General features: G+C 50.8%; 216 protein-coding genes and 3 tRNA genes (2 of these 219 cut by a window edge). 151 read left to right on the top strand and 68 right to left on the bottom strand.

The features are described 5' to 3' along the window. The 35 genes from rplL to rplQ all read left to right on the top strand — a co-directional run. Positions 1 to 85: the end of a 50S ribosomal protein L7/L12 gene (gene rplL, locus METH11B_RS0111320; protein WP_020484796.1), read on the top strand. 284 nt of this gene lie to the left of the window's left edge; only the last 85 of its 369 coding nucleotides appear in the window; its start codon lies beyond the left edge, outside the window; the stop codon is at positions 83 to 85. A gap of 122 nt (positions 86 to 207) precedes the next feature. Next, the gene (gene rpoB, locus METH11B_RS0111315; protein WP_026602124.1) at positions 208 to 4284 is read left to right on the top strand and encodes a DNA-directed RNA polymerase subunit beta; all 4077 of its coding nucleotides are present in this window, start codon (positions 208 to 210) and stop codon (positions 4282 to 4284) included. 73 nt (positions 4285 to 4357) lie between these two features. Continuing rightward, the gene (gene rpoC / locus METH11B_RS0111310; RefSeq protein WP_026602123.1) at positions 4358 to 8557 is read left to right on the top strand and encodes a DNA-directed RNA polymerase subunit beta'; all 4200 of its coding nucleotides are present in this window, start codon (positions 4358 to 4360) and stop codon (positions 8555 to 8557) included. 150 nt (positions 8558 to 8707) lie between these two features. Continuing rightward, complete coding sequence (gene rpsL / locus METH11B_RS0111305; RefSeq protein ID WP_013820393.1) at positions 8708 to 9082, top strand: 30S ribosomal protein S12; 375 nt, start codon at positions 8708 to 8710, stop codon at positions 9080 to 9082. Positions 9083 to 9096: 14 nt separating this feature from the next. Then, positions 9097 to 9567, top strand: coding sequence for a 30S ribosomal protein S7 (gene rpsG / locus METH11B_RS0111300; RefSeq protein WP_020484799.1), 471 nt, complete (start codon positions 9097 to 9099; stop codon positions 9565 to 9567). Between the two features lie 23 nt (positions 9568 to 9590). Continuing rightward, the gene (gene fusA, locus METH11B_RS0111295; protein WP_036275877.1) at positions 9591 to 11684 is read left to right on the top strand and encodes an elongation factor G; all 2094 of its coding nucleotides are present in this window, start codon (positions 9591 to 9593) and stop codon (positions 11682 to 11684) included. Between the two features lie 26 nt (positions 11685 to 11710). After that, positions 11711 to 12901 carry an elongation factor Tu gene (gene tuf / locus METH11B_RS0111290; RefSeq protein WP_020484790.1) on the top strand — a complete coding sequence of 397 codons (1191 nt, stop codon included), beginning with the start codon at positions 11711 to 11713 and terminating at the stop codon, positions 12899 to 12901. A 5-nt stretch (positions 12902 to 12906) separates the two neighbouring features. Beyond that, on the top strand, positions 12907 to 13218 hold the full coding sequence (gene rpsJ / locus METH11B_RS0111285; RefSeq protein WP_020484801.1) for a 30S ribosomal protein S10: 312 nt from the start codon (positions 12907 to 12909) through the stop codon (positions 13216 to 13218). 30 nt (positions 13219 to 13248) lie between these two features. Beyond that, positions 13249 to 13899, top strand: a complete 651-nt coding sequence (gene rplC, locus METH11B_RS0111280; protein WP_020484802.1) for a 50S ribosomal protein L3 — start codon at positions 13249 to 13251, stop codon at positions 13897 to 13899. Positions 13900 to 13902: 3 nt separating this feature from the next. Further along, complete coding sequence (gene rplD, locus METH11B_RS0111275) at positions 13903 to 14523, top strand: 50S ribosomal protein L4 (RefSeq protein ID WP_020484803.1); 621 nt, start codon at positions 13903 to 13905, stop codon at positions 14521 to 14523. After that, positions 14520 to 14819: a 50S ribosomal protein L23 gene (gene rplW, locus METH11B_RS0111270; protein WP_020484804.1), complete on the top strand. Its 300-nt coding sequence runs from the start codon at positions 14520 to 14522 to the stop codon at positions 14817 to 14819. Before rplD ends, rplW begins: the two co-directional genes overlap by 4 nt. Before the next feature lie 33 nt (positions 14820 to 14852). Continuing rightward, on the top strand, positions 14853 to 15680 hold the full coding sequence (rplB, locus tag METH11B_RS0111265) for a 50S ribosomal protein L2 (RefSeq protein WP_020484805.1): 828 nt from the start codon (positions 14853 to 14855) through the stop codon (positions 15678 to 15680). 12 nt (positions 15681 to 15692) lie between these two features. Further along, positions 15693 to 15965 carry a 30S ribosomal protein S19 gene (rpsS, locus tag METH11B_RS28525; protein WP_081607975.1) on the top strand — a complete coding sequence of 91 codons (273 nt, stop codon included), beginning with the start codon at positions 15693 to 15695 and terminating at the stop codon, positions 15963 to 15965. Positions 15966 to 15974: 9 nt separating this feature from the next. Continuing rightward, positions 15975 to 16307: a 50S ribosomal protein L22 gene (rplV, locus tag METH11B_RS0111260; protein ID WP_036277365.1), complete on the top strand. Its 333-nt coding sequence runs from the start codon at positions 15975 to 15977 to the stop codon at positions 16305 to 16307. 9 nt (positions 16308 to 16316) lie between these two features. Further along, on the top strand, positions 16317 to 16988 hold the full coding sequence (gene rpsC / locus METH11B_RS0111255) for a 30S ribosomal protein S3 (protein WP_026602119.1): 672 nt from the start codon (positions 16317 to 16319) through the stop codon (positions 16986 to 16988). A 19-nt stretch (positions 16989 to 17007) separates the two neighbouring features. Further along, the gene (rplP, locus tag METH11B_RS0111250) at positions 17008 to 17421 is read left to right on the top strand and encodes a 50S ribosomal protein L16 (protein WP_026602118.1); all 414 of its coding nucleotides are present in this window, start codon (positions 17008 to 17010) and stop codon (positions 17419 to 17421) included. Next, on the top strand, positions 17421 to 17612 hold the full coding sequence (gene rpmC, locus METH11B_RS0111245; RefSeq protein WP_020484809.1) for a 50S ribosomal protein L29: 192 nt from the start codon (positions 17421 to 17423) through the stop codon (positions 17610 to 17612). Before rplP ends, rpmC begins: the two co-directional genes overlap by 1 nt. 2 nt (positions 17613 to 17614) lie before the next feature. Further along, complete coding sequence (rpsQ, locus tag METH11B_RS0111240; RefSeq protein ID WP_020484810.1) at positions 17615 to 17878, top strand: 30S ribosomal protein S17; 264 nt, start codon at positions 17615 to 17617, stop codon at positions 17876 to 17878. Positions 17879 to 17906: 28 nt separating this feature from the next. Next, positions 17907 to 18275: a 50S ribosomal protein L14 gene (rplN, locus tag METH11B_RS0111235; protein ID WP_013820378.1), complete on the top strand. Its 369-nt coding sequence runs from the start codon at positions 17907 to 17909 to the stop codon at positions 18273 to 18275. 10 nt (positions 18276 to 18285) lie between these two features. Then, positions 18286 to 18603, top strand: coding sequence for a 50S ribosomal protein L24 (rplX, locus tag METH11B_RS0111230; protein WP_020484811.1), 318 nt, complete (start codon positions 18286 to 18288; stop codon positions 18601 to 18603). 12 nt (positions 18604 to 18615) lie between these two features. Further along, positions 18616 to 19155, top strand: coding sequence for a 50S ribosomal protein L5 (rplE, locus tag METH11B_RS0111225; protein WP_026602117.1), 540 nt, complete (start codon positions 18616 to 18618; stop codon positions 19153 to 19155). 11 nt (positions 19156 to 19166) lie between these two features. Beyond that, a complete protein-coding gene (gene rpsN / locus METH11B_RS0111220; RefSeq protein WP_026602116.1) occupies positions 19167 to 19472 on the top strand; it encodes a 30S ribosomal protein S14 in 306 nt (101 codons plus the stop codon). 28 nt (positions 19473 to 19500) lie between these two features. Then, positions 19501 to 19896, top strand: a complete 396-nt coding sequence (gene rpsH, locus METH11B_RS0111215; protein ID WP_020484814.1) for a 30S ribosomal protein S8 — start codon at positions 19501 to 19503, stop codon at positions 19894 to 19896. Positions 19897 to 19911: 15 nt separating this feature from the next. Beyond that, positions 19912 to 20445, top strand: coding sequence for a 50S ribosomal protein L6 (gene rplF / locus METH11B_RS0111210; RefSeq protein WP_026147172.1), 534 nt, complete (start codon positions 19912 to 19914; stop codon positions 20443 to 20445). Between the two features lie 8 nt (positions 20446 to 20453). After that, a complete protein-coding gene (gene rplR / locus METH11B_RS0111205; protein ID WP_020484816.1) occupies positions 20454 to 20807 on the top strand; it encodes a 50S ribosomal protein L18 in 354 nt (117 codons plus the stop codon). A gap of 9 nt (positions 20808 to 20816) precedes the next feature. After that, complete coding sequence (gene rpsE / locus METH11B_RS0111200) at positions 20817 to 21323, top strand: 30S ribosomal protein S5 (RefSeq protein ID WP_020484817.1); 507 nt, start codon at positions 20817 to 20819, stop codon at positions 21321 to 21323. 6 nt (positions 21324 to 21329) lie between these two features. Beyond that, positions 21330 to 21515 (top strand): 50S ribosomal protein L30, encoded by a 186-nt coding sequence (gene rpmD / locus METH11B_RS0111195; RefSeq protein ID WP_020484818.1) that lies wholly within the window; start codon positions 21330 to 21332, stop codon positions 21513 to 21515. Continuing rightward, the gene (gene rplO, locus METH11B_RS0111190; protein WP_026602114.1) at positions 21515 to 21949 is read left to right on the top strand and encodes a 50S ribosomal protein L15; all 435 of its coding nucleotides are present in this window, start codon (positions 21515 to 21517) and stop codon (positions 21947 to 21949) included. The genes rpmD and rplO overlap by 1 nt, the downstream gene beginning before the upstream one ends. Further along, the gene (secY, locus tag METH11B_RS0111185) at positions 21950 to 23275 is read left to right on the top strand and encodes a preprotein translocase subunit SecY (protein ID WP_026602113.1); all 1326 of its coding nucleotides are present in this window, start codon (positions 21950 to 21952) and stop codon (positions 23273 to 23275) included. A gap of 18 nt (positions 23276 to 23293) precedes the next feature. After that, entirely contained in the window at positions 23294 to 23407 is a 114-nt protein-coding gene (rpmJ, locus tag METH11B_RS28520; RefSeq protein WP_081607976.1) for a 50S ribosomal protein L36, read from the top strand. A 76-nt stretch (positions 23408 to 23483) separates the two neighbouring features. Next, entirely contained in the window at positions 23484 to 23840 is a 357-nt protein-coding gene (gene rpsM / locus METH11B_RS0111180) for a 30S ribosomal protein S13 (RefSeq protein ID WP_020484821.1), read from the top strand. Positions 23841 to 23863: 23 nt separating this feature from the next. After that, positions 23864 to 24250 carry a 30S ribosomal protein S11 gene (rpsK, locus tag METH11B_RS0111175; RefSeq protein ID WP_020484822.1) on the top strand — a complete coding sequence of 129 codons (387 nt, stop codon included), beginning with the start codon at positions 23864 to 23866 and terminating at the stop codon, positions 24248 to 24250. A gap of 18 nt (positions 24251 to 24268) precedes the next feature. Further along, positions 24269 to 24889, top strand: a complete 621-nt coding sequence (rpsD, locus tag METH11B_RS0111170; protein WP_026602112.1) for a 30S ribosomal protein S4 — start codon at positions 24269 to 24271, stop codon at positions 24887 to 24889. A 23-nt stretch (positions 24890 to 24912) separates the two neighbouring features. Then, positions 24913 to 25923 carry a DNA-directed RNA polymerase subunit alpha gene (locus METH11B_RS0111165; protein WP_026602111.1) on the top strand — a complete coding sequence of 337 codons (1011 nt, stop codon included), beginning with the start codon at positions 24913 to 24915 and terminating at the stop codon, positions 25921 to 25923. Between the two features lie 18 nt (positions 25924 to 25941). Then, positions 25942 to 26322, top strand: a complete 381-nt coding sequence (rplQ, locus tag METH11B_RS0111160; protein ID WP_020484825.1) for a 50S ribosomal protein L17 — start codon at positions 25942 to 25944, stop codon at positions 26320 to 26322. A 149-nt stretch (positions 26323 to 26471) separates the two neighbouring features. Here rplQ and METH11B_RS28515 read toward each other — a convergent pair whose 3' ends face one another. From METH11B_RS28515 to METH11B_RS0111145, 3 genes are all read right to left on the bottom strand, one after another. Then, positions 26472 to 27002 (bottom strand): DNA-deoxyinosine glycosylase, encoded by a 531-nt coding sequence (locus tag METH11B_RS28515; protein WP_081733790.1) that lies wholly within the window; start codon positions 27000 to 27002, stop codon positions 26472 to 26474. 51 nt (positions 27003 to 27053) lie between these two features. Continuing rightward, positions 27054 to 28094: a glyceraldehyde 3-phosphate dehydrogenase NAD-binding domain-containing protein gene (locus METH11B_RS0111150; RefSeq protein WP_026602109.1), complete on the bottom strand. Its 1041-nt coding sequence runs from the start codon at positions 28092 to 28094 to the stop codon at positions 27054 to 27056. A 250-nt stretch (positions 28095 to 28344) separates the two neighbouring features. Continuing rightward, positions 28345 to 28914: a Smr/MutS family protein gene (locus tag METH11B_RS0111145; RefSeq protein WP_026602108.1), complete on the bottom strand. Its 570-nt coding sequence runs from the start codon at positions 28912 to 28914 to the stop codon at positions 28345 to 28347. Positions 28915 to 28978: 64 nt separating this feature from the next. Between METH11B_RS0111145 and surE the strand changes: the two genes are divergently transcribed. Together surE and METH11B_RS0111135 are read left to right on the top strand one after the other, a co-directional pair. Continuing rightward, a complete protein-coding gene (gene surE, locus METH11B_RS0111140; protein ID WP_026602107.1) occupies positions 28979 to 29734 on the top strand; it encodes a 5'/3'-nucleotidase SurE in 756 nt (251 codons plus the stop codon). Next, positions 29731 to 30393 carry a protein-L-isoaspartate(D-aspartate) O-methyltransferase gene (locus tag METH11B_RS0111135; protein ID WP_036275871.1) on the top strand — a complete coding sequence of 221 codons (663 nt, stop codon included), beginning with the start codon at positions 29731 to 29733 and terminating at the stop codon, positions 30391 to 30393. Before surE ends, METH11B_RS0111135 begins: the two co-directional genes overlap by 4 nt. Positions 30394 to 30462: 69 nt before the next feature. Here the strand turns inward: METH11B_RS0111135 and METH11B_RS0111130 are convergent, their stop codons facing one another. Next, positions 30463 to 31389, bottom strand: a complete 927-nt coding sequence (locus METH11B_RS0111130; protein WP_026602105.1) for a matrixin family metalloprotease — start codon at positions 31387 to 31389, stop codon at positions 30463 to 30465. A gap of 367 nt (positions 31390 to 31756) precedes the next feature. Here METH11B_RS0111130 and METH11B_RS0111120 point away from each other — a divergent pair, with 367 nt between their 5' ends. The 13 genes from METH11B_RS0111120 (at position 31757) to METH11B_RS0111060 (ending at position 50623) form a co-directional block, all read left to right on the top strand. Continuing rightward, on the top strand, positions 31757 to 34525 hold the full coding sequence (locus METH11B_RS0111120; RefSeq protein ID WP_026602104.1) for an Hsp70 family protein: 2769 nt from the start codon (positions 31757 to 31759) through the stop codon (positions 34523 to 34525). A 130-nt stretch (positions 34526 to 34655) separates the two neighbouring features. Continuing rightward, a complete protein-coding gene (locus METH11B_RS0111115; RefSeq protein WP_026602103.1) occupies positions 34656 to 35756 on the top strand; it encodes a radical SAM protein in 1101 nt (366 codons plus the stop codon). Positions 35757 to 35765: 9 nt separating this feature from the next. Then, complete coding sequence (locus METH11B_RS0111110; RefSeq protein ID WP_026602102.1) at positions 35766 to 36752, top strand: SDR family oxidoreductase; 987 nt, start codon at positions 35766 to 35768, stop codon at positions 36750 to 36752. A 10-nt stretch (positions 36753 to 36762) separates the two neighbouring features. Next, the gene (locus METH11B_RS0111105; RefSeq protein ID WP_026602101.1) at positions 36763 to 37326 is read left to right on the top strand and encodes an SIS domain-containing protein; all 564 of its coding nucleotides are present in this window, start codon (positions 36763 to 36765) and stop codon (positions 37324 to 37326) included. A 4-nt stretch (positions 37327 to 37330) separates the two neighbouring features. Next, positions 37331 to 38851 carry a PfkB family carbohydrate kinase gene (locus METH11B_RS0111100; RefSeq protein WP_026602100.1) on the top strand — a complete coding sequence of 507 codons (1521 nt, stop codon included), beginning with the start codon at positions 37331 to 37333 and terminating at the stop codon, positions 38849 to 38851. Between the two features lie 5 nt (positions 38852 to 38856). Further along, positions 38857 to 39840: a thiamine pyrophosphate-dependent dehydrogenase E1 component subunit alpha gene (locus METH11B_RS0111095; protein ID WP_036275868.1), complete on the top strand. Its 984-nt coding sequence runs from the start codon at positions 38857 to 38859 to the stop codon at positions 39838 to 39840. After that, positions 39833 to 40906, top strand: a complete 1074-nt coding sequence (locus METH11B_RS0111090) for an alpha-ketoacid dehydrogenase subunit beta (RefSeq protein ID WP_026602098.1) — start codon at positions 39833 to 39835, stop codon at positions 40904 to 40906. Before METH11B_RS0111095 ends, METH11B_RS0111090 begins: the two co-directional genes overlap by 8 nt. A 19-nt stretch (positions 40907 to 40925) precedes the next feature. Continuing rightward, positions 40926 to 42317, top strand: a complete 1392-nt coding sequence (locus METH11B_RS26680) for a radical SAM protein (protein WP_026602097.1) — start codon at positions 40926 to 40928, stop codon at positions 42315 to 42317. Positions 42318 to 42334: 17 nt separating this feature from the next. After that, on the top strand, positions 42335 to 46159 hold the full coding sequence (locus tag METH11B_RS0111080) for a glycosyltransferase family protein (RefSeq protein ID WP_026602096.1): 3825 nt from the start codon (positions 42335 to 42337) through the stop codon (positions 46157 to 46159). A gap of 35 nt (positions 46160 to 46194) precedes the next feature. Beyond that, a complete protein-coding gene (locus METH11B_RS0111075; protein WP_026602095.1) occupies positions 46195 to 47298 on the top strand; it encodes a radical SAM protein in 1104 nt (367 codons plus the stop codon). 64 nt (positions 47299 to 47362) lie between these two features. Then, positions 47363 to 48535 (top strand): glycosyltransferase, encoded by a 1173-nt coding sequence (locus METH11B_RS0111070; RefSeq protein ID WP_026602094.1) that lies wholly within the window; start codon positions 47363 to 47365, stop codon positions 48533 to 48535. Between the two features lie 44 nt (positions 48536 to 48579). After that, complete coding sequence (locus METH11B_RS0111065) at positions 48580 to 49728, top strand: DegT/DnrJ/EryC1/StrS family aminotransferase (protein WP_026602093.1); 1149 nt, start codon at positions 48580 to 48582, stop codon at positions 49726 to 49728. Continuing rightward, a complete protein-coding gene (locus tag METH11B_RS0111060; RefSeq protein WP_026602092.1) occupies positions 49718 to 50623 on the top strand; it encodes an NAD-dependent epimerase/dehydratase family protein in 906 nt (301 codons plus the stop codon). The genes METH11B_RS0111065 and METH11B_RS0111060 overlap by 11 nt, the downstream gene beginning before the upstream one ends. On the opposite strand, the gene METH11B_RS0111055 is transcribed toward METH11B_RS0111060, so the two are convergent. Genes METH11B_RS0111055 through METH11B_RS0111040 form a run of 4 tightly spaced genes read right to left on the bottom strand, consistent with a single transcriptional unit; the run spans position 50620 to position 55631 of the window. Beyond that, complete coding sequence (locus tag METH11B_RS0111055; RefSeq protein ID WP_026602091.1) at positions 50620 to 51744, bottom strand: radical SAM/SPASM domain-containing protein; 1125 nt, start codon at positions 51742 to 51744, stop codon at positions 50620 to 50622. The two genes, METH11B_RS0111060 and METH11B_RS0111055, sit on opposite strands and share 4 nt — an antisense overlap. Continuing rightward, positions 51741 to 53441 (bottom strand): carbamoyltransferase C-terminal domain-containing protein, encoded by a 1701-nt coding sequence (locus METH11B_RS0111050; RefSeq protein ID WP_026602090.1) that lies wholly within the window; start codon positions 53439 to 53441, stop codon positions 51741 to 51743. Before METH11B_RS0111050 ends, METH11B_RS0111055 begins: the two co-directional genes overlap by 4 nt. Continuing rightward, positions 53438 to 54523, bottom strand: coding sequence for a class I SAM-dependent methyltransferase (locus tag METH11B_RS0111045; RefSeq protein ID WP_026602089.1), 1086 nt, complete (start codon positions 54521 to 54523; stop codon positions 53438 to 53440). Before METH11B_RS0111045 ends, METH11B_RS0111050 begins: the two co-directional genes overlap by 4 nt. Continuing rightward, a complete protein-coding gene (locus METH11B_RS0111040; protein ID WP_026602088.1) occupies positions 54513 to 55631 on the bottom strand; it encodes a glycosyltransferase in 1119 nt (372 codons plus the stop codon). The genes METH11B_RS0111045 and METH11B_RS0111040 overlap by 11 nt, the downstream gene beginning before the upstream one ends. Before the next feature lie 149 nt (positions 55632 to 55780). On the opposite strand from METH11B_RS0111040, the gene METH11B_RS0111035 reads away from it, so the two are divergent. The 14 genes from METH11B_RS0111035 to METH11B_RS0110970 all read left to right on the top strand — a co-directional run bounded on the left by METH11B_RS0111035 (position 55781) and on the right by METH11B_RS0110970 (position 70161). Next, entirely contained in the window at positions 55781 to 56482 is a 702-nt protein-coding gene (locus tag METH11B_RS0111035) for an acylneuraminate cytidylyltransferase family protein (protein WP_026602087.1), read from the top strand. Beyond that, positions 56479 to 57459, top strand: a complete 981-nt coding sequence (locus tag METH11B_RS0111030; RefSeq protein WP_026602086.1) for an NAD-dependent 4,6-dehydratase LegB — start codon at positions 56479 to 56481, stop codon at positions 57457 to 57459. The genes METH11B_RS0111035 and METH11B_RS0111030 overlap by 4 nt, the downstream gene beginning before the upstream one ends. Further along, entirely contained in the window at positions 57452 to 58591 is a 1140-nt protein-coding gene (locus METH11B_RS0111025; RefSeq protein ID WP_026602085.1) for a LegC family aminotransferase, read from the top strand. Before METH11B_RS0111030 ends, METH11B_RS0111025 begins: the two co-directional genes overlap by 8 nt. Next, positions 58591 to 59769 (top strand): UDP-N-acetylglucosamine 2-epimerase, encoded by a 1179-nt coding sequence (neuC, locus tag METH11B_RS0111020; protein WP_026602084.1) that lies wholly within the window; start codon positions 58591 to 58593, stop codon positions 59767 to 59769. The genes METH11B_RS0111025 and neuC overlap by 1 nt, the downstream gene beginning before the upstream one ends. After that, positions 59766 to 60833: an N-acetylneuraminate synthase gene (neuB, locus tag METH11B_RS0111015; RefSeq protein WP_026602083.1), complete on the top strand. Its 1068-nt coding sequence runs from the start codon at positions 59766 to 59768 to the stop codon at positions 60831 to 60833. Before neuC ends, neuB begins: the two co-directional genes overlap by 4 nt. Next, positions 60830 to 61468 (top strand): acetyltransferase, encoded by a 639-nt coding sequence (locus METH11B_RS0111010; RefSeq protein ID WP_026602082.1) that lies wholly within the window; start codon positions 60830 to 60832, stop codon positions 61466 to 61468. Before neuB ends, METH11B_RS0111010 begins: the two co-directional genes overlap by 4 nt. Before the next feature lie 12 nt (positions 61469 to 61480). Further along, positions 61481 to 62533 (top strand): nucleotidyltransferase family protein, encoded by a 1053-nt coding sequence (locus METH11B_RS0111005; RefSeq protein WP_026602081.1) that lies wholly within the window; start codon positions 61481 to 61483, stop codon positions 62531 to 62533. A 127-nt stretch (positions 62534 to 62660) separates the two neighbouring features. Continuing rightward, positions 62661 to 63512, top strand: coding sequence for a flagellin domain-containing protein (locus tag METH11B_RS0111000; protein ID WP_020484854.1), 852 nt, complete (start codon positions 62661 to 62663; stop codon positions 63510 to 63512). Positions 63513 to 63575: 63 nt separating this feature from the next. Continuing rightward, on the top strand, positions 63576 to 64013 hold the full coding sequence (locus METH11B_RS0110995) for a flagellar protein FlaG (RefSeq protein WP_020484855.1): 438 nt from the start codon (positions 63576 to 63578) through the stop codon (positions 64011 to 64013). A 26-nt stretch (positions 64014 to 64039) separates the two neighbouring features. Further along, positions 64040 to 65437, top strand: a complete 1398-nt coding sequence (gene fliD, locus METH11B_RS0110990; protein WP_026602080.1) for a flagellar filament capping protein FliD — start codon at positions 64040 to 64042, stop codon at positions 65435 to 65437. A gap of 15 nt (positions 65438 to 65452) precedes the next feature. Next, on the top strand, positions 65453 to 65839 hold the full coding sequence (gene fliS / locus METH11B_RS0110985; protein WP_026602079.1) for a flagellar export chaperone FliS: 387 nt from the start codon (positions 65453 to 65455) through the stop codon (positions 65837 to 65839). Further along, a complete protein-coding gene (locus tag METH11B_RS0110980) occupies positions 65839 to 66171 on the top strand; it encodes a hypothetical protein (RefSeq protein WP_020484858.1) in 333 nt (110 codons plus the stop codon). Before fliS ends, METH11B_RS0110980 begins: the two co-directional genes overlap by 1 nt. Positions 66172 to 66707: 536 nt before the next feature. Next, a complete protein-coding gene (locus tag METH11B_RS0110975; RefSeq protein WP_036275861.1) occupies positions 66708 to 67562 on the top strand; it encodes a flagellin N-terminal helical domain-containing protein in 855 nt (284 codons plus the stop codon). 658 nt (positions 67563 to 68220) lie between these two features. Continuing rightward, positions 68221 to 70161: a motility associated factor glycosyltransferase family protein gene (locus METH11B_RS0110970; RefSeq protein ID WP_231499609.1), complete on the top strand. Its 1941-nt coding sequence runs from the start codon at positions 68221 to 68223 to the stop codon at positions 70159 to 70161. Between the two features lie 43 nt (positions 70162 to 70204). On the opposite strand, the gene METH11B_RS0110965 is transcribed toward METH11B_RS0110970, so the two are convergent. Beyond that, complete coding sequence (locus METH11B_RS0110965; RefSeq protein ID WP_020484861.1) at positions 70205 to 71002, bottom strand: cytochrome C assembly family protein; 798 nt, start codon at positions 71000 to 71002, stop codon at positions 70205 to 70207. A gap of 126 nt (positions 71003 to 71128) precedes the next feature. Here METH11B_RS0110965 and ffh point away from each other — a divergent pair, with 126 nt between their 5' ends. From ffh to METH11B_RS0110920, 9 genes are all read left to right on the top strand, one after another. Continuing rightward, positions 71129 to 72484, top strand: a complete 1356-nt coding sequence (gene ffh / locus METH11B_RS0110960; RefSeq protein ID WP_026602076.1) for a signal recognition particle protein — start codon at positions 71129 to 71131, stop codon at positions 72482 to 72484. A gap of 88 nt (positions 72485 to 72572) precedes the next feature. Next, entirely contained in the window at positions 72573 to 72824 is a 252-nt protein-coding gene (rpsP, locus tag METH11B_RS0110955; protein ID WP_026602075.1) for a 30S ribosomal protein S16, read from the top strand. A 25-nt stretch (positions 72825 to 72849) separates the two neighbouring features. Further along, positions 72850 to 73341: a ribosome maturation factor RimM gene (gene rimM / locus METH11B_RS0110950; protein ID WP_020484864.1), complete on the top strand. Its 492-nt coding sequence runs from the start codon at positions 72850 to 72852 to the stop codon at positions 73339 to 73341. Positions 73342 to 73351: 10 nt separating this feature from the next. After that, positions 73352 to 74092, top strand: a complete 741-nt coding sequence (gene trmD / locus METH11B_RS26675) for a tRNA (guanosine(37)-N1)-methyltransferase TrmD (protein WP_036275856.1) — start codon at positions 73352 to 73354, stop codon at positions 74090 to 74092. 12 nt (positions 74093 to 74104) lie between these two features. After that, the gene (gene rplS / locus METH11B_RS0110940) at positions 74105 to 74452 is read left to right on the top strand and encodes a 50S ribosomal protein L19 (protein WP_020484866.1); all 348 of its coding nucleotides are present in this window, start codon (positions 74105 to 74107) and stop codon (positions 74450 to 74452) included. Positions 74453 to 74547: 95 nt separating this feature from the next. After that, complete coding sequence (locus tag METH11B_RS0110935) at positions 74548 to 75054, top strand: methylated-DNA--[protein]-cysteine S-methyltransferase (RefSeq protein WP_026602072.1); 507 nt, start codon at positions 74548 to 74550, stop codon at positions 75052 to 75054. Continuing rightward, on the top strand, positions 75051 to 75935 hold the full coding sequence (gene xerD, locus METH11B_RS0110930) for a site-specific tyrosine recombinase XerD (RefSeq protein WP_026602071.1): 885 nt from the start codon (positions 75051 to 75053) through the stop codon (positions 75933 to 75935). The genes METH11B_RS0110935 and xerD overlap by 4 nt, the downstream gene beginning before the upstream one ends. A gap of 2 nt (positions 75936 to 75937) precedes the next feature. Further along, entirely contained in the window at positions 75938 to 76711 is a 774-nt protein-coding gene (lpxA, locus tag METH11B_RS0110925) for an acyl-ACP--UDP-N-acetylglucosamine O-acyltransferase (RefSeq protein ID WP_026602070.1), read from the top strand. Between the two features lie 95 nt (positions 76712 to 76806). Further along, the gene (locus METH11B_RS0110920; protein WP_026602069.1) at positions 76807 to 77229 is read left to right on the top strand and encodes a response regulator transcription factor; all 423 of its coding nucleotides are present in this window, start codon (positions 76807 to 76809) and stop codon (positions 77227 to 77229) included. Here METH11B_RS0110920 and METH11B_RS0110915 read toward each other — a convergent pair. From METH11B_RS0110915 to msrB, 5 genes are read right to left on the bottom strand one after another with little or no spacing between them, the layout of a single operon-like run. Next, entirely contained in the window at positions 77226 to 79385 is a 2160-nt protein-coding gene (locus tag METH11B_RS0110915; protein ID WP_026602068.1) for a TonB-dependent receptor plug domain-containing protein, read from the bottom strand. The genes METH11B_RS0110920 and METH11B_RS0110915 overlap by 4 nt on opposite strands. 8 nt (positions 79386 to 79393) lie before the next feature. Further along, a complete protein-coding gene (locus tag METH11B_RS0110910) occupies positions 79394 to 81754 on the bottom strand; it encodes an EAL domain-containing protein (protein ID WP_026602067.1) in 2361 nt (786 codons plus the stop codon). Next, positions 81747 to 82328: a YfiR family protein gene (locus METH11B_RS0110905; protein WP_026602066.1), complete on the bottom strand. Its 582-nt coding sequence runs from the start codon at positions 82326 to 82328 to the stop codon at positions 81747 to 81749. The genes METH11B_RS0110910 and METH11B_RS0110905 overlap by 8 nt, the downstream gene beginning before the upstream one ends. A gap of 47 nt (positions 82329 to 82375) precedes the next feature. Beyond that, positions 82376 to 83680 carry a M18 family aminopeptidase gene (locus METH11B_RS0110900; protein WP_026602065.1) on the bottom strand — a complete coding sequence of 435 codons (1305 nt, stop codon included), beginning with the start codon at positions 83678 to 83680 and terminating at the stop codon, positions 82376 to 82378. After that, a complete protein-coding gene (gene msrB, locus METH11B_RS0110895) occupies positions 83677 to 84072 on the bottom strand; it encodes a peptide-methionine (R)-S-oxide reductase MsrB (RefSeq protein WP_026602064.1) in 396 nt (131 codons plus the stop codon). The genes METH11B_RS0110900 and msrB overlap by 4 nt, the downstream gene beginning before the upstream one ends. A gap of 206 nt (positions 84073 to 84278) precedes the next feature. On the opposite strand from msrB, the gene METH11B_RS0110890 reads away from it, so the two are divergent. Continuing rightward, positions 84279 to 85556 carry an NAD(P)/FAD-dependent oxidoreductase gene (locus METH11B_RS0110890; RefSeq protein ID WP_026602063.1) on the top strand — a complete coding sequence of 426 codons (1278 nt, stop codon included), beginning with the start codon at positions 84279 to 84281 and terminating at the stop codon, positions 85554 to 85556. An 8-nt stretch (positions 85557 to 85564) separates the two neighbouring features. Beyond that, positions 85565 to 85765, top strand: a complete 201-nt coding sequence (locus tag METH11B_RS0110885) for a YgaP family membrane protein (protein WP_026602062.1) — start codon at positions 85565 to 85567, stop codon at positions 85763 to 85765. Positions 85766 to 85900: 135 nt separating this feature from the next. On the opposite strand, the gene METH11B_RS27815 is transcribed toward METH11B_RS0110885, so the two are convergent. Beyond that, on the bottom strand, positions 85901 to 86698 hold the full coding sequence (locus METH11B_RS27815) for a hypothetical protein (RefSeq protein WP_026602061.1): 798 nt from the start codon (positions 86696 to 86698) through the stop codon (positions 85901 to 85903). 337 nt (positions 86699 to 87035) lie between these two features. On the opposite strand from METH11B_RS27815, the gene nifE reads away from it, so the two are divergent. The 28 genes from nifE to ltrA (METH11B_RS0110725) all read left to right on the top strand — a co-directional run bounded on the left by nifE (position 87036) and on the right by ltrA (METH11B_RS0110725) (position 121224). Continuing rightward, positions 87036 to 88478, top strand: coding sequence for a nitrogenase iron-molybdenum cofactor biosynthesis protein NifE (nifE, locus tag METH11B_RS0110870; protein ID WP_020484880.1), 1443 nt, complete (start codon positions 87036 to 87038; stop codon positions 88476 to 88478). A gap of 1 nt (position 88479) precedes the next feature. After that, on the top strand, positions 88480 to 89877 hold the full coding sequence (gene nifN / locus METH11B_RS0110865; RefSeq protein WP_026602060.1) for a nitrogenase iron-molybdenum cofactor biosynthesis protein NifN: 1398 nt from the start codon (positions 88480 to 88482) through the stop codon (positions 89875 to 89877). 44 nt (positions 89878 to 89921) lie between these two features. Then, positions 89922 to 90353 carry a nitrogen fixation protein NifX gene (gene nifX / locus METH11B_RS0110860; protein ID WP_026602059.1) on the top strand — a complete coding sequence of 144 codons (432 nt, stop codon included), beginning with the start codon at positions 89922 to 89924 and terminating at the stop codon, positions 90351 to 90353. A gap of 510 nt (positions 90354 to 90863) precedes the next feature. Continuing rightward, positions 90864 to 91337 (top strand): NifX-associated nitrogen fixation protein, encoded by a 474-nt coding sequence (locus METH11B_RS0110855; protein WP_020484883.1) that lies wholly within the window; start codon positions 90864 to 90866, stop codon positions 91335 to 91337. Between the two features lie 8 nt (positions 91338 to 91345). Further along, a complete protein-coding gene (locus tag METH11B_RS0110850; RefSeq protein ID WP_020484884.1) occupies positions 91346 to 91561 on the top strand; it encodes a CCE_0567 family metalloprotein in 216 nt (71 codons plus the stop codon). A 9-nt stretch (positions 91562 to 91570) separates the two neighbouring features. Continuing rightward, the gene (gene fdxB, locus METH11B_RS0110845; protein WP_020484885.1) at positions 91571 to 91888 is read left to right on the top strand and encodes a ferredoxin III, nif-specific; all 318 of its coding nucleotides are present in this window, start codon (positions 91571 to 91573) and stop codon (positions 91886 to 91888) included. 833 nt (positions 91889 to 92721) lie between these two features. Then, positions 92722 to 93045 (top strand): (2Fe-2S) ferredoxin domain-containing protein, encoded by a 324-nt coding sequence (locus METH11B_RS0110835; RefSeq protein ID WP_020484886.1) that lies wholly within the window; start codon positions 92722 to 92724, stop codon positions 93043 to 93045. A 3-nt stretch (positions 93046 to 93048) separates the two neighbouring features. After that, positions 93049 to 93555, top strand: a complete 507-nt coding sequence (locus tag METH11B_RS0110830; protein WP_026602057.1) for a hypothetical protein — start codon at positions 93049 to 93051, stop codon at positions 93553 to 93555. Next, complete coding sequence (locus tag METH11B_RS0110825; RefSeq protein ID WP_020484888.1) at positions 93552 to 93932, top strand: hypothetical protein; 381 nt, start codon at positions 93552 to 93554, stop codon at positions 93930 to 93932. Before METH11B_RS0110830 ends, METH11B_RS0110825 begins: the two co-directional genes overlap by 4 nt. Positions 93933 to 93941: 9 nt before the next feature. Next, complete coding sequence (locus tag METH11B_RS0110820) at positions 93942 to 94904, top strand: DUF364 domain-containing protein (RefSeq protein ID WP_026602056.1); 963 nt, start codon at positions 93942 to 93944, stop codon at positions 94902 to 94904. Positions 94905 to 94907: 3 nt separating this feature from the next. Further along, the gene (locus METH11B_RS0110815; RefSeq protein WP_020484890.1) at positions 94908 to 95360 is read left to right on the top strand and encodes a hypothetical protein; all 453 of its coding nucleotides are present in this window, start codon (positions 94908 to 94910) and stop codon (positions 95358 to 95360) included. A 1-nt stretch (position 95361) separates the two neighbouring features. Beyond that, positions 95362 to 96636, top strand: coding sequence for a (Fe-S)-binding protein (locus METH11B_RS0110810; protein WP_026602055.1), 1275 nt, complete (start codon positions 95362 to 95364; stop codon positions 96634 to 96636). A 691-nt stretch (positions 96637 to 97327) separates the two neighbouring features. Next, entirely contained in the window at positions 97328 to 100828 is a 3501-nt protein-coding gene (locus METH11B_RS0110805) for a dockerin type I repeat-containing protein (RefSeq protein ID WP_026602054.1), read from the top strand. 79 nt (positions 100829 to 100907) lie between these two features. Next, complete coding sequence (locus tag METH11B_RS0110800; protein ID WP_197026948.1) at positions 100908 to 101588, top strand: PEP-CTERM sorting domain-containing protein; 681 nt, start codon at positions 100908 to 100910, stop codon at positions 101586 to 101588. Between the two features lie 552 nt (positions 101589 to 102140). After that, positions 102141 to 103562, top strand: coding sequence for an undecaprenyl-phosphate glucose phosphotransferase (locus METH11B_RS0110795; RefSeq protein WP_026602052.1), 1422 nt, complete (start codon positions 102141 to 102143; stop codon positions 103560 to 103562). Between the two features lie 12 nt (positions 103563 to 103574). Continuing rightward, on the top strand, positions 103575 to 104675 hold the full coding sequence (locus METH11B_RS0110790) for a polysaccharide biosynthesis/export family protein (protein WP_026602051.1): 1101 nt from the start codon (positions 103575 to 103577) through the stop codon (positions 104673 to 104675). Positions 104676 to 104678: 3 nt separating this feature from the next. Further along, on the top strand, positions 104679 to 107033 hold the full coding sequence (locus tag METH11B_RS0110785; protein ID WP_026602050.1) for a polysaccharide biosynthesis tyrosine autokinase: 2355 nt from the start codon (positions 104679 to 104681) through the stop codon (positions 107031 to 107033). A gap of 9 nt (positions 107034 to 107042) precedes the next feature. Further along, positions 107043 to 108305, top strand: coding sequence for an O-antigen ligase family protein (locus tag METH11B_RS0110780; protein ID WP_026602049.1), 1263 nt, complete (start codon positions 107043 to 107045; stop codon positions 108303 to 108305). A gap of 9 nt (positions 108306 to 108314) precedes the next feature. Continuing rightward, positions 108315 to 109634 (top strand): lipopolysaccharide biosynthesis protein, encoded by a 1320-nt coding sequence (locus tag METH11B_RS0110775; protein WP_026602048.1) that lies wholly within the window; start codon positions 108315 to 108317, stop codon positions 109632 to 109634. A 20-nt stretch (positions 109635 to 109654) separates the two neighbouring features. Then, positions 109655 to 110599: a class I SAM-dependent methyltransferase gene (locus METH11B_RS0110770; protein ID WP_036275844.1), complete on the top strand. Its 945-nt coding sequence runs from the start codon at positions 109655 to 109657 to the stop codon at positions 110597 to 110599. Positions 110600 to 110602: 3 nt separating this feature from the next. Beyond that, on the top strand, positions 110603 to 111394 hold the full coding sequence (locus METH11B_RS0110765) for a glycosyltransferase family 2 protein (RefSeq protein WP_026602046.1): 792 nt from the start codon (positions 110603 to 110605) through the stop codon (positions 111392 to 111394). Continuing rightward, positions 111391 to 112260, top strand: a complete 870-nt coding sequence (locus METH11B_RS0110760) for a glycosyltransferase family A protein (RefSeq protein ID WP_026602045.1) — start codon at positions 111391 to 111393, stop codon at positions 112258 to 112260. The genes METH11B_RS0110765 and METH11B_RS0110760 overlap by 4 nt, the downstream gene beginning before the upstream one ends. Positions 112261 to 112282: 22 nt before the next feature. Beyond that, positions 112283 to 113485: a glycosyltransferase family 4 protein gene (locus METH11B_RS0110755; protein ID WP_026602044.1), complete on the top strand. Its 1203-nt coding sequence runs from the start codon at positions 112283 to 112285 to the stop codon at positions 113483 to 113485. Next, on the top strand, positions 113478 to 114428 hold the full coding sequence (locus METH11B_RS0110750; protein WP_026602043.1) for a glycosyltransferase family 2 protein: 951 nt from the start codon (positions 113478 to 113480) through the stop codon (positions 114426 to 114428). The genes METH11B_RS0110755 and METH11B_RS0110750 overlap by 8 nt, the downstream gene beginning before the upstream one ends. A gap of 376 nt (positions 114429 to 114804) precedes the next feature. Then, on the top strand, positions 114805 to 115554 hold the full coding sequence (locus METH11B_RS0110745; protein ID WP_036275841.1) for a PEP-CTERM/exosortase system-associated acyltransferase: 750 nt from the start codon (positions 114805 to 114807) through the stop codon (positions 115552 to 115554). A gap of 653 nt (positions 115555 to 116207) precedes the next feature. Next, entirely contained in the window at positions 116208 to 117584 is a 1377-nt protein-coding gene (locus tag METH11B_RS0110740; RefSeq protein ID WP_026602041.1) for a hypothetical protein, read from the top strand. A 348-nt stretch (positions 117585 to 117932) separates the two neighbouring features. Beyond that, on the top strand, positions 117933 to 118268 hold the full coding sequence (locus METH11B_RS0110735) for a hypothetical protein (RefSeq protein ID WP_026602040.1): 336 nt from the start codon (positions 117933 to 117935) through the stop codon (positions 118266 to 118268). Positions 118269 to 119934: 1666 nt separating this feature from the next. Next, positions 119935 to 121224 (top strand): group II intron reverse transcriptase/maturase, encoded by a 1290-nt coding sequence (gene ltrA / locus METH11B_RS0110725; RefSeq protein WP_026602038.1) that lies wholly within the window; start codon positions 119935 to 119937, stop codon positions 121222 to 121224. A gap of 273 nt (positions 121225 to 121497) precedes the next feature. Here ltrA (METH11B_RS0110725) and METH11B_RS0110720 read toward each other — a convergent pair whose 3' ends face one another. The 3 genes from METH11B_RS0110720 to METH11B_RS0110710 form a co-directional block, all read right to left on the bottom strand. Beyond that, a complete protein-coding gene (locus METH11B_RS0110720; protein WP_026602037.1) occupies positions 121498 to 123759 on the bottom strand; it encodes a caspase family protein in 2262 nt (753 codons plus the stop codon). 68 nt (positions 123760 to 123827) lie between these two features. Then, on the bottom strand, positions 123828 to 124640 hold the full coding sequence (locus METH11B_RS0110715; protein ID WP_026602036.1) for an alpha/beta fold hydrolase: 813 nt from the start codon (positions 124638 to 124640) through the stop codon (positions 123828 to 123830). A gap of 108 nt (positions 124641 to 124748) precedes the next feature. Then, positions 124749 to 126497 (bottom strand): DVUA0089 family protein, encoded by a 1749-nt coding sequence (locus tag METH11B_RS0110710; protein ID WP_026602035.1) that lies wholly within the window; start codon positions 126495 to 126497, stop codon positions 124749 to 124751. Between the two features lie 315 nt (positions 126498 to 126812). On the opposite strand from METH11B_RS0110710, the gene METH11B_RS0110705 reads away from it, so the two are divergent. Both METH11B_RS0110705 and METH11B_RS0110700 read left to right on the top strand, forming a co-directional pair. After that, entirely contained in the window at positions 126813 to 128480 is a 1668-nt protein-coding gene (locus tag METH11B_RS0110705) for a serine/threonine-protein kinase (protein ID WP_026602034.1), read from the top strand. Positions 128481 to 128578: 98 nt separating this feature from the next. Continuing rightward, positions 128579 to 132505, top strand: a complete 3927-nt coding sequence (locus tag METH11B_RS0110700; RefSeq protein ID WP_026602033.1) for a DUF3683 domain-containing protein — start codon at positions 128579 to 128581, stop codon at positions 132503 to 132505. A 125-nt stretch (positions 132506 to 132630) separates the two neighbouring features. Here METH11B_RS0110700 and METH11B_RS0110695 read toward each other — a convergent pair. The 8 genes from METH11B_RS0110695 to aqpZ form a co-directional block, all read right to left on the bottom strand. Then, positions 132631 to 132706: transfer RNA gene (locus tag METH11B_RS0110695), tRNA-Gly, on the bottom strand. 13 nt (positions 132707 to 132719) lie between these two features. Beyond that, positions 132720 to 132793, bottom strand: a tRNA-Cys gene (locus METH11B_RS0110690). Positions 132794 to 132842: 49 nt separating this feature from the next. After that, positions 132843 to 132918, bottom strand: a tRNA-Gly gene (locus tag METH11B_RS0110685). Positions 132919 to 132968: 50 nt separating this feature from the next. Beyond that, positions 132969 to 133514 carry a hypothetical protein gene (locus METH11B_RS0110680; protein WP_026602032.1) on the bottom strand — a complete coding sequence of 182 codons (546 nt, stop codon included), beginning with the start codon at positions 133512 to 133514 and terminating at the stop codon, positions 132969 to 132971. 658 nt (positions 133515 to 134172) lie between these two features. Further along, entirely contained in the window at positions 134173 to 134574 is a 402-nt protein-coding gene (locus METH11B_RS29150) for a DUF6228 family protein (RefSeq protein WP_152428974.1), read from the bottom strand. Positions 134575 to 134594: 20 nt separating this feature from the next. Continuing rightward, complete coding sequence (locus METH11B_RS29145; RefSeq protein ID WP_155931110.1) at positions 134595 to 134936, bottom strand: hypothetical protein; 342 nt, start codon at positions 134934 to 134936, stop codon at positions 134595 to 134597. A 177-nt stretch (positions 134937 to 135113) separates the two neighbouring features. Next, complete coding sequence (locus tag METH11B_RS0110670) at positions 135114 to 136034, bottom strand: DUF3616 domain-containing protein (protein WP_026602031.1); 921 nt, start codon at positions 136032 to 136034, stop codon at positions 135114 to 135116. Positions 136035 to 136210: 176 nt separating this feature from the next. Then, positions 136211 to 136900 (bottom strand): aquaporin Z, encoded by a 690-nt coding sequence (aqpZ, locus tag METH11B_RS0110665; protein ID WP_026602030.1) that lies wholly within the window; start codon positions 136898 to 136900, stop codon positions 136211 to 136213. Between the two features lie 307 nt (positions 136901 to 137207). On the opposite strand from aqpZ, the gene METH11B_RS0110660 reads away from it, so the two are divergent. Continuing rightward, on the top strand, positions 137208 to 138014 hold the full coding sequence (locus METH11B_RS0110660; RefSeq protein WP_026602029.1) for an NAD(+)--dinitrogen-reductase ADP-D-ribosyltransferase: 807 nt from the start codon (positions 137208 to 137210) through the stop codon (positions 138012 to 138014). Further along, the gene (draG, locus tag METH11B_RS0110655; RefSeq protein WP_026602028.1) at positions 138011 to 138886 is read left to right on the top strand and encodes an ADP-ribosyl-[dinitrogen reductase] hydrolase; all 876 of its coding nucleotides are present in this window, start codon (positions 138011 to 138013) and stop codon (positions 138884 to 138886) included. Before METH11B_RS0110660 ends, draG begins: the two co-directional genes overlap by 4 nt. A gap of 36 nt (positions 138887 to 138922) precedes the next feature. Here draG and METH11B_RS0110650 read toward each other — a convergent pair whose 3' ends face one another. After that, the gene (locus tag METH11B_RS0110650; RefSeq protein WP_026602027.1) at positions 138923 to 139609 is read right to left on the bottom strand and encodes a VIT1/CCC1 transporter family protein; all 687 of its coding nucleotides are present in this window, start codon (positions 139607 to 139609) and stop codon (positions 138923 to 138925) included. A gap of 171 nt (positions 139610 to 139780) precedes the next feature. On the opposite strand from METH11B_RS0110650, the gene METH11B_RS0110645 reads away from it, so the two are divergent. The 10 genes from METH11B_RS0110645 to METH11B_RS0110600 all read left to right on the top strand — a co-directional run bounded on the left by METH11B_RS0110645 (position 139781) and on the right by METH11B_RS0110600 (position 148513). Continuing rightward, positions 139781 to 140713, top strand: a complete 933-nt coding sequence (locus METH11B_RS0110645) for a hypothetical protein (RefSeq protein ID WP_020484920.1) — start codon at positions 139781 to 139783, stop codon at positions 140711 to 140713. Positions 140714 to 140890: 177 nt separating this feature from the next. Further along, positions 140891 to 141124 (top strand): acyl carrier protein, encoded by a 234-nt coding sequence (gene acpP / locus METH11B_RS0110640; RefSeq protein ID WP_013820083.1) that lies wholly within the window; start codon positions 140891 to 140893, stop codon positions 141122 to 141124. 90 nt (positions 141125 to 141214) lie between these two features. Beyond that, complete coding sequence (gene fabF / locus METH11B_RS0110635; protein WP_026602026.1) at positions 141215 to 142459, top strand: beta-ketoacyl-ACP synthase II; 1245 nt, start codon at positions 141215 to 141217, stop codon at positions 142457 to 142459. A 27-nt stretch (positions 142460 to 142486) separates the two neighbouring features. Then, entirely contained in the window at positions 142487 to 143308 is an 822-nt protein-coding gene (gene pabC / locus METH11B_RS0110630; protein ID WP_026602025.1) for an aminodeoxychorismate lyase, read from the top strand. A gap of 2 nt (positions 143309 to 143310) precedes the next feature. Next, a complete protein-coding gene (gene mltG, locus METH11B_RS0110625) occupies positions 143311 to 144300 on the top strand; it encodes an endolytic transglycosylase MltG (protein WP_026602024.1) in 990 nt (329 codons plus the stop codon). Beyond that, on the top strand, positions 144297 to 144929 hold the full coding sequence (tmk, locus tag METH11B_RS0110620; RefSeq protein WP_026602023.1) for a dTMP kinase: 633 nt from the start codon (positions 144297 to 144299) through the stop codon (positions 144927 to 144929). Before mltG ends, tmk begins: the two co-directional genes overlap by 4 nt. Continuing rightward, the gene (locus METH11B_RS0110615; protein ID WP_026602022.1) at positions 144922 to 145923 is read left to right on the top strand and encodes a DNA polymerase III subunit delta'; all 1002 of its coding nucleotides are present in this window, start codon (positions 144922 to 144924) and stop codon (positions 145921 to 145923) included. The genes tmk and METH11B_RS0110615 overlap by 8 nt, the downstream gene beginning before the upstream one ends. 4 nt (positions 145924 to 145927) lie before the next feature. After that, positions 145928 to 146281 (top strand): PilZ domain-containing protein, encoded by a 354-nt coding sequence (locus METH11B_RS0110610; protein WP_020484926.1) that lies wholly within the window; start codon positions 145928 to 145930, stop codon positions 146279 to 146281. 47 nt (positions 146282 to 146328) lie between these two features. Continuing rightward, positions 146329 to 147129 (top strand): TatD family hydrolase, encoded by an 801-nt coding sequence (locus METH11B_RS0110605; RefSeq protein WP_026602021.1) that lies wholly within the window; start codon positions 146329 to 146331, stop codon positions 147127 to 147129. Between the two features lie 250 nt (positions 147130 to 147379). Continuing rightward, positions 147380 to 148513 (top strand): methyltransferase, encoded by a 1134-nt coding sequence (locus METH11B_RS0110600; RefSeq protein WP_026602020.1) that lies wholly within the window; start codon positions 147380 to 147382, stop codon positions 148511 to 148513. A 1-nt stretch (position 148514) separates the two neighbouring features. Here the strand turns inward: METH11B_RS0110600 and METH11B_RS0110595 are convergent, their stop codons facing one another. From METH11B_RS0110595 to METH11B_RS0110555, 9 genes are all read right to left on the bottom strand, one after another. Then, entirely contained in the window at positions 148515 to 149378 is an 864-nt protein-coding gene (locus METH11B_RS0110595) for a glycosyltransferase family 2 protein (protein WP_020484929.1), read from the bottom strand. Between the two features lie 85 nt (positions 149379 to 149463). Further along, positions 149464 to 150231 carry a hydroxyacylglutathione hydrolase gene (gloB, locus tag METH11B_RS0110590; protein ID WP_026602019.1) on the bottom strand — a complete coding sequence of 256 codons (768 nt, stop codon included), beginning with the start codon at positions 150229 to 150231 and terminating at the stop codon, positions 149464 to 149466. Positions 150232 to 150358: 127 nt separating this feature from the next. Then, positions 150359 to 152221, bottom strand: coding sequence for a 1-deoxy-D-xylulose-5-phosphate synthase (gene dxs / locus METH11B_RS0110585; RefSeq protein WP_026602018.1), 1863 nt, complete (start codon positions 152219 to 152221; stop codon positions 150359 to 150361). A gap of 2 nt (positions 152222 to 152223) precedes the next feature. Further along, a complete protein-coding gene (locus METH11B_RS0110580) occupies positions 152224 to 153855 on the bottom strand; it encodes a copper resistance D family protein (protein WP_026602017.1) in 1632 nt (543 codons plus the stop codon). Positions 153856 to 153860: 5 nt separating this feature from the next. Then, on the bottom strand, positions 153861 to 154220 hold the full coding sequence (locus tag METH11B_RS0110575) for a copper resistance CopC family protein (protein ID WP_026602016.1): 360 nt from the start codon (positions 154218 to 154220) through the stop codon (positions 153861 to 153863). Positions 154221 to 154230: 10 nt separating this feature from the next. Further along, the gene (locus tag METH11B_RS0110570) at positions 154231 to 155616 is read right to left on the bottom strand and encodes an aspartate aminotransferase family protein (RefSeq protein ID WP_026602015.1); all 1386 of its coding nucleotides are present in this window, start codon (positions 155614 to 155616) and stop codon (positions 154231 to 154233) included. Between the two features lie 83 nt (positions 155617 to 155699). Next, entirely contained in the window at positions 155700 to 156404 is a 705-nt protein-coding gene (locus METH11B_RS0110565; RefSeq protein WP_020484935.1) for a phosphorylase family protein, read from the bottom strand. Then, positions 156401 to 158359: a squalene--hopene cyclase gene (gene shc, locus METH11B_RS0110560; RefSeq protein ID WP_020484936.1), complete on the bottom strand. Its 1959-nt coding sequence runs from the start codon at positions 158357 to 158359 to the stop codon at positions 156401 to 156403. Before shc ends, METH11B_RS0110565 begins: the two co-directional genes overlap by 4 nt. A gap of 9 nt (positions 158360 to 158368) precedes the next feature. After that, positions 158369 to 159460: a phytoene/squalene synthase family protein gene (locus METH11B_RS0110555; RefSeq protein WP_026602014.1), complete on the bottom strand. Its 1092-nt coding sequence runs from the start codon at positions 159458 to 159460 to the stop codon at positions 158369 to 158371. Between the two features lie 439 nt (positions 159461 to 159899). On the opposite strand from METH11B_RS0110555, the gene hpnH reads away from it, so the two are divergent. The 3 genes from hpnH to METH11B_RS0110535 are packed head-to-tail and all read left to right on the top strand — an operon-like array spanning position 159900 to position 162696. After that, positions 159900 to 161003 carry an adenosyl-hopene transferase HpnH gene (gene hpnH, locus METH11B_RS0110545; RefSeq protein WP_026602013.1) on the top strand — a complete coding sequence of 368 codons (1104 nt, stop codon included), beginning with the start codon at positions 159900 to 159902 and terminating at the stop codon, positions 161001 to 161003. Positions 161004 to 161049: 46 nt separating this feature from the next. Then, on the top strand, positions 161050 to 161655 hold the full coding sequence (locus tag METH11B_RS0110540; RefSeq protein ID WP_026602012.1) for an ABC transporter substrate-binding protein: 606 nt from the start codon (positions 161050 to 161052) through the stop codon (positions 161653 to 161655). Positions 161656 to 161676: 21 nt separating this feature from the next. Next, a complete protein-coding gene (locus METH11B_RS0110535; protein WP_036275827.1) occupies positions 161677 to 162696 on the top strand; it encodes an MlaA family lipoprotein in 1020 nt (339 codons plus the stop codon). 42 nt (positions 162697 to 162738) lie between these two features. On the opposite strand, the gene METH11B_RS0110530 is transcribed toward METH11B_RS0110535, so the two are convergent. The 6 genes from METH11B_RS0110530 to METH11B_RS0110505 all read right to left on the bottom strand — a co-directional run bounded on the left by METH11B_RS0110530 (position 162739) and on the right by METH11B_RS0110505 (position 167486). Next, entirely contained in the window at positions 162739 to 163254 is a 516-nt protein-coding gene (locus METH11B_RS0110530; RefSeq protein ID WP_026602010.1) for an adenine phosphoribosyltransferase, read from the bottom strand. Positions 163255 to 163269: 15 nt separating this feature from the next. Next, a complete protein-coding gene (dxs, locus tag METH11B_RS0110525; protein ID WP_026602009.1) occupies positions 163270 to 165129 on the bottom strand; it encodes a 1-deoxy-D-xylulose-5-phosphate synthase in 1860 nt (619 codons plus the stop codon). A 115-nt stretch (positions 165130 to 165244) separates the two neighbouring features. Further along, the gene (gene ispA, locus METH11B_RS0110520) at positions 165245 to 166138 is read right to left on the bottom strand and encodes a (2E,6E)-farnesyl diphosphate synthase (RefSeq protein WP_026602008.1); all 894 of its coding nucleotides are present in this window, start codon (positions 166136 to 166138) and stop codon (positions 165245 to 165247) included. Continuing rightward, complete coding sequence (locus tag METH11B_RS0110515; protein ID WP_020484945.1) at positions 166131 to 166364, bottom strand: exodeoxyribonuclease VII small subunit; 234 nt, start codon at positions 166362 to 166364, stop codon at positions 166131 to 166133. The genes ispA and METH11B_RS0110515 overlap by 8 nt, the downstream gene beginning before the upstream one ends. 388 nt (positions 166365 to 166752) lie before the next feature. Beyond that, positions 166753 to 167091 (bottom strand): zonular occludens toxin domain-containing protein, encoded by a 339-nt coding sequence (locus tag METH11B_RS0110510; protein WP_026602006.1) that lies wholly within the window; start codon positions 167089 to 167091, stop codon positions 166753 to 166755. Between the two features lie 74 nt (positions 167092 to 167165). Beyond that, positions 167166 to 167486: a DUF5455 family protein gene (locus METH11B_RS0110505; protein WP_026602005.1), complete on the bottom strand. Its 321-nt coding sequence runs from the start codon at positions 167484 to 167486 to the stop codon at positions 167166 to 167168. 617 nt (positions 167487 to 168103) lie between these two features. Between METH11B_RS0110505 and METH11B_RS0110500 the strand changes: the two genes are divergently transcribed. Beyond that, positions 168104 to 168598 (top strand): phage tail protein, encoded by a 495-nt coding sequence (locus METH11B_RS0110500; RefSeq protein WP_026602004.1) that lies wholly within the window; start codon positions 168104 to 168106, stop codon positions 168596 to 168598. A 233-nt stretch (positions 168599 to 168831) separates the two neighbouring features. Then, positions 168832 to 170721 carry a DNA topoisomerase IV subunit B gene (parE, locus tag METH11B_RS0110495; RefSeq protein ID WP_026602003.1) on the top strand — a complete coding sequence of 630 codons (1890 nt, stop codon included), beginning with the start codon at positions 168832 to 168834 and terminating at the stop codon, positions 170719 to 170721. A gap of 49 nt (positions 170722 to 170770) precedes the next feature. Here parE and METH11B_RS0110490 read toward each other — a convergent pair whose 3' ends face one another. Beyond that, positions 170771 to 171283, bottom strand: a complete 513-nt coding sequence (locus METH11B_RS0110490; RefSeq protein ID WP_036275824.1) for a hypothetical protein — start codon at positions 171281 to 171283, stop codon at positions 170771 to 170773. A 254-nt stretch (positions 171284 to 171537) separates the two neighbouring features. Here METH11B_RS0110490 and METH11B_RS0110485 point away from each other — a divergent pair, with 254 nt between their 5' ends. After that, the gene (locus METH11B_RS0110485; RefSeq protein WP_026602001.1) at positions 171538 to 172377 is read left to right on the top strand and encodes a CvfB family protein; all 840 of its coding nucleotides are present in this window, start codon (positions 171538 to 171540) and stop codon (positions 172375 to 172377) included. Between the two features lie 53 nt (positions 172378 to 172430). Here METH11B_RS0110485 and METH11B_RS0110480 read toward each other — a convergent pair whose 3' ends face one another. The 4 genes from METH11B_RS0110480 to METH11B_RS0110465 all read right to left on the bottom strand — a co-directional run bounded on the left by METH11B_RS0110480 (position 172431) and on the right by METH11B_RS0110465 (position 175325). Then, positions 172431 to 172913, bottom strand: coding sequence for a cytochrome P460 family protein (locus METH11B_RS0110480; RefSeq protein WP_026602000.1), 483 nt, complete (start codon positions 172911 to 172913; stop codon positions 172431 to 172433). A 240-nt stretch (positions 172914 to 173153) separates the two neighbouring features. After that, positions 173154 to 173702 carry a formaldehyde-activating enzyme gene (gene fae / locus METH11B_RS0110475; RefSeq protein WP_026601999.1) on the bottom strand — a complete coding sequence of 183 codons (549 nt, stop codon included), beginning with the start codon at positions 173700 to 173702 and terminating at the stop codon, positions 173154 to 173156. Between the two features lie 150 nt (positions 173703 to 173852). After that, complete coding sequence (locus METH11B_RS0110470) at positions 173853 to 174509, bottom strand: pyridoxamine 5'-phosphate oxidase family protein (RefSeq protein ID WP_026601998.1); 657 nt, start codon at positions 174507 to 174509, stop codon at positions 173853 to 173855. Between the two features lie 129 nt (positions 174510 to 174638). Beyond that, the gene (locus METH11B_RS0110465) at positions 174639 to 175325 is read right to left on the bottom strand and encodes a DUF4336 domain-containing protein (protein WP_026601997.1); all 687 of its coding nucleotides are present in this window, start codon (positions 175323 to 175325) and stop codon (positions 174639 to 174641) included. A gap of 373 nt (positions 175326 to 175698) precedes the next feature. Between METH11B_RS0110465 and METH11B_RS0110460 the strand changes: the two genes are divergently transcribed. After that, positions 175699 to 176658: an IS110 family transposase gene (locus METH11B_RS0110460; RefSeq protein WP_026601996.1), complete on the top strand. Its 960-nt coding sequence runs from the start codon at positions 175699 to 175701 to the stop codon at positions 176656 to 176658. An 88-nt stretch (positions 176659 to 176746) separates the two neighbouring features. Here METH11B_RS0110460 and METH11B_RS0110455 read toward each other — a convergent pair whose 3' ends face one another. From METH11B_RS0110455 to gshA, 4 genes are all read right to left on the bottom strand, one after another. After that, on the bottom strand, positions 176747 to 176986 hold the full coding sequence (locus tag METH11B_RS0110455) for a hypothetical protein (RefSeq protein WP_026601995.1): 240 nt from the start codon (positions 176984 to 176986) through the stop codon (positions 176747 to 176749). Positions 176987 to 177335: 349 nt separating this feature from the next. Continuing rightward, the gene (locus METH11B_RS0110450; protein ID WP_026601994.1) at positions 177336 to 177842 is read right to left on the bottom strand and encodes a hypothetical protein; all 507 of its coding nucleotides are present in this window, start codon (positions 177840 to 177842) and stop codon (positions 177336 to 177338) included. Positions 177843 to 177947: 105 nt separating this feature from the next. Beyond that, positions 177948 to 178670 carry a phosphoadenylyl-sulfate reductase gene (locus METH11B_RS0110445; RefSeq protein WP_026601993.1) on the bottom strand — a complete coding sequence of 241 codons (723 nt, stop codon included), beginning with the start codon at positions 178668 to 178670 and terminating at the stop codon, positions 177948 to 177950. Between the two features lie 4 nt (positions 178671 to 178674). Then, positions 178675 to 180261, bottom strand: a complete 1587-nt coding sequence (gene gshA / locus METH11B_RS0110440) for a glutamate--cysteine ligase (protein WP_020484956.1) — start codon at positions 180259 to 180261, stop codon at positions 178675 to 178677. 240 nt (positions 180262 to 180501) lie between these two features. Here gshA and recQ point away from each other — a divergent pair, with 240 nt between their 5' ends. Beyond that, on the top strand, positions 180502 to 182634 hold the full coding sequence (gene recQ, locus METH11B_RS0110435) for a DNA helicase RecQ (RefSeq protein ID WP_026601992.1): 2133 nt from the start codon (positions 180502 to 180504) through the stop codon (positions 182632 to 182634). Here recQ and METH11B_RS0110430 read toward each other — a convergent pair. The 3 genes from METH11B_RS0110430 to METH11B_RS0110420 are packed head-to-tail and all read right to left on the bottom strand — an operon-like array spanning position 182603 to position 183810. Next, positions 182603 to 183067 (bottom strand): DUF1249 domain-containing protein, encoded by a 465-nt coding sequence (locus tag METH11B_RS0110430; RefSeq protein ID WP_026601991.1) that lies wholly within the window; start codon positions 183065 to 183067, stop codon positions 182603 to 182605. The two genes, recQ and METH11B_RS0110430, sit on opposite strands and share 32 nt — an antisense overlap. 2 nt (positions 183068 to 183069) lie before the next feature. Continuing rightward, positions 183070 to 183474 (bottom strand): 6-pyruvoyl trahydropterin synthase family protein, encoded by a 405-nt coding sequence (locus METH11B_RS0110425; RefSeq protein WP_026601990.1) that lies wholly within the window; start codon positions 183472 to 183474, stop codon positions 183070 to 183072. A gap of 36 nt (positions 183475 to 183510) precedes the next feature. Further along, positions 183511 to 183810 (bottom strand): PilZ domain-containing protein, encoded by a 300-nt coding sequence (locus METH11B_RS0110420; RefSeq protein WP_020484960.1) that lies wholly within the window; start codon positions 183808 to 183810, stop codon positions 183511 to 183513. 248 nt (positions 183811 to 184058) lie between these two features. On the opposite strand from METH11B_RS0110420, the gene METH11B_RS0110415 reads away from it, so the two are divergent. The 5 genes from METH11B_RS0110415 (at position 184059) to METH11B_RS0110395 (ending at position 190023) form a co-directional block, all read left to right on the top strand. After that, positions 184059 to 185072 carry a tryptophan--tRNA ligase gene (locus METH11B_RS0110415; protein WP_026601989.1) on the top strand — a complete coding sequence of 338 codons (1014 nt, stop codon included), beginning with the start codon at positions 184059 to 184061 and terminating at the stop codon, positions 185070 to 185072. Between the two features lie 107 nt (positions 185073 to 185179). Next, positions 185180 to 185938: a YdcF family protein gene (locus METH11B_RS0110410; RefSeq protein WP_026601988.1), complete on the top strand. Its 759-nt coding sequence runs from the start codon at positions 185180 to 185182 to the stop codon at positions 185936 to 185938. Between the two features lie 93 nt (positions 185939 to 186031). Next, complete coding sequence (locus METH11B_RS0110405; RefSeq protein ID WP_026601987.1) at positions 186032 to 187849, top strand: ABC transporter ATP-binding protein; 1818 nt, start codon at positions 186032 to 186034, stop codon at positions 187847 to 187849. A 612-nt stretch (positions 187850 to 188461) separates the two neighbouring features. Continuing rightward, positions 188462 to 188725, top strand: a complete 264-nt coding sequence (locus tag METH11B_RS0110400; RefSeq protein ID WP_026601986.1) for a hypothetical protein — start codon at positions 188462 to 188464, stop codon at positions 188723 to 188725. Positions 188726 to 189513: 788 nt separating this feature from the next. Further along, positions 189514 to 190023, top strand: coding sequence for a GNAT family N-acetyltransferase (locus METH11B_RS0110395; RefSeq protein WP_026601985.1), 510 nt, complete (start codon positions 189514 to 189516; stop codon positions 190021 to 190023). Positions 190024 to 190101: 78 nt separating this feature from the next. On the opposite strand, the gene METH11B_RS0110390 is transcribed toward METH11B_RS0110395, so the two are convergent. From METH11B_RS0110390 to METH11B_RS0110375, 4 genes are all read right to left on the bottom strand, one after another. Beyond that, on the bottom strand, positions 190102 to 190590 hold the full coding sequence (locus METH11B_RS0110390; RefSeq protein ID WP_026601984.1) for a peroxiredoxin: 489 nt from the start codon (positions 190588 to 190590) through the stop codon (positions 190102 to 190104). A 363-nt stretch (positions 190591 to 190953) separates the two neighbouring features. Continuing rightward, on the bottom strand, positions 190954 to 191631 hold the full coding sequence (rpiA, locus tag METH11B_RS0110385; protein ID WP_026601983.1) for a ribose-5-phosphate isomerase RpiA: 678 nt from the start codon (positions 191629 to 191631) through the stop codon (positions 190954 to 190956). Between the two features lie 259 nt (positions 191632 to 191890). Next, positions 191891 to 192919, bottom strand: coding sequence for a UDP-3-O-(3-hydroxymyristoyl)glucosamine N-acyltransferase (lpxD, locus tag METH11B_RS0110380; protein ID WP_026601982.1), 1029 nt, complete (start codon positions 192917 to 192919; stop codon positions 191891 to 191893). An 8-nt stretch (positions 192920 to 192927) separates the two neighbouring features. Beyond that, positions 192928 to 195156 carry a fused MFS/spermidine synthase gene (locus METH11B_RS0110375; protein WP_026601981.1) on the bottom strand — a complete coding sequence of 743 codons (2229 nt, stop codon included), beginning with the start codon at positions 195154 to 195156 and terminating at the stop codon, positions 192928 to 192930. Between the two features lie 329 nt (positions 195157 to 195485). Here METH11B_RS0110375 and METH11B_RS0110370 point away from each other — a divergent pair, with 329 nt between their 5' ends. From METH11B_RS0110370 to METH11B_RS0110360, 3 genes are all read left to right on the top strand, one after another. After that, positions 195486 to 196226 (top strand): hypothetical protein, encoded by a 741-nt coding sequence (locus METH11B_RS0110370; RefSeq protein WP_026601980.1) that lies wholly within the window; start codon positions 195486 to 195488, stop codon positions 196224 to 196226. 92 nt (positions 196227 to 196318) lie between these two features. Continuing rightward, the gene (locus tag METH11B_RS0110365) at positions 196319 to 196843 is read left to right on the top strand and encodes a hypothetical protein (RefSeq protein ID WP_026601979.1); all 525 of its coding nucleotides are present in this window, start codon (positions 196319 to 196321) and stop codon (positions 196841 to 196843) included. 62 nt (positions 196844 to 196905) lie between these two features. Beyond that, positions 196906 to 198159 (top strand): glutamate-5-semialdehyde dehydrogenase, encoded by a 1254-nt coding sequence (locus METH11B_RS0110360; RefSeq protein ID WP_026601978.1) that lies wholly within the window; start codon positions 196906 to 196908, stop codon positions 198157 to 198159. 259 nt (positions 198160 to 198418) lie between these two features. Here the strand turns inward: METH11B_RS0110360 and METH11B_RS0110355 are convergent, their stop codons facing one another. Continuing rightward, complete coding sequence (locus METH11B_RS0110355) at positions 198419 to 198898, bottom strand: hypothetical protein (protein ID WP_036275815.1); 480 nt, start codon at positions 198896 to 198898, stop codon at positions 198419 to 198421. A gap of 829 nt (positions 198899 to 199727) precedes the next feature. Here METH11B_RS0110355 and METH11B_RS29975 point away from each other — a divergent pair. Next, a complete protein-coding gene (locus tag METH11B_RS29975) occupies positions 199728 to 199859 on the top strand; it encodes a hypothetical protein (RefSeq protein WP_269319474.1) in 132 nt (43 codons plus the stop codon). A gap of 116 nt (positions 199860 to 199975) precedes the next feature. On the opposite strand, the gene METH11B_RS0110345 is transcribed toward METH11B_RS29975, so the two are convergent. Further along, entirely contained in the window at positions 199976 to 201340 is a 1365-nt protein-coding gene (locus METH11B_RS0110345; RefSeq protein WP_036275812.1) for a cytochrome P450, read from the bottom strand. 64 nt (positions 201341 to 201404) lie between these two features. On the opposite strand from METH11B_RS0110345, the gene METH11B_RS29970 reads away from it, so the two are divergent. From METH11B_RS29970 to METH11B_RS0110330, 3 genes are all read left to right on the top strand, one after another. Next, positions 201405 to 201536, top strand: a complete 132-nt coding sequence (locus tag METH11B_RS29970; protein WP_269319473.1) for a hypothetical protein — start codon at positions 201405 to 201407, stop codon at positions 201534 to 201536. 325 nt (positions 201537 to 201861) lie between these two features. Further along, entirely contained in the window at positions 201862 to 205758 is a 3897-nt protein-coding gene (locus tag METH11B_RS27810) for a PAS domain S-box protein (RefSeq protein ID WP_026601974.1), read from the top strand. A 248-nt stretch (positions 205759 to 206006) separates the two neighbouring features. After that, on the top strand, positions 206007 to 207317 hold the full coding sequence (locus tag METH11B_RS0110330; protein ID WP_155931109.1) for a hypothetical protein: 1311 nt from the start codon (positions 206007 to 206009) through the stop codon (positions 207315 to 207317). A gap of 152 nt (positions 207318 to 207469) precedes the next feature. On the opposite strand, the gene METH11B_RS0110325 is transcribed toward METH11B_RS0110330, so the two are convergent. The 4 genes from METH11B_RS0110325 to METH11B_RS0110310 all read right to left on the bottom strand — a co-directional run bounded on the left by METH11B_RS0110325 (position 207470) and on the right by METH11B_RS0110310 (position 211851). Then, positions 207470 to 208207: a hypothetical protein gene (locus METH11B_RS0110325; RefSeq protein WP_020484989.1), complete on the bottom strand. Its 738-nt coding sequence runs from the start codon at positions 208205 to 208207 to the stop codon at positions 207470 to 207472. A 21-nt stretch (positions 208208 to 208228) separates the two neighbouring features. Continuing rightward, the gene (locus METH11B_RS0110320) at positions 208229 to 209800 is read right to left on the bottom strand and encodes a PQQ-dependent sugar dehydrogenase (RefSeq protein WP_026601972.1); all 1572 of its coding nucleotides are present in this window, start codon (positions 209798 to 209800) and stop codon (positions 208229 to 208231) included. Positions 209801 to 210136: 336 nt separating this feature from the next. Next, entirely contained in the window at positions 210137 to 210745 is a 609-nt protein-coding gene (locus METH11B_RS0110315; RefSeq protein ID WP_026601971.1) for an NUDIX domain-containing protein, read from the bottom strand. Further along, on the bottom strand, positions 210742 to 211851 hold the full coding sequence (locus tag METH11B_RS0110310) for a PQQ-dependent sugar dehydrogenase (protein ID WP_020484992.1): 1110 nt from the start codon (positions 211849 to 211851) through the stop codon (positions 210742 to 210744). The genes METH11B_RS0110315 and METH11B_RS0110310 overlap by 4 nt, the downstream gene beginning before the upstream one ends. A 112-nt stretch (positions 211852 to 211963) precedes the next feature. Here METH11B_RS0110310 and htpX point away from each other — a divergent pair, with 112 nt between their 5' ends. The 6 genes from htpX (at position 211964) to METH11B_RS29455 (ending at position 218359) form a co-directional block, all read left to right on the top strand. Then, complete coding sequence (htpX, locus tag METH11B_RS0110305; RefSeq protein WP_026601970.1) at positions 211964 to 212839, top strand: protease HtpX; 876 nt, start codon at positions 211964 to 211966, stop codon at positions 212837 to 212839. 636 nt (positions 212840 to 213475) lie between these two features. Continuing rightward, positions 213476 to 214729 carry a group II intron reverse transcriptase/maturase gene (gene ltrA, locus METH11B_RS0110300; RefSeq protein ID WP_026601969.1) on the top strand — a complete coding sequence of 418 codons (1254 nt, stop codon included), beginning with the start codon at positions 213476 to 213478 and terminating at the stop codon, positions 214727 to 214729. Between the two features lie 198 nt (positions 214730 to 214927). Beyond that, a complete protein-coding gene (locus tag METH11B_RS0110295) occupies positions 214928 to 215098 on the top strand; it encodes a DUF2835 family protein (protein ID WP_026601968.1) in 171 nt (56 codons plus the stop codon). Between the two features lie 197 nt (positions 215099 to 215295). Next, positions 215296 to 216306: a catalase family protein gene (locus tag METH11B_RS0110290; protein ID WP_026601967.1), complete on the top strand. Its 1011-nt coding sequence runs from the start codon at positions 215296 to 215298 to the stop codon at positions 216304 to 216306. Between the two features lie 85 nt (positions 216307 to 216391). Beyond that, a complete protein-coding gene (locus METH11B_RS0110285) occupies positions 216392 to 217684 on the top strand; it encodes an MFS transporter (RefSeq protein WP_026601966.1) in 1293 nt (430 codons plus the stop codon). A gap of 531 nt (positions 217685 to 218215) precedes the next feature. Beyond that, positions 218216 to 218359 carry a hypothetical protein gene (locus METH11B_RS29455; protein WP_197026947.1) on the top strand — a complete coding sequence of 48 codons (144 nt, stop codon included), beginning with the start codon at positions 218216 to 218218 and terminating at the stop codon, positions 218357 to 218359. A gap of 30 nt (positions 218360 to 218389) precedes the next feature. On the opposite strand, the gene METH11B_RS0110275 is transcribed toward METH11B_RS29455, so the two are convergent. Together METH11B_RS0110275 and METH11B_RS0110270 are read right to left on the bottom strand one after the other, a co-directional pair. Further along, entirely contained in the window at positions 218390 to 219607 is a 1218-nt protein-coding gene (locus METH11B_RS0110275) for an MFS transporter (RefSeq protein WP_026601965.1), read from the bottom strand. 196 nt (positions 219608 to 219803) lie between these two features. Continuing rightward, positions 219804 to 220916: an NADH:flavin oxidoreductase/NADH oxidase gene (locus METH11B_RS0110270; RefSeq protein ID WP_026601964.1), complete on the bottom strand. Its 1113-nt coding sequence runs from the start codon at positions 220914 to 220916 to the stop codon at positions 219804 to 219806. Positions 220917 to 221157: 241 nt separating this feature from the next. Here METH11B_RS0110270 and METH11B_RS0110265 point away from each other — a divergent pair, with 241 nt between their 5' ends. The 5 genes from METH11B_RS0110265 (at position 221158) to METH11B_RS0110245 (ending at position 225350) form a co-directional block, all read left to right on the top strand. Further along, positions 221158 to 222396 (top strand): glutamate-5-semialdehyde dehydrogenase, encoded by a 1239-nt coding sequence (locus METH11B_RS0110265; RefSeq protein ID WP_026601963.1) that lies wholly within the window; start codon positions 221158 to 221160, stop codon positions 222394 to 222396. Then, positions 222396 to 223037, top strand: a complete 642-nt coding sequence (gene nadD / locus METH11B_RS0110260; protein ID WP_026601962.1) for a nicotinate-nucleotide adenylyltransferase — start codon at positions 222396 to 222398, stop codon at positions 223035 to 223037. The genes METH11B_RS0110265 and nadD overlap by 1 nt, the downstream gene beginning before the upstream one ends. Beyond that, positions 223038 to 223379 carry a ribosome silencing factor gene (rsfS, locus tag METH11B_RS0110255; protein WP_026601961.1) on the top strand — a complete coding sequence of 114 codons (342 nt, stop codon included), beginning with the start codon at positions 223038 to 223040 and terminating at the stop codon, positions 223377 to 223379. It begins immediately after the preceding gene. A gap of 113 nt (positions 223380 to 223492) precedes the next feature. Beyond that, positions 223493 to 224179 (top strand): hypothetical protein, encoded by a 687-nt coding sequence (locus tag METH11B_RS0110250; protein WP_026601960.1) that lies wholly within the window; start codon positions 223493 to 223495, stop codon positions 224177 to 224179. Further along, on the top strand, positions 224169 to 225350 hold the full coding sequence (locus tag METH11B_RS0110245) for a flagella assembly protein FlgT middle domain-containing protein (RefSeq protein ID WP_036275801.1): 1182 nt from the start codon (positions 224169 to 224171) through the stop codon (positions 225348 to 225350). The genes METH11B_RS0110250 and METH11B_RS0110245 overlap by 11 nt, the downstream gene beginning before the upstream one ends. On the opposite strand, the gene METH11B_RS0110240 is transcribed toward METH11B_RS0110245, so the two are convergent. Together METH11B_RS0110240 and METH11B_RS0110235 are read right to left on the bottom strand one after the other, a co-directional pair. Then, positions 225340 to 225846: a glutathione peroxidase gene (locus tag METH11B_RS0110240; protein WP_026601958.1), complete on the bottom strand. Its 507-nt coding sequence runs from the start codon at positions 225844 to 225846 to the stop codon at positions 225340 to 225342. The genes METH11B_RS0110245 and METH11B_RS0110240 overlap by 11 nt on opposite strands. A gap of 319 nt (positions 225847 to 226165) precedes the next feature. Continuing rightward, on the bottom strand, positions 226166 to 226846 hold the full coding sequence (locus tag METH11B_RS0110235; RefSeq protein WP_026601957.1) for a hypothetical protein: 681 nt from the start codon (positions 226844 to 226846) through the stop codon (positions 226166 to 226168). Between the two features lie 742 nt (positions 226847 to 227588). On the opposite strand from METH11B_RS0110235, the gene METH11B_RS0110230 reads away from it, so the two are divergent. The 3 genes from METH11B_RS0110230 to METH11B_RS0110220 all read left to right on the top strand — a co-directional run. Continuing rightward, positions 227589 to 228296, top strand: coding sequence for a PEP-CTERM sorting domain-containing protein (locus METH11B_RS0110230; protein ID WP_026601956.1), 708 nt, complete (start codon positions 227589 to 227591; stop codon positions 228294 to 228296). Between the two features lie 282 nt (positions 228297 to 228578). Continuing rightward, positions 228579 to 230396, top strand: a complete 1818-nt coding sequence (locus METH11B_RS0110225) for a S8 family serine peptidase (protein WP_026601955.1) — start codon at positions 228579 to 228581, stop codon at positions 230394 to 230396. Positions 230397 to 230627: 231 nt separating this feature from the next. Further along, positions 230628 to 230686, top strand: the 5' end (the start) of a protein-coding gene (locus tag METH11B_RS0110220; RefSeq protein WP_081733785.1) for a S8 family serine peptidase. Its footprint extends 1729 nt past the window's final position; the window shows 59 of its 1788 coding nt (coding positions 1-59); the start codon lies at positions 230628 to 230630; its stop codon lies beyond the right edge, outside the window.

The following is a 230686-nucleotide window of genomic DNA, read 5'->3' as shown; positions in this document are numbered from 1 at the left end:
CGTTAAAGAAGGTGTCAACAAAGCCGAAGCTGAAGCGGCGAAAAAAGAGCTTGAAGAAGCTGGCGCAACTGCCGAAATCAAATAAGCATCTTGACTGCATACCAGGCATAAGCCTACCAAACCGGGCTGACGGCATTTTGCCGTCGGCCTTTTACTGTTTCTAAAACAGTAGTAAATAATCTCTGACGACGAAGGTATAGAAGCAATATGGCCTATTCTTTTACCGAAAAAAAGCGTATCCGTAATAATTTTGGGAAGGGTTCCGAAGTATTGGAAGTCCCCTATCTTTTGGCAACACAAATTGATTCGTATGCAAATTTTTTGCAGTCCGGCATAGAGCCGGATAAAAGACGTAATCAGGGGCTGCATGCCGCATTCTCCAGTGTTTTTCCGGTAGTAAGTCATTCCGGCTATGCCGTATTGGAGTACGTTAAATATCGCTTGGGGGAACCCGCATTCGATGTAAGAGAATGTCAACAGCGCGGTGCTACATTTTCAGCTCCGTTGCGCGTTTTAGTACGTTTAGTTATCTATGATAAAGACGCGCCTGCCAATACCAAGGTCGTCAAAGATATTAGAGAGCAAGAAGTTTACATGGGCGAACTTCCGCTAATGACCGATAACGGCACTTTCGTGATTAACGGTACTGAGCGGGTCATTGTGTCGCAGTTGCACAGATCTCCCGGTGTATTCTACGATCACGACAAAGGTAAAACCCATTCGTCCGGTAAATTGCTGTTCAATGCACGGGTAATACCGTATCGTGGCTCATGGTTGGATTTTGAATTCGATCATAAAGACGCCGTCTATGTGCGTATAGACAGACGTAGAAAAATTCCGGCTACTATTTTGTTACGGGCTTTGGGATATGAAAACGAAGAAATGATCAACATTTTCTTCGAAACCAACAAGTTCTCATTGAGCGCCGAAAAATTGATGTTCCACGTTATTCCGGATAGGTTGCGTGGTGAAATGGCTGTTTTCGATATTAAGCACGACGGTAACGTTGTTATCGAAGAAGGTCGCAGAATTACAGCGAAGCATGTTCGTCAACTGGAAAAGTCCGGTGTCACTGAAATCGAAGTGCCTAGAGACTATCTGTATGGAAAAATTCTGGGCCACAATGTTGTCGATAAATCCACTGGCGAGTTGTTGGCCAGTGTTAACGACGAAATCACCGATAATTTATTGCAAAAATTGATCGACGCAGGTGTTACCGAGATAAACACCCTGTATGTCAACGATTTGGATAGGGGGCCGTATATCTCCAATTCGATGCGCCTGGATACCACCACAAATCGCTTGGAAGCCTTGGTAGAAATTTATCGCATGATGCGTCCTGGCGAGCCTCCTACCGTCGAGTCTGCGGAAAATTTATTCGAAAACCTGTTTTTCACTGACGAGCGTTACGACTTGTCAGCCGTTGGACGGATGAAATTTAACCGTCGCCTGGGTCGTGAAGAGACAGAAGGCTTAGGGACTCTAAGCAAAGAAGACATCATCGATGTACTGAAAGAACTGATCAAGATCAGAAATGGTAACGGTACCGTAGACGATATCGATCATTTGGGTAACAGACGCGTACGTTCTGTTGGGGAAATGATTGAGAACCAGTTCCGCATCGGTTTAGTGCGAGTTGAAAGGGCTGTTAGAGAACGTTTGACTTTGGCGGATTCCGAAGGCTATATGCCGCAGGAAATCATCAATGCGAAACCAGTTTCCGCTGCGGTCAAAGAGTTCTTTGGTTCTAGCCAGCTATCGCAGTTTATGGACCAAAACAATCCGCTGTCGCAAGTCACTCATAAACGCCGAGTTTCGGCCTTGGGACCAGGTGGTTTGGCCAGAGAACGCGCAGGATTCGAGGTTCGTGACGTTCACACCACTCACTATGGTCGGGTTTGCCCTATCGAAACGCCAGAGGGACCGAACATCGGTTTGATTAACTCACTGTCGGTGTATGCTAGAACCAACGAATATGGCTTCCTGGAAACCCCTTATCGGAAAGTGGTCGATGGCAAAGTTACCGATCAGGTCGATTACATCTCTGCTATTGAGGAAGGCGAATACGTTATTGCGCAGTCCAGCGTTGCGGTTGACGAAAGCGGCAAATTGGTTGAAGGCTTAGTATCTTGCCGTTACAAAGACGAATTCACTTTGGCTTCCTCCGAAACTGTGCAGTATATGGACGTATCGTCCAAACAGATCGTTTCAGTGGCGGCATCGATTATTCCGTTCCTTGAGCATGACGACGCGAACCGGGCTTTGATGGGTTCTAACATGCAACGGCAAGCCGTTCCGACTTTGCGCGCTGAGAAGCCTTTAGTTGGTACCGGTATGGAACGCGTAGTGGCCAAAGACTCTGGCGTAACCGTCGTTGCGACTCGTGGCGGTCGTATCGAAGCGGTCGACGCTGCGCGCATCGTAGTACGTGCAAACGATAATGAAACGGTAGCTGGCGTACCAGGTGTCGATATTTATAACTTGATTAAATATACCCGATCTAACCAAAACACCTGCATTAACCAGAAACCACTGGTTAAACTCGGTGACATCGTTAGAGCCGGCGATATTTTGGCGGACGGTCCTTCCACCGACATAGGCGAATTGGCACTTGGTCAAAACATGTTGATCGCCTTTATGCCATGGAACGGTTATAACTTCGAAGACTCCATTTTGGTGTCCGAGCGTGTAGTGAAAGAGGATCGCTTTACCACTATTCATATCGAAGAAAAAACCTGCGTTGCGCGTGAAACCAAGCATAGTCCGGAAGAAATTACTGCGGATATTCCCAACGTCAGCGAAGAAGCCTTATCCAAACTGGACGAATCCGGCATCGTTTATGTGGGTGCGGAAGTCAAAGGCGGTGACATTCTGGTTGGTAAAGTGACGCCAAAAGGCGAAACGCAATTAACCCCGGAGGAAAAACTGCTGAGAGCGATTTTCGGTGAAAAAGCGGCCGACGTTAAGGATACTTCTCTGCGCGTACCCGGCAATGTTCGCGGCACAGTTATTGATGTTCAGGTTTTCACCCGCGATGGTGTGAAGAAAGACAAGCGAGCATTGGAAATCGAAGATGCGGAAATCAAGCGTTACCGGAAAGACTTGGACGACCAGCTGAAAATCGTCGAGCACGATATTTTTGCGCGGGTAAAAACTTTGTTAGCGGGTAAAAAGGCCGAAAAAGGCCCGAATGGCTTGAAAAAAGGCGAAGAGATTACTGCCGATTACCTCGATGGACTGGTTCCCTCAGAGTTGTTGAAAATTCGCACACAGGACGAAGATGTCAATGTGCAGTTGGAGACTGTTGCCGAGCATGTAGAGCAGCAACGTAAAGAGTTCGACGAACGTTTCGAGCAGAAAAAGAAAAAAATCACGATGGGCGACGATTTGGCGCCAGGTGTGTTGAAAATGGTCAAAGTGTATTTGGCCGTGAAAAAACGCATTCAGCCCGGCGACAAAATGGCGGGTCGCCATGGTAACAAAGGTGTTATCTCGCAAATCGTACCGATTGAAGACATGCCTTATACAGCTGACGGCAATCCTGTCGACATTCTATTAAACCCACTCGGTGTACCGTCGCGGATGAACGTTGGACAGGTACTGGAAACACATTTGGGTTGGGCTTCCAAAGGTTTGGGTATCAAGATCGGTAAGATGCTTGAAGCTCAAGCAAAAGTCGTCGAAATTCGTGGTTTCTTGGAGAAAATTTACAATTGCAGCGGTAGAAAAGAAGATCTTAATTCATTCACCGATAAAGAAATTTTGGAGATGGCGGTCAATCTGGTTGCCGGTGTGCCGATGGCGACTCCTGTATTCGACGGTGCTTCCGAAGAAGATATTCGCACCATGTTGCGTTTGGCGGATTTGCCGGAACATGGTCAGACCGTGCTTTACGATGGTTTGACAGGTGAGCCGTTCGAGCGTGAAGTTACCGTGGGTTACATGTACATGCTGAAACTGAATCACTTGGTGGACGACAAAATGCATGCACGTTCAACCGGTCCATATAGTTTGGTAACACAACAGCCTTTGGGCGGTAAAGCGCAATTCGGTGGCCAACGTTTTGGTGAGATGGAGGTCTGGGCGCTCGAAGCTTACGGTGCCGCTTATACGTTACAAGAAATGTTGACGGTCAAATCCGACGACGTCACAGGCAGAACCAGAATGTATAAAAACATTGTCGATGGCAATCATTCAATGGAAGCCGGCATGCCGGAATCATTCAATGTCTTAGTGAAAGAGATTCGTTCGCTAGCAGTGAATATCGAAATGGAACAAGATTAATTCTGTTCTTTGCGAGATAGATTCTGGACAATATCGGATAACATTTAAAGGGGATAAGCTCTTGAAAGATTTAATGAATTTCTTAAAACGTCAAGGTCGTACAGATGATTTTGACAATATCCGCATTGGATTGGCTTCGCCGGACATGATTCGCTCTTGGTCTTATGGTGAAGTTAAAAAGCCTGAGACAATCAATTACCGTACCTTTAAGCCGGAACGTGATGGCCTGTTTTGCGCCAAGATTTTTGGACCGATCAGCGATTACGAGTGTTTGTGCGGTAAATACAAGCGCCTAAAACATCGCGGTGTCATCTGCGAAAAATGCGGAGTCGAAGTTACCCTGTCTAAGGTGCGCCGGGAACGAATGGGCCATATCGATTTGGCCAGCCCGGTTGCGCATATTTGGTTTTTGAAATCACTGCCATCTAGGATTGCTTTGTTGTTAGACATGACCCTGCGTTCTATTGAGCGGGTGTTGTATTTCGAAACATTCGTAGTGATCGATCCCGGCATGTCGCCTTTGGAAAAAGGCCAGCTGCTGACCGACGAAGAATACTTGAACGCCGTTGAAGAGCACGGCGATGATTTCGTGGCAAAAATGGGTGCAGAAGCCATCTATGATTTGCTCAAATCAATTGATTTAAAAGAAGAAATCAACACGTTGCGTGAAGAAATCAATGCGACGAATTCCGACACCAAAATCAAAAAATATTCGAAACGTCTGAAAGTTATCGATTCTTTGCTGGCTTCGAATAATCGTCCTGAGTGGATGATTATGACAGTATTGCCAGTATTGCCACCCGAATTGCGCCCATTGGTGCCGCTGGATGGTGGTCGCTTTGCGACGTCTGATTTGAATGATTTGTATCGCCGGGTGATCAACAGAAACAATCGTTTGACACGCTTGTTGGATCTGAACGCGCCAGACATTATCGTTCGCAACGAAAAACGCATGCTGCAAGAGGCTGTCGATGCCTTGTTGGATAACGGTCGCCGCGGTCGTGCTATCACCGGTAGCAACAGACGCCCGTTGAAATCTTTGGCCGATATGATCAAAGGTAAGCAGGGTCGTTTCCGGCAAAACTTGTTGGGTAAACGTGTCGATTACTCGGGACGTTCGGTTATCGTGGTCGGCCCGACATTAAGACTGCATCAGTGCGGCTTGCCAAAAAAAATGGCACTGGAGCTGTTTAAACCTTTCATTTTTAGCAAATTGCAGCTACGCGGTTTGGCGACAACGATCAAAGCTGCCAAAAAAATGGTAGAACGGGAAGGCGCCGAAGTGTGGGATATTCTCGAAGAGGTAATTCGCGAACACCCTGTGCTGTTGAATCGTGCCCCGACTTTGCATAGATTGGGTATTCAAGCATTCGAGCCGATTTTGATCGAAGGCAAAGCCATTCAGCTGCATCCATTAGTTTGTAGTGCGTTTAACGCAGACTTTGACGGCGACCAAATGGCCGTGCATATTCCGTTGTCGATCGAGGCTCAGCTCGAAGCGCGTACCTTGATGATGGCGACTAACAATATTTTGTCACCCGCCAACGGTGAGCCTGTAATCAATCCGTCCCAGGACGTGGTATTGGGTTTGTATTACATCACGCGTGAGAAAATCAATGCGGTAGGCGAGGGTAGCGTATTTGGCGACTTGTCTGAGGTGATGCTAGCTCTCGACGCTAAAGCTATTGAATTACAGAGTAAAATTGAAGTACGCGTGACGGAGAAATTGAAAACTCCGGAAGGCGACTTCGAAACCATCGTGACTAGAAAGAAAACCACAGTAGGGCGCGCAATTGTTTGGGGCATAGTCCCCGATGGCATGCCATACGAATTGGTCAACGTTGATATGACCAAAAAGAATATTTCTCGGTTGATCAACTATAGCTACCGCTATCTGGGTATCAAAGAAACCGTGATGTTGGCAGATAAGATCATGTACCTGGGATTTAAATACGCCACGCGTTCCGGCGTATCCTTCGGTATTGAAGACATGGAAATTCCGGTCAAAAAAGCCGATATCATCCGCTCAGCCGATGCCGAAGTTAACGAAATCCAGAATCAGTACGCCTCAGGCTTGGTTACCGACGGCGAGCGCTACAACAAGGTTGTCGATATTTGGTCCCGTGCCAATGACCAGGTCGCGAAAGTGATGATGGAAGGTTTGGGTGAAGACGAAGTTGTCAACTCAAAAGGCGAGAAAGTAAAACAAAAGTCGTTCAACTCTATCTTTATGATGGCTGAATCCGGTGCGCGGGGTTCTGCGGCACAGATTCGGCAGTTGGCGGGTATGCGTGGTTTGATGGCTAAGCCGGATGGCTCCATCATCGAGACCCCAATTACCGCGAACTTCCGTGAAGGTTTGGACGTATTACAGTACTTCATTTCAACCCATGGTGCGCGTAAAGGCTTGGCCGATACCGCTCTGAAAACCGCTAACTCGGGATATTTGACTCGTCGTTTGGTTGACGTCGCGCAGGATTTGGTGATTGCCGAATCCGATTGCGGTACGCAAAACGGCCTGACTATGATGCCGATTATCGAAGGCGGTGATGTCGTCGAGCCATTGGTCGATCGTGTACTGGGGCGGGTTGCTGCAATGGATGTAACTGATCCAGCCGGCAACAACGTCTTAATTCCTGCCGGCACCATGATTGATGAAAATCTGGTCACGGTTCTGGAGGATAACGGCGTCGATAAAATGTTGGTACGCTCAGTAATCACATGCGAGTCTCGTCAAGGCGTTTGCGCCAAATGCTACGGTCGCGATTTAGGGCGCGGCCATTTAGTTAATATTGGCGAAGCTGTTGGCGTTGTAGCGGCGCAGTCGATCGGTGAGCCGGGTACTCAGTTAACGATGCGGACGTTCCACATCGGAGGTGCTGCCTCCCGGTCTGCCGCGGTCAGTAACGTGCAAGTTAAATCGAGCGGTACTGCGAAGCTCAATAACTTGAAAACTGTGAAGAACAGAGAAAACAATCTTGTAGCCGTGTCGCGGTCGGGCGAGGTTGGGGTGATGGACGATTACGGTCGTGAGCGCGAACGTTACAAAATACCTTACGGTGCTGTATTGTCGGTTGGTGACGGTAGTCCGGTCAGTGCCGGCGATATCATTGTTAATTGGGATCCGCACACTCACCCAGTTATCACCGAAGTAGACGGTTTTATTCAACTGATCGATTTTATGGACGGTATTACTGTTCAAGAACAATCGGATGACGTAACTGGCTTAACCTCGCGCGTGGTTACCGATCCTAAGCAAAGAAGCTCGGCTGGTAAAGAGTTGCGGCCTATGGTTCGTCTTCTCGATGAGCAGGGTGGGCAAATCAATTTGCCGGGAACTGATATTCCAGCCCAATACTTCTTGCCGGCAGGCGCTATCGTCGGTGTTAAAGACGGTGGGGAAGTAAAGGTTGGTGACGTTTTGGCGAGAATTCCGCAAGAGTCTAGTAAAACTCGGGATATTACCGGTGGTTTGCCACGGGTCGCTGACTTGTTTGAAGCGCGTAAAACCAAAGATCCTGCGATTTTAGCCGAGGCAACCGGTATGGTCTCCTTTGGTAAAGAAACTAAGGGTAAGCAGCGCGTCATCATCACTGATTCGGAAGGCGAGCAATATGAAACACTGATTCCAAAGTGGCGGCACATCACTGTGTTCGAGGGTGAGTTTGTCGATAAAGGCGAAACCATTGCTGAAGGTGAATTGACCCCGCATGACATCTTAAGATTACGTGGTATCGAAGAGTTGGCTGACTATCTGGTAAAAGAAATTCAGGATGTCTATCGTTTACAAGGTGTGAAAATCAATGACAAGCACATTGAGGCAATCATCCGTCAAATGCTCAGAAAAGTTGAGATTACCGCGTCTGGTGATACCGATTTTGTTAAGGGAGAGCAGGTCGAGCGCACCATGATTAACGCGGTTAACGACCAGGTTGAAAGAGAAGGGAAAATTCCGGCTAGCTACGATTCTTTGCTATTGGGCATCACGAAAGCATCGTTGGCCACTGAGTCATTTATTTCGGCGGCGTCGTTCCAGGAGACAACTCGTGTATTGACCGATGCTGCGGTAAGGGGTATCAGCGATAGCTTGAATGGCTTGAAAGAGAACGTAATTGTTGGGCGTCTCATTCCAGCGGGTACTGGTTTGGCTTACCATGAACAACGGCGTAAGAGAAGAGCTGCGGACTCTGGCTCCAGCTCAGAAACGGCTACCCAGGCCATTGAAGCGGTTGACGTTGAAGAGGCTTTGAAACAAGCATTGAATGTAGAGTAGAGATTCTCAAAAATGCTTGACCTGGTTCTATTGTAAAGGTATTATGTTCTGCTCACATCAGCCAATAGGTTTGGGCGGAGCTATATTGATCTGTGATTGCGCAGATTTCTTTATTGCTTATTAAACATTGCATATTCGGAGTAGTTAAGAATGGCCACGATCAATCAATTGGTCCGTAAGCCTCGTGCTAAAAAAATAGAGAAGACTAACGTTCCGGCGTTGGAAGCTTGTCCGCAAAGACGCGGGGTTTGTACCAGGGTTTATACCACAACCCCTAAAAAGCCGAACTCGGCTCTGCGTAAAGTTGCAAGGGTGAGGTTGACCAATGGTGCCGAGGTAAGTAGTTACATCGGTGGTGAGGGTCATAATCTTCAGGAGCATTCCGTGGTGTTGATCCGGGGTGGTCGTGTAAAAGATTTACCTGGTGTTCGCTATCACGTGGTTCGGGGAAGTCTCGATACTTCTGGTGTTAAGGATAGAAAATGTGGTCGCTCCAAATATGGCGCGAAAAGACCTAAGAAATAAAAGGTTGATAACAGATGTCAAGAAGAAGAGTTGCTGCAAAAAGAGTCATTAATCCGGATCCGCGTTTTGGTAGCGATATGTTGTCAAAATTCATGAATATGATCATGGAGGATGGTAAGAAGTCTGTCGCTGAGAAAATTGTTTACGGTGCGTTGGATGTCATTGAAGGTAAAGGCCATAAAGAGTCTTTAGATTTGGTTGCAAAAGCACTGGAAAATGTCCAGCCACGGGTTGAGGTTAAATCCCGCCGGGTTGGTGGTGCGACTTATCAGGTGCCTGTAGAGGTGCGTCCTGCTAGAAGGTTGGCGTTGTCGATGCGGTGGTTAATTGATGCTGCGCGCAAGCGCAACGAAAGAACAATGGCTGCTAAGTTGGCAGGTGAGTTGTTGGATGCATCGGAAGGTCGTGGAGCGGCAGCAAAGAAACGCGAAGATACGCATAGAATGGCGGAAGCGAATAAAGCGTTTGCTCATTATCGCTGGTAATAAAGTTACATTGGATTGTTGTTGTGGCTCGTAAGACGCCTATAGAGCGTTACCGTAATATAGGCATCATGGCTCATATCGATGCTGGAAAGACAACAACAACCGAGAGAATTCTGTTTTATACGGGTGTTTCTCACAAGATGGGCGAGGTCCATGATGGCGCCGCTACTATGGACTGGATGGAGCAAGAACAAGAAAGAGGGATAACAATCACCTCTGCGGCGACTACGTGCTTTTGGTTGGGTATGGAAAAGCAATATCCAGAGCATCGGATCAACATAATTGATACGCCAGGGCATGTTGATTTCACGATAGAAGTGGAGCGGTCGTTGCGTGTGTTGGACGGTGCGTGCGCTGTTTTTTGTGCTGTAGGTGGGGTAGAGCCGCAGTCGGAAACAGTGTGGCGTCAAGCGAACAAGTATCATGTGCCTAGACTGGCTTTTGTGAACAAAATGGATCGTTCCGGGGCTGATTTTTTGCGCGTCGTTGAGCAAATTAAGGTGCGACTAGGTGGTGTCGTAGTGCCGATGCAGCTGCCGATTGGGGCAGAAGAAGGTTTTAAAGGTGTTGTAGATTTGCTGAAAATGAAGGCTATCTACTGGGAAGATGCCAACATGGGTGTAGGCTTTACGGAAATGGAAATTCCAGCAGAACTGCAAGATCGCGCAAGAGAGTGGCGTGAACGTATGGTTGAGGCCGCCGCTGACGCATCTGAAGAATTGATGGATAAATACCTTGAAAAAGGTGTTTTGACAAACGAAGAAGTAAAGCAGGGTATAAGAGCGCAGGTTCTGCAGAATAAGTTGGTCCCGGCTTATTGCGGGTCGGCGTTTAAGAACAAAGGTGTGCAGTGTATTCTCGATGGCGTGATAGATTTTCTGCCGTCTCCTCTCGATATAAAGCCCGTAGAAGGTCTATCGGATGCGGAGAGTAATGCCGTTCGCAGTGCCTCTGATGATGAGCCTTTCTCAGCCTTGGCATTTAAAATAGCCACAGATCCATTTGTTGGAACACTGACTTTTTTCAGGGTTTATTCCGGATTGGTCAAGTCTGGAGATGTGGTTTTAAATGCTGGTAAGGGTAAAAAGGAAAGGGTTGGACGTATTGTGCAGATGCATGCCAACAGTCGCGTTGAAATCAGTGAAGTAAGGGCGGGTGAAATCGCGGCGTTTATTGGGCTGAAAGACGTAACAACCGGGGATACGCTTTGTGATATTGAAAAGCCGATTTTGCTCGAGAAAATGGAATTCCCTGAGCCGGTTATTGCCGTGGCTGTAGAGCCAAGAACAAAAGCAGATCAAGATAAAATGGGAGCTGCGCTAGCCAAGTTAGCCCAAGAAGATCCGTCCTTTAGAGTCGGTAGTGACCCGGAATCGGGTCAAATAATAATTTCGGGCATGGGTGAATTGCATCTTGAAATTATCGTTGACCGAATGAAAAGAGAGTTTAACGTTGCGGCAAATGTGGGCGCGCCGCAAGTTGCATACAGGGAAACAATTAAGAGCGTCGTAGAGTGTGAAGGGAAGTTTATAAGGCAGTCAGGAGGCAAGGGTCAATATGGACATGTGTGGCTCAGGTTAGAACCAAAGGAGCGTGGTTCGGGCTATGAATTTGTGAGTGAAGTGGTTGGTGGCGCTATTCCAAAGGAATATATTCCAGCTATAGATAAAGGTGTGCAAGAGCAAATGGAGAACGGCGTTTTAGCTGGTTTTCCGGTTGTTGATGTAAAGGTTAGTTTATTCGATGGTTCATATCATGATGTCGATTCGAATGAAATGGCTTTCAAGATAGCAGGATCTATGTGCTTCAGGGATGGGGCTAAGACTGCAAATCCTGCGTTGCTGGAGCCCATTATGAAAGTCGAGGTAGTAACCCCCGAGGACTATATGGGTGAGGTAGTGGGTGACATTAATCGACGGAGAGGTGTTATTCATGGAATGGAAGATGTTCCGGCCGGAAAAGTAATAGAGTGCGAAGTGCCTCTTGCTGAAATGTTCGGTTATGCCACGGATCTAAGGTCGGCGACTCAGGGTAGGGCAACGTACAGTATGCAGTTTGAAAGATATAACGAAGCACCTGCAAATATTGCGGAAGCGATTATTAGAAAAGTATCTTAAATTTTTTACATATCAGGTATTGAATCATGGCTAAAGAAAAATTTGAAAGAAAGAAACCGCACGTAAATGTTGGCACCATTGGTCACGTTGACCATGGTAAAACCACATTGACAGCGGCATTAACAAAAGTAATGGCGGAGCTGCAAGGCGGCGAGGTCAAGGCTTTTGATCAAATCGACAACGCCCCAGAAGAACGTGCGCGCGGTATCACTATTTCTACCTCACACGTAGAGTATGAGTCAGCCAACCGCCACTATGCCCACGTTGACTGCCCTGGTCACGCTGACTACGTTAAAAACATGATTACCGGTGCGGCCCAAATGGACGGAGCCATCTTGGTTTGCTCGGCTGCGGACGGTCCTATGCCGCAAACGCGCGAACACATCCTGTTGTCACGTCAAGTTGGTGTGCCTTACATTGTCGTGTTCTTGAACAAAGCAGATATGGTAGACGACGCCGAGCTGATTGAGCTTGTCGAAATGGAAATTCGTGAGCTGTTGAACCAATATGAATTCCCTGGTGACGATACCCCTATTATTGTGGGTTCTGCATTGAAAGCTTTAGAAGGCGAGCAAAGCGAAATTGGTGTACAATCCGTAGTCCGCTTGGTTGAAGCTCTGGATAGTTACATTCCTGAGCCAGAGCGTGCGATCGACGGCAAGTTCTTGATGCCCATCGAAGACGTGTTCTCAATTTCAGGTCGCGGTACCGTAGTAACCGGTCGTGTTGAGCGTGGCATCATCAAAGTGGGCGAAGCAGTTGAAATCGTCGGCATTAAAGACACCGTTCAAACGACCTGCACCGGTGTGGAAATGTTCCGCAAGCTGCTTGATCAAGGTCAAGCGGGTGATAACGTCGGTGTCCTGTTGCGTGGTACCAAAAGAGAAGATGTTGAACGTGGTCAAGTATTGGCGCATGTTAACTCCATCAAGCCACACGCTCACTTTAAAGCAGAGATTTATGTGCTGTCCAAAGAAGAGGGTGGCCGTCATACCCCGTTCTTCAATGGCTACCGTCCGCAGTTCTACTTTAGAACAACCGACGTAACCGGTGCGGTTGATTTGCCAGAAGGTGTGGAAATGGTGATGCCTGGTGATAACATCGCTGTTACCGTAAAACTAATCTCACCGATTGCGATGGAAGACGGCTTACGTTTTGCGATTCGCGAAGGTGGTCGCACCGTTGGTGCGGGTGTTGTTGCTTCTATTATCGAGTAATCAAGATGGCCAATCAAACTATCAGAATCCAATTAAAAGCGTTTGATCATAAATTGATTGATCAGTCAGCGGGTGAGATAGTAGAAACAGCGAAGAGAACAGGCGCCCAAGTTAAGGGGCCTATTCCTTTGCCTACTAGAAAAGAACGTTTTACTGTATTGATTTCACCGCATGTCAATAAAGATGCTCGTGATCAATATGAACTGAGAACTTACAAAAGGTTGCTTGATATCGTTGAGCCAACCGATAAGACTGTTGACGCCTTGATGAAGTTGGATCTGGCGGCTGGGGTCGATGTTCAAATTAAGCTTAAATAGCAGCAAGTAATAATTTAGAGGGATTGGCAGATGTCAATAGGTCTTATTGGTCGTAAATGTGGTATGACCAGAATTTTTTGCGAAGATGGCTCTTCGGTACCTGTTACCGTACTTCATATAGACTCTAACAGAGTTATACAGGTGAAGAGCATTGAAACTGATGGTTATCGCGCTATTCAGGTAGCGGCGGGTGATGTTAAGTCTTCAAAAGTCAACAAAGCAATGGCTGGGCATTACGCATCTGCCAATGTCACCGCAGGTCGTGGTCTGTGGGAATTTAGGCTAAGTGAGAGCGAGGCTGGCGAGTTTTCTGCAGGGACGGAGTTAAAAGTTAATGTGTTTGAAGCTGGGCAGGTCGTCGATGTGTCCGGTACTAGCATTGGTAAAGGTTTTGCCGGTACAGTTAAGCGCCATAATTTCAGAACGCAAGATGCGACGCACGGTAACTCACGTTCCCATCGGGTTCCCGGTTCTAGCGGTATGAATCAAACTCCGGGCCGAGTATTTAAAGGTAAGAAAATGTGCGGACACATGGGGGCGGTCAAAACTACAATACAGAATTTGACTATCCATGCTGTAGATGCTGAGCGGAGCCTGATTTTAGTCAGAGGCGCTGTGCCTGGTGCCAAGGGTGGTGATGTAGTGATCACCCCTGCAGTAAAAATGTTAAATAAAGGTTAATTTATGACTTTGCAAATACCTGCAATCAATAATCAAGATTCAGCACAGGCGCTCGATGTCTCCGAGGCGGTATTCGGACAGGATTTTAACGAAACGTTGGTGCATCAACTGGTAACCAAATATCTTTCAGCAGCAAGAGCGGGCACTAAAGGCCAAAAAAACCGCGCGGCGGTAAGTGGTGGTGGTGCTAAGCCTTTCCGTCAAAAAGGTACTGGTCGTGCGCGCGCAGGAACAACCAGGAGCCCGGTATGGCGTACAGGCGGTGTTACATTTGCAGCTCAACCAAGATCTTTTGATCAGAAGTTGAACAAGAAGATGTATAAGGTCGGTATTAGGTCTATTTTTTCTGAGTTGTTGAGACAGGGTAGGTTGGCCGTATGCAACGACATAACGCCGGCAACACCAAAAACAAAAGACTTTTTGAGCAAGATAAAAGGTATCGATGCGAAAAGATTGTTAGTGGTTGCGGATGACTTAAATGAAAATTTAATTCTGGCGGCTAGAAACATCCCTTATATAGCCGTAGTTACTCCAAGTAGTGTGGACCCAGTGTCCTTGGTTTCTGCGGATAAGGTAATTGCGACAGCAGCAGCGCTGAAACAGATTGAGGAGCGTTTGGCATGAGCATTGAAAAAATCAAACTAGCAAGCGTTCTGTATGCGCCAATTGTGTCGGAGAAAAGCTCCAACGCTGCTGACCAAAGTAATCAGTTTGTATTCAAAGTAAAAAAGTCTGCAACTAAATTGCAGATTAAAAATGCAGTTGAATTGATGTTTGGTGTTGAAGTAGCTGCCGTTCGTGTTCTGAATGTTAAAGGAAAAATTAAACGATTCGGACGTACATTGGGTAAGCGATCCGACTGGAAAAAAGCTTATGTTAAGCTTCAGCCCGGTCATAACATTGAATTAGCGACAGCATAATACTTTAAAGCAAATAAGGAGCGGTAGAAGAGCATGGCTATTCTAAAATCAAAACCGACATCTCCGGGTTCTCGGTTTGTAGTGCGTGTACAAAATAATGATTTGCATAAGGGTAAGCCATTTGCACAACTACTTGACAAAAAGAACAATACCGGTGGTCGTAACAATCTAGGTAGAATAACGACTCGCCATATTGGCGGTGGACACAAAAAATTCTATCGGATAGTAGACTTTAAACGCGACAAAACCGATATTCCCGCGCTAGTTGAGCGTATTGAATACGATCCGAACAGAACTGCGAATATAGCGCTGATTCTTTTTAAAGATGGCGAGCGCAAATATATAATTGCGCCAAAAGGCATCGAGATAGGCCAAGAGATATTGAGTGCTGAAACGACTCCGGTTAAGCCTGGAAATTGTATGCCTCTGCGGAATATGCCTTTGGGCACCACAATTCATTGTATCGAACTGAAGCCAGGAAAGGGCGCTCAAATTGCAAGAAGCGCAGGAACCTCTGTTCAATTGGTTGCTAAAGATGGCGCATACGTCACCATCCGGCTTCGTTCTGGAGAGATGAGGAAAGTCCCGTCAGATTGCAGAGGTGTAGTTGGCGAAGTCTCCAACTCTGAGCACAATCTTATTTCGTTAGGAAAAGCTGGTGCAAAAAGATGGCGCGGTGTCAGACCTACTGTTAGAGGTGTAGCGATGAACCCTGTAGACCATCCACATGGTGGTGGTGAAGGTAGAACATCGGGTGGTAGACATCCTGTGTCTCCTTGGGGAACGCCGACAAAAGGCTATAAAACTCGAAAAAACAAACGTACTGACAACATGATTGTCAGACGCCGTAAGCAAAAATAAGAGGTATTTGACGTGCCACGTTCAATTAAAAAAGGTCCATTTATAGATCATCACTTGCTTAAGAAAGTAGAGGAAGCGGTGAGAGCGAATAATAGGAAACCGATTAAAACCTGGTCTAGAAGGTCAATGATCAGCCCAGATATGCTGGGATTGACTATTGCCGTGCATAATGGCAAACAGCATGTGCCGGTATTGATTTCAGAAAATATGGTCGGGCATAAGCTGGGTGAGTTCTCGCCTACAAGGACTTATAAAGGTCATATAGCAGACAAGAAATCAAGATAAGGAGTGAATGTGGAAGTTTCGGCTAAATTAAGTAACGCTCCTCTTTCTGCGCAAAAAGCACGGCTTGTAGGGGATCAAATACGCGGGTTACCTGTTGAAAAAGCATTGAATTTGCTGAGTTTCAGCTCTAAGAAAGCTGCTGCGATAATCAAAAAAGTTCTTGAGTCGGCAATAGCTAACGCAGAACATAACGAAAGTGCTGATGTAGATGAATTAAGGGTTTCGACCATATTCGTTAACGAAGGCAGAACGTTAAAGAGAGTTAGCGCAAGGGCGAAAGGGCGTGCGAATCACATCCTAAAAAGAACTTGTCACATAACAATTAAAGTAGCAGAGAAATAGAGGTAGCAAATGGGACAAAAGGTACATCCCACTGGGATTCGTCTCGGGATAGTAAAAGATTGGACTTCGAGATGGTATGCAAATAGCCAGAATTACCCTGTGTTTCTGTTGCAGGATTTGAAGGTTAGAGAATACATCAAACAAAAGTTAGCTCACGCATCTGTCAGCAGGGTGCAAATAAATCGTCCTGCGAATAATGCCAATATTACTGTGCACACCGCTCGTCCTGGGATTGTGATAGGTAAGAAAGGTGAAGATATAGATGTGTTAAGGCAGAGTATATCTGTAATGATGGGAGTTCCTGTCCAATTAAATGTCGAAGAGATTCGCAAGCCAGAACTTGACGCGTATTTAGTGGCTGAAAGCATAGCTCAACAGCTTGAAAAACGGATTATGTACCGTCGTGCGATGAAGCGAGCTGTTACTAACACCATGCGTTTAGGTGCTGAGGGTATAAAAATCACCGTAGCAGGTAGACTGAACGGAGCTGAGATTGCTAGAACGGAATGGTATCGCGAAGGCCGTGTGCCGCTTCATACTTTGCGGGCAGATATTGATTACGGAACTGCTGAAGCCAAAACCACTTATGGAATTATCGGTATAAAGGTTTGGATATTTAAGGGTGAGGTGTTTGATATGGATGCTCATGCAGCGTCATTAAACGCCGACTCAAAAAAATAGTTGAAGGAGTATATAAGAGATGCTTCAGCCAAAAAGAACAAAATTCCGCAAACAACATACCGGTAGAAATAACGGTACGGCGTTGCGCGGTTCGTCAGTAAGCTTCGGCGAGTATGGTTTAAAATCAATTAGCCGTGGTAGAATGACCGCCCGCCAAATTGAGGCGGCCAGGAGAGCTATTAGTCGTCACGTAAAGCGTGGTGGTAAAATCTGGATCAGAATTTTTCCAGACAAGCCTATCACGAAAAAACCATTAGAAGTTCGTATGGGTAAAGGTAAAGGTAGTGTAGAATACTGGGTTGCTCAAATTAAACCCGGCACGATGCTGTTTGAAATTGAGGGTGTTTCTGAGGAATTAGCAAGAGAAGCCTTTGAATTGGCCGCAGCTAAATTGCCTGTGAAAACTACGTTCTCTGCACGGACAATAATGTAATGAAAGCGAAAGATTTAAGAAGCAAAACAAAAGAAGAGTTGAATTCCAGTCTTTTGGAGTTGTCTCGCGAACAATTCAACTTGAGAATGCAAAAGGGAACTGGGCAACTTAGCAAGCCGAGTCAAATTAAGCAGGTGAGGCGAGATATTGCTCGCATTAATACTATTCTAAGTGAAATGGTAAGAGTATAGATATGAGCGAAAATCTAGATACTGTACGTAAGGTAACTGGTCGGGTAGTTAGCAATAAAATGGATAAGACTGCTTCTGTTTTGGTTGAGCGCCTGGTAAAGCACCCTGTATACGGAAAGTATATAAAGCGATCCACCAAGCTTCTCGTTCACGACGAAAACAATATATGCCAAGAGGGCGACGTGGTTTCAATTACCTCTTGCCGTCCTATTTCTAAGAATAAGGCGTTCAAACTGTTGGAAGTATTAGAAACTGCCAATAGATAATCAATAATTTTAGTTGGGATTTTAAAAAATGATTCAGATGCAAACTAGCCTTGACGTCGCCGATAACAGTGGCGCAAAAAAGGTCATGTGTATCAAGGTCCTTGGAGGTTCGCACCGCCGCTATGCTGGCATCGGTGACATCATCAAGGTAAGCGTCAAAGACGCTATGCCGCGTACAAGAGTTAAAAAAGGCGACGTATATAACGCATTAGTTGTAAGGACTCGTAAAGGCGTTCGTAGGGCTGATGGTTCAGTTATACGCTTTGACGGCAATGCCGCGGTAATTTTAAATAACCAACTACAACCAATTGGTACTCGTATCTTTGGGCCGGTTACTCGTGAATTAAGAGGCGATAAATTCATGAAGATTATCTCTCTAGCGCCAGAAGTATTGTAGAGGTCCAAAGATGCAAAAGATTAAACAAGGCGATGAGGTCATCGTAATAGTAGGAAAAGATAAGGGTAAGCTAGGGAAGGTAAGTAAAGTACTTGAAGACCAAAAACTATTAGTCGAAGGTATTAACTTAGTAAAGAAGCATCAAAGAGGTAATCCGAACCTAGGTGTTTCTGGTGGTATTGTTGATAAAAACATGCCAATCGACATTTCGAATGTTGCCTTATTTAACCCAAAAACGAAAAAAGGCGACAGAGTGGGTTTTAGAATTCTAGATGATGGAAAAAAAGTCAGATATTTTAAATCTACTAACGAAAACGTTGGTCTCTAAGGTAATAACGCTATGGCTAGACTACAAAGTAAATACAAAACTGAAATTGTTCCCGCGATGCAGGAGCAATTTGGCTACAAAACAATAATGCAAGTGCCAAAGCTCACAAAAATAACACTTAATATGGGTGTTGGTGGAGCTATTGCAGATAAAAAAGTTCTGCAATCTGCGGTTTCTGATATGGAAAAAATATCAGGGCAGAAAGCTGTGATTACGTTGGCTAGAAAATCAATTGCAGGATTTAAGATTCGCGACGACATGCCGATTGGTTGCAAGGTTACGTTGCGCGCCGATAAAATGTATGAATTTCTGGATAGGCTAATTACCATTTCTATACCTAGAATACGCGATTTTAGGGGTATGAGTTCTAAGGGTTTCGACGGTCGTGGTAACTATTCAATGGGAATTAAAGAGCAAATTATTTTCCCTGAAATAGATTATGACAAGATTGATGCGCTCCGTGGTATGGATATTTGTATCACAACAACTGCTAAAACAGATGAAGAAGGTTTAGCGCTGTTGAAGTTATTCAATTTTCCATTTAAAAACTAGGGCGTATCGACATGGCAAAAAAATCAATGATTGCTCGCGAAGTAAAGCGCGAAGGACTGATAAAAAAATATCAGGCAAAAAGAAGCGAATTGAAGGGAATAATTAGATCTCCGAATGCCTCCTTCGAAGAGAAAGAGAGCGCTCAAATTCAACTTCAAAAATTACCCAGAGACTCCAGTAAATCCCGGTTGCGCAATAGATGTAATCTGACGGGGCGCCCGCATGGATATTACAGAAAATTTGGTCTTAGCAGAAATAAATTGAGGGAGGCCACCATGCGTGGTGACGTTCCAGGTTTATCAAAGGCTAGCTGGTAGTTCTGTTTAAGTTTTGGAGAATTGAAAAATGAGTATGACAGATCCAATAGCAGATATGCTAACCAGAATTAGAAATGGTCAATCTGCTGGCAAAAAAAGTGTAAAAATCCCTTCATCTAAGCTAAAGCTGGCTATCGCGAAGGTTTTGAAAGAAGAGGGATATATTACCGATTTTAAAACTGAAGTTACCGGTTGCCATACAGAAATGACTGTTGAGCTGAAGTATTACAACGGGGTTCCTGTTATCGAGAGCGTTAAGCGAGTTAGCCGTCCAGGTCTTAGAATATACAAGTCTAAAGACGAGTTGCCTAAAGTGCTAGGTGGTTTAGGTATAGCTATAGTGTCAACCTCTAATGGTGTGATGACTGATCGCGCTGCGCGTGCTATAGGGCACGGCGGCGAAGTCATTTGCACTGTCTGCTAATTTAAGAGGTATATCATGTCTAGAGTAGCTAATGCGCCTATAACTTTGCCATCAGGCGTTGATGTAAGAGTTGACGGCAAGCAAATGATAGTTAACGGTAAACTAGGTCAGCTTGCGTTTGATCTTTGTGATGCTGTTGATCTTGAAATCGAATCTAACGTAATTAGAGTTAAATGGGACGATAGTGTGAAAGGTGCTAAGGCTCACGCTGGTACTGCTAGAGCTTCAATTAACAACATGGTGAAAGGAGTCTCTGAGGGCTTCGTAAAAAAAATGTTGTTGGTTGGAGTCGGGTACAGGGCGCAAGTTAAAGATAATCTTTTAACGCTCTCCTTGGGTTATTCAAATCCTGTCGAATATCTAATTCCCGACGGTGTAACTGTTGAAGCGCCAACGCAAACAGAATTGCATGTGAAGAGCAATGATAAACAGAAAGTCGGCCAAGTCGCATCTGAAATCAGAGCTTTTCGTCCGCCCGAGCCTTATAAAGGTAAGGGTGTGAGAATCGCTGACGAATACGTGGCTAGAAAAGAAGCCAAAAAGAAATAGGTGAAGTGATGGATAAGAAGTCTTCAAGATTAAAAAGGGCGTTAAGACTACGCTGCAAAATAAAAAAGTTAAATGTAAATAGACTTACCATACATAGAACTTCCCAGCATATTTATGCGCAGGTTCTTAGTGCTGACGGCACGGCTACTCTTGCGGCGGCGTCTACATTGCAAGCTGACGTAAAGGCTGGTCTTAGTAATACAAGTAATATTAAGGCTGCTACCGAGGTGGGGCGTATTGTTGCTGAAAGAGCTATTGCAGCTGGTGTAACAGAGGTTGCATTTGATCGCTCTGGTTTTAAATATCATGGCCGCGTAAAAGCGTTAGCAGACGCTGCACGTGAAGCTGGCTTGAAGTTTTAGGGGAATAGCATGGCAACAGCACCATCTCAAGGTAGTACAGACGGATTGCAGGAAAAATTGGTTTCAGTAAGACGCGTTGCAAAAGTAGTAAAAGGCGGTCGGGTTTTTGGTTTCGCTGCGCTTACGGTCGTTGGCGATGGCGACGGGCGTGTTGGTTATGGCGTGTCCAAGGCGAGGGAAGTGCCTGTAGCGATTCAAAAGTCGCTTGAGCAAGCTAGAAAAAATATGCGAAAAGTAGCGTTAAAAGAAGGTACTTTACAATATTCAATTATGTCGAATACCGGTGCCGCTAAGGTTTATATGCAGCCTGCTTCAGAGGGTACCGGTATTATCGCGGGTGGCGCTATGCGTGCCGTATTTGAGGTCGTTGGCGTGCATAATGTGCTGGCTAAGTGTATCGGTACAAGTAACCCGATCAATGTTGTGCGTGCCACAATTAACGGTTTGACCGCAATGCATGATGCTAAGAAAATCGCAGCAAAGCGCGGTTTATCTGTTGATCAAATAACAGGGTAAAACGATATGAGTGGCAAAAAATTAAGCGTAATGATGACTAAAAGTAAAAATGGTCGCTTAAAGAGTCATCAGCAATGTTTGAAAGGATTGGGTCTAAGCAGAATAAGGCAGGTCGTTGAGGTTATCGATACGCCTGAAAATCGCGGAATGATCAATAAGATCGCGTACATGCTAAAAGTTGAGGAAGTTTAATGTATCTAAACACAATACAAGCTGCATGCGGCGCACGAAAAAAAGCGAAACGCGTTGGGCGGGGCATAGGATCTACTGATGGTAAAACTTGCGGTAGAGGTCATAAAGGTCAAAAGGCGCGGTCTGGAGGTTTTCATAAAGTCGGCTTTGAGGGTGGTCAGATGCCCTTACAGCGGAGACTTCCTAAAGTGGGCTTTACCTCCAGAACTAAAAAATTTACCGCTGAAGTTCGTCTAGCTGAAATTGATGTTCTTCAGGCTGATGTTGTTGATATTCAATTATTGATTAGTAATAACATCATTCCTGCATTTTCGAAAAAAGTTAAAGTAGTGAATACTGGAACTGTTTCAAGGTCTTTAATTTTAAAAGGACTCGGTGTGACGGCTGGTGCAAAATTAACTATTGAAGCTGCTGGTGGCAAAGTCGAGGCTTAAGTGAGTGCTAAAGGAGTTGATGTTTCTGCAGGCACATTTCGGTTTGGTGAGCTCAAGTCAAGATTGTTGTTTGTTTTAGGCGCATTTGTCGTATATAGAATTGGCGCTCATATCCCTGTTCCAGGGATAGATCCAAAAGCCTTATCAATAATGTTCGAGCAGCAGTCCGGTTCCATCCTAAACATGTTTAACATGTTTTCGGGGGGGGCTTTGATGCGTTTGAGCCTCTTTGCGCTAGGTATAATGCCTTACATTTCGGCTTCTATCATTATGCAGCTTATGACTATAGTCATTCCTGCTATGGAGCAGCTTAAAAAAGAGGGTGAGTCCGGGCGTAGAAAGATTTCTCAGTACACCCGTTACGGTACCGTTGTATTGGCCATGTTCCAATCGATTGGTATTTCAGTGGCCTTGCAAAACCAAACAGCCGGTGGGCTAGCTGTTGTTATCCAGCCAGGTGTTAGTTTTGTCCTTATAACCACCATAACGTTGGTTACCGGGACAATATTCCTAATGTGGCTTGGAGAGCAGGTTACGGAGAGGGGAATTGGTAATGGTATATCGCTAATTATCTTTGCCGGCATCGTGTCCGGGTTGCCTTCCGCAATCGGTGGAACACTGGAGCTTGCTCGTACTGGTGAAATGAATGGTGCGTTTATTGTTGTGTTGTTCGCGTTATCTATAGTTGTAACGGGTATTGTGGTTTTTGTTGAAAGAGGGCAAAGACGGATAACAATTAATTATCCAAAGAGACAGCAAGGCAATAAGGTGTATTCAGGACAGAGTTCGTTTCTGCCCCTTAAGTTAAATATGGCTGGCGTGATTCCACCTATTTTTGCATCGAGCATTATATTATTTCCTGCGACAATAGCGGGATGGTTCGGGAATGTCGATGGCTTTTCATGGCTTCAGGATATTTCGTCTGTGCTTTCCCCAGGTCAGCCAGTGTACGTTTTGTGTTATGCTTTGGCCATTGTGTTCTTTTGTTTCTTTTATACCGCTCTGGTCTTTAACTCAAAAGAAACCGCCGAAAACCTGAAGAAGTCAGGTGCCTATCTGCCTGGTATTAGGCCGGGTGCTCATACCACCAGTTATATCGATAAGGTAATGACTCGGCTGACGTTGATAGGTGCAGTTTACATCACGCTGATCTGTTTGTTGCCCGAGTTTTTAATTGTTTATTGGAACGTGCCGTTTTCTTTTGGTGGTACCTCTTTGCTGATTATTGTGGTTGTTGTGATGGACTTTATTTCGCAAATGCAGACGCATTTGATGTCGCAACAATATGAAGGCTTGATGAAAAAAGCTAATTTGAAAAAATCTTAAAAATTCGAGGAGTTTGCCGTGAAAGTACGAGCTTCAATAAAAGCTATATGCAAAAGTTGTAAAGTAATTAAAAGAAACGGCGTTGTGCGGGTTATCTGCAAAGATGGCAGGCATAAACAGCGTCAAGGCTAACTTGTTTTTGTGATTTATTTTGCAGGGTGATATAATTCCCTGTTTAACCTTATAGTACTGTTTTTGGAGTATTTGAATGGCTCGTATTGCCGGTATAAACGTGGCTGACCATAAGCATGCGGAGATAGCGTTGACTGCTATCTATGGAATTGGCAGGCAAACTGCTAGAAATATCTGCGATGAAGTTGGGGTTCAGCCAACCGTCAAGATTCGAGACCTTTCCGAGGATCAAGTGGAATCGATACGTAAGGTTATTTCAGCGATGACTGTCGAAGGTGATCTTCGCAGAGAAGTTTCGATGAATATAAAAAGATTAATGGATCTGGGTTGCTATCGTGGTATCAGGCACCGTCGTGGCTTGCCATTGAGAGGGCAAAGAACCAGAACAAATGCTCGGACTCGAAAAGGTCCGCGTAAGTCAGTTACTAAATAAATACATCTAGATAGGCATTTTTGATGGCAACCCAGAATCGAGTTAAAAAACGTATTAAGAAAGAAGTGGCGGACGGTATCGTTCACGTCCACGCTTCCTTTAACAATACAATCGTTACTATCACAGACAGAAAAGGTAACGCGTTATCTTGGGCAACATCTGGCGGATCCGGTTTTCGTGGCTCGCGCAAAAGCACGCCTTTCGCAGCTCAGGTAGCTGCTGAGAAAGCTGGAGCCGTGGCCCAGGAATATGGCATGAAGAATCTAGATGTTATGATAAAAGGGCCTGGCCCTGGTAGAGAATCTGCTGTTCGCTCCTTGAACAGTATGGGGTTCAAAATTTCAAATATCGTGGACGTTACTCCCATACCTCATAATGGTTGTCGCCCACCCAAAAAACGTCGTGTTTAGGATAGTGGAGTAAATTTAATGGCAAGATATCTTGGTCCTGCTTGCAAGCTGAGTCGTAGGGAAGGTACTGATTTATTTTTGAAAAGCAGAGGCAAGTCTCTGGAAAGCAAATGTAAATTGGAACAAAGACCTGGTCAACATGGTGCTAAGCGTACAAGGAATTCTGATTATGCTATGCAGCTCCGCGCCAAACAGCGCTTGCGTCGCATATACGGAGTGTTAGAAAAACAGTTCCGAAACTATTACAAAGCTGCAGATCTACAAAAGGGTGCTACCGGCCAGAACCTGCTCGATTTTTTAGAGTCTCGTTTGGATAACGTTGTTTACCGGATGGGCTACGCTGCTACTCGAGCGGAAGCTAGGCAGTTAGTCTCTCACAAAGCGATTTTGGTAAATGATAGGTTAATTAATATCCCTTCTTACCAAGTTGCTGCCGGCGACGTAATTAAGATTAGAGAAAAAGCTAAGAGCCAACAACGCATTAAAGACTCGCTGGTCGTTACTGAACAGTATGGTTTTCCGGTTTGGGTTGAAGTAAATTCGAAAGAGATGAGTGGAACATTCAAGTCTGTTCCTGACCGCGTAGATTTAGGCTCTGACATCAACGAACAGCTGGTTGTTGAGCTTTATTCTAAGTAATAAATAAGTCCAGGATTTAAATTATGCAGAGTTCTATTGTTGGCCTACTAAAGCCTAGACTTGTCGAGGTGATTAACGAATCGGCCAACCACTCGAGAATCGTTATCGAACCTCTGGAGCGCGGCTTTGGGCATTCTTTGGGCAATGCTTTGAGGCGGGTCATGCTGTCTTCAATTCCAGGTTGCGCAGTTACAGAAATTTCTATTGAGGGTGTATTGCATGAATTCACCACGATAGAGGGAGTTCAGGAGGATGTTATAGACATCATACTGAACCTTAAAAAACTAGCTGTTGTCGTTCATTCTAAGGACGAAGTAACTCTTACACTGTCAAAATCTGGCGTCGGTGTGGTAACTGCTCGGGATATTGACCTACCTCATAACGTAGAGTTGGTAAACCCCGATCTGATAATAGCTAACATCAATAATCAAGATTGTTCGCTCAACGTTAAGATTAAAGTCGAGCGAGGTAGAGGATATGTCCCTGCCAGTCTGAGGAAGGAAATGCACGACGACGCTCCTGTAGGAGTGTTAATGGTCGACGCGGCTTTTAGTCCTATAGTAAAAGTTGCTTATCATGTAGAAAGCACACGTGTCGAACAGCGCACTAACCTGGACAGGCTTGTTATCGAATTGGAGACAAACGGCACAGTCGATCCCGAACAGGCAATCAAGCTGGCTGCTTCTATTCTTCATGATCAATTATCAGTTTTTGTTGATTTCGAGAAAGTTAATGAGCAGATACATGAAGAGGTGGCGATTGAAGAAGAGTCTTTCGATCCTGTGTTGTTACGTCCTGTAGACGATTTGGAGTTGACGGTTCGTTCTGCCAACTGCCTAAAGGCAGAAAACATCTTCTATATCGGTGATCTTATTCAGCGGACTGAGGTAGAGTTGTTGAGAACACCGAATCTAGGTAAGAAATCGTTAACGGAAATTAAAGATATTCTTGCAATTAAAGGTCTGTCATTGGGTATGCGGTTGGAAAACTGGCCACCTGAAAATCTGGCTGATCAATCGCAAGCTGGAATTTGAATATAAGGCATTTGAAAAATGAGACACCGTAAATCTGGAAGACAGTTAAATAAAAATAGTAGCCACAGAAAAGCGCTATTTAGTAACATGGCTTGCTCTTTGTTTAGACACGAGTTAATCAAAACTACGTTACCAAAAGCAAAAGAGTTGCGTGTAATCGCTGAACCTTTGATTACACTATCTAAAGTCGATTCTGTTGCGAAACGTCGTCAGGCGTTCTCTAAGTTGCGTGATAGAGATGTTGTAACGAAGTTATTTAACGAGCTTGGTCCAAGATACCAATCCAGAAACGGTGGGTATTTAAGGATTATTAAATGCGGATTTCGATCTGGTGATGACGCACCTATGGCTTACGTTGAGTTGGTAGATAGGCCGGAGCCCGTTAAAACCGAGGAATAAGTACCATTAGGTATTTAAATCTATCGTTTTAGACGGCAGATTAGCTAAACAGCTAATCTGCCGTTTTTGTTTTTGTGCCCTCCGGTGTCATCTAGATTCCTAAAATACATTCCTTGGGCTGATTATTTTGTTTCTTTCTGATGTAGCTCTCATTTTTCGCTGTGCGAGGTTTTTGCTATTATCCTTGTTAATATGCGCCAACTTTCCAGTTTTTTTTGGAATGGCATTGTTGCATGCGCTGGGCTTGTGGACGGTAATCGGTGGTATATTAATCCATCTGTGGAAATATAAGGTTGAACAAGCTTTTGAAAGGTTTTTTCTGCCGTTAACCCGTTAAAGAATAAATGCGTAATACTAGGGTGAGCTAGGAAAAAGTCTGGAAAATCATTCGTAACAATACTGTTTTTGTCTATTTTCGTATCCAGACTGCTATTGTGCCTATGGCATGACTTGACTACATCCCATAGTGCTATGCCAGCTAATTTTAATGATTCGATTCTCGCTGAGTATGGGCTGGCGGGATCGATTGCCAGGAGCTCAGTTATGATAGGCCAAAAATGATTACGTGGATGTGCGTAATATTGACCAGCCTCCAGTGAAGCTTTTCCCGGAATGCTGCCAAGAATCAAAACTGTTGCATCCGGTGATGACTCCGCTGAGAAGCTTGTTATGTGGTTCATTCAGCCGGAATTTGATGGGGTCGCATTAGGCGTTTTGCAAACTTGCTAGCACTAGTTTTGTAAAATGCCCAATACGTCTAATACTCGGCAGCAATATGCGTGCTCATTGTCATGCATCAAAGATAGGCCGAGCTGGCGGCCTTGGCTGACAGTTAGATGATGCATCAATAATATAGAAGAATATTGGGTTTCCATATAATCTATGCTGGCCTTTTGATGTCCCCATGCGCCATAGTCACAATGAATAAGTCCCGCTAATTGTTTGTTGGCGTAATCTTCAAACAGTTCTACGCATTCTTCTAACGACGTTTTCCGCGAAAGATTGGCCGTTAAATCAATGACTGAGACAATTGCTGTTGGCACTCTGTAAGACATAGCTACCAGTTTGCCTTCGAGTCTCGGTAATACCAATGTCGTGGATTTACCTACGTTCGTGCTAGTTGGGATAATGGAAGACGCACATCCGCGGCCAAGTTGGGATGATGCGTGATATCCATCCAATACGCGTTGATCTGAAAGTTGCGGATGGATAGTGATGGCTCTGGCGTAATCGATGCCGATATGCTTATCAAGCACATGACAGATAGGAACCATCGCATTACCCGTGCAAGTACTGGCTGAGATGACATCATGGTGCAATGGATCGTATGCCGAATGATTTACTCCGAATACCACGCTGATGTCGCAACCGCTCACATTCCAGGTACAAAGGACTTTTTTAGCGACTTCCTGCTTTATCAAGGAACGGAAATCATGGATCGTGGCGGTGCCCGTGGCGTCAAATAATACATCAAGATCAAATTGGCGCAATACGCCGAAGCTGTCGTCATCGGGTGAGCTACGGCGCCTGTCTACCTTCTGATAGCGAACTCTTTTGCCGTCTATGATCAGGTCGTTGCCATCACAGTCCACGTTAAACGGTGGGCGGCCATAGGTGCTATCGTTTGCTAATAGGTAAGCAACGTGATCGATAGCCATTACGTCGCAGACTACGCGTATATCGAATCTGCCGCCTTTTTCTTGCGCGAAATTTCCCCTTAATACCCCGCGACCAATTCTGCCTAAACCGACGATCCCTATGTTAAGGCCCATTGTTTAAAGTCTCCGCTTTGATAGTGCTTTGCGTTAAAACGCCAATAGCGCCAGTGGTTTGGAGAGGTCGCAGGTGTTGATTTATGGTCATGGCGTTGGTTTATGTTTTTGTTTGTCAAGATTGGGAATAGCAATGCTTGAAAAACTAGAGCAACAAGCCGCCCAAGTCAAGGCAAAGTAAAATATAACGGAGGGGCTGCTTCTGTTTCGGGTGCGGTAGATTGGAGAGTCTAGCCAAATGGGCTTATTCTTATTGAGGCTCGTCTTCGGATGTCACAAATTTTTCTGATAAGCGTAACAGCACGAACAAGGCACCTGTACCGCCAGCTTTGGGAGGGGCTGAGCAAAACGCCAGGACATCTTTATGTTGGCGTAGCCAGAGATTAATATCATTTTTTAAGACTGGCTGATTGTCCGTAGAGTTGTACCCCTTGCCGTGAATGATTTGTACGCAGCGATAACCGTCTTCAACGCAATAGTGTAAAAATCGTAATAGCTGCTGTTGCGCATCGCGGCTACTTAAGCCATGTAGATCGATATCGGCATCCACGCCGTAATATCCCTTACGAAGCTTTTTGATGACGCTTTTTTGCATGCCTGGTACCAGGAAGGCTATCTTGTCTTCTTGGAACAGGGTCTCCAAACTGCCCTCAACATCTTTTTGTAAAGGATCAACCTGCTCCAGCGGCTTAAATAAGGGTATAGGCCGCGGTTTCTTGTCTGGCTTAAGAATAACGGTATTGGTGTCTATGGTCTGGACTTTACCGATCGAGTTTCGAAACAAGAGGGCATCGTCTGCGGAAGTGGTTTTTTTTGTCACGTAAGCTGCTGGTTTTGCGGTTTTTTTGCTACTATGCGGGAATTTTAAAGCGTTTCACGGCAGTATGCACATACTAATCAGCAACGACGACGGTTATTTAGCGCAAGGCATCAACACACTGGCCGAAGCTCTGCGTCAATACGCCAACGTGTCAGTTGTGGCGCCCGATAAAAACCGGAGTGCCGCAAGCAATTCTTTAACCCTGGATATGCCTTTGCGTGCTACACAATGCGAAAACGGTTTTGTCAGGGTGGATGGTACACCGACGGATTGCGTTCATCTGGCCATTACCGGGCTATTAGCGCACGAGCCCGATATGGTATTCGCCGGTATCAATCATGGCGCCAATCTCGGCGACGATGTGCTTTATTCTGGCACTGTGGCTGCGGCTACAGAAGGGCGTTTTCTTGGACTGCCTGCGGTAGCTATATCTTTGGCATCCAGCGATCCTAAACATTTCGATACGGCGGCACATGTGGCTGTGACATTAATGCAAAAAATCCTCGCTCATCCATTGCCCGAAGACACTTTGTTAAACGTCAACGTGCCTGATTTGCCGATCGCTGAATTAAAAGGTTATCAATCTACCCGACTCGGACAGCGGCACAAGGCGGAAGCAGTGATACGCTCCAAGGATCCGCGCGGGCACATTATTTATTGGGTTGGACCGCCAGGTAGCGAACAAGACGCCGGGCCGGGTACCGATTTTGATGCGATAAGAAACGGGTACGTGTCCGTAACGCCGTTACAGCTGGATTTGACGCGTTACGAACGACTAGAGGGATTGCGCGATTGGCTGGCAATGGAGGCGCGCTTATGAGTAGACGCATCCAGGGTATAGGCATGACTTCTCGGCGGACCAGAGAGCGGATGATTTCTCGGCTACGCGAGCAAGGTATCTATAACAGCAAAGTCTTGGCGGTAATGTCTGACACACCGAGGCATATTTTTGTCGACGAAGCTTTGGAGAGTCGCGCTTATGAAGATACCGCTTTGCCAATCGGCCACAATCAAACTATATCTCAGCCGTATATTGTCGCCAAAATGACGGAATTGCTATTGGAAAAAGGTCCGCTGCATAAGGTACTGGAAATTGGTACGGGTTGCGGATATCAAACCGCAATATTGTCGAAGTTGGTAGAGCAAGTATATTCGGTGGAACGGATTGCGCCGTTGATGAAAAAAGCCCGAGATACCCTATGGGAGTTGGATATTAAGACCGTGGGTTTTAAGCATAGCGATGGCGGTTGGGGTTGGCCGGAGCATGCGCCATACGATGGGATTTTAGCTGCTGCCGCGCCGGTCGAAATTCCGGAAGCCCTACTTGAGCAAATGGCGCTGGGAGGCGTGATGGTGATTCCAGTCGGGCTGGAAGGGATGCAGGAATTGCATCGGGTAACCCGCACAGAGCATGGCTTTGAGGATGAAGTGATTGAGCGCGTCAGTTTTGTGCCGTTTTTATCAGGTGTCAGTCAATAAGTTTTAATCGTTTTATCGCGCCGGTTTTGTTAGCCAATTGGCGTGTCCGGCGCGACGGTGATGAATTTGCTAGAAATTCAAATGCTGCTTACGTTTGCTGGCTATAAATCCTAATAAAGCAGAGCCGAATAACCAAACGGCGGAAGGAACCGGCACCGCGGTTACCGAAACTTGCCAGCCCACATCTTTCAGAGCGGCGAGATCGAGTTGCGTAAACACTTTGCGCGTACCGATGCGTATAGTAGGGTCCATTGCGGTTTCTTGCTCAATGCCGTTTACCGTGCTTTTTGTACCGTCTAACCAATGAACCTTATCTCCTTCCAGCGGCACATTGCTGCCATAAGCCGCTACTGCATTGGCACCGGTAAAGCCGGAGCCAGAGGCTTGATTATCCCAAGAGTCGGAACTGCCTAGACCTAATAAGTGGCCTAACTCATGCAGAGCCACCGAATAAAAATCGTTGCCGCTAAAGGCTTCTGTGGTTGAAAGATCGGCGTCGAAATACCAGTTTGCCGAACTGCTGAAGGTCAATTGGCCGCCCCATGGTGCAAAATCAGTTGCCAATGGGCCGGAGGTAGGATTTGATTGGCCGCGTTGTGCTGCATTGGTCAAAAAATCTTGGGTACCGCTGACGTTGTAACCGCCGTAGCCGCCATAGCCCAAGTTGCCGGCGCCCATGGTCTGTCCGCCGACAAACACCGTGAGTGTGTCGGCTGCTACACTGAAATTGCTTAATGTAGTCTCGGCGCCAGTATCCGGGCGATTAAATACCGCGCTGAAATTATTGGCACCGCCGGATGATATAGCTGTCAAGCTGTCGGTCAAGATGCTTCCCAAAAAGCCGCCGGCGGCGTCTAGGATGTCTCGTCTACTTGTGTTGCTGCCGGAGAAAAAGCCGCCATCGTAGGTATAGTCAAAATTGATGACGACAGCGTCAGCTGATTGGCTGGCGGCCAGCAACAAGACGCCGGCGAATGCGGATGGTTTAATAAGCATGAATTTAACTCGCTCAAGTTGGTTAATAATTGCTGCGGTTAGCTCGGTCTTGATTTAGATTCGAGCACTGTGCAGCGCTAGTTCTTGTTCTCGGTGGGCGCATTCAGTAATGCAATGCACTGATGATTGCCGTAGGCGAAAAGTAACATCGCAAATATTCGCCAGGCAAGCATTTTATTCGAAACACGTCGAAAAATTGTTCTTTGCTGAAATTTATTACACTTGGCAACCGCTGCTTGAATAGTGCTAACTAGAAAAACGAGAGTGTTCGATCAGAAAGCCGACTAAAATAGGCGCGTCGCTAGCTTGCTTGCTTGAATACTTGGCAGGCTGCTCTTCATAATTAGAATAAACATACTAAGTACTTTTGAAAAACAACGCTGCTACTTATTCGGTCGGAATCGACCTAGGCACGACCCATACCGTGGTCGCCTACTCCGACATCCACGATCCTGCGAAAGCAATTCACTTGTTCGAGATTCCTCAGCTGATCGCGCCAGGGGAGGTGAATGCCAAGCCGTTATTACCATCGGTCCGTTACCATCCTGCGCCTGGCGAAATCACCGTCGAGGACGGATTTTTGACTCAGGAAAATGGCGCTGTGCTGGGTGAAGCGGCGCGCTTATTGGGTGCCAAGTCGCAGGGCCGTTTGGTTACCAGCGCCAAGAGTTGGTTGTCGCACACCGCCGTCGATCACAGTGCGGCTATTTTGCCTTGGGGGAGCGACGAATCAGTATTTAAAGTCTCGCCGCTGGAAGCCAGTGCTAGTTATTTGCGACATGTCTGTTCCGTTTGGGAGCAGCGTTTTCCCTCTGCGCCACTTGCTCTGCAGGAAGTTGTGATTACGGTGCCGGCATCCTTCGACGAGTCCGCGCGATCCTTGACCCTGGAAGCTGCAAAGATGGCCGGTTTGAACGGCGTCAGGTTGCTAGAAGAGCCGCAAGCAGTTTGTTACGACTGGCTGCGCCGGCATGCCGGTACCATCAAATTCAGTCTGGCCGGTAGCCGGTTATTGCTGGTCTGCGATGTCGGCGGCGGTACTACCGATTTGACCTTGATCAAGATTGAGCAGGGTCTAGATGAGCCGCGGCTGACGCGCATAGGTGTCGGCGATCACTTGATGTTGGGTGGCGACAATATTGATCTGGCTCTGGCGCATTTAGCGGAAAGCCGCTTGCGAGCGGGGGATAAAAAACTCTCTACCGCCGATTTATCGCAATTGCTGGAGCAATGTCGGATCGCCAAGGAATTGCTGTTGGCTGACGATGCACCGGAGCACGTTGCTGTAACCTTATTGGGCGGCGGTTCCAGGTTGATTGGCGGCACTAAAAGCACCACGCTAAGCAAAGAGGAGGTTAAGCAAATTGCCTTGGATGGCTTTTTGCCCCTATCCGGCTTGCAAGAACTGCCGGATAGGAAACGTAGCGGCGTAGTGGAGTTTGGTTTGCCCTACGCGGCGGAGCCGGCTATCAGTAAGCATATTGCTGCCTTTTTGCAGTTGCATGCGCAAGCGGCACAAACTGCGTTGGGTAGCACGGGCGCTGAGCAGCAAATAGTTCCCGATGCATTATTGCTGAACGGCGGCGTGTTTCGTAGCTCGGCCATGGTGCAACGTCTAATCGATTTATTAGCTGGGTGGCGTGGCGGGCAAGCGCCATTATTGCTGGAAAATAGTCATCCGGAATTGGCGGTGGCTTACGGCGCGGTCAGTTATGCTGTTGCCCGCCGCGAGAAGAAGTTGAAAATCGGCGGCGGTGCGGCGCGTAGTTATTTTCTGCTTGTTGATGCCACGGTCAAAACTGGTGACGGTAAGCAAGGCGGTCGTGGTGTTTGTATCCTGCCAAAAGGTAGCGAAGAAGGTCATGAGATTTTGTTAAGTGATCGGCAATTCGCTCTCCGAGTGGGACAACCGGTACGGTTTCATTTGTTGTCCAGCAGCGGAGACGGTACTTACCAGCCAGGCGAAATAGTCGAACTCGATGACGAGCGGTTTCACAGTCTGCCGCCGCTGGCAGTGGCATTCGAAGGCCAGCTGAAAACCGAAATTGCGGTGCAATTGCTGGCAACATATACCGAAGTCGGTACTTTGCAATTGCAGTGCGTGGCGGTGGCAGACTCCAACCAGCGTTGGGATGTAGAGTTTCAAATTCGCAAAAAAAACCAGACATCCATCAATGCCGAATTACCGAGTCAATTGCCACAAGCGCTGGAGAAAGTCCAGGCCGTATTCGGTGCCAAATCCAAACAAGTCGACCCGCAGGCGGTAAAAACCTTACGCGCCGAGCTTGAAAAAGTTCTCGCCGCGCCGCGCGGCGACTGGCAAACCCCGTTGTTGCGCGAGTTGTTTACGGCCTTATTGGCAGGCAGTAAATATCGGCGGCGGAGCGAACAGCACGAACGCCTCTGGTTAAGTCTGGCCGGCTTTTGCTTGCGCCCAGGCTTTGGTTATCCGCTCGACGATTGGCGGGTAGAGCAACTCTGGAAGCTGTATTCGGAAGGGCTGCAATTCGTTAACGAAAAGCAAAACTGGGCCGAGTGGTGGACTTTATGGCGGCGCGTTGCCGGCGGGTTAGCCGCAGATGCCCAGCAACGTATCTTTAACGACATCGCCAAATTCATCAATCCGGCTGCCGCGCGCCAGCCGGGTGTCGGCAAGCAACTGGCGACACGAGGTTACGAAGATATGGTGCGACTGGCGGCGGCACTAGAGCGGTTGAACCTTGTCGATAAAATTCAATTGGGCAATTGGCTGTTAAAGCGCCTGGAAAAAGCTGGAGAGCCTGAACAGAGTTGGTGGGCGGTCGGACGTATCGGTGGGCGGATTCTGTTTCACGGCAACAATCATCAGGTAATTCCAGCGGAGACTGCCGAAATCTGGCTGCAACAGCTATTGAAAGCTGATTGGAAAAAGCTAACCCAAGCCGGCTTTGCCGCCACCTTGTTGGCTAGACGCTGCGACGACCGGGCTCGGGATATCGACGATAGCCTGCGAGCGCAGGTGATCGACAAGCTAAAACAAGCTAAATCCCCTGTGTCGTGGATAGACATGGTTGCCGAATTCAAACAACTGGATGAACAACAGGAAAAGCAAGTCTTCGGCGAAGCGCTGCCGCCGGGCTTGAAACTAATTGTTTAATGCTAAGCTTTGTGATGCCGATATAACAATCAACAGCGGCACGTTACCTGAACCGGTTATTGGCATAGAAATCGCTTTATCCGGTTAAAAAGCGGTTTTTCACTCTGAAAGCACATTAAACGACAAAAACATGGCAGACAAATACGGCATAGACAGTCATAAACTGGTGTATCACCCGCAACGGGTGGCGCAATGGTTGGATGGCAGGCACGATTGGCAGCAAGCGAAAGCCGTATATCCTATCTACATGGAGGTGTCGCCGGTAGGTGCATGCAATCATCGCTGCACGTTTTGCGCGGTGGATTACATAGGCTATAAAGCGCAGCGGCTGGATGTCAAAATTTTGGCGGAGCGTTTGACAGAGATGGGCAAGCTCGGCGTAAAAAGCATCATGTATGCCGGCGAGGGCGAGCCGATGTTGCATAAGGAGATTAACGAAATCGTCAAATGGACTTTTGATGCCGGTATCGACGTGTCGTTCACCACCAACGGCACGTTGATGAATCAACGTTTTGTCGAGCAATCCTTGCCGCTGGTATCATGGATCAAGGTGTCGCTGAATGCTGGCAGTGCCGAAAATTATGCAGCCATTCATCAAACCAAGGCGTCCGATTTTGACTTGGTGCTGAATAATCTGCGCCGTGCGGTCGAACATAAAAAAGCCCAGCAACTGTCCTGCGCTCTAGGCGCACAAATTTTATTGTTGCCGGAAAATCAGCATGAAGTAACCACGCTGGCAAAAATCTGCCGCGATGTCGGTTTGGATTATCTGGTCGTCAAACCTTACTCCCAACATCTATTCAGCGAAACCCGCCGCTACGAAAGCCTGCGTTACGACAATCTGCTGGGCATGGCCGAGGAACTGGCCCAATTCAACGGCGACGGCTTTAACGTGGTATTTCGCGAACAGACCATGAAGAACTACAGCCAATCGGAAACCGAGCGTTACAAAACCTGCCACGCCACGCCTTATTTTTGGGGCTATATCATGGCTGACGGCGAAGTCTATGGCTGCAGTGCCTATCTCACCGATCAACGCTTTGCTTACGGCAATATCCATCAGCAGTCTTTCCAAGCCATCTGGGAAGGCGAGAAACGCCGGCAGAACTGGCAGTACATCACCCAGGACTTGGATATTAGCCAATGCCGTAAAAACTGTCGGATGGAGTCGGTTAATCAATATTTGGACAAACTCACGGCCAACCAGCCGGCCCATATCAACTTTATCTAGGACGAACGCATGAAAGTATTGGTTACCGGCGGTGCGGGATTCATCGGCAGTCATTTGAGCCGGGAGTTATGGCAAAAAGGCCATCAGGTCAGCGTGATCGACAGTCTGGTTGGCGGCCGCAAAGAAACCATCGCTGATTTGCTCGGCCAGGAGCGTTTTGAGTTTCATCAGGCCGATATTCGCGACGCCGAAACCATCGCACCTTTGTTCGCAGGCATTGACTGGGTTTTTCACTTGGCCGGTCTAGCCGACATCGTACCCTCCATCGAGCAGCCGCGCGCCTATTACGAGACCAATGTCAGCGGTACATTCAATGTATTGGAAGCGGCCCGCGCCGCCGGTATCAAGCGATTTGTCTACGCGGCGTCGTCATCCTGCTACGGCATCCCAGATCAGTTTCCCACGCCGGAATCTGCACCCGTTCAGCCACAGTATCCTTACGCGTTGACCAAATATCTGGGTGAGGAACTAGTGATGCACTGGGCACAACTCTACGACTTGCCTGCTGTGTCGCTGCGCTTATTCAACGTTTACGGCCCGCATGCCCGCACCACTGGCGCTTATGGCGCGGTGTTCGGGGTGTTTCTGGCGCAAAAGATTAACGGTAAACCCTTTACCGTGGTTGGCGACGGCACCCAGACCCGCGACTTTACCTATGTCACCGATGTGGCCAAAGCCTTTATCGCCGCAGCGGAATCGGAACTTTGTGGCGAGATCATGAATGTCGGTAGCGGCGGCACCTACAGTGTCAATCAACTGGTGGGATTATTGGGCGGTGCGATCGAATACATTCCCAAGCGGCCCGGCGAGCCCGATTGCACCTTTGCCGATACCCGTAAAATCCAAGCAAAACTCGGCTGGAAGCCGCAAGTTAGTTTCGAGCAGGGTGTGGCCAATATGTTGGCGCACATCGATTACTGGCAAAACGCGCCACTGTGGACTTCGGCTTCTATCGCTGACGCTACTGCGGGCTGGTTTAAGTACCTGGACAAATAGGGAGAAGCCCATGGCTATCGGACAAGCGGCAGCGGATTTTGCGACTTTGCTGAACAGCAGCGTATTTACAGACGCGCAGGGCCAAACCCTGGACGGCGAATCGGTGATACAGCAATTGCTTGCCGAGTTTGCCAGAGTCCGCGACCAGCAGGCTAAGATCATGGTGCTGGGCAACGGTGGCAGCGCGGCGATTGCCAGTCATGTGATTACCGACTTGCGGAATGTTGGCGGCTTGTGCGCCTTGACCTTACACGAAGCCGCGCCCTTGACGTGTTTTACTAACGACTTCGGTTACGAGCAGGCCTTTGCCAAACAAATTACCGCGTTTGCGAATCCGGACGATTTATTGATCGCAATCAGCAGTTCCGGCCAATCCTTGAATATCGTCAACGCGGTACAAGCTGCCAACGCCAAAGGCTTGCCGGTCATGACGCTAAGTGGCTTTAAGTCCGACAATCCGCTCCGTAAACTGGGGCGCTGGAATTGCTGGCTGAACAGCAGTCATTACGGCATGGTCGAGTTGGGGCATCTGTTCGTGTTGCACCATATTACCGATCATCTGCTCAGGAAATAAGCTCATGTCCACGGAAAAAATTGTCTCCATCGAACAACTGGCAAAACGTGCCGCCGAGTTGAAAGGCCAAGGCAAATCGGTGGCTTTATGTCACGGCACCTTCGATTTATTGCATATCGGCCATATTCGCCACCTGCAAAGTGGCGCGCGGCAGGCTGATGCCTTGCTGGTGAGTGTTACTGCCGACGAATACGTTAATAAGGGTCCTGGGCGGCCGGTGTTCAACCAATATTTGCGTGCGGAAAACATAGCGGCACTGGCTTGCGTCGATAGTGTGGCGATCAACCATGCGATTACCGCCGTGGAAGTATTGGATCAGGTGAAGCCTGATTTATATGTGAAGGGTAGCGATTACAAAAGTACCAGCGACGATCTGACCGGCAATATCCAGCACGAAAAAGACGCTGTGGAACGGCACGGCGGCAAGATTTACTTTACCGATGAATTGACGTCCAGTTCGACACGCTTATTGAACGAATATTTTGAGGTGTTTTCCCCGGAAATCTCCGCGTACCTGGATCAATTCAAGGAAACTGTCGGCGCCAACGAGATTATCGATAAACTCAAGGCCTTGAGCGGATTGAACGTATTGGTGGTGGGCGAAGCGATAGTCGACGAATACCATTACACCTCGCCCCTGGGGCAGACCGGCAAGGGCAATGTGTTTTCGGTGAAATACAACGACTACGAACGCTTTGCCGGTGGCGCGATAGCGGTGGCGAATCACGTCGCGGAATTTGCCCACAACGTCACTTTGCTGTCGGGTTTGGGCGCCACCAAAAGTCACGAAGATTTCATCCGTACCAATCTGAACCCGGCGATTGATCCGGTGTTCTTCTTCAGTCAGGATCGGCCGACGATCGTGAAGCGACGTTATGTCGATGCCGACATCGCTAAGTTATTTGAAGTGTATTTTTATAACGATGCGCCCTTGCCGGAGGAAACCAATCGCAAGATCGTGGCTTGGCTGGAAAAGCATTTGCGCGATTACGATGTGGTGATCGTGCCGGATTTTGGTAATGGCTTCATCTCCAATCAAATGGTCGCGGCCTTGTCCAAAGGCGCTAAATATTTGGCGGTGAACGCGCAGGTCAATAGTGGCAATCGGGGTTATCACTTAATCACGCGTTATCCGAACGCGGATTTCTTGTCGTTAAACGAACCGGAATTACGATTGGCGAGCCACGATAGAGGTGGTGTCATCGAGGAATTGGCCGGCCAGTTGGCCGACAAATTAAGCGCCAACCATATCGCCATCACCCGCGGTACTAAAGGCGCGTTAATGCTGGATCAAGCTAAAACGGCATACAAGATTCCCGCTTTGTCGTCCAAAGTGGTGGATCGGATCGGTGCCGGTGATGCTTTTCTGTCCGTGGCGGGTTTATGTTTGGGCGGAGGGCTGTCGCCGGAGCAAGCCTTGTTTGCCGGCAGCGCCGCCGCCGCGCTGGATGTGCAAATTGTCTGTAACCGCGAACCGGTGCGGGCAGTGGCTTTATTTAAATACATTACCACTTTGTTGAAATGACAGTTATGAGTCCCGCATCGGCCGATCTGAAGCACCTTTATTATCAAATGCTGCGCATCCGCCGGGCTGAGGAAGCGATTGCTCGGCGCTATGCGGAGCAGCAAATGCGTTGTCCCACCCATCTTTGTATCGGCGAAGAAGCGATTGCGGTGGGGGTTTCCGCGCATTTGACGGTGCAAGACAAGGTGTTCAGCAATCATCGCGGCCATGGCCACTATTTGGCCAAAGGCGGCGATCTGCCGCGCCTGTTGGCGGAGTTGTATGGCTTTGCCGAAGGCTGCTGTGGTGGTCGGGGCGGCTCCATGCATCTGACCGACCTGGAAGCCGGTTTTGTCGCTTCCACGCCCATCGTCGGCGGCACGGTGCCATTAGCCGCCGGTTATGCTTGGGCTGAGAAGATCAAACAAAAAGCAGTTGAGGGACATCGCAACGTGGTGGTGATTTTCTTCGGCGATGGTTGCTTCGAAGAAGGGGTGATGCACGAAACCTTGAATTTTGCGGTGTTAAAACAACTGCCGTTGCTATTTATCTGCGAGAACAATCAATATTCGGTGATGACGGCGCTAGCAGAGCGCCAACCCAAGCGCGATATTTACCCGATTGCCGCTGCCCACGGTTTAACCGCAGTCAACGGTGACGGCAATCGGGTCGATGAGGTCTATGAACTGGCGCGCGTAGCTGTTGCCAATGCTCGAAATGGCTTAGGTCCGCAGTTCTTGGAATTGCATACCCATCGCTGGCCGGAACACTGCGGACCTAACGAAGATGACGACTTGGGTTATCGCAGCCCCGGCGAGTTGGCAGAATGGAAATTGCGTTGTCCCTTGTTGCAAACCCGGCAGATGTTACTCGCAAAGCAATTGAGCAATGACACCGAACTAGCACAGATGGAAACCCAGTTGGCCGAAGAAATCGAGCAAGCGTTCGAGTGGGCCTTGCAAGGTACGCGTCCGACTATCGATAGCATGGGGCAGCATTTGTATGCGTGACTTAAAGATGATGACTTATGGCGAGGCGATCCGCGAAGCGTTGGACGATGCTTTGGCCCAGTTTCCGGACATGTTATTAATCGGCGAAGGCGTACCAGATCCAAAAACCATCTTTGGCACCACCCAGGGCTTAAGGGAAAAGTACGGCGCCGAGCGAGTGCTGGATATGCCGCTGGCTGAGAACGGCATGACCGGCATCTGCATCGGCGCGGCGCTGGCCGGCATGCGGCCGGTGCTGGTGCATCAACGTATCGATTTTGCCTTGCTGTCGGTTGATCAATTGGTCAATAACGCCGCGAAGTGGCATTACATGTTTGACGGTCAACAAAAAGTACCCTTGGTGATTCGCGTGATCATCGGCCGCGGCTGGGGGCAGGGACCGCAGCATTCCCAAAGTCTGCAAGCTATGTTCGCGCAAGTGCCGGGCTTGAAAGTGGTGATGCCGACCACCGCCGGCGATGCCTACCACTTTATGTTGGCGGCAATTGCCGATAACAATCCGGTGCTGTTTATCGAACATCGCTGGTTGCACCATATCATTGGCGAGGTGGATAAACAGGCGCCGGCGGCTGGCTTGGACGGCGCGGCGGTAATGCGCGAAGGCCGGGATGTGACGTTGGCGGCGTTCTCGCACATGAGTATTGAAGCCTTGAAGGCGGCAACGACACTGGCCGAACACGGCATTGATGCCGAAGTATTGGATATGCGTTGCGTCAGTGCGTTGGACATAGAGAGTGTTGCCGCATCGCTGGCTAAAACCGGCGGTAAATTGTTAATAGCGGATTGCGCGCCGGAAATGGCGTCGAGCGGCCATCAGTTGCTATCTAAGCTCGTGTTGGCGCACGGGGATAGCCTGAAGCAAGCGCCGCGTTTGATTGTTTATCCTAATCACCCGGTACCGACCTCGCATTATGTCGCGAACCACTATTATCCGGGAGCCGAGCAGATCGCCAGTGCCGTCCTGGAAATGCTAGGTCGATCAGAATTAACAGCCTCGGTAATCGGCGCTTTGCAGTCCGATTTGCCCAAAGATCAACCCGACCGCAGCTTCGTCGGCCCGTTTTAACGAAAAAGAGCATCAGACCATGGCAAAAATTGAACAAACCAATCGCTTCGGCAACAGCGCCGTGACCGATATACCCGACAACGTGCCCATGTTCAGCCAACCCGGACATAAACTGCGCACGTCCAATAACATCGTGGACCGTAGCGCCTTGTCGAGCGACTATCAGGTGATCGACACCAGCCAGTTGGCTAAATTGCCAGGCCAGAAATTACAAAGCATTTCCCACGACGATCAAGAAGGCATCATTCGTCTGGAAGCGGGCAGTGAGCATGAACAACACGTTCCCAACCAGTTCACCGGTCCCAGTTTCCGCACCCAGCGAGAACGGTTTCGTTTTGACGGTCACAAAATGATGCACCATTTAGACAGAGTGCAGGCTTGGCAAAACGGCCAACGTTTTGCGCCGGTGCATATCGATATGGGGTTGACCAAGTTTTGCAATACCGCCTGCCTGTATTGCTACGCCGTGGTACAGAACATGACCAAGGGCACCATGATTGGCCGGGATGCTTTGCTGAATTTTGTGCGCGATTGCGGCAAATTAGGGGTGCGCTCGTTAGGATTTATCGGCGATGGCGAACCGACGCTGAATCCGACCCTCTACGATGCCACCGTGCTGGCCGGCGAACTGGGCATAGACACCGCGATGGCCACCAATGGTTTGTTATTGGATATGGATCGGGCTCACGACTTACTGAAAAACATGAGTTACATCCGCTTCAATCTATCCGCCGGTACCCCGGAAGGTTTTCGGCGGGTGCATCAATCCAAAGAAGTCAATTTTCATTTGCTGATCGACAAGATCCGCGAACTGGTGAAAATCAAGAAAGAAAACAATTACAAATGCACGCTGGGCTTGCAGATGGTGCTAATCCCGGAATGTTTTGACGAAGTGTTGGCCGAGGCCAAACTGGGCGCCGAATTGGGTGTCGATTATTTCGTGATCAAGCATTGTTCAGATTCAGAATACAAGGAAATCGGTATAGATTACGACGCCTATCTAAAAATCGGCGATACCCTGAAACAAGCCGAGGCGCTGAGTAATGACACCTACGTGGTTCAAGCCAAATGGAACAAGATCAATGCGGCCGGTGAAACCAATCTTTATAAGGACGGCTACCGCAAATACGACCAATGTTTCGGCACGCCGTTCTTATTGCAGATTTCCGGTAACGGCAAAATTTATCCTTGTGGACCGTTTTTCAATAAAGAGCGCTTTTACATCGGTGATCTACATACCGACTCTTTTTACGATTTGGTAGCTACCAGCGAACGCTACTGGCAGGTACATAAAGACGTCGCCGAGTCGGTGGATGTGCATAAAGATTGCGCCATCGGTTGCCGGCAGGATTATGTGAACAAGTTTCTGTGGGATTTAAAAAATCCGCCTGAACATATCAATTTTATTTGATCGACCCGGACGCTCTGATGACCTCGGTGTTGGCAGATATATTTTTTCTGGATATCCAGGATGCTTATGCTGAGGCGGCCAAGCAACAATGGCTGCGCGATGTCAATGGTGTTGAGCGCCTGCAATATTGCTATTACGACGGCTTGCTCACCGACATCGTACTACCGAATTTTATTCAGGTCCCCGCCGACAAGTTTGTCGAATTTTTTTCGCACAACCAATTACCGATACCCCAACTCATCGCGATTTCTGAAGACGGTGTCGTGCATTTTAATGACATGCCGGCGGATGTGATTGAGGAAATCTCGCAGTATCGCAGTCAATATAGGGTGCCGGACTATGTACATTTCGATACCTATTTTATAGATCCGCTGCAGGCGCTGAATGCGGCAAAGCAGCGCAATCGGGTGGCTTGCGATCATCCGACCATAGATGGCTTGCAGGTTTGTTATTACCGGGGCGAGTTACCCTCGCATGGTTTTGAGAATCTGATCCATCTGGAACTACCGGATTTGCAGGATTTTTTTATTCGTTCGCGCATGCGGTTCCCGGAGAATTTAGAGATTCCGGAAGAGTTGGACGAGGACGTTAAAGCCGAGCTCAAACAAGATATTGCCGCCGTCCGTAGTGCGGTCGAACGTCAGCGTCGGATCTTGCTTCAGCAGCTATTGAACAAAGCCAAAATCTTAAAACCGCGCTTAGTCGGCAATAAACCGCCCAGGATATTCATTCCTACCAGCCGTTTGACTACGGTCATGCAATACAGCTCGCGGGGTGTAGCCAAGGCTTTTGCAGATCTGGGTTGGGATGTGCTGCTTTACGTTCAAGACAATGAAATGGAAGGCAGCAATATGGTGGATATGCTGGAAAAATATATCAGCTTCGATCCGCATGCCTGTTTTTATGTCAACAGTTTGAACAATAGCTTCATGCACGATGACATCGTCAATCTAGTCTGGTGGCAAGATTTGATGCCGCAGCTGAAGAATCGGCAACCACTAAAATGGCGAGCCCGGGATTTCAATTTGTCGATTTCGCCCTTGTTCGACCGCTATCTGGAGCAATGCGGGGCATCGAAAGTGGAACGTCTACATTTCGTGATCGACGACGAGATATTCCATGGCGACCAGCAAACCGCCCGGACAGACAGAATTGTGTTTGTCGGCAGTTCCTATCTGCCGGTGATAGATCCGGAAAACACTCAGCATAAACTAGCGTTGGCTGCACTACTTGCGGTTATGGAGCAGGGTGGCCGCTTTGACGAAGCGACGGTTACCCAAATAGCCGCAGCCAGTTCTTTAAGCTATGAGTTCGTATTCTGGAAGCTGCTGCATTACGTAATCCGCGACCATGCCGTGAAATGGTTATGCGCCGCACAGGGATGTGCCGGTTTGCCGGTGGATATCTATGGCCGCTATTGGGATCAGGACCCCGAGGTGGCGGCGTATTATCGTGGCGAATTGCAGCATGGCGTGGCGGTGGCGGATGTTTATCGTGCGGCCCGCTATGCCTTGGTTTGCCATCCCTTCGAAATCAACTCCCAACGCCTTGCTGAAGTAGCCGCCTGCGGCTGTATTCCGCTGGTATACGATTGCCGGGACGTCGCCGAGCCGCCGCATTGGGACGAGTATTGCCTGTTCTTCAAAACTGCCGAAGAATTGCAAAACATCCTACTTCAGCGCTTGCAGCCGGCCAAGCCGCCGGAAGGCTTGGCCCAACAGTTTACCTATAAGGCCGCTGTCCGGCGTCTAATCGATTTAACCGATTTACGCGCGTTGACTAATGGTGAACATACCAAAACACCGGAGCCGGAACCGGTAGCAGTTTTGCCCGCACTCTGTGGCGAGAACGTATTGCTAATCAGTAGCTTGGAGTCTGCGCGGCAAACCTGTCTTACCAATTTGCAAAATAATCTGCTATGCCTGGCCCAATACCGCCCCGCGTTAGGCCAAGCCTTATTGGCCGCCTGGCCGCGGCAGCAGATAGCCATCACGGTCGATCAAGCTATTGCCGGCGAATACTGGCGGATTTCGGTGGAGAGGGATGGCAAAGAAAGCTATCGGCTCGACAATATTGCATTGCTCGAGCATAAAGGCTTGATCGAGAATAACATTGCCGAGATGACCCGCGAAAATACCTGTTGCTATGCTTTGGTGGGCTTGGGTTCTGGTTACGAGTTGTTGGCAACATTTAACGCGACCGCTCTACCGATCACCGAGATGGCAGAATTTGAAGTACCCGTTTATCTGCTCGAATCCAAGCCGGAAATATGGCTATTGAATCTGCTATTGCATGATTTACGGCCTCTATTGCTTGTCCCGCGCTTACGCATTTATCACGATGAACATGTTGAGGCCGATTTATTTGTCGAGTTTTCGAAATTCGAAGCCGCTGTACCTGACGTGTTGTTCAATCTCGATCCTCAAGCGCAGATTGCGGCACAGCGAGTTTATCAATTATCTATGCTAGCCAAGCAAGATAAAGCCGAGCGGCATCTTGTAAATTTGCAGCAAATTGCCGATTACTATCGCGGTATAACCGCAGATGAGTGGCGACGGAAATTTAGTCCGGAACATGCCGGCCAATTGCGCGTACTGGGGTATATCTCGCGTTTCTCCAGTTTTCTCAAATACTGTATGCGCGACTGGCTGGACGGCTTCGAGCGCTTGGGTGCGACGATCCGCTTTTGTAGCGAAACTGAAAATTATTACTTAAGCAATATCGAGCATTTAATAGACGAGATCAATTGTTTCAAGCCGGACATTATCCTGACCATAGATCATTTTCGGCATGAGTTTGCTGGCATTCCCGAGTCCGTGCCATTTGTAAACTGGATACAGGATATGTTGCCCAATATCACCGGTAACACACTGCCGATGACTAAAATGGATTTTACCTTCGTGTTTTCTCAACATTGGCTGGCAATGAACGGTGGATCTTTATACAAAGATTTTCCGGTTGAGTATTTGCCTGTGGGATTCAACGATCATTATTATCATCCCGAGCAGAGCAACGTTTTCGAATACGACTTTCTGGTGATCAGTCATTTGGTTGATGCGGAACGGACGTTTCTAGCGTTTGAAAACGTTCCCTCCGAAGTTTGGCGTTTCGATCATCATGAAGTTGCGCTATTGGATCAGGGAAAATTCGAGCGTGCCGAGTTAGTCGACATCTACCGCTGCGTAATCGCTTATTTGCAAGGATTGTCGGCCAACCAGTTTCATCAACTCAGGGTAGATAGTCAAAGTGACGGCTTTGCCGCCATTGTGGCGTTGTTGAAAAGCCAAGGTATTTTGGTGGACGCTGCGGCAGTGAATTTATTGTTGGCCGGAAGCGCTACTCGGTTTCATTTTGACTATTTGCTGAGAATGAAGACGGCACCGATTGCCGCCTTGATCGATGCCGATTTGAATATTAAATTGGCGCTCTATGGCAGAAATTGGGACAGATTTGACCGATTTTTGCCTTATGCCAAAGGTATTGCCGACAACGGCGAATTTATTAACCACCTAATGAATTGCTCGAAAATCTGTTTCAACGGCAGTCCTGGAACGACGCTACATATGCATGCTTTGGAAATTATGGCGTCTGGCGCCTTCATGCTGTCCAGGACCATCTACAAAGATGGCGCGCCACTAGCCGATTACTATGACGAGCATGAAGTGGCCTATTACAACGATGAAGCCGATCTCGTCGAGAAGGTTAAGTATTATCTAGCCAACGGCGAAATACGCGGGAAAATGGCCGAGCGAGCTTATCAAAAAACTATCGGGTTATTTTCTTATCAGGCTATTTCCGGGCGGGTTTTGGATTCTATATGTAATAGATTCGGTGGTAATTAGCTTGTTGGTGTATTTCAGGATAGCGGAGTAATGGTATGTTGATGAGTGGTCAAGAGTTTGGCGAGTTATTGGGGGTGAAACCCTTGCCAAACTTACATCTGGAAATATCGTTGGGCTGCAATATCAGTTGTGCCATGTGTACTTTTCACGATAATTTGAAAAAATTCCGAGTGATGTCCGCTGCTCAAGTTAAAAATTTGAAATCGGGTTTCGATTATTTCGGTCAAGTTCATATTGGCGACGGTAGTGAGCCGTATATCAATCCGGATTTATTCGAAATCGTCCGCTATTTAAGCGATATGGGTACCAAAGTTTCGGTGCAGACTAATGCCAAGTTAATTAGGACCGCTGCCGATGCCGAGCAATTGGTTAAATCCGGATTGATGCTGTTGTCGCTTTCGGTCGACGGCGTCAACGACGCTACGGTGCGTAAAATCCGCGGCGGCCTGGGGTTTAGTGAAATTTCCCGGGCTATAGATTTAATCAACGAGGCGAAATTGCGTTTGAATTCAAGCACTCCGCACTTGGCTAGTAACGCGGTTGCCATGCGCTGTAATTTGGATGAACTGCCGGACCTGGCGAGCTATCTGCTTGATAACGGTTTTTGCTCATTTCGCATTGGTTTTTTGGAGTTGCGGCAACCTAATAACGACTTGGTCGGAGAGCTGCTGATTTACGATATTCCGAAGGCGATAGAGACTGTGGCGCGGGTCAGAAAATTTGTGGAGTGCCATCCAAAAGCCATGCATTTTGATGACAGTATTTTTCAAGTCGGCGTCGGTTTGTTACGGCGCGAACAATGCACCGGATATCAGGATAGATTATACGTCAACCATGCCGGCGATCTTTGGACCTGCTATGGCAAACAGAAATTAGGCAATATATTCCATAACGGCCTGGAAGGGCTGATCGTTTCCGATACTTACGCCACTTATAAGCGCCAAGTGACCGAGCCCGGGAATCCGATTTGTCAGGCCTGCACTTTTTGCCAGATTATGTCCTTGGATAAAGTAACCGATCATTTCGGAAAAAAAGCGCTGGAGTATTATTCTCTTGAGAAAATAGATGAATCCATTAGCTATGCTAACTCAGGCGGTGAAGTGAGAGATTTTTGGCGAGATGCGGCTTTAACCGCTTAAGCTATTTTACAAACATAACAAGAAGCAGACTGGATACTCGTTAAATAAGTCAGATATTACAGGAATGATTAAGCATATTTCTATTTTCATGCCCACCGAGAGTGCGTTTCATCGGCGGCTGTTCGGCTTTATAGGTTTAGCGTTTCAAAAGCAGGGCTTATTAGTCAGCGGGGCTTGCAAATTATTGAACGAGACGGAAATAAGGGACTGGGTCAGGGAGAAAAAACCGTGTGCTATTTTTGAAATGAACCGGGTCAAGGATGAAATTCCGATATTGCACGAGCTGAATATTTTGCATATTTCCTGGGTGGTGGATATGCAGGGTCGATGTGAAAGTGACATTACCGGTAGCGATATTACCTATGCCTTAGATCCAGGATGGTTGGAAAGTTTTAATCCTGGCGGGTATCTGGATTGGATGCCGCCCGGTACCTGTGTTGAAACCTATTTTCCTGAAAATATTGCGAGCGATAGCAATACTGAGTTCAGCTTTATTGGTCATATTCCTCAACCGTGGACGACACAAGAGTTATCGCGGGTTTTGCATCCGGATAATCCGCGCGTCACTTTTGAGATGTTGCTCAAACGATATAGCGAATATATGGATATCAATACCTATTGTGAGCAAACTCACGAGTCCTGTGTCGGTATAATTGATCGGATCGCAAGCGAATTGCTGGGGTATTCGTGCGCGCTGAGTGATGATATTTATTACGATCTACTAATTCGCATAAAACGCATGAGTAATCGTACCGAATTGATCGATTTTGCATTGCGATATTCCGAGTCAATTGCGATTTACGGTAGTCAGAACTGGCGTGTGTGGAGTAAGTACCGGCAGTATTATCGCCGTTTTATAGAGAATCCGTTGGAACTAAACCGGGTTCATCAAAAATCCAATATCAATTTGCACGATGGGATTTCCTTTCATTTTCGCGCCATCGATTGCATGGCCTCGGGCGGATTGTTGATGTGGTATGACTATCGCGATGGCGATAAGTACGATAGCTATAATCCCGGAAGAGCAATTTATACTCGCGGACTTTCCGATTTTTTCACGCCGCAATTTCATTATTACGAGTTTAAATGGCTGGATTTTGACGATGTTTACCAGCAATTGAAAAGTATCCGCTATCAAGGCAGTCAGGCGCAAAAACAAACGCTGGAGCTTATTAAAAATCATCATACTTGGGGTGTCCGCGCCGAGCAGATTCTCGAGCATATTCAAGCGTTGTAGTACGTCCGGACTAGTTATTAATTTTTAAATTGAATCGCGACCGAGTGTTAATAGATTATTCAAAAAAAACTTTACAGGAATATCACGTTAGTGCTGTTCCCTTCGTCGGGCTTCAGCAGGAGTTTGCCGAACGCCGACAATTGCTGACAGCCGCTTTCGAGTCGGTAGGGCATTCCGCCAGCTATATTTTGCGAGATGACGTAAGAGCGTTCGAGACGGCCATCGCCGATAAACTGGCGGTGAAGTTTGCGATAGGTGTCAACAGCGGTACCGACGCATTGTTTTTGGCGTTGAAAGCCTTGGGTATCGGTGTCGGCGACGAAGTGATAACCGTTGCGCATACGTTTGTGGCAACGCTGGCGGCTATTGTGCATTGCGGCGCCAAGCCGGTGCTTATCGATATCGGCCAGGACTTTAACCTCGCGCCCGACGCTTTACAGGCGGCAATTACGCCAGCTACCAAGGCGATCATTCCTGTGCATATGAATGGTCGTTGCTGCGACATGCCGGTTATATTGGCAATAGCCGAACAATATGGGGTGGCAGTGGTTGAAGACGCTGCCCAAGCGCTGGGAGCGCGCATTGATGGTCGGTATGCCGGTAGTTTCGGCAAATTGGGCGCCTTTAGTTTGCATCCGATGAAAAATCTGCATTGTTACGGAGACGGCGGGTTGGTGACCACTAACGATCCGTTACTGGCGGAGAAAATCCGGATGCTGCGCAACCACGGCCAGAATGAAAACAAGGATTTGATGGGATTTGGTTTCAATTCCCGGCTGGATAATCTGCAAGCCGCCTTGTTGAATGTGAATTTGCGGTATTTTGCGGATGATATCGATAGACGCCGACAGATAGCTGCTCGCTACCATGCCGGGCTTAGCGATTGCCGTGGTGTGCATTTACCGGTTTCCTGTCAGTCCAGTGGGTATTTTGATGTGTTCAGCGCTTATCCGGTACTTTGCCGGGACCGGGCTGGATTGATCAGACATTTGCAATCACGGCACATAGAATGCTTCGTTCATTGGCCGCAGCCCTTACACCTAAATCCGCATTTGCGGCTGGCACCGGTTTCTCTGCCCATGACCGAGAGGGTGGCCCGCGAAGTGTTGTCATTGCCGATACATCCATTTCTGGACGATGCGCAATGCGATTATGTGATTGCGTCAGTCCGGGAGTTTGCCGGTGGCTGTTAATTATTTCATTACCGGTATCTGCGGCTTCGTAGGCAGTGAACTGGCTATCGCGTTGGCGAAAGCAGGTTATCGGGTTGCGGGCGTGGACAGAATGATGCCGCATGCCGACACGGCCGGCGAGTTTGCCACGCTAGGTATTCGGTTTCATCATTTGGATTTACTGGACAGGAGTGGCTTGGCGCCGTTACTCACCGATATAGACATTGTGGTGCATGCTGCCGGCGTATCACGGGTTAGTGATGCACGAGCCAACCCGATGGAATGCGTCAACTCCACGGTTCTGGCGACTACTAACTTGATAGAATTACTCGCCGGAGCGGCTCGCAAGCCTTTGATTATCTATCTTAGCACCCGCGAAGTCAGTTACTACGATACGTTGGACGACACTCAGGTCAATGTCGATCACATCTATGCAATATCCAAGAAATCTGCCGAGCAACTGCTGTTGGCTTTTGCCAATAGTTATGAGATGCCTTTAGCGATTTGCCGGCTTTCGGATGTTTACGGTGGAAAGCGCGATCACGTCAACAAGTTGTTGCCGACGTTTGTAAAACGCGCCAAGCAAAATCAGGCGGTAAGAGTGTTGAATAACCAAACCCGCTTTCATTTTACTCACATCCAGGATGTCATCGATTCGATTTTGGATATTGTTATGCTGCTGCAAACATCAGGACATAGGCAGCGGTGTTTCGAATTATGGTCGGATGAGTCTTACACCGCCGAAGAGTTGGCGGCCTTGGTCGTATCCAGTTTTAAGTCCAATTCGCGTATCGATTACGCTGTGCACGGTGTGGTGCAGGATATTGGGCGGATTCGGCTTGAGTCTCGGACCTGGCAGTTCTCACCCAAATTCAGTCTGAAGGACGAATTGAACCGCCTTTCCGAAAGTTATTAGCCGTGCGGCTCTGAAAGGTGTTGTCTTAGCCGGTAACTTAGCCCTGAAAGCCCGTCTACCTGAATGGATTTGCTGCTGCTGTAAGTCGCCAGGTCGGCAAATCTATCCAGCAAAGTATCAATATCGTGCAACGGATAGCGGAAAATGTTTTCCTCGGGGTAATCGCCTTGCAGCGCAGCAAAATTCAAGTCAACTTTTAAGTCATCTGCCAGATCTATGGCGGTACGCATCTCAGCCAAGGTGCTGTTCATCACCACATAGTTCCAACGGACCAGTTTACGGCCGCTCCGATTAGTCGCTTGAGCCGATGCCAAAAAGTGCAATGTCGCCATCACTTGCCGGTAACTCAGCCCTAGCCGTATTTTTTCGAATGTCGATTGCTGAACGCCGTCTATCGACAGCAGAAAAAACACCGGATTGTCATGCTCGGTCAGCGCGGCAATCCGCTCTTCGGTCAGCAGGCTGCCGTTGGTGATCACATATTTGACGAGATCGGGATTGTCGGTCGTGTCGAATTGATGCAGATAATGGAAAAAGCGCTTGCTGCTGAATACCTCGCCGCCTTGCCAACGGAATACTTTGGCTGTTGCTCGCAGTGTTTCCAGTTTTTGCAATATTTCCTCCGAATGCCGCATGTCGCTCATGTGTGGTTGCGGACACATTATGCAGTCGGCATTGCAGCGTAATACCGGCTGGGTGTCCACATAGATTGGCAAGCCGGACAGTATTTGCGCCTTGTTGCTGTAATCGGCGATGACTGTGGCTATATTGCGCTGCAGGTCAGACTCTTCGGTGGGCAGTTCGAAGTCCAAGTTAATCAATTCATTCGCTGGCGGCGGCTCAGCCGGCGCGGATTTGCGGCCACGCAAATAGGGACATTCGATTTCACAGCCGGCGGCTACGTAATCCCCCTCTGCTACCAGTCTTCGAACAGTTTGTGCGGCGTCCGAATTCCACAGTTGTTCAATACTGTGTTGATGAATATTTCCGAACCGGCTACGGTTTTGCGGGCAGCAGGTGACGTGCCCTGCGGCATTGATCCAGAGATCGGCCCAGGGGTGTACGCAATGATGATGCTCGGCGGTTTTTTGCAAATCCGAGAATGTCGCCGGTTTGTTCATTTCATACCATCTTCTGAATAACTCAGAAACAGATTGGGTTGGCTGAATACCCAATCAACAGCACCATGTTCGAGCGCTTTAATGATGTCTTCGGCGCTGTTGACGATGGGGTCTTCGTGTCTATTGAAAGACGTATTCAATAGGCATAACCCACCTGTTTTTTTGTACCAGGCCATCAACAAATCATAAAAAAATGGGTTGGCTTTCCGGGTCACGATTTGTGGTCTGACGGTTTGGTCTACATGAATTGCTGCGGGCGAATTTAATCTGAATTCATCTGTCACTGGAAAACTCAAAGTCATAAATTCAGCGGATAAACAGGTGTTCTGATAATTTTTTAGGCATCGGTCGGCTAAATCTTCCGCTATGCTGGGTGCGAACGGCATGAAATCATCGCGTTGCAAGCGCAGATTGATTTGGGCAGTGATATTCCTATCGCAGGCCGAAGCCAGAATACTTCTATTACCCAAAGCCCGGGGGCCGAATTCGCTGCGACCCGATACGAGGCCAACGATAGCCTGGTTCTGCAGAATGCTTATCAGCTTTTCGATTGCATTGACCTCGACCACTGCGCGAACGCCATGTTTGAGCCAGGTATTGGCATCGGTCGATAATTCGCACTTTGGACCCAGATAGACATGATCAAGCACGGTCCGCGCTTCCGCCTTAGATAACAAATAGTGATAAACGCCGCCTGCACAGATACCACCATCGCTCATGGCTGGATAGACGAATACCTCATCGACACAGTCGAGCTGGCGGATTTTCTGGTTTAATTTGACGTTGGCAAAGACGCCGCCTGCCAAGCAGATTTGCTTCAAGCCGGAGGATTTGACATGTTTTTCGATCAAGCGGCAGACGATATTTTCCAGCTGTTGCTGCGCGGCGGCGGCCAAATCGTCGCGTTTGAAGCGCGCTGCCTGTTCGGTCAATGCCGCAGAATAATTGCTGAAAAACGGCGTGTAGAGTTCGCCGAAAGCCGGACAAATTACCTCATCCTCCAAACGAATGATCTGCCCGATAAAGTCTTGCGCGGCTTGTGGATCGCCTAAAGCGGCCAAGCCGGTGACTTTGCCCTCATGGCGATTGGCGCTGAAGCCGCACAAATGGGTGATACGCCCGTAAAAATAACCCAGGCTGCGCCAACTGGGGCTGACATAGAGCTCTTCGATACCGTTGCTGCGGTCGGCGCGGCTAATGGTCAGCGATTTAAAGTCGCCGCGGCCGTCGGCGGTAATCACGAGCGCCTGGACAAATGGCGACGGTGCAAAAGCCGCTGCCTGATGGGATTGGTGGTGGCTGCAATTGTAAATCGGCGTATCCGGAAACAGGTCGCGGATTGCCGCGAAAAATGCCCGACGTTTGGTTTTGTCGATTTGCCGCTCGGTTTCGACGCGTTGCCTGATTATTGAACGAGTGGTTTCGTCTGAAATGGTTTCCGCTGACAGTAAGCTGTCGATATAGGCTTGTTCGGCATCGCTATCAATAAAGTCTTGACTGAAGCCGTAACAGATCAAGTCAATATCGCTGCACGTCAAGCCACTTTCTTGCTGGATCCAGGCTATTGAGCGCGCGGGGAAACTATCGTCAAATTTTTTGCGAGTTAAACGTTCTTCACTCACTGCCAGTACTATTCGACCATTCTGAAACAGGCAAACGCCGCTTTCGCTGCCGGAGGTAATGCCCAGTATATTCATTGATTAAGCCAGTCGCGGAAATAGGTTAACGAGGCGTGTAATTGCTCGATACGCCAATCCGCCAGGTTGGGATTGGGTGTGGCATCGGCGATTTGCCCGCGATAGGCATCGACGCCACTGTGTGTTCTGACCAAAAAATATAATGCTACGAGTACGGTGGCCGCGTCGCGCTTGGGGTAATGGCTAAGGCTTGCCATAAGATCGGTCAATTTGCCGGCCAGATCAGCGATTTGTGGTGAGGCTATAGCGTTCTCGGTGTGGGCTTGGCCGGTTGCGATCACCCCGTTGCTTAGGTTGAAGGCGGCAGGGTGGTCTATATGCCATTTCACGCGAAAGTTTTCGTCTTGGTCCGAGAAGTCGAAGTCAAATGCCGGTGCCGAACAGTGCCACTGTAACTGTAGTCGTTCAGCATCGGCGACGAATTGCTGTGGCCGAAATGCTAGCCATTGTGGGGTTAGCAGGTCATCAATTAAGTCACCGACAAACTGATTGTCCATTGCATAGGGATGTAACAGCCGGTAAGCGCGTAGCAGCTGTTCGGGTGTCAATCTGCCGACGCTGGCGGTCCTTAACATCGCCACCAGCCAGCGACTCCAGGTTCCGGCGCGGTAAACCCTGAATAAAATGTCGCTGTTTGCGGCCATGTTCGGCAATAGTTTACCTAGAAAGCCTTCGCGATCGGCTAGGTGATGATAAACCCCGGCGACGAAGGCCAGATCAATATCGTGCGCGGACCCCAACGAGTGGCTGATATCAGCTTGTTCACTAATAATATTTTTTATGCCGTTTTCAGCGACGTACCGATTTAGAAAATCGACATGTTTGGAATTGATGTCCAGGTGGTAAACCTGCCGGCAACCCAACTCCTGGAAGACGATGGCCTGCCAGCCGGAACCAATATCGAGTATGGTTTTATCGCGGAGTTGTTCTATTGATATCCCGAATTTGGCCAGTTCGGCGCAAATTCTGCGTCGATACTTTTGCAAGGTTTGCTGCGGATCGGCGTGGATATGGCTGTGTACATGTTCGGCGTAAAACTCGGTCATAGCCAACTGTGCCGGTAGTTCGGGATCAGACCACATGGTAATAGTCCTTGATGATCTTGGCGGCGCGCTGAGTCCAGGTATGTTTGGCCTGGATTTGTTCGGCGGCGTTAGTGACGATTATTTGTCGAGCCTGTGCGTCGTGCAGGTATCTTTCGGCGTGTTCGGCAAAATCGTGTTCCGAAAACGGCACGTAATGCACGAAAGGTTCGAAGATTTCCAGGATGCCGCCCTCCGCTTTATCGTCCGGTGTCCGCTTAACGAACATCACGCCTCCGGCCGACATGGCATCAAATACCCGAAAATGCGGCCCAACACCTTCGTGCAGATTCAATTTGGTGGACTGATAAATCTGCTTTAGCTCATGACTGTGATCGACAAAATGGTGATAGTGCGGGCGGTATTGCGGCCAGTCCATCCAATTTTCCGAGCCGTAAATCCTCACTGACGCCGAGTTTTCCAGGACTAGCGACATCAACTGATGACGATTTCGTAGTCTGATCATGCGACAGCCCAGATCGTAACGCAGCCTTTGGTCGGCGATCTCCACCGCATGGCCGTAACGTTCTTCGATCAATTGGTAGGCAGAATTAAGATAGGTTACGTTTTCAAAGTTTTCGAAACTTATGTTTTGCCAATAATCGATCAGTTCGTCGTGCAGCCTGCCGAAGTTGATGGGTTCTTGCTGATGTCGGCAAATTTCTCGCGACAACTCTTCCTCGGTCCAGGGTTTGGGAATATGGCCGACAAACGAAAAATCCGAGAGCGGTTGTTGCGGCTGAAAGTTATAGCTAATTTCACATGTGCCAGGCGGTAACCAGTCAACCAAGCCGCCGTCAGCCGTAAACGCGCGCTTCCAATTGCCGCCGAAAAAATAGGTTATATCGCTGCCATGGTAGTAATCTACGGTATGGCCCAGGGTGTCGACAATCCAGGCGATATGCTTGATGTGGGCCGGCAGATTGGGTAAGGCACTGCGGGCACGGTTCATTTCAAAGATCAGATCGGGTTTGAACTGATGGCAAAATTCCAGCAGACAGGGTTCGTCATAATGGCTGACGGAGGCAAATACCTCCACGTCGTGTTGTTCCAGGCCTCTTTTTAAACCGAATAGTAAAGATAAGTAGAATGTGTTGGCGCGAGGCATGAATATTGCCGCGCGTAAGCGTCGCGAAGTCATAATTGCAGCGTATCAAATCCAATTTTGATGGGGCCGTTAGCGGACCCGAAAGCTAAAGCAGATTGGTCTATTCTTATGTTGAGTTCCAATTTTTCAGGACAAATTAAACCACGGGAATGCAAATTAACACACTCGTTGTCATTCCGGCTCGGAGCGGCTCTAAGGGCTTGCCGGATAAAAATATCAAGTTACTCGGCGGCAAACCATTGCTTGCCTGGACCGCGCAAGCTATAGCGCAAGCTGGTTTGACCGGTTGTCTGAGCATCTTATCGACCGATTCGCAGAAATATGTAGAGGAGGCCGAGCAAATCGGCCTGCAGGCGCCATTTATTCGTCCTGATGATTACGCTACGGATACCGCATCGGCCCTTCAGGTTGCAGAACATGCTTTACATTGGTTTCAACAAGCGCATGGCTATTTACCGGACCAGCTAATGTGGTTACAACCGACGTCCCCTTTCCGTTCCCCGGCTATAATTCATCAGGCGTGGACTATGCTGGTGTCAGGAAAGGCCGATGCGGCGATAGGCTGTAAGGAAATCCATCGCGACTTGACCACGCTGTTTCGTTGCGATGACGGCTTTTTATCGCCCTTGAACAAAACCAAGCCGACTCAGACCGCTCGCCAGCAGATTCAGCCGCTGTTGACGCCCAATGGCGCGATGTATTGCTGTAAAACGGCATATCTGTTGGAACATAAATCGTTATATCCCGAAAGAACAATGCCGCTGATCATGAATGCAATCCAAAGTCTGGATATAGACACCGAAGAAGACTGGGCTATTGCCGAGGCTTTTATTAAACAAGGACTGGTATGAACAAGGTTTTAGTCACTGGCGCCGACGGTTTTATCGGCTCGCATTTGACGGAAATGTTGGTAGCGCGCGGCTTTCAGGTGCGGGCGCTGGCGCAATATAACTCCTTCAACAACTGGGGTTGGCTCGAAGATGTGGTCTGTAAAGACCAAATTGAGGTAATTTGTGGTGATGTACGCGACCCGCAGTTTTGCCGGCTTGCCTGCCGTGATGTTGATACGGTGTTCCATCTGGCGGCATTAATTGCCATCCCGTATTCCTACCAGGCCCCGGACAGTTATGTCGATACCAATATCCGCGGCACGCTGAATATATGCCAGGCGGCGCGCGATAATGGCGTCGGGCGAGTGATTCATACCTCCACCAGCGAAGTTTACGGCACCGCGCAATATGTGCCGATAGACGAGAAGCATCCGTTACAGCCCCAGTCGCCTTATAGCGCCTCGAAAATCGCCGCCGATGCGATGGCGATGAGTTTTTTCAACGCCTTCAATCTGCCGCTGACGATCGCTCGGCCTTTTAATACCTATGGCCCCAGGCAATCTGCGCGGGCGGTGATTCCGACCATCATCACGCAGATTGCCAACGGTAAAAAACAGATCCAACTAGGCGATGTGTCGCCGACTCGCGATTTCAATTATGTGGAAGATACCTGCCGCGGCTTTATCGCCTTAGCCGAAGCGGAGCAAGCTATCGGCGAAACGGTCAATATCGGCTCCAATTTCGAAATCTCGGTCGGTGATACTTTAAATATAATCAAAAGCATCATGGCCAGCGATGTCGAGTTTTTGGTCGATAAGCAAAGGCTGCGGCCGGAAAAGTCGGAAGTGAACCGTTTGTGGTGCGACAACAGCAAAATCAAGCAACTGACGGATTTTGCGCCGCAAGTGAGTTTGGAAGAAGGTTTGCGCCGCACCGTGGCTTGGTTCGGCAACGCAGACAATCTGAAAAGATACAAAGCGGATATTTACAATGTTTGACAGTTTTATCCGCCTGGTCCGCGAGATTTATCAAACTAATGATTTTATTCCGCTACACGAACCGCGCTTTGCCGGCAACGAGAAGCAGTATCTGTTTGATGTGATCGACAGTACTTTCGTATCCAGCGTTGGCCCTTACGTCAGCCAATTTGAAATCAAAATCGCCGAATACACAGGCGCCAAACACGCCATAGCGACCGTCAACGGCACGGCTGCGCTACATATTGCCATATTGCTTGCCGGCGTTCAGCCTGGCGAGGAAGTGCTTACCCAGGCGGTGACTTTCGTTGCCACGTGCAACGCCATTCATTACTGCGGTGCAGAGCCGGTGTTTGTGGATATTGAGGCTGGGACGCTGGGTTTGTCGCCGCTAGCCCTGGCGGAATTTTTAGAGCAATACTGCGAGCGCCGTGACGATGGCGTTTACAACAAAAGCAGTGGTAAGCGCATCGCCGCCTGTTTGCCGATGCATACCTTCGGTCATCCGTGCGATATGGCTGGATTGTTACGAGTATGCGACGACTACGGCATACCGTTGGTGGAAGACGCCGCCGAAGCCTTGGGCAGCCGACTTGACGGCCGGCATTGTGGGAAGTTCGGTAAACTGGGCGTGCTCAGTTTCAACGGCAACAAAATCATCACCACGGGTGGTGGTGGGATGATCTTGACCGACCATGATGATCTCGCGCGGCGGGCCAAACATCTCACAACCACCGCAAAGCTGCCGCACGCCTGGAAATTTACGCACGATCAAATCGGTTTTAACTATCGGATGCCAAACCTCAATGCGGCGTTGGGGCTGGCTCAACTTGAGCAATTGCCGATTTTTGTCGAACGCAAACGCGTGTTGGCGCAGAGTTACCTGGAATGGGCTGCGGGCGCTGGTGTGGAAATCGTCTCGGAACCGAGCGATGCTTGTTCTAATTACTGGCTGAATGCCTTGTTACTGGATGATGTGGTGCAACGCGATGCCTTCCTTGAATACAGCAACGCTCAAGGCGTCATGACGCGCCCGCTATGGGATTTGATGGTGGACCTGCCGATGTATAAAGATTGCCAACACCACAGCTTGGTGCAATCAAGGCGTTTGGCAGAGCGACTGGTCAATGTCCCCAGTAGCGTGGTCTTGTGATGGCTAATGTGCCGCGCAAAATTTGCGTTATCACGGGCTCCAGGGCTGAGTACGGTTTGTTGTACTGGTTGTTACGAGACATTCAGGATGATAGTGAATTGGCGTTGCAATTAATCGTAACCGGCATGCACCTGTCGCCGGAGTTTGGTTTGACCTGGCAACAGATTGCCGCCGACGGTTTTGCTATCAATCGCAAGGTCGAAATGCTGTTATCTTCGGATACGCCGGTGGGTATCAGTAAGGCCATGGGTTTGGGCTTGATTGGATTTGCCGACGCCTTAAATGAATTGCAACCGGATATCGTAGTTGTCTTGGGGGATCGATTTGAAATATTCGCAGCTGCGCAGGCGGCGATGAATTTACGCTTGCCCCTTGCCCATATCCACGGTGGCGAACTGACCGAAGGTGCGGTGGACGATGCCATCCGTCACGCCATTACCAAAATGGCTCACTTACATTTCACCTCAACCGAGGTTTATCGGCAGCGGGTGGTTCAACTCGGCGAGCAGCCTGATCGGGTATTCAATGTGGGTGCGCCGGGACTGGATAATGTTTATCGCTTGCCGTTGCTCGACAAAGAACAGTTGGAGCAGGTGCTTGGTTTTAAGTTTGGCAAGCGCAATCTATTGGTTACCTTCCATCCGGTTACCTTGGAAACGGCAACCGCTACCAAGCAGTTTGATCAGTTATTGCGGGCCTTGGATGAGTTCGATGACGTTCATATCATATTTACCCACGCCAATGCCGATGCCGATGGCAGGGCCATAGCTGGGATGATAGAAGATTATCGGCAACGTCATGCGGATCGGGTGACCAGCTTTGTTTCCATGGGCTCTCAGCGTTATCTATCTGCATTGAAGCTGGTCGACGCTGTGGTTGGCAATTCTTCCAGCGGTATTTTAGAAGCGCCGGCATTTAAGGTTGCCACCGTCAATATTGGTGATCGCCAGCGAGGACGGATCTGTGCCAGTAGCGTAATCCACTGCGCGCCGCAAACCGATGCGATCCGCGCCGCCCTGCTAAAAATATTTTCCGGCGAATTTGCGAATACCCTGAAGTGTGTCGAAAACCCCTACGGTCAGGGCGGCGCTTCGGCGCAGATTAAAGAGCTTCTGAAACACACGCCTGTGGATGGGCTGCTGAAGAAGCGTTTTTACGATTTGAAGGTGGTTGTATGAGTGTTTTCATCATTGCTGAGGCAGGTGTCAATCATAACGGCAGTTTGCAAACCGCCATGCAACTGGTCGATGCGGCGGTAGCTGCCGGTGCCGATGCGGTGAAGTTCCAGACCTTTAAAGCCGAGAAATTAGTGACTCGGGCTGCGAGCAAGGCCGAGTATCAGAAACAAACCACTGGTGCAGCCGAGAGCCAATTGGATATGCTGCGCAAGTTGGAGCTGAAATACGAATTTCATTTTCAGTTGCGTGACTATTGCCATCGCCAAGGCATTGAGTTTCTTTCGACCGCGTTCGATTTCGATAGTTTAGCGTTTTTGGTGGACGAACTCGGTCTATCCAGATTGAAAATTCCGTCGGGTGAGATTACCAACGGGCCGTTTTTGCTGGCCCATGCCCAAACCGGGAAGGATATTATTGTCTCTACCGGCATGGCCACTCTCGGTGAAGTGGAAGCGGCGCTGGGTGTATTGGCGTTTGGCTTTCTAGGTTGGGAGCAACCGTCTCTGGCGGCATTTCAGCAAGCCTACGGCTCGGAAGCGGGGCAAGCGGTTTTACATGAAAAAGTCACCTTGCTGCATTGCACCAGCGAATATCCGACGCCGATGACGGATGTGAATTTGCGGGCGATGGACGTGTTGCAGCAGGCTTTTTGCCTGCCGGTCGGCTATTCAGATCACACCGAGGGGCTGGTCGTGCCGATTGCCGCTGTGGCGCGGGGTGCAATATTGATCGAAAAGCATTTCACCTTGGATCGTAGTCAAAAAGGTCCCGATCACCAAGTATCACTGGAACCGACTGAATTAAAACACATGGTGCGGGATATTCGCGCCGTCGAACAGGCGCTTGGTCGTCCGGGCAAGATGCCGCAAGCCTTGGAATTACAAAATCGTACGGTCGCCCGCAAAAGTTTGGTGGCGCATACATCAATAGCCGCGGGTGAAATTTTTAGTGCCGAAAATTTGACGACCAAGCGGCCCGGAACCGGTCTGAATCCGATGGAATATTGGCGATTACTTGGTCAAACCAGTCATCGTAGCTATGACGTGGATGATTTGATCGAATGAGTAAACCGGTCATTTTACTGGGAGGCGGTGGGCATGCGCGGGTGTTGCTCGACATGTTACGGCGGTTGGAAATCGAAATACTGGGCATGGCCGATCCGCACCGACTGCCAGGAAGCGAGCATTTTGGGGTCAAAATACTGGGCGATGATTCGGCAATACGGGCTTACGCAGCAAACGATATCGCGTTAGTCAACGGCATAGGCTCTCTGCCACGCGGCGCTGGCTTGCGCGGAAACCTATATGAACAATTTGTGAAGCAAGGGTATGTGTTTCAAACGTTAGTTGATCCGCGCGCGTTTACAGCCGGTGGCGTGCAACTCGCACAGGGCGTACAGGTCATGGCCGGCGCCATTATTCAGGCAGGCACAAAAATTGCTGAAAACTGCATAGTCAATAGCGGGGCGATTGTAGAGCATGATTGCCGCATTGGTCGTGATGTGCATATAGCGCCGGGTGCGGTGCTGAGTGGGGGGGTGGAGTTGGGCAATAACGTGCACATTGGCACCGGCGCCACCATCATTCAAGGCCTAAGAATCGGTTCCGGCAGCGTGGTGGGCGCGGGCAGCGTTGTGACGCGCGATATCGGTTGTAAGCAGATTGTCTATCCACCGCGTTCGCATATACAGGATTTGTAACTGGATTAATAAATGAAACAGCATTGGCAGCAGGTTTTGATTCGACCAGAAGCGACGTTGCGAGCGACTATCGAGGTGATTGATCGTGCCGCCTTGCAGATTGCTCTAGTCGTAGACGACCAAGAAAAATTGCTGGGTGTCGTCACGGATGGTGATATTCGTCGGGCCTTGATTCGCGGATTGTCCTTGGAGCATCCGGTTTTTGAAGTGATGAATAAGCGGCCGAAAGTTGCCGCTTTAAATGACAGCAAGACCCAATTGATAGCCATTATGGAAGGCCATCATCTCTACCAATTGCCGGTTGTCGATGAACATGGCAGGGTGGTGCGGCTGGAGTCGTTGCAAGCGTTGTACAAGCAGCCGGCATACCCAAACCCGGTTTTTTTGATGGCGGGTGGGTTCGGTACGCGTTTGCGGCCGTATACGGACGAATGCCCCAAACCACTCTTAGAAATCGGCGGCAAGCCGATTTTGGAAACCATTATTGAGAATTTCGTTAAGTCGGGTTTTCGGCAGTTTTACATCGCCGTGCATTATCGCGCGCAGCAGATCAAAGACTACTTTGGTGACGGGGGGCGGTGGGGCATCAAAATCGATTATATCGACGAGAGCGAGCCTATGGGTACGGCGGGCGCGATTGGTTTAATGCCGGACAATTTGCCGGACGTACCCTTGATTGTGATGAACGGCGATATTCTGACTCAGATCGACTTTTCCAGGTTATTGGCCTATCACAACGAGCAACAAGCTATCGCTACCTTATGCGTACGCCAATACGAATACCAAATTCCCTACGGCGTCGTGAGATTGGAGCAGCAAAGAGTCGTAGGGATAGAAGAAAAGCCCTTGCAAAGCTGCTTGGCCAACGCGGGAATTTATGTGCTGGATCACAGTTTGATCAACAGCATCGCAATGCAGCAAAAGCTGGATATGCCGACCTTATTAAACCAACAAGTGGCTGCAGGCGAGATAGTGTCTATGTTTCCGGTCAATGACTATTGGTTGGATATAGGTCGCGAAGCCGATTTTCTGAGAGCACAGGGCGAATTCGCCAAGTATTTCTGAATTAGAGGGTTAAAGTTCTCCAAACCCGGGCCGATACATCATTCGAGTTTGAAACAAATCTTTTTAATTCAACACAACACAAAATCTTCGAAGCGCTGAACGTTCTCGAAATTTGGAGGGTAACATCATGGCAATGGTAATCAACACAAACGTCAATTCGTTGAACAGTCAACGTTTTTTGAATAAAACCAATGATTCGCTAGCAACCTCAATGGAGCGTTTGTCTTCTGGTTTGCGGATTAACTCAGCAAAAGACGACGCGGCGGGTTTAGCCATCAGCGATAAAATGACATCGCAAATTCGCGGTATGACCGTAGCAGTGAGAAACGCCAACGACGGTATTTCGATGGCGCAAACAGCGGAATCCGGTATGGGTGCTATTACCGATACGTTGCAACGTATGCGTGACCTTGCGGTTCAAGCGGCCAACAGGGCGGCGGTAAGTGGTTCCGACCGGGACAAACTGCAAACCGAGTTTAAACAGCTGGGTCTTGAGATCAAAAGGATTATTCAGAACACCGAATTTAACGGTAAAAAAATCTTGAACGGCTCATTGGCGGGTGCTAACTTCCAAGTAGGTGCCAATACCACGACAGACAACCAAGTTTCTGTTACTGTTTCGAACTTGGAAAAAGTTAACAGTCTTAGTGCCTTGTTTGGCGCTGCGGGATATTCGATCGGTTCGGGTGCGGCTTCCGCCAAAGTTAGATCGGCAATTTCAGCTATTGATAGTGCGATCAAAAAGATCGATACTTTCCGTTCAACATTGGGTGCTATTCAAAACAGGTTTACTACTACTGTAGCCAACCTGCAGTCTTCGATAGAAAACCAAAGCGCCGCGAGATCCCGTATCCTGGATGCCGATTTTGCTACAGAAACATCCAATTTGAGCAAAACGCAAATATTGCAACAGGCCGGTACAGCGATGCTGGCGCAGGCTAATCAGTCCGGTCAATCCGTGTTGAGTTTGCTAAGGTAGTTTTGATAGGGGGGTTGCGGACCGTAACCTCCCGTTTAATACGAAAAGCATAAGGTGAATGTCATGAACAGTGAGATTTCAAATGTGTTAAAGCTATCTCCCGTGACTGTTGCTAAAGCTGATAAGCAAACGGATGAAAAATCATTTGCGGGAGCCAGGGTCGATGCTGACAAGCGTAACCCTGGTGTTTCCGCGTTGCAAAATGACTCGACTGTATCCTCTTCAGTTTCGAACCAAGATCAGGACAAACAGAATGAAGTTAAGCCTTCTTTCGATTCGGTAAAAAAAGCGGCGGATAAAGGAAATTCGTTGCTTCAATCGGTTAACCGTAATCTCCAATTCAAAGTAGATGATTCAACCAAGGAATTAGTGGTGAAAGTCGTTGATAGTGAAACGGGTGATGTCGTGCGGCAAATTCCGTCCGAAGAAATGCTGGCGTTTATCAGAAGAATGCAGGAGTTGGATGGCCAGCAAGGCTCTATGATTCAGGATCGTGCTTAGCAAGTTAGTCGGGTGAGGAGAGTGTCATGAGCATCGTGTCGTCAACGGGTATTGGTAGCGGTATCGATATTGGCACACTGGTTAGTCAATTAGTGACCGCTGAAGGTCAGCCGGCACTAAATGCGATTCAGCGGCAAGAAGACGCGGCAAATACCAGATTAAGCGGAATCGGCAGCTTGAAAAGTGCGTTGTCGGATTTTCAGACTGCGGTCAATAAACTGAAAGATGGAAATCTATTCAAAACGCATAAAGCCGCATCTGCCGACGAATCAATCTTAAAGGTTGCCGCGGGCGCGGGGTCCGTGGCGGGTTCTTATGCCTTGGAGGTTACCCAGTTGGCAAAGGCGCAAAAATCCATTTCGGCCGAGTTTGCCAGCTCAGCTGCCACTGTAGGCACAGGATCTTTGACTATTGCTACTACGGCAGGTGCCTCGTTCAACGTGACGATTGGTTCCGGTAGTAATTCGTTAACAGGTATAAGGGATGCTATCAACAACGCTTCCGGTAATACCGCCGTTACCGCGAGTATCGTTAACGTCGACAACTCTACCGGCACCGGTACAATTTCCAAGCTGGTCCTCACAGCCAAAAATTCCGGACTTGCAAACGCATTTACCGTGACGGGTACTGATGATGATGGAAACAACACCGATACCTCGGGATTATCCCAAATTTTTTCGTCTAATTTGAGTGCTCAGGCGACTGCTACCGACGCTATTATCAAAGTCGATGGTCAGACCGCAACGCGCAGCACCAATTCGATAACAGACGTAGTACAGGGGCTGACTTTAGACTTGAAATCTGCTCAAGTGGGTACCAAGGTGAACGTTGATGTCAGTTTGGACAATGAAGCCATCAACAAAACTCTGACAAGTTTCGTAACCGCATACAACAAGCTGCACACTACCGCCAAAGACTTGGGTAAATACGGTGGCGGTTCCAGCGGTAGTAGTTCCGGAAATGGCGCGTTAATCGGCGACGCTACGTTGCGTTATGTGACTTCCCAAGTCAGACAGGATTCGGCAAATCCAGTTTCGTCAGCGACCGGCAATTACAATTCATTAGCCATGATAGGCGTGAAAATAGATAAAGATGGTGTGATGTCATTGGATAGCACGCAGCTTAACACTGCACTGAGTGCCAGCTTGCAGTCGGTTAGCGATGTGTTTTCGTCGTCTGACGGTGTGGCGACTCGGCTTTACTCAAAATTAGATAATTTGTTGCAATCGGGTGGACCATTGGATAGTCAGCAAACATCGCTGAAAAAACAATTGTCTACCTTGGAAGATCGCAGAGCCGACGTGCAAGTTAGATTAGATAATTTGCAAAAGACTTTGCAAAAGCAATTCACAGCCATGGACGTCAATGTAGGTAAATTTAAATCAACCGGTTCTTTTCTAAGTAACTGGATCAGCAAATTGTAATAAAGAGGTTTTCCCATGTACGTTGATGCTCATAGAAAAGGTGCTAGACAATATGCTGAGGTTCATACCTCCAGCAATTTTGGCGAGGAATCTCCCCATCGATTGATACAAATGTTAATGGAAGGATTTTTGGCGCGAATCAATTCTGCTAAAGGTGCAATTACTCATGGCGATATGGAAGCGAAAAGTATCTATATATCCAAGGCAATTGGCATAGTAGGTGGGCTGAACGAGGTGCTGGACTTAGAGCAGGGTGGAGAAATTGCTGTCAATCTTCGCCAACTGTATGATTACATCAACTTTCGGTTGTTACAGGCAAGCAGTGAAAACAGCGAAGACATCCTAAATGAGGTGACTGTGTTGATGAAAGACGTTAAAGAGGCCTGGGATGCGATTGCCTAATGTCTGTTGATTTCCCTGATCCTAATTTCTTGGAGTGGCAACAGCAGTTACAAGGTTTTGCCGACAATATCCAAGAGTGCATACTAAAGTCGGAATGGGAGAGTCTGGCTGATATTTTGGATAAAAGGCAAGTTTGTTTAGAACAGTTTTTTGCGGGCGTAGCGTCCTTACCCGAGCATAAAAAACTACTTATCAAGCAATTAGCTCAGTCCATGCTTGAGCAGGATGCTGTTTTTATTTCTTATATCGAAGAGCAAAAGTCGCTCTCTGCTGCTCAGCAATCTGTCTTGGATCGCGGCCGCAAGGCAATGCAGGCTTATAGCAGTTACTAAGTCATCTGATTCATACCTATCCTCGTTTTTTCCAGATCATCCTGTTACAACACGCTGTTCAGCGTATCGATATACCCCTTAATTTCTTGACTGTGGTCTTGGCGGCAATGAAATGCCGCTCCCCTTTGTGATCATCAATTGTTTGTCTGATTTCAGCTTACAGCTTTCCTCGACGTTTTTGTAACCCTTTCGTATATTGAATTAACGATTCTCAAAATGTGTGAATGGTATGCATATTGTTGATTTAATTTGATATTTTGTATTTTTATTGGGTGTGCTTGGCATTTGGGTTTTCTAGACAATAGATTTCGGAGGGACGAGTCAAAAAAATGTCGTTCTAATTGTCTTAAGGCTGGTTAATTGGCGAAACGGCCTTTGATCTGGTGTGTTTCAGCCGTGTTTGATGATATTAATAGCGTTTTATTTTTTTAATTATTGAATTTAAAAGGGATTTTTATATGTTGGCATAAAAAGTGATTGATGTTTAGTGGCGGCAATAATGCCTATTCCACTTAGTATCAACCGGGAGAACGATCATGCCATCATCAATGGTCATCAATACAAACATCGCGTCATTGAATAGTCAGAAGTTTTTGACGCGGACTAACGATAGCCTGCAAATGTCTATGGAGCGCTTATCATCAGGTCTTAGAGTCAACAGTGCTAAAGACGACGCCGCCGGTTTGGCGATTGCCGACCGGATGACATCGCAAATTCGCGGTATGACTGTTGCCATGCGCAATGCCAACGACGGTATCTCCATGGCGCAAACTGCGGAAGCTGGGATGGGTACAATCACTGAAACTTTGCAGAGAATGCGCGACTTAGCGGTTCAGGCGGCCAACAGAGCGGCTGTTAGCGGTGAAGATAGGCAAAAGCTCCATACCGAATTTAAGCAATTGGGTGCAGAGGTTAAAAGGATTATTCAAAATACCGAATTCAACGGCAAAAAAATTCTAAACGGTTCTCTAAAGAATGCGAACTTTCAAATTGGAGCTAATACTGCGGCAGACAATCAAATATCGGTTACGGTATCGGATTTGTTAGCTGTGACAAGTTTAAGCGCGCTTTTTGGTAACAAGCATTCAATTGGATCAGCTGCTACCTCTGGAAATGTGCGCTCAGCAATCAACGCTATCGATACGGCAATCAGAAGAATTGATACATTTCGTTCGAATTTAGGTGCAATTCAAAATCGGTTTTCCACCACTATATCGAATTTACAGTCTTCCATTGAAAATCAAAGCTCAGCTCGTTCGCGGATTATGGATGCCGACTTCGCTGCCGAAACGGCAAATTTAAGCCGCAGTCAGATTCTGCAACAGGCGGGTACGGCGATGTTGGCTCAGGCTAATCAAGTAACCCAAGGCGTATTGCAGTTATTGAAATAAAAGTAACCGCAGTATTTAGCCTGGATTGACGGTGCATTTGAGTATAGGAATGCTAAGCTGATACCTAGCTAGTGAGATTCCGTAAACTTTAATCAAGAAGTAGCAAATGGTTGATGAACTTGATCGGGTGGGCCAATATGACTTAGGGCCAATAAGCGTAAATAACTTTGGCGAAAAATACTTTTTCAACCTAAATAGAAATAGCTTCGATAAAGTTAGTGCCGAAGCGCTGTTTGACGCGAAGTACGGTAAGGATCTGTTTGCTGAAGATGCGCTTAATGTGATTATCGGTACGGATTCCGGGTTACTGCCAAAATACCTACAAAGTAAGCCTTTACCAAAGGGTACGCGCTACATCTTCATTGAGCCGGAAGGCGTGTTGCAGGGGTTAAAATACAACCAATTGCTTGATGGATTGGATGAGAAGATTCTGTGTATCGGTTTGGAACAATGGCCGGAGGCTATTAAAAGTTTCAAAATAAACGATTATCTGTATATCAACGCAGTACGATCCTACAACGCAATTTGCGCGCAAGACGATTATATAGAGGAGTATGCAGAGCTAAGTTGGCATATCACGGAAGTACTATCACAACTGCATTGGCAAATCAGTGTCGAGCTGGGTAGCGAGGCGTTTATTGCCAGACAGATTATTAATTTGGCCGATAACCAAAGGCCGGCAAAATTGCTCGAAAAGGCCTTTGTCGATAAGACGGTGTTAATTTTGGCGGGTGGTCCCTCGCTTGACGAGGTTTTGCCATGGCTCAGATTGCATCGCAACGAAGTTGTGGTTTTTGCTGTTTCCAGAATTTCTCGCCAGTTATTACAGGCCAATATCGAGCCGGATTTTGTGTTTTCGGTGGATCCGACTGAGCTGAGCTTTGATATCAGCAAGGAAATGCTCGAGTTCAGCAGCAAGCCGATTTTTGTGTATTCCTACCACACTGTCCCCACTTTAGTTAACCAATGGCATGGTCTTGGGTTCTATCTTGGTCCGCGACTGCCTTGGCCGTCGCCACTGAACGTAGCGAATATTGGCAGTGCGGGGCCTACCGTGACCAATACTGCGTTGAGCGTGGCGTATCATTTTGGCTTCAAAAGAATGGTGCTCGCCGGCGTAGACTTATGCTTCACCAGGGAAGGCTTCACTCACGCCACCGGTAGCGACGAGCAAATGGCCGGGCCACGCTTTAATTTGACATCGTTGCAAGTAGAGACAAATGCCGGTTTTATGGCGCCTACAAGTTGCGACTTCGCTCAAGCCATTCTCTCGCTAAGTTTCCAGGCGAAACAGTTATCGGAAATGGGATGTCGGATTTTCAATATTTCCGCCGGTTCTGCCAAAGTCGACAATATCGAGTATTTGCCCATATCCGAAATCGAGTTTGGCGATGGCGCCATTAATGTGGCTAAAATTGTAGCCGAGCGGATTAGTGACGCCGCTGAACAGAGTAAATATCATAAACAAATTCTTGACGAGTTAGGACGTGCCCAATTTCAGATCAAAGGAATTGCCCGTCTGGCGGAGAATGCCCGCCGTGTCAATGACGAGATGTATAGTGCCGATGGAGTCATTGAAAACTATAAGGATAAGAAAAGACTCGATCAGATCGAAAAGAAGTTTAAACGCGAACATAGGCATTTCAGCAAGCTGGTAAAGAGCTTTGGTATCAGAAGTTTTATCAAGTTGACTAAGGCATTTACGGATGAAGAATGGAGTGCGGAAGAGGCGAAGCAACTTGGCAACGTTTTCTACGACGCCTATCGGGAAGGTGCTACAAAATTGATGTGTTTGTTGGATGGCGCTGTCGAAAGAGTTCAAGCCAGACAGCAGGAATATGCGGATGCCCCGAATTTTGGTTTGGTAATCGAGCAATATCGAAAGGACAGAAGTTTTGGTCGTGTAAGATTGTGGAAGGCTATTGCCGAGCTACCGGCAGATGTTCAGGTTCAATTTGCCGATTTTGAAAAACACTTCGTAGAGATTGTTCATGATAAAAATACTCGGCATTTTGCCAAGGCCAAAAGTCAGGGAAATCTTTCCAGTCTGAAGCAAAGGGCGGGCTTGTTATTCAAGCATAAAAAAATCGAAGAATTGAGTGATTTGCTGATCAGTTTGAACAAGCATCAGGATCAGCAGGCGGTTGAGCCTTATCGGCAGCTGATTACCGGTTACTCGGCTGAGTTGCAGCAAAAACCCGCACAGGCTCTGGATGCATATCGACAAATTGTTGACGGTGGTGGTGTGTTGGTCGAGCAGGCTCTGATAAGGATTGCGGATATTGGTATCGATAGCGATGACGCTCATACCGCCAATTTAGCGTTACAGTGTTTGTCGCAATTGAATCCTTTCTACTTGCCCTTGTATGCGGAAATGCAAAGGTTGCATGGCGATGTGATGGTCGCGATAGACGCCTACAATAATTACATCGGTCAATTCCCTCAAGATACGTTGGTGCAAATAAAGTTGGCTAACTTGTATACGGAGCAAGGGATTTATGATGCGGCTATCATGATGCTGGATTATATTTTGGCTCAAAAACCTGATCTTGAAGTTGCTGTCACCATGAAGGCTGCGTTGGTTTCCGCTGGATTTTAGCTGCGGATATGGTGCCTCGTAGTCTTGGGCTATTTTTAAAGGGTCAAACTTTTTTCAATATCAATTCCAAAACCAATTTACTGCCGAAATAGGCCAGTAATAATGAAGTAAAGCCTATAAGGGTCCACTGAATTGCGCTTTGTCCACGCCAGCCATAGCGAATCCTGCCGAACAGAAGTGCGGAAAAAATTATCCAGGCCAGGATTGATAGTACGGTTTTATGAACCAAATGCTGTGCAAATAAATCCTCGACGAAAAAGAAGCCGGTGACCAAAGATGCGGTCAAAAACAGTAATCCCGTCGCAATCATTTGAAACAACAGCGATTCCATGGCCTGCAAAGGCGGTAAAGCCAACATAAAGCGTTTAGGGTGGTGATGGCGCAATTGTTGATCCTGAACGGCCAATAAAATGGCTTGTAAAGCAGCGATATTTAACAGGCTGAACGCTAATATCGATGTCAGGATGTGGGTGCTCATCTGCCAATTATGATTGATCAGCAGGTGTGGTGTTGCCGGATAGCTCATATCTAAAGCCAGCATCGCTCCCGCCACTGGGAAAATCAATACGCCAAGTTTTGCTACTGGTTTGTCCAGCGAGGCAATTAACAGTAGAAGGCAAATAACCAAACCTGCTAGCGATGCCGTGCTGAAAAAGCTGAAGTTGAATCCTTCATGATTTTGCACGTTCATCACGGTATAGACACTATGCAGCCCTGCGCCAAGCCAAGCTAGTTGCATGGATAACTGGTGCTGTCTGGCTCCAAAGATTTCTCTAACGATGAATGTCGCGGCAATCGCATAGCTTAATATCGAAAACAGGCCGACGGGTGTGGTGTACATGGCGATGGCAGGGGAATAATCAAAAGGTGTTGCGATAGGGTTATGTTAAACTAAGCAGACCAATTGTTGTAATCCGTTTGTGTTGGCAGACATCCGCCGGAACCCTATAAAAATAAAGACGCAGCTATGTTTGATAATTTATCCGATCGCCTCAGTGGCACGCTAAAAAAAATTAAAGGCCAAGGTCGTCTGACCGAGAGCAATATCCAGGACACCATGCGCGAAGTCCGAATGGCTTTGCTGGAGGCCGATGTCGCTTTGCCGGTGGTGACCGATTTTATCGATCAAGTTACTCAGCGCGCGTTGGGTCAGGAAGTTCAAACCAGTTTGACTCCCGGGCAGGCACTGATCAAGGTGGTGCAGTCTGAATTAGTCAAAGTGATGGGCTCGGCGAACGAAGAGCTGAACTTGCGTACCAATCCGCCGGCAATTGTATTGATGGCCGGCTTGCAAGGTGCCGGTAAAACCACTACGGTGGCAAAATTAGGCCGCCATCTGAAAGAAAAGAAAAAGAAAAAAGTTGGGGTGGTTAGCGTTGACGTTTATCGTCCTGCGGCGATCAAGCAGTTAGAGACATTAGCCGCTGATGTTGGCTTGAAGTTCTTCGAAAGCGATGCCAGCGAAAATCCGGTCGACATTGTTAATAGAGCTATAGATGCGGCAAAGCGTCAATTTTTAGACGTGGTTATCGTCGATACTGCCGGTCGTTTACATGTCGATGACGAGATGATGGCTGAGATCAAGGCGTTGCATGCCGCGATCAAGCCGATTGAGACCTTGTTCGTGGTTGATAGCATGACAGGCCAAGATGCTGCTAATACCGCTAAAGCTTTTCACGATGCCTTGCCTTTGACTGGTGTAATTCTGACCAAGGCCGACGGCGATGCGCGTGGCGGTGCGGCGCTGTCCATCAGGCATATTACCGGCAAACCTATCAAGTTTATCGGTGTCGGCGAAAAAACCGATGCTTTGGAGCCTTTCTATCCTGATCGTCTTGCCTCCCGCATTTTGGGCATGGGCGATATGTTGTCGCTGATCGAGAATATCGAGCAAAATGTCGACAAGAAAAAGGCCGAGCAATTAGCCAAAAAGCTGCAAAAAGGCAAAAGCTTCGATTTGAACGATCTGAAGGAGCAGCTTGAACAAATGCAGAATATGGGCGGGCTTGGCGCGATGATGGATAAGCTGCCGGGTATGGGCGGAGTGCCCAAAGATATTAAGGATAAAGTCAACGACAAAGATCTGGCGCATCAGATTGCCGTAATCAACTCAATGACCAAACAAGAGCGGCGTTTTCCTGATCTGATTAAAGGCGGTCGGAAGCAGCGTATCGCCGATGGTTGCGGCTTGGACTTGCAGGCTGTAAATCGTGTGTTGAAGCAGCATCAAATGATGGAAAAGATGATGAAAAAATTCAGCAAGGGTAATATTGCCAACATGATGCGCGGCTTGAAGAGCAATATGCGCGGCATGAGAATGTGATTGTCGTAATTTGTCCTTCACTTATTGTGAAAATCGCGTAGAATAGTTTGATTAAGTTTTTTGATTCAATGTTATTTAAGGTATCCAAATGGTAAGCATTCGTTTGTCCAGAGGCGGCGCTAAGAATCGTCCTTTCTATCATGTTGTTGTTACCGACAGCAGAAGCAGTCGCGATGGTCGTTACATTGAGCGCGTAGGTTTTTTCAATCCTTTAGCTCGCGGTGGTGAGCAAAGATTAGTATTGGATAGCGAACGCGTCCAATACTGGAAATCCAATGGCGCGCAACCTACTGATCGCGTCGCTAGATTGATCAAAGACGCCGATAAAGCAGCCGCTTAATTTAGCTTTGCCAGCAGGGGAATTGTTGAACGTCGGTCAAGTGTCCGGCGTTTTTGGTGTAAAAGGATGGGTAAAAGTCTATTCTTTCACTGATCCCCGCGAAAATATATTGCAGTATTCGCCGTGGATTCTCCAGAAGAATAGCCAAATCCAAGAAGTTAAATTGCTTGGTGGCAGGCGGCAAGGCAGCTTAGTTGTCGCAGAATTGCAAGGCATTAACGATAGAGATCTTGCCGCTGAGTTGATGGGGGCTGATATTCTGATACGCAAGCAACAACTACCCAAAGCCAGCGATGGCGAATATTATTGGGCCGATCTGATTGGACTGGAAGTACGCAATCAAGAAGGTTGCAAATTAGGCAAGGTTGATCATTTGTTAGAAACTGGCGCTAATGATGTGTTGGTAGTAGTTGATGGCGACGTAGAGCGCCTGATTCCGTTTTTGCAGCAGAGTACTATTTTAAAAATTGATCTTGACGATGGTCTGATTATCGTCGATTGGGATCCTGACTTTTAACTCTCAAGGCATGCGTTTCGATGTTATCAGTCTCTTTCCTGATATGGTATCGGATGCCGCTGGTTACGGGGTAACTGGTAGAGCAATTGAGCGAGGCTTGGTTGATTTGTCCGTTTGGAATCCTCGTGATTACACGCACGATAAACACCGGACAGTGGATGATAGACCTTATGGCGGCGGGCCGGGCATGGTAATGAAATGCCAACCTTTGCTCGACGCGGTAGATGCAGCCAAACAGCATAATGCCTTGGCTAATAGCAAAGTGATTTGCTTGAGTCCGCAGGGGCGTTTGCTTAATCAGGAGTTGTTGTTGGATGCGAGTTGCTATGACCAATTGATCCTCGTATCCGGTCGCTATGAAGGTATAGACGAACGTTTTATCCAGCATGCCTGTGACGAAGAATGGTCGCTGGGGGATTACGTCATCAGCGGTGGCGAGCTGGCAGCCTTGGTAGTAATCGATGCGGTTACCAGGTTAATTCCTGGCGTACTTGGTGACGAAGAATCTGCTAAACAAGACTCGCATTTTGATGGATTGTTGGATTGCCCGCATTATACGCGGCCCGAGCATAGCGATATTGGCGACGTTCCGGATGTACTACTCGGCGGAAATCATGCTGACATCAAACGGTGGCGTATGAAACAGGCGTTGGGGCGGACTTGGTCTAGGCGCCCTGATATGCTTGGAAAAGTAACATTAAGCGCAGAGCAGGATGCTTTGTTGAAAGAATTTAGAACTGAAGTTGTTTAATAGGGTGTGGTTATGAGTAAAATTATTGAAGAATTGGAAGCTGAACAGCTGAAAAAAGATGTACCGGAATTCGGACCTGGCGACACTGTCGTGGTGCAAGTTAGAGTAACTGAAGGCACGCGGGAAAGGTTACAGGCTTTTGAAGGCATCGTGATTGCTAAACGTAATCGCGGTTTGAATTCAGCATTTACCGTCAGAAAAATTTCGCATGGCGTGGGTGTTGAGCGTGTTTTCCAAACCCACAGTCCATCGGTTGGCAGTATCGAAGTAAAACGTCGCGGTGACGTTCGTCGCGCTAAACTTTATTATCTGCGCGACTTGGCTGGTAAAGCCGCACGTATCAAAGAGAAACTTTCTTAATACGTTGCGATCTGGTTCGTTTATAGCGAATCAGTTGATTAGAAAAGGCGGCCTGCTTAGCTGCCTTTTTTTTTGCCGATAGCAAGAGAGAAGTGATGCCTTTACATATCGTTTGGCAAACTGTTGCGGATGGCGAAGAGTCCCTGCTCGCCGTGCCACTACTCGATGCGGAATTGAGATTAACCATGGTTGGTGAAATCATTACGGATGCCTCTTGGCATGTTGGTGGTGAGTTAACCAAGACTTTGTCATCGCAGGCTGTCCGCGTGCAAAGCTATCTGTTAAACCCGATGCAAACTGAGCTGCATGTCAACTTGCTAAGCCAAGGTAGCGCATACGGTAATGCCGTTTGGAGCGCGCTATTGGCTATTCCCGTCGGGCAAGTAGAAACATACTCGGGGTTAGCGGAGAAGCTGGGCTCAGGACCTAGGGCAATAGCAGGGGCTTGCCGCAATAACCCTTATGCGGGGATTATCCCGTGTCATCGGGTGGTGGCAAAGCGTGGCATCGGCGGTTTTATGGGGCAGGCTGATGGCGAGTTTGTCGCGCTTAAACACCGTTTACTTGAGTACGAACGTGGTTTGGGATTGGGCGGGGAATGAATTCGGCGCAGACCATAGAGTCTTTCTTAAACGCGTTATGGCTGGAATTTGGATTAAGCGACAATACGCTATCGGCTTATGGCAGCGATCTCAAATTGTTTGCGAAGTGGCTGAAGGATAAGGATATAACGACTGTTGACGAAACGACGATCAAGAGCTTTTTGGCTAACCGACAGCAACAAGGTATAACCAGTCGTTCGTCGGCCAGAATAGTGTCCTGTTTGCGGCGCTTTTACGGTTATCTGCTGCGCGAAGGTAAGATTAATATCGATCCTACTCAATTGATAGATGCGCCACAGCTTGGCCGCACGTTGCCGGATTCGTTGTCGGAAGCCGACGTAGAGTTATTGTTAAACGCTCCGGAAATTACCGATAAGTTAGGTTTCAGGGATAGAACTATGTTAGAAATGCTTTACGCTACCGGGTTGCGGGTTTCAGAGTTAGTCGAACTTAAGTTCGGTCAAATCAATTTCCGGCAGGGTTGTGTGCGTATCGTCGGCAAAGGCGACAAAGAACGCTTGGTGCCGGTTGGTGAAGAAGCCATGGATTGGACCGAACGTTATCTGAATACTGCCAGACAAGCAATCCTGGGAAATAGACAAAGCGACTATTTGTTTGTTACCAGCCGGGGCACTTCTATGACCAGACAGGCTTTTTGGCATATTATCAAGCGCTATGCCGCGCTGGCCGGTATCGACAAACATTTGTCGCCGCATACTCTGCGTCATGCGTTTGCCACCCATTTGTTGAATCATGGTGCTGACCTTCGAGTCGTACAACTATTGCTCGGTCATTCGGATTTATCCACTACCCAAATTTATACGCATATTGCCCAACAGCGCTTGAAAGCGTTACACACTCAACATCATCCAAGAGGCTAACTATGACTGCATCGATTCATCCAACTGCTTTTGTCGAAACTGGCGCCATGCTTGGAGAAAACTGTAGCGTTGGGCCGTTTGCGGTGATAGAGGCGGGGGCTGTGATTGGCGCGAATAGTCAAATAGGTGCCCATGCCGTAGTGCATGCACATGTCAAAATGGGCGACGGTAATGTGTTACATCCGCACTCGGTACTAGGCGGATTACCGCAGGACTTGGGGTTTGCTGCCCAAACCGAGTCGTGGCTGGAGGTTGGCGACAATAACGTGTTTCGAGAAGGGTTTACCGCGCATAGGGCTACAGTAGCTGGCAGCGCTACCAGGATCGGGTCAGGTTGCTATTTCATGAATAACAGCCATGTTGCCCATGATTGCTCGGTGGGCGATAAAACTATTTTTGCCAATAATGTGGCGATTGGCGGCCATGTAGAGGTTGGTCATAACGTGTTTATGGGCGGCGCGGTAGTCGTACATCAATTTTGCCGGATCGGCGCTTACGCCATCGTGCAAGGAACAACAGGGATTAACATGGATGTGATCCCGTTTATGCTGATAGGTGGCCGGCCCGCGAAGCATTATCGGCTCAACATCGTGGGATTAAGACGAGCCGGTATAGTGGGCGAGAATTACAAAGTACTTTCCGCCGCGTTCAGATTGTTGAAAAATAAAAAAAGCCTTGAAGAATTGCAATCTACCGAAGAGCTGCAATACTTACGGCGTTGGTTGGCAGTCGATTCCAAACGTGGATTGCACGGATTTATCGATGTTACCAACTGAATTGAATAGTCAGGGGCAATGCCGTAGGAATTTAACCAATTAGTTCCGCAGGCTACAGTTGCAAGCCAGTCCGCTAACAGACAGCAAGATTTATCATGAAAATACAAGTAATCGATAACATCGGTCAAATCCAGCCACTGATGCTGATGGCGGAAGCGGATGTTGCTTTTTATTCGGATGAGATTCAGGCCCTTAATGCTGCCGAACAGCTCCAACCCAACATCATTTTGCTGAATTTTGCATTGCGCGGTAGCCAAACGCCCGACTATACCAACTTGTTATTAGCGGCCAGTCCGACCAGTAATATCGTGATCATCGGCGATGACTTACATGAAGAGCAAATTCTGCACTGCGTGCTGGCTGGCGCCAAGGGCTATCAAAACAGTCTGTCATTGGCGGCCTATATCAACAGAATGATCCATGCAGTCGCCGCGGGCGAGGCTTGGTTGAGCCGTAAGATCGTCGCTTACCTTCTGGACGCCATTCACCGGAATTATTCGGTTCAAGCAATTAGCTAAAAGTGCAAACCCGCTTCGAAATAAAAAGTTTGTCCGGCGATGGGCAAATTGTAAAGATAGCTGGACGTAGCCGGTTCCTTGCCGTGGCTATCGAATAGGTTCCGAGCCGATGCAGTTAGATCCAGATAGCCCATCAGTTTTTTAGCATTTAAAGTTAAATCGACCGTTTCATAATCTTTCAAAACGCGCGTATCTCCTGGGCTGCTAAGGCGGTGACCTATCCAGTTGATTTGCGTTTGAATCTGCCATTTCGGCATGAAATTCCAAGCGAGTGCGGTGTAAACATGATGTTCGGGGACATTGCTAACCCGGGTATGAGTCGCTTCGTTGCGGGCAAATTGCCACGCATAGTTACCGCGTAGATTCCAATCCGAGTGAAACTTCCAATCCCATTCAAACTCGCTGCCGTAGCCGTCTTGACCTGAGGAGTTACGCTCGGTCAGGGTGCCTGCGCCGGAAATCGGGCCGCTAATCAAATCGCGGATCTCATAATGGTATAAATTCAACGCGGTTCTCAGATTCTTCGTCGGACGATAATCGAATGCCAGTTCGGTAGTAGAAATGGTTTCCGGACTTAAAGCCGGGTTGCCAAGGAAAAGCGGGCTATTTTGCTGATATTGTTCGAGAAAGCTTGGGGCTCTGTAAGCCTGACCATAGAGCAATTTAGTGGTCAATTGTGAATTGATATTCCAGACCAGCGCGGCGCGGGGGTTCAATGTGCCGCCAAAGTCGGAATAGTGGTCAAAGCGCAAACCGGTGGTCAGGTGCCAGTCTTCGGCAAATTGCCATTCGTCTTGTATCGCTGCGGACCAAATGTCGCGATGATGGTCGTCAATAAATGTGAGAGGGGTTCCGGTTAAATCTTGTAAGCCGCCGGCAAGGTTGATGGCGGGAAATGCAGATAGCCCGGCGCCGTTGATAACGCCTACGCCATAATTCCGTGCTTCTTGCGTGTTCATTTCCTCATAGCGGAAACCGGCAATCATGCGGATCAAATGATCGGAGAAACCTTTGTAAATACCGGTGAACTCAAAGCTGGGTACGGTATTTTTAAAACCGGCTACGAAACGTAGCCCCTCCGGAAATAGCATTAAGCCTTTAGTCGACGCCAGCTGGTCGGTGACGTTGCCGTCCGCGCCGATCGGTAAAATCGAGCCACCCGGGAAACCGTAAATATTGGCCGAGACATCAGTATGCAGAAAGCTGGCGTGGGCTTGCAATTCCCAGTTCTCCAGGTCGTCCTCGGTCGAGTAACGCACATCCGCCAAGTAATTGCTGCCATTGCCCTTGCCTTTGTTATCCAGGGCACCATAGGCGCCGGAGCGAAAGCCGTAATCTGATTCGTTAAAAGCCCAAAATCCCAAATCCCAATGTTTGCGTTGCAAACTGAGATGGCCGTTCCAACGTTCGTTTTGGGTTTGCATTGGGCCGGGGGCGAGCGATATATTCGTGCCCAATACTTGGTCGACTTGGGTTTGCGCGTCGGCCGTGATGACCCGATCCGGATCGACACCGTTATGGCTATATTGCAGGCTGCCTGCTACATCCCAGCCTTGCCATTTGCCACCGTATTGGCCCCAAGTGCTTTTAGTATCGGCATTACCGCCGCGTGCGCCGACTGTTGCGCCATCAATATCCGCAGCCTTTTTGGTAACAATATTAATTACCCCCGCGAAGGCGTCCGCGCCGTAAAGCGCCGACCCCGGCCCTCTGATTACCTCGACGCGTTGAATATTTTCGACGGGAATAATCATCCCAGCCATATGCGTGCCCTGATAAGGCACGGAGAAACGCGTGCCGTTAAGCATGAGCAATACTTCGGCATTGGTTTCGTTGCGCATGCCGCGCATCGTGTAACTATAATCGTTAGTGACCGGTTGGATCGTAACATGCATGCCAGGTACGGTTTCCAGCACCTCGTGCAGATCGGTAGCACCCATCGTGGCAATTTGCTCGGCGGTGATAACGGTGGTCACTGCTGCCGATTGCGACACCGATTTGGCGGTGCCCGAGGCAATGCTCACTGAAATATTGGCTAACTCCGCAGGCGATAAATCCAGCAGTTCATTTACGGTTTGTTCTGCATGGGCCTGCTGACCGATGAGGCTAAGGACTAGAGAGTGTTTGAAAAGCTGCTTCTTGACTGTTTTCAGCATAGGATTTCTCATAATTCCCGCAGGGGTACCGGTTTGGCAATGCCGTAGCCTTGCGCGTAATTCACTCCCAAGGTTTGTAGTAGATCGAAAATACTTTGGTTCTCCACAAACTCGGCGATGGTTTTTTTGCCCATCACGTGGGCCACCTCGTTAATCGCTTTAACCATAGTCAAATCCACCCGATCATCCAGTATGTCTTTTACAAACAGCCCGTCTATTTTTAAATAATCGACCGGTAGGTTCTTTAGATAAGCAAATGACGACAAGCCGCTGCCGAAGTCGTCCAGGGAAAAAGAACAGCCCTTTTGGCGCAGCGAATCGATAAATTGCCGAGCATAGGAAAGATTGCTGATGGCAGCTGTTTCGGTGATTTCGAAACAAATTTTGTGGGTTGGTATCTGCCATTTGCGGAATTGCTCATCGATAAAGCCAAGCATGGCTTGGTCCGACAGCGACAAACCGGACAGATTGACCGAGCACATTTCCAAACGATCCAGGAAGCCGGGCGTAGTCGCCAAGTACTGGAACAAACGGGAGATCACCCAGCGGTCTAAAGGCGAAGCCATGTTGTAGCGTTCTGCGGCAGGTAGAAAAGCACCGGGCGGAATCACCTTATCTTGATCGTCTCGGTACCGGATTAAGGTTTCGAAATGTAGACCGCCGCGATTAGCGGCTATAGGCACGATCAATTGACCGAATAACTGGAAGCGGTCTCGCTCGATTCCCAGACGGATTTTTTCCACCCATTGCATTTCACCTTGGCGGAGTGTGAGCTCTTCGTCGTCCGGACTGAATATATGTACCCGGTTGCGGCCTTTTTCCTTGGCGGCGTAACAGGCGGCATCGGCTTCTTTCAATACATCCACGGCATTGCCGCAGGCGCGATTGATTGGGGCGATGCCGATACTCACCCCGATGTTGAAACTACGGTTTTCCCAGGCAAATTGGAAGTCGCATACCGCATTGCGCAGTTTTTCGCCGGTGATGATGGCTTGTTCGAGGGAGCAATACGACATCAGGATGCCGAATTCGTCGCCGCCCAGTCTAGCCAATATGTCCATTCTGCGCACTTGTTGGCGCAATACTTCGCCGAGCTGCCTTAGTAGCTCGTCGCCCGCCAGATGGCCGCAGGTATCGTTGACGATTTTGAATTGATCCAGATCCAAATAACATAAAACGTGGTGGCTATCGTTGGCTTGCGCCTCTAACACCAAATTCTGAATATGGATATCGAATTGGCGGCGGTTGACCAGGCCGGTCAATTCGTCGTGGCTGGCCTGATAGGCGATTTTTTCCGAGAGGCGTCGGGTTTCGGTAATGTCTTCGCAAACCAGCAACAGGTGCGAACGATTATTTTCGTCCTTCACCAAGCGCGCGGTTTCCCTGGCCCAAATAATATTGCCGTTGCGGCAGATGATGCGGCTTTCCAGCTTATGTACTTGCTCGGGATGATTACGGCAGATTTGGAAGAACTGGTTGCAGTTGTTTATATCTTCGGGATGGGCGAAGTTGAAAATAGAGCAGCCTTGCAGTTCCTCAACGCTTAAACCCAGCTGGCGGGCGCCGAAGCGGTTTACCGAGATGATTTGCCCTTGCATATCCAGGTTAAACACCATGGTCGGATTGTTGTCGTACAAGGCCTGGAAGTTATTTTTGACGCTAATCAAGGCTTTGTTTTGAATCTCCACGGTATCCAGCATACCGTTGAACGCATCGACCAAAATTCCCATTTCATCATTGCTGTGCTTGGCTGCACGCAAGGAATAGTCGTGTTCCTGGCTGACTTTTTGCGCGGTTTTAGCCAGTTGCGCGATGGGCTTGGCCACCCGGTTTAACAAGGGTGCGGTCAGAAAAAACGTAATAGACAACGCGACAAACAACACAATCAGGACGACGCCGACAAATTGCAATTCTCGCCAGAACGCGGCACTGAGGTCGGAGGATAGAAAAATCCCGCCGACAATTTCGTCATCCAGGCGCATGGGCTGATAAACATAAAGGTTGAGTTTATCGAAATAATTACGCAAGCCATGCGATACGACCGGGCAGGTAGCGGATTGCTTGTCCAGCGAGGTGAATAACTGACCTCTTTTGGTGTAGACGCAAGCGCTGCGCAAATCGGGGAGATTATTCAAGGACACCAGGTTTTCCTTGGCCAAATTGGCGTCGTCAAACATCACTGCGGCGACACTTCGGTTGGCAATCAGGCTGGCAACGGCGATTAAGTCGCTTTGGGCTTTGCGCTTTACTTCTGTGACGTTCACCGTTACCAAAATCACCAAGGCCAACAGCATGGAAAATAGACTAGAGGTAATGGCGATGCTAAACAATTTGCCTTTGATGGATAGCCGCGAGAAGAATCTACTCATGCTCGGCCCCCTCCACCAGTATGGCAACCTCGATGAGTTTGGCGCTGACGTTAAAACCGCTCTGTTTCAAAGCCTTGAGGTTGAGGTGCAGTTTGACTTTGCCGTCGTCGAGTGCAAAGCCGATCATGCCGCCGGATTCGGCAAAAAACGGCTCGCTGCTGACCGTTAGTGACTTTTTCAGGGAGCCGACCAGTAACACGCCTGGTAAAGCAAGGTCTGAGCGCTGCTCGGGATTGTCGAAATAGACGATATCGCAATCTTTCGCCTGTTTGGGCGTATCGAACTTGAACAACCGAATGGGTTTTTCCTGAACGGTCTTGCTCTCCAGCGGGCTCAGCAGACTCCCGAAGGGGTCGTGGCCGATAATGCAGATATTAAAGGTGGGGTTGGCTTTTTCCGGCCAAGTAATGAATTTGGTGAAGTTATAAAGATAGGCTGCCTTGACCTTATATTCCAGGTTCAGTTCGTCTGCCGGCGAAGGCTGACTGACAAAGCAAAATAATATTACCCACTTTACGAGCTCAAAAGCGCGCCGCAACGACAATGCGTCATCAGTGGAAAAGACGGAAACCAAGGTTATTCCCTACCGGATAAAATCATCAGGCAAGGATAGTTGAAAAATTATCGGTTGCTGAAAAATCCCCGCAAGGCCCGAATCATATAGGCATGATCGAGTACGCCGGCGCTTTCGCGAATGCTGTGCATGGCCCACATTGGCGACCCCACATCGACACTGCGTATGCCTAATTTCGCCGAAGCTATCGGGCCTATCGTGCTGCCGCAGGGCAAGTCGCCGTGATGCGCGTATTTTTGATAAGGCACCCCGGCTTGTTGGCAAATGCGGATGAAAGTAGCCTCTGAAATACATTCAGAGGCATAACGATGGTTAACATTTACCTTGATGACCGGTCCGTGATTGACGATGATTTTGTGGCCGGGTTCGTAGGCACCGGGAAAGTTTGGTTGATACGCATGCGCCATATCGGCGCTGATCATAAAGCTATTGGCTAGCGAGCGCCGGTAGTCGTCCGGGGTATTGCCGACTGCGTTGGCGATGCGCTCGAGCACATCGGGCAGGAAACTGCCGGCCGCGCCCTTGCAGCTCTCACTGCCGATTTCCTCATGGTCGAAAAACGCGCAGACCAACGTGCTGTCGGCATCTAGGGTCGAAGGATCCAATAATGCCGTCAATCCAGCATGGCAGGAGGCCAGATTGTCCAATTGGCTATCGGCGTAAAAAAGTTGTCCGTCACCCCAAAGAGTGCCTTTCTGGGTGTCGTAAGCATTCAACTCCCAGCTCAAAATTCGCTCGGCAGCAATGCCGCTAGCGTGTTCCAGCAATTGCCGAAACTTGTCTGTGGGTAATTGTTGCTCGACACTGGCCGAAAAAATTAACGGCAACTCGCTTTGCTTTTTCAGTTTCAGGCCGTCTTCGTTGACGCCGCGGTTCATATGAATCGCCAGATTCGGCAGGCGCAGTAGCGGTTCGGCGAAGCGCAGCAGCCGGCTGGCGATGTTGCCGTCGCTATCCAGATAGGCAATGCGGCCGGCCAGACTCAGGTCACGGTCAGCAAACGTGGCGAGAATCGGGCCACCGTATACTTCAACAGCCAAACGCAAAAGCTTGTCCGAGTCGATCAGCGGCTGCGGTTTCACGCGCAGACCCGGCGAATCGGTATGGGCGCCGAGTATTTTGAAGCCGGTTTCCGCCAAGGCTTGTTTGCCGATGACGAATGCGGCGATGGATGAATCGTCTCTGATCACATAGTAGCGCCCGCCGCTAGCCAATGACCATGCATCGCTTTCCTGGATGCGTTGGAATTGATGCGCCTGCAATCGTCCTTCTATGCTGGCGACCGCATGCCAAGGGCTGGGACTGGCGTCAATGAAATCCAGTAAGTCTTGCGCTTGTTGCTGAGCCGTCATGATTGTTTTTCCAGCGTCAGTGCCACGGAATTGATGCAATAGCGCAGGCCTGTTGGTTGCGGTCCGTCTTCGAATACATGTCCGAGGTGAGCGCCGCAGGATTGGCAGGTCACTTCAACCCGGCGCATGCCATGGCTGTTATCGGGATGCTGATCCAGACTTTCCGAATTTAGCGGGTCCCAAAAGCTGGGCCAGCCGCAGCCGGAGTGAAATTTTTGCTCGGAGGTAAACAAGGCGTGACCGCAGCAAACGCAGCGGTAGATACCGGCTTCGTCGCAGTCGGTATATTTGCCAGTAAATGGTGGTTCGGTGCCTTTTTCCCGGCAGACATGATATTGCTCGGGAGTTAGCTTCTCGCGCCAGGCTTGTTCATTATCGTGTTTCTCGGTCATGGTGGTGTTCCGCAGGCTAGGTGTAGTGGGCATTTTACTCAGTCTACCTCGGCATCAAAAGCAATCAAAAGCCGGGAATATTTCGGTTGATTACATCAGGAGGTTCTAATATTCTTGAGCTGCATGGTTTTGAAGCTTATAACAACAATATAAAAAATAATAAATACGCAGAGTGTGTTCATCTAAACAGCAGCGAGGAGAAGGTCATGGCAAGAATTGTAATATTGGGTGCGGGGATCGGCGGTGTGCCGATGGCTTACGAAATGAAGGAGACAGTGGGAAATGCGCATGAAGTCGTGGTGATTTCCGACTCGCCGACTTTCCACTTTGTGCCCTCCAATCCCTGGGTGCCGCCGAAATGGCGCAAACCCGAGGATTTGAAAATTGAGCTGGCGCCGGTGATGGCGAAAAAGGGGATCAACTTTATTCAAAAGGCCGCAACCAAAGTCGATCCGGCCAATAACAAAATTGATCTAGCTGATGGTTCTTCGGTTGAATACGACTTTTTAATCATCGCTACCGGTCCACGCCTGGCCTTCGATGAAGTGCCCGGTTTGGGCCCGCACGGCGGGTACACCTCATCGGTCTGCCATGTCGATCATGCTGCATTGGCTGCCGAGGATTGGACTAAATTCATGGCCGATCCCGGTCCGATTGTGGTTGGCGCGGTGCAAGGCGCTTCCTGCTTCGGCCCGGCTTACGAATATCTGATGATTCTGGAAACCGAGCTGCGCAAACGCAAAATCCGCGACAAAGTGCCGATGACTTTTGTCACCTCCGAGCCCTATATTGGCCACCTGGGTTTGGGTGGGGTCGGCGATACCAAAGGTTTGCTGGAAAGCGCGTTGCGCGACAAAACCATCAAATGGATTACCAATGCCAAGGTGGATCGTATCGAAGCCGGCATGATGTATGTCACCGAAGTCGATGAAGAGGGTAACGACAAGAAAAAACACGAAGTGCCGTTTAAACACTCGATGATGCTGCCGGCTTTTACTGGCGTCGATGCCGTGCGCCATTCCGGCGCGGAAGGTTTGACCAACCCGCGTGGTTTTGTGATTGTCGATCAACATCAGCGCAATCCGACTTACAAAAACATTTATTCGGTCGGGGTCTGCATCGCCTTGCCGCCGGTGGAAAAAACCCCGGTGCCGACCGGCACCCCGAAAACCGGTTACATGATCGAGTCGATGGTTACCGCCACGGCCCATAATATTCGCGACGAACTGGCCGGCAAACAACCGTCTGATATACCCAGTTTAAGCGCGTTGTGCCTGGCCGATTTGGGCGACACCGGCGTGGCGTTCTTGGCTGTGCCGCAAATTCCACCCAGAAATACGACTTGGTCCAACCATGGCAAATGGGTGCATCTGGCGAAAATCGGTTTTGAAAAATATTTTATGCGCAAGATTAAAAACGGCATCAGCGAGCCGTTTTACGAACGCATGATATTGAAATTCCTCGGTGTGGTTCGTTTGAAATAGGAGGCTATATGTCTATCGATCGCATGGTAATGGCGTTTGCCGGCTCGTTTATCCTAATCAGTTTGGCGCTGGCGCACTGGCATTCGCCGAATTGGCTGTGGTTTACCGCGTTCGTTGGCGCCAATCTGTTGCAAGCATCGTTCAGCGGTTTTTGTCCGTTGGCGATTATTCTGAAAAAACTCGGCGTCAAATCGGGCTGCGCATTCTGATGCGTTAAATATAAAGAGCCGGATTTTCGCAGGCCAACGATCCGGCTTTTTCGCCTACCACCTTTTTGCGCCTAATATTACTTTGTGATCGAAGCGGGGAGGGGTGGTCAGATGTGGTTCTGAAGGGCCACGGGTCTATTTTAAATAAGCCGCCACCGTTTGCGATTCCCACATCCCGTCCGCCATTTCACCCGGCGGATTAACAGTCCAATTCCAACTCGCCAGCTGATCAGCATGTTGAATATAGCCAGCCATAATGGGCCGGTAGTCGGTTCGATCGATTATCCCGTTGCGGCCATGGTGCTGATCTTCAATTTCAGTTATCAGGCAAACCGGCGCTTGCCAGCTATCCAACCAATTGAGATGGGCCAAGATCAAGGCCCGGCCAAAAGTCTCTAATTGCGCGGGTTCTGGGGCGGTAGTTGCCAGCCAATCCAGCGGTAGCAATGGCAGTTGGGTCAGGCAATTAACTGAAGCGATCCAGTGCGGCTTGATCGGTAGCGTAGGATGCGGTGGTTTATTTACTAATGCTTGCGGCGGTATCTGCCGGTGTTGCGCCAACCAGTCTACGGTGCCGGTCACGTCATGCAGATGGCAGAAAACACGACCAGGCCAGATTTTGGCTAGGCGGCGAGTCCGATAGCTGAAAGCAATGTCCAGCAGGACTATCTGTTCGAACTGTTGCAATAACGCTTTGATGGGCAGGTCGTGTGCACTGCCTCCACCGATAATCAGGGCGGCGCCACCTTGATTATGCCGCCCTTGGGCGGCTTTCAATACAGCGCGTTTAGTCGCCAGGATATGTGGGTGCCAAGCCTGTCGACAGCGGCGATGCCTGGCTTGCAACGCGGCCATTTCCCGAGCGTAACCCAATATACGTGCTTCGCGGCTGACGGCCCGTACGCCCAGGTAATGCCAAAATTCTTCCAACATTTGTCTACAAACTGGACTGGCGGTACTGGCAATTCAGGCGCATCGCGCACTCGCGTCTGAGTAAAGTTGTGTACCACCATTCCGCCCGGAACAATTCTGTTGGATAGCATTGTTGGCCTTTAGGCGTTGCTGTCATGGCGCTCAACTGTGGTGGACTGGTCCGCAAAGTATAAATCCAGCCTGGCGGTCGGACTAATCCAGACAATTTTTTGTTTGGCGCTGAAGACGGATTGTCGGGTTTGCTACAAATCAATCCGCATCAAACTTTAGATAATTCAATTATTTATGAGTTGGCACAACCGTTGCTCAAGTTTTAATAAAAACGTGAGGTTGTGTTATGAAATCGACCAAAGATATTGCGGAACTGCTGGACGAACCGGCTTGCGAGCATAACAAGAAGGAAAAGTCCGGCTGTGCCAAACCCAAACCCGGTTCAGCGGCAGGTGGTTGCGCCTTCGATGGTGCACAGATTGCACTATTACCGATCGCCGACGTCGCGCATATCGTCCACGGCCCTATCGCCTGTGCCGGAAGTTCTTGGGACAACCGCGGCACCCGTTCTTCCGGCTCGGAATTATACCGAATCGGTATGACCACCGATCTGACTGAGCAAGACGTGGTGATGGGGCGTAGCGAAAAACGCCTGTTCCACGCCATCAAACAAGCCATCGAGACCTATAACCCGCCGGCCGTGTTTATCTATAACACGTGCGTGCCGGCTTTGGTGGGCGACGATATTAATGCCACCTGCAAATCAGCTGCCGAGCGATGGGGTGTGCCGGTTGTGCCTATTGATTGCGCTGGTTTCTACGGCACCAAAAACTTGGGTAACCGGATTGCCGGTGACGCGATGGTCAACCATGTGATCGGCACCCGCGATCCCGACCCATTACCGCCTGGTACCGAACGGCCAGGCATCAAGGTGCATGACGTCAATCTGGTGGGTGAATACAACATCGCCGGCGAGTTCTGGCATGTGCTGCCGTTGCTGGACGAAATGGGTCTGCGCGTATTGTGTACCCTGTCCGGCGATGCCCGTTTCCGCGAAGTGCAAACCATGCACAAAGCCGAAGTTAATATGATGGTCTGCTCCAAAGCCATGGTCAACGTGGCCCGCAAGCTGCAACAAAGCTACGGCACGCCGTGGTTCGAAGGCAGTTTTTACGGCATTACCGATACTAGCCAAGCCTTGCGCGACTTCGCCAGGGTAATAAACGATCCTGATTTAATCGAGCGCACCGAAGCCATCATCGCCAGGGAAGAAAACCGCATCCGCGAAGCCTTGGCGCCCTGGAGAGAACGCCTAAAAGGCAAACGCGTGTTGCTGTTTACCGGCGGCGTGAAAAGCTGGTCGGTGATCTCGGCGCTACAGGATTTGGGCATGGTGGTAGTTGCCACCGGTACCAAAAAATCCACCGAAGAAGACAAGGCGCGGATTCGTGAGCTGATGGGCGAAGACACCTTAATGATAGAAGACGGCAGCCCGAAAGCCTTGTTAAAAGTGGTCGCCGATTACAAAGCCGACATTTTGATCGCCGGTGGCCGAAATATGTACACAGCGTTGAAAGCGCGCATCCCGTTCCTGGACATCAACCAAGAGCGCGAGTTCGGCTACGAAGGCTATCAAGGTATGCTGGAGCTGGTCAGACAATTGGCCTTGACCTTGGAAAGCCCGGTTTGGGAAGCCGTGCGGGCCACACCGCCTTGGCGCACTGGCGGCCTGAAAAAGTCAGCTGCCGCAGAGATTCAAGCAGAGCCCTTATCGGCTCAGGCGGCATAACATGGCCGAAATCGTCAAACGCAATAAAGCCCTGTCGGTCAATCCCCTAAAGGCTAGTCAGCCTACCGGTGGTTCCTTGGCTTGCTTGGGCTTTGATCGGGCGATCCCGATGCTGCACGGTTCACAAGGTTGCACCGCGTTTGCCAAGGTGTTTTTTGTCAGGCACTTTCGCGAACCTATTCCGTTGCAAACCACCGCGATGGATCAAGCTAGTTCGGTGTTGGGTGCGGACGAAAATGTGATTGAGGGCATCAAAGCGATTGCCGAAAAATCCAACCCAGCCTTGATCGCGGTTTTGACTACCGGTTTGGCAGAAACTCAAGGCTGCGACGTACATCGCAACGTTCGCGAGTTTCGTGAACGTTATCCGGAATACGCGCATGTCGCCGTGGTGGCAGTCAATACTCCGGACTTTACCGGCTGCGTGGAAACCGGTTACGCAGCAACTATTTACGAAATCGTCAAGGCCTTGGTGCCGGACGCGGAAACTGCCGGTACCAAACCCTGTAATCGCCAACGCCAGGTCAATTGTTTGGTCAGCCCCATGTTGACGCCGGGCGATCTGGAAGCCTTGCGCGATTTGATCGAGCAATTCAATTTACGGCCTGTGCTGGTGCCTGACTTATCCGACTCCCTGGATGGGAGCTTAACCGACGATGACTTTTCGCCGGTGACTATAGGCGGTACGCCGGTCTCCGAACTGGCGACCTTGGGCGAGGCCAGAGCCAGCTTGATAATCGGTGCGTCACTGCGTAAATCCGGCGAACTCTTGCAGGAAAAAACCGGCGTCCCCAGTTTCTATTTTGATCATCTTTATGGCCTGCAGGCTAACGACGCCTTGATCACTACGCTAGCTGACATCAGCGAAATGCCGGTGCCGCAAAAGATTGAACGGCAACGTGCGCAATTGCAGGATGCGATGCTAGATACCCATTTCATGCTCGGTCAACTGCGGGTGGCTATCGCTGCCGATCCGGATCAGCTCAATGCCTTGATTCATTTGGTGCAAGGCATGGGCGCGGAGGTGGTTACCGCGATCTGCGCCGGCAATACCCCGGTGCTGGCGACCGCACCAGTGGACAGCATCAAGATCGGCGACCTGGAAGATTTGGAAGTGATGGCGAAAGAGCGCAAAGCGCAATTGCTGATCGGCAACTCGCACGCCGTCGCTAGTGCCGAACGGCTGGGCATCCCGATTTTGCGTATCGGCTTTCCGCTCTACGACATCATTGGCGGCTATCAAAAAACCTGGATTGGCTATCGGGGTACTCGACAAACCTTGTTCGATTTAGCCAATCTGGTGATTAATTTTGCTCACGAAGAGATCGAGCCGTACTACTCGCCTTATGCGCAAAAACCCGAATCCGAACGTCAAGCGTGCTCGCCGTCATGTCATTAGCCCGCCGCATTCACGTTTTGCATACCCACGAACAGAGGATGCCTATGGAAACCGCTATTAAAGTTGCTTTTGCCACTACCGACATGGCGCATGTGGACCAGCATTTTGGTTCGGCCAAATCGTTTGCTGTTTACGCTGTGGATCCGGAACAGTCCGAATTCATGGAAGCTGCGCAATTTGGCGAACTCGCGCAGGACGGCAACGAAGACAAGTTGTCTGTAAAGATTCAGTTGCTGGAAGGCTGCGCGGCTGTGTATTGCCTGGCCATTGGCGCCTCGGCAGTGAAACAAATCGTCGCGCAAGGCATTCAGCCGATCAAAGTTCACGAAGGCAGCACCATCAAGGATCTGATAGCGGATTTACAGGCCGAAATGAAAGCCGGCCCGTCCAGTTGGTTGGCAAAAGCCATCAACCAACACAAGGGACCGAGTCCTGAGCGTTTTAATGCGATGGAAGAGGAAGGCTGGGATGAATAGATTGGGTTGGGGGTAGCTCGTGAATAGTTAAAAGCCTTGGCGCGTCGGAGTGATTTTGCCCCGCATGCCGCGCCGAGCACCGGAACTTTTGAACGGACAAATCGGCAGGATAGCCGATTTGCATGCGAAGCACCCGAAGGGCGAGGTATAGGGATCTACCGAGTGAGCAGCCCGGTAGGGGCGCCGCAGGGATGCGGTGCGTTGCCGAAGGGGCAGGAAGCCCCTTTCGGCGACCCCGTTCAAAAGTGAGGAGCGCAGGGAATAAGCCGCATCCGGGTGTCTTTTCTTTTGGATACTTTTCTTTGGACAAGCACAAATTCGTCTGGGACGAATTTGAACAGCCGATAGGCTGGCCCGAAGGGCGAAAACCAAGGATGGTTTTCGTAGCGAAAGTATCTCGCCTGTCGGTGCGAGAACCGACATTAAAAGCCGTCGCGTTAGCGACACGCAATGAATACTTTTCAGTTAGGCCACAAACCTAACCAAACAAAAAACCAAAGGAGAACCACCATGGCCCAACCCGCATTAGTCGTCGAAGCAGGCGACCCGTTCATGAACTCGGAAATCGTCGTCGAGATGGTTAAACAATTGCGTGCACTCGATACCTACGATACCTATGAAGGCTGGTCGGAAGAAAAGATTATCGATCCGCTAGTGATGACCAAAGAACGTAAGCGTGAAATTCCGATCATCGGCGATCCCGATGAAATCACTTTGGCGCGCGTTAAAGCCTATTACAACTCCATCGCGTCGTTGATCGAGAAGAAAGGCGGCTTGATGGCAGTGCCGGTAATCAACATCACCCACGAGGGCTTTGGCCGCGCGTTGGTATTGGTGGGCAAATTGATTGTCGTGGATAAAGTCTTGCGCGACGTGCACCGCTTTGGTTTTCCCAGCCTGGAAGATTTGGCGGCAAAAACCGATGCAACGATCGAAAAAGCGCTGGGTTTGATCGCAACATATAGAGAAGTAGCCGAAGCTTGAGGTGATTTATGAGCGACGAAGAACTGAAAGTATTGGAAAAAGACGTCAAGAAAGCCAAACGTATTGCTAGCGAAGCGGCATCCGTGTTGCACGATTTGATCGAAGACAGGCTGCCGGATGCCTATGGCGAATTGATGGGCATCGCGCAGGCGACTTATGACGCCTGCAAAGCCTGGGACGATGCCAACAAGAAATTTTTGGCTGCCAGCAAAGAAACGGCCTAGGAGACGATCATGAGCGAATTTGTAACCGGCGTTACCTACGGCGGCACAGTCTGGACACCATCGTACGTTACCGATATCAATCAGCGTACCTGTATTGGCTGCGGTCGGTGCTTTAAGGTCTGTCCGCGTGATGTGTTCGATTTGATCGAAAAAGACGAAGCGTTGTCAGCCGAAGATTTCGGTGACGACTACGGCGACTTTGAAGACGATGACGATAACACCATGGTAATGAGCTTGAAGAACGCGGCTGATTGCATTGGGTGTGAGGCGTGCTCCAAGGTTTGTCCTAAGGATTGTTTTACGCATGAGCATAAGGCTGCGGCTTAGTTTGTGTCGCTAGCGCGACCGCTTATTTAGTTGCGTAGGGTGGGCACGGTTTTCTGTGCCCACGCGGTGAGGGGTAATGTGTCGCTGTTGCGACGGCTTTTTAGAAGTCGGGTCTCGGCCCGACGGCCGAGATACTTTCTTTTGCTTGGCCAAAAGAAAGTATCCAAAGAAAAGGCCACCCCGATACCGCTCAGATCCTGCGCGCCGCAGCGTTTATCGAGGGTCGGCAGAAGGGGCTTCCCAGCCCCTCCGCCGACGTGCGGCATCCCTGCCGCACCCCTTCGGGCTAATCTCGATAAACGCTACGGTGCTCGGCGCGGCATAGGGGATGGGGCTTGTCCCGGAATTACTAGGTTGTCCGAATAAATTCGGGATCTAGCTGCCGCCAATTGAAGAAGCTTCACAATGTTTTGTAAAAGCCCTTTTTAGTTTTCTGGTGCTGGATGTAAATGTACGTGCATTGAGAGTAGAACGCTTGTCTCCCGTATGCCGCGCCGAGCACCGAAGCTTTTGAACGGACAAATCGGCAGGATAGCCGATTTGCATGCGAAGTACCCGAAGGGCGAGGTACACGGATGTACCGAGTGAGCAGCCCGTTAGGGGTGCGGCATGGATGCCGCACGTTGCCGAAGGGGCAGGACGCCCCTTTCGGCAACCCCGTTCAAAAGCGAGGAGCGCAGGGGATAAGCGGCATTCGGGCCGCCTTTTCTTTGGATACTTTCTTTTGGCGGAGCAAAAGAAAGTATCTCGGTCGTCGGTCCGAGAACCGACATCAAAGAATTCGTCGCGTTAGCGACACCTTATTTTTAAGTTAAACCATAAGGAATCCCACTATGCCTCGTCCCGATAAACACGTATTCGTCTGCACTCAAGCTCGTCCGCAAGGCCATCCGCGCGGCTCCTGCACTGCCAGTGGCTGTGCCGAGGTGATGAACGAGTTCATGAACCAAATTCAAGCGCGGAATCTGTTCGAGAAAATCGGCCTAACCAACACCGGTTGCATGGGGCCTTGCATGCTCGGACCCAGCGTGCTGGTCTATCCCGAAGGCGTCATGTACGGCAAAGTGACCAAAGATGACGTCAAAACCATCATCGATCAGCATTTGTTGGGTGGCGAGCCGGTCGCCGCCTTGGTCGCGCCAGCCGAGGTTTGGTAAACCATGAGTCAGCTCGGCTTTTTTGAAGAACGGGTTTTATTCAGTCCGGATGTGCCGGAAGAGGTGAATAAGCTGTTGCAGATGGCGGTGGCCGCCAGTCATGCCGACAAGCCCTTGGCGGAAAAGTATTTCAGACAGGCGCAAGCCTTGGATGAGAGTTGTCTGCAAACTTATTTTGCCTTGTATAAGTTTTATTTTTACCAAGGCCGGTTGCTGGAAGCCGAGTGTGAAGTGATGGCTGCGCTGAATGAAGCTGCTCGACAGGGGGGATTTCCTGCCGACTACCGGCAATTAGGGCGCGAGTTGGAGCAGTGGGATATGTATGCCAGCGAAGTCGCGCTGTTTTATCTATACAGTCTAAAGGCCTTGGCTTTTATAAAGCTACGGCGGCAATTGGATGCAGAAGCCCAATCCATTCTGGTGTTGATGCGCGCGCTCGATCCGGAAGATCGTTCCGGGGCGTCGGTGATTATGGATTTGGCCGACGCCGTGATGGAGGATGCCGCATGAGTGCCGAGCAGGTCGCAGAACATGTGGCGGCAAGACGGGTTTTTGGGGAGAAAGTCTGCCAACGCATCACTGAAAATATCGTCAAGCTGGGTTTTCCGGTACAAACCGAACTCAGTCTGCCGAAATTTGACAGTGCCGAATTCAGCTTGGTGACCGACCCGTTTACTCAAACTCAGGATCTGGTGGGCTACTGGTACAGCGCCGGTAAACAGCGCATCGGCCAGATCAAATTTCATGGCGACGGCAGTTTTTATGCCGAATATGACGTTGTGCAGCCGCACCCGACCAAAAAGCAGTGGTTTGTCGAAGCGATCAATGCCTGGGGGCAGCAAGACAACATTAAAACCGAAGCAAAATTGCTAGACATCCCGCAATAAGGGGGGGCAATGGCTAATCCAAAACGTTTGTACGAATTGCTGTTGGATTATTGCAGCAGCGATGCCGTGGTGGACAACCTGATGATTGGTTTAGTCTGGACTGTGTGCCAATCCCAGGGCAGGGCTACCGCCGGCTTGGCGATGAGTCCGGGTCAAAGCACGCGCACCTTGCCGTGGTCCGGTACTTTGGTTGGTAAACCGGTGACGGATTTGGCTGCTTGGATTACCGAATGGGAGCCATACAAGGCCACCGTGGCGATGGCAGCGATTAATAGCTGTATTAACGCCCGACCTTTACCGGAATCGGTGGTGCTGGACAGTCACGATGAGCACGCTAATCTGGCGGTGTTCGAGCATTTTTTGCCGCAATTGCAGGCCAAAAACGTGGTGGTGATCGGCCGCTATCCGGGGATCGAACGCTATCAGGACAAGATGAATTTAACCATTCTGGAGCGGCAGCCGTCGGCAGCCGATCTGCCGGATTCCGCGTGCGAGTTTTTATTGCCGCAAGCCGATTGGGTGTTCCTGACTGCCAGCAGCATTCCGAATAAAACCTTTCCGCGTTTGGTAGAGTTGTCCAGTCACGCCAAAACCGTATTGATGGGACCCACCGTACCGTGGCTGCCGCAGTTGCACGAGTTTGGCATCGATTATCTGGCTGGCGTGGAAATTGTCGATCAGAAAGCCTTGTACCACACCGCAGCCCAGGGCGGCGGTGTGCGAATATTTAATAACGGTTTGCGCTATCGCGTCGCGGAATTGGCGCCGCAAAGCAGTATCAGTTGGCTGAAACAACAAATCGCCGACTGTTTCAACGAAAGAACCCAACTCACTGAAGCGATGGAGCAATGGTATCGCGACGGTAATAAGGCGCGTTTCCCGCATTACTCGTTGTTGGACCAAATTAACAGCCGGCTGTCGCGCTTGGATAGCAGCTTTAAATCGTTGTGGGATAGCTGTGCGCCTGGATAAGCAATGAATAACGCAGTACCGGAGGCGTTTCATAGTCACCGATTGTTATTGATGTACAAAGGCGATATTAGCGCACTGACCCTGTTCGCTCAGCAGGCAGGCGGCAGCGTGTGCTTTCCGCAGTCCTTGCCGCCGCTGTCTGTCGCCTTCGATGAGGACGCGACGGTAACTGAAGGAAAAATCACCGTGCATCCGGCAACGCTGATCAGCGCCATCAATCGTCTGCTGGGGTTCGATAACGATTTACTGTATGCCGAAGCCGGTTATAAGGAATACGTCGATACCCCGAGAGGCGTCGTCACCGTCTACATGGCTAGGTTCAAACTATTGGACCCGCCGCATCGCTTGATGCAGACCTTAGGCTGCCAGATGCGCACACTACCGGAACTTCGAGGGCGTCCGCCCGCCGAAATGGAGTTGTTGCGTCGGGCTTACACCAAAATGATGGAGGGCTAATATGTTCGATATTATGGATTTTGGCATTGGTGACTTCACGGGCGATAACGGCTCGGAATCGCCTGCGCCCAACGGTCCGTATATCCCCGAAGCCAGCGAATGCATGCGCTGCGGTATGTGTGTCAGCAGCTGCCCGACCTTTCGGTTGTTCGAAATCGACGCCGAAACGCCCCGGCAGCGCATCCGTACGATCAGCAAAGTCTTGGTGGAGGAGGCACCGATCAGCGCTGAAGAGCGCGCCCATTTGGATAATTGTCTGCAATGCCGAGCTTGCGAAACCGCCTGTCCCAGCCGGATGAGTTACGGCGCCTTGTTCGATCAGGCCAGAGCGAAACTCCAGCAAACCGCTTCGCAGTCCTGGTTAGCCAAGCTGGCGATGTACCTAATAGAACATAAACGTCGGCGGCGTATGCTCTTGCCCCTAATGTCTTTGTATTTGCGTTCGGGTTTGCGAAAACCGCTGAGAGCCAGTGGCTTGCTGCGCAAATTAAAATTGGCCACCGCCGAAAGCTTGCTGAACGAGCCGGCCTTAGGCAGCTTGGCAGGGATTTATCCGGTCGGCAGACGCCAGCGTCAGCGCGGGCGAGTAGCCTTGTTTACCGGTTGTCTGGCGGAACATTTCGACCGCGCCACCCAACGCGCCGCGATCAAACTACTCAATACCATAGGCTATGAAGTCGTGGTGCCGGAAGGCCAAGGCTGTTGCGGAGCGATTCATCAGCACAACGGCTGCTCCGCGCAAGCCTTGAAAGATAAAAATATCGAAGCGTTCTACGAGCTGGAAGTGGACGCGGTGATCTATGTCGCCAGCGGTTGCGGCGCCATGCTGACTGAATATCAAGGTGACGATAGCGAAACCGCCGGGTGGTTTGGCAAACGCTTGCAGGACATCAACGAATTTTTGCTGGCGCATTGGCCGGATAACCTAGAGCCCGCTGCCTCCAATTTAAATGTCGCGGTACACGAGCCTTGCAGCCAGCGCAATGTGTTGAAAAACGGCCGCGCCGTTCACGAGCTGCTGCGGAAAATCCCCGGTTTGAATATCGAAGCCTTGCCGGACAATCAACTCTGCTGCGGTGCCGGCGGCAGCTACATGCTTAGTCATCCCGAAAATGCCCAGCCACTGCGCAACGCCAAGCGCCAAGCCATCGAAGGCTCAGGGGCCGATGTGGTAGTGAGCAGTAATTTTAGCTGCGCGTTTTACCTCAATGCCGATCGCGCCGAAACCGCGCGAAAGCTGGTGCATCCGATCCGCTTGTTGGCCGATAGGGTGTAGTTCTGCGATTGTCTTAAAGCCCGGAGTGATTCGGCCGGGCGCATTGATTTGGGCTATTTTTTTGAGTTCGATATTCGAGCTCGCGTCATTTCAGCCACCACAAACTCTTCTTCCTGAAGATAACAAACTCGCGTGAGACCGGCGGTTAAACCACGAGAACGTTCAGCATTTTCAGACTTGCCGCCGTTGTATACAAAAGATCACCTTCAAGTGATTTTTACAAATATCGCCAGTCGATAAAAGTTGATTAAAAAGTTCAGTAGATTTACAGAGAATTTTGTGATAAAGATTGCAAAAAATTAATCAAGTCCGTCGCAAAGCGAGAATCGTTTTTTGCTGTTAACCTCGGCCGACATGGTCGTTTGGGGGCGTAAGTGTTAGCCCCACAGTCCATCGAGAATAGCCGCGTATTCAGCCCAGTAAGGCGAAATCAAGCGTACGGTTGCCCGGAGACTGTCTATTGTCGGCTGACAAACCTATCACCCTAGCGGCAATGTTAGAGCGTAGCGGACACTTGGTTATATGCCTAAAGCTGTTGATCTTCCCGGCGCTCGCCTGAATGTTGTTTATCTGCGGCTCAACCGCAGCGCGGACAAGCGCTTATCCCAAAATTAAGGTTTCGCAGTAGTTTTAAAGTTTACGTAATCAAGGCACGAATGCATCAATAACTTTCAACACAAATGGAGGGATTATGAAAATCCGTCGACATCTTTGCTGGTTGTACGCTATAGACAGATCAGTTTTGCCGTTACTCATATTTAGCGCGTTGCTGCTGTTGGTTCCGGTGGCGCGCGCGGCCCAGCAAGATGGCGACGACAGGGCGACAGTGCCGCAAGCTCCTAGAATATTATTCCGTAGCGCCCTGGGGCCAAGAACTTCACCTTTCGATCCGCCTACGCAAGACGTCTTTTTTACGGATGGCGGTGCAGGGTTGGATACCGGTTGCACCTTCAATAACGACCCCGGGCACCCGCTGGTAATCAGTGTGGTCATAGACAAGTTTGTGGGTGATGTTGATGCCAACGGTTATCTGGTCAATCCGGCGCCGCTGGTTTCGGCCGGTATTATTCCCGCCACTGTCGACATTATTATGCCTGCTTACGACATTGATGTTAATGGAACGCCACCGCCGGAACGAGATGAAGCGTTGTTCAACGGGCAAAGCCTGGGTTTTTTAACTGGCGACAACAACATTTGGAAGCTGAACAGCTTCAGCGTAGATATTCGTAAAATAAAGTTTCCTTCCCGTCCCGCCAGTGGCGGCAACGTGGTTCCGGTAATCAACAAAGTTCAAATCAATGTTGACACTTTGAGTAGCGGTCGTTGGTGCGCCGCTATCGACTGGGTTGCCTTGGTCATACCGGTGCGGCCTAAACTGGCGCTGGAGCTCAAGGTTATTGACGGCAACAAAATAAGGCAGAATGCCGGCTCTGCGACGATCGACACGATTTACCAGCAGGATTTCGATGCGGCCTGCAATGTGAGTACCCGCATAGGGCCGATTAACGAGTACCCCTTTTCCGGGCCCGCGACTTCAGGACTGTTTGGCTGGTTCAGCGGAGAATCGAAGCTCCGGGCCAAACTCAAAACCTGTCCCGAAAACAGCATCGATCCGCCGGAAATCAAAGCCGATTGGACCACCAGCGGCGGAGGGCCTGGCGGAACCACTACTTGGAACGGTTTCGAAGGCGATGTTACCGTTAAAATGCCGGGTAACGTTGGTAGTTATACCGTGGATTTCACCTATACCGTTAACGGCACACAGAGCCTTACCGCAAGCCGCAAATTGTTTGTCACCAAGGGGACGCCTTTAGGTATTGTCGACCCGCCCCGATTAACTTGGTACGAAAAAGCTACCGATTGGGCTTCGGGTCAATCCGGCGACGATGCCATCATCAAGGGTGTGCTGGACGGCTTATATAGCTTTGGCGGTGCTAATTGGCGATATGGATACTGCAATTTTGTGCCCGGAGCAATTGCCAGCCGGTATGGATGCATCAACGCCTTTGGTGTGCCTATCCCTGTTATTCCCAAATGTATGTGGGAAGAGCTGCTTGTGGATCCAATTACGTGCAACTACTCCGACTGCTATGTTTTTAGCGATGTATTGACCCATATGACTGCTACCCTTGGTGTGAGTGGATTGTCAGCTGTGCCACCGGTAACGGCGCCGGGTGACAATCACTTCATAACTAGCGGTTCACCTTCGCTTGACCCGGCATTTCGCGGTAGTGCCAAACCTCTCGGTGGCGGAGCGTTTGATCGCTACTATTTTTCGAGCCACAGCCTCGTCAAGCGCGGATGGTTTTTTCCGGATTACTACGATGCTACGTTTGATGGAGTCTACGGCAACAAAACTCAATTCATCGCATTCAACCTAACCGGCGCAACCGCAAATGATGCCGGGGGGAGAGAGTATTTTGTTACGTCGGAAGGAGCCAGGGTCTACGACCTTTTCAGCAGCCACTATGACGGTTGGGGCGACTACGAATATACGCTGCCGGCTGCTCCCGCTCCGAGGCTGTTAGCACCGGTGGTCATGGCCATGGTGAGCACTGAGCTGCAACTTCCGGGTACGGCAAGTTTCCGAACGCTGGATAGCAATGGCGACGGCGTATATGAAGGCCTTGCCGCCGATATTGACGTGGAGGTATTGACCGCGGGTACTTACACCATAGTTGGACGGCTGGAAAAAAACCGCAATGTGGTGGCAAACCGGCCGGCTTACGAATCTCAGTTATCTAGTCGCGTTACCTTTGAAGCGAGCGCCACCGGTAGCCGCAAGGTCACTATTGTCTTTTCCGGGGAACTGATTTACCAGTCCGGGCAAGACGGCCCTTATGATCTGGTGTTGAGAGGTAACAACATCAATACTTCCCTGCAAACCCCGGCTTATGATCACCGTTCCTTCGGCGAGATACTGACCGCTATTACCGCAGTCAGCGATCAAGGTATTGATCAAAACAACGACGGCAAGTTCGAAGGGATTCGCGCCGATGTTGACGTGAGTGGGCGCGCGGCCGGCAACTATCGTTTGCTAGGCGCATTGATTAAAAACGGTACAACTTTGGTCAACGCCAATGCAGAGGTCTCCATCGTGGCAGGCCAACAGACTATATCCTTGACTATCCCCGGGTTGCCGCTCAAGCGCTCCGGGCAGGACGGTCCCTATGAAGGCGTTGTGTCGCTGATCGACAGCAACAGTCATACCGTTTCCGACTTCGACTTCGTCACAGCGGCCTATCCGGCCAAGGACTTCGCCTCGGTGATCGAGCCGGTTGGGGCTCAGTCCGATCAAGGTGTCGACAGCAATGGTAACGGGCTTTACGACACCCTCTCCGTCTCCTTTGGCGCGTCGTTCTCCCGTGGTGGTACCTTCCTGCTGACCGGTACGCTCGGTAATGCTGCTGGGACCAACACCGTGTTTAGCGAACAGTTGATCACGGTAACGCCCGGCGTCAGGCAAGTGACGCTTAACTTTGCAGGTCCGGATATTTACGGGCAGCGTATCGACGGACCTTACCGCATAGAGGTTTCACTTCGCGACCCGTCGAGTCAGGAAGTCATCGACCGGCTGGCGCTGCCGGAAGAAACCAAAGGATACCAATATACCGACTTCGATCCGACTCGAAATGTATCGGCGATTACCCTGACTGGTGCTTCGAACGACAACGGTGTTGATACGGATGGAAACGGCTTGTTTAATCAACTTCATGTCGGCGTCGCCGTGAAACTGATAAACAGCGGTACTTACGAATGGAGTGCTCGACTGGTCGATTCGCGCGGTACGGAGATCGGTTTCTATACGAGAAGGGCGTCCTTGAATGCCGGCAACAGCCAAATTGATTTTGTCTTCGATGGCACCCGAATCGGCAAGAATGGTAGAGACGGGCCTTATTTCGTGAAGAGCCTGTTGATGTACGGGACCAACACCAATCTGGTAGCCACCGATGTGGCCGCGACTTCGGCATATAAGGCCAGCGAGTTTGAAGGTTACGTAGCCAAAATGCCGGGCGATATCAACCTCGACGGTAAACTGGATCAGGCCGACGTGGCGTTGTTCCAGCAAAGTCTGGGCAGCGTAGTCGGGGATCCGAAATACAATCCGGACGCGGACCTGGATGGCGACGGACGGGTTACGGTGAATGATCTGCGCATACTTCGCGATTTGATTAAGAAATCCAAACTGTAACGCAATGTAGGGAGCAGCCGGCGTCGTGGCCGCTTCATTTTGTTGATCGAACGAGCATAAACAAACCATGGGGTATTTCATGTCAAAAAAATCAATTCTTTGCGGAATTCTTTTTCTAAGCGGATGCGCATTTTTGCAAACCGCAAGTGCGGCCTTCATTAATTTGACGCCCTCCAGTACGACGGCATTACTCGGCGATACCGTACAGGTGGCAATTTCGGCGGATATTGATGCAACGGAAGCTATCATCGGATTCGGTTTCGACCTGTCTTTGAGTCCGGGCGGGGTATTTGATTTTATAGGGTTTACCCCGGGAGCTCAGTTCGCGGACGACCCGTTAAATCTGGCCCCATTCAGTGATAGCGACGGTATTCGCGGTGCGTCGAACGGCGATTTGTTCTCCGGACCCGGCATTTTCGGAAATGGCATCCTGCTCGGCACGATAGACCTCAAGGCAGTCGGTATCGGGACCGGGATTCTTGGCCTCTTGGCCGACGATCTGAATTTCTTTTTCACGGAAGGACTTATTCCGGAAGACCCAGGATTAGTCAATTTTCTGCCACCGGTTACCGACACAAGTATAAGCGTAAGCGCAAACGGCAATATTCCCGAACCCTCGTTGCTGGCGCTGATTGGCGTTGGGCTGGTGACGATGGCGTTCGCCGTATCGGCCCGGCGAAAGGGCAAGCGGCTGAGAAATGGCTTGCGGGCAATAAGTGCCTATCGTCGATTACCTCGTTCCACAAGCGCTCCAGGATAAGTAAAAAGGTATATCACCCGCTACCGCTGAAAATCCTGGAAACCGAGCGAGAAGGTTTTAGTCCTCGATAACCGCTGCTAAGGACAGATTTTCTTTGATTAGCTACGAAAATATGCACGGCATCGGGACTCCCGGCGTCAAGTCAACAAGAGCCTATGTTTCGACCCCTTGTTGGGTCGGAACGAGGTGACGCGGACGAATCGCTACGCCGAAGGCATAAGCTGTCGTGTAGTTTGTGCCAATTTTTTAGCGGGATGTCCGAAAAAATCCCCTGGCAAAAATAGTGACTTTCCGGGCCATGAGTCTGGAAAAGTGCCAACAATCGGATGCAACCCCATTCCGGAATCTGACAACACTATCTTCAGAAAGCCCCTTCATCCAAAGTTAAGCCGTTCCTAATACATTCTTAATTAAACCCTCAGGCTTTCTCTCATCTTGTCTCGGTAATCTACTACCCAAGCGAATGGCGATTATCAAGCCGTTCGCATCAGGTTGGGTTTCCAGGGACGGTGACCCTTGTCATTGGAAAAAGACGATATAGGGGTTACACACATGCCACTCGGTTTGGGAAATATATTCAACGGGCTTTTTAAACAGTACGGTCACACGGTGATTCTGTTACTGCGCATCATCGATGTCGCCATGTTGTTTGCTGCCGCTTGGGTGACTCATTATTTCTGGTTACGCGAATATGTTATCGATCAGGATTATCGGATCGTTATCGCGCTGGGCATACTCGGCGCCATCATCTTCTTTGAAATAGGCCAGGTATATCGGCCTTGGCGTAACGATGCGATGCGCGGCGAAATTGCCCGTATCGTCAGGGCCTGGATTTCGGCTTTGGTGGCAGTGGTATCCATTGTTGCCTTGGTGCGGATGCATTTTTGGTTCGGTTCCAGTTATCGCTGGATTGCTTCCTGGGGTGTGCTGGGTTTGGTGTTTGTGCTGGTGGCACGCGGGGTGCTGTCGCAAGTTTTACTTTTCTTGCGGGCTCGCGGCTGGTCGCAGGGCCGCATTGTGATGGTCGGTTTGAATCAAATGGCGGTGGCAGTTGCTCGGCAGTTGAATCATTCATCTTGGGCTGGCCTGCAAGTTATCGGTTATGTCGATGATCGCTCAGAAGAGCGGCAGGCAATCAGCGATTACGTCTTGCCAAGATTGGGTACATTAGACGATTTGCCCAGCATTATTTCCAGTCAATCTATTGACGAAGTGTGGGTGGCCTATCAAGGCGAATCCTTGACCGAGCGGGCCCAGTATCAACTGCGTCATCTGCCGGTCAGCATTCGTCTGGTGATCGACTGCTTTGCCTTCAAACAAAGCAAATTCCTTAGCCTGAACACAGTGGCCGGCATTCCAACTTTGGATTTCTCGGTATCGCCATTGCATGGCATCAATCGCTATATCAAAGAAATTGAGGATCGCTTGCTGGCCTTGATTCTGTTGCTGTTGATCAGCCCCTTAATGTTGTTCCTGGCAGTGGGCGTGAAGCTGAGTTCACGCGGCCCGGTGTTTTATCGTCAGGAGCGGGTGGGTTGGAATAATCGTTCGTTCACGATGCTGAAATTCCGCTCCATGCCGGTCGATGCCGAAGCCAAAACCGGAGCGGTCTGGGCCAAGCCCGGCGAGAATCGCGCTACACCATTCGGTGCTTTCCTGCGCAAAACCAGCCTGGACGAACTGCCGCAATTGATCAATGTGTTGCGTGGCGATATGTCTCTGGTAGGTCCACGCCCTGAGCGTCCTGACTTTGTCGAAGTGTTTAAGGATCAAGTCCCCAACTACATGAAAAAACACATGGTGAAAGCCGGCATTACTGGTTGGGCGCAAGTCAACGGCTGGCGCGGCGACACCGATTTGAACCGCCGCATCGAACATGATTTGTATTACATCCAGCATTGGTCGCTGTGGTTCGATCTGGAGATCGCCTTCCGCACTGTGCTGACCGGATTTATCAATAAAAACGCCTACTAAGGAAACGCTTACATGTTTAGATTGATTCCCATCATGCTGATTTTAACCTTGCCCGGTTGTTTCCTGGCGCCGGGCATGGATATGAATACCGATAACGGTCTGACCGAAATCGAGATGCCGATGAAAAAAGACGGGCAATTGGTTAAGGAAAAAGTCCGCATCGTGCCGATTACCGCCGATTTGATCATCGAGCGGGAGAATAACCGTCAGCAGGCCATTAATAGCCTGCCACCTGTAGACCCCAACAAAACCAGCTACCGCATCGGTCCGCAAGATAGATTGCAGATTACGGTCTGGGAGCATCCGGAACTGAACGATCCCGGCGGCGAGAAAATCATGCCGGAACTGGCCGGTAAAGTCGTGGATGAGAACGGTGACCTGTATTACCCCTATGTCGGCAGCATTCACGTGGCTGGTAAAACCGTCAGCGAAGCCCGCGCCGACTTGACCCGCGAGCTGTCCAAGTATTTCAAAAAGGTCAAACTGGATATCCGCGTGCTGTCCTTCCAGGCGCATCGGGTGGCGGTGGTGGGTGAAGTGGTGCGGCCCGGCGTGCAGACCATGAACGAAACGCCTTTAACCGTCGCGGAAGCTATTACCCGCGCTGGCGGTTCTACTAAAGATTCGGATTTTGCCAATGTGGCGCTGGCCCGCGACGGCAAACTTTACAAGCTGGATGTGCAGTCCATGTACGAAAAAGGCCTGACCACCCAGAACCTGCTGTTGAAAGACGGCGACGTGCTGAATGTCGGCGATCAAAAAGACAGCAAGGTATTTGTGATGGGCGAGGCCAATCGCCAGCAAGCCATCCAGATCAACAAAGGCCGGATGACTCTGTCGCAAGCCTTGGCCGAAGCCTCCGGGGTTGATTTCAATACCTCGCGGCCCGGCGATATTTATGTCATTCGCGCCGGCGACATGCATCCGGAAATTTTCCAACTGGATGCCGAATCGCCCGACGCGATGATTCTAGCCGACCAATTTCCGCTGCAAGCCCACGACACGCTGTTCATCGGTACCGCCGGTGTCACGCAATGGTCGCGGGTGCTGAACCAGATTTTACCTGGCTCGTTTACCGCAATCATGTCGCAAGCCGCGATGATGGGGATGTAACCAATGATTTACTCACAAAACGAAGCTACTCCGATCTTGCAGCCGCTGAATCAGTCGCGGATGGCAGAGCCTAGCGTCAGTATTCGCGACTACGTCGATTTGCTGATCGAAGGCCGGAAAACCATTTTTATCGCGCTATGTTCGGTGTTGCTGGTCACCACGGTTTATTTGGTGTTGGCCCCGCGCACCTACAAGGCCGATGCCTTGCTGCGGATCGATAAAAACAAGGCGTTGCTGTCCGCGACGCTGCGCAGCGAAAACAATCAAGCGCCGGCAGAAGCGGAAAGCCCGCGCGCGCAGCGGGAAGTGGAGATTTTACGATCGCGTTCGGTGTTGGGCAAAGTCGTGGATAACCTGAATTTGACCATAGAAACCGAGCCTTACTTTTTTCCGTTGATCGGCGAAACGCTGGCGCGCCGGCACGATGCCCATGACGGTATCGCGGATGCCTGGTGGGGTTTCAGCCGTTGGGCCTGGGGTGGCGAAAAGCTGAAAATTGCCGCGTTCAGCGTGCCGGATCGCTATCTTGAAAAGGAATTTACCTTGATCGCGCTGGAAGCCGGTCGTTTCCAATTAATCGATCCACGCGGCGACGAATTGTTGGCGGGCCAAGTTGGCGAAGTATTGAGTGCCGAAATCGGCGAGAAAACTCCGGTGACCATTAAAGTTGAAACCCTGGAAGCACATCCGGGTACGCATTTCGCATTAACCCGCCGCACCGCGCTGTCGGCTATCGAAACCCTGCAAAAAGCTTTTGCGGTCAAAGAAGTGTCCAAGGACACCGATATTCTGAGCGTGGAATTGAAAGGCCGCGACCCGGAGCAACTGGCCAAATCGGTGAACGATATTGCGGCAATTTACGTGAATGCCACGGTGAATTGGGAGTCGGCGGAAGCCTCGCAAAAGCTGGGTTTTCTGGAAAGCCAGTTGCCCATCGTCAAGGAACGTCTGGAAAAAGCCGAGCAAGGTTTGAGCGCGTATCGCCAGCAACATGGCGCGGTGGACATTTCCGCGGAAGCCGAGATCCTGTTGAAACAGGCTTCGGATATGGAAACCCTGGGCATTCAACTCAAACAAAAATACGACGAACAAAGCCAGCGCTTGGAATCCGAGCATCCGGACATGATCTCTACCAACGCGCAGATCAAACGCGTGAATAACAAGCTGGCGGCTTTGGAAAAGCGCATCAAGGATTTGCCGAAAACCCAGCAAAACATGGTGAGTTTGTCGCGCGACGTGCAGGTCAACACCGAGCTGTATACCTCTTTGTTGAATAGCGCCCAGGAACAACGCATCGCTGCCGCTGGCTCGTTGGGTAATTCGCGCATCGTCGATTTTGCGGTCACGCCGGAAAAACCTTATTGGCCCAAACCGGGCTTGTTGTTGGCGATTGCCGGTCTGTTGGGCTTGAGCCTGGGCTCGGCTTTGATTTTCCTCAGACATTCCTTGCAACGCCACGATAACTATCCGGCCTTACTGGAATATCAAGTTGGTTTACCGCTGTTCGCCGCGATTCCGCACAGCAAAAAGCAGCATAAATTGGGACGCTTGCTGGGCAAGGATAAAGACAACGGCATTTTAGTCAGCCAGGATCCGTTGGATATCTCCGTCGAGTCGCTGCGCGGTCTGCGCACCACGCTGGAAGCCACTTTGGCGCAGCATGAAAGCAAGGTGATCATGGTCAGCAGTCCGGCGCCGGGCATGGGTAAATCCTTTGTCAGCGCCAACTTGGCGGCTTTGCTGGCCAGCATCAAAAAACGGGTGTTGGTGATCGATGCCGATATGCGCAACGGCCGTTTGCACGATACATTTTCGATAGGCAAGCAACCGGGCTTGTCCGATTTGCTGGCAGGCCGGGCCACTCTGGGCGAAGTGATCGTCAGCTTGCCGGATGTGGGAATCGATTTGATCCCGCGCGGCAATATGGTGTTAAACCCGGCCGAATTACTGGTGCTGGGCGAGTTGTCCGAAACCCTGGAGCAACTGAAAAGCTTTTATAACCATATCGTCATCGATTCGCCGCCGATTCTGGGTGCCACCGATGCGGCGATTCTAGGCAAGCACGCCGACGCCACGTTCCTGGTGGTGAAAGAAGGCCGGTACACCGCGCAGGAATTGGAAGTTAGCGCCCGCCGTTTCCAACAAGTGGGCATCAAACCGAATGGCTTCATCATCAACGATATGAAAGAAGGTTCGTCTTACTATCCGTACTACGGTTACGCCTATCAACGCGCCGATCAGGAACCGAAGGACGAATCCTCCTGGAGCGATAAATATCATGCAGTGGGTGACTGGTTGGGCAAGCAGTTGGATAGGGAGTTGTTGCCGGTTCCCGCCGAAACCGACGAGCGGGTTTAACGAGCAACGATGAGACTCCGCTTGGAAAAAGATTTGCCTTTGCTGTTGATTGCACTGGTCGGTGCGTCAACGGTTGCTTCGTTGCCGCAAGTCGAATCGGCTTGGGCCGGTATCAAGGAAGTCTACGGCGAACAGGAAATGGGTTTGCGGATTCTGCGTGAGGCTTTGTTGGGCTTACTGATTGTGTATGCCTGGCTGGAGCCGCGTTTGCGCAACGGGATTTTTACCAGTTCGGTGTTGGCGTTTCTGGGCGTGATTTGTAGCTATGTGTTGTTTGAAGTGGGTTACGCCTTATACCTGGATTTGCCGCTGGTCGTGCCGCTGACCGGCTTGCGGGTGTTCGAATATCTGCCGGTGGCCCTGATCGGCTTTGTCACCAGTCGCTTGGGCGCCGGCGATTACGTGTTGCACAAGTTCGCCAGCTATCTGCGCTATTACCTGGTGTTGCAAACCGGTCTGGCCCTGGCCCAAGCCCTGTGGGCGCCGCCCTTGTTCGGCGTGTCGATGTTGGGCGGTGGCCGGCCGTTCGGCACCTTCGTCAGTCCTAATTTATTCGGGGCGACGATGGCGACTTGCGCGCTGGTGTTTGCCGTGGTGCCCGGCATGCGTCGCTGGTTGGCGCTGAGCGTATTTTTAGCGTTGTTGAGCGGTTCGCGTACCGCGTTTATCAGTTCGCTGTTGGTGGTGTTTTTTCAGGTTTACGCCGCATTGCGGCCGCGCGATCGCTGGGCTTTAGTGATGCCGGCGCCAATTTTGGCGGTAGGCGCGTTGATTTTGGCGTCCAGCCCGTTATTGAGCGGCCGCGACGATGCTGACCCTACCCAGGACGGCCGGATCGACTTGTGGCAAAGAGTGTTTGCCAATCATGTGCACGATCCGATGGATGTATTGTTCGGTTGGGGTTTGGGTTTGAGTTCCAACACCGTCAATCTGCTGTTTGGTGCCGAGTATTTTCCGGGTCAATTCGATTCCGATAGCCTGTATTTGTTCTTGTTGAACGGCTACGGCGTGATCGGCTTGTTGGCGTATCTGACGTTTTTATGGATCACGACACGGATGTCTGTCCACCCCAATAAAGGTCTGGTGACCATGTTTATCTTCGCGGCTGGGCTGACTTTCAATATGTGGGAGTATTTTCCGCAGAATGCCTTGTTGATGTTGTTGTGGGGCATGATGGTAGGTGCCGCGGCGAGAAAGCACGGAGTTGCTTCTTCGGACACCCTGCAAGCACCGGTATCCGCGCAAACCAATTATTCGCAGCATTGGCGATAACCCTTGCATATGTTTAGTACCTTAAAAAATTCCAAGTTATGCGGCGATGCCTTTTGGGCTTTGTTCGGCCAGGCGGCGTCGGCGCTAGCCTTGTTGCTGGGAACACGCTTGCTGACCGAACTGGTTAGTCCTGCGGTTTACGGTCAAGTAGCGTTGTTGAACGGTTTTGTGGCGTTGGGCGTGGCGGTGTTTTCTTATCCGTTTATCTGTGCCGGCATGCGGATGGTGCCGGAATGCCAAAATCCGGCTGAGCGCAACGGTTTACATGTTGCTGTCTTATGTTTGACGTTGCAAGCCACCGCGCTGTCGATTGGTTTGTTGATATTGGGCGGTTTTGCCTACGGCTATTTTACCGATAGCAGCTCCGTGCTGTTTTTGTTGGCCGGTGTATTGTTAGCGAGTACGGTACAGCGCGAACTGGGCATACAGTTGGCGATAGGCGAGCGCAAACAGCGCCTGGCCAGTCTTTGGCAAACCAGCGACAGTATTTTACGGCCTGCCTTGGCAATAGCGCTGGTCTGGTGGTTGGGCGGCAATCCGGAATGGGTATTGCTGGGTTATATCCTGGCCAGCTTGCTATCCAATCTGGTTTGGGTTGTCGTCAAACGCCGAAAGGCCGTGCGGATGCCAGCGACTGCCAGCCGGTGTTTCCGCCGCGAAGTGTGGGTTTATGCCTTGCCTTTAATCCCGATGGAATTGATTTTCTGGATCAACGGTTTGGGCGATCGCTATGTGATCGGCTATTTGCTGACTGCCGCCGACGTGGGCCTGTATGCCGCAACGTATATGATCGTCAACGAGGCCTTCAACCGCAGCGCGATGGTGTTGCTGCGCACCTTTCAGCCGGCTTATTTTCAAGCCTTTTCTGGACAGCAATTGCAAAAGGCCTTTTCGATTTTATGGCTGTGGATAGCCAGTGTCGCAGCTTTGGGCGCGGTCGGTTTGTTGCTGTTGCTGCTGACTAAGGATTGGGTGGCTTCGCTGGTGCTGGCAAAATCCTATCACGCCGCGGTGGATTTAATGCCGGCCATGGCGCTGGGCTGTGCCTTGCATGCTTTGGGTACCGCAGTGGCGCAACCCTTGCTGGCACATAAACGCACCAAAACCTTGTTGAAAGGGCGCTTGTGCGGTGCGGTGACGGCGGCGATGACGATTCCCTTACTCGTTAGCCAATACGGCTTGCCTGGCGCGGCTTGGGCCAATCCGGTCTATTTCGGTATCGAAGCCTTGGTGTTGGCGCTGTTGGCAAAACCCTGGCAAGCGAATCACAGCGCCATGCCTGGAACTATTCAAACATTGAGACAAGAGCCGCTAGCGGCGGATGCTTAAAAGTGACAACGGTGAACACGATGACATACGCAACAATGACAACAGAGATTTACGGCGAAGTGCTGCGCGCATGCGTGGCTTGCGGCGGGGAAAAAATCGGTTTTTGGCGGCAAAAAGACTATCTATACACCGATAGCGCCAGCAGCAAAGCATTTCAGATTTACCGCTGCGCGTGCTGCGGCACCGGATTTTTGAATCAACCGCCGCATCGGCAGTGGTTACAAGCCATCTATCAATACTCGGGGCAGGCGCTGACGCAGGCAATTACGCTGGACGAAGTATTGGTAAGGGAAGAGGCTTTTCCTAACTGCACCGTGGATGCCAAGCGCATGGCGCTGCACGCCGATCAGTTGAACAAGTCCGGCAATCACCGGGCTCTGGATATTGGTTCCGGCTTTGGCTTTTATACCAGAGCCTTGCGTTTGCTGGGTTATCGCACCGTCAGCATCAATCCCGGCCAGTATGAAAACCGGGTGTTTCAGGATTTAAACGGCGACCAGCCCTTGCCCATTATGTTCGAGCAATATCAAGCGGAGCAAACATTTGGGGTGGTGGTGATGTCGCAAGTGTTAGAACATCTGCTCGAGCCGGATGAGGCGATAGCCAAGGTGGCTAGTTTGCTGGACAGTGGCGGGGTGCTGGCGTGCGCTGTGCCCAACTATGCGTCATTCTTGGTCAAACTGCTGGGCACCAAGGAAAACGCCTGTCTGTGGGTGCCGGAGCACGTGAATTATTTTACCGAACAAGGCCTGAAAAGCTTGCTGGAACGTAACGGCTTGCAGGTGATTAAAACCGAGCAAGTTACCCGGATTCAGTACAACGCGCTATCCAGGCGCTTGGGCCTGACAGGTGGGTTGGCAAGATTGGCCGACACCTTGGTTAAGTATGCGCAGATCCCGTTCGCAATGTTAATGGATGCGTTGGGCTTGGGCATTTACCTGAACGTCTATGCGGTGAAGAAATAAGCTATGTTGACCGTCGTTATTCTGACCCAAAACGAGGAAGCCAACCTGCCGCGCTGCTTGGCGGGCATACCGCAGCGCTACCCCATCGTGATCGTCGATTCCGGCAGTACCGATAACACGCTGGCGATTGCCCAAGAACGGGGCTGCGCGATTCATCGCAATCCATGGCCCGGTTTTGCCGAACAACGCAATTTCGCGATTCGGCAGTGCGGCATAGATACGCCGTGGATTTTGTTCGTCGATGCCGACGAAATCTATCCGCAAGCCTTTTACGACTGGTTTGAGGCCAAGCTGTCCGAGACGCAGGGCATCGATGTATTGATGGTGCCGTCGGTGTTGTATCTGCGCGGCAAACGTCTGAATCATGCGCCCGGCTATCCGATCTATCACCCCAGGCTGGTGCGCCGCGAGACTACCCGTTTTGTACGCAATCACACCGGACATGGCGAAGCGGTGTTGGATACTTGCCGTATTGGTTATTCCGAAATTCCTTACGAGCATTATTTTTATCACGGCGAAATAATCGAATGGATGCACAAACACGTCGGTAAGGCCGCACAGGAAGTGCAGTTACAACCAACCGCCGGCGCGGTGATGACCACGCGCGGTCGCTTGAGCGTATTGCTGGGGCGCTCCTGGCTCCGGGTGCTTGCGCGGTTTTGTTACCACTATTTATTGCGCGGCGGATTTTTGGACGGCGCGGCCGGTTTGGAGTTTGCGCTGATGTTTACTTGGTACGAAGCCACAATCTATCTGCAAGCAAAAGCTCGTAACTGGGCGGGGAGTGCGATATGAAAATTTCGTTGGTGTTGGCAACGCTGGGCAGGGACTGCGAAGTCTTGGATTTTATGAAGTCCTTGTTGTTTCAAACCTATAAAAACTTCGAGCTGATCGTCATCGATCAAAATCGCGACGGTAAGCTCGACGCCATTCTGGAGTCCTACCGAACGCTGATGGACATCAAGCACATCAAGGTGGATTTTACCGGCAACGCCCGGGCCAGGGATTACGGCATTGGCCTGGCGCAAGGCCGCATTGTCGCCTTTCCGGACGACGATTGCGCCTACGACAAGGATGTGTTGGAAAAAGTGGTCGCTGAGTTTAAGCGCCGCGAAGACCTTGCCATTCTGGTGGCAGGTTCTTACGACTTTTCCGCCACCCGGTTCAGCATCGGCGTGAATAGCCACAAAGCCGGCTATTTCAATCGTTTCCGGATGATGGGGGTGGAATTTACCCAGTTTTTTGATTTGCAACGGGTCGATAGGCGGCAGTTTCATCTGGATCACGATTTTGGCATCGGTTCCAAATATTCCGGCGCGGAAGGCTTCGAACTGCTGTACCGCTTGTTGCGAGCCGGCGGTAACGCGTTCTACACGCCGGAGATCAAGATATTTCACGCCAACAAGGATCATTACAAACTCGGTACCGCCAGGATGCTGATGTATTCCACCGGCATCGGCGCTTATATCCGCAAGTTTACCAATCAGCATGATGTGTTCATTTGGTATTACATCCTGCGCAAGATGTTTGTCGCGCCGGTGTTAAAAATGGCCTTGGCGCTGGTCACCTTCAATCCGCAAAAACTGGCGTATTCGTTCTATAACCTGGTCGGTATCTGGCGCGGGTTTTTGGCATATGGCAAATCAGAAAAATGTATTTAAAGACTGTTTCAGGAGAAATGAAATGGATGTAGGTATTGTCACGACCCACGTGCCGCCGGCTAAAGGCTACGGCGGGGTATCGGTCACCTGTGGCGTGTTGACCAAAGCCTGGGCGGAGCGCGGTCACAACATGGCGCTGGTCGCTGCCGACGAGTCGATAGACGCTCGCTTGCGCGCTGAAGATGTGAAGCTGGGCAAGCAAGTCGATGTCAGGCTGTATCGTTGTTACGGCTTCCGGCGTTGGGGCTTTGGCTTGGGTGCGGTTTCGGAGATATTTAAACTCTGCTGGCAAGCGCCGCGCCTGTATATTCACGGGATTGCCACTTGGCCTTCGACCTTGGCGGCTGTGTTTTGTGTGTTGCTGCGCCGGCCGTTTATGGTGGCGGTACACGGCGGGTTGATGTCGGAACATGTCGCGCTGATTCGGCGGCAGAAGCCGCACAAATGGTTGTTTTACAAGTGGTTGACTTTTCCGACCCTGCGCCGAGCTATTGCGGTGCATTGCACCAGCGAAACCGAAGCGATGGGCGTAACCGATGTATTGGGAAAGAACGCCAGGGTCTTACTGGTGCCGAACGGCATAGACAGTCGGGATTTCCAAGTCGCGGGCTATCCGCAAGGCGAGGGCACGCAGCTGTGTTTTCTGGGCCATGTGCAGCAAGAAAAAGGCATCAATGCGTTTATCCGGGCCTGGTTGCAAACGCGCCGGCCAAATGACCGCTTGGTTGTGGCCGGCCGCAGTGTCGATGGCGCTTATTTTGAAGAGTTTCAGGATTTGCTGGGGCAGGCGCAAGGTGCCATCAGCTATAAAGGTTATCTGCCGGTCGCTGATGTCAAGCAGTTGCTGGCCGACAGTCATTTCCTGGTATTGCCATCCGGTCTGGAGGAAACTGGCGGCATGCGCGAAAACTTTGGCAATGTGGTCGCCGAAGCGATGGCGGCCGGCCGGCCGGTGCTGGTCGCGAAAGGCCTGGCTTGGGATCATTTGGCAAGCTATGGCGCGGGTTTGGTGTTTGAGCGCAACGAGACTTCGGTCTGTGCCGTGCTGCGGCAAACGCACGTGCTCAATCAAGCGACCTGGCAAGAAATGTCACTGCGGAGCCGTGAATATGTCGAACAGCAGCTGGACCCGGTTAAATTGGGCGATAAAGTCTGGAAGGTGTTGACAAAAATCGATCAAGTTAAACTACCGCAGTCCTTAATAAAGGGTTCTTCTTATGAATAAAGTGGGCTTGATTGTACCGACCCTGAATGCCGGCGAACTTTGGGAATCGTGGTTACAGGCCTTTGCCGCACAAACCGTGAAGCCGGATTATTTATTGCTGATAGATTCCTCATCCACTGACCGCACGGTGGCTCAAGCGATTGAGGCGGGTTTTGACGTGCAGGTGATACCTAAGTCCGAATTTAATCACGGCGGCACTCGGCAATTTGGCGTGAATTTGCTGGCTGAGGCGGATATTCTGGTGTTTTTGACTCAGGATGCTTTGTTGGCGGCCCCCGATGCTATCGAAAAGTTATTGGCAGCGTTTGCAGACGACAGCGTTGGCGCTGCTTACGGCCGGCAATTGCCGCACCGCAACGCCGGGCCAATTGGCGCACACGCTCGTTTATTCAATTATCCGCCGCAAAGCCAGTTACGCAGCCTGCAAGATAAGGCGCAATTCGGCATCAAGACTGTGTTTATATCCAATTCTTTTGCAGCTTATCGGCGTAGTGCATTAATGGGCGTTGGCGGGTTTCCGCTGAACACCATCATGAACGAAGATACTTTTGTGGTCGGCAAGATGTTGCTAAACGGCTGGAAAGTGGCATATTGCGGGGATGCCGCCGTGTTTCATTCGCACGATTACGGGTTTTCCGACGAATTTAAGCGCTATTTCGATATCGGCGTGTTTCATGCGCATACTGCTTGGTTGCAGAAAACCTTTGGCGGTGCTGCGGGCGAGGGCCGGCGGTTTGTCGTGTCAGAGCTGACGTATCTGCTGAAAAATGCGCCTTGGCTGCTACCGTCGGCAGGTTTGCGCACCGCTCTGAAATGGCTGGGCTATAAAATGGGCGGGGTAATGCACGCTAGAATGCCGCAGAGTGTGAACAGATGCTTTAGTTTGCATAAAGCGTATTGGGTAGGCGCTATTTCTGAAAATAGCGGTAACGGCAGATCGTAACGCGATAATTTCCGGACATCAATTAAGCCAGTATTTCCGCGGAATAACGGCAAAACTGGTTCTAAAATTAATCCAATCCTCATCTAATCCTAATCTAAATTACAGTTTTTCTTCATCTTGACTCTGTAGATTCCTAACCAACATTGTGTTTTTCCGGTCCGAACCGGTTTTTTCTGTTAATTGTAGCTAGGCGTCTCGCCAGTATGGTTCAGCGAAAATTAGTAAAAACACACCGTTGGAAGTGCTTGCAGGACGATAGCGTCTTGTACCGATAGAGCGGGGATAACAGATACATATTTGTTGTCAATTCTTTGAGTTTGAAGAGTAGTGCCCGGATGTTTAGGGAATTTGATTAATTACGTTATGGAGTTTCATCTTGATTTCTGAAAAGCATTCATTTGATAGTTGTTTTGAGGTTTTTTTAGCTGACACGCCTGAAAGCAAACGCATTCATTACAACCTCAGATACCAAGTCTATTGCGACGAAATGGGTTATGAGGATAAAGAAAACTTTCCGGAACAAATGGAATTCGACGAATGGGATCGCCATTCCGTGCATTTCATGGTCCGACACAGATACACCGGGCAATGGCTGGGTGCACTACGTTTGGTTTATCAGAATCAAGCAGTTTTCCCTTTCGAAGCCAAATGCGTTCCCGACCAGCCGATCAGTGCTGAGCAATACCAACAATCAATAGAAATATCCCGCCTCTGCGTATTGAGAGAAGCCCGACGCTTCGCACCAAGAGCTTTCCCGCAACAGGATACTGATGCGGAACAAGTTGCGAAGGACAGCGGTAACATCAGATACCTGCATACCATCAAAAATCAGACTCGCAGCATTATGTGGGGCCTGTACCGGGCTGCGGTCGTCTATTCGGCGCAGAACGATATTAAACAGTGGTACATATTGGTGACCCCATCCTTGGCTTACGCGGTTAAGAAAGAGGGTTTTGAAATGCAACAAGTAGGCGGCGCGTGTGACCACCGCGGCCAGCGTATTCCTTACGCCTTGGATGTTGAACATATTCTTGCCAATCCTTTGTGGCAAAAAGACTATCAAGAGGATTATCGCAAATATTCCGAATTGCTTGAGCAATCTGTGGCTAAGCGGCAAAGAGCCTAGGATATCGGCCCGCGATCATTCCTTTCTCAGATACCATTTTTTCTTGCATCCAAAAAAGCCCAGCTTGCGCTGGCGACCCATTAAACTTTGGCTGCGCGGCTGCCAGATTGGAATACACCGACTACTGCCGGCACTGATGCCGTGAACGTTAGCTTGCAGACAGCCCTTACGTCATGCGGCAACTGCCGTCCGCGAGGCTGGGTTTTTAAACCCCTCATAAATATTCCCGGTAATCTCCCTCTTTTGAAAGTAATTACGTCGCGGCTCTTCGTTAAGTCTTTACTTGCCCAGCTCTACTAACGACATATCGAGCAAGCTTAAGCTGTTTAATTTGGCGCTAGCTGAAAAGAACCAAGCTCCCCATCCCCAAACCGACACTTAATGCCTCAGGTTAAGCCGTACCGGGAATCTACATAAGATATAGCCCGGACATAAACGATCCATTTTGAATTTTCTGAGGTTGCCGGCCATCGTTGCTGACACTGAGCAGCAGTTTTTGGATCGGCATTTTTCTGTCGTATTCCAGCAGCTTACGGTAAAGTTGCAGAGTCAAACTGATATACTGGCTTTCGTCTGTCTCAGCTTAGCTATCTGCTGTTCCGGGTCGGAAGCCTACGTCATTATTATAAAAACTATATTAGCCAGGATTATTTATGGAAGCTTATTTGCCCATGATTCAAAGCATACTGTCGGATTGGTATCGATTTACGCTGGAAAACCAGGAATATGCCGGCGCTTTAGCGCTAGCCGTGTGGTTGCTGACGGCGATGTTTTACAGTATCAGGATTTATTTCTTAAAGAAAACCAATGCCATCAATTTAAAAGCGTGCCTCGCCTTACAAGCCGATTTAGAGGCAGCGCAACAGCAGCAGCAAGCCTTGCAAGAGCAATTAACCGCGAACACCGAGCAGATGGAAGCAGCCAAAACCGTTGCTGATAACGAAGCGCAACGGGCAGCCGGTCTGGAAGAAAAACTGATACAGGCAAATCGGCAGGTGATCGACAGCGTCAAAACCTTGGCCACCAGTTTCGAATTGACCGAGCCAGTCTTACCGGCTGCTAACGATCTGCAATCGACCGATCTGTGGACACGATATTTCGCGCTTACCGCGCAAATTACCGAACGCTTTAAAGCCGAACAACAAGGCAAAACCGAGCTGCAACTGGCTCTGTGGGCGGAAACCTCCAAACTGGCCGAAAAAGATGCGCTGATTGGGCCATTGCAGTTGCGTTTGGAATCGCAAACCGAACAGCTGAATAAACTGGAATTGGCGGTGGAAGAGCAAAAAATTCTGCGCGAGCGCGATCAAGCCAGCGCCGAAAAATTGTTGGCGGACACCATTGCCAAACATCAAGCCGAGTTGGCGCGTTACGCCGACTCGGCCAAACATTCGGTGGCACCAGCAGCGGCTTACTCGCAGCCGGTATCTCAGCCGGAGCCCAAAGTGGTTATCAACGAAGCTCCCGCCGCCATCCAACCCGCCCCGGCTATAGTTGCTGAGCCTGTTGTGGCTCAGGCACCTGTCGAGCCGCCAAAGCTAGTCGAGCGTGAAGTTGCGCAGGTTGTCGAGAAGCCCAAAGCAGTGGTTGCCGAGCCGGCACCGGCGAAGCAGTCATCCGTCGATAAATTGGCCGAAAAAAGCGGCGGTTTCGGCAAGTTCAAGCAAATGTTGAACAACACCATGCAGCAGATGGCCAAGTTGGACCAAAAGCTGGGAACACAGACCGAAGTCGCTGCCGAGACCATCCAGGAAGAGCTGGAAGAAATCGCCGCACCTATAGTGGAAGCGGCCGCTGAGCTTAAGGAAAATGTGGTGGAAATTGCGGAAACTGCGGCCGAAGCCGTTAAAGAACCGGCCGCCGGCGTTGGCGGTAAGCTGAAAGGTTTGTTCGGTAAAAAACCGACAGAGCCTGCCGTTGCGCCTGAACCGGTAGCGGCGGAACCCGAGCCGATTGCCGAAACAGTCGTCTCCGCAGTTGAGCCAGCCAAGCCAGCCGGGTTAAAAGGGTTGCTGAAAAAGTGGAAATGAAGTTTCTCACCGTTTAAAGACCCGCCGGGTAAGCGTTGTTTGCCCGGCCGCTTAATCTGTTGCGCATTCCAATTAATCCGCCACCGTTCCTGTTTCTAAACCGCAGGCACTCCAATCGAAACCCGCCATGGGCGGAACCGGCCAAAAGCAGGCGTAGGGTGTGGTGAGTTTACGAACCACACCAATCGCGAACGATGCGGTGCACGTTTTTACCGCATCCTACGAGCTGTTCAGCACATTTTGCGGACCTGACCGCAATGTAACGGAACTTTTGTAGCCTCGATGCAGCGCTAGCGGAATCGAGGGCGTCGGCCTGCCGATCATCAAGCCCTTATCGACAATTGAAGTGTGTTGGCCTTCGAAACCTCGATTCCATCGAGGCTACTTGCTGCCGAGGCCATCCAGGAAGAGTTCGAAGAAATCGCCGCACCTATAGTGGAAGCGGCTGTCGAGCTTAAAGACAATGTGGTGGAAATCGCGGAAACTGCGGCCGAAGCGGTTAAAGAACCGGCAGCAGGCGTTGGCAGTAAGCTGAAAGGTTTGTTCGGTAAAAAATCGGCAGAGCCTGCCGTTGCGCCTGAACCGGTAGCGGTAGAACCCGAGCCAATTGCCGAAACAGTCGTCTCCGCAGTCGAACCCGCGAAGCCTGCCGGGCTAAAAGGGCTGCTTAAAAAGTGGAAATGATGTTTCTAACCGTTTAAAGGCCAGCCAGGTAGCGTTGCTTGCCCGGCTGGTTAATCCTCCACCAATTCCAAATTGAAACCTGCCATTGGCTCCGGACGGCCATCACCTGCCGGACGGAACAAAAGTACCAATGGGAAATTTCCAACCAAAAGCAGCTGTAGGGTGTGCCGAGTTTACGAGGCGCACAGGTCGAGAACGATCGGCTTCGCGCTGTTCAGCACATGTTGTGGCCCTGACCGCAATGTAATGGAACTTTTGTAGCCTCGATGCAGCGCTAGCGGAATCGAGGGCGTCGGCCTGCCGATCATCAAGCCCTTATCGACAATTGAAGTGTGTTGGCCTTCGAAACCTCGATTCCATCGAGGCTACTTACTTTTACGCGAACTGAGATAGGACGCTCTGGGACCACATAGTGTATCGGCTTATTGGACTGGCTCCAGGCCTACTTTCTTGAGCGCAACTAAAAGGGCTTCTCGATTACCACCATCTCGGACATCGTAGTAGATGCGCCCGGGAAATCGCGAGGGCACGACTAAAAAGAAGTCTACATCAATCTGACTTGGTATAACCATTTGGGTCTCGTTGCGTAAATGGACGTAGGCCGCTGTTTCCCAGAATCGATGTTCCGAGTAGTAGAATGGATAGAGTACAGTCAACCACACTAGGATGAGACGGAGAAAAATTGGGATCTTGCCCAGTAGCCGACATACTATCCATCGGGAATCGTTCTTGCGTGGAGGGAGAAGAGCTCCCATCATTATTATCCAAGACCAGAGGGCACGAACCTGTATTTGCTTCGCCTGTTGTTCCCAGCCAAGAAGCTTCATACTCGTCGACGCGGGAATAACTCGGTCCAGTAACAGAGTCGCTAGCAGCAACGCGAGTACCGTGACGGCAAGCCAGTGGTAGTGGCGGTGCGGGGTCATTCCTCTCCAGTCCTTGTTCCTTTGTTCGCTCAATTAGGAATTAGATAGTCAGCTGCACATCTACCTGAAAATGACATGTGGCATGCTATTTTATTGATTACCATCGTATTTTTTCATCCATATATCATCGGCAACGTTAATTGCTACAGGTAATGGCCTGATTGCAGGCATTCAACCAATTGGAGCGGCAGACCGCAACGGGTGTGCGCCGTGCAAAGGCGGCGCTTTACCAGTGGGTGAGAGACCCACCCGGCTAAATCGCTCCGGCCGGAAGCAATCGGAGCAGTCATGGAGGTAACGAAGTGGCTGGAGCCTCCGATGTAAAGAGATCGCTTTAGGCGATTCAGCGAGTGTGCAGGCCGTAATGTGAGTGAACACCGAGCAAGCCTCGAAAAGGTCGATGCGCAGGCCGACCCGACAACCCTTTCGGGGAAGGCTGATACGGCTGGGAAATCGAGCGAAGAGTATTTCCAGTCGCTGCGCCGGGGCAGTGGTGACAGCATGTACACAAGGTAAGCGCACGCAACACGGGAAGCCCTGTGGCGTGGCCAGCGATGACCAACCGGATGCCCGTGAGGGACAGGCCGGGCGCTGCAGGGTGGCGGAGAGGCTTGTAGTACCGAGGAAGCCGGGTAATGCTGGTGGAGGGAAGGTGCCTTAGTTCAAAATCAACGCAATAAGTGGAAAAGGACAGGAGATTGGGCAACCTATCAACTCCGTTAAGCGTTCAGAAACTACAGATGGCGTTACACGCAAAAGCGAAGGCTGAAACTGACTATCGCTTCTATGCGCTGTACGACAAGCTATACCGAGAAGACATCTTGGCGCATGCCTATGCCTGCTGCCGCGCCAACAAGGGTGCACCGGGTGTGGATGGTCAGAGCTTTGCGGATATAGAAGCGTATGGCGTGGAGCGGTGGCTTGGTGAACTGGCGCTTGCGCTCAGAGAGGAAACTTATCGACCAGATCCCATCAGACGAGTCTACATCCCCAAGCCGAATGGCAAACTGAGGCCGCTAGGTCTATCGACGCTACGAGACCGGGTCTGTATGACGGCAGCCATGCTGGTAATAGAACCGATCTTCGAAGCCGATCTGCCGGACGAGCAGTATGCTTACCGTTCGGGCCGCAATGCTCAACAGGCGGTGATCGAGGTGAAGGATCATCTCTATCACGGTCACCCGGATGTCGTCGATGCCGACCTTGCAGATTACTTTGGGACAATACCCCATGCCGAGCTACTCAAGTCGGTAGCACGCCGGATTGTGGATCGGCGTGTGCTGCATCTGATCACGATGTGGCTGGAATGTCCGGTAGAGGAAACCGATAAGCGAGGACGGACGAAGCGCACAACCGAGGCCAAAGATCATCGGTGTGGTATTCCACAGGGATCGCCTATCTCACCGCTGCTGTCGAATTTGTACATGCGACGGTTTGTGCTGGCGTGGAAGAAACTGGGCCTGGAACAGCGGCTCGGCAGTCGGATTGTCACCTATGCCGATGACCTAGTGATCTTGTGCCGACGAGGTAAAGCCGAAGAAGCATTGCAATGGATGCGCAAGGTCATGGGGCAAATCAAGCTGACGGTAAACGAGGATAAAACGCGAGTCTGTAATGTGTTGGAAGATGAGTTCGACTTTCTGGGTTACACATTTGGCCTGCAGTATCGGCCGCAAAACGGTAAGGTCTATTTGGGCTTCCGGCCATCGAAGAAAAGCATCAGGCGCATGGTCGAAAAGATCCATGCCTTGACNGCCTATTCAATGGCGTGGCATGACACCACGTTGCTGATNTATAAATTGAATCGCATGCTACGCGGTTGGGCAAACTATTTTAAGGTAGGAACCTTCAATCGCGCCTATCGTGCGCTGGATAATTACACGGCAGCGCGGTTGCGTCGGTGGTTACGCAACAAGTATAAGGTAAGAAAGCGATCAGGCGGAGGCTATCCACTTCCGTACCTCTATCAGACTCTTGGTTTGATACGCCTAAGCCGCTTGGGGTGTGACGAACCGTGGGCGAACGCGTGATATTTTGTCCGAGAGCCGGATGCGGGAAATCTGCCAGTCCGGTTCGATGAGCGGGGTGTGGAAACGGGGTTAAGGCAAGGCTATTAGGACACCGTCAAACGAAAGGGACGGCAACAGCAAGCCAAATCTAATGCTACCGCGCCACATCTCGACTCTACCGTTAGTTACAATTCGCTTCTTACCCAAGACTTTGTTCTCTTCTCGGCCACCCTATCTAAATAGGTAGCCGAGCAATCATCGAAACAAGGGGGGGAATCTGAATAACCAAGCTGTCTAAACTTCCGGCACAAAAAAGAACGGGCTGCCTTCGTGGCCGGCATGCTGTAAGGGGGCGTATTGCGGCATTTGTTCAAAACCGCCGCGCGCCGCCGACGCTCTTACTTGATTGGCCACATCCCGGAAGATGTCGTAGTCCTCGATAATCCGTTTGTTACCGCGCAATACTTTCAAAAATGCATTGGCAAACACCGAATGGTCGCCGCCGCCTTGATCCATAACCGGTTTCACGCCGCCGGAAGTCAGCACGGTGCGGGCTTTGCGGCTATTCATCGCCTTTAACCAACGTTCGCGCTTCGCGTCGTCCATGCCTTCCGGCAATTTTGCTACAGCCGAACCTGTCAGTGCGCCGGAGTAGCAGGAATCGGCCACCACCATAATATGTTTGGCCGGCATGATGCTCAAAAACTCGGTGATGCTTTGACTGGAAATCCAGTTGGCGCTATTGCCGGTTTCCGAATCGACCGGCAGCCAATAGGCGGTCTGACTTTTCTTGTCTATCTCGCCGTGGCCGGCGTAATAGACCAGTAAATTATCTTGTTCGGTGAGTTTTTGATTCAGTTCGTTAAACGCGGACATGATCGTGTGGCGATTGGCATTGATCAGCAATTTGGTTTTGAAACCGTAGCGTTCGCGTAATAGCACTTCCAGACTTTTCGCATCAGCAATCGGCGTTTTCAACGAAGGATAGGCGCCGTATTCGTTATTGCCGATGATGATTGCATAGAATTTGCCGAACTGAATATCGCCGGAGCGTTTCAATTCGCTGCCGTTGCTGCTCGGAAACACTGCCTCGGCCGCATTGCCGGACGCCAGCAGGCGCAGGCTTAAATCGCTGCTTTGATTGCGTTTGTCGGTAGCGACGATGCGCACCAAGGTTTCGTCGCCTTTTAAACTAACATCGGTTTCAAAGCGGCCGTTGGCATCGACTTTTATCGCTTTGTCGTTCAACAATAAACGGCTCAAGCCGGTCGCTGCGTCGATTTTGCCGACGATACGTTTGCTGCTTTCGCCCAAGCCAAACTGGATGCTGGGAATACCCCGGGTGACGGTGACGGCGGGTTCCAGTAATTCGATATTCGGACCGTTGCCCGATGCCACCACGTTGGATGATTGTTGTTGCAATTTTTCTTTTAGCGCGGCAATTTCCTTGGCTTGCTGTTGTAAGGCCTGCTTGCGCAAATCTATTTGGTTTCTGTCCAGTTTGTCCGATGAGGTTAGCCAGCCGGTCAGTTCCGCTGATTGTTTTTGATAGGTTTCGATTTTTTCGTTGAGCTTGTTCTCGATGTCGTTGGTTTTGCTTTCAGCGGCTTTCGCACTGGGGCTTTGCTGGCGCGCCGCTTCCAGTTCGCGTTTCATGCGTTGTCTTTCCTGGCTGAGCGACTGTGTCAGACTGCCCAATTTGGCTTGCTGGTCTTTTAACTGGCTTTCTTTTTCGTGCAATTGCTTTTCCAGCGATTCAATGTCGCTGGAGCCGCTAGGCGTAACGGATTTTTGTTGTTGTAGTTTGTTACGCAAGGCTTCCAATTCATCTTGAGCCTTACGCAAACTGTCCTGTTGATCCAGGGTTTGCTGACGGGTGCTTTGCAATTGCTCTCGCAGTTGTTCTGCTTCGCGGCGTGATTCGGCTACTTCGCTGCGCAGTGTCGCTAATTCTTCGCTATTGGCGATGGCTTGGGCATTCACGGCGGGGGCGAACTGGATGCCGGCGTCCTCCAGGCCGGCCGATTTGCGATACCAACGCAACGCGGCTTCCTTGTCTTCTGTAACGCCCAGCCCTTTTTCATAGAGATGGCCCAAGTTCAACTGTGCTTGAGCGTTGCCTTGGTTGGCGGCTTTTTCGTACCACTGCGCGGCGGCTTTATAGTCGGCTTGCGTGCCTAGGCCTTTTTCGAAAATCTCGCCGACATACAGTTGGGCGGCGGCGTCGCCTTCCTGGGCTTTGGGTAGCCAGATATTTAAGGCGCTGGCGTAGTTGGCGCGATCATATGCGACATATTCGCCGCCGCGTACTTCGCAATCGGCGGCGGTAGTCCGAATCGGGCGGCGGGCACTGAGATAGGTCATCTGCGAGCCGAGCTTGCGTACCTGTCCGGGCAGCAAGCAATCGACTACAAACAGTTTACTGGTGTCGGCCACTATATAACCTTCGGTAGCCTTGGCCATTTCTTCCTGGCTGACGTCGCGGGCGCAGGCGGACATTAAAATGCCGCCAATTGCCAATGCCAGCGTACGGTTCAATACTCTTTGTGTAGCCATGGGGTGCCGCCTTCGAATGAATGGTTTTATCCGCCAACCATAGCAGAAATCCGCTAGCCCGCAAATGACTAGGGCAGGTGGTCCAGGCGTTTTAACATTTGCGGCCAAATGGCTTGCCAGCCATGGCCGTGATCGGCATCGACGATTTGCACGTTGCTGTTGGGACGTTGCTGTAAGGCTTGTTGGAATAATGCCGGCAGAATGTTGTTATCGCGCTGCCCCAGCAGGTGCCATTCCGCAATGCCGGGTTTGACGGCGCGCGTAGCCGGGTTTAGCGAGTCGCTCAAGCGCTGATAGCCGTGATGATCGGCCCAGATATCGATGTCGTAATTTCCCGCCAGCGTCACTACGGCGACCGTTTGCGGCAAGCGCTCGGCTATCAGTAGCGCCAGCGTGCCCCCGCCGCTGTGGCCGATCAATACCACTTCCCGGTAACCTTTTAGTGTGCAGAACTCTGTTAGTGCTTGGGTGATAGCCGCTACCACGCGTTCGCCGTAGCGGGCGCCGGTCCACAAGCTTTGCGAGCAGCCGGAGTCGCCGGCGTGGCCGTTGTAGCATGGCCGTCCCAGGTACAAAGCCGGCTCGGGGTCGGAAGCCATTAATGACAGAGCGGTGGAGGTGCGGGTAGTCGGGTCGGCGGCCGGAAACAGTCCACGTTCCCAAGGGCGGCCGTCACCTTCAAGATAAACATGCAGGCGTTTAGCGGCGGATGGTGGTAAACGGGTAAAAGATGTCAGTTTGAATCCGGCGGCTTCAGATTCTAAGGCCTGAAAGCCGAACGCCGTGGCTTGCTCATACAGGCGCATCGCCGGTGTACTGCAAGCTGTCAGGAAAAGCAGCAGCCCCAGTTTAATCAGCAAATGTAGTTGCTTGACAGGCATGAGGAAAATGCGATTTGAAATAGACCACGCTGCTGGCGAGGTTTGCAGCGTGGTCCTGGTGCGCGGTCGATTGACAATCGACCCGGATTATTAAATGGCTGGATTGTTTTAAAACGACAGCCGCAGACCGCTGGAAAACGCGTGGTTTGAAACGTTTTCCCGGTCGATGATGGTGTTGTAGGCCACGAAAGCCGACATGCCATCGGCAAATTGGCCAGCCACGTTGAATCCCAGTTGCATAAAATCGCGGTCCGGATTGTCGGAGCGGATGTTAAAGCCGGCATTGTTTTGCACGAAGCGTACGACGCTGACTTGGGCGTTATAACTGGATTCATGTACCCATTCGGCATTGACTTGCGGCACGATGACGCCCCAAGGCAAGCTCCAGGCATAGGAAGCCCTGGCGCCGGCTTTGGTCAGCATGGATTCTATGTTTTGTTTGCCGTAGCTGGTGCCGAAACTGGCGCCGCCGGATTCCCGATAGCCGTCCACTTCGGTTTTGGCGTAGTCGAAACCGATATATGGCCCGACCACCACCTTGTCGATGTGGTAGTTATAACCAGCGCCCAAGCTGGAGGCATACTGCATGCCTGAGGTGCTGCCTTTTGCTGAGGTGTTGAAAAAACTCATGGCCCGCTCGGATTCGTAATCGATGCCGCCAACGCTGGCCAGCGCGTCGATATAGAAATCCTGAATATTCACAGTGCTGTATAGCGAGCCGGTATAGGCTGCTGTGTAGAGCTGGCCGGCGCGGTTGCTGAAATCGGCTTTGTTGTGCGCGTTATTAAAGGCCAGACCCACAAAAAAATTATCGGTGACCGCATAATCCGCTCCGACCGTGACTCCTTGGTTGTCGAAGCTGTAACCCTGTTCGTTGGCGGAGCGGTTCCGGCTACCAAAACTGCCGTCGATGTTGCCGTATAGGCCCAGGCGTTGGAATATTTCCGGCAGCTCATCGCCGCTGGCGCCGCCAATTTTGGTGCCGCCCAGGTTGATGCCGCCCGCATTACCGGCGCGCAAGGTGGCGATGCGATCCATTACGCTACTGAAATTCGCGCGGGAGGTGGCAACGGTGGTGGCTGCAATCGTATTGATCTCTTCCGGGGTGATCTGATCGATAACGTCGGCTTTTGCTGCGGTGCCTAGGCTGGCGATTCTGGCGCAGTCGCTAATGACCGTGGAGCTGGTGGGTGAAGCGCATAAGCTGTTGATTGCCAGGGACGTGGCGCTGGCATTAGAGGTGGATTCGATAATTTGCGATTGGGAAATGACTGCGCCGCCGCTGCCGGCATAGCTAATCAATCTCGCACTGCCCGAGCCGGTGCCGGTGCCGGGAATGATCAGTCCCGAGTCGCCGACTATCAGTAACACATTGCCCGTGTCGCTGTTTATATTGGAACCCGCGATGGCGTCGGCTGACCCAAACGGGTAGTTTGCCAGCGCGACCGTATAGCTGCCGGGACTCAAGGGGTAGTCGTTAATCAACGAGTTAAAATTCGGAGAAACGCCCGCCGCGCCGCAGTCTATTTGGTTACAGCCGTCGTCGTCCTGAGTGAGCACGGAGAGGCTGGTAAAGTTGCCGGTGCCGCTCAACAGGAAAATATAGGGATCTGTTGTCGGGCCGCTGGTGGCAATATCGACCAGCGTGGTCTGTGTCAGCGAAAAGGGCAGGTAGCCGACCGACCCAGTGCCGGAGCCGGTTAGATTGAATGTGCCGCTCGCGAATTCCACGCCTGCCGCGAGTGGCGACGCCAGCAGCAAAGTCACTAGCGAACTTGCGGTTAGGGATTGCCGTTTGTTCCATCGCGCAACAGCGGTTTTAGAACAGAATAGTTCAAAAAAAAACAGTGATTTCATGAGCATTTATCCGAAATAATTTTTGCAACTTATTATAGATGCATGTCGATGTTTTCAATAGTAATTAAATTTTGTTTGGAGATTCGGCATAGACCAATCGAGCTTGTTCATGCTCAATCGTGGTCAGTAAATTTCTGATGACCGTTAGGCTCGGGAAGTAGCAAATGCAGTGGTGGAACGAATTTTCCGGGCCTGGGCGGGATTTATCCCGGCCGATTTTGGGGCTGGAGGTTTTTAGACCGTAAAGGGCAATTGCAGCGACACGAACAAGCTCTTCGGCTAAAATCCTTACACTTTCCCTGACTGTTGTTTGCCATGTCCAGATTCGAGCTCGCATTGAAAGCCTTTCAGCAGGCTCAACTAGCCTATGAAGATTTATTGGCCGTGGCAGCCGCGTTAAGCGCGGAACCCGAACAGGTTTTAGATGCAGCTCGACAATTCTTGGAAAACGAATATCGGAACGGAAAAATTGGCGCGGATGTTTATCGCGGTTTGCAAGCTGCTATGCAAGACGAAACCCGGATTGCCGGCGAGCAAACCCAAATGGCGCCCTCGCGGGTATCCAATCAAGACGATGCGACCAGTATAGTTTCCGCGCCGGCTAAATCGGCGACGGTACTGCCGGTTTCACCCGCTACGCAAACACCTACATTGACGACCGAATCCTTATTGCAAGGTTTGGACCCCTCGCAGCCGCGCGCCGAGCTGACAGTCGGCAGCACCTTGAAAGGTCGTTTTGTGCTCGAAGAATTGCTCGGGGTGGGCGGCATGGGTATGGTGTTTAAAGCCACCGACTTGCGCAAAGTGGAGGCCGCGGATAAAGAGCCGTTCGTGGCTTTAAAAGTGTTGAACCAGGATTTTCAATTCAATCCGATGGCGTTGGTGGCCTTGCAGCGGGAGACCAAGCGTGCGCAAACCCTGTCTCACCCCAATATTATTAAAGTCTACGACTTTGATCGGGACGGCACTCACGTGTTTATGTCGATGGAGTACTTGCAGGGCAAGCCGCTCAGTCACTTGATCCGTGAGCATGTCGACAGCGGCTTACCCTTCAAAAAAGCCTGGCCTATCATCAGCGCGATGTCAGAAGCCTTGGCGCACGCGCATAAAAAAAATATCGTTCACTCCGACTTTAAACCGGGCAACGTGTTTGTCGGTGACGACGGCGAAATCCGCGTGCTGGATTTCGGGATCGCCTGCGCCATTGGCCGTAGTGAAAAAGACGGCCACGACGCGACGATATTTAATGCCCGGTCGCTGGGCGCGATGACCCCGGCCTATGCCAGTTTGGAACAACTGCAAAATAGCGATCCCGATCCGCGCGACGATATTTATGCCTTGGCCTGTATCACTTACGAATTGTTGAGTGGCAAGCATCCGTTTGGCCGGCTGTCGGCGGAAAAAGCCATGGAAGTCAATTTACAGCCCAAACCCATCGCTCAGCTGAAGCGGCGGCAATGGAAAGGATTGCAAAAGGCTCTGGCCTTTAGGCAGGAGGATCGTAGCGCCAGTATCGATGAGTTTTTGACCGCCATCGGTCCGCATACCTCGGTATATTACGGCTTATGGTCAACAGCATTGTTTATAGCCTGTTTGATTGGCTTGAACGTCTATTGGACCTTAAACGAAAAACAAACAGCTACCGAAGTGGTAAAAGTTGCCGTTGAGCTCAATCCAGAGCAAAACCAAAAAATCAAAGATTTGCTGGAGTTGGCGGACATCCATTTCGATGTCGGTTATCTCACCGCGCCGACCGGTAGCAACGCGTTCTGGGCCTACCAGGAGGTTTTGAAAATCGATCCTTACAATAAAGCGGCTGTGGACGGTATCAATAAAATCGCCGATACGCTGGAACAGCAGGCGTGGGAGTTTTACGAAAAGAACGACCGCTCGGAGGCATTGAAAAAGGTGCAGGAAGGCTTGGAAGTTAATCCTGTGCACAAGGGCTTGCAGAGTTTGCGCGAGAAGCTCAGATTCAATTAGCCAATCGATTAACCTCAGATATTTCGCGGTTTGTAAGCGGATTTTTCGATCATGCGCTACCCGCTGCCATGCTAGAATTCGGCGCATTATGACTTCCTATGCGCCGATTGCCAGTGGCTTCCCAATTATTCCCAGTATCCGATGATGCAACGCCCGCGCGACTGCGGGAAATTCCTTATAACTACACTTCGTTTTCTGATCGCGAGATCGTAATTCGCCTGCTGGGCGAAGACATGTGGTGGGTGCTTGATTCGCTACGCGACGAGCGGATCACCGGGCGTTCCGCGCGGATGCTTTACGAAGTATTGGGCGATATTTGGGCGGTGCAGCGCAACCCCTATCTCGAAGACGATCTGCTCGATAACGCCAAGCGGCGGCGCGCCTTGTTACAAGCCTTGCGGCATCGTCTGGGGCAGATGGAAGGCCGGCAAACCGAGTTGGAGAACCAACACGCCGAGCGGGCCGAGCGCGTGGGACAATTGATTGCTGCGGCCCATCAGGCGGTGAATGAATTCGAAGCCCATTTCGAACGCACCGCGCAACTGCGTCGCAGCGTGCTGACGCTGTTGTCGCAATACACTCGTAAAGATAATATTGGCTTCGACGGTTTCGCCCGGGTCAGTCACGTTACCGACGCCACCGACTGGCGGGTGGAGTATCCGTTCGTGGTGCTGTACCCGACCTCCGAAGATGAGGTCGGGCATTTGGTGCGCGGCTGCATCGAATTGGGTCTGACTATCATCCCCCGCGGCGGCGGTACGGGTTACACCGGTGGCGCGGTGCCCCTCAATGCTTATTCCGCAGTGATCAATACCGAAAAGCTGCTGGCGATGGGGCAAGTTGACCGGCACACGCTATTGCCGGGCGTGGACAGCACCTATGCGACGATCCACACCGGTGCCGGTGTAGTCACTAGACGAGTAATGGAAATCGCCGAACAGGCCGGCTTGGTGTTCGCCTGTGACCCGACTTCCGCGGATGCATCGTGTATCGGCGGCAATATTGCGATGAATGCTGGCGGTAAAAAAGCCGTATTGTGGGGGACTGCGTTGGACAATTTAGCGTCCTGGCGGATGGTGACGCCGGACGGCAATTGGTTGGAAGTCGAGCGCCTGAATCACAATCTGGGCAAGATCCACGAACAAGGCAAAGCCGGGTTTTTGCTGAGACGTTTCGATGCCAGCGGTAAACAATTGCTGGGTGAAGAAACGCTGGAAATTTCCGGCAGCTTTTTCCGCAAGACCGGGCTGGGGAAGGATGTGACCGACAAATTTCTCGGCGGTCTGCCGGGGATTCAAAAAGAAGGCTGCGATGGCATCATCACCTCCGCGCGCTGGATTCTGCATGAAATGCCGCCGGTTAGCCGCACGTTTTGCCTGGAGTTTTTCGGGCAGGTGCGCGAGGCTGTGCCGTCGATAGTCGAGATTCGCGATTATCTGGCTGATTTGCCGAAAGAAGGGGCGAATCGGGTCATGTTGGCCGGTCTGGAGCATCTGGACGAACGCTACGTGAAGGCTGTTGGCTATGCCACCAAAGCTAAGCGCCACGGCCGGCCGAAAATGGTATTGATCGGCGACATTGTCGGCGACGATGAAAACCAGGTGGCCATGGCGGCGTCGGAAGTGGTGCGAATATGCAATGCGCGCGGAGCCGAGGGCTTTATTGCCGTCAATCCGGAAACCCGTAAAAAATTCTGGCTGGATCGTGGTCGGACAGCGGCGATTGCCAGACATACCAACGCCTTTAAAATCAACGAAGATGTGGTGATCCCCTTGCCGCGCATGGGCGACTATTGCGATGGTATCGAGCGTATCAATATCGAATTGTCGCTAAACAATAAATTGCGCTTGTGCAAAGCCTTAACCGAATTGCTGAGCGGCGATCTGCCGTTACGAGCCTATGAAGAAGGTGTGAACAAGTCGGAGCTGCTGGACGAGCGCAGAGTCTTGGCTTTGGATGCGGTGGGCACGGTAAAAGCGCGTTGGCAATGGATATACGACAGTCTGGATTTGCCGTTGGCCGAAGCCGAAAAAGCCTTCGAGTCACAAGGTATCCAGGTCGGCGAACTGAGCAATCGCGCCGCCGAGCCGGTTCTGTTTCATCGCTTGCAGGATTACTCGCTGCGGGTGTCGTGGAAGCAGGAATTACTGCCACGCTTGCGGGAAATTTTTGAAGGCGATAATTTCCGGCCTATTGTCGAGCGCATCGAGGCTTTGCATAAAGAGGTCCTGCGCGGTCGTGTTTTTGTGGCTTTACACATGCATGCCGGTGACGGCAATGTGCATACGAATTTGCCGGTCAACTCCGATCATTACGAAATGTTGCAAGAAGCCAATGCCGCCGTGGCGCGGATTATGGCTTTGGCGCGTTCGCTGGGCGGGGCGATTTCCGGCGAGCACGGTATTGGCATCACCAAGTACGAATTCTTGACCGAGGACGAATTAGCCGATTTTCATGCGTATAAAAACCGCATCGACCCGGAAGGCCGTTTCAATCGCGGCAAGTTGATGCCGGGTGCGGATTTGCGCTCTGCTTACACTACCTCGTTCAGTTTGATGGGCTTCGAATCGCTGATCATGCAGCAGAGCGACATCGGCGCGATTTCCGATTCGGTGAAGGATTGTCTGCGTTGCGGCAAATGCAAGCCGGTTTGTTCAACGCATGTGCCGCCGGCCAATTTGTTGTATTCGCCGCGCAATAAGATTTTGGCGACTTCGTTATTGATCGAAGCGTTTTTGTACGAAGAACAAACCCGGCGCGGGATTTCGATTACCCATTGGAAAGAGTTCGAAGACGTCGCCGATCATTGCACGGTCTGCCACAAATGCTTCAATCCGTGCCCGGTGGACATCGATTTCGGCGATGTGTCGATGAATATGCGCAATCTGCTGCGCAAGATGGGCAAACAAAGCTTCAATCCGGCCAAAACCATGGCCATCGCATTTTTGACCGCATCTAGCCCGAACACCGTCAAGGCGATGCGGACGGCGATGATCGACTGGACTTACAAGGCGCAACGCATCGGCAATACGCTGTTGAAACCGTGGAGCAAAGCGCAGATCGCGCAGCCGCCGGCTACGGTCGGCAAGCCGCCGGTGCGCGAACAGGTGATTCATTTCATGAATCGGAAAATGCCTGGCGATTTGCCGACAAAAACGGCGCGGGCGTTGCTGGACATCGAAGACGGACAAATCGTGCCCATCATTCGCGATCACGCTAAAACCCGGACCGATTCCGAAGCGGTGTTTTATTTCCCCGGTTGTGGTTCCGAGCGCTTGTTCTCGCAAGTCGGTTTGGCGACGCAGGCCATGTTGTACGAGATTGGCGTACAAACTGTATTGCCGCCCGGTTATTTGTGCTGCGGCTATCCGCAGCGGGCGGGCGGCCAGTTCGATAAGGCGCAGAAAATCACCACCGATAATCGCGTATTGTTTCATCGTGTCGCCAATACGCTGAATTATTTGGATATCAAAACCGTGGTGGTTAGTTGTGGTACTTGCCAGGACCAGTTACAGGATTACGAATTTGAGAAAATTTTTCCCGGTTGTCGCTTGATCGATATTCACGAATATCTGCTGGAAAAAGGCGTCAGGCTGGAAGGCGTCAATGGTGCGCGTTATCTCTATCACGACCCGTGTCATAGTCCGTTTAAACAGCAAGATCCGATGAAAGTGGTCAATCAGTTGATTGGCGCGCCGGTCGCCAAATCCGAGCGTTGCTGTGGCGAGTCGGGCACTTTGGCGGTGGCGCGGCCGGATATTTCCACGCAAATTCGCTTTCGCAAGGCTGAAGAATTGCAAAAAGATACGGCGAAATTGCGTACCGATGGCTACGACGGCGCGGTGAAGATGTTGACCTCCTGTCCGTCGTGCATGCAAGGTTTGCAGCGCTTTGAGGACGAGGTCGATCAGATGGAAGTGGATTACATCGTAGTGGAAATCGCCAAGCATGTATTGGGTGAAAACTGGATGACCGGGTATCTGGAACGCGTCAGCAAAGGCGGTATTGAGCGGGTTTTGGTGTGATGTAGTGTTGTCGATGGCGGCCGGCTGATTTTTCAGTCGGCTCTGCTTTCTAATTTGTCCATGATGAGGAATGTACTTATCTTCGGACAATAAAAAAGCCGCGATAAATCGCGGCTTTTTAAATTTGGAGCGGGAAACGAGACTCGAACTCGCGACCCCGACCTTGGCAAGGTCGTGCTCTACCAACTGAGCTATTCCCGCAGAAATATAGTAATGGAGGCTGCGACCGGAATCGAACCGGTATATACGGCTTTGCAGGCCGCTGCATAACCATTTTGCTACGCAGCCTTTATAAGGACAATAAAAAAAGCCGCGATTTGCCGCGGCTTTTTAAATTTGGAGCGGGAAACGAGACTCGAACTCGCGACCCCGACCTTGGCAAGGTCGTGCTCTACCAACTGAGCTATTCCCGCTTGGCTTACTATCCTGCGTATTATAAAAAGATATTTTTTTGTGTCAACAGTTATTGCAGGTTTATTGCCGAAGTCCAGGCTTTTCGGCCTTGGCATTCGCCGGATTCAGTGATCTCTACTTCAGCCCACAGAACATTTTTATCGGTAGTATCTGCCTGAGCTTGGATCAGTTTGACAGGAGTATTAAGCGGCATGTGTTTGCACGCGCCGTCACGATCATTTTCTTCGGTATCATCGTAAGCCGCCATGGAGCCGGGGACAGCGACTAATCTGACAGTTGCATTAGGATCGTAAGTATTGGGGCTTTTCAACACGTAGTTTTGTCCGGGGACCATGGCTTTCGCTTGGTGAACCGGCAATTTGGCATCAGACCCGCCGCCCATAAACACGGCTACCACGATCAATGCAACTGCGCCGACACCGCCAAAAAATACTTTAGGGTTGGATTCTTTCAGGGCCAGCAGGTTAGCGATAACATTGCCGGCCGCATCTTTCGCCGCGGCGGCGGAATCAGAGGCTGGAGCTGTTTCCGGTTGCCTAGGCTCTTCAGCTTGATTTTGGGCTTCGGTCTCGTTGTTGTTTTCGTCAAGGCTCATGCGATGTTTCCTCTTAAGCTAGTTATTATTATGGTTAAGTGGCTAAAGTTACCACGCCGTTCGAACATTTCAAGCATTCATTTTTTAGTTATTTAGTCGTATCTTAAGGGGAACTGTAGCAAAAATGAACAAGCTGGGATAAAAAAGCTGATAGGGCTGCTGGTTTGCTGTGTTTGGATGTTGTTTGGCTATGCGATTATCGAAGTCGGCGTTGTTAGTTTAAATCCAAATTTTTTGGTTGCGGTTGTTGTGGTGCTGGGGTCTACGTTGGCTTTGTTGGCGCGGGCGCGAGCTTTGTGCCCACGCGGGGTGTGTAGGTTTGTTTGGATGATGTTTCGCTTTCGCGAGCCTTGATTTAAGGCCGGTTCTCGCACCGGCGGGCGAGATACTTTCTTTTGCTCCGCCAAAAGAAAGTATCCAAAGAAAAGGCGGCCCGGAAGCCGCTTTTCCCCTGCGTTCCTCGCTTTTGATAGGGGTTGCCGAAAGGGGCTTCCTGTCCCTTCGGCAACGTGCGGCATCCATGCCGCACCCCTAGCGGGCGATTCCTATCAAAAGCTCCGGTACTCGGCGCGGCATATGGGACAGAACCGCCCCCAAATTCATCGCTCGCTTTGGGTTTCCGCTATTGCTCCAACCAGTCTGTAGGGTGCACTAAGAACTAAAGGTCATTTAGTGGGAATACGGACGCAATATCGTTGTATATATCCTCTAATTGCCCCGCCTCTAAACCAAGAGATGCATAAAGTTTAAAATCAGCAGATTGCTCCGTCATTTCAATTTTCAAAGTGACGTGACCAAGGGATGTGGTCGCCGCAGAGAGATAGAGTTCGCCGTCGAGTGCGGACCATACCTTCTCACCTTTCCATCCTTTCCATGATTCAGCCATTTCTCGGAATAGGAGACTAGGTGGGCCCGAAAAATATGTTGTTGATTGAACTTCTCCAATGAACGGCGCGCCAGAAATCGAAGCAACAAAATCAATTGCATCGCTTGTGCTTCCCAACAGCCGAAAGCTCAATGTAGTGGAGTTATCGCATGATTTAATTGAAACAGAGTTCATATTAATCGCGACGCTCTGAGTTAACCGGCTGGCCCGGCTTTATCGCGTAACCTCCTGCTAGCTCTAGTTCCGGTTAATCGTTGGGTTAGGCGTGCAAAGCCCCATGCTATAATCCAAAAAACAATGGTGGCAAATATACTTGTAATTACCCAGCCAACTGTAGTTGGGGTAGGAAAAATGCCATCATCTATAAACATAGGCGCGCCAAATATTTGCAGCAAAAATGCAGGAATGAAAAACAAGCCCATTGTGTAAAATAAAAAGCTTGTAATGAGCGGGCCTGGGCCGATGACAAATAACCACAAGCTAGCATAACCGCTAACAAGCAAACAAAACCAAGTTAATGTTCTAAGTGAAAACATCGTTTCAAATTGCCTAACTAGTAATTTAGGATTTCTGTGTGCCTATTCCAGGCAGGTAATACAAGGTTTTAATCCTAACAGAATTGCAGAGCAGATTTGAATCCTTCGTCCCGATTCAGGAGAAAGAATACTGTTTATGCTTAGCTTCTAAGGTCTGTTTGATAAAGCCGGTTTTGGCTAAAGCGTCACCGAAATGCATTGAAATTCCTTCTTTGCGCCATCGTCAGTTAGCAATTCGACACGATCATTCTGGCTCGGAAAAAAGAACGCTGCTTCGATATTCAAATCTCCCAGATCGATATGCTCCAGCCGCTCCAGCTCTCCTGAAGCACTATCCCATAAATACAACCAATGTTTCTCCAGCCGCTTTTCGTTAGCATGGAAAGGTCCGGCGACGATTAGGTATAGGTGGTCTTGGTGCCAGGCGATGTCGCGGATGCCTAAGCCGTCTAAATCCAATTCTATTGGCTCGGCGAATTGCGCGGCTTGGCCTTGTAGCAGTGCCAATGGATTGAGTAAGTGTACCAGGATGGCTTTGCCGTTTTTTAGGTAGCCGTTTTCGGTGTTGCCGCCGGCTAGCGGGTTTCTAAAGCCGATTAATAAGCCGTGCTCAGGGGTGGCCGCCAAGCCTTCGATACTCAAGCCGCCCGTGTCTTTGGGTGGTATACGTTCGGCTTGTTCCCAGTCATAGCGGGCAAAGCGTTTGTCCTGCTTTAGGTCTGCGATTAATTGTGTGTAAATCGACCCATAACGCTGGGCGCTGAATTTGCCCGGTTCGATTTCGGTTAGATGGATGCCGAATAAGCGCCGCCTAGCCGGCCGTTCGTCGCCTTCGCTGTTGGTGCTGTGCGAGCCTATCCAGAAATAGACCTCGCCAATGCGCGCGCCGCCTTCCAGATCGATTTCCTGATGCTTGCCGTCTTTGATTTCGCCATCGAAAACTTCTGACAGGGCAATTGCCGGCTTTAGGGCTTTTTCTGCGTGTTTGTCGAATACGCTGAGTTCGTTGTCTTCGTCGTCCGCAACGATGAAGTAACGGTCATTTAGGGCAATGGCGCCGGATACATTCGATCGGCCTTTGTAGGTTTTTATATCCATATCGGAATCGCTGGCGAAATTTTGATTTCAAGAAAGGTGGCCAGTCGGCGATGCCTGAATTAATCCGGCCCTAATATTGTCGCTCCCGCGCAGGCGGGAGCCCCGGTGCCACAATGGATTCCCGCTTTCGCGGGAATTATGAAGGGTTGCTGATCTGCGCTCAAGTAAGCTCAGGGTTACTCGTCCGGGCTGCCGATAAAGCGATAAACCAACGCGCCTAAAACCGCGCCAATAATCGGTGCCAGCCAGAATAGCCAGAGTTGCGCCAAGGCCCAGTCGCCGACGTAAACCGCCACACCCAGGCTGCGCGCTGGATTGACTGAAGTGTTGGTGACCGGAATGCTGATCAGGTGAATCAACGTTAAACCAAGGCCAATGGCGATAGGTGCCAGGCCTGCCGGAGCGCGGGCGTCGGTGGCACCAAGGATGATCAGTAAAAACATCATGGTCATCACCACTTCGGTAATCAGCGCGGATAACAAGGAGTAGCCGCCTGGCGAATGTTCGCCGTAACCGTTGGAGGCAAATCCCGCCGCCACATCAAAGCCGGCCTTGCCGCTGGCGATTAAATACAACACGCCGCCGGCGGCAATCGCACCGATCACCTGTGAGACGATATAAGGCAACAATTGATTGGCTGGAAATCGGCCGCCCATCCAAAGGCCGACCGACACCGCCGGATTGAGGTGGCAACCGGAGATATGACCGATGGCGTAAGCCATGGTCAGCACCGTCAAACCGAACGCCAGTGAAACGCCGAGTAAGCCAATGCCCACATTCGGAAACGCCGCCGCCAATACCGCACTTCCGCAGCCACCAAGAACTAACCAAAATGTCCCAAAGGACTCGGCAACATATTTTTTCATATGACTCTCCTGTGTGTTGTTATTGTTGTGCCTGTCATCGATCACTTGTTTTTTGTTTAATAATCAATCGGCTAGCGCACTGTATTCTGTGTCTTTGTGTGATGTCAATCACAAAAAACGGCTAGATTCTTGCTTGGTGCTTGCTATTTTTGGCTAGCGACTCGGTTGCGTGGAAGACAGTGGGTTTTGTGGCGTCAAAAATTACCGAAGAATTAGTCCGGGCAAATCTGTTCTGTATGGCTAATTTCCCTATTCGATGTGAAAATTAGGGTTTATCACCTTGCCTGTCATTCTTGCCGGTTTATCCATGCCCGATATTTCCCAACACGGCCACAGTACCAATTTGATCGGCATGGCGACCGCTTGTATGGCCAGTCATCTATTCAATGATTATCCCAAGCCCTTACATATCGCCGGTACCCGGGAGTCGGCACCCGGACTGTTCGAACAGTTGGCCGGCCAAGCCACGTTGGCCGAGTGCGGGCGGATCTTTCAAGATTATATGTGCGTGGTATTCGGTTTCGAAACCGAGCAGCGCTTGCGCGACGATGCCGAGGGCCGGCGCCGGTATCGCAACAGTTATCTGCGCCTGATTCAGGATTGGGGGCTGGATTCCAATAATGCGCAGGGCGCGGTGTTGAAGGGTTGGGTGGAGAGTCGCTTCGGTTTGTTTCCCAGCTACCATAAGCAGCAGATCAGCAGTTTTATGAGCAAGGACTGGATTGTCTACATTGAAGAAAAGATGAACAGCCGCTATCACAACAATTGCATCTATATGCAGTTGGATTTGCTCTACGAGTTTTGCCAATGGGTGATAGAGCGTTTTCAGGTGCCGGCTGCAACCCATAAAACTCTGTATCGCGGCGTCAATGCCCTGGACGATTGGGTCGTTACCGAGCAAGACAAACAGCATAAAATCGTCCGCCTCAACAGTATTGTGTCGTTTACCGACCGCCCTAATATCGCCAGCGAATTTGGCGGGTATATATTAGAAGTGGAGGTGCCGATGGTGAAACTGGTGTTTTTTAGCGACCTGCTGCCGCATCACGCTTTGCGTGGGGAGGGCGAATACTTAGTGATTGGTGGCGATTATCGAGTAAAGGTGCAGCGATGAACGAGCAGTTAATGAATCGGGCTTTGGGGGCTTACTTGGGCTTTGCTTGCGGCGATGCATTGGGCGCGACGGTGGAATTCATGTCGCCGAAGCAAATCCAGAAACGTTACGGCGTGCATACCGAAATGATAGGTGGCGGCTGGCTCGGCTTGGAGCCTGGGCAAGTCACCGACGATACGCAAATGTCCTTGGCCTTGGGGGAAGCCATCATCGATCAGCAAGGCTGGAATTTGCGGGCGGTAGCCGACAATTTTTTGGCTTGGCTGGCAAGTGATCCGCCGGATGTCGGCAACACTTGCCGTCGCGGCATCCTGCGATATCGCGACAAAGGTTTATTGGTGGGCTTGCCGCGAGAAGATGATGCCGGCAACGGTGCCTGCATGCGCAATTTGCCGGTGGTGCTGGCAACTTTGGACCGGCCGGACGATTTCGAAGTTTGGAGCCTGGAGCAGAGTCACATCACCCATCACAACTCGTTGTCCGATGCCGCGACCCTGGCATTGGGGCGAATGACCAATCGATTGATTCACGGGCAAGGCCTTGAGGCCTGTTTGTTGGAAGCCGAACACTTGATCAATCAGCACAGCGAATTTGCCTACAATCCGTATCCGGGCAAAGCCTCGGGCTACATCGTCGATACCGTACAGACGGTGCTGCATCATTTTTTCAACACCGACAGCTTCGAATCTTGCCTGATCGCCACAGTCAATCAAGGCGGCGATGCCGATACCACCGGCGCCTTGGCGGGGATGTTGGCGGGTGCGAAGTATGGATTGGAGCGGATTCCTGAGCAGTGGTTGGAACGGTTGGATGGTGAGTTAGCAGAGCAAATACGTCAGCAAGTGACGGCACTTTTGCAAATGACTAACTGAGCAAATCCCCGGATACACTTTTCGGCTTGGTTTGTCTCAGGCGGCCACCCCAAATATAGCCCCAACTCCAGCGGTCAAGCCCATGGCCAACGCGCCCCAAAAGCTGACGCGCAATCCAGCAATCAACATTGAAGCGCCGCCAACGCGGGCGGATAGGGCGCCTAGCGATACCAACAGCAGCAAGGAGCCGCCGGCTACGGCCCAAATCAATACGGGTGCCGGCGTCCACAACACCAGCAATAAAGGCAATATTGCCCCAACGGAAAAACTGCCAGCCGATGAAAATGCTGCCAACACCGGGCGGGCGGTGGAGGTGTCGGTAATGCCAAGTTCGTCGCGGCTATGCGCGCCAAGCGCGTCGTGTGCCATCAGCTGGCGGGCAACTTCGGCGGCCAGCGCTTCGTCCAGGCCGCGTTCTACATAGATTGCGGTCATTTCCTCATGCTCGTGTTCCGGATAGGCGGCGAGTTCCCGGCGTTCGCGCTCCAGGTCGGCGTGTTCGGTGTCTGCTTGCGAGCACACCGAGACGTATTCGCCGGCGGCCATGGACATCGCGCCGGCTACCAGGCCGGCAATGCCGGCGATCAAGATATGTTTGGCATCCACGCCGGCTGCCGCGACGCCCAAAATCAGGCTGGCAGTGGACACTATGCCGTCGTTGGCGCCCAGCACGGCCGCCCGTAGCCAGCCAATGCGGTGATTTTTATGTCTTTCGATATGCATGCGGCTTCTCGTTGCCCAAGTAAGTGAGGATATGCTTGGATAGTAACCTGATTTTCCGGTCTAGGCCGAGTATTGTTGTCGGCTGTGAATGGGCTAGTTTGGTGCGTTACTTTCTGATTTATCGCAATCGGCCTAGAATAGCCGGTCAATATCTACTGTCATTGGCCATCGATGAAAGACCAGTCGTTTACTTTCGAACAAATTCATATCGAAGTCGCCCGCAACGCGTCCGACGATTTCAACCTGTTTCATGACAAGCATAAATGGTTGCAGGTCACGCATAATCCGTTTAAAGGCCCGATTGTGTTGGGCTTTCAGTTGAATACCCTGATCGAATATCAGATGCGCTTATACCGGGAAGCGCATCACGAAGACCAGATTATCGCCGACAATCAGCTGCGTTTTAGTAATTATCAGATCATCTTCGTCAATGCCTTGCGGCCGCGGCAGGCAATGACGCTGGATATCAAAAAGACGCTCATCGCGACGATACCGGAACTCACTTTAACCAATCGGATTGCGATCAAGTCGCAAGGTAAAACCATCTTGCTCGGGTATAAAAAAGAAACGAAACAGCCTTTGTTTTTAGCGGATACCGATTTAAGCGGTCTGCCGGATTTAAATGCGCTACCCGATAAAACCGTTGTGCCCGGCACCGAGTTTTTTTTGAAGCGTAAGTGGATGAATAACGGCAATGTGAAGAACTTTCTGTCGGGTTCGTTTGCGGAGCAGTCCGACTATTTCGATGAGTTGTTGCAAGTGGCACAGTATCCGGAAGTGTTTCCTTGCAGTTTGACTTCCGGCGCTTTGCTGGAGAAAGCGCAACTGGAAAACCACGATTTCAAGCGCAATCCGATGGTGTATACCTCGCACGACATATCGGTCGATCGCGTGCATTTGGCTAAGCTAAAAAACAACGACAAGCTGCATATTCTGGTTAAGCAATTGCCGGAGTCTCCGGATAAAACCCTGAATCACACCAGCATCATGTTGCGCACCTACGAATGTTTCGGGGTGTTGGAGAACAAGGCGGTTTTGTTTCGTATCAAACTGAATTTGGTGCCGTTGGAAGAAATTATTAAAAATTTGAGCGGGAAGACATAGCCTCAGGCCGCGAATCGCCTAGTCGCGGGCGAATGTTGTGAATTTTTTGGAACATAAAGTATAATCCGCGCTGTCGTTAGGCAAGGCCAGTGACGAGATTGCAAATTCAATTAATACAACACTAAAGATAAGGTAAGTGCTCGCAGTCAGGCATTTGCATTGTTCGAGGAAAAAAATATGAGTAATATCGAAGAACGAGTAAAAAAGATTGTCGCAGAACAATTAGGCGTAAAAGAAGAAATCGCGAACGATGCGTCTTTTGTTGACGATCTTGGTGCTGATTCTTTAGACACAGTTGAACTCGTCATGGCTCTGGAAGAAGAATTCGAATGCGAAATTCCAGACGAAGAAGCTGAAAAAATCACCACAGTCCAATTGGCTATCGATTATATCAACGCCAATCTGCAGTAAGTTGTTTCCAAAAGTTAGTGGGTGGTTTCCATCCACTAGCCGGTTTATCCCCCTTCTCTGGTTGTCTTCTTTTTTTACCGGTAGTTTACTGTGAGCACACGTCGAGTTGTTATAACGGGCTTAGGCGCCATTACGCCGTTAGCCAATAATGTTGCCGATACCTGGGATGGCATTGTCAACGGGAAGAGCGGCATTAGTCCGATCGATTCATTTGACATATCCCCTTTTGCAACGACGTTCGGCGGTGTCATCAGAAATTTTAATATCGGCGATTATATAGCCGATAAGGATGCCAAACGCATGGACGGCTTCGTGCATTACGGCATTGCTGCCGGTTGCCAGGCGATTGAGGATTCCGGTTTTGAAGTCACCGAAGAAAATGCCGAGCGCATCGGCGTAGCCATCGGCGCCGGTATTGGCGGTATCACCGGTATTGAAGAATGCTATGCCACCTACGTGGCGGGTGGTCCCAGACGGATTTCGCCTTTTTTTGTGCCGGGCAATATCATCAATATGATCTCCGGCAATCTGTCGATCAAATACGGTTTGAAAGGCCCTAACTTTGCCATCGTCACCGCTTGTTCGACCGGTACGCATAATATCGGCGACGCGGCGAGATTGATCAAATACGGCGACGCCGATGTGATGGTCGCCGGTGGCGCGGAACGCTGCACGACCTCGCCGACCGCGATGGGCGGATTTGCCTCGGCAAAAGCCTTGTCGCGTCGTAACGATAGTCCGACCACCGCCAGTCGGCCTTGGGATCGAGACCGTGACGGCTTCGTACTCAGTGACGGTGCCGGGGTCGTGGTGTTGGAAGAACTGGAACACGCCAAAGCGCGTGGGGCGAAAATTTATGCGGAACTGGTCGGTTACGGCATGAGCGGCGATGCTTACCACATCACCTCGCCATCCGAAGGCGGCGAAGGTGCGGCACGCTGCATGCGCAATGCGATGCGTGACGCTAAAGTGAATCCGCAAGACGTGCAATATATCAACGCGCACGGTACCTCGACACCGGCCGGCGATATTGGCGAAACGCATGCGATGAAATTAGCGCTGGGCGACTCGGCTTATAAAGTGGCTGTCAGCTCCACCAAATCGATGATTGGTCATTTGCTGGGCGCGGCAGGTGGTATCGAAGCGGTATTGACCGCCTTGGCTATTCAGCATCAAATTGCACCGCCCACCATCAATTTGGAAAATCCCGATCCCGAGTGCGATCTGGATTACGTTCCGAATACAGCCAGAAACATGAGCATCGATGTCGCCATTTCCAACTCGTTTGGATTCGGCGGTACCAATGGTTCGCTGGTTTTCAAACGTTACCAATAAGCGCTTCCGCTTCCGCAGTGTCTGGCTATGTTTTTATTAAACGGCGAGCACAGACACTGTGTCGATGTTTCTGATCGAGGTTTTCAATACGGTGACGGTCTGTTCGAGACCATCGAAGTATTGCAGGGCAAGCCGCTGTTTTTTGATCGTCATCTAAAACGCTTAGCCGAAGGTTGTCGCCGGCTGCTAATTCCGATGCCGGATACTGCCTTGCTCGACGTTGAAGCGCGGCAATTGAGTCAGTCCAGCGAGAGAGCCGTGTTGAAGTTGATGGTGACGCGCGGCAGCGGCGGTCGCGGTTACCGGCAGCCGGATCACATTATCCCTACCAGACTATTCGGTCTGCATCCTTATCCCGATTACCCCCATCAGTTCCAAACAGACGGCATAGCCGCGCGTTTTTGCGGCCAGCGTTTGTCTTTGAACCCGAGCTTGGCCGGCATCAAGCACATGAATCGACTCGAGCAGATTTTAGCCAGAGCGGAATGGCAAGATGATTCAATTCAAGAGGGTTTGATGTTGGATACTCAAGACCGTGTGGTGGAAGGCACGATGACTAATCTATTCATCGTCAAGTCCGGCAGTTTATACACGCCGCCGTTAGGGCAATGCGGAGTTGCGGGTATTGTGCGGCAATTGATTATGGAGTTCGCGCAGCGGATCAAACTACCGTTATTTGAGCAAGCAATTGATCAAGCTGCCGTTTTGCAAGCTGACGAATTATTTGTCAGTAACTCGGTAATCGGTATTTGGCCGATCAAACGGCTGGAAGGGCAAGTTTTTAAGGTCGGTGTCATCACTCGGCGTTTGCAAGATCTGCTCAGCACAGCCCGCATGGCGGAGGTATAGCAGTGTTCAGAAGCATCATCGCATTTACGTTATTAATGGTATTGGGCTTGGTGTCGATTTGGGCCGGTATGCACTATCAACTGATTCTCAAAAAGCCGGTAGTAATGACCGAGACCGTGATTGAAATTAAAAAAGGCGATACGCTGGAATCGGTGGTGAAAAATCTGCGTGCGCAGCAGGTGACGGTAAATCGCTTATGGTTTCGTTTATTTGCCTATCGGAAAAATCTCGACCATTTGTTGAAGGTGGGTGAGTATGTGTTGGCTAAAGGTTCTACCGCCGCTGACATTCTGCAACAATTGACCGACGGTAAAACCAGGAAGTATTCGATTACGTTTCCGGAAGGATGGTCCTTCAAGCAAGTGTTTAACACAATCAAGAACAACCCCAATCTGCAACACACACTGACCGATAACCAACTGGAAGACTTGATGGCGCAAATCGGCTCGGATAAGAATCATCCGGAGGGCTTGTTTTTTCCCGATACCTATTTCTTTGAAAAAAACACCTCCGATGTCGATTTACTGAAGCGCGCACACGATCGAATGCAAGCGGTATTGAACGAAGAATGGCAGAAGCGCGACGATGGCGTGCCGTTGGAAAATCCGTACGAGGCTTTGATTTTGGCATCTATCGTCGAAAAGGAGACCGGCGCCGGCGAAGAGCGGAGAAAAATCGCCGGGGTATTTGCTCGGCGCTTGAAGAAAGGCATGTTGTTGCAAACCGACCCGACTGTCATCTACGGCATGGGCGATGACTACCACGGTGATATCCGGCATAAGGATTTGCGCGAACATACACCCTACAACACCTACGTCATCGAAGGACTGCCGCCTACACCGATTGCGATGCCTGGTAAGCAAGCCATCGTTGCTGCTTTACATCCCGATAATAGCGATGCCTTGTTTTTTGTCGCCCGCGGCAATGGCCGCCATGCCTTTTCTTCGACCTTGGCGGAACACGAAAAATACGTCGATCAATATCAACGATGACACGCGGACGATTTATCACGCTGGAAGGTGGCGAAGGCGTCGGCAAGTCCACCAATCTGCAATTTATCAAGCAACTGTTGGAAGAACGGGGTATTCCCTTCGTGCTGACGCGTGAGCCGGGCGGCACCGGCATTGCCGAAAAGATTCGTGGGATTTTGTTGGAACGGCAAGCGGAAAGTTTGACCGAGCAGGCCGAGTTGTTGCTGGTATTCGCGGCCCGCGCCCAACATATTCAACAGGTGATTTTGCCAGCTTTGCAGCAAGGGCAGTGGGTGGTGTGTGACCGTTTTACTGATGCCACCTATGCCTACCAAGGTGGTGGCCGGAATATGGATCTGCAAACCATCGCTTGGTTGGAAAAAGCCGTACAAGGTACCCTGAGGCCGGATTTGACATTTGTGTTCGACGCGCCGATAGAAGTCGGTATGCTGCGCGCCAAGCACAGAGGCGAGTTGGACCGCTTCGAAACCGAACAGTTGGCGTTTTTCGACCGGGTCCGGCAAACGTATTTACAACGCGCCGCCACGGATTTGCAGCGCTATAAGATCATCGATGCCAGCTTACCGTTAAGCGAAGTGCAGCAGCAATTGCGCCGCGAGTTGGCGGGATTGTGGGGCATTAATGCCTAGCCGAATCGGGCTTTATCCCTGGCAACACGAGAACTGGCGGCAGTTGCACGGTTATATCGAACAGCAACGCATCCCGCAAGCCTTGCTGTTTTCCGGTGCGGTCGGGCAGGGCAAACAGCATTTGGCCGAGTATTATGCACGGACCTTGTTGTGTCACGCGCCGTTAGCCGATGCTAGCGCGTGCGGTCATTGTGTCGGTTGCAATTTATTCGATGCGCAAACTAATCCCGATTTTTTGATGATAGCGCCCGACGAACCCGGCAAAGCCATCGGTATCGATAAAATCAGGCAACTGATTGTGAAGCTGGCTTTGAAACCGCAGTACGATCATGCCTATAGAGTCGTGATCATTCAGCCGGCTGACGCATTGAACACAGCTTCGGCGAATGCGTTTTTGAAGTGTCTGGAAGAGCCGACCGAACGGACTTGTTTGTTGTTGATCAGCGAGCAACCGAGCCGATTGCCGGCGACAATCCGTAGCCGTTGCCAGAAAATCGATTGCGCAACGCCCGCGCGCGAACTGGCGATGCTATGGTTGCAGCAGCAGGGTGTCGGAGAACAAACCGAGTTGTTATTAAAACTGGCCCAAGGCTCGCCGCTGTTGGCTAAGCATTACGCCGAACAGAATATGATTCAGCTCAGGCAGCAGTATTTCGAGGCTTGGTTGCAGATTGCGCAAGGCAAGGAAAATTTGTTGACGGTAGCCGAGCTCTGGCAAAAGCAGGAAAAAATCGATTTGGCAGTGGTTTTGCTGTGGATGGCAAGCTGGGTCGCGGACATAGTCAAATACGCGTACCGGGCGGAATCGCCGGCGCTTGCCAATCCGGATCTGAAAAATGCCTTGCAAGCCCTTGCCGAGCGGCTAGAATTGAAACGCCTATATCGGTTTTACGATAATGTGCTTACCACCAAGTCGCAACTGAACACGCAACTTAATAAACAATTGATGGTCGAGCAGCTATTGATTAGTTGGTCGCAACTGAATAGACAATAAGCGTATGGCAGAATCAGCAGCACCCAGACAAGGTATCTTGTCCTTATCGATCAAGGATAAAAATGCGCTGTATGCGGCGTACATGCCGTTCGTGAAAAACGGCGGTTTGTTTATTCCGACCAAGCGCGAATACGAGATGGGTGAGGAAGTGTTCATGTTGCTGAACTTAATGGACGAAACCGAGCGCTTGCCGATTGCCGGCAAAATTATCTGGAAGACCCCGGCGGGTGCCGAGGGCTACCGTGCAGCCGGCATTGGCGTGCAATTTAGTGATCAGGATGGCGGTGCGGCGCGTAACAAAATTGAAACCTATTTGGCTGGCGCATTAGAATCTGATCGTTCCACGCATACCATGTAAACTGTTTGGCGGGCGGGCTTTGCCGCTGTCTTTACTTTCCTAAACTCATGTTTATCGACTCACACTGTCATCTCGACCGTATCGATTTAGCGCCCTACGCTAATGATTTCAATACCTTTGTGCAAGCGGCTCGCGCGGCCAAGGTCCGGCATATGCTGTGTATTGCCATCGATATGGAAGCCTATCCGGCCATGCTGGAGCAAGTCATGCCGTATTCGGATATCTCCTTGTCGGTGGGCGTGCATCCTAATGTTCATGATGGGCGTGAGCCCACGCTAGATGATTTGCTACAGTTGGCCGATAACGAAAAAGTGATCGCCATTGGTGAGACGGGACTGGACTATTTTCGTAGCGAAGGCGATCTGGAATGGCAGTTTGAACGGTTTCGCACCCATATTGCCGCAGCCAAGACACTCAACAAGCCTTTAATTATCCATACCCGCGAAGCTGGCCACGATTCCTTGGATGTGCTGCGGGAAGAAGGCGCGGATCAGGTTGGGGGCATCATTCACTGCTTTACCGAGGATTGGGCGTATGCGGAAAAAGCTTTGGATTTGAATTTCTATATCTCTTTTTCAGGCATCGTGACCTTCAAGAACGCGGAAGCCATCAAGGATGTGGCGCGTAAAATACCAGCCGACCGTTTTCTGATTGAAACCGACTCGCCGTATCTCGCGCCGGTGCCGTATCGCGGTAAACCGAATTATCCGACCTATGTCCGCTATGTGGCGGAACATATTGCTGATTTGCGCGGGACCTCTGTCGAAGCTATTGCCGAGCAGTCAACCGAAAACTTTTATCGCCTATTTGCCGGATCTTCGGCGGATAAGCTACGTCAGGCCAGCTAAAAAAAACGGCCGGCCCCATGTGTGATGGAGCGGCCGTTTAGAGAGGTGGGGTATAACTCTCATTCCCCAAACGGGGCGCATACAAGAGTTGCTTGCAGTTTACTGAAGCGGCACAGTCCTGAAAATGTGGCATATTGCCGCGTGGCAAATTGTCGCTGGCCTGGTGGTTAACATAATTCCTTGAAATGCCGTCATTACATCAATCTGCCTTTTATGTCCTGGGTTATAGCAAAGTTATTTTTCTCGCAATATGGATCTGGAATTAGCTAGTCCGCTAGGAAATTTTCAACTCCAGCGCTTACCGTTTCGCAAAAACGAATTGTTGCGGGCGTGGGACGCCGCAGACGAATATCTGTTGAATCAATTGGCTGCCGCAGGCATTGCCGAGCATGCCAATATCGTCATCCTCAACGATAGCTTCGGCGCGTTGGCGGTTTCACTAAGCGCTTATCGACCAACCGCCGTTTCCGATTCCTGGCTTTCGCAGCAGGCGACGCGTATTAATCTGGCATTGAATGACATTGACCACGAGCGAGTGCGGTTGCTGGATAGCTTGTCGCTACCGGAAGCCGGCATTGATTACCTGCTGATTAAAATCCCCAAAACTCTGGCGTTGCTGGAATATCAGCTACACGCGCTCAAGCCTTTGTTAAAAGCCGATTGCCAACTGATAGCCGCCGGCATGGTGAAGAGTTTGCCGCCCACCGCATGGATATTGCTGGAACGTTTGATCGGGCCTACGCAACCTTCCTTGGCGGTAAAAAAAGCCCGACTGATTTTTGCCCGGTTGGATCCAAATCTGCAATTACCTGCAAACCCTTACCCGACGCGGTATCCATTGGAGAACAGCGATCTTACGTTTTGTAATCATGCCAATGTGTTTTCCCGCGATAGTCTGGATATAGGCACGCGTTTTTTATTAGAGCATCTACCGCAGAATTCCGAATATTACGATTTTATCGATTTGGGGTGCGGCAATGGGATTGTCGGCGTGATGTTGGCAAAACAAAACCCAAGCGCGCGAATTGGGTTTATCGATGAATCGTTTATGGCTATCGCCTCAGCCAGGGAAAATTTTGCGGCAGCTTTTGCCGATAGTCGGCAGGCCGATTTTTTAGTCGCCGATTGTTTAAGCGATTACCCGGAGAACAGTGCAGACTGCATAGTCTGTAATCCGCCGTTCCATCAACAGCACACCATAGGCGATCATATTGCCTGGCAGATGTTCCGGCAGGCGCATAAGGTCTTGCGTCAGGGCGGTGAGTTACGGGTAATCGGCAATCGCCATTTAAATTACCATCTGCCCTTGAAGAAGCTGTTCGGAAATTGCCGGCAGGTCGCAGCCAATGCTAAATTCGTGATTTTCAGCTGTATAAAGAGCTGAGTTATTCGATATTTTTATAATGCAGTGAGGATATTTGTTCGGACACAATGCCGATTAGAAAAATAAATAAAGACGACAAAAACAGTACCGCGCTCATATTGGTAAACCGGTTTTCCGTAAAATAGGTATAGCCGTAATAGCCTGCGCCCAAGCTAAACACTATGCTGCTGATGGGTAAAAATAGCCGCATCGGCGAGAACAGTACCCCGATCCGTAAGATAATAATAAAAAATCGAAAACCGTCATGCATCAGCCGGATATGGCTTTTGCCGCTACGTTTACCGGCGTGGATGGGAATGTACGCCACCGGGAAGCCGGAACGAAAAAATGCCATCGTGCTGGTGGTTGGATAAGAAAAACCGTTGGGTAATAGGTAAAGAAATTTACGGAATTTGTTGGCCCGAGCTGCACGAAATCCGGAGGTAAGATCTTCTATTTTGTGTCCGGTCATCATTGATGCCAGTTTGTTGTAAAAGTTATTTGCCAGACGTCGGAATAACGAGGCGTGGCTACCGGCGTTTCGGGCGCCGACTACCATGTCATAGCCGTCGTTCAGTTTGTTAAGCAATGCCGGAATGTCGCCGGGATCGTGTTGGCCATCGGCATCCATAAATACCAAAATATCGTTTTTTGCATGTCTGGCGCCGGTTTTGATAGCCGCGCCGTTGCCCATGCTGTAAGGATGATCAATAACCGTGACACCGGCCGCGCGCGCGATGGCGGCGGTATCGTCTGTCGAGCCATCGTTTATCAGCAGAATCTCCGCATCCGGATAGAGCAGGTGCAACATCGGTAAAAAGGACGGCAGATTTTTCGACTCGTTTTTCGCAGGGATTACGATGCTGATCGACGGGGTATTATTCATGAAAATCCAAAGGTTGGCAGGGAAACATGCCGAAATGTGGAAAACAGTCTAGCAGAATTAAATATTATCGACAGCTGGGCCAGACTTATTGAAACTGGTCTTTCAAAAGGCGTAATTGCCTAAAAACCGCTAAGTCTGATTGTTCTGTCATGTCGATCTTGTGGCGAATGCCAGTATCGTGTTCTCTAAAAAAGGGATTGGTCGCCAGCTCAAGGCCAATAGTAGATGGGATGGAGGGGAGATTTTGTCTGCGCAATTCGACAACCTGCGTAATGCGCTGCTGTAATTGTGGATTGTCTGCGTCAATCGACAGCGCAAAACGGCCATTGGCGGCGGTATATTCGTGAGCGCAGTAGATGCGGGTTTCGGCAGGCAAGGCTTTCAGTTTTTGCAACGAATACCACATCTGTTCCGCGCTGCCTTCGAACAATCGACCGCAACCGAGCGAAAACAAAGTGTCGCCGCAAAACAAAGCCTGACTATCGGCGCTGTAATAAACGATATGCCCTACGGTATGGCCGGGTGTGTCGATGACCTGAAAGCTCTGATTGCCGAGTTTTACGACATCCCCGTCGCTAAGCATGATATCAATGCCCGGAATACGCGCTTGGTCTGCTGCCGAGCCAACGATCTTGCAGCCGGTTTGTTGCTTGAGTTGCAAATTGGCGCCAACATGGTCGCCGTGGTGATGGGTGTTAAAAATGTAATCAAGTTGCCAGTCCTGCTGCTGAAGCGCATCAACCACTGGCGCGGAAACAGCTGGATCGACTACTGCTGTTTCGCCGCTGTTTGGTTCGTGTAGCAGGTAAATATAATTATCGTTTAAGGCGGGGACGAGAAGAATGCTCAGCATGGTATAACCCCCAGGTTGCTAAATAACGAAATCTAACACCTTACCCACACGCGTTTTAAAATTGCAGCGCGGGTTGCTTAACCTGAAAGGCGTGTCAGTGCTAAAAGCTGATACGCCTTTCCGATATTTACGCACAAACCGCCTGAATTTTCGCCAGGATACCCTTCGTATCCAGCCCGCACAGCGCCAGCAATTCCTCGCGGCTGCCTTGCTCGACGAAGTGATCGGGCAAACCGATATTCAACACCGGCATTAAAATCTGTTGCGCCTGTAAAAACTCATTCACCGCACTACCCGCGCCACCAGCTATGACGTTTTCCTCCACGGTGACGATGACATCATGGCTTTTCGCCATCTCTAAAATCAAGGCTTCATCGAGCGGTTTCACAAAACGCATATTCACCACCGTGGCGCCCAGTTGTTTGCCGGCTTCCACTGCCGGTGTGACCATGCTGCCCCAGGCCAGAATCGCAATGCGGCTGCCTTGATGTCTGATCTCGCCCTTGCCGATAGGTAGCTCGGTCAAAGCCTTGTCGACCGTCGCCCCCGGCCCCTTACCGCGCGGATAGCGTACCGAGGCCGGTCCCGGGTGATGGAAACCGGTGGTCAGCATCTGCCGGCACTCGTTCTCGTCGGCCGGCGCCATCACCAGCATATTCGGGATACAGCGCATATAACTGTAATCAAACGCCCCGGCATGAGTCGGACCGTCCGGTCCCACCAAGCCCGCTCTATCCAGCGCAAACAACACATCCAGATTTTGCAAAGCCACATCGTGAATCAATTGATCATACGCCCGCTGTAAAAACGTCGAATAAATCGCCACCACCGGCTTGGCACCCTGACAGGCCTGACCCGCCGCCAAGGTCACCGCATGCTGCTCGGCAATCGCCACATCGAAATAGCGTTTGGGAAACTGCTGGGAAAACGCCACCAGACCCGAACCTTCGCGCATCGCCGGCGTAATCCCCAACAGCCGCTCATCCTGCTTAGCCATATCGCATAACCAGTTACCAAACACTTCCGTATAAGTCGGATGCGGCGACGGTGCGGCTTTAGGCAAATAATCCTTAGTCGGATCGAAGGCCGGCACCCCGTGATAGGCCAAGGGGTCTTTCTCCGCCGGTGCATAGCCTTTGCCTTTTTTCGTGACCACGTGCAAAAACACCGGTCCCGACAAATCCTTCAACTTCTCTAAAGTCGAAACCAACATCTCCACATCGTGACCGTCAATCGGCCCGAAATAATTAAAGCCCAACTCCTCGAACAGCGTCCCCGGCACAATCATGCCCTTCACATGTTCTTCGGTCTTCCGGGCCAATTCCCAGACCGACGGCATACTGGCCAAAGCCTTCTTACTCTCTTCCCGTACCGAGGAATAAAACTTACTCGACAACACCTTAGTCAGATAATTATTCATTGCCCCGACCGGCGGTGAAATCGACATATCGTTATCGTTCAAAATCACCAACAGATTGGCATTCACATCGCCGGCATGATTCATCGCCTCATAGGCCATACCGCCAGTAATCGAGCCATCACCGATGATGGCCACCATCTTCTTGTCTTCCCCGCGCAACTGCGAGGCAATCGCCATCCCCAAAGCTGCACTGATCGAAGTCGAAGAATGACCCACGCCAAAGGCGTCGTACTCGCTCTCCGAGCGGCAGGGAAACGCCGACACTCCACCCAAAGTCCGAATCGTCGGCATTCTGTCCTTGCGGCCGGTCAAAATCTTATGCGGATAAGCCTGATGGCCCACATCCCACACCAACTGATCGGACGGCGTATCGAACACATAATGCAGCGCCACCGTCAGTTCCACCGTACCCAGGCCGGCCGAGAAATGGCCGCCGGAGATGCTGACCGTATGCGTCAGATAGCGACGCAATTCATCGGCCAGCGGTTCGAGTTGTTCCGGTTTGAGTGCGCGAACGTCAGCGGGGGACTGGATGGTTTCTAACAGCGGAAATTCGTTAGTCTGTTTCATAATCAGTACAGGGGTTCACGATAGAACATCAGGATGACGCCTATCTGGAATAAGGCGAATACTGAGATAAATCCGGCAACGTTTTTGCCGGGCGAATCCAGCTTAAGTTCCAGCCAGCGGCCGCAAGCCAGGATTAGCGAAAATACGCCCATCATGGTATGGCCCACTTGAATCAAGAAGGCGGATTTGGCCTCGAAACCGACATGCGAATGCGCCAGCAGCATCATGCCGCCAAACGCAGCGAGCAATGGAAACATGTAGGGCATGAAGCCGCTATTATTGTTTAGCCGTGCTCTGACTTCGATCAAGCCCAGCACAAATACCAGCAAGGTGGCGATGCGATGCTGCAAAATTTCGCCGTTGTTAAAGGTGCTTTCCCAGAAGCCGATAGGACCGAGCGGCCAGCTTTCCGCGTCGCTACGGAAAAACAGAAATACGCCCAATGCCATGAAACCGACTGGCCAAAAGCGCGCCCAGCGATGGAAGCGGTTGGAGAACGACAACATGGCAAAAAAGCTCATCGTCGTCAGGAAAATACCGGAGATATTGTGGTTGTAGTCCGACCAAGCGGTGGCAGCTTCCGATGGGATCTGGCCGACAATCGCTACCCGTCCGGCTTCGCCGGCGATCAAAGCCTCATGCGTCGGCGACTCCCAGCGCGGTATGCGCGGATGGAACATGTTCAAGACTTCTTCGAAGCTCGCGGTCAGGTGCGGAATATCGACTGCGGGCGGTTGCGATGCCAAACTAGCGGCGGTGAACAGGATGGTCAGCAGAATCAGGGTTTCTGCTTCGATGTAATAGGGTACGCGCGCGGTAAGCGCATAGAGGCTACGGCTGGTGAAATAGGCATTTACAGCTTGGCGATTCAACCAGGCAAAGCCCAGCGCCAGACCCAGCATGATAATTTTTACCAATAACAGATTGCCGTAACCCGCACCAATAAAGCCTTGGAAGGTGCGGATGTAATACCAAGCCAGCGGTGTGCCGGTAGCTAGTAAAACAACGACGGCGCTGATACCCACTATCGAGAAACGTTTTAATAATAACGGCCAAACTTCGACAGCGATCAAATTGCGTTTTTTCAGCCCCCATAAAGCCAGGATCTGAAAAATACCGCCCACCCAAGTGGCGGCGGCCATTTGATGAGTGACGGTCAGTGTCATCAGCAGACCGCGATCTTCTAAACGACTGGCGCCATGCACCAGCCAAGCTGCAGAGATGACCAGCGGCACGATAATCGCTGTCGATAGCACCCAGGATTGTTTGGAACGAGGGTTACTTTTTAGCGTTTGTCTGATGAACAGGGCCAGGATAAATGCACAAGTCGCTCGCGCCAAACCCGCTTGAAACTGCACGGTTTGGAAAAATGCCGGAAACGGCGATTTCCCCAAGGTCGCCGCCATCAACCAAATCTTCAGGCCGATTTTCGACAATTGAGTGATGATCAGCGCTTTGCTGCCGAAATGGATCAGGTTGACGGTTTTGCTCAGTAAAGCCGAGTTATAGAGCGCCTCTTCATGCCAGGGGCGCAACACGAACAGTCCCCATAGCAAGCCACCGATAGTGATGGAGTAAAACGTGAGATCGACGCCGCCTATCAGTGAGTCTAAATAATTTGCAATGCCTTCCATGAGGATCACTTCGCCTGTTTAACGAAAAAACGCAGCAGGTCTTCACTGAGATGACCGTCAGCTGCAAATATTTTTAATTTGATTGCATATTCTCCCGGCTCCAGGGCAGGGAGATGCAGCAATACTTGGCCGGGTTTTTCACCTGGCGTGGCAGTAATGGTTTGCATTTTGTCGCCGGCACTGACCAGGAAGACTTCCGATAAATCCAATTCCACTTTGGAATTGAACGATAGCTCCACTTGGCTGGCCAAGTTGACCGGTACCGGGTTGAGTTTTAAAGAATTATGCGTGACGACTGCGTGGCCGAAAGCGGTGTTACTGGCGACCAGTGCCAATGCGAACAAAGCAGGTTTGAAAAAATTCATATATGGCACCTTATTTTTTGTTTTTCAGAGCGTGGCCGGCCAGGTTTTTACCCAGCGTCCAGATCGAACCGGTGACGTTGTGCGTATCGGCGATGGTTTTCTCCACGGAATTGACAATCCAATCGCGATCTTTTTGAGTCAGTGTCAGGGGAGGTAAAAACTTGACCACGTTCATGCCGTGACCGGCCACTTGCGCCAGTACCCGGTGTTCCTTGAACAACGGGATCAGGATCATTTGGCAGAACAGGCCTTTATTGGCCGCTTCCAGCATGGCCCAGGCGGCCTTTAATCCCAAACTTTTCGGGGCATGGAATTCGATGGCGATCATTGAGCCTTTGCCGCGCGCTTCCTTCAGGAATTCGTATTTGGGCGCCATGGCGTTGATGGTAGCGATGATGTCTTCGCCGACCTTGGCACTGTTTTCGACCAGTTTTTCTTCGTGAACTACATGCAATGCGGACAGGCCGGCAGCCATTGCCATATTGTTTTTCGAGAAGGTCGAGCCATGCACGACGGCTCTATCCATACGGTTGAACACGGTGTCCATGATATGGGTGGTCATGGCGACACCGCCGACCGGGATGAAGCCGCCGGACAAGGCTTTCGCCATCAGAATCATGTCGGGTTTAACCCCCCAGTGCTCGATAGCCCAAAACTTGCCGGTGCGGCCTATGCCGGTCTGGATTTCGTCGGCCACGAATAAAGTGCCGTATTTTTTGCACAAGCGCTCCACTTCCGGCAGGTAGTTATCGTCCGGGATGTTGACGCCTTTGCCTTGGATGGGCTCGACAATGAAAGCCGCCACATCTTTGCTGCTCAAGGCTTCCTCCAGTGCTGCCAAGTCATTGAACGGCACCGACGTGCATTCCGGCAGCAGCGGGCCGAAGCCTTCGCGGAAGATGTGCTCTCCGGTCAGTGATAGCGAGCCCATGGTCAAACCGTGATAGCCGTGGTCGCAATGCACGATACGCGAACGTTTGGTAGTGTAGCGGGCGAATTTGATGGCCGCTTCTACTGCTTCGGTGCCGGAATTGCAGAAAAACATTTTTTCCAGATTATCCGGGCAGGTAGCTAGAATTTCCTTGGCCAGCAGACCGCTAAGCAAGGACACATCCATCTGTACCAGGCTGGGTAATTCCAAGGTCAGGGTTTCTTGCAGCGCTTTGATAATGGTTGGGTGGTTGCGGCCCATCGCAAACACGCCGAAGCCGCTCAGCAAGTCCAAGTATTCGTTACCGTCTTCGTCGTAAAGATATTGGCCGATTGCTTTTTTATAGTTTCTGTCGTAACCGATAGTCCGTAAAACGCGCACCATCTGGTTGTTCAGGTGACGCTCATGCAAGTCGAATTTCTCGTCGAAGTGCTGAGTAAAAAGATCGGCAATGCTAAAAGACATGTAATACCTCGTAAGTGCTTGGTTTATTTCCGGATTACGCTATGTTCCCGCTGCTTAACCCTTCAATAATTCATGGTTTTCTGCTAAAAAACGATGATTTCGTTTAGTTGTTTGGCAATGATTTTCAAGGTTTTTTGCGCGGCATGAAAATGTAATCCCAGCTTGATCAGGCTGGGTGCTTCCCATGGGTGGGTTGCCAAAAAACGCAAGAGTTTGCTGGTTTCTACCTGCCCCTGACCATTCAAGGCCTGAGTAACTGCTTGGGGTAGGCTCATGCTTACAGGATCGGCAATCGTACGAATTGCCAGACAAGGTAAGTTTGATTGCTCGGCAATTTTGGCCATGGCGCAGCTTTCCATGTCCAAGGCAATCGCACCGGTTTGCCGGTATATATTGTGCTTATCGCTACTGTTGCTGACGATATGACTGCTTTCAGCCAACTTGCCATTGGAAATCGGAAACTGCTTATCCAGCAACTCATGCAGACGCTTACGCCAGCGGGGGTCGGTATCGAACACCTGTTGTTGCTCCGATAACAGCTGCTCGGCCAACATCAGATCGCCCGGTTTCAATTGCGGCGACAATGCGGCCGCGCAGCCCCAACTGATCAGTTTTTTGGCGCCTTTGGCGATTAACAGATGCGTGGCTCGTTCCGCGTTGACCGGTCCGGCACCGGCAAATGCTAAGAGAACGTTATCGGCGATGCTGACGCAATCACCCTGGACCAACTTTAGGCGGGTCAGGGTGGAGAGCTCTTCCGGTAAAGCAACAAGAATTCCTATGGTCACTGTTTGGCTAATTCGTTACGGTATCTAGCCAAAGCCCACAAGGGGAAGAACTTGTCATAGCCGTGATACTTCAAATAAAACACTTTTGGAAAGCCCGGTGCGGTAAAGCAAGGGTCATTCCATACGCCATCGGCTTGTTGACTGCGCAGCAGGAAGTCGATGCCGGCTTTGACTTCCTGGCTGTGGACTTCGCCGGCGGCGATCAAACCCAGCACGGCCCAGGCAGTTTGGAAGGCGGTGCTGAAATGGTAGCGGCCGCGAAATTTTTTATCGTCGTGATAACTCAAGTTGTCTTCGCCCCAGCCGCCGTCTTCGCGTTGGACGCTTTTTAACCATGCCGCCGCTTTGGTGTACATCGGGTCGGTTTTCGGTACATTGGTTTGCTCCAGGCCCAGCAAGGCAGACCAGGTGCCGTAAATGTAATTGGTACCCCAACGGCCGAACCAGGAGCCGTCGGCTTCTTGATCGCCACGGATGTATTCGATGGTGCGTTCCAGAGCAGGTAAATATTCGTCGTGATCTTTCGCAACTCGGGCCATCAACATCGCACAGCGGGCGCTGACGTCGACAGTGGGTGGGTCAAGTAGAGCGCCGTGGTCGGCGAACGGAATTTCGTTCAAATAGTAATAAGTGTTATCGACATCGAAGGCACCGTAGCCGCCATTTTGCGATTGCATACCGACGATCCAGCGCGTCGCTCTGTGAATAGACTCATCTAGTTCAGGCAGATTGGAATCGGCCATGGCAAAGCCTACTACAGCAGTGTCGTCAACATCGGGGTAATGCGGATTGGCGAATTGAAATGCCCAGCCGCCGCCAGCCAGATTGGGGCGGCGTACTCGCCAGTCGCCCGGCTCGTCGGACAATTGCACGCTTTTTAGCCAATCGTAAGCTTTAGTAAGGCTGGGTGTATTTGCTGCCTTATCGGATTCTTGCAATGCTAGCGCTGCAAGCGCCGTATCCCAAACCGGCGACAGGCAAGGTTGGCAATAGGCATAATCGTCTTTGACCACCAGAAGTTTGTCGATGGACTGGCGGGCGATCAAGACATTGGGGTGGTCTTTTGGGAAACCCAACAGTAACATTGATTGATAGGCGTTAACCATGGCTGGGAAAATGCCGCCCAAACCATCTTCGCCATTCAGCCGTTCGGTAAACCAATCCACGGCTTTTTGGATGGCGTGTTCGCGCATGCGTTGTGGAATCAACGGCTCAGTAACGCGGCCCAGTTTATCCAGGCCCAGGAAGAATTTATTCAGCAGAGTCCGTTCCGGAAAGTAATGTTTTTCCTCGTCCGGATGAACGACAAACAATTCCAAGACATTGACCTTGTGCGGATTTTTGGCTTTGGCCTTTAAGGTACACATGATGAACAGCGGTACCATCACGGTGCGCGACCAATAGGATACTTTGTCCAGGTGAAACGGAAACCAGCTGGGCAGCAGCATAATTTCCACCGGAATATAGGGTACGCCGCGCCACGGCAATTGTTCGAATATCGCCAGCGCGATACGAGTGAAGACATTGGCGCGCGCGGCGCCGCCTTGGCTGAGTATCCAGTCGCGCAATTTAACCATATGTGGCGCGTCGATGGAGTCGCCCGCCATTTTCAAAGCGTAATAAGTTTTCACGCTACCGCTGATGTCGCCGGGGCCGCCGGTAAATAGCGGATAGCTACCGTCTTCGGCTTGGCGGCTACGCAAGTAAACGGCGATTTTGCGCTGCAATTCTTCGTCGATGTCGTCCAGGTAGTGCATCATCATGATGTATTCGGACGGGATGGTGCAGTCGGCTTCCAGTTCAAATACCCAATAACCTTCCGGGCTTTGCAAACTGAGTAATTTGGCTTGGGCGCGTTCGATGGCGGCATTCAGTAAGCCAAGGCCGGTCGTTTTGCCGGTATTGGCATTGCTGATGTCTTGGCTGCTGGTATCTATATGGGCTTCAGTAAACATAGTGATTCCTTATTGTCCAGTGTGCGATATAGGTGAATAGTGCCAATCCGGCGATTTCAAATTACGGCTGGTCAGGTTAAACAGTAGGGATAGCAGCATATTGCTGCGCACGGTCAACTTGGTGACGACAATAGTGGCTTTGACGCTGTTGCGACTGATTTTGACCTGATTGGATTCGTTGAAATTAAGGTTTGCCTTGATTTTCTTCAAGGTGAGCACGGCCATGCCTAAGGCCCACAAGCAAAAATTGCGGATGCCGGTTTCATGGCTGGGCAGGAGTTGGGTGTAAGTTAATGCATTCTGCAAGTGCCCATGAGCGATAGCCACTAGGTGGCTCAGGCCGAGGCGGAAACGCTCGTCGTCGGTCGCTGGCGTCAGTTCGGCCAGGTTGAAGCCGGTTTCGGTGAAAATGTCTTGCGGTAACCAGCACACGCCGCGTTTGGCATCGTCCCAAATATCTTTCAGGATATTGGTCATTTGCAGGCCTTGACCAAAGGAGACTGAGAGCCTTAGTAGCTCCTCGCGATGCGCGGCAATTTCCGGCGAATAATGGCAGAACAACTTGGCCAGCATCTCACCGACGCAGCCGGCGACGTAATAGCAGTAGTCATCCATGTCTTTCATGGTTTTCAAGCCGGCATGCAAATCCAGTGCTTGATACACCGGCATGCCGTTCGCCATCGTTTTCACGCAACACGCTAGGGCTTCGATTTGCGGAGCGTCCAGTGAGCGGGTTATTGCAATCACGCGAGGCACCAGCTGGATCAAGCTATGTTCGGCCGGAATGGTTTGCGCCGAGAGCAGTGGGGCTAGCTCGGCACTGAATACGTCTGCGTTATTGCCGGTGTTGACTATGTCTATAAAAGCGCTGCAAAAGTATTTTTTTTGTTCGGCGCTAAGGGATATTTCGTCTTCTATGGTGTCTACGATGCGGCACAGCAAATAAGCATTGGCCACGGCCGGATATAGCTCTCCGGGGAGTTGCGGAATAGTTAGCGCAAACGTGCGCGACACGCCTTCAAGCAGGGTGGCTTGCAGTTCGGCGTCGGGTAGTTGTCTGAGCAACTCCGGATTGTTGATTAGTGTTTGAGATCCGTTCATCTGTATCAAGGCTAACTATTAGTTGCCCAAATGATAGACTGTTTGTTGGTGTTTTGCAAAGTGATGTTGCTTTATGGCAAATTTGTCGAAATGCTGCTGTCAAAAGCAATGTGCGAGTTCGAGCTTCCGGTCTTTGTTGTTGTTTTAGAAAAATAATTATGGTTTTTTGGTGGCCATGCTTTCTTGTGGTTGCTAAGCGGCTTTGTGTGGCTTTCAGGAAATGTGCGCATGTTCTTGTTGTTTTTTGCGTATTTTATCTGGAGTATGTTGTTGGAAAGTGGTATTCTGACCACATCTAATTGTGCGCCTCGAGCCTCATTGATGGTCTAAATAGGCCGCAGCAGGTGTCACTACTAGGATGGTTATCGGTTTGCGGCTGTTGTTTTTTTGTAACAGCAGTGGTCGCTGGATGTCGTGATAGTTTTTGGAGAATAATGCTGTGAGTGTTCCTTTACGTCAGCAATTGGCTGTAGGTAGTTATCTGATCAAGCAAAAAATCAAAGGTGTAAAAAAGTACCCTTTGGTTTTGATGCTGGAGCCCCTGTTCAGATGCAATTTAGCATGCGCGGGCTGCGGTAAAATCGATTATCCCGATGATATTCTGGACAAGCGACTCTCTGTTGAGGAATGTTTGGCTGCGGTTGATGAGTGCGGCGCGCCCATGGTGTCCATTCCAGGCGGCGAACCCTTGATTCATAAAGAAATGCCGCAGATTGTGGCCGGCATCGTTGCCAGAAAGAAATTTGTTTATCTGTGCACCAACGCCTTGTTGTTAAGAAAACGGATTAACGATTACACGCCGTCGCCTTATCTGACGTTTTCCGTGCATCTTGATGGTTTAAAAGATCGACATGATGCTTCGGTTTGTCAGGAAGGCGTTTTCGACATCGCTGTCGAAGCGATCAAGTTGGCCTTGAGTAAAGGTTTTAGGGTCACCGTTAACTGCACCTTGTTCCAAGGGGAAACCCCGGAAGAAGTGGCGGAATTTCTGGATTATGCGATGGAGTTGGGCGTAGAAGGTATCACTATAGCGCCTGGATTCAGCTACGAGCGCGCGCCTAAGCAAGATGTGTTTATCAAAGGTCTTGACGTTAAAAACCTGTTTCGCGGTATTTTCAAAATTGGCAAGACCCGTAAGTGGAAATTAAACCATTCGTCGTTGTATTTGGATTATTTGGCCGGCAATCAGAATTACGACTGTACGCCATGGGGTAATCCAACGCGCAACGTGTTTGGCTGGCAAAAACCTTGCTACTTGTTAGCTGACGAAGGTAATGCTAACTCTTTTCAGGAATTGCTGGATGATACGCCTTGGGACAAATACGGCACGGTGAAAAACCCTAAGTGCGCTAACTGCATGGCACATTGCGGCTATGAGGCAACGGCGGTTGAGGATACCTTGGCGCATCCATTGAAAGCACTTTGGGCTGCGGTGCGCGGCCCCAAAACCTCCGGTGAAATGGTTGCCGAAAAGCAGCCGGAGTTTATTGCTTCTTTCAAAAAATCGGCAATTTCCGAGATTCCAGTAAAAGTAGAGTCTTAAGACGAACCCAGGAAGTCATCCTCATTAACAGGTTTTCATAACGGCTATGTTTAAAAAATTGTATTTCGGTCTTAGTTTGCTAATGCTTGTCTGTCTGTCTTCCTTAGCTAATGCTGAAGAGATTTCTGCGCGTCAGGTCGTCGAGGAGTTTCAAAACCAGTTGCTGAGCGTAATGAAGGCGGGTAAAGAGCTTGGCTTTCAAGGGCGCTACGACAAGCTGGATGTGGCGGTAAAGAAGAGTCATGATCTGCCTAAAATCGCCAGAATCGTGGTAGGAAAGCAATGGGAAGAATTGACAACCGAGCAGCAGAACAAACTAGAAAGCGTATTCAGCAAGCTCAGTGTGTCAGCGTATGCTCATAACTTTAAAGACTATTCGGGCGAATCGTTTACTTTTGCATCCGAAGAGGAAACCGGCAGGGGTGGCGTGGTGATTCACACCAACTTGCATATTCCCGGCGAAAAGGATGTGAAGTTCGATTATATGATGAAGAAAAAAGACGATGGCTGGCAAATTATCAATATAATAGCCGATGGCGTCAGTGATTTGGCATTGAAAAGATCGGATTACACTAGTGTGCTAAGCCGTGATGGCTTTGATGCCTTGATCGTTAAAATCACTGAGAAAATTGAAAGTTACGCAAAACAATAAGTTTGTTAGGAATCGTCAGTAATGTATAGCCCTCGTTATCTAGGCAACAGCCAGGCATCCCTGTTCTGGGTGGTGTTATTTTCAAGCGCATTATCGGTAACCGGGTGTGCTACTACGGATAAGCATCCGGTTGATGCTAACAGAGCCTCTAAAGCTAAGTCAGACGCAGCTGATCCTTACGAGGGCTTCAATCGCTCCATGTACGGTTTTAACATGGGCTTGGATAAGCATTTGCTGAAGCCCATCGCTAATGGCTATAAGACTGTAACGCCCAATTTTATGCAAACTGGCGTCAGCAACTTTTTTACTAATCTTAAAGGTATCAATGTTGTCTTGAACGATGTGCTGCAAGGTAAGTTTGAACAAGGTGCTTCCGACACTGGGCGCTTCTTGACCAACTCCACAGTTGGTTTGCTCGGGTTGTTTGATGTGGCCAGCGACCTGGGATTGCAAAGCAATGTCGAAGATTTTGGTCAAACACTCGCGGTCTGGGGTGTCGATCAAGGCCCGTACTTGGTCTTGCCGATTTTAGGTCCAACTACTATCCGTGACGGTGCGGCAATTGTGGTCGACAAAGCTGCCAATCCAGGAACTTACGTGCCGGGGACGGGTATTGTCGAGGGTATTAACGACAGAGCAAATGCCGAAGGCGCTTTGAATTTTATCGACGAAGCGGCGTTGGATCCTTATGTGTTTACCCGTGAGTCATTTTTACAATACCGCAAAAACTTGATCAATGACGGTAAGAGTAATTCGACTGACTATGATCTGGACATAGACGCGGATGTCGATGTCGGCGAAATTTCTTCAGCAAAGCCTAAAGAAACTAATGCGACGCAAAAACCAAAAGCCGATACGGCTAAAAAACTACCCGGCCACGTGCAAAATAGCATTGAGGTAGGTCCTGGCAGCGCAAAGGCAGGTAGCGCTGCGTTCGATAGCATGTCCAAATCGTTCGATAATGCTGCTTTGGAATTTGAAAAAGCCTCGGACAAAATGGACCAAATGAGTAAAAAAAAAAGACCGCTTAAGCGCCATTAATTTTGTTTGAAGAGACGCAGGGAAGCGTCTCCGTAGTATTTCTCAGTAATGCAATAAGGAATGCACTTCGTAGTTCCCCAGTTTTTCCCGCCCTTGCAAGAAGTCCAGTTCCACCACAAAAGCGCAGGCTACCACGGTAGCGCCCAGCTTTTCGATCAGATCGCAACTCGCCTTGGCGGTGCCGCCGGTGGCCAGTAAATCGTCGATTAACAATACCTTATCGTTGCTGTCTACCGCATCGATATGCACTTCCAGTTCCGCCGAACCGTATTCCAGATCGTAAGATACACTTTGCACGTCATAAGGCAGTTTGCCAGGCTTTCTGAGCGGTATAAAGGGAATGCCCAGTTCCCATGCCACCAGCGAACCGAAGATAAAGCCGCGCGCTTCCATGCCGGCTACTGCGGTGATGTCGCGGCCTAAAAAAGGATGCAGCAGTTGGTGCACGGCCAAGCGCAGCGCTGCCGGGTCTTTGACCAACGGCGTTATGTCTTTGAAAATGATGCCGGGTTTTGGAAAATCCGGAATATCCCGAATCTTGTTTCTCAATCTATCCATTTCTGCTCTCCAGCTTTACGCACAAACCGCTTCAATCTTAGCCAAGATGCCCTTGGCATCAAGTCCTACCAGTGCCAGCAACTCTTCGCGACTGCCTTGCTCGACGAAGCGATCCGGCAAGCCGATATTCAACACCGGCATTAAAATCTGCTGCGCTTGCAAGAACTCGTTCACCGCGCTGCCCGCGCCACCGGCAATCACGTTCTCTTCGACCGTGATGATGACATCATGGCTTTTCGCCATCTCTAAAATCAAGGCTTCATCCAGCGGTTTCACAAAACGCATGTTCACCACCGTGGCGCCCAGTTGTTTGCCGGCTTCCACAGACGGTGTCACCATGCTGCCCCAGGCCAGAATCGCAATGCGGCTGCCTTGATGTCTGATTTCGCCCTTGCCGATAGGTAGCTCGGTCAAAGCCTTGTCGACCGTCGCCCCCGGTCCTTTGCCGCGCGGATAGCGCACCGAGGCCGGGCCGTTGTGCTTGAAACCGGTGGTCAGCATCTGCCGGCACTCGTTCTCGTCGGCAGGCGCCATCACCAGCATATTCGGAATACAGCGCATATAACTGTAATCAAACGCCCCGGCATGAGTCGGACCGTCCGGTCCCACCAAGCCCGCTCTATCCAGCGCAAACAACACATCCAGATTTTGCAAAGCCACATCGTGAATCAATTGATCATACGCCCGCTGTAAAAACGTCGAATAAATCGCCACCACCGGCTTGGCACCCTGACAGGCCTGACCCGCCGCCAAGGTCACCGCATGCTGCTCGGCAATCGCCACATCGAAATAGCGTTTGGGAAACTGCTGGGAAAACGCCACCAGACCCGAACCTTCGCGCATCGCCGGCGTAATCCCCAACAGCCGCTCATCCTGCTTAGCCATATCGCATAACCAGTTACCAAACACTTCCGTATAAGTCGGATGCGGCGACGGTGCGGCTTTAGGCAAATAATCCTTAGTCGGATCGAAGGCCGGCACCCCGTGATAGGCCAAGGGGTCTTTCTCCGCCGGTGCATAGCCTTTGCCTTTTTTCGTGACCACGTGCAAAAACACCGGTCCCGACAAATCCTTCAACTTCTCTAAAGTCGAAACCAACATCTCCACATCGTGACCGTCAATCGGCCCGAAATAATTAAAGCCCAACTCCTCGAACAGCGTCCCCGGCACAATCATGCCCTTCACATGTTCTTCGGTCTTCCGGGCCAATTCCCAGACCGACGGCATACTGGCCAAAGCCTTCTTACTCTCTTCCCGTACCGAGGAATAAAACTTACTCGACAACACCTTAGTCAGATAATTATTCATTGCCCCGACCGGCGGTGAAATCGACATATCGTTATCGTTCAAAATCACCAACAGATTGGCATTCACATCGCCGGCATGATTCATCGCCTCATAGGCCATACCGCCAGTAATCGAGCCATCACCGATGATGGCCACCATCTTCTTGTCTTCCCCGCGCAACTGCGAGGCAATCGCCATCCCCAAAGCTGCACTGATCGAAGTCGAAGAATGACCCACGCCAAAGGCGTCGTACTCGCTCTCCGAGCGGCAGGGAAACGCCGACACTCCACCCAAAGTCCGAATCGTCGGCATTCTGTCCTTGCGGCCGGTCAAAATCTTATGCGGATAGGCTTGATGTCCCACATCCCAGACCAACTGGTCCGATGGCGTATCGAACACATAATGCAGCGCCACCGTCAGTTCCACCGTGCCCAGGCCGGCCGAAAAATGGCCGCCGGAGATGCTGACCGTATGCGTCAGATAGCGACGCAACTCATCGGCCAGCGGCTCGAGTTGTTCTGGTTTCAGTGCGCGGATGTCGGCAGGGCTGTTGATGGTGTTGAGAAGCGGAAAGTCAGAGACTGTCATGGGTTAATAAATTCCTTTATATGTTTGCGTCACAATATTCCGCGCCAGCTAAAGGGACGCAAGCCGAAAACCGGGGGGATTGTGGCGCAAGAAGTATAAATCGTGCTCGCAACGCTTAGTGCGTACGTTCGATGATATACAGCGACAGATCGCGTAATAAATCCGCTTCGCTGCCAAAACCGGCCAAGCTGGCGACAGCTTGTTCATGTAGTTCCTGGGCTTTTTCCTTGGCGCCGGCCATTCCCAACAATGCTGGATAAGTCGGTTTGTCGTTATCGACGTCCTTGCCCTGAGTTTTGCCCAAGGTGGCGGTGTCGCTTTCCACGTCCAGGATGTCGTCTTTAACTTGGAATGACAGGCCTATGCATTTGGCGTAGTGATCCAGTTTTTTTGCCACATCCGCATCAAGGTCCGGTTTGGACAGCGAAGCCAGATTAACGCTGGCGCGAATTAACGCGCCGGTCTTGTGGATGTGCATATTTTCCAGTTCCGGCAAAGTCAGCTTGCGCCCAACCGAACCCAAATCGATAGCTTGCCCGCCGACCATGCCCTGCGAACCGCTGGCTCTGGTCAGCGCGGCGATCATTTTTACTCGGGCTTCCGCACCGGCCAGAATGGCTGAGTCGTTGGCCAACACGTCAAATGCCAGGGCTTGCAATGCATCGCCGGCCAGAATGGCGGTGGCCTCGTCATAAGCTTTGTGACAAGTCGGTTTGCCGCGGCGTAAGTCGTCGTTGTCCATTGCCGGCAAATCGTCGTGTATCAATGAATACACATGAATAAACTCCACCGCGCAAGCTTGGGCGTCCAGTACGTCTTCACTTAAACCCAAGGCCTGGCCGGTTGCGTAAGTCAGCAACGGGCGGGTGCGCTTGCCGCCGTCTAGCACGCTGTAGCGCATGGCTTGATGCAGGGTTTGGGGCAGAATATTCTCGCCGGGCAACCTGGCGTCCAGCGCGCGTTCGACGCGGTTTTGACAGGCGGTAAGAAAGGCTTTTAAGTTACTCATCGGTGAATGGCTCCAAAGTTTGCTGGCCGTTTTTTTCTAATAAAATTTGGACTTTCTGCTCGGCGTCTTGCAGTGCTTGCTGGCAGGTGCGGGTTAATCTGATACCGCGTTCGAAGGATTTTAAGGACTCTTCCAGAGAAATATCGCCGCGTTCCATTTGTTCGACCAATTTCTCCAGTTCTTCCATCGCTTCCTCAAATTGGGATGCGCTTTTACGTCTCGACATATAAAGTGGCTTGCGGTGCTCAAAAATGACCGAGCATTATAGTATGTTTTGCGAAACGCAGAACTTTATAGAACATTAGCGATAAAAAACAATAAAAAACAAGGACATAAAGCCAGGCTTAACGGCCATTATAGAACCTTATAGAACTATAAAAAGGCCATTTTTTGGACACGACGACGCAAGCGTAAACGAGCACAACGAATTACACGCGAAAGCCTAAAAACTAGAACAGGATTGAACCAGAAACGACGACGAGCAAGGAGAAGGCGATAAACGAGCCAGTAAGCTTGATCGTCAAGAGCAGAACCGATATAAGCAGGAGAGCGAAAAAACACCATATCAATGCAAAGCCTCAATTTTTTCAGCAAGTAGAACCATAACATCATCTTCAGTTTTGCCGCGCCTTGTCTTGCCAATTTCGGCTATTCATCCAAGTCCCCAACTCATCGAGAACCAATAAACCGAACTTTGATTCATTGTAATCGTCGGGATCATCTGAATCATACCCAAGACCGATATTATTAAGATCGTTTACATTCGGATGATCAGGTATGCGAATACACGTTACATCCTTTTTATGAGCGGGCAGCATGTTTTCTAATTTCAAATCAAAATTAGTAGCTACTTTCCTACCCTGTTGTAAAAATTCTTGAATCTTGCGTGTACAAATAAGGGACTTTCCCGAACGCAGGCCCCCAGTTACATAATAGACACCATGTTGTTTCATTATTATTCCCCCTATCGGAATTTAGATAAAAAAAAGGCCCCATATAGAGGCCGGAGGTTTTGAGAAAACAATCGTTATAAACCACCATCGAGCCAACGAGCAGTGAAAGAATAATTGCGGTCATATATATAACGCATGACAGAGGCGGAAATATAAGCACCGATGCAAGGTAAAGTATTAGCGGGCATTAGAGACAGCCCAAAACGGAACCATTGGTCTGTTACGCCATAAGATAAGGCAGTCACTAAGGCACCAAGCCCCGCAGTAAAGGCAGCAGTTAGCGCTATTAAGCCGGCAATAACGGCGGTACGAACGGCCCATTTTTTACCAATATAGGCAGTTAAATAAGTAACTAGCGAAGTGATACCAGCAACGAACCAGGAAATGAAAGGCATAATCCGGTTCGCCCAGTCGTTTACCACGACTTAGACGGAAGCGCCGACACTAATGGTTACATTTGTGAGCTTACCCTGGTTTACTCGGGTTCCTAAGCTCCAGCTCCCTAGCCATTCAAAAACTCCGAACCAGCTCGCTCAAGCGGGTTACATCCGAAATTTCAAGTTGCTATGAAGTAGTTTAAGCGGGCAATGCCTCTTTATGAGCTTGGGTTTTCTTTGGTCCCTATCTGGTTTCCGCAAGAACCGCTCCTCTGTTACGCAAATATTCGACGGCTTTGATGCTGCTCTGCACGAGCGGTCCGCAATCCAGACCGGCTGTCTTTCGATGTTTTACGATATTTCGTGTAAAAACGATATGCCGTGGGCTACAGGTTGTATTGGCGGCGCTGTGTGTCTATAGAGGTCTATAAATAGTGTTTTTCATTCAATGAGTTACCTCGTTGTTATCCGGGTTCGCGGAAAATGGCATTCCATTTGCTGATACAAATCGAAGTTCATCGATTTTTACGACAGATTGTTTAAACATCGGATCGGTGGCTTTCTTCTAACCCAAATTATCTAACCGTTCGGCCGCCGTTTAGGCTCAACCGAAGCAAACTTTTTGAGGATATGTCATGAAAACAACCAGCCGTTTTATCAGCGTTTTATTAGGTGCAGTCGTGGTCTCGTCAGCTAGCGGCGGCGCCGTTGAGAATGTCATAGACAATCCCGCTCCATTGGTTTTTTACGAATTCAACGCCGGCGGTGTCACCACCTATTTCACCGATTGCAAAGGCATGGGTTCGCAGAACGAAGTGGAGCAGAGGGTTAGCCCGCGTGGGGAGTTCATTCCGAGTAAGATACCCGGACGTTTGTCGGTTAAAAATCTTACCTGTAGCAAAGGTTTGACTAAATCGATGGATTTTTGGACTTGGCGACAACAGTTTGTCAACGGTAGGTCGGGCCGGTCGCGGGTCGATGCGACGCTGATCGCCTACGACCAGGCTATGACGCCCATCGCGGAGTGGAGCTTCGGTGGCGTTTGGCCGGCATCGATCGATTTCAACGAAACAACGCCCGGCAAAGAAACTATCGTGTTCGCCGCCGACCAAGTTCAACGGCTGCGCTGATCGAAACCGGGGCTGCCGTCAAACAGGTGGTTTGTTGTCAAAAACGGCAGCAGTGCCCTGGAAAACGCCGTGGGTCCGGCTTTTCCAGCGGATAGATAATTTCAGATGGAGCTTGCGGAAGTTGAGGTGTGGTGAGCCGGGTGATAAGGACCGGCTTTCCGGAGCCTCCTTGGCGCCCGTTGCTGACATATAATGGTCAGCTGACACTCTGTTATCACCTATTACGAGACATCATGACCCAAGAATATAACGCGGCTGCCATAGAAGTACTGAGCGGCCTGGACCCGGTGCGCAAACGCCCCGGCATGTATACCGACACCACCCGTCCTAACCACTTGGTGCAAGAAGTGGTGGACAACAGCGTCGACGAGGCGCTGGCTGGGCATGCCGATACCATCAATGTCGTGCTTTATAAAGACGGTTCGGTACGGGTGGACGATAACGGCAGGGGCATGCCGGTGGATATTCATCCCGAGCAGGGCATCCCTGGTGTGGAAGTGATCCTGACGCAGTTGCATGCCGGCGGTAAATTCTCTAATAAAAACTATCAATTTTCCGGCGGTCTGCACGGTGTCGGCGTGTCTGTGGTCAATGCCTTATCGGAAAAGTTACTGGTCGAAATCAAGCGCGGCGCTGGCGTGTATCAAATGGAGTTCGCCGGCGGCGACAAGGTCAGCGACTTGCAACAGAGCGGCACGGTCGGTAAAAACAACACCGGCACCAGCGTGCATTTCTGGCCGGACGGTAAATATTTCGATTCCAATCGGGTGTCGGTCAGCAAGCTTAAGCATGTGCTGCGGGCCAAGGCGGTATTGTGCCCTGGGCTAAAAATCACCCTTAATTCGGAACTCAGCGACGAGCAATTCGAGTGGTGTTATCAGAACGGCTTGCAGGAATATCTGCTGGACCGGGTCGGCGACGCCGAAATCTTTCCGCAACCGCCATTCATGGCCAACATGGCTGCCAGCAACGAAGCGGTGGAGTGGGGCATCGTCTGGACGCCCGACAGCCTGCCGGAAACCATCGCCGAAAGTTATGTGAATCTGGTGCCGACTGCCCAAGGCGGTACTCACGTCAATGGCTTGCGCGCCGGCTTGACCGAGGCGATGCGCGAGTTTCTGGATTTTCGTAACCTCTTGCCGCGCGGTGTGAAGATCGCCCCTGAAGACGTTTGGGAAAGTTGCCATTTCGTATTATCGGTAAAACTGGAAGACCCGCAGTTTTCCGGCCAAACCAAGGAACGGCTCAGTTCGCGCGAATGCGTGACCTTTGTGTCCGGCGTTGCCAAGGATACGTTCAGCTTATGGTTGAATCAGCATCCGCAGGAAGGCGAGAAGATCGCCGAAATCATCTTGGCTAGTGCACAGAAACGCCTTAGAGCCGGCAAGAAAATCGTCCGCAAAAAAATCACCAGCGGCCCGGCCCTGCCCGGTAAGCTGGCGGATTGTTCCGGTCAGGATCTCAGCAGAACAGAATTGTTTTTGGTCGAAGGCGACTCGGCTGGCGGCTCGGCCAAGCAAGCGCGCGACCGTGAGTTTCAGGCCATCATGCCCTTAAGAGGGAAAATTCTGAATACCTGGGAAGTCGATTCCGGGGAAGTCATGGCTTCGCAGGAAGTGCACGACATCGCCGTGGCTCTAGGCATAGAGCCGGACAGTAACGACTTGCAAAATCTGCGCTACGGCAAGATCTGCATCCTGGCCGATGCGGACTCCGACGGCAATCACATTGCCACCTTGATTTGCGCGCTGTTTTACCAGCATTTCAATGCCTTGGTGAGAGCCGGGCATGTGTTCGTGGCGATGCCGCCGCTGTATCGGATCGACGTGGGCAAGAAAGTGTTTTACGCGCTAGACGAATCGGAACGCTTGGGCGTGTTGGCGCGGATCGAAGCGGAAAAACTCACCGGCAAGATCAACATTCAGCGCTTTAAAGGTTTGGGCGAGATGAATCCGTCGCAATTGCGGGAAACCACGATGAATCCCGATACCCGCCGCTTGGTGCAGTTGACCATCGAAGAAAACGACGACACCCGCGAGCAGATGGATTTATTGCTGGCCAAGAAGCGCGCCGGGGACCGGAAAAGTTGGCTGGAAGATCGGGGTAACTTAGCGCAAATATAAGCGACACGCCGGCCGGAGTTAGCGTGCTCCGGCTGGTAATCCTTAGTTTTTAGATGTCCATCAACAGCATCGGTATGCCGTAAGTCAGCACGAAATAACTAAAGGCATAAACCACACTGACGCTGGTTGGGTAGCTGAAGAAAGCGCGAAAGATATAGCTGACGATGGAGATATACCAAATCACCAAAAATAGCGCGATGCCGATGCCGATTTCCTCGCGGTAGGGGTGGTGATTGAGTACCAGCCAGTAGTCGAGTGCTTCCCCGCTGACCGCCAATGTCATGATGAAATTCTCGCAGACGAATATCGAGGTGTACAACTGGTTGAAGCAGCCCCATTTTTTTTCCATCAGCAATAAGATCGCCACCGAGCCGAAAGCCATGGTGGTGCGGCCCAAAACTTCCAACGAGCCATCAGCCGGGTCGGCGATCAAGCCTTCAACGATGATGCCGGAAATCAGATAGAACGCCACGTTTTTCCACATAAACGAGGTAGGCGGGACTAAATCCGAGGGATTGTTCAGAAACCAGCAAGAGGACAGGTACTTCAGGAGTAGATTCATAATCGGCACGTATATTCGATAAAAGCAGGATTTATCAAATCGAAAAAACCGTCCATTATAGACGGGCGGCAGAATAACGGGGTTTTGACTTCGTTTTGCGTGTGTATCGTGACCTTTGGCAAGTTGTACAAGGCCCGGCCGTATAAGGAGAAGCGGTCTGCCGTTTTACCGATTCGTTTGTATAATAGCCCTTCATTTCTCCGCGTGCGGCCAGCAAGTGCCGACGCCCATGCCCATCAAACTCCGGAATCTTCATGATCGAACTAGGCAAATTCAACACTTTAACCGTCGTCAGCCAGCGTGATAATCAGTATGGTCTGGATGGTGGAGAGCTTGGCGAGATTGGGTTGGTAGACCAAGATGCACCGGATAATCTAAAGGTCGGCGATACCGTAAACGCCTTTGTCTACATTGACGGTAAGAATCAAACCATCGCTACCCTGCAAACGCCGCTTGCCCAAGTCGATCAGGTGGCTTGGTTAAAATGTATATCGCTCAGCCATGCCGGTGCGTTTTTGGGATGGGGATTGCCTAAGGATTTGTTGCTGCCGTTTAGCGAACAAAAGGGGAAAGTCGTCGAAGGGCGTTCTTATCTGGTGCGTCTGTTTTTAGACGAAAACAACCGCATCGCCGCGACGATGATGCTGGATGATTTCATTCAAGACCAAGCGTTTTATTATAAGGACGGCCAAGCGGTGCAACTTATCATCGCTGACGAAACTGACTTGGGCTTTAAAGCGGTGGTGGACAATCAATACTGGGGCGTGTTGTATAAAAGCGAGACTTTTCAGCCCTTGCAAAAAGGCCAAACTTTGACCGGATTTATTAAAAAAGTCCGCCCCGACAACAAGCTGGATTTGATCCTGAGCCAGGAAAAATACGGCCAGAAAGTCGATGCCACGTCAGAGAAGATTTTGGCGATACTGGCTAAGCGCGGCGGTTATGTGGCGCTAACCGACAAAAGTGCACCGGAGATTATTTACGACACCTTTGGCGTCAGCAAAAAGGTCTTCAAGCAAGCGATAGGCGGCTTGTACAAACAACGGCGGATCGTGATAGAAGAAGCTGGTATCCGCCTGGTCGATCAAGCTTAAGGCAAATGGAGAGACGCGTAGTTTGCGTCTCTCCTGAGGATCAGCCGCAGAGCCTAAGGCCGATACTGGGAAAACACATAATCGGTTTTTTGCTCGGACGCATGGCAGGCAAAGCACGAAGTGCCGCTGTCTTTCACCAGCCGCTCGGTTTTGCTATTGCCGGCAAAGCCTTCAAACCCCCAGCCGCCGGTTGCGGCAAACTTTTTCGCGTCTTTCAGCATCACGCCCACTAGTTTGCGCTCGCCTTCCTGGATGGTTTTATCCTTCTCTTGATACTGCATTAAATCGAATACCAGCACCGAGCCGTCCGCGTACTTACCGGTCTTCAAGCCGGACTCAGCTTGTTTATTAGCATAGACATGATGCAGGCCTTGAAACGGATTCTCCAGGGCGTGGCCAGGTTGAATCAACATGCTTTTAGCGTGCAGCCAATTACGATAGCCCTCCGGAAACGGCACGGCCTGATCGGCGGCTAACGTGGTAACGGCAACGGTGCTTAGCAGGCCCATCAGCAGTATCGAAATGCTTTTTTTCATGATCGTATCCCCCACAAAAGTAAATGCATAAATAATTTCGAATCGAAACTATGTGGTCTTTTTAAGCGGATTTGCGGATTTTGTCAAACAAATAGTGATGCGCCATTAGTTTGCTTGGCGAGGTGTTGCTGGATGCTAGGGGCGGTGTTAAGCGGGAATGGCGGTTAAGACGACAGCAGGGGCGAGAAAGATGGCTTGGTGTTGGGCTGCAAAAGGCTTGCAACCCAAGTGACCAGACAATTAAATCTTGCCGTCCAACCCCATCTGAAAATACTTGTGGGTGATTTTTTCCTGGTTTTCCAGCAGCCAATCAATATCCGGTGTGTTGGTCATGGCCTTATGAATGGCTTTGGCCATGGCCTCGCGGTGGATGTTGAACAAAATTTGATGATCCAGATTGTCGTCTTTGATCACGCAAGGATTCAGCCAGACCGAGCAAATAATCCCCAAGTCGTTGGCTTTTTCCTTGGGAATATCACCCGCGCGCACGGCATCCAATACGCCGTTGGCAATCGCCGCTTGCACGGTGCCCATTAAAATATTGGTGTAACGGCTGTTCTTGACAGTCACCTTGCTGACCATCAGCGTGACCGGGCGCACCTGAATATCGGTATTTAAAATCGCGAATACCCGAGTGTGGCCCTGAACTTGATCGCCGGTTAAAGTGGCAATCGCGGTGCCGACCGGCCCGTCCAGTTCGCCGATGATGATTTCCGGTTCCGCTGCCGTACCTGCCGGTCCGCCCGCTACCAGGGCTTCGCCGGTGCGCATAATGATTCTTTCGCTCATGTTGGTCTCCAATTTCAAGTGAGTGTTTCGGATTGTGTTTGTCGTTCCCCTCTTTGCAAAAGAGGGGCTAGGGGAGATTTGTTTAGAATAAATCCCCCTCGATCCCCTTTATGCCCGGCGGGTACTTTTTCAAAGGGGGAGGTTTAGAGCTCAAGCTTCACCGCTCAACACCATCGCCCCATACTCTTCCGGCGTAATAACCCCGCCCAGACTCTCGGCAACTTGCTTATCGCCAGCCGGCAACACATCCTGCACCGCATCGATACGCTTCCATTGCGGCAACGGCGTGTCTTGATGGGCTTGCGGGACGTATTTTGAGCGGGAAACGCGACTCATCCTGTGGATATAACGCGGGCAATTGATAAAAATCTCGCTAATCGCCACCCTTACGATCAGCTCCGCGCCAGGATATTCCGCCAGTAACGGATCGTTGGTTTCAATTTGGGCGTCGCCATGCACTCGAATCCGATGCGGTGTTTCGAAGTCGATGAACAACATGCCGATTTTCGGATTGCCGTTGATATTGCCCATCGACAAAAACATGCCGTTGCCGTCGTAACTGGGAAACGCCAGTTCCTGCGGACCAACAACCTTCACCAGTCCGGGATTACCGCCCTTGTAAGAGCAAGTTGGATAGCCGCGCTGATCTATCGTGGTCAGAAAGAAAAAATCCCGGCTCTCGATAAACGGCTGATGCTGCTCGCTTACCTGCTGTTCGACGATGATTTGTTCCAAGCGATCCGCCAGCTTGACGGTGTCGTGTTGCTCTTGCAATTGTCGGTGTTGCGGGCTGTAAAAGTCGCTCATGGGCGATGCTCCTTGATGGGGTAGTGCGGCGATTCTAACAGGAATGATGGCTAGTCAGGTTTTACGGTTGCATGAAACAGAACGCCGGTTCGGATTGCTTCGAGGAGCGTAGGAACGATAAAAGACGCCTTATTTTCTCAGCCAGTTGAACGCCGCGCTTAATTTGCGCTTAGCGTCGTTTTCGATGATTTGGTCGTGAGCCAGCACAATCCGCTCAACATCCAGCGCCAGCAGCGCATCGACCGAGCGCGCCAATGCGGTTTTATCTTTAACCAGCAGTTTCATGGTTCGCGACATTGCCAGTTGATCGTAGACGCCGAGCAGCCTCGCCACCACGCGCGCTAATCCGATGTGTTCAGCGCCGAAGCAAAACAGCAGATCGGTAAGAATCAAAGTACCCGTTGCGCTGTGAAACCAAACCGTCTCGTTGATGATGGGCAGGCCTTCCACAAATACGGGGATTAACTCGGTCGTCCATGCCGGCTTTTCCAATGGTGACAGCTCTGGGTAAACGCCGAGGTCCGGCCGTTTTTCCGCTAACCCCGGCGCGATATAGCCTTGGGCATTCGGGAAAGCCAGGATGAACGATGTAAAAAACAGGTGGTGGCTCTTGTTCGGTGCAAGCACATAACGCACCGGGCCGATTTTGGCAATTTCAGTCACCAGTTGGGCTGACGGCTCGATCGGCGAATGCACCCAAATCGAGCCGTCCCGCAGTTTGACGAAAGTGGCTCTGGTGCTTAGATTTAACGGACCGAATTGAATGGCTTGTTGCGCATACCAGATTTGGCCGGGAACGAGAGTTTTTAGGAGCACTTGGTCTTGGGGGCTAAGTAAAACTGGATATGCTAAAAGACGAAAAGTACGGTGTCAAAGCCTTGAATGGACTAGAAGAGTTAGTCCGCGTGGGCACAAAAACCGAGCCCACCCTTATATCTCGATTCTGACCGAAAAAAGCGGCAGAATCCCCGACTGATCATCGGGGGGCGATGGGGAAGACGTGCCCACCCTGAGGCTTGAAAGCCTGCCTTGTAGATAGTTCTCTCCATCGCCCGCACTCACTTTAAAGTTCGAACGGTATTCTAAGGGCTTGGTTCGCCTTGACCCTGTATTCATAAGGCTGAACTTTGCGAGTGTCCATTCTGATCAAGCAGTCTAAGTTTGTCATTTTTACCCAGAGATAGCGCTCATGACTTCTACTATCATCGGCATCGATATTGCCAAGCTCAAATTCGACGTAGCCCGGCTCGCCGAAGGCAAATATAAACATGCCAAGTTCGCCAACAACCTCGAGGGCTTTGCCGCGTTCGCCGCTTGGCTAGACGGTTTTGGCGACACCGACCGGCGCCTTTGCCTGGAAGCCACTGGCGCTTACGGCCTGCCCCTGGCAGAGTTTCTCGCCGACGGTGGCTACTTCGTCAGCGTGGTGAACCCCGCTCAAATTCATGCCTTCGGAAAAAGCGAGCTGAGCCGCGCCAAAACCGATAAGGCCGACGCCAAGCTGATTGCCCGCTATGCCCTGCAAGCCGACTTGGTTGCCTGGAAGCCGCTACCCGCGAATCTGCGCCAGTTGCAAGCCCTCACGCGTCGCTTGGAGCACTTGCTGGAGATGCAGCGCATGGAGCAAAACCGACTGGAGACAGCTGATACCGCTATTGTCCCTTCCATCAACACNGTACTGGCAACATTGGCGGCCGAACTGAAGGCTACCCGTCAAGCCATCCAAGACCATGTCGANAAGGATCCCGATCTCAAGCAGCAAAGCGATCTGCTGACCTCCATTCCGGGTATCGGCCCCGCCACGACCGCCTATTTGCTCGTGGCCTTAAGTCCTCACCATGGCTACGCCAACGCCAAACAAGTCGTGGCCCAAGCCGGCCTCGCACCCGCCATCCGACAGTCAGGACAATGGCAGGGCAAAACGCGTATTGCCAAGACCGGTGACGCTCGGTTGCGCAAAGCGCTTTATCTACCCGCTTTGGTCGCCTGGCAACATAATCCAGCCATTCGCGTCCAATGCCAACGACTCAAAGCTAATGGCAAAAACGGCAAGCTCATTGTCTGCGCCGCCATGCGTAAGCTCATTCATCTGGCTTTCGCTATCTTGAAATCCGGTAAACCTTTTGATCCTAATTTTTCCCTTGCATGAGCGGGTTTAAGACGGTATCTACGCAGCTGGTTTTACAGTTGGATGACGCAGAGCGTATGAACGATAAATTAAAGTTAAGTTAGTCTATTCAAGAAAGTAGCTTCAAAAACATGACCACGGTGAATACCAAATTAACCCCGATTGTCCACTTGAGCGTCTTAAACTCCTGTTCCGTGTACATTTGATATTTCAGCATCTGTTTCTGTACAAAATGCAGACGGTTTTCCTTGCTGTGCTGTTGGATGGCTTCCACAGCTTTGATTGCTTTACACTCGCTGACGCCAGCATTTTTAAGCAGTTCGTAGACTTCTGTGGCGATCTTTGACATGTTTTAACTCCGAAATCGTGCAGGGTTTTCTCCCGTATGCCGCGCCGAGTACCGGAGCTTTCGCCGGGAACAGCCCGAAGGGGCGATGCAGGGATGCATCGCGTTGCCGTAAGGGGCAGGAAGCCCCTTACGGCAAACCCCGGCGAAAGTGAGGAACGTAGGAGATAAGCGGCGTCCGGGTGTCTTTTCTTTTGGATACTTTTCTTTGGACAAGCAAAGAAAAGTATCTCGGTTGTCGGTCCGAGAACCGACATTAAAATATTCGTCGCGATAGCGACACAAAACCCGAGCTCCGCGCGGAAACAAAAAGCCGTTCCCGCCCTACGAAATTGTTTTTAGATTTGACAAGTCATTGGGCTTCAATTTTTCGAGAATCGATCCAAAAGCCATTCTTAAATATGACTTGGGCTTCGACTGGCATTGAAGGGCAGCAAAGAGAGTCATGTTTAAAATCAAATTCCTTAGCGGAGTACCAAAGCTGATTGTCCTTAACATAAAGTTTATTGATAAACCGCGGAAAGTCATCCGAGGTTGTAGAAGGCATCGAGTATTCTGGGACTATATGAAAGTTTTGACTGTAGTCCCGTCTGAGAGCAGCAAATGCAGGCCTACTCATCGCTGTGCCTCCACTACATTGTCTGTCAATATCGTATAGCGCTACGACATATTCCGTATCGGGTTTGTCGTCAATTTGAAATCGGATGATATTTTGTTCATCCATATGAATCAAGCATCCAACAGAGTTTGCGTATGCAGATATTGTTGCTGCAATTTGTTTGGTGGGGAGCACCGTTTCGTCTGCGGCAGTCCCAATAGAGACACAGATAAGTAAAGCCAACAGAATGTGTTTCATCATCTGAAAAGATTTCTTGATTAGTTTTTAATTTCGCAAACTAGAAACTAGCCTGAACGACGCAACGTAATCGAGGAGTTGTTTGCTTTCACTACGTTGCAGTTGAGACTAAGATTTTACATTCCCCCCATGCAACCCACATTCCTTCTTCGCCGCATCCTCCCACCACCAACGCCCCGCGCGCTCGTGCTGATTAGGTAAAACCGGCCGGGTGCAAGGCTCGCAGCCGATGCTGATGTAGCCGTGTTTATGGAGTTCGTTAAACGGTACCTGATAGGCTTCGATGTAATCCCACACCTGCGCCGACGACCAGTTCAGCAGCGGGTTGAATTTGATCAGTTGTTTGCCGGGGCCGGAAAAGCCGGCATCGAGTTGCACTTCCGGAATATCGCCGCGGGTGTCCAGGCTTTGGTCTTTGCGTTGGCCGGTGATCCAGGCGTCTAGCGTCGCCAGCTTGCGCTTCAATGGCTCTACCTTGCGGATGCCGCAGCATTGTTGGTGACCGTCTTCGTAAAAACTGAACAGGCCTTTTTCTTTCACAAAGGCATCCAGTTGTTCGCGATCCGGACTCAAGATGTCGATGTTGATGCCGTAATGCTTGCGCACTTGTTCCATGAAACGGTAGGTTTCCGGATGCAAGCGGCCGGTATCCAATGAAAACACCTGGATGTCTTTTCTGATTTGCAAGGCCATGTCGATCAGCACGACGTCTTCTGCACCGCTGAAAGAGATGGCAATGTTATCGAAATTAGCCAGTGCGGCTTTTAAGATGGTGCGCGGATTTTTACCTTGCAGCTCGGATTGGGCGGTGCTTAAGTCGAATTCAGTCATGGATTTAGCTCTGGGCAAAGTAACGGGATAAATACTCGTCAAAGTCCAACTTGTCGTTGGCTTCGATGTCGGCTTGTTTTTGCAACGACGCGGCAGCCATGTCCTCGAATTGCCGTTGCGTCTCATCGTCCAGTGGTTCGGCGTTGAAATAATGCTTATGTAGCGCCGAGGTGTTACTGGCGAAGCAGCCAAACTCCTGGCCGTTCTCGCGCATGCAGGCCAGAATCCGTGCCGACGGCGTCAGCGCCGGGTTGTCCACTACTGCCAACTGATGTTGCAAAGCCAATTGGTAGGGGCGTTCCAAGCTGCCTCTATCCAGTACCGCGCAGATAGGTTGCATGGCATAGAGGATGCTGTGTGCCCATTGCTGTAAGGTGACGGTGTCGCCGTTGCGGTTTAGCTGTAGACCGGGGCGGCGGCCCTCATTCGCGACCAGCAATTGGTTGCTGTTGTTAATCTGGAATTCGTCCGGGCCTTGCGGGGGGCTGTCCTGCAATAGACAGTACAACAAAAACGCTTCGACAAAGCGGGCGGTGCTTTCGTCTATGCCGATCGGATTCAGCAGATTCAAGTCCAGCGAGCGCATTTCCACATACAGCACGCCGCGCCGTTTCAGCGCCAGCGTCGGCTTCTCGCCCGATTTGGCGATCTGCTTGGGGCGCATGGTGCTGTAAAACTCGTTTTCGATTTGCAGGATGTTGGCGTTCAGCTGCTGATACTCACCGTCCACTTTAACGCCGATGGCTTCGTAGTCCGAATAGGGTGTGTTGATGGCTGCGCTCAGGCTGTCCACGTAGCCGTCCAGCGAGTTGTAATCGATCTTCAAGCCCGCCTGGTTCTTGCTCTTATAACCGATGTCGCTCATCCGCAGCGAGGTCGCATAGGGGTGGAACACGGTGTGTTCGTCGAATTCCTTGAATTGCTCCATCAATTGCGGGCGGCTTTTGAAAAAGGTTTTGCAAATGGCCGGCGAGGCGCCGAACAAATACAGAATCAGCCAGCCTTGGCGGTGGAAGTTACGGATCAAACCGAAATAAGCGTTTGAGATAAAGTCTTCCAGGCCGGTCGTGCAGCCGCTTTGCTTGTACAGCGCCGGCCACAGCGCCTCCGGCACCGAATAATTGAAATGGATGCCGGCAATGGCTTGCATGGTGCGGCCGTAACGGTGCCACAAACCTTTACGGTAAACGTGCTTCATCTTGCCAATGTTGGAGGTGCCGTACTCGGCGATGGGTATGCTCAAGTCGCCGTCGATACCGCAGGGCATGCTGGTGGCCAGCAGCATTTCCTCGCCTAGATGCGGGTAGACAAACTGGTGGAGCTGGTGCATGTAATCCAGGGTTTGGCGGATGTCGGCAAACGGCGGGGTGATAAATTCCAGCAGCGCTTCCGAATAATCGGTGGTGATGTAGGGGTGGGTCAACGCCGAACCAAGCGCCGTGGGGTGAGGTGTTTGCGCGATCTCGCCATGCTCGGTGATGCGCAGGCTTTCTTTCTCGATGCCTTTCAGGCCTTGTTTTAACAGGTATTGTTGATCGTTATCGATCAGATATTTAAGACGGTCGGGTAAACGGCAGTAAGTAATGAGCATAGAAAATTAGGCGTCTTCCGCGGCTTGGGTAAGCGCGGCATTATATAGGGTGGATTTTGATTTATTGAAATCGGCGTGCTGTAAAGTGAATCAAGGAGATTGGGGATGTGCGTTACTATTTCAAGGCGTAGAAGGCCGTGGCGGGTTTAGCTTGTTTCGGGCGTTTGCGGATGATGGTCTGATCTATGGTCTAATACCTCAACGACTTTTTGCCGGTTTAGATTTAGCAAGCAATGATTTATGACCAATAACTCCGCCCTGCAAACCCTGCATAGCGTGTTCGGCTACGACAGTTTTCGCGGCCAGCAGCAACAGATTATCGAGCAATTGATCGGCGGCCGGGATGTGTTGGTATTGATGCCGACCGGCGGCGGCAAGTCCTTGTGTTACCAGATTCCAGCCTTGGTGATGGACGGCGTGGGTATCGTGATTTCGCCATTGATTGCGCTGATGCAGGATCAGGTCAGCGCCTTGCATCAAGTCGGCGTGAGAGCCGCCTATCTGAATTCGACGTTGGCGCTGGAACAGGTGCGTGAGATCGAACAGAAGTTGCAGAACGGCGAGTTGGATTTGCTTTACATCGCCCCGGAGCGGCTCTCCAACGCCAGAACCCAAGCCCTGTTTGCCCGCTGCAAGATTGCTTTGTTTGCTATTGACGAAGCGCATTGCGTGTCGCAATGGGGCCACGATTTTCGTGCCGATTATTTGTTGTTGTCGGTGTTGCATGAGCAGTTTCCGCAAGTGCCGCGCATTGCCTTAACCGCCACCGCCGACGAGCGTACCCGCCAGGAAATCATTACCCGGCTGGCGCTGGAACAGGCCCAGGTGTTTGTCAGCGGTTTCGACCGGCCGAACATCCGCTATCGGATTATTCAGAAAGACAATGCTAGGCAGCAACTGCTGACATTTATCCGTAGCGAACATCCTGGTGATACCGGCATCGTCTATTGTCTGTCGCGGAAAAAAGTCGAAGAAACCGCAGAATGGTTGAATGACAAAGGCCTGAAAGCCCTGCCGTATCACGCCGGCATGGAGCATCGCGAGCGGCAAAAGAATCAGCATCAGTTTTTGATGGAGGATGGACTAATCATCGTCGCTACCATCGCCTTTGGCATGGGCATAGACAAACCCAACGTGCGCTTCGTGGCGCATCTGGATTTACCGAAAAGCGTGGAGGCTTATTACCAGGAAACCGGCCGGGCCGGGCGCGACGGTCTGCCAGCGAATGCTTGGATGGCGTATGGCTTGCAGGATGTGTTGACGCTGCGGCAAATGCTCAGTACCTCCAATGCCGACGAGGCGCACAAGCGTATTGAGTTGCATAAACTGGATGCGATGCTGGCCTTGTGCGAAATGGTCAGTTGCCGGCGACAGGCGCTGCTGGCTTACTTTGGGGATGTGCTGGAGCAGGGCTGCGGCAATTGCGATACCTGTCTGGAGCCTGTGGAAACCTGGGACGGCAGCGTGGCCGCGCAACAGGCCCTGTCGTGTATTTATCGTACCGGCCAGCGTTTCGGCGTGAAGTATTTGATCGACGTGCTGCTGGGCAAAGCCGATGACCGTATGCGCCAATTCGGCCACGATAAACAGTCGACGTTTGGTATTGGTAAAGCCCTGGACGAGAAACAATGGCGCTCGGTGTTTCGGCAATTGGTGGCCAAGTCTTTGGTGGAAATCGACTTTGAAGGCCACGGCAGTCTGAAACTGACCGACGCTTGCCGGCCGGTGTTACGCGGCGAGCAAACCTTGATGCTGCGCAAGGATGCGCAAATCGCCAAAACCCGGCGCGAAAAAACCGAAAAGCGCCAGCCGGGTGGTGCGGCGGACAGTGCCTTGTGGAACGCTTTGCGTGCCAAACGCAAAGCATTGGCCGACGAGCAGGATGTGCCGCCGTATGTGATTTTTCACGATGCGACTTTGATGGCGATGGTCGATGCCCGGCCGCGTAATCATCAGCAATTGAGCATGTTGTCCGGCATCGGCCAGCGCAAGCTGGAATTATACGGCGATGAGTTTTTGGCCGTGTTAGCCGAGTTTGACGACGAGCCGCCGGCGTCGGCCACCGATACCGTCACGGAGAGTCTGGATTTATTTCGATTAGGTTATAGCGTCGAGCAAGTCGCCAAGCAACGCAGTCTGAGCGAGGACACCATTTACAATCACATGGCCAAAAGTCTGGAGTTGGGGTTGGTGGCTCTGGGTGATGTGTTGAGTTTGTCGCCGGCGGAAGTCAGTGAAATCGAGGCGGTGTTGTTAAGTTTGCCGGAAGAACAGCGCAACGCCTTGAAGCCGGTTTACGAGCAACTGGGCGGTGCTTACAGCTATGGGGTGTTGCGCTGCGTCAGAGCGGCTTTACAGCAGCAGCTTGGCTGAGCTTGTCGTGGCTGAAGCGGTAATCGGTCTTTAGGCAATGATCCAGCCACTTCTGCAGAAAATAGTTTAAGCGCCACTTATAATTCCTGATTTCCACCAAACTGCCGGGATTTTGATAGACCTTGTCCACTGTTGGCCGGTCGATGTCGCGCAGCACTTCCGCCAATTGCGCATCCAGATAAATCCGAATTTTTACTGCCGGCACGATTTGTTCCGATAGCTGTTGATCGAAGCAATGGCTGAGTTCGATAGTCAAGGTGTAGGGATTACGTTCCAGCACTTCCAGATATAACGCCGGTTTGTTCTGCGTCAGGCCGACGGCGGTTTTATCAAAAGAACGCAGATTCGGAATCAGCCTGAACAGCTTTTGATAGTTGGATTCGCAGATCTTTTCCAGACAAAGTGCCGTGTTGACCGGTTGCACCAAGCTCATCGTCACTCTTCCCGATAGCAGGCATTGGCGCTGGCGGTTTCCCACAACACCACTTGATCGACATTAAAGCCTTGTTGTTTGACGTGGTTGTATATCATCTTGCTCAACACTTCGGCGGTGGGATGTTCGTCAATGGCCAAAAACTGCTCGTTGTTGGCGACCAGGGCCGGGATGATAGGGTCGTCTTTATGCAGCAAAAAGTTGTGATCCAGCACCTTGTTTATAAACCCATCCACACAGTCTTTCACGTCAGAAAAATCACAGACCATGCCTTGGTCGTTGAGTTGGTTTTGTTTGATGGAGATGCTGGCTCTGACACTGTGGCCATGCAAGTTGCGGCACTTGCCCGGATGGTTCATCAGGCGGTGGCCGTAGCAAAAATAAACTTCTTTGGTGATGATATACATAGCGTGCTACGTCCTTGTGAGAAACGGGGGCTGTCCTTAATTGCCTTTGATGCTTTTGATCGAGGCGGCTATTTCAAAGCTGCCGTCGCCTTGTTTGACGCTACGCACCACTTCGATGAAGGCCGTCATCGGTGGGGTGATTTGGGTTTTTGGCATGATGCTGACTTCCATGGCCAGACCGATCTCGAATGGCCGTTCGGCAATAAACGATACGCCGGCGCCGCTTAGCGTCGTGCATCTGCCGGTGCTGACCTCGCTGGAATCGGCCAGCTTATAGGTAATGTCACAGTCCACATCCATACGGATGTAATCGCGTTTTTCATCATGATTCAGCATTGGCTTCCCCCGATTCGGATTGGCAGTAGTTGGGTAAAAAATCAGTCGCAGGGAGTTTACTATAAAAAACCGCCGCTCTGGTTAGGAAATAGTGGCTCATATCGCCCGAATCAGCGGATTTTTTGGGTGGGCTGTGACGCAGTTGGCATCCAGGCAAAAGGCAAGTCCGGCGGTTTTATTGCCTGACTATCCCAGGCTATTTGTGTAAAATTCCGCCACTTTTCAATCCAGACAGCGTAGGCAGCAGCATGAGCAAATCCATTGTCCTTACCGGTATCACCACCACCGGCACGCCGCATCTTGGCAATTACGCCGGGGCGATTCGGCCGGCAATCAATGCCAGCAAAGACGAGCACGTCAGACCGTTTTATTTCCTGGCCGATTACCATGCGCTGATCAAATGTAACGAGCCGGCGCGGGTCAAGCAATCCAGTCTGGAAATTGCCGCGACTTGGCTGGCCTTGGGTTTGGACACTTCAAACGCAGTGTTCTATCGCCAATCGGATGTGCCGGAAATCCTGGAGCTGACCTGGATGCTGACTTGCGTTACTGCCAAGGGCTTGATGAACCGCGCCCATGCTTATAAAGCCGCGGTCGCCGAAAATGAAGAAACCGAAGGCAACGATCCCGACAAAGGCATCACGATGGGCTTGTTCAGTTACCCCATTCTGATGGCCGCCGATATTTTGATGTTCAACGCCAACAAAGTGCCAGTGGGCAAGGATCAAATCCAGCACATTGAAATGGCCCGCGACATCGCCAGCCGCTTTAACCATATCTACGGCGAGCATTTTGTTTTGCCGGAAGCGGTGCTGGACGACAACGCGGCAACCTTGCTGGGCTTGGACGGCCGCAAGATGAGCAAAAGCTACAACAACACGATACCGCTGTTCGAACCGGAAAAGAAACTGCGCAAGCTGATCAACAAGATCAAGACCAATTCCCTGGAACCCGGCGAACCCAAGGATACGGAAGGTTGTACCTTGTTTGGCATCTATCAGGCTTTCGCCAACCACCACGAAGTCGATGCGATTCGCCAGCGTTACGCGGAAGGCATAGGTTGGGGCGAGATGAAGCAAGTGTTGTTCGAGAAAATCAACGACGAAATCGCCCCGGCCCGCGAGCGTTACGAAGCCTTAATGGAAGCGCCGAAACATATCGAACAACAATTGCAGGAAGGCGCCGAGAAAGCCCGCGCGATCACCAGGCCATTTATCAATACCTTGCGGGAAGCGGTGGGGATTTCCAGATTGGCGATGTAAGGGGGGAAAGTCTGTAGAGACGCAAGATCTTGCGTCTCTAGTTCACTCCCAATAGGGCCGGTCTAAAGCCCTATCGACTGATACTTGCTCAAGGATGATCGTACCCAATGTCCATCGTCGCGATCTACGTTATCAAGCTACTGTTGTTGCCGCCAACCTCTTTGGCAATGCTGGCGCTGGCAGGCTTGCTGTTGGGCAAGCGTAAAAGGGGAAAGAACATGGCGATAGTCTGTCTGGCACTGTTGTGGTTACTGAGTTTGCCGATTGTCGTTAAGCAATGGGCCTTGCTGTGGGAGCGGATTCCGCCTCTTTCTGCAGACGCCGTACAGCCATTCAAACCGCAAGCCTTGGTGGTGATAGGCGGTGGCATTGAATACTCGGCGCCGGAATATCCAGAGCAAGTCACTTTACATGTCAGAACCTTGCTGCGCGTGCGCTATGCCGCCAAGTTGGCCGGGGAGTTGGGTCTGCCGATTCTGGCTTCCGGGGGCGGCACGCTGGAACCAGACGATATTCCCGAAGCGGAGTTGATGGCACAAACCCTGGATAATGAGTTTAAAACTCCCGTGGCCTGGCAGGAACCTCGCAGCAGCAATACCGCCGAAAATGCTCGCTTCAGCCGCGAGCTATTAAAGCAGTTCGGCATCAACAAAATCGTCCTGGTTACTCAGGCCTACCATATGCCGCGTGCTGCTTTGGAATTTCGCAAAGCTGGTTTCGAGGTGTTGCCGGCACCGACGGCGTTTATCGGCCACGCGGGCGAAACCCGTTTATTGGATTGGTTGCCATCACCAAGCTCTTGGGCCAACAGTTTTTTGCTGGCGCACGAAATGATAGGTATGTGGTGGTATCGGATTCGGTACTGATTTAACTGCCGGCTGGGTCTGGCCTGTTCATCAACGGCGCTGCCGCCGGGCAATTGGCTATAATGGCCGGCAGCTTTCTTAACTAATGCCATCATGTCCAAATCATCCACCAAGGAGGGTCTCCGTCGCGCAGCGGACGCACCGCCGTTACCTGCCAACCCCTGGCGTTTCATCCTATTCTGTCTAAAGCCATTCCGTTGGCTGTTGTTGTTGATGCTGATACTGGAAACCGGTCAGGCTGCCGGCAGCATTCTGGTGCCGTATGCGATTAAAGCCTTGATGGACGCGGTCGCCAGTCAGCCCATGCCGGTTAGCGATTGGCTGGAGACTTTCAAGCAACCCTTGCTGCTACTTGCCGGCTTGAATCTGGCCGAGATTATTTTCAGCCGCAGCAGCGGCGCGGTGCTGATTATCATGGGCCCGCGCTTGCGGCAGGGCACAGCGCGGTCTTTGTTTGCCTATCTGCAAAACCACGCGCCGCGCTATTTTGGTAACCATTTCGCTGGCGCGCTGGCGCATCGCATCAGCGAAACCGCGATGAGCGTCAACCACACCACCTGGTCCATCATCTGCGATTTCTGGCCGATAGCCGTGACATTCACGGTGTCGGTCACGCTATTGCTGGGTGTGCATCAAGGCTTGGGTCTGTTCGTGGCTGGCTGGGTGTTGATGTATGTATTGATCTCCTATTGGCTGGCGACCCGCTGCCAACCCTACGCCCAGGATTTTGCCGCTACCCGCAGCATGGTCAACGGCAAGATCGTCGATGCGGTGACTAACATCCTCAACGCCAAGCTATTCGCCCGCTTGCAGCACGAACGCACATATCTGGATAGCTTTCTGGACACCGAACTAAAAAGCGCCCGCCGCACCTTTTGGTATATGGAGCGGGTACGCTGGTTTCAATTTACCGCCGCCGCCATCCTGAAAATCGGCACCATCGGCTACGCCTTGCAACTGTGGCAAGCCAGGGAAATCAGCGTTGGCGCCTTTGCCATGAGCACCGGACTGGCGATTTTGGTGATCGGCGATGCCCGCAACTTGAGTCGGCGTTTTCTGGAGTTTTTCGAGTACGTCGGCAACGTCGCTAACGGCGTGGATACTATCATCCAAAGCCATGAAATCATCGATGTGGCAGACGCCAAACCTTTGCAAATCAGCCAAGGCCGCATCGAATTTAAAGACGTCTGCTTTAGTTACGAACCGGGGCGGCAGGTTTTCGACCATCTGAATGTAGTGATAGAGCCTGGGCAGCGGGTGGGCTTGGTCGGCTTCTCCGGTTCCGGCAAATCCACCTTTGTGAACTTGATTCTGCGCAACTTCGAACCGCAAGCTGGGCAGATTCTGGTGGATGACCAAGATATTTTACTGGCGACCCAGGATTCCTTGCATGCGCAAATCAGCCTGATTCCGCAAGACCCCAGCCTGTTCCACCGCAGCCTGAAAGAAAACATCGGCTACGGCAAACTGGATGCCGACGAAGCGCAAATCAGCTTTGCCGCCAAACTGGCGCACGCCGAGGAGTTTATCGCGGCAATGCCGGAAGGCTACGAGTCGCTGGTCGGCGAACGCGGTGTGAAACTATCCGGCGGCCAACGCCAACGCATCGCCATCGCCCGGGTGATGCTGAAAGACGCGCCGATTCTAATTCTGGACGAAGCTACTTCCAGCCTAGACTCAGTCACCGAAAAAACCATTCAGGAAAACCTGGACCGGGTCATGGGCCGCAAAACCGTCATCGCCATCGCCCACCGTCTCTCCACCATCGCCCATTTGGATCGGGTGCTAGTGTTCGATCAAGGCCGGATAGTCGAAGATGGTAGCCATCAGGAATTGCTGGACAAGCAGGGGTTTTATTATCGGCTGTGGACCATGCAAGCCGGTGGGTTTTTGCCGGATGAGGTGGTTTAGTGGGAATGGGTTGGGTGCTGTTGGCTTTTTATGGCAACTCAGTTCAGCATTGTATATCGCCACTAGGGGGAGTTAAATTTTTCATTAACGCTATAAATCAATCACTTGAGCTAGTACAGTTAGAGTTATGGGGCAAATGATGTCGCATACATTAGGTTAGGCGGTATACGATGAGGACTTATTCTAAATTTGTGTTAATGCTACTTATCGTATGCCCATTATTCGCTGGTGTTGGTCTTGGCATATGGAGTTTGATGCCAGACTGCACTGGTGGTTCTAGTGGCCCTCCTTCAGGGTGTTTTCTTTTGGGAATCAATTTAAATTGGTTCATTGGGCTTACAACACTTGCTTTAGTGGGCTCTTTTTTTACAGTTCCGTTGGGTTTGGTCGTTTTATTGATAAGCGCAATTGTGGGGATATTACAAGGCAACTCGAAAGAAAAATAAAAAGCAAGTAGAGGTTTCGAAGGCCAATATCCTGCAATTGCCAATATGCGTTTGGTGATCTGTAAGCCGACGCCCTCGATTCCGCTGGCGCTGCATCGAGGCTACAATGTCTCATTGTTACGAAAAGCTAAACTGACAAACAACAACCTTATTCGTGATCTCGCCCATGTCGATACGTCTTGCCATTCCGGCCGATGCAAAAGCTATTGGCCAAATTCGTGTGGCGGCTTGGCGCGCTGCTTATCAGCCGTTCATGCCGCCGGACTTCTTGGCGTCATTAGACTCTTCCGCAAACCTGGATGCACTAACAGAACGGTTAACTAATCCAACCAGAGAATTCATGGTGTTCGTCGCCGAGGACGCAGGCAATACGCTTGGATTTTCAATTATCGGCGCGCCGCGTTATCCGACACAGGAACTGACTATTTGAATGCAAGAACTGGAGCAAACCGGTCGGCGTAGGTCCGGTGCGTGACTTCATGGGGAAACTGGACAAGTGCAAGGTAAAGCTCGGAATCATCTTCTCTAAGCGAGTAGCCTCGATGGAATCGAGGTTTCGAAAGCCAATATCCTTCAATTGCCGATATGTGTATGGTGGTCGGTAAGCCGACGCCCTCGATTCCGCTGACGCTGCATCGAGGCTACAATGGCCGGACTTCAATCGACGTTAGGAATGGAGATGGTGGCGTATCGGCGCAATTTTTGACTGGCTCCCAAGCTCTGGCTTGGGAGCCTTGGTCTCGGAAGCTATTGCTTCCAGTCGAGTCGGGAAGCGGAGCTTCCGAGATAGAGTTCCCAAGCAGGAGCTTGGGAACCAGGCAATCGAAATTCTCCAGCCGAAGCAAGCCTCGATGGAATCGAGGTTTCACAGGCCAGTTCCTTTCAATTGCCGATGTTGATTTGGTGCTTGGAAAGCCGACGCCCTCGATTCCGCTGACGCTGCATCGAAGCTACAATGGCTTGACTTCAATCGACTTAAGGAATAGAGATAGTGGCGTATATGTCCGGCGTGGTTGGTTGTCTTTAAACTGGGCTGGCGAGAGTTTTGCGGATCGGAGTTTCGGTGAACCCTAGGCGTGCGGATGGGCGACTCGGCAGGCCGCCCGGATGCAGTTTCTTCCCAGTGCCTGTCTATGTAGTAGTTCAGATCGAAAACCGTATATCATCTGCATGTACAGATAGTTGGACAAACAAAAAACCTGATTCCTTATTTCGCCTATGTCGATACGTCTAGCAACTCCCACCGATGCCAGTGCAATTGGTCAAATTCGCGTGGATGCTTGGCGAGCCGCTTATCAGCCCTTCATGCCGCTGGAATATTTGGAGTCTTTAGATCCTTCAGCAAACCTGGATTCGCTAGCGGAACGGCTAAGTAAGCCAACAAAGGAATTCATGGTGTTCGTCGCCGAGGACAAAGGCAATACGCTTGGATTTTCAATTATCGGCGCACCGCGTTATTTGACACAGGAACTGACTGTTGAACTTTGGGCGCTTAATGTATCGCCTGCTTATTGGCGTCAGGGATTTGGGAGAAAGCTAGTGGATCATTCGGTTGCGGAATCATCCTGTTTAGGTTTTTCCCGCATCGAACTTTGGTGCATCCAAGGCAATTCTCCAGCCGAAGCTACGTATGCTGGTTGCGGTTTTACACGTACCGACATAAAACGCACATCTTCCGCGTTGACTGGACATCCATTAAACGAAGTTCTTTTCTCAAAGATGCTTTAAGATCGTGTGTAAGCGGTGCGGTTTGTTTACTCACCGCACCATATACGCCCTTAAGCTGGGTAAATCTTTGTCGTCGGGTTATGCCTCAGCCGGCGCACTCAAACCCTTAATAATATCCAACACCGCCTGCGCATGCCCCTCATGGTTAACGCCATACATGGCTTCGATCAGCTTGCCGTCTTTGCCGATGATGAAGGTCGAACGGACGATTTTCCATTTTTTCACGCCTTCTTTTTCCACTTCCTGCCAAACGCCGTAAGCCTCGCAGAGGTCGCCGGAGGTGTCAGCTAGCAGTTGTACGTTCAGGCCGTACTTGGCGATAAAGTCGCGGTGGCTTTGGCAATCGTCTTTGCTGACGCCGATGATCACGGTATCTTGGGCATCGAATTCGCCGGCCAGCGCGGTGAAGTCGTTGGCTTCGATGGTGCAACCGGGGGTGTCGTCTTTGGGGTAGAAGTACAACACGACAATTTTTTCGTCTTTGTAATCGGAAAGATAGATCAATTTGTTGTCTTGATTGGCAGATCTAAAAAAAGGCGCTTCTTGGTTTTTTTCTAATTGTGACATGCGGTTCTCCTCTTGATTTCGACCGGATAAGCTCCGGTGCTTGGGCTGTCGGCGGCGTTTTGCGGCGCCAGGTTTTCACGACGCTGGGTCGTTGAAACTGCGAGACTCATTTGCGTAAAAGCCGAATGCGACGATTATGTACCAACTGTTTAGCCGGCTTCTACCACAAAAGCGGTGGGATAAAGGTGAGTCGATGGGGGCTCAATATGTTGGACGGTTCCGTAAAAAACCTAATCCTGTCGTTCCCGCGAATGCGGGAATCCAGAACAATCAAAAGACTGGATCCCCGCATTCGCGAGGATGACGGGTGTTCTAGGGCTCTTGAGCGAATGCCTTGATGGGGAGAGGACACTGGCTTTACTCTCAAGCCCATTGTTCGTCCACTTGCCCATCATGTCCGCAAAATACTGCACGGGTCAGGCCGCAAAATATCCCGTGTTCGACAATGCCCGGAATTGCATTCAACTGATCGTTCAGGGTTTTGCCGTCCAGAGTCGATTCGAAGGCCACGTCCAGCACCAGACTGCCGTGCGAGGTAACCACCAGCCCGTCTTGATTGGCCGTTTGCCGCAACGAGCCACGGCCGCCAATCGCTGCAACACTGCGCTGCACCAGTTGCCAGGCAAATGGGCTGACTTCGACGGGAATAGGGAACTTCTCGCCGATGCGATTGACCTTCTTGCTGGCATCGATTAATACCAGAAACTGATCAGCAGCCTTGGCCAGCAGTTTTTCCCGGACCAGATCGTAACCGCGGCCTTTCAGCACAGTCAGGTCGGGAGTCACTTCGTCTGCGCCATCGACATATAAATCCAGGCCGTCGATATGTTCCATACCCAGTAAGGGTAATCCTAGTTGTTTGGCTTTGTTGGCGCTGACTACCGAACTGGAAACTACCTTGAATTTCAAGCCTTCCTGGCTTCGTCGACGCGCCAAGGCTTCGATAAAGAAATTGGCGGTGGAGCCGGTACCCAGCCCCACTATCATGCCCGGTTTGACGTGTTGTACCGCGTGTTCCGCGACCCGTTGTTTGTCGTTCATGATCCGATCCTATTGAGTTAATTAGAAATCTGTCGTGTTGATTATTCAGCGAATCACAAAACTCTACAAATCGCCGCGAAATTGCTCCCTCTCCTGATGGAGAGGGTTGGGGAGAGGAGAATTAAATCAGCAAAATGTCTTGTTTAATCCTCTAACCCTAGTCCTCTAAGCAACTGCTCCAAGCAATGCACTGCCTCCTGCATCCATGCAGTCGTCCAGCAGGAGAGGGTGCGTTGTGCTTCTCGCTGAATAATTACGTTTACTCTTCCAATTTGAGAACCCGAGCTTCCAGCGCTTTAAATTTTTGCATCAGTTCCGGCAATTTGGCCAGCGCTGCCAACTCCTTCCAAGCCACTTTGCGGTCTTTGGCCGGGCTACCGAATACTTGGGCGCCTGGGTCAATGTCGCCGGAGATGCCGCTGCGGGCCATTACTACCGCCCGTGCACCGATTTTGACGTGGTCGGCTACGCCGGTGCTGCCGGCCAGGATGGCGCCGTCTTCAATGACGCAGGAGCCGGAGATACCGGATTGACCGCAGATGATGACGTTGCGGCCGACGATGTTGTTATGCCCCAATTGCACCAGGTTGTCGATCTTGCTGCCCCAACCAATCTTGGTCGCGCCCAGTGCGCCGCGGTCGATGCAGGTATTGGCGCCGATCTCGACGTTATCGTCGATTTCCACATGGCCGACATGCGGCACTTTAACGTGCTGGTTGTCTCGGAATTTATAACCAAAGCCGTCGGCACCGATGACAGCACCGGCGTGGATAATCACATTGTTACCGATGATGCTGTGGTCATAGATGACGGCATTGGGGTGAATATGGCAGTGTTTGCCTATCATCACATGATTGCCGATACGGGCGCCGGCTTCGATGGTGCTGCTGTCGCCGATGCTGCTTTGTTGACCAACCGTGGCGAACGGGCCAACGTGTACGTCATAACCCAGTGTGGAGGTGTCGGCCAAAACCGCATGTTCGGACACCTGGCGTTTAAACACCGGTTCCGGATGTAGCAACTTAACCGCATTTAAAAAGCTGATCTCCGGGTCTTTACAGACTAGCAAGGTCAGGTTTTCCGGGATTTCGCCGTCTACCAGTTGCTCGGCGATAAAACAGGCCGAAGCCTTGGAGTCTTTTAGATATTTTTTGTATTTACCGTCGCTGAGGACGGTGACTTGATGGGGAAGGGCGGACATGATGTCCGCCGCAGAATTAATAAAGGTTGTCGAGTCGCCGCCCTGGGCGGTGGCGTCGCAACGCTGGGCAAGGTCCGTAATGAGCATGTCCTATCCTATTTCCAAATGCCAATAATATGAGTGAAGTCGTCGGTCCACGGTTGCAAACCAAACGTCAGCGGCAGTTTCTGCCAGTGCCCGAGCCGGCTTTGCTGCAAGCGTTGCAGGCGCTCGGGCTGTTTTGCGATCACCACCCAGTCGGTGGCGATGACTAGAGGGACATCGGTTTCCGGTTTAAATTCCTGCAACAAGGCCGCCAGATGCAATTGATTGACATGGTCGGCCATGACTTTTTTCAAGGCCAGATGGCGGTTGGTGATATGAAAAGCCAGTAAACCGTTGTCTTTCAGCTTGTTAAAGTATAGCTGCAAAGCCTCGCGCGTCAGCAGATGCGTGGGTACTGCGTCGGAGCTGAAGGCGTCCATAATCAATAAATCGAAGCTGCCATCGGCTTCCTTCAGCAGCGATTGCCGGGCGTCGCCGACGATCATTTCCGCCTGCTTGTTGCAGCGGCTTAGATAGGTAAACCAGGCCGGGTTTTGCGCCACTTCCACTACCAGCGGGTCGATTTCATAGAATTTCCAAAGCTGGCCTTCCTTGTTATAGCAGGCCAGTGCGCCGGCGCCCAAACCCACCGCGCCGATGTGCCAATGCTGATTTTCCTTGTCAAATTCGGCAAACAGCTGGCCGATGGGGCCGGGGCGGCTGTAATAGGTTAACGGCGTGGTGACGTTGGCGGCGGTCAAGCGTTGCGCACCGTGTTTGGTGGTGCCGTGATATAACTCGCGGACGGTTTCCGGCCGTTGGTTTTCATCGGGGATGACGGTGTCGCGCACCGACATCACGCCAAAAAAGCTGCGCTCCTGGTAAATGGTGTTGGAGGCCATACTGTGCAAGCCCAGCGTGAACAACAAAATCACCCCGGTCAACGCGCCCAAACCGATGGGGCTATGCCGTAGCGAATAACTCACGCCGGCCAACAGAATCAGCGCGCCGCCGATTAAGTCCAAGTAATCGAACAGCTGCTCGGTAGTGAAATAAATCGTCAGGCCGATGATTAATAACAACACCGGAAAAATCGGCTGCAAAAACCATTTGCCGTCGAAAAAGCCGGGACGCAGCAGCAAGGCGGCGACGATCATGATGGGATATTCGTATACCGCATTAAAGATAAACGGCGCGACGAAGGTATTGAACAAACCGCCCAGCATGCCGGCAAACGACATCACCAGATAAAAGCGAGTCAGATATTGCGGATGTGGGCGGCTTTTAGCCAGTTCGCCGTGGCAGACCATCACCGCTAGGAAGAAGGCCAGCAGATGCAAAATCAAATCCAGCCAATAGGGCAAGGTGGCCGGGTTGATGAAGGAATAAGCGATGAATACCGTCAATACTGCCGGTTGTGCAGCCAGCATCCAAGGCCGGATGCGCTCGGCCCAGGTGCTGAACACCAGGATGAAGGTCAGCAAATACAAGGTCAGTGGCACGATCCACAGCAAGGGTACGGCGGCGATATCGGTGCTAATGAACTGCGTCAAGCCCAGCAACAAGCTGGACGGTACGAAAGCCAGCGCCAGCCAGCGCAGTTGTTGCAGCGTCGACGGCGGTTCGATGCCGGCGTCAGTTAAAACGTCCTCGTCTTCCTTATCTGCTTGGCTGCGCCAGAAGCTGACGGCGCAAACGACAATCAACGCGCACAAGCCAATATAGCCGCCGCTCCAGATCAGTCTTTGATTGGCCAAACCCAGGTTAGGCTCGATTAGGAACGGATAGCTCAACAAAGCCAGCAAACTGCCGGCGTTGCTGGCGGCATATAAATAGTAAGGATCGTCGCTACTATGATGACCGCTATGCGAAAACCATTTTTGCAACAGCGGCGCGGTGGTGGAGACCACGAAAAAGGGCAGGCCGATTGCCAGGAATAAGGTCCACACCAGCCACAAAGTCGGGTCGCCGTCGGTCGGCGGTGCGGAATCCGGCGGCAGCGCCACCGGCAGCGCAATCACGCTGAACACCAGCAAGGCGGTATGAATCTGAATCTGCCGTTGGCTACCCAGCCGCGAACTCAACCAATGCGCATACAAGTAGCCTAGAAACAGCAGCGTTTGGTAAAACACCATGCAGGTGTTCCACACCGCCGGCGTGCCGCCTAACAGCGGCAGCAACAGCTTGCCGAACATCGGCTGCAACACGAACATCAGCGTGGCGCTGATAAACAGGGTGGCGGCGAATAAAATAACGGGGGAAATCAAAGCTTTGGCGGTGGGTTGCGGAGTGTTATTCATTGTAATTATGCGGGTTCCGTGCGTGTCCTGGCCCAATGATAAAGCATTTGGCTTTTAAAGTGGTTTTGGATGAGGGTGTGCGGGTGCGGTATCTGGCATTAGACGGGCTGGTGCGTCGGAGAGATTAGCGCTTTTTCTGTCAAATCGGAAAGGGATGTCTATGCTTTTATCTCAGCGTTTTAGATGCGATGTGGTTATCGATCCTTATGTTTCTGATTGACTTTAGTTGTTTGCCCCATTCGTTCGGTCTAAATTGATATATAGCGTTCGAAACTGGAAGATAGACAATAACTATAAGACCATTTATTAAAATTTATGGAAGACTAAAAATGACCTTGGAATTTAAACTTCAGGCTTGGCCAATTGTTCTGAATACCCTAAAAACGGCTTGGATAACTAAGAAAGAATTCTTCAATGTAATTACGCTGCCGACTTTAATTTTATTAGTTTATTCTGCATTAATATTTAATTACGCTAAAAATATTGGATTTCCATTGGCTTTGTTATTTATGGGCATACTTGGTATCGGTTTGTCCTGGCTTGCAATAATATGTCATCGTCTGGTTCTTGTAAGTGATTTTAAGGTATATAACAACATTGACTTCAGAATGGGTGTGCGATCGGCTAAGTTTTTAGGGATGCTTTTTCAGGTATTTATAGTCGTGAGTCTTGTCGAAGCAATTGTTTTTATGAGTACGTTGTTTATGTTTAACAGGAACTTGCCCTCGATTGGCCTGGAGGATGTAAAGTTTTGGATAAAACTATTTTCTCATGTTTTAGGCGGATATATAACTGCAAGGCTAAGCTTGGTGTTTCCCGCTATCGCAATCGACAAAAAAGTGAGTTTAAAATGGTCTTGGGTTATTACCCGCGGTAATGGTTTTAACATGTTTGCCATAGTCTGTTTGTTTCCGCTATTTTTTAATTTTATTATTACAATGCTTTGGCGTGAAAACGCTACTGACATTGAAAATGCCGTGTTATCAATTGCAATGTTTTTTGTTACGGCCATTGAGGTTATCGCTCTTTCACTTGCTTTCAAGGAATTTGAGAGCTTTTATAGTCAGTAAGGTACGGTAAATAATGTGTGCCGCATCGATAACAATTAGTGCGGTTAGTAAATTCATCATGCCCTCCGTACCATTTCATTGATTTAAAAGCCATGAACGAAACAACCCTTGTCCTTTGCAAGAAACCAATTATTGGCCTAGCGATGTGGCTTATGTCTATGTGCGTGACAAATCAGGCCCTTAAGGACGCTTTTATTGATATATCCAAGAAGGGGGCTGTCCTCGACCAGAACATCGACGTACCCATGGACGAAAGATATTCCCTAATGCTTCTGTTTAGGTCCACTGAAAAATATGATCTGTCCAATCCCCATAGATCTTTTTTTTCATATTTTTGTGCCTATCCCCAAGAGCAAGTTGAACCGTGGAGAAGAACAAGTCAGAAATTGGCACTGACAGTTGACATCGCAACTATCGATGGGCAATCCATTAGCCACACCGTTTTTGAACCTCTTTGCGAGAGTAATCCTGGTAACGAGAACAATGTTGCTCTTGGCTACATTCAAATGAAGGCAGGTAAGTATAAAATGCAAATAACCAACAATTTCCGCGCTTCTGTTACAGGAGATGGGAAGGTGCAAATTATCCTCCGAGGTGCTGGCGCGGGTTACCCATAATTCCTACACCAGATGAAATCGGGCAAAATCAGCAGCCTCAAAAGCAATCGATCTGAAAAAACATGACTACCAACCCCATCCAAACCATCGCCCAACAAAGTCGCGCTGCATCTCGCCAACTAGCATCAGCCTCCGAATCGACGCGCAATCTGGCGTTGGCGAAAATGGCCGAGGCGCTGGAGTCGGTCAGGCAGCAGGTGTTGGAAGTCAACGCCCGGGAAATCGTCAAGGCCCGTGACGAAGGGCAGTCTGATGCGATGGTCAAGCGGCTGACGATAGACGACAAAACCTTTAATTACATGTTGTCGCGCCTGAAAAAAGTGGCGCAGTTGCCGGACCCGCTGAATCGGATACTGACCGGCCACACCAATCCGGCCGGGCTGCGGGTTTATAAAAAATCGGTGCCGCTCGGCGTGATCGGCATCATTTACGAGTCGCGCCCCAACGTCACCACCGATGCCGCCGTAGTGTGCATCAAAAGCGGTAACGCGGTGATCTTGCGCGGCGGTTCGGAAGCGTTGCAAACCAATACGATACTCACCGATGCGATGATTGCCGGCGCCGTCGCCGCTGGTCTGCCGGAACATGCAATCCAAATCATCCGCACACCCGGCCACGAAGCGGTCGGCGAGCTGTTGAAAATGGACGAGTACATCGACGTGTTAATCCCGCGTGGCGGTAAAGGCTTGATCAAGCGCATCGCCGAAGGCACGCGGATTCCGGTCATCAAGCATTACGACGGCATTTGTCATTTGTATCTTGCTGCCGATGCCGACCCGGAACAAGCCGTTGCCTTGGCCGTGAATTCCAAATGCCAAAGTGTGCAAGTCTGTAACGCACTGGAAACCTTGCTGGTGGACTGCGCATGCGCCGCACAGCTATTGCCACTACTGCAAACCGCATTTGCTGAAAACCATATCGAATTGCGCGGCTGCGAACAAACCCAAAAACTGTTACCCGATGTAGCCCCAGCGACAGAGGAAGATTGGCATAGCGAATACCTGGCGCCCATTCTGTCGGTGAAGGTCGTGGACGGCATTCAACAAGCCATAGACCATATCAACCACTACGGTTCCGGCCACACCGACGGCATTGTCACGCAAAGCCTGAGCCTGGCCCGGCAGTTTGAAGAACAGGTGGATTCGGCGTCGGTGATGATTAACGCTTCGACCCGTTTGTCGGGCGGCGGTGACTACGGTTTGGGCTCGGTGGTGGGTATCAGCACCGACAAACTCCATGTGCGCGGCCCGGTCGGACCGGATGAGCTCACCACCTACAAGTGGGTGGCGTATGGGGATGGGCATTTGCGTGGCTAGGGTGCAAAAGCGGGAGCCCCAATCGCAAGCTCAATACGCCGGTGCTTACTGCTTTTCGTAATATTCGTTGTCTGGCAATAAATACAGGCTTTTGGAGATTATTTCTATCCCTTTTATTAACCCGGCCCTATTCATCACTGGTATTCCGTTCCGGCTGAGCACGTCGAAGCCCCGGCTGGTGTGCCATTCGATAAACTCAGTACCCGCAAGGGCATATAGGCGGACGGTATTTAAGGGCCGGGTTAATAATGCCGTGTGTTTAAGGTGCGACGGGTTCCGGCGTTGTTAGTCTGTTATCTACTCTACTGATACTGTGCTGACGCTCAATAGACTCGGTTAAGTTATAGCCGTTGTCGTTAAATAGATCGCCGATAAAAAACAAGCGCATATCGATAATCCAGCCTATTTTTCTTTGTTTATTGTTTTCGACAATAATAGTCGCCAGCTTTTGGTTGTTATCAATAACCTGCGTCACAATTGTCTTTGGATAATCAGGATCTTCTTTTAAAGCCCCGGATACTATGCGCTGAGCTGATTCTATGGATAGTATCTGGGTGGTATTAGGTGTTGCGGTGTTTTTATCGTTTATTAACGATTGCGCTTTAAAATAACCAATATCATAAGCCAGTTTAGAAATCAGGCTAATGACAATAGCCACGCCCCAAACGGACAGGCCAATTTTTAATCGTCTTCTAACGCGAGGATGAGATAGTCTTTGCAGAAAAACTCTAAATTTCATTTTTATTTTGGTTATATGGCTTTATTTGCCACTGTTGATATTAAGGGTTGGTAATTTTGGCAAGAAATCAATCAGAAAATACGGCACCGATCAATTCGATGCATTCTGACGGCTTCTGGCCGGACAAGTTCAAGAGATTGACTACTAAAACAAGCCGGATAGCAAAGCGTTTTGTGCAAGCAGCAGTGTGAACGGCCAGCATGACAATTGCTATCTCCGGATGAAATAGTTTAGCAACATGTACATTCAGGTAATACCGATTAGCTTAATTTGGCGGCCATTTGGTAGCGAGCGGCTGTCAAAAATCCCTAATGTCTTAAGTTTTTTCCTAATCCAAAGTACCGTGCTGCTTGCCGTATTTTAAGTGACGCCTCTCGGAATATTTTGATTTTTCAAAAGCTTATAAGCGTGTGGCACCGCCGGTCTGTTGCGGCTTTTAGCGTTGTTTCGGTCTTTGCGACTGCTGCACACGCTGAATTGCGCCCGGTAATTTAGTTTGCAAATCGGCCAATGGCAGGAGACGGCACCAAAATATTTTAGTGTATTTTCGGAAGATTTTAGATGCCTGCGTGGCCGTGGAATAGGCTTTTGCGTTGAGGCAGGCGGAAGCCCCCTGGGTAATTTTCAAGTCCAATCAAGATAGTGAGCTATGAAAATTCGCCGTTGTCGCGTCTGGAAATCTTGCTTACTGGTTTCTCTGAGTAGCCGTTTTTAAACCGGTGGCGATTGTTGTTACAGAACATGCCATGGTCGAGTCTTGACATTATTTTATCGCATGGAACTCTTTATGCCGTATTGCGAATCTTAATCTAACTCAGGGTAAAAAATCATGAAAATTAATAAAAATATACTAATTGTTTTGGTTGCTCTGTTTCTCGGCGGTTGTGGAGATCAGTGGTGGTGTGGTGATGACGGTTGTAATGCAGCTTCTTCAAAATCAATGGTTAGATCAACAGAATGAAATCAGAATAGTTGGTTTTTATTTTTTGCCGATGCAACTAATTTTATTCTAATAGTTGTTGCTCATTACCAGAGTGCAATGGCAAATATAAAACCCAAAATATTTTTTTTAAAAAATTATTTGTAAGGAATAATTCTGCCAACAACCGGCTGATCAGGCTTTAACGTGATACTAAAGGCTTCTTTAGCGGTAATATTGGTTTCAAAGCTAAATTCTCTGATAAAGCTGGCGATGATCAACAACATTTCCAGCTCAGCAAAATGTTTGCCTATGCAATTATGCACACCGCCGCCGAACGGAAAAAAGGAAAATGTGTGCCGTTCCGGCGCCGCGGTTTCCAGGAATCTATCCGGATTAAACTGTTCCGGTGTCTGCCACAGCCGGGGGTGATGGTGAGTGGTGTGCATGCTCAACAACACCGTAGTGCTTTTTGGAATGCTATAGCCGCTTAGTTCAATGTCCTGCACGGTTTGCGTCGACAGTGCCGACGTCGGTGGATAAAGGCGCAAGGTTTCGTTTAACGCGGCCTTGGTATAGCGCAGTTGGCTCAGGTGGGACGCGCATAGCGGCTCTTCGGGTAACTGGCGGATTTCCGCGGCAATCTTGTTGCGCACATCGGCATGCTTGCCGGTTAAATAAAAAAACCACAACAAGGTGTTGATCGTGGTTTCCTGGCCGGCAAAGAACAGATTAACGGCTTCGTCTTGCAGTAGTTCGTCAGGCATTGTGTAGCCGGTACTTCTGTCGCTAGACTGAATCAACAGCGATATCAGGTCTTGCCCCGGATTGTGCTGTTTTTCCGCAATTTCTTCGCGGATAAAGGCTTTCAGATAATCGACCGCGGCATGATAGCGCTTGGATTTCAACGGAATAAAGCGTTTCAAGCGGCTGCCAAAGATAATTTCGCTACCCAACTGTACCGGTAACTCCCGGCAGATTACTTCGATAACCTTGATCAGCTCCGCGCTATTGCTAATGCTGTCTACCGATTTGCCGAGCAGGGTGCGGATAAAAATTCGCTGAATCAGATTTTTCATCGCCAAGGTCAAATTGACTTGGCCACCGGCCGCGTTTTTCAAGTTGCCCGCCACGGCGGCGGCTTCCTCGATCATAATCGCCTCGTAATGCTTAACCGCCTCTTTGGTAAACAAGGGCTGCATCAAACGGCGCTGCTTGCTCCACACTTCGTTCTGGCTGTTAACCAAACCGTTGCCGAACAGTACCTGTTTGGCGTCGTAAAGAAAGTCCCGGTTCAACAAGCCTTTGCCTTCCAGGTTAAAGATTTGTTCGATGTGTTCAGGGTTACAGACGAACAATATTTTTCTGCCGAAAAGTCGTCCCAGCACCAGATCCCCGTACTGATTGTGGATCCAGGCCAAGGTCGCCAACGGCCGCCAGATCAACTGCATCATCGGTAGAATTACCGAATGTTCCGGTAACGAGGTTTTTTGGGGTTGGGTTTGCGATGTCACGTGTGCCATTGTGTTGAAGCCGTCAATTATCGGGGATTGTAATTGTTCAACGCGAATTACCACAAACCCATCGTTGCTGGCCAAAGCCTTTCGCGGCGAACTGGTCCCGCAAGACCCCAACGACGAACCAGCCAGCGAATTGTTGGCGCGTATTGCCGCCGGCAAAACGGCGGAGCAAGCTAAAACACGTGCCGGTAAAAGGTAGGTCAAACCTTTTTGAAGTGGCGGCGGTAGTCTTCTGCGTGGGTCTAAGATCCAGACCTTGTAGGGCTTGAATGCCTCTGCCCGACGGCATTGCCGAAATTAACGAAAACGCCGTTATTTTGTCGTGCCACCCCGCTTCTTTAACGTATCGCCGGAGTTGAATTGATAGTGTTAAAGGCTTAAATCTAACGCGGTTTTAGCTAGGTGCTATTTTTACATGTACAGATTTTGATCGAGAGCGCCCGCAGCGCATATGCGTTTTTACGCTACTGTGCCCTGGTAGCCGATCATAAATCGCGGAAATAACCTTTACCGAAATTCCTGCCATGAATGAAATTCTAAAGTTTCTGACCGACAATAATTTTATGCCGCATGGCTATTGCCTGAGCTGGTCGCCGGGTTTGTTGTGGACCTTCGTGATTAGCGATGGCTTGATATTTTTGTCCTACTTTTTGCTGCCGGTTGCCTTGGGTTATTTCGCGCGGCATAGGCAGGATTTTCCGTATGTCCGGGTGTTATGGTTGTTTGTGGTGTTCATTCTGGCCTGCGGTACGACTCATCTGATGGATGTCGTGGTGATTTGGGAACCACTTTACGGACTAGATGCTTTTGCCAAAGTGGTGACGGCGATAGTCTCGGTGGTGACGGTGGCGGTGCTGATACCGCTGATTCCCAAAGCGCTGCAATTGCCCAGTCCTGCGCAGTTAAGCGAGGCCAACCAACGTTTGCAACTGGAAGTTGCCGAACGTGAACGGGTCGAACAGGCTTTGAAAGCGGCGAACGTGTTACTTGAGCAGGGTTTGGTGGCAGAACGCACTCAGTTGGCGGCACTAGTAAATTCTTCCGACGATGCGATTATCGGCAAAAATCTGGAGGGTATCGTCACCAGTTGGAATGCTGCGGCCGAACGTATCTTCGGTTACAGTGCCGCTGAGATTGTCGGCCAGCCGATTACGCTGCTGTTTCCAGCCGAACTACTGGCCACCGAAGCCGAGTTGCTACAGCGGATTGTGAACGGCGAGCGGATAAGCAACTACGAAACCCAAAGGTTGCGTAAGGACGGCAGCCGGATCGACGTCGCCGCGACGGTTTCGGCGATTAAGGACAGCGACGGCAAGGTCGTCGGCGCGTCGAAGATTGTCCGCGACATCACCGAGCGCAAGCGTATCAAGGCCGCGTTGCAGGAAAGCGAGGCTAATTTTCGCAGGTTGTTCGATGTGGCGCCGGTGCCGATGGCGTTGATGGCGGCCGACGGCACCATGCTGGCCATGAACCAGTCTTTTGCTCGCACTTTTGGCTATACCTTGTCCGACATCCCAACCGCCGAAGATTGGTGGCGCAATGCCTATCCCGATCCGCTTTACCGGCAATCGGTTTTCGACATCTGGCAGAATTTGCAGCGCCGCGCGGCGGAGCAGCAGGCGCCAATCGAGTCCCACGAATATCAGGTTACCTGTAAAAACGGCGAAGTGCGCACCGCCATCATCTCCGGCATTACCATGGGCGACAATTTATTGGCATCGCTGGTGGACATCACCGAGCGCAAGCGGGCTGAAGAGGAACTGCGCAAATTATCCCTGGTTGTCGAGCAAAGCCCGGAGAGCATCGTTATTACCGATCTAGATGCGCGTATCGAGTATGTCAACGAAGCGGTGATCCAGACCACCGGCTATTCACGCGCCGAACTGTTGGGTCAAAAAGCCAATATTTTGAAATCGGGTAAAACCAAGCCCGAGTATTTCGTGGAGCTTTGGGATAATTTGACTAACGGCCGATCCTGGCAGGGCGAATTTATCAATAAGCGCAAGGATGGCTGCGAATTTGTGGAGTCGGCCATCCTTGTGCCGATTCGACAGCAAGACGGCCGGATTAGTCATTACATGGCAATCAAGGACGACATCACCGAGAAGAAACAGATGCTCGAAGAGTTGGAGAACTATCGCGAACATCTGGAAGAATTAGTCGTTGAACGCACCGAACAGTTGGCCGATGCGATGCAAGCGGCGGAAGTGGCCAACGTATCGAAAAGCGCCTTTCTGGCGAATATGAGTCATGAAATCCGCACGCCGATGAACGCCATTATCGGTTTGACGCATTTGCTGCAAAATACCACGCTGGATGCCAAGCAGCGCGAGCAGTTGACCAAGATTTCGGTCGCTGCCCAGCATTTACTGGGCATCATCAACGACATTCTGGATTTTTCCAAGATCGAAGCCGGCAAATTGGTCCTGAGCATCGGCGATTTCGATCTTGACCATATTTTTAAAAGTTTGAACGACCTGATTTGCGACCGCGCCGCCGAAAAAGGTCTGGAAGTGATAAATCGTATCGACCCGGCGCTACCAGCGGTGTTACGCGGAGATTCGCTGCGGCTGGGGCAGATTTTGCTTAATTTTGCCAGCAATGCAGTCAAGTTTACCGATGTCGGGCATATCGTGTTTCGGGCTAAATTGATAGCCAAAAATCCGGTGGGGATTGTGGCACGATTCGAAATCAGCGACACCGGCATCGGCATGAATGCCGAGCAATGCAGCCGGTTATTTCAAGCCTTCGAACAGGCCGATTCCACCACGTCGCGCCGCTTCGGCGGCACGGGCTTGGGGCTAGCCATCAGCAAACGCCTGATCGAACTGATGGGCGGCACGGTGGGCGTGGAGAGCGAATTGGGCCGCGGTAGTACGTTTTGGTTGGAGTTGCCGTTCGAATATGCCGCGGGTTCTGCGCAGCAATTGCCTAAGCCGGATATCCGCAAAGGTTTAAAAGTATTGGTGGTAGACGATGTGGCCGAGGCCCGCGAAGCCATCGCGCACATGCTGACTCGGTTCGAAGCGCGGGTGAGTGTGGCCGATTCCGGATTGGCGGCCGCGCAAAATGTTGTGGATGCCCAGCAAGCCGATTCACCGTTCGATCTGGTGTTGATGGACTGGATGATGCCGGTGATGGACGGCATTCAAACCGCGCGCCGGATGGGCGAACTGCTTGGCGATTCCTTACCGAAAATTGTCCTGGTGACCGCCTATAGTTACGACGGCAGCGCCGAGGAATTACGTAGCGCCGGGATTGTTGGGCATCTCGCCAAACCGGTGACGCTGTCAGCCTTACACGATACGATTGCCGGCGTGCTGTCGGGATGGCGGCAAAAAACGCCTGCGGATGCGCGGCGCCCCGATTTAGCCAACCTGAAAGGACGGCGGGTGTTGTTGGCCGAAGACAATTTGATTAATCAGGAAGTGGCGTTGGAGTTGTTGCAAGAGGCCGGTTTATTGGTCGATTTGGCCGAAAATGGCCGCAGCGCTTGCGATATGGCCGCTAAACAGCTGTACGACCTGATTCTGCTGGACGTGCAAATGCCGGAGATGGATGGCATCGCCGCCAGTTTGGTGATTCGGCGCATGCCGGGGCGGGAAAAAACACCAATATTGGCCATGACCGCCAATGCGTTCGACGAAGATAGACGTGCTTGCCTGAGCGCCGGGATGAATGATCACATCCCCAAACCGGTCAATCCGGAGGTGCTGTACGACGTGATATTACGCTGGATGCCGCCTTTGCCGCCCACCCAATCGGCCCAAGTTCATAAAACCTCGGATGAGCAAAACGACGGCAACGCGGCCCTGCACGAGCGCTTGGCGAATATCCCGGGCCTGGATTTACAGGCCGGTTTGCACAATCTGCAAAACAAGCTGCCGTTTTATTTGCGCCAGTTACGCCATTTCGTGCAGCGGCATGCGGCCGAAGCCGACAATATCCGGCAGTTATTGACTGTCGGCGATTGGGAATCCGCGCAAAGAGCCGCGCATTCCTTAAAAAGCAGTGCTGCAACCTTGGGGATAACCCACATCCGGCAGACCGCCGAGGGCATCGAAATGGCCTTAAAACAGCAAGCCGCCGCTGCGGTCGATTCTTTGCAGCGTCCGCTCAAACAATTGACTGAGCAACTCGCCTTGTTTATTACGCAGATTCTCGATGTGTTGCCGGCTGAGCGCGCGCTTCAAGAGATTTCGCCGTCCACCTATTCCGAGGAAGCTCTGCGTGCGGTGGTCGAAGGCCTTCGGATATTACTGGAGGAGGGCAATATTCAATCCCAAATTTATGTACAAAACCACCGGGAGCAACTACGGCAAGCTTTCGGCCACGAGGGTGTTGCGTCTTTGATGCGGCATGTCGAGGTGTTTGCTTTCGATCAAGCCTTGGACGTTTTGCAGCGCGATCCGCACCTTTAGCCGGCTCAGACGGGTTTACCCATTTTTACAATTTACCAGCGCCGATTGATACCTCTGTCGGCGATAATGCCGCTCTCGATCACCTGTCGCCGATTTTTTGCCGGAGTTGCAAAGTCATGTCCCAAGCTTATAAATTTTTTATTTCCCAGGCCTTGAAATATTGCCGCTCCCGCGCAGGCGGGAGCCCCGCGGCTATGCTGGATTCCGGCCTGCGCGGGAATGACGAGTCTAGGGAGTTTGAGAGCCGGATGAATAGGTCACGCCGTTTGATTTTTTGTTGCTCGCTTCTGCTGTTTGTCGCCTGTTCCTCCAGACCGCCGCTGCCCAGCCTGGAAGATCAGCAGGAAAAGTTGAGCGAGGTATTGGGCAATGGCGGCTACAAAACCGCACGGAATTTTGCGGTTGATGCTACGCACGATGTCTGGATTTATCAGCAAACGGAACTGGAAGTGGAACTGGTCGGGCCGAGTACGCCGGGAAGCTACCCGTTGATTATTTATCTGCCCAGCTTGGGCGAAGATGCGAAAGCCGGGCGTTTGTGGCGGGAAACCTGGGCCAAGGCCGGCTATCTGGTGTTTAGCATGCAGCCGGTGCCGGTTAGCCAAGCCTTGAAGGCCCTGGAGGCGGAACGGCGTTTCGATGACCCGGAGGAGATGCCGGACGACGAAAACGCGGAGCTGGCTGATGAAAACATGGAGTTGCGACCGGAGCCGGCTGGCGGCGGTTGGTTTGGTGACAAGCCGCGTCGGCAATCGCGAACGGCTCGGGAAAGCGAATTGCGTTACGTCGGCCATCAATACTTTGGCGTGGAGAATTTGAAGACTCGCTTGGCGCAATTATTTTGGGCCTATGCGCAGGTGCAAACTCGCGCCGGCTTACGGCAACCCTTGTATGCGTCCGCCGACTTCAGCAAGGTGATACTGGCTGGCTACGACCTGGGTGCGCAAACCGTGACGGCGGCTTTGGGCGAGAATTTCGGCAGCGGTTTGCCGCGCGCGGACCAACTCAAGCCGGTTGCGGCGATGGTGTTAAGCCCCTCGGTCGATTTGGCGGAAGGCAATGTGCGTAGCCGGTTTCAAGCTTTGCGTCTGCCGATGCTGACGATTACCGGCAGCGAAGATAACGATCCTTACGCGATCAGTTCCGCCGCCGTGCGCACGGCGGTTTGGGAACAGGCCCCGGCCGGCGGCAAATATCTGTTGTTATTACGCGGCGCCGGGCATCGCTTGCTGGCGGGCAATGAACTGGGTGGACGGTTTGGCTTGAGCGGGTCGAGGCGTGGAGAATTCGGCATGGGCGGCATGGATTCGGGTGGCGGTCCCGGTGGGCATGGCGGTGGTGGGCGGCGCGGCTCCGGTGGGGGCAGCCCCAATTTGGGTTTGTTCGGTAAGCCGGAACGCCAAGATCCCAACCTGGGTTATAAACAGGTCGCGGCTATCGCTAGTGTGTCCAGTGCTTTTCTGGATATGGTGATCAAAAAAGACGAGTTTGCTCAGGCTTGGCTAAATGAAAAAGCCGGTAAATGGCTGGAGAGGGCGGGTACTTTACAAACGCGATGAACATATTTAGCTGTTTATCAAATACCGCCGCTCCGGCCTTTGCCGGAATAATTAATTCACGGAGTTTAAGGGCCGGGTTAATAGGGCGAATTTTTGCATCGAAATGTTGGGCTATGTCGAGGCCGGCAAGCCCAACATCCGTCAAGCGATTATCAGACCGAAGCTTCGCGGCGGCGACCCAGCCAAAACAGCCCGGAGAAGCCGGATAAAGCCAACCAAATGGCCGGCGGTAGCGGCACCTGGGAGATGCTGACGTTGTCCACCCCAAAATTGAAAGGGCCGACGTTATCGGTTTCGGCAAAACGCAGGCGTAAGGTCTCGCCTTGATGCGCTTGTAGCAAGGTAGTGATGTCGATCAAGAAGGCGGTGTAGCCGGATTCAAGAGGATCGTCGGTATTGGTTTGAAATAGGTTCTGTAAAACAGTGGTACTAAACGGATCGACCGTGGTGCTCAAAATGTCGACGCGCGCTTGCTGGTTGAGATTAGTCGAGCCTGGAGTGCCGGTTGTTGCCCAATCCAGATGTCCCGGATTGTAATAGTTGTCAGCGGCGTTATTCAGATACAAAGAAAACGCCAGGCTGGTAATGCCCACGCCGGTCGGCACCACAAAGTCCTGATACAAGACATGGCTGCCGCCGGCTTGGGCGTCGGTCATTGCCGCAAAACTACCTTCCACGGGTGCTGCTACCGAAAAACCGTTTTCCGGGCTGCTGGTCCCGCTTTGCTGAAAAAAACTACCTTCGCTACCGAGTTGATCGGCGCGGGTCCAGTTATTAAAACCCGACTCGAAACCGCCGTTTACTAACAAATTGGCCTGACTCGGCATGGAAAAGCTGCCGATCAATATCCCCAAGCATGCCACTGACTTTAAGTTGCTGAATGTGTTCATCACATGTTACTCCTGTTAGGTTTAAGGCTTACGGCTGATGCGGTAAATACTGCCGTCGGTTATGGATACAACGTACAAATTGCCGTCCGGGCCTTGCTCTATATCGGTGGTGGTGCCGAAGCCGCTGCCGATTTTTAAGGTTTCGCTTTCTGTGCCGTCGAATTTTTGCGCACGAAACAGATTGTCGGCGACTTTATCCGCCAAGCGCGGGTCGGCGCTGACATCGACATGCAATCTATCGGCCGTGAGCTTGATACGGTACAAGCTGCCGCCATTCGCACCCACTTGCGCGAAGCCTCTGGAAGAACCCATCCATAGCGTGCCGTTGTACTCAGCCCCGAGCGTATCGCCATCGACAAAAGCCGCGCCGGCCGGGCCAATCTCGTATTTCCAGCTCAGTTCGGGGTCGACATAGGTCGAGCCTGGCAGCGAGAACAGCCGCGCTTTGCCGAGCGCCGAGGTATAGGCAATGCGGGTTGGTGGGTAACGCACCTGCTGCATGGCGTTATTGAATTGGGTAGTTTCTATTGCCTTGAATTGCGCGATCCGGCTGGCGGGACCGGCAAACTGGATCCAGCCGCCATTCATGCCGGGAATCACGCGATTCAATTCGCTGAAGGCGTCGTCGGCATTTTCGGTTTCCCATAAATTACCTTTAACAGGATCAAACGCCATGCCAAATCCGTTGCGGTGACCGTAGGAATAAATCTTCTGAATATTGGCGCCCACTTCGCCGCCGATCCCCGCGCCGGTCGCGAAAAACGGATTATCTACCGGCGCATTGCCATTGGTATTGATGCGTAAAATCACGCCGGATAAGTGCTCGTCGTCCGGCTCCGGACCGCTATAGGTATCGTCTACTAACGGTGCTTTCAGGAATGGGCCGTTAGCAAGGTTCTGCATCCAGCCCCGGCGTCCCAGGTCTCCCGTGTAGACATACAGATGGTCGTCCGGGCCGAATTTGATTACCCCGCCGTTATGATTGCCTTGCGGATTGGCGTTGGCGCTGGGCGGTTGTCCGGCGACCTGGATGTTGTCGGTTTGCAGCGCGCGGAGCTTCAATATGTTTTGGTCGAATACCAAGCGTCCGCCGCCTGTAGGGTCCCAGCGAAAGCGGTCGATGCGGTTTCCCGAAAGCGGTACGTCCAAAACCGCCGTGGAATCGGCCCCGGTGCTGCTTTCGGTCCAGCGGATAAAGACTTCCGGCACCTCGGGAAATTGCGGGTGCAAAACCATGCTTAGCAGGCCGCGTTCGGAATTTGAATTGACCGCCAAGTCCAACACCGGTGTTGCTTGCACTGTTCCGTTGATCACCCGCTTGATTTGTCCGGAGGCTTTTTCCAGCACCAGCATATCGCTGGCCGCCAAAAACACCACGCCAATCGGCTGAGTAAGTCCGCTGACCGCCACACCGACCTGTAAATTAGGGTCCAGAACGGTGGCCGGAATCGAGTCGGCGTTGACTGGGCCGGCTAGAGCTGCGGCAATACTGATGGCCGTTGCCAAGGTCTTGAAAGGTAGGGTGTTGCGCTGTCGGGAGATAGATTGATGCGCGATGTTGCCGGGGAGTTGCAGCGATATTATTCGGTTCATAAGTATTGCCCTCGGGAAAGAAGAAGGAATGTGAAACCAATGCGAAGCGGATTGGCAAAACTTGGTTTATGCCTTAGCCAACGCTGTTTGTCGACTTACCTAACTGAAAAGCGTTAGTTTTTTACCCTGATCAACCCATTTGACAGCGAAACGGCACTAGCTTTCACAGTGGGTGAGTTCCGGTTTGTAGCACAAAGGTTCAATGGCGAAATATAAAAACTTACCGTGTCGGCAAGCCGCTTCAGTTGAATGCCCCGTGCCTTCTCGGAATTGTCATATCGGCATGCCTTGGGGGCAGAAGGGGGATGCCGAAATCCTGATTACGGGGCTAACGAGTTAGGTCCTGGCCAACCACTGGTCGCGTAACTTCTGTCGATGAATATACAGCCACTGGATGGCGAGGATGGGAATGCCGGATTCGATTTTGTCGTCTTCCAGCATTTGAAATACCTCATCGAATTTGACGGCTGTGACGCGGATGTCTTCATCTTCCTCGGCCAGGCCGTGAATGCCTCCCACTTTGCTGCTATCGACCCGGCCGCAGAACAGGGTAATCCACTCCGATGAGCCGCCGGGCGTGGTGAAGAACTGTTTTATTTCGATGAGTTCTTCTATCTCGCACCCGGCTTCCTCGCGGGCTTCGCGATAAGCGACTTCTTCAGCGGTTTCACCTGCTTCAATGGCGCCGGCCACAATTTCCAGCTGCCACGCCCGTTCCGGTTGCAGGACCGCGCCGACGCGGAACTGTTCTATCAACACCACTTCGTCGCGGTTCGGATCATACAGCAGCACGGCCACGCAATTGCCGCGGCGGAACAATTCCCGCTTTAAAGGGGGGCTCCAACCGCCGTTAAACAGCGTGTGTTTCAGGGTGTATTGCTCCAGCCGGAAAAAGCCTTCATAAACAACCTGCGTATCCAGTATTTGAAATTGTTTGTCGTTCATCGGCCGTAGGTTACCCGGTAGATGACGCCCAAGCTGTCGTCGCTGATCAACAAGCTGCCGTCCGGCATTTGAATAATGTCGTTCGGCCGTCCTAGTACTTGGCCTTCCGCTGTCAGCCAACCGCTGATGAAGGGTAGTTCATTATAGGCTTGGCCTTCACGGAATTTGACCACATTCACCTGATAACCTTGCGGTACGGTGCGATTCCAAGAGCCATGTTGGGCGACGAACAACTGCCGGAAATAAGTGTCCGGAAATTGTTTGCCGGTATAAAAACGCATGCCGAGCGGGGCAATGTGAGCTTTATATTTCCAGGCCGGGGCCTTGAATTTGTAGCATTGCTTGTCGCCTATATATTCCGGGTCTGGAATGGTTCCGGCATGGCAATACGGGAAGCCGAAATGCTCGCCTTTTTGGTTCCATTCGTTCAGTTCGTCCGGCGGCATGTCATCGCCCAGATAGTCGCGGCCGTTGTCATTGAAAAACAGATGGCCGCTGCGGGTTTCCCAATCGAACCCCACCGTGTTACGGATGCCGCGCGCTAGGATTTCCATATCGCTACCATCCGGGTCCAGGCGAATTAGCGAGCCGTAAATCGGTTTGTCCGGGTCGCAGACGTTACAAGGCGCGCCGACGGCGGTGTATAACTTGCCGTCGGGTCCGAAGCGCAGATATTTCCAGCCATGGTGGCGGTCGGAGGGAAACTGGTCGAATACCGTGACCGCTTTGGGCGGGCTGGCCAAGCGCTGACCAACCTCGTCGAAACGAATGATGCGGTGAATTTCCGCGACATACAACGTGCCGTCTTTGTAAGCCACGCCATTGGGTAGATTGAGCTGTTGAATGATCAGATATTTTTGTTCGGCAACACCGTCGCCATCCTTATCCTGTACCGCATAGACGCTGCCTTGGCGGGAACCGACATAGACCACGCCATTGTCGCCCAGCGCCATTTGCCGGGCATTGGGAACGTCGTCGGCAAATATTCTGATATTAAAACCCGGCGGCAGACGTAATTGTTTTAGCACGGCTTCTTGTTCGGGGGTGGCTGCCAAGCAAACCGGTACGGCGGCAAACAGCATCAACAGCGACTTTATAATTTTCATTTTTATGTCCCTCAAGTAAACTTTGGCAGATGTTAACACTCTATAGTCTTGAATTTAATCTTTCGGCTCCCCAGATTAAACCCACTTTATAACAACACAGGAAAGTTACGCCATGATGAGAATATTGCTGTTTTTGGCCACCAACGTGGCCATCATGATTGCGATCAGCATCATATTTAGTATATTTGGCTTGCAAGGCGCACTGGATGCTCAAGGCGTCAACTTGAACATCGAAGGCTTGCTGGCTATGTCGGCGGTCATCGGTATGACCGGTTCGGTGATTTCATTGTTCATGTCCAAATGGTCGGCTAAAAGTTCGATGGGTGTGCACGTTATCGAGCAGCCGCAAAACCAAACCGAACAATGGTTAATCAGCGTGGTCGAGCGCCAAGCCCGGCAAGCCGGAATCGGTATGCCGGAAGTGGGTATCTTCGATGCTCCGGAAGCCAACGCCTTTGCCACCGGCGCCAACCGTAACAATGCTTTGGTGGCGGTCAGTACCGGTTTGCTGCGCAGCATGAGTGCCGATGAAGTGGAAGCGGTGGTCGGTCACGAGATTAGCCATGTCGCCAACGGCGATATGGTGACGATGGCCCTGATGCAAGGCGTGGTAAATACCTTCGTTTATTTCTTCGCCACCATCATCGGCTACGTGGTGGACCGAGTCGTATTTAAAACCGAACGCGGTTACGGTCCGGCGTATTACGTGACGCAAATGGTCGCGCAAATCGCCTTGTCGATTTTGGCTTCGATGCTGGTGATGTGGTTCTCGCGTTACCGAGAATTCCGCGCCGATGCTGGCGGTGCGAATTTGGCCGGCCGGCAGAAAATGATCGGCGCCTTGCGTGCCTTACAACGTTCGCATGAGCCTGCTGAATTGCCCGGCGAATTGGCGGCATTTGGTATCAACGGTGGTGGCGTACAACGCTTGTTTATGAGCCATCCGCCTTTGGAAGAACGCATCGCCGCCTTGCAAAACATGCGTTAGATTGCTCCCCTGCCGCGCCGGATCTATCGGCGCGGCTTTTTTTATGGCCAATCAATTCATCCGCTTCAAACTTGATTTAAGTTACGACCAATATTTGGCGTGCGCCGTGCAAAGGCGGCGCTTTATCAGTGGGTGAGAGACCCACCCGGCTAAATCGCTCCGGCCGGAAGCAATCGGAGCAGTCATGGAGGTAACGAAGTGGCTGAAGCCTTCGATGTAAAGAGATCGCTTTAGGCGATTCAGCGAGTGTGCAGGCCGTAACGCGAGTGAACACTGAGCAAGCCTCGAAAAGGTCGATGCGCAGGCCGACCCGGCAGCCATTCCGGGGAAGGCTGATACGGTTGGGGAAACGAGCGAAGAGTATTCCCAGTCGCTGCGCCGGGGTAGTGGTGACAGCATGTACACAAGGTAAGCGCACGCAACACGGGAAGCCCTGCGGCGTGGTCAGCGATGACCAACCGGACGCCCGCGAGGGACAGGCCGGGCGCTGTAGGGTGGCGGAGAGGCTTGTAGTACCGGGGAAGCCGGGTAATGCCGGTGGAGGGAAGGGGCCTTAGTTCAAGATCAACGCAATAAGTGGAAAAGGACAGGAGATTGGGTAACCTATCAACTCCGTTAAGAGTTCAGAAACTACAGATGGCGTTACACGCAAAAGCGAAGGCTGAAGCTGACTATCGTTTCTATGCGCTGTACGACAAGATATACCGGGAAGACATCTTGGCGCATGCCTACGTCTGTTGCCGGGCCAACAAAGGTGCGCCGGGCGTGGATCGTCAGGACTTTGCCGATGTCGAAACGTATGGCCGGGAGCGATGGCTTGCGGAACTGGCGCTTGCGCTCAGAGAGGAGAATTACCGACCGAATCCTATCAGACGTGTTTATATCCCCAAACCGAATGGCAAACTGAGGCCACTGGGTATATCGACCTTACGAGATCGGGTCTGCATGACGGCAGCGATGCTGATATTGGAGCCGATCTTCGAAGCGGATTTACCCGACGAGCAATATGCCTATCGAGCGGGCCGTCATGCCCAGCAAGCGGTGGGCGAAATCAATCGCCATATGTTTAAAGGTCATCTGGACGTCGTTGATGCCGACTTGGCGGATTACTTCGGGAGTATTCCACATGCCGAGCTAATGAAATCGGTAGCTCGCCGTGTTGTAGATCGACGTGTGTTGCATCTCATCACGATGTGGTTGGAATGTGCGGTAGAAGAAACCGACCGACATGGGCGGACGATACGCACTACCGAGGCCAAAGATAAGCAACGCGGTATCCCGCAGGGTTCACCCATATCACCCTTACTGTCGAATTTATACATGCGGCGGTTTGTATTGGCATGGAAGAAACTGGGCCTGGAACGGGGGCTCGGCAGTCAAATCGTCACCTACGCCGACGACCTTGTTATCTTGTGTCGACGTGGCAAGGCTGAAGAAGCCTTGTTATGGATGCGTAAGATCATGGAGCGGTTGAAGCTCACGGTCAATGAGGAGAAAACGCAAATCTGCAAAGTGCCGGAAGGTGTGTTCGATTTTCTGGGTTACACATTCGGTCTGTTATATAGACCGCAAAACGGTAAGCCCTATCTGGGCTACCGGCCATCCAAGAAAAGTATTCGGCGCATGGTCGAGAAGGTTCAGGCGTTGACGGCTTATTCAATGGCGTGGCATGACACCACGTTGCTGATCTATAAATTGAACCGCATGCTACGCGGTTGGGCGAACTACTTTAGGGTAGGAACCTTCAATCGTGCCTATCGTGCGCTTGATAATTACACGGCAGCGCGGTTGCGTCGGTGGTTACGCAACAAGTATAAGGTGAGAAAGCGAGCAGGCGGAGGCTATCCATCTTCGTACCTCTATCAGACCCTTTTGGTTTGGTACGCTTAAGCCGCTTGGGGCGCGACGATCCGTGGGCGAAAGCGTGACATCTTGTCCGAGAGCCGGATGCGGGAAATCTGCCAGTCCGGTTCGATGAGCGGGGTGTGGAAACGGGGTTAAGGCAAGGCTATTTGGGCACCGTCAAACGAAAGAGGCGGAAACAGACAAGCTAAACCTAATTCTACCGCGCCACATCTCGACTCTACCGTGTATCAAGGTATCGCCAAAACCGTGGTGACCGTCGCCGACGATGGGCGGCGCGTCGTGTTTCCGGCGGGCAATATTCAGCGTTATCTGACCAAAACAGGCATTCAGGGCCATTTTGAAATGGAACTGGCTGCCGGGAATAAATTTGTCGGCATCAAAAAATTGACTTAAACGTTCGGCAATTTACAAGCCTTTGAATCCACAGAGGAATTGTATGTCTTGATCGACCTACAACTCGCAGACTTGTTTTAGATAAATAATTTAGATGCGAGTTGAATCCAAACTGCTTAATATTCTAGCGTTCGAAATACTGGGCTTAGAGTAAGCTCCACAACTGTAAAATAAAACAAGATGGTTAGGAGGCAGTTATGAGTGAAAAACAATTGGCTGAAGAAATTATCCCGCCCAACGAATCCCAAGTGATAGAAGACCTAACGGCGCGGCTAAAAGCCAAAATTATCCAGGACAATCCCACCGGCATCATGCGCCGAGACGCACATCCCAAAATGCACGGTTTGGTCAAGGCTGAGTTTATTGTCGAGGCGGATTTGCCGGAAGAACTGAAAATTGGTCTTTTTAAAGAGCCAAAAACTTATCAAGCCTGGATCCGTTTTTCCAACGCCAGTGGCACGATCAATCCTGACCATGACAATGATATTCGCGGCATGGCCATCAAATTGATGGGCGTGCCCGGCGAGAAACTTCTGGACGCGGAAAAGCACGCGCAAACTCATGACTTGCTGTTGATCAGTGCCAGTCGCTTTGTGACCAAAGATGTTGAAGAGTTTGATGCCCTGGTCAAGGCGCTGACCGGCAGCGTATTGGCAAAAATCGTATTTTTCTTGAGCCATTGGCGGGTGGTATTCAACTTGTTGCGCAGCATGCACAAGTTCGCCAATCCGTTGCAGATTCGCTATTTCAGCGCCACGCCTTATTTGTTGGGTAGCCGGGCGGTTAAATATTCAGCCATTCCGCATGTCGCAGCTCCCGATAGCATTCCGAGCAAGCCGGCGGCCGATTATTTGCGTTTGGCAATGGTTAGACAGTTACAGTCTGGCGATGCGGTGTTTGACTTTGCCGTGCAACTGCAGACCGATCCGGAAGCGATGCCGATTGAAGATCCCGGCGTCGAATGGCCGGAAACGCTTTCGCCATTTCGTAAAGTGGCGACGATCAGGATTTTTCAACAGGTGTTCGACACTGAGGCGCAGAACACGTTTGGCGAGCATTTGTCCTTCACCCCCTGGCATGCCTTGCCGGAACACCGGCCGCTGGGCGGCGTCAATCGGGCGCGCAAAATCATTTATAACGCGATTTCTACGTTTCGGCACGAAGCAAACAAGGTGCCCAGAATGGAGCCAAATAGTTGGGATATTTAACGGCAATTCAAAGAGGCTAACTGGGGCTTTTGGTCTAAACGCTGATATGGGTTAAGGTGGTCAAAAACTCTTCGGTTTAAGCAATATGTCCAAACCCACAGACCAGCATTCGGAACACAGGCGCTTGTTGAATATCTTCAGTGGCTCGGTTGGCAACCTGGTGGAATATTTTGATTGGGCCATTTACGCCGCGTTTGCCTTGTACTTTGCCCCGGCTTTTTTCCCGGAAACCGATCAAACCGCCCAGTTGCTGAACAATGCCGCGATATTTGCGGTGGGCTTTATTTTTCGGCCTTTGGGCGGATGGTTGCTGGGTAGTCTGGCGGACCGGAAGGGTCGCAAAAGCGCTTTGCTGTTTTCGGTCAGCTTGATGTGTTTGGGGTCGTTAATCATCGCCTGCACGCCGGGCTATGCGGTGATCGGCATGTGGGCGCCGGCCTTGTTGCTGTTCGCCCGCATGTTGCAAGGCTTCAGCATCGGCGGCGAATACGGCAGTTCCGCCACTTATTTGAGCGAGATGGCGGCACCACGGCGACGCGGTTACTACTCCAGTTTTCAATATGTCACGATTGTCCTGGGGCAAATTCTGGCTCTGGGTTTATTAATGCTTTTGCAAAAATGCCTATTGAGCAGCGAGCAACTGCACGCTTGGGGTTGGCGTATCGGCTTTATCGTCGGCGGTTTGCTGGCTGTGGTGGCGATGGGCCTGCGCGGCAATATGGCCGAAACCAAGGCCTTCATCGAGCAGCATACATATCCGGCCCGGCACCCCAAACTACGTGAGCTGCTGAACTATCCCAAACCGGTAATGACCGTGGTGGCTTTGACCGCCGGCGGGACCTTGTCGTACTACACCTTCACCGTCTACATGCAAAAGTACCTGGTCAACACCACCGGCTTTAGTAAGGACGATGCCACCACAATCTGCACGCTGGCCTTGATCGTCTTCATGTTGATTCAACCGTTGTTCGGCCTGATCTCTGACTATGTCGGCCGCCGCACGATGTTGATCGCCTTCGGTGTCGGCGCTACCCTGTTTACTGCACCATTGCTTGATCTATTGGGGCACGCGCAAACGATGGAATCCGCGTTGGGATGGTATGTCTGCGCATTGCTGATTGTCTCCGGTTACTCATCGGTGAATGCCATCGTTAAAGCCGAAATGTTTCCGGTGCATATTCGGGCCTTGGGGGTGGGCTTTCCCTATGCGCTGACCGTGGCAATATTCGGCGGCACCGCCGAGTATCTGGCTCTTTGGCTGAAAAGTCTGGGTCACGCGGAATGGTTTGCCTACTACGTCAGCGCGTGCGCGGCCGTGTCGATGCTGGTGGCCTTCACGATGAAAGAGCCTATGCAGGTGTCGTGCTTGGATCATTGATGAATGGATAGCTGGGCTGGCGACTTGTCCATGAGCACAACCAATGAGCCAATTCGGCGCGCTGCTAACCGCAGTAACAGGGAATGTTAGTCGGCTGATTCAGACGCTAAAGCGGCCCTTGACCATTTCCAACAGCAAAGATACGTACTTGTGAAGTTGACGGTGCCTATATGAGAAAGCGCCACAAACAGGACGCTTGATTATTCAAGGGCTAGATTGACCGCAAAGACAGTAAACTTTTTACCGCCCAATAATAATTGAGGCAAAGTAGGCTTAGTGCTTACGGCTTTTTTAATCGAGAAATCCTAATAAGCTTGTTCCAAGTAAGCAGAAGAATAATGTTAATCGCACAGGCGTTTCGTAAGCTTGAGCGCAGTCAACTTGAACGCTTGGTTAGATGCTGAGCGGAAAGAGTGGCGGTTTTGGCAATGTAGACAAAACTCGACAAAGCGAAATTCTAAGGTAAATTTTCTACCCTTAACCAAGCTTTGAGCTAGAGGCTGGCTATTGATTGATACTTTAGGAGGAATCATGGGACCGTATTACAGAGGTACGTCGCAAAGTACCGGCGCGTTTTTTGACATGTTTTATCAGCATCCGATCTTAATGTTGGTTTTGGTAGTAGCCACGATTGGCGCAGGTTTTTTATTGATGCGCGGAAAAAAGTCCGAATAAAGCAGCTGTTTTTAGTTTGTGGAACCAAGCTTACTGGAGCTGATCAAGCTCCAGCCTGCGTAGTTTAGGCGCCCATTTAGCCGTAATCGCCACTACCAACAGGGTCATGCCGCCGCCAAAAACTACTGACGGCACCAAGCCCAGCAGCCGCGCGGCAACCCCTGATTCGAATGCGCCCAGTTCGTTAGACGAGCCTATGAATATGCCGTTGATCGCCGCTACTCTGCCACGCATGGTATCCGGGGTGGCCAATTGCATGATGGTAGTACGCATCACCACCGATACCCCGTCGCAGACGCCGGATAACAGTAAGGCCAGGCCAGCCACCCAAAAATTTGTTGAAAGCGCAAAGCCGATCATGCACAGGCCAAAGCCCGCGACCGCAACCAATAACCAACGTCCGGCGTGCTTATTAAGCGGATACCTGGCCAAGAATAAGCCGGTCATGACTGCGCCGACGGCGGGTGCGGCGCGTAAAATCCCCAGACCTTCCGGGCCATAATGAAATATGTCGTGAATGAAGGCCGGCAGCATGGCGACCGCGCCGCCAAACAACACGGCAAACATATCCAGCGACTGCGCGCCAAGGATGATCTGGTTATTGAATACAAAGCGCAGGCCTTCGGCGATACTGGTAAAAATCGGCGCACTTTGCGCGGCCGGCGGTTCCTTGATGCGCAACGACAGCAAAGCCAGCGCCGCCAGCACGCATAAACCTCCGGATATACCATAAGCTACCGTCTTGCCGGCCCAGCCGACCAGAACGCCACCCAGTGCCGGGCCGGCTACCAGAGCAAATTGAAACACCGAGCTCCCCAGCCCAGCTGCCCGCGCATAGTGTTCGCGTTGCAAAACCAGGGCGAACAGTGCGCTGTAAGATGGGCCGATAAAGGCGCGCGCCACGCCGGTGACGGCTATGGAGCCATACATCAATGCTAACGGGTTGTCGGGGATCCATTGCGCCGCGATGGCGGTCAAGGTCAGGGCATTCAGACATAACAGCATACACGCCGAAATCGCAAACCAGCGCCGTGAGTAATGATCGACGGCGTAACCGGCGAACAGTGCGCTGCAAAAATACGGGATCACTTCGGCCAGACCGATCAGGCCTAGTGCCAGTGGATCGTGCGTCAGTTCGTAGATATGCCAACCCACCACAATCGCCACGATTTGATAGGCCAGCACGATGAGCACGCGAAAAATTAAGAGTTTTAGAAACGCGGGATTTGAAGTGCCTAAAAAACGCATGAATGTCCAGTTTTGAAATACAGCCGGCTCCAGCTGTATGGTCGAATTTACTATAGTTTCCCCACTTCAAGTTTCGGCACATCTGCTCCCTCGCACTTATGGATGGGGCAGGGGTGAGGGAATCGAAAAAGCGAAGTTTGAGGTGTGATGACTATAACGGGTTGATTGATCCCGGCCAAATAGTCTGTGATTTCGCTCAGCGCTGCCGAAATTGAATATCGCCAAATAAAGCCTTTTGCTCGCGCGGTTGGCACCGCCAGTATTGCGGCGGCGCGTTCACTTGCCCGCCCAGCTTGGCGGCGGCATGCCAAGGCCAGCGTGGATCGTACAGAATACCGCGTGCCAAACCCACCATATCGGCCCGGCCGTCGGCGACGATGGCTTCGGCTTCTTCAGCTTCGGTGATCAGACCAACGGCGATGGTAGGCAGGCCGGTTTCAGCGCGGATGCTTGCCGCCAGCGGTACTTGATAATTGGGGCCGACCGGGATTTTTTGCAGTGGCGACAGGCCGCCGCTGGAGACATGGATAAATGCGCAGCCGCGCGTTTGTAAGGCGTTAGCAAAGATCACGCTTTGCGCTAAGTCCCAGCCGCCGTCCACCCAGTCGGTCGCGGAGATCCGCACGCCGATGGGCATTTGGGTTGGCACTGCGTCCCGCATCGCCTCGAACACCGCCAGTGGAAAACGCATGCGGTTTTCCAGCGAGCCGCCGTATTCGTCGTGGCGCTGATTCGACAAGGGCGAGAGAAATTCGTGCAGCAAATAGCCGTGAGCGGCATGAATCTCGATGGCGTCGAGGCCCAGTTTATGCGCGCGCTTTGCAGCCGACGCAAATGCCTGCAGGATGCGTTGCAAACCGGTCGCATCAAGCGCGGTCGGCTTCGAGTCGTCCGGCATAAAGCCCAACGCCGATGGGGCAACCGTCTGCCAGCCGCCCTGTTCGGTATTGACCAGACCGCCGCCGTCCCAAGGCGCGGCGGTGGAAGCCTTGCGACCGGCGTGCGCCAGTTGAATCGCAATGGGTATGTTCGAATATTTTCGCACCGCGCTTAAAACGCGGGCCAGTGCAGCTTCGGTCGCGTCCGACCAGAGGCCGAGATCGGCCGGTGAGATGCGGCCTTCCGGTTCTACGGCGGTGGCTTCAATAATCAACAAGCCAGCGCCAGACATCGCCAAATTGCCTAGATGTATTAAATGCCAATCGTTGGCTTCGCCGTTGACCGCCGAATACTGACACATCGGCGCAATGACGATACGGTTGGGCAGCGTAACCGAGCCGATGGAATATGGAGAAAAAAGCTGACTCATATCAGTGTCCCTGTGGAATGGAGAGTGTCGCAACCGTTGTAATGCAGTCTACGAGGTCGATTCGTACTTGGCAATTGCTAGATTAATCAAGATGAATCGGCGTCTGTAACGAGGCTGGTTGTGACTGACGTTGCCCGGAATCGTAGCGGCTATTGCCGTTTTCGCTGCAACTGAGCCCGGCTTGCTATAATGCCGGCTTTTCCAAATCATCGGGTCGATAATTGTGGACGTTAAACAGTACATGCAGCAATTGGGGCAACAGGCCAGAGCGGCTGGCCGCGAGATCAGCAAGGCCGAAAGCGGGCGGAAAAATAATGCTTTGTTGAAAATCGCCGAGGCTATTGCCGTAGGCAGTGCCGAAATTGCCAGCGAAAATCGCAAAGACTTGGAAGCCGGTAAACAGAATGGTATGGATCCGGCGTCGTTGGACCGTCTGGAACTGACGCCGGCCCGCATCCAGGCGATGATAGAAGGTCTGAAACAGGTTGCCGCGCTGCCCGATCCAGTCGGGGAAATTACCAACCTTAACTACCAGCCCAGCGGTATTCAGGTCGGACAAATGCGGGTGCCTTTGGGAGTGATCGGCATCATTTACGAATCCCGGCCCAACGTCACCGTCGATGCGGCAGCTTTGTGCTTGAAGTCTGGCAATGCCTGTATTTTGCGTGGTGGTTCCGAGTCGATTCATTCCAATCGGGCGATTGCGGTGTGCATCGCCAGCGGTTTGGCCGCTGCCGGCTTGCCGCAGCAGGCTGTGCAAGTGGTGGAAACCACCGATAGGGCCGCAGTCGGTGAATTGATCACGATGAAGGATTATGTTGATGTGATCGTGCCGCGCGGCGGCAAAAGTCTAATCGAACGTATCAGTGGCGAAGCGACCATCCCGGTCATCAAGCATCTGGACGGCATTTGCCATGTCTATATTGATGGCAAAGCCGACTTGGATAAAGCGGTGGCGATTGCCATGAACGCGAAAACCCATCGTTACGGCGTCTGTAATGCGATGGAAACCTTGCTGGTGGCGGAAAGCATTGCCGCCACGGTGTTGCCGATTTTGGCTGAACAATACACAGAAAAAAACGTGGAACTCCGCGGTTGTTTGAAAACCTGTTCCTTGATCAAAACTGCCGTGCGCGCCACCGAGGAAGATTGGCATACCGAATATTTGGCGCCGATTTTGTCTATCAAGATTGTTGCGGACATCGACGAGGCGATTGCGCATATCAACACCTACAGCTCGGCGCATACTGAGGCCATTGTCACCGAGGATTACACCTTAGCGCGGCGCTTTTTGCGGGAAGTGGATTCTAGTTCGGTGATGGTCAACGCCTCCACTCGGTTTGCCGACGGCTTTGAGTACGGTTTGGGGGCGGAGATTGGCATTAGCACCGACAAATTGCACGCTCGCGGTCCGGTTGGGTTACATGGTTTAACCTCATTGAAATTCATCGTGTTGGGCGACGGCCATATCCGCCAATAATGATTGGGGTATACGGCGGCACGTTTAATCCGGTCCACTACGGCCATTTGCGCACCGCGCTGGAAGTGAAAGAGCTGTTCGAGTTGGAGCAGCTGCGTCTGATTCCCTGCCGCGTGCCTGCGCATCGCCAAGAACCCGACGTGCCGGCGCACTTGCGTTTGCAAATGCTGGAAGCCGCTGTCGCCGATACTCACGGCCTTAGCGTGGATAGACGCGAGTTGGATAGGGAGGGGCCCTCGTATATGGTGGATACGCTGCATTCCTTGCGTAACGAAATAGGCAATACACCGCTGTTGCTGTTTATCGGTGCCGATGCCTTTGCCGGTTTGGAGCGCTGGCACCAATGGCAGCGCTTATTCGATTATGCGCACATCGTGGTCATGACCCGACCTGGCTATGCAGGACTGGAGCTGTCGGCGTTTTTACAGGAGCGAATCGCCGAGGACCGGACGCAGTTTAGTCGGCAGACAGCCGGGCTTTTAACGTTCCAAGAAGTCACTGCGCTGGCGATTTCAGCCACCGCCATCCGCGAACTGGTGGCTGCCGGACGCGATCCACAATTTTTACTGCCGGACCGGGTCATCGAATTGATTCGGCGGCATCGTTTATATCAACCCCCCATTCATCTCACAGGAAATTGAATGCAAACAGAAGCATTACTAAAGCTGGTCGAAACCGAGCTCGACGACCGTAAAGGCCTTAACATCAAGACTATCGATGTGCGCGGCAAAACCAGTATTACCGATTACATGGTCATTGCCACCGGTACCTCGTCCCGGCACGCCAAGTCGCTGTGCGATTATGTGATGGAAAAGGTCAAGGAGCAGGGGCAGCAACCGCTGGGGTTGGAAGGCGACCAAAGTTCGGATTGGATTTTGTTGGATTTGGGCGATGTGATCGTGCATGTGATGACCGGTCAGGCCCGCGAACTGTATCAGCTGGAAAAACTCTGGTCAGTGGCAGGCGACAAGACACATAGCTAGTTTTCCCGCGACTTGCCGAAAGAAATTTCCAGTGGACCAAGGGCAGAATTTGTCATCCGCCCTCAAGAAAAAGCCCAAGTAGTCGATGACTTAGGCGAGTAGGAGGAGGGGTCATGAAAGTGTTTAAAACAATTTGCTGGGTGTTGATGGCGTTAGCCTTAAACGGTTGTGCTGCGGTGGGCGATAAGCATGCTGACGTACCATCCGCCGGAAAAACGCTGCGCGCTACTGGTTATAGCCGTTTTGACGACAGCGGTAAGCTGGCGGTTAATCAGCGCTGGTTACAGGCGCAACAAGCCGCCAAACTGGAAGCCTATCGCGGCTTGGCGGATTTGTTGTATCAAGAAAGATTGGGCAATCAAACTACCGTCGGTGCTCAGGTGATGCGCGACGAGGTCTACCGGGTTTATCTGGATAGTTACTTACGCGATGCGCGCGCCGCCGATTATCGGACTGTCAGAGACAGTTTAAAAACGACTCTTGAATTACGTCTTAGCCCGCGTTTTTATCAATGTATGTCTGGCGATACTGCTTTTGCCGGTCAGTGTTTGCAGGAAGATAATAAGCTGGCGTTTACGCGGCTGGGTTATAAAGCCGCGACGGTGACCTCTGCCAACCTGGCCTGTGGTGCTCGGGATTGTAGCGATCAATATTATGTGGCAGGCTTTTCCAAAAAGGCCAATGTCGTGGATGATACCTTGCTGGAAGCCGGTCTTTACGATGTGGAATGGATCGCCAATACCGGTTTGCGGACGATATTTCAGTATTTGTTGATCAACGGATTTTATAGTGCCTTATAGAAACTTGCTAACAGTGGTATTGATCGCCTTGCTGGCTGCATGCAGCAGCGGCAACAGTAAGCGGCGCGGTGATGAGAATGGTGTGGCCGCGTCCGGTCAGCAGGTTAGTGTGCAAGGTAGTGCGGCTATCGTCGGCGGAGGTGTCGAAGCAGCTCGTCGTGCGGCTATCGACGATGCAGTGAGTAACGCCTCCCTACAATTAAAACGTAACAATAATTCGGCACTACTGGTCAGCGATATTAAGGTGGTCGACGAGTGGCAGGATGCCGATCTCTACCATGTGCAAGTGCTGGCCGTGTTATCCGATAAACAGCGTTGCGGTTCGCCGTATCGGAAGAAAATCGTCGCCACCGGCTTTCCGGTCATGAATGCCGATCAAATCAGCGGCACCGAAAGCCAGGATTTATACAGCGGCATCCCCAGGGAAATTAATAATCAGTTGATGGAAACCGGCGATTTTATCGGCCGTAATCTGACCAACACCTCTTTATACAGCCGGCCCGATTTGGCGCCGGAGATTCGCTTTGCCGAGGGTACAGCCGAATCGGTAATTCTGAATATCGCCAAGCAGCAGAATGCGCAGTTTGTATTGTCCGGCGTGATTCGCGACTTTCGGGTGGAGTCCACCGAATATGTGCGCGGTAGTGGACCGCTGGCGGATTTAAAATCCATGGTCAGGGATTTTGTGGCTCGCCGCAGCGTGGGGATTGATGTATATGTTTACGATGGTTTTAGCGGTGCCTTGCTGTTTCAACATCGTTACACCGATTCCATCCTTGGTGATGTATCGCTTCCAAGCGGCTATACGGTAGGTAGCGACCGCTTCAACTCGACATCGGCCGGTCACGCCATCAGCGAAATTATTCAGGAAGCCAGCGAAGACATTCATAAATTATTTGGCTGTTATCCTTTTACCACCCGGGTAATACAGGCCGGTAATAATCGGATTGTGATTGCGGCCGGCGCTCAGGATAAAATCAAAATCGGCGACAGGCTGATGATATATTCCGCGTCCGCCGGCGGTGTGGCGGGAGCCGGTTTGGGGGAATCGCAGGGTATTTTGACGATAACCGACGTTAGTGCGACGACTGCGGCGGGTACTCTTGATTCAACGGCAGTTGCCGGTGCAGTCAGGCCAGGCGACTGGGTGAAAAGTTTCGCTACGCCTTGACGGGCGCGTCGCTCAAGCCTAGTAAGCGCTCGATGTCCTTGCTCATGCCTGCCGGTGTGTCTATCGGCGCATAGCGTTTAAAAACCTTGCCATCTCGCCCGATAAGAAATTTGCTGAAATTCCATTTGATGGCATTAAATCCCAAAATGCCCGGTGCCGCGTTTTTCAAATACTCGTAGAGCGGATGCGCGTTGTTACCGTTGACATCGATTTTTTCGAACATCGGGAAACTCACGCCATAATTTAATTCGCAAAAACTGGCTATTTCTTGGCTGTCGCCGGGTTCCTGCTGACCGAACTGATTACACGGAAATCCTAGTATCACCAAGCCCCGGCTTTTATAAGTTTGGTACAACGCTTCCAAGCCGCGGTATTGCGGCGTAAAACCGCACTGACTGGCGGTGTTGACGATTAGTAGCACTTTGCCGCGGAAATCTTCTAAAGAAACAGTTTCGCCGTTAATGTTAGTGGCCGAGAATTGGTATATGTCATTCATGCTGATACTGGTCCGTTATGGAATTACTTGCGCTTGTCTTGCATCCCGCTGTCCATCGAGTTGCAATGGCTAAAGCCCCTCTTAGGTCCATGCATCCCGATCAAGATCCATAGACAAATATTCACCGAGCTTACCGTTGTTCATCGGATTGTCAAAAATCTATAGCGTGACAATACCCTTTTTTGCGAGGGGGTTGTCGGAAGGAACTTCAGTATAGTTTGGAAATACGGGGCCTCGGTCATTCTCTCGCGGGAGGACAGGGCCCATAGTTGCCTGGCTGTATGGGCGGCTGTTGAAACCTTCGGCGATTGCCCAGTGCTTATTGTCCTGATAGTCGTTGTTGCAGCTTGGTTTGCAGCAAACTGTCATAGTGGCGTTTCAACACCGAATCGGTGGGCGGTGCCGGCAATTCCGCTGCAATCTCGCGGCGTAATTGGTCAAGGTCATGCGTCGGTACTGAAGATTTTTCAGTAAGATCTGTTTCTGTAACAGTGACTGGCTGCTGGGTTGGTTCCGATAAGTCTGCCGTTTCTGAGTGTTGAGGCGATGTGATTTTATGCAGAGTTTCGTAGTGACGGCGTAGCACGGAGTCGGTGGGATAGGGATTGCTAAGGGCTTCTTTCTCCGCTTGCAATGCAGCCAGATAATGGCGTTTTAATATCGAATCTTCGGGTAGATTGATTGCCGGCGCTTCTACCGCCGGAGTTCTCGGTTCTTCGGTAGCTGCGGTGACGATTGGCGCTTGTGGGGCTGGTTCGGCAATCGACTCAGGCGCTTGGGTTGGGGGCGCTACCAGTGTCTCGAGTTGTTGCGCTATTGGAGCCGTTGGCGAAGGCGTATGGGGTTGCGAAGGGGAATTCGCTGCACGGGAAGCTGCTTGTTGAGGTGGTGTCGCCTGTTTGTTTTCTGGCGTCTTGCCGATTGGTTTGAGTTTTAGTTTGCCTTTCCAGGCCAGCCAACCGACTACTGCCAGCACTACGATTATTAGAAGTTCTATCATGATTTGTCCCCCTCAATATTGTTATTAATCCAAAACAAATTAACACCTACAGCGTTACCGATTGGCTTTCTAGGTATATTGCTTCCGCGGCTTGTATTCTAAAGCATGATGGAAGCGCTACGATTAAATCGCAGCGCTTTATACCATAGATCGTTGAAATAGTTGATTCGTCGAGTTGCAAGGCGCATTGCGCCTAGTAGCTTTTCTGTCTTGAAAAAACTAAGTTTCAATTTTTCGATTGGGTCAATCGATCATGACTTACAAAACATTCAACAGTGCAAGTGTTGTGTCAGTTTTTTTTACAGTCAAGAATGATGGATTCCCAAATGAAACTTTTGGTCGGGAGCAGTGTTAAATTTAATTGACAATGCGTCGGGATTTTTTCCTGAACTTGCTTTGTAAAAGCTCTCTGACATTGGATTTGTAAAAAACAATCTTATGAGAATCGCTGGGACAAAACTGATTAAGTAGATGTCACGACTCAGTTTTTCTTAGTTTATGCCCAAGTAGGTTTGAATTGTAATGCGCGTAATGTAAGCAAATGCTGACATAAAAATTTACAACTCGTGGCGTTTGAAATTGTTTCGAGATGATGATTTTTATTTAAACATCTGTTTTATAAATTTAAATTTTTTTTGGCTTGCTATTTGCTGATTATTTATATGGTTTCGTGCTATGCCTAACGGAAACTTAACCAAAGAAAGCATTCAAAGATTGTGCAGATTTTATATTAGGGGGAATTATGGAAACCAAAACGATTAAACACATATTCTTAGCGGGACTTTTATCGTCAACCGCAATTTTCGGAGGCGGCGTTCAAGCGGCCTCATTTAGCGTAGCGGGTAGCCTAACAGGCGATCCCAGAACTGATAATCCAGATAACCTGTTCATCAACGTTGGCATTAATGTCGTTGACACAGTCGCTACTTGGACAGTGGATATCGCTTCGCCTTTGCATCCAAATGCAAAGCTTGACGAGTTTTATTTCAATCTAGGGTCTTCAGTCATCCCCGGAAATTTGAGTTTTGGTGGGTTTTCGCCAACAGGTTGGGTTATCAGCAATCCAGCGTCGACAGTAGGCGGGGGGAACTTCAATCCCACGTTTCTATTTGAAGCCGTTGATCCGCCAGGCAACGGAAACAACGTCACTAATGCCGTGAATTTGTCGTTTACCGCAACCTTAAACCGTAATTGGACTTTGGATGACTTTTATTCCGCAGCGGCACTACAGAGCTCTGAAGCTACGTTACCTGCCGGTCAATTGGGTGCTCATTTGCAGTCGCTAAGTACGGCAGGTTGTGCTGGTTGTTCCGATAGCGGCTTCCTGATAGGTAACTACACACGCAACGGTGGTGGTGGCGGTCAAGGGAGCGTGCCAGAGCCAAGCGTTGTGGCTTTGCTAGGCATGGGTTTGTTGGGCATGGGTTTGTCACGTAAAAACAAAGTCTGATTGTCCGATTTGTTTACACGCCTTAAAAACGCCGGTTAAACCGGCGTTTTTTTTCCAGAAATTGTCTGGTAGCTATAGCAATAGGTGTTACCCCATTGTTGTTATGGTGATTCTGAAAGTAAAGTCACAGTAATGGTGGCCCAGTTTTTTTAGACTTCCTTCCAAGCAGAAAGCTGATTCGGAAAATTCAAATTAGCTTGCGTTCAGAAAGCCTCATGGCATGAAGCCAAGGATGAGGTGTTTAAGATTTGGACATTCAAAACAAAAACCAGGGGGACAGTCATGAACAAAAAAAATTTGTACATCACTTTAGGTGTTGCACTACTGGCAGTGCCTGTAATCATTTATCTCGATAAATATTTGCTAGACCAGGAAATTTTGCAAATAAATCGGGATATGCAGCAGTTGCCCGCCTCGGCTGGTAACGTCGCTAAGACCTGGAAACCAGGGCAAATTTTAGTTAAGCCCAATGCCGGTTTGGCTGATGCGGAATTTGAGAAAATTCTGCGTGGCAATCAAGGTAAAAGCAGTGAAAAAATCGGTAATTTGCCGGTTCATATCGTTAGCGTCCCTGAGCAAGCGGAAGAAGCGGTGGTACGGGCGCTATCAAAAAACCCCCATATCGAGTTCGCTGAGTTAGACATGGCTCAGCCTATGAGTACTACCACCCCAAATGATCCAAACTTTGGTGGTGCGTGGCATTTAGCAAAAATTCAAACGCCTGGCGCATGGGATGTTTCCAAAGCGGACGGCATTACAATAGCCGTCTTGGATAGTGGTGTTGATGGTTCGCATCCGGATTTGGCAAATCATATGATTCCGGGGTGGAATGCGGTGGATGGAGGCTCCGACACTACCGACATCAATGGTCATGGTACTGCGGTTGCCGGTACAGCAGCTGCTGTCACCGATAACTCAGTAGGGGTTGCTGGCGTGGCGTGGAACGCGAAAGTTATGCCCGTCAGAATTACCAACGATTCAACGGGATACGCTTACTGGAGTGACGTTGCGCGTGGCCTGAGTTGGGCGGCTGACAATGGTGCCGATGTCGCAAATATCAGTTATGGGGTGAGTGGTAGCTCGGCGGTGTCATCGGCGGCCCAGTATATGAATTCCAAAGGCGGAATAGTGGTTGTTGCAGGCGCCAACGACGGAGTAGATCCCGGTTATACCGATAACCCCTACATGATTTCTGTTTCAGCAACCGATTGGAATGATGTGAAGGCCAGTTGGTCCAACTATGGCGCCTTTATTGATGTCGCAGCTCCCGGCACTTCTATTGCCACGCTTCTGAGAGGTGGCGGATATGCCAATTGGAACGGGACCTCATTTTCTAGTCCGGTTACCGCGGGTGTAGTGGCGTTGATTCAAGCTGCAAATCCCAACTTGGCGCCTGCGGATGTCGAAAAGGTGCTAAAAGATTCTGCCGATAAAGTATCCGGTGTTAATTTTGATCCAAACTATGGCTATGGACGTATCAATGCTAACGCCGCTGTGCAATTAGCGCTCAATACAGTGGCTAGAGATACTCTGGCGCCGACCGCTGCCATTTCATCTCCAGCTGCTGGTTCTGTGGTAAGTGGTTTAACCTCTGTCGCCGTTAACGCTAACGATAATGTCGCCGTAAGCCAGGTTTCATTTTACGCAGGCGGTAAATTGGTCGGAACAGATGGCACTGCTCCTTACACATTCAGTTGGGATTCCACGACTGTGGCAAACGGCAATATAAATTTAACTGCGGTGGCTACTGACTCTTCCGGAAACCAAGGCTCATCAAGCGCCGTGACTGTGAACGTACAAAATCAAACCACGGTAACCACCACGGATCAAGCGGCTCCAACCGTGACCATTTCTAACCCAACAAATGGTGCGAAAGTGAGTGGAAGCGTAGTGAATATCGCCGCAGCTGCTAATGACGATATTGCTGTCGCTAAGGTACAGCTTTATATCGACAACAAGCTGGTGTCTTCTACAACCAGCAAAACCTTGAGCTATAGCTGGAATGTCAAGAAAGTGGCTGCCGGCAGCCATTCGATCAAAGCGGTTGCCACCGATACCTCCAATAAAACCGGTACCGTCAGCATTCTAGTCAGCAAGTAGCGTTCGTATCTGGAAAACTGCCAACAATATTGTCGGCGGTATTTCAAAGGCAATTAAGACAGGGGCGTATTTCGCCCCTGTTTTTTTTGTGTGAGTCGGCATAAACAAAGAAACGGGTTAATCCTGGTTGGGCTATTCGCAAATGATCCCCAGGGGATTTAATGTGTTCTTAATAAAGTATGCGGCCTGAGCATCTTACAATAAGCCTTTTGTTCGATAGACGGGATTGTCATGCTTAGAGTTAAGGAGATTGTGGTTGTAAGTTTGTTCAGTTTGCCTGCTGGATTCGT

The sequence above is a fragment of the Methylomonas sp. 11b genome, from assembly GCF_000515215.1.
GTDB lineage: Bacteria > Pseudomonadota > Gammaproteobacteria > Methylococcales > Methylomonadaceae > Methylomonas.
This window is presented reverse-complemented; position numbering and strand designations above follow the sequence as displayed.

What these genes read in the sequence shown, in the direction of transcription:
- METH11B_RS0110270 (WP_026601964.1), bottom strand. Translation starts at nt 220,916, where the DNA reads ATGAGTCAGCTTTTTTCTCCATATTCCATCGGCTCGGTTACGCTGCCC.
- METH11B_RS29150 (WP_152428974.1), bottom strand. Translation starts at nt 134,574, where the DNA reads ATGAACTCTGTTTCAATTAAATCATGCGATAACTCCACTACATTGAGC.
- fae (WP_026601999.1), bottom strand. Translation starts at nt 173,702, where the DNA reads ATGAGCGAAAGAATCATTATGCGCACCGGCGAAGCCCTGGTAGCGGGC.
- METH11B_RS0110455 (WP_026601995.1), bottom strand. Translation starts at nt 176,986, where the DNA reads ATGTCAAAGATCGCCACAGAAGTCTACGAACTGCTTAAAAATGCTGGC.
- METH11B_RS0110600 (WP_026602020.1), top strand. Translation starts at nt 147,380, where the DNA reads ATGGATCTGGAATTAGCTAGTCCGCTAGGAAATTTTCAACTCCAGCGC.
- acpP (WP_013820083.1), top strand. Translation starts at nt 140,891, where the DNA reads ATGAGTAATATCGAAGAACGAGTAAAAAAGATTGTCGCAGAACAATTA.
- METH11B_RS0111010 (WP_026602082.1), top strand. Translation starts at nt 60,830, where the DNA reads ATGAGTAAACCGGTCATTTTACTGGGAGGCGGTGGGCATGCGCGGGTG.
- METH11B_RS28515 (WP_081733790.1), bottom strand. Translation starts at nt 27,002, where the DNA reads ATGAACCACATAACAAGCTTCTCAGCGGAGTCATCACCGGATGCAACA.
- METH11B_RS0110770 (WP_036275844.1), top strand. Translation starts at nt 109,655, where the DNA reads ATGACATACGCAACAATGACAACAGAGATTTACGGCGAAGTGCTGCGC.
- METH11B_RS0110480 (WP_026602000.1), bottom strand. Translation starts at nt 172,913, where the DNA reads ATGAAAAAAAGCATTTCGATACTGCTGATGGGCCTGCTAAGCACCGTT.
- METH11B_RS0110225 (WP_026601955.1), top strand. Translation starts at nt 228,579, where the DNA reads ATGAACAAAAAAAATTTGTACATCACTTTAGGTGTTGCACTACTGGCA.
- METH11B_RS0110430 (WP_026601991.1), bottom strand. Translation starts at nt 183,067, where the DNA reads ATGAGCTTGGTGCAACCGGTCAACACGGCACTTTGTCTGGAAAAGATC.
- METH11B_RS0110825 (WP_020484888.1), top strand. Translation starts at nt 93,552, where the DNA reads ATGAGTGCCGAGCAGGTCGCAGAACATGTGGCGGCAAGACGGGTTTTT.
- METH11B_RS0110715 (WP_026602036.1), bottom strand. Translation starts at nt 124,640, where the DNA reads ATGCCTGTCAAGCAACTACATTTGCTGATTAAACTGGGGCTGCTGCTT.
- METH11B_RS0110775 (WP_026602048.1), top strand. Translation starts at nt 108,315, where the DNA reads ATGTTTAGTACCTTAAAAAATTCCAAGTTATGCGGCGATGCCTTTTGG.
- METH11B_RS0110995 (WP_020484855.1), top strand. Translation starts at nt 63,576, where the DNA reads ATGAACAGTGAGATTTCAAATGTGTTAAAGCTATCTCCCGTGACTGTT.
- rpsG (WP_020484799.1), top strand. Translation starts at nt 9,097, where the DNA reads ATGTCAAGAAGAAGAGTTGCTGCAAAAAGAGTCATTAATCCGGATCCG.
- METH11B_RS0110920 (WP_026602069.1), top strand. Translation starts at nt 76,807, where the DNA reads ATGAAAATACAAGTAATCGATAACATCGGTCAAATCCAGCCACTGATG.
- METH11B_RS0110345 (WP_036275812.1), bottom strand. Translation starts at nt 201,340, where the DNA reads ATGGCACACGTGACATCGCAAACCCAACCCCAAAAAACCTCGTTACCG.
- METH11B_RS0110720 (WP_026602037.1), bottom strand. Translation starts at nt 123,759, where the DNA reads ATGGCTACACAAAGAGTATTGAACCGTACGCTGGCATTGGCAATTGGC.
- nadD (WP_026601962.1), top strand. Translation starts at nt 222,396, where the DNA reads ATGATTGGGGTATACGGCGGCACGTTTAATCCGGTCCACTACGGCCAT.
- METH11B_RS0110410 (WP_026601988.1), top strand. Translation starts at nt 185,180, where the DNA reads ATGTCCATCGTCGCGATCTACGTTATCAAGCTACTGTTGTTGCCGCCA.
- METH11B_RS0110785 (WP_026602050.1), top strand. Translation starts at nt 104,679, where the DNA reads ATGATTTACTCACAAAACGAAGCTACTCCGATCTTGCAGCCGCTGAAT.
- rplP (WP_026602118.1), top strand. Translation starts at nt 17,008, where the DNA reads ATGCTTCAGCCAAAAAGAACAAAATTCCGCAAACAACATACCGGTAGA.
- recQ (WP_026601992.1), top strand. Translation starts at nt 180,502, where the DNA reads ATGACCAATAACTCCGCCCTGCAAACCCTGCATAGCGTGTTCGGCTAC.
- METH11B_RS0110595 (WP_020484929.1), bottom strand. Translation starts at nt 149,378, where the DNA reads ATGAATAATACCCCGTCGATCAGCATCGTAATCCCTGCGAAAAACGAG.
- METH11B_RS0110365 (WP_026601979.1), top strand. Translation starts at nt 196,319, where the DNA reads ATGAACGAAACAACCCTTGTCCTTTGCAAGAAACCAATTATTGGCCTA.
- METH11B_RS0110485 (WP_026602001.1), top strand. Translation starts at nt 171,538, where the DNA reads ATGATCGAACTAGGCAAATTCAACACTTTAACCGTCGTCAGCCAGCGT.
- METH11B_RS0110650 (WP_026602027.1), bottom strand. Translation starts at nt 139,609, where the DNA reads ATGCATATCGAAAGACATAAAAATCACCGCATTGGCTGGCTACGGGCG.
- METH11B_RS0111005 (WP_026602081.1), top strand. Translation starts at nt 61,481, where the DNA reads ATGAAACAGCATTGGCAGCAGGTTTTGATTCGACCAGAAGCGACGTTG.
- METH11B_RS0111110 (WP_026602102.1), top strand. Translation starts at nt 35,766, where the DNA reads ATGAAAGTATTGGTTACCGGCGGTGCGGGATTCATCGGCAGTCATTTG.
- METH11B_RS0110360 (WP_026601978.1), top strand. Translation starts at nt 196,906, where the DNA reads ATGACTACCAACCCCATCCAAACCATCGCCCAACAAAGTCGCGCTGCA.
- METH11B_RS0110320 (WP_026601972.1), bottom strand. Translation starts at nt 209,800, where the DNA reads ATGAACCGAATAATATCGCTGCAACTCCCCGGCAACATCGCGCATCAA.
- rplR (WP_020484816.1), top strand. Translation starts at nt 20,454, where the DNA reads ATGGATAAGAAGTCTTCAAGATTAAAAAGGGCGTTAAGACTACGCTGC.
- METH11B_RS0110610 (WP_020484926.1), top strand. Translation starts at nt 145,928, where the DNA reads ATGGCAGAATCAGCAGCACCCAGACAAGGTATCTTGTCCTTATCGATC.
- rplB (WP_020484805.1), top strand. Translation starts at nt 14,853, where the DNA reads ATGGCTATTCTAAAATCAAAACCGACATCTCCGGGTTCTCGGTTTGTA.
- rsfS (WP_026601961.1), top strand. Translation starts at nt 223,038, where the DNA reads ATGCAAACAGAAGCATTACTAAAGCTGGTCGAAACCGAGCTCGACGAC.
- METH11B_RS0110890 (WP_026602063.1), top strand. Translation starts at nt 84,279, where the DNA reads ATGGCAAGAATTGTAATATTGGGTGCGGGGATCGGCGGTGTGCCGATG.
- rpsL (WP_013820393.1), top strand. Translation starts at nt 8,708, where the DNA reads ATGGCCACGATCAATCAATTGGTCCGTAAGCCTCGTGCTAAAAAAATA.
- METH11B_RS0111040 (WP_026602088.1), bottom strand. Translation starts at nt 55,631, where the DNA reads ATGCCTCGCGCCAACACATTCTACTTATCTTTACTATTCGGTTTAAAA.
- METH11B_RS0111000 (WP_020484854.1), top strand. Translation starts at nt 62,661, where the DNA reads ATGGCAATGGTAATCAACACAAACGTCAATTCGTTGAACAGTCAACGT.
- METH11B_RS0110500 (WP_026602004.1), top strand. Translation starts at nt 168,104, where the DNA reads ATGAAAACAACCAGCCGTTTTATCAGCGTTTTATTAGGTGCAGTCGTG.
- nifE (WP_020484880.1), top strand. Translation starts at nt 87,036, where the DNA reads ATGAAATCGACCAAAGATATTGCGGAACTGCTGGACGAACCGGCTTGC.
- METH11B_RS0110390 (WP_026601984.1), bottom strand. Translation starts at nt 190,590, where the DNA reads ATGTCACAATTAGAAAAAAACCAAGAAGCGCCTTTTTTTAGATCTGCC.
- METH11B_RS0110705 (WP_026602034.1), top strand. Translation starts at nt 126,813, where the DNA reads ATGTCCAGATTCGAGCTCGCATTGAAAGCCTTTCAGCAGGCTCAACTA.
- dxs (WP_026602018.1), bottom strand. Translation starts at nt 152,221, where the DNA reads ATGAAACAGACTAACGAATTTCCGCTGTTAGAAACCATCCAGTCCCCC.
- tmk (WP_026602023.1), top strand. Translation starts at nt 144,297, where the DNA reads ATGACACGCGGACGATTTATCACGCTGGAAGGTGGCGAAGGCGTCGGC.
- METH11B_RS0110855 (WP_020484883.1), top strand. Translation starts at nt 90,864, where the DNA reads ATGGCCCAACCCGCATTAGTCGTCGAAGCAGGCGACCCGTTCATGAAC.
- METH11B_RS0110980 (WP_020484858.1), top strand. Translation starts at nt 65,839, where the DNA reads ATGTCTGTTGATTTCCCTGATCCTAATTTCTTGGAGTGGCAACAGCAG.
- rplW (WP_020484804.1), top strand. Translation starts at nt 14,520, where the DNA reads ATGAGCATTGAAAAAATCAAACTAGCAAGCGTTCTGTATGCGCCAATT.
- aqpZ (WP_026602030.1), bottom strand. Translation starts at nt 136,900, where the DNA reads ATGAAAAAATATGTTGCCGAGTCCTTTGGGACATTTTGGTTAGTTCTT.
- rplC (WP_020484802.1), top strand. Translation starts at nt 13,249, where the DNA reads ATGTCAATAGGTCTTATTGGTCGTAAATGTGGTATGACCAGAATTTTT.
- METH11B_RS0110885 (WP_026602062.1), top strand. Translation starts at nt 85,565, where the DNA reads ATGTCTATCGATCGCATGGTAATGGCGTTTGCCGGCTCGTTTATCCTA.
- METH11B_RS0111165 (WP_026602111.1), top strand. Translation starts at nt 24,913, where the DNA reads ATGCAGAGTTCTATTGTTGGCCTACTAAAGCCTAGACTTGTCGAGGTG.
- rpsK (WP_020484822.1), top strand. Translation starts at nt 23,864, where the DNA reads ATGGCAACCCAGAATCGAGTTAAAAAACGTATTAAGAAAGAAGTGGCG.
- METH11B_RS0110510 (WP_026602006.1), bottom strand. Translation starts at nt 167,091, where the DNA reads ATGAAACAACATGGTGTCTATTATGTAACTGGGGGCCTGCGTTCGGGA.
- METH11B_RS0110580 (WP_026602017.1), bottom strand. Translation starts at nt 153,855, where the DNA reads ATGGAAGGCATTGCAAATTATTTAGACTCACTGATAGGCGGCGTCGAT.
- METH11B_RS0111130 (WP_026602105.1), bottom strand. Translation starts at nt 31,389, where the DNA reads ATGCTTATTAAACCATCCGCATTCGCCGGCGTCTTGTTGCTGGCCGCC.
- pabC (WP_026602025.1), top strand. Translation starts at nt 142,487, where the DNA reads ATGTTTTTATTAAACGGCGAGCACAGACACTGTGTCGATGTTTCTGAT.
- METH11B_RS0110760 (WP_026602045.1), top strand. Translation starts at nt 111,391, where the DNA reads ATGAAAATTTCGTTGGTGTTGGCAACGCTGGGCAGGGACTGCGAAGTC.
- METH11B_RS0110415 (WP_026601989.1), top strand. Translation starts at nt 184,059, where the DNA reads ATGAGCAAATCCATTGTCCTTACCGGTATCACCACCACCGGCACGCCG.
- METH11B_RS0110315 (WP_026601971.1), bottom strand. Translation starts at nt 210,745, where the DNA reads ATGAACGACAAACAATTTCAAATACTGGATACGCAGGTTGTTTATGAA.
- METH11B_RS0111045 (WP_026602089.1), bottom strand. Translation starts at nt 54,523, where the DNA reads ATGTGGTCTGATCCCGAACTACCGGCACAGTTGGCTATGACCGAGTTT.
- rpmC (WP_020484809.1), top strand. Translation starts at nt 17,421, where the DNA reads ATGAAAGCGAAAGATTTAAGAAGCAAAACAAAAGAAGAGTTGAATTCC.
- rplS (WP_020484866.1), top strand. Translation starts at nt 74,105, where the DNA reads ATGAGTAAAATTATTGAAGAATTGGAAGCTGAACAGCTGAAAAAAGAT.
- METH11B_RS0110540 (WP_026602012.1), top strand. Translation starts at nt 161,050, where the DNA reads ATGTTTAAAAAATTGTATTTCGGTCTTAGTTTGCTAATGCTTGTCTGT.
- METH11B_RS0110935 (WP_026602072.1), top strand. Translation starts at nt 74,548, where the DNA reads ATGCCTTTACATATCGTTTGGCAAACTGTTGCGGATGGCGAAGAGTCC.
- METH11B_RS0110710 (WP_026602035.1), bottom strand. Translation starts at nt 126,497, where the DNA reads ATGAAATCACTGTTTTTTTTTGAACTATTCTGTTCTAAAACCGCTGTT.
- neuB (WP_026602083.1), top strand. Translation starts at nt 59,766, where the DNA reads ATGAGTGTTTTCATCATTGCTGAGGCAGGTGTCAATCATAACGGCAGT.
- METH11B_RS0111075 (WP_026602095.1), top strand. Translation starts at nt 46,195, where the DNA reads ATGTTGATGAGTGGTCAAGAGTTTGGCGAGTTATTGGGGGTGAAACCC.
- rpsQ (WP_020484810.1), top strand. Translation starts at nt 17,615, where the DNA reads ATGAGCGAAAATCTAGATACTGTACGTAAGGTAACTGGTCGGGTAGTT.
- METH11B_RS0111105 (WP_026602101.1), top strand. Translation starts at nt 36,763, where the DNA reads ATGGCTATCGGACAAGCGGCAGCGGATTTTGCGACTTTGCTGAACAGC.
- METH11B_RS0110755 (WP_026602044.1), top strand. Translation starts at nt 112,283, where the DNA reads ATGGATGTAGGTATTGTCACGACCCACGTGCCGCCGGCTAAAGGCTAC.
- shc (WP_020484936.1), bottom strand. Translation starts at nt 158,359, where the DNA reads ATGTTTACTGAAGCCCATATAGATACCAGCAGCCAAGACATCAGCAAT.
- METH11B_RS26680 (WP_026602097.1), top strand. Translation starts at nt 40,926, where the DNA reads ATGGCAAAAATTGAACAAACCAATCGCTTCGGCAACAGCGCCGTGACC.
- METH11B_RS0110265 (WP_026601963.1), top strand. Translation starts at nt 221,158, where the DNA reads ATGCAGCAATTGGGGCAACAGGCCAGAGCGGCTGGCCGCGAGATCAGC.
- METH11B_RS29975 (WP_269319474.1), top strand. Translation starts at nt 199,728, where the DNA reads ATGAAAATTAATAAAAATATACTAATTGTTTTGGTTGCTCTGTTTCTC.
- METH11B_RS0110555 (WP_026602014.1), bottom strand. Translation starts at nt 159,460, where the DNA reads ATGAACGGATCTCAAACACTAATCAACAATCCGGAGTTGCTCAGACAA.
- METH11B_RS0110615 (WP_026602022.1), top strand. Translation starts at nt 144,922, where the DNA reads ATGCCTAGCCGAATCGGGCTTTATCCCTGGCAACACGAGAACTGGCGG.
- METH11B_RS0110680 (WP_026602032.1), bottom strand. Translation starts at nt 133,514, where the DNA reads ATGAGCCTTGACGAAAACAACAACGAGACCGAAGCCCAAAATCAAGCT.
- nifN (WP_026602060.1), top strand. Translation starts at nt 88,480, where the DNA reads ATGGCCGAAATCGTCAAACGCAATAAAGCCCTGTCGGTCAATCCCCTA.
- METH11B_RS0110790 (WP_026602051.1), top strand. Translation starts at nt 103,575, where the DNA reads ATGTTTAGATTGATTCCCATCATGCTGATTTTAACCTTGCCCGGTTGT.
- fdxB (WP_020484885.1), top strand. Translation starts at nt 91,571, where the DNA reads ATGAGCGAATTTGTAACCGGCGTTACCTACGGCGGCACAGTCTGGACA.
- rpsD (WP_026602112.1), top strand. Translation starts at nt 24,269, where the DNA reads ATGGCAAGATATCTTGGTCCTGCTTGCAAGCTGAGTCGTAGGGAAGGT.
- METH11B_RS27810 (WP_026601974.1), top strand. Translation starts at nt 201,862, where the DNA reads ATGAATGAAATTCTAAAGTTTCTGACCGACAATAATTTTATGCCGCAT.
- METH11B_RS0111100 (WP_026602100.1), top strand. Translation starts at nt 37,331, where the DNA reads ATGTCCACGGAAAAAATTGTCTCCATCGAACAACTGGCAAAACGTGCC.
- fliS (WP_026602079.1), top strand. Translation starts at nt 65,453, where the DNA reads ATGTACGTTGATGCTCATAGAAAAGGTGCTAGACAATATGCTGAGGTT.
- METH11B_RS0110800 (WP_197026948.1), top strand. Translation starts at nt 100,908, where the DNA reads ATGTCAAAAAAATCAATTCTTTGCGGAATTCTTTTTCTAAGCGGATGC.
- rpsH (WP_020484814.1), top strand. Translation starts at nt 19,501, where the DNA reads ATGAGTATGACAGATCCAATAGCAGATATGCTAACCAGAATTAGAAAT.
- rplE (WP_026602117.1), top strand. Translation starts at nt 18,616, where the DNA reads ATGGCTAGACTACAAAGTAAATACAAAACTGAAATTGTTCCCGCGATG.
- gshA (WP_020484956.1), bottom strand. Translation starts at nt 180,261, where the DNA reads ATGCTCATTACTTACTGCCGTTTACCCGACCGTCTTAAATATCTGATC.
- METH11B_RS0110975 (WP_036275861.1), top strand. Translation starts at nt 66,708, where the DNA reads ATGCCATCATCAATGGTCATCAATACAAACATCGCGTCATTGAATAGT.
- draG (WP_026602028.1), top strand. Translation starts at nt 138,011, where the DNA reads ATGAACGAGCAGTTAATGAATCGGGCTTTGGGGGCTTACTTGGGCTTT.
- METH11B_RS0110505 (WP_026602005.1), bottom strand. Translation starts at nt 167,486, where the DNA reads ATGCCTTTCATTTCCTGGTTCGTTGCTGGTATCACTTCGCTAGTTACT.
- ffh (WP_026602076.1), top strand. Translation starts at nt 71,129, where the DNA reads ATGTTTGATAATTTATCCGATCGCCTCAGTGGCACGCTAAAAAAAATT.
- METH11B_RS0111095 (WP_036275868.1), top strand. Translation starts at nt 38,857, where the DNA reads ATGAGTCCCGCATCGGCCGATCTGAAGCACCTTTATTATCAAATGCTG.
- METH11B_RS29455 (WP_197026947.1), top strand. Translation starts at nt 218,216, where the DNA reads ATGGGACCGTATTACAGAGGTACGTCGCAAAGTACCGGCGCGTTTTTT.
- METH11B_RS0110230 (WP_026601956.1), top strand. Translation starts at nt 227,589, where the DNA reads ATGGAAACCAAAACGATTAAACACATATTCTTAGCGGGACTTTTATCG.
- METH11B_RS0110570 (WP_026602015.1), bottom strand. Translation starts at nt 155,616, where the DNA reads ATGTCTTTTAGCATTGCCGATCTTTTTACTCAGCACTTCGACGAGAAA.
- METH11B_RS0110575 (WP_026602016.1), bottom strand. Translation starts at nt 154,220, where the DNA reads ATGAATTTTTTCAAACCTGCTTTGTTCGCATTGGCACTGGTCGCCAGT.
- neuC (WP_026602084.1), top strand. Translation starts at nt 58,591, where the DNA reads ATGGCTAATGTGCCGCGCAAAATTTGCGTTATCACGGGCTCCAGGGCT.
- METH11B_RS0110445 (WP_026601993.1), bottom strand. Translation starts at nt 178,670, where the DNA reads ATGACTGAATTCGACTTAAGCACCGCCCAATCCGAGCTGCAAGGTAAA.
- METH11B_RS0111115 (WP_026602103.1), top strand. Translation starts at nt 34,656, where the DNA reads ATGGCAGACAAATACGGCATAGACAGTCATAAACTGGTGTATCACCCG.
- rplO (WP_026602114.1), top strand. Translation starts at nt 21,515, where the DNA reads ATGTATCTAAACACAATACAAGCTGCATGCGGCGCACGAAAAAAAGCG.
- METH11B_RS0110915 (WP_026602068.1), bottom strand. Translation starts at nt 79,385, where the DNA reads ATGCTGAAAACAGTCAAGAAGCAGCTTTTCAAACACTCTCTAGTCCTT.
- gloB (WP_026602019.1), bottom strand. Translation starts at nt 150,231, where the DNA reads ATGCTGAGCATTCTTCTCGTCCCCGCCTTAAACGATAATTATATTTAC.
- METH11B_RS0110275 (WP_026601965.1), bottom strand. Translation starts at nt 219,607, where the DNA reads ATGCGTTTTTTAGGCACTTCAAATCCCGCGTTTCTAAAACTCTTAATT.
- METH11B_RS27815 (WP_026602061.1), bottom strand. Translation starts at nt 86,698, where the DNA reads ATGTTGGAAGAATTTTGGCATTACCTGGGCGTACGGGCCGTCAGCCGC.
- parE (WP_026602003.1), top strand. Translation starts at nt 168,832, where the DNA reads ATGACCCAAGAATATAACGCGGCTGCCATAGAAGTACTGAGCGGCCTG.
- METH11B_RS0110375 (WP_026601981.1), bottom strand. Translation starts at nt 195,156, where the DNA reads ATGAATAACACTCCGCAACCCACCGCCAAAGCTTTGATTTCCCCCGTT.
- tuf (WP_020484790.1), top strand. Translation starts at nt 11,711, where the DNA reads ATGGCTAAAGAAAAATTTGAAAGAAAGAAACCGCACGTAAATGTTGGC.
- METH11B_RS0111090 (WP_026602098.1), top strand. Translation starts at nt 39,833, where the DNA reads ATGCGTGACTTAAAGATGATGACTTATGGCGAGGCGATCCGCGAAGCG.
- dxs (WP_026602009.1), bottom strand. Translation starts at nt 165,129, where the DNA reads ATGACAGTCTCTGACTTTCCGCTTCTCAACACCATCAACAGCCCTGCC.
- rpiA (WP_026601983.1), bottom strand. Translation starts at nt 191,631, where the DNA reads ATGAACGACAAACAACGGGTCGCGGAACACGCGGTACAACACGTCAAA.
- rplX (WP_020484811.1), top strand. Translation starts at nt 18,286, where the DNA reads ATGCAAAAGATTAAACAAGGCGATGAGGTCATCGTAATAGTAGGAAAA.
- rpsP (WP_026602075.1), top strand. Translation starts at nt 72,573, where the DNA reads ATGGTAAGCATTCGTTTGTCCAGAGGCGGCGCTAAGAATCGTCCTTTC.
- METH11B_RS0111150 (WP_026602109.1), bottom strand. Translation starts at nt 28,094, where the DNA reads ATGGGCCTTAACATAGGGATCGTCGGTTTAGGCAGAATTGGTCGCGGG.
- METH11B_RS0110535 (WP_036275827.1), top strand. Translation starts at nt 161,677, where the DNA reads ATGTATAGCCCTCGTTATCTAGGCAACAGCCAGGCATCCCTGTTCTGG.
- METH11B_RS0110820 (WP_026602056.1), top strand. Translation starts at nt 93,942, where the DNA reads ATGGCTAATCCAAAACGTTTGTACGAATTGCTGTTGGATTATTGCAGC.
- METH11B_RS0110400 (WP_026601986.1), top strand. Translation starts at nt 188,462, where the DNA reads ATGTCGATACGTCTTGCCATTCCGGCCGATGCAAAAGCTATTGGCCAA.
- METH11B_RS0110830 (WP_026602057.1), top strand. Translation starts at nt 93,049, where the DNA reads ATGAGTCAGCTCGGCTTTTTTGAAGAACGGGTTTTATTCAGTCCGGAT.
- rpmD (WP_020484818.1), top strand. Translation starts at nt 21,330, where the DNA reads ATGAGTGGCAAAAAATTAAGCGTAATGATGACTAAAAGTAAAAATGGT.
- METH11B_RS0110780 (WP_026602049.1), top strand. Translation starts at nt 107,043, where the DNA reads ATGAGACTCCGCTTGGAAAAAGATTTGCCTTTGCTGTTGATTGCACTG.
- METH11B_RS0110750 (WP_026602043.1), top strand. Translation starts at nt 113,478, where the DNA reads ATGAATAAAGTGGGCTTGATTGTACCGACCCTGAATGCCGGCGAACTT.
- METH11B_RS0110310 (WP_020484992.1), bottom strand. Translation starts at nt 211,851, where the DNA reads ATGAAAATTATAAAGTCGCTGTTGATGCTGTTTGCCGCCGTACCGGTT.
- METH11B_RS0110670 (WP_026602031.1), bottom strand. Translation starts at nt 136,034, where the DNA reads ATGGATATAAAAACCTACAAAGGCCGATCGAATGTATCCGGCGCCATT.
- METH11B_RS0110700 (WP_026602033.1), top strand. Translation starts at nt 128,579, where the DNA reads ATGCGCCGATTGCCAGTGGCTTCCCAATTATTCCCAGTATCCGATGAT.
- rpsE (WP_020484817.1), top strand. Translation starts at nt 20,817, where the DNA reads ATGGCAACAGCACCATCTCAAGGTAGTACAGACGGATTGCAGGAAAAA.
- ltrA (WP_026601969.1), top strand. Translation starts at nt 213,476, where the DNA reads ATGGCGTTACACGCAAAAGCGAAGGCTGAAGCTGACTATCGTTTCTAT.
- METH11B_RS0110425 (WP_026601990.1), bottom strand. Translation starts at nt 183,474, where the DNA reads ATGTATATCATCACCAAAGAAGTTTATTTTTGCTACGGCCACCGCCTG.
- METH11B_RS0110235 (WP_026601957.1), bottom strand. Translation starts at nt 226,846, where the DNA reads ATGATAGAACTTCTAATAATCGTAGTGCTGGCAGTAGTCGGTTGGCTG.
- METH11B_RS0110795 (WP_026602052.1), top strand. Translation starts at nt 102,141, where the DNA reads ATGCCACTCGGTTTGGGAAATATATTCAACGGGCTTTTTAAACAGTAC.
- METH11B_RS0111080 (WP_026602096.1), top strand. Translation starts at nt 42,335, where the DNA reads ATGACCTCGGTGTTGGCAGATATATTTTTTCTGGATATCCAGGATGCT.
- htpX (WP_026601970.1), top strand. Translation starts at nt 211,964, where the DNA reads ATGATGAGAATATTGCTGTTTTTGGCCACCAACGTGGCCATCATGATT.
- METH11B_RS0110490 (WP_036275824.1), bottom strand. Translation starts at nt 171,283, where the DNA reads ATGAATCTACTCCTGAAGTACCTGTCCTCTTGCTGGTTTCTGAACAAT.
- rplN (WP_013820378.1), top strand. Translation starts at nt 17,907, where the DNA reads ATGATTCAGATGCAAACTAGCCTTGACGTCGCCGATAACAGTGGCGCA.
- METH11B_RS0110420 (WP_020484960.1), bottom strand. Translation starts at nt 183,810, where the DNA reads ATGCTGAATCATGATGAAAAACGCGATTACATCCGTATGGATGTGGAC.
- xerD (WP_026602071.1), top strand. Translation starts at nt 75,051, where the DNA reads ATGAATTCGGCGCAGACCATAGAGTCTTTCTTAAACGCGTTATGGCTG.
- METH11B_RS0111035 (WP_026602087.1), top strand. Translation starts at nt 55,781, where the DNA reads ATGCAAATTAACACACTCGTTGTCATTCCGGCTCGGAGCGGCTCTAAG.
- METH11B_RS0110605 (WP_026602021.1), top strand. Translation starts at nt 146,329, where the DNA reads ATGTTTATCGACTCACACTGTCATCTCGACCGTATCGATTTAGCGCCC.
- METH11B_RS0110645 (WP_020484920.1), top strand. Translation starts at nt 139,781, where the DNA reads ATGAAAGACCAGTCGTTTACTTTCGAACAAATTCATATCGAAGTCGCC.
- lpxD (WP_026601982.1), bottom strand. Translation starts at nt 192,919, where the DNA reads ATGCTCATTACGGACCTTGCCCAGCGTTGCGACGCCACCGCCCAGGGC.
- METH11B_RS0110450 (WP_026601994.1), bottom strand. Translation starts at nt 177,842, where the DNA reads ATGATGAAACACATTCTGTTGGCTTTACTTATCTGTGTCTCTATTGGG.
- METH11B_RS0110240 (WP_026601958.1), bottom strand. Translation starts at nt 225,846, where the DNA reads ATGAATGACATATACCAATTCTCGGCCACTAACATTAACGGCGAAACT.
- METH11B_RS0111135 (WP_036275871.1), top strand. Translation starts at nt 29,731, where the DNA reads ATGAGTAGACGCATCCAGGGTATAGGCATGACTTCTCGGCGGACCAGA.
- rplQ (WP_020484825.1), top strand. Translation starts at nt 25,942, where the DNA reads ATGAGACACCGTAAATCTGGAAGACAGTTAAATAAAAATAGTAGCCAC.
- METH11B_RS0110835 (WP_020484886.1), top strand. Translation starts at nt 92,722, where the DNA reads ATGCCTCGTCCCGATAAACACGTATTCGTCTGCACTCAAGCTCGTCCG.
- METH11B_RS0111070 (WP_026602094.1), top strand. Translation starts at nt 47,363, where the DNA reads ATGATTAAGCATATTTCTATTTTCATGCCCACCGAGAGTGCGTTTCAT.
- METH11B_RS0110805 (WP_026602054.1), top strand. Translation starts at nt 97,328, where the DNA reads ATGAAAATCCGTCGACATCTTTGCTGGTTGTACGCTATAGACAGATCA.
- METH11B_RS0110325 (WP_020484989.1), bottom strand. Translation starts at nt 208,207, where the DNA reads ATGAACACATTCAGCAACTTAAAGTCAGTGGCATGCTTGGGGATATTG.
- METH11B_RS0110355 (WP_036275815.1), bottom strand. Translation starts at nt 198,898, where the DNA reads ATGAAATTTAGAGTTTTTCTGCAAAGACTATCTCATCCTCGCGTTAGA.
- fliD (WP_026602080.1), top strand. Translation starts at nt 64,040, where the DNA reads ATGAGCATCGTGTCGTCAACGGGTATTGGTAGCGGTATCGATATTGGC.
- rpsJ (WP_020484801.1), top strand. Translation starts at nt 12,907, where the DNA reads ATGGCCAATCAAACTATCAGAATCCAATTAAAAGCGTTTGATCATAAA.
- METH11B_RS0110405 (WP_026601987.1), top strand. Translation starts at nt 186,032, where the DNA reads ATGTCCAAATCATCCACCAAGGAGGGTCTCCGTCGCGCAGCGGACGCA.
- rpoC (WP_026602123.1), top strand. Translation starts at nt 4,358, where the DNA reads ATGAATTTCTTAAAACGTCAAGGTCGTACAGATGATTTTGACAATATC.
- METH11B_RS0110515 (WP_020484945.1), bottom strand. Translation starts at nt 166,364, where the DNA reads ATGTCGAGACGTAAAAGCGCATCCCAATTTGAGGAAGCGATGGAAGAA.
- METH11B_RS0110810 (WP_026602055.1), top strand. Translation starts at nt 95,362, where the DNA reads ATGTTCGATATTATGGATTTTGGCATTGGTGACTTCACGGGCGATAAC.
- ispA (WP_026602008.1), bottom strand. Translation starts at nt 166,138, where the DNA reads ATGAGTAACTTAAAAGCCTTTCTTACCGCCTGTCAAAACCGCGTCGAA.
- rpsM (WP_020484821.1), top strand. Translation starts at nt 23,484, where the DNA reads ATGGCTCGTATTGCCGGTATAAACGTGGCTGACCATAAGCATGCGGAG.
- METH11B_RS0110250 (WP_026601960.1), top strand. Translation starts at nt 223,493, where the DNA reads ATGAAAGTGTTTAAAACAATTTGCTGGGTGTTGATGGCGTTAGCCTTA.
- METH11B_RS0110815 (WP_020484890.1), top strand. Translation starts at nt 94,908, where the DNA reads ATGAATAACGCAGTACCGGAGGCGTTTCATAGTCACCGATTGTTATTG.
- trmD (WP_036275856.1), top strand. Translation starts at nt 73,352, where the DNA reads ATGCGTTTCGATGTTATCAGTCTCTTTCCTGATATGGTATCGGATGCC.
- lpxA (WP_026602070.1), top strand. Translation starts at nt 75,938, where the DNA reads ATGACTGCATCGATTCATCCAACTGCTTTTGTCGAAACTGGCGCCATG.
- METH11B_RS0111030 (WP_026602086.1), top strand. Translation starts at nt 56,479, where the DNA reads ATGAACAAGGTTTTAGTCACTGGCGCCGACGGTTTTATCGGCTCGCAT.
- METH11B_RS0110850 (WP_020484884.1), top strand. Translation starts at nt 91,346, where the DNA reads ATGAGCGACGAAGAACTGAAAGTATTGGAAAAAGACGTCAAGAAAGCC.
- METH11B_RS29145 (WP_155931110.1), bottom strand. Translation starts at nt 134,936, where the DNA reads ATGTTTTCACTTAGAACATTAACTTGGTTTTGTTTGCTTGTTAGCGGT.
- METH11B_RS0111055 (WP_026602091.1), bottom strand. Translation starts at nt 51,744, where the DNA reads ATGAACAAACCGGCGACATTCTCGGATTTGCAAAAAACCGCCGAGCAT.
- METH11B_RS0110290 (WP_026601967.1), top strand. Translation starts at nt 215,296, where the DNA reads ATGAGTGAAAAACAATTGGCTGAAGAAATTATCCCGCCCAACGAATCC.
- rpsN (WP_026602116.1), top strand. Translation starts at nt 19,167, where the DNA reads ATGGCAAAAAAATCAATGATTGCTCGCGAAGTAAAGCGCGAAGGACTG.
- rpsC (WP_026602119.1), top strand. Translation starts at nt 16,317, where the DNA reads ATGGGACAAAAGGTACATCCCACTGGGATTCGTCTCGGGATAGTAAAA.
- METH11B_RS0110900 (WP_026602065.1), bottom strand. Translation starts at nt 83,680, where the DNA reads ATGACGGCTCAGCAACAAGCGCAAGACTTACTGGATTTCATTGACGCC.
- METH11B_RS0110660 (WP_026602029.1), top strand. Translation starts at nt 137,208, where the DNA reads ATGCCCGATATTTCCCAACACGGCCACAGTACCAATTTGATCGGCATG.
- surE (WP_026602107.1), top strand. Translation starts at nt 28,979, where the DNA reads ATGCACATACTAATCAGCAACGACGACGGTTATTTAGCGCAAGGCATC.
- METH11B_RS0110330 (WP_155931109.1), top strand. Translation starts at nt 206,007, where the DNA reads ATGAATAGGTCACGCCGTTTGATTTTTTGTTGCTCGCTTCTGCTGTTT.
- rplF (WP_026147172.1), top strand. Translation starts at nt 19,912, where the DNA reads ATGTCTAGAGTAGCTAATGCGCCTATAACTTTGCCATCAGGCGTTGAT.
- METH11B_RS0111050 (WP_026602090.1), bottom strand. Translation starts at nt 53,441, where the DNA reads ATGAATATACTGGGCATTACCTCCGGCAGCGAAAGCGGCGTTTGCCTG.
- METH11B_RS0110285 (WP_026601966.1), top strand. Translation starts at nt 216,392, where the DNA reads ATGTCCAAACCCACAGACCAGCATTCGGAACACAGGCGCTTGTTGAAT.
- METH11B_RS0111025 (WP_026602085.1), top strand. Translation starts at nt 57,452, where the DNA reads ATGTTTGACAGTTTTATCCGCCTGGTCCGCGAGATTTATCAAACTAAT.
- rplD (WP_020484803.1), top strand. Translation starts at nt 13,903, where the DNA reads ATGACTTTGCAAATACCTGCAATCAATAATCAAGATTCAGCACAGGCG.
- METH11B_RS0110910 (WP_026602067.1), bottom strand. Translation starts at nt 81,754, where the DNA reads ATGAGTAGATTCTTCTCGCGGCTATCCATCAAAGGCAAATTGTTTAGC.
- METH11B_RS0110395 (WP_026601985.1), top strand. Translation starts at nt 189,514, where the DNA reads ATGTCGATACGTCTAGCAACTCCCACCGATGCCAGTGCAATTGGTCAA.
- METH11B_RS0110965 (WP_020484861.1), bottom strand. Translation starts at nt 71,002, where the DNA reads ATGTACACCACACCCGTCGGCCTGTTTTCGATATTAAGCTATGCGATT.
- METH11B_RS0110765 (WP_026602046.1), top strand. Translation starts at nt 110,603, where the DNA reads ATGTTGACCGTCGTTATTCTGACCCAAAACGAGGAAGCCAACCTGCCG.
- msrB (WP_026602064.1), bottom strand. Translation starts at nt 84,072, where the DNA reads ATGACCGAGAAACACGATAATGAACAAGCCTGGCGCGAGAAGCTAACT.
- METH11B_RS0110530 (WP_026602010.1), bottom strand. Translation starts at nt 163,254, where the DNA reads ATGGATAGATTGAGAAACAAGATTCGGGATATTCCGGATTTTCCAAAA.
- METH11B_RS0110370 (WP_026601980.1), top strand. Translation starts at nt 195,486, where the DNA reads ATGACCTTGGAATTTAAACTTCAGGCTTGGCCAATTGTTCTGAATACC.
- METH11B_RS0110740 (WP_026602041.1), top strand. Translation starts at nt 116,208, where the DNA reads ATGGAAGCTTATTTGCCCATGATTCAAAGCATACTGTCGGATTGGTAT.
- nifX (WP_026602059.1), top strand. Translation starts at nt 89,922, where the DNA reads ATGGAAACCGCTATTAAAGTTGCTTTTGCCACTACCGACATGGCGCAT.
- rpoB (WP_026602124.1), top strand. Translation starts at nt 208, where the DNA reads ATGGCCTATTCTTTTACCGAAAAAAAGCGTATCCGTAATAATTTTGGG.
- METH11B_RS0110470 (WP_026601998.1), bottom strand. Translation starts at nt 174,509, where the DNA reads ATGAGCGACTTTTACAGCCCGCAACACCGACAATTGCAAGAGCAACAC.